The 227633-nt window shown below is 56.7% G+C and carries 220 protein-coding genes, 4 tRNA genes, 3 pseudogenes and 2 riboswitches (1 of these 229 running past the window's edge); of the genes and pseudogenes, 130 read left to right on the plus strand and 97 right to left on the minus strand.

The window, feature by feature from the left end; genetic code table 11:
* Together AC2FI8_RS02555 and AC2FI8_RS02560 are read right to left on the minus strand one after the other, a co-directional pair.
* Positions 1-210 (minus strand): annotated as a pseudogene (locus AC2FI8_RS02555) (hypothetical protein); the annotation flags it as partial.
* Between the two features lie 54 nt (positions 211-264).
* Positions 265-978, minus strand: coding sequence for a uroporphyrinogen-III synthase (locus AC2FI8_RS02560; protein WP_496766087.1), 714 nt, complete (start codon positions 976-978; stop codon positions 265-267).
* Between the two features lie 96 nt (positions 979-1074).
* On the opposite strand from AC2FI8_RS02560, the gene tsaD reads away from it, so the two are divergent.
* The 4 genes from tsaD to AC2FI8_RS02580 are packed head-to-tail and all read left to right on the plus strand — an operon-like array spanning position 1075 to position 3824.
* Positions 1075-2172 (plus strand): tRNA (adenosine(37)-N6)-threonylcarbamoyltransferase complex transferase subunit TsaD, encoded by a 1098-nt coding sequence (tsaD, locus tag AC2FI8_RS02565; RefSeq protein ID WP_496776925.1) that lies wholly within the window; start codon positions 1075-1077, stop codon positions 2170-2172.
* Positions 2169-3131 (plus strand): NAD(P)H-dependent glycerol-3-phosphate dehydrogenase, encoded by a 963-nt coding sequence (locus AC2FI8_RS02570; RefSeq protein ID WP_496776927.1) that lies wholly within the window; start codon positions 2169-2171, stop codon positions 3129-3131. The genes tsaD and AC2FI8_RS02570 overlap by 4 nt, the downstream gene beginning before the upstream one ends.
* A 1-nt stretch (position 3132) precedes the next feature.
* Positions 3133-3402: a YciI family protein gene (locus tag AC2FI8_RS02575; protein ID WP_058275177.1), complete on the plus strand. Its 270-nt coding sequence runs from the start codon at positions 3133-3135 to the stop codon at positions 3400-3402.
* Complete coding sequence (locus AC2FI8_RS02580; protein ID WP_496776929.1) at positions 3402-3824, plus strand: EVE domain-containing protein; 423 nt, start codon at positions 3402-3404, stop codon at positions 3822-3824. The genes AC2FI8_RS02575 and AC2FI8_RS02580 overlap by 1 nt, the downstream gene beginning before the upstream one ends.
* Positions 3825-4037: 213 nt before the next feature.
* On the opposite strand, the gene AC2FI8_RS02585 is transcribed toward AC2FI8_RS02580, so the two are convergent.
* Positions 4038-4379, minus strand: a complete 342-nt coding sequence (locus AC2FI8_RS02585; protein WP_282153670.1) for a DUF2853 family protein — start codon at positions 4377-4379, stop codon at positions 4038-4040.
* 198 nt (positions 4380-4577) lie between these two features.
* Between AC2FI8_RS02585 and AC2FI8_RS02590 the strand changes: the two genes are divergently transcribed.
* Positions 4578-5225 (plus strand): DUF899 family protein, encoded by a 648-nt coding sequence (locus tag AC2FI8_RS02590; protein ID WP_496776931.1) that lies wholly within the window; start codon positions 4578-4580, stop codon positions 5223-5225.
* 17 nt (positions 5226-5242) lie between these two features.
* Here AC2FI8_RS02590 and AC2FI8_RS02595 read toward each other — a convergent pair whose 3' ends face one another.
* The 3 genes from AC2FI8_RS02595 to AC2FI8_RS02605 all read right to left on the minus strand — a co-directional run bounded on the left by AC2FI8_RS02595 (position 5243) and on the right by AC2FI8_RS02605 (position 7813).
* Positions 5243-5866: an extensin-like domain-containing protein gene (locus tag AC2FI8_RS02595; protein ID WP_496776933.1), complete on the minus strand. Its 624-nt coding sequence runs from the start codon at positions 5864-5866 to the stop codon at positions 5243-5245.
* 139 nt (positions 5867-6005) lie between these two features.
* On the minus strand, positions 6006-7394 hold the full coding sequence (gene ahcY, locus AC2FI8_RS02600) for an adenosylhomocysteinase (protein WP_496776935.1): 1389 nt from the start codon (positions 7392-7394) through the stop codon (positions 6006-6008).
* A gap of 104 nt (positions 7395-7498) precedes the next feature.
* On the minus strand, positions 7499-7813 hold the full coding sequence (locus AC2FI8_RS02605) for a hypothetical protein (RefSeq protein ID WP_282170565.1): 315 nt from the start codon (positions 7811-7813) through the stop codon (positions 7499-7501).
* Positions 7814-8017: 204 nt separating this feature from the next.
* Between AC2FI8_RS02605 and AC2FI8_RS02610 the strand changes: the two genes are divergently transcribed.
* Together AC2FI8_RS02610 and AC2FI8_RS02615 are read left to right on the plus strand one after the other, a co-directional pair.
* Complete coding sequence (locus AC2FI8_RS02610; protein ID WP_496766071.1) at positions 8018-8611, plus strand: HD domain-containing protein; 594 nt, start codon at positions 8018-8020, stop codon at positions 8609-8611.
* Between the two features lie 260 nt (positions 8612-8871).
* Complete coding sequence (locus AC2FI8_RS02615) at positions 8872-9399, plus strand: CHAP domain-containing protein (RefSeq protein ID WP_496726319.1); 528 nt, start codon at positions 8872-8874, stop codon at positions 9397-9399.
* A 176-nt stretch (positions 9400-9575) separates the two neighbouring features.
* Here AC2FI8_RS02615 and AC2FI8_RS02620 read toward each other — a convergent pair whose 3' ends face one another.
* The 4 genes from AC2FI8_RS02620 to AC2FI8_RS02635 all read right to left on the minus strand — a co-directional run bounded on the left by AC2FI8_RS02620 (position 9576) and on the right by AC2FI8_RS02635 (position 12077).
* Positions 9576-9947, minus strand: coding sequence for a VOC family protein (locus AC2FI8_RS02620; RefSeq protein WP_496776937.1), 372 nt, complete (start codon positions 9945-9947; stop codon positions 9576-9578).
* A gap of 267 nt (positions 9948-10214) precedes the next feature.
* Positions 10215-10709 carry a lysozyme inhibitor LprI family protein gene (locus AC2FI8_RS02625; RefSeq protein WP_496776939.1) on the minus strand — a complete coding sequence of 165 codons (495 nt, stop codon included), beginning with the start codon at positions 10707-10709 and terminating at the stop codon, positions 10215-10217.
* Positions 10710-10816: 107 nt separating this feature from the next.
* Positions 10817-11371, minus strand: a complete 555-nt coding sequence (locus AC2FI8_RS02630) for an ActR/PrrA/RegA family redox response regulator transcription factor (RefSeq protein WP_058275167.1) — start codon at positions 11369-11371, stop codon at positions 10817-10819.
* A gap of 85 nt (positions 11372-11456) precedes the next feature.
* Positions 11457-12077 (minus strand): SCO family protein, encoded by a 621-nt coding sequence (locus AC2FI8_RS02635; protein ID WP_496776942.1) that lies wholly within the window; start codon positions 12075-12077, stop codon positions 11457-11459.
* Between the two features lie 92 nt (positions 12078-12169).
* Between AC2FI8_RS02635 and regB the strand changes: the two genes are divergently transcribed.
* From regB to AC2FI8_RS02685, 10 genes are all read left to right on the plus strand, one after another.
* Positions 12170-13567 (plus strand): sensor histidine kinase RegB, encoded by a 1398-nt coding sequence (regB, locus tag AC2FI8_RS02640; protein WP_496776944.1) that lies wholly within the window; start codon positions 12170-12172, stop codon positions 13565-13567.
* 85 nt (positions 13568-13652) lie between these two features.
* Complete coding sequence (locus tag AC2FI8_RS02645) at positions 13653-15161, plus strand: PAS-domain containing protein (protein WP_496773324.1); 1509 nt, start codon at positions 13653-13655, stop codon at positions 15159-15161.
* Between the two features lie 41 nt (positions 15162-15202).
* On the plus strand, positions 15203-15676 hold the full coding sequence (gene tsaE / locus AC2FI8_RS02650; protein ID WP_496776946.1) for a tRNA (adenosine(37)-N6)-threonylcarbamoyltransferase complex ATPase subunit type 1 TsaE: 474 nt from the start codon (positions 15203-15205) through the stop codon (positions 15674-15676).
* Complete coding sequence (locus AC2FI8_RS02655) at positions 15673-16677, plus strand: aminoglycoside phosphotransferase family protein (protein ID WP_496776951.1); 1005 nt, start codon at positions 15673-15675, stop codon at positions 16675-16677. Before tsaE ends, AC2FI8_RS02655 begins: the two co-directional genes overlap by 4 nt.
* Positions 16674-17360 (plus strand): nucleotidyltransferase family protein, encoded by a 687-nt coding sequence (locus AC2FI8_RS02660; RefSeq protein WP_496776953.1) that lies wholly within the window; start codon positions 16674-16676, stop codon positions 17358-17360. The genes AC2FI8_RS02655 and AC2FI8_RS02660 overlap by 4 nt, the downstream gene beginning before the upstream one ends.
* The gene (gene addB, locus AC2FI8_RS02665) at positions 17353-20280 is read left to right on the plus strand and encodes a double-strand break repair protein AddB (RefSeq protein WP_496776955.1); all 2928 of its coding nucleotides are present in this window, start codon (positions 17353-17355) and stop codon (positions 20278-20280) included. Before AC2FI8_RS02660 ends, addB begins: the two co-directional genes overlap by 8 nt.
* Positions 20277-23636, plus strand: a complete 3360-nt coding sequence (gene addA, locus AC2FI8_RS02670; protein ID WP_496776957.1) for a double-strand break repair helicase AddA — start codon at positions 20277-20279, stop codon at positions 23634-23636. The genes addB and addA overlap by 4 nt, the downstream gene beginning before the upstream one ends.
* 59 nt (positions 23637-23695) lie before the next feature.
* Positions 23696-24016, plus strand: coding sequence for a thioredoxin (trxA, locus tag AC2FI8_RS02675; protein WP_058275159.1), 321 nt, complete (start codon positions 23696-23698; stop codon positions 24014-24016).
* 91 nt (positions 24017-24107) lie between these two features.
* Positions 24108-24458, plus strand: a complete 351-nt coding sequence (locus AC2FI8_RS02680) for a Lin0512 family protein (protein ID WP_496776960.1) — start codon at positions 24108-24110, stop codon at positions 24456-24458.
* Positions 24455-24817 carry a Lin0512 family protein gene (locus AC2FI8_RS02685; RefSeq protein ID WP_496776962.1) on the plus strand — a complete coding sequence of 121 codons (363 nt, stop codon included), beginning with the start codon at positions 24455-24457 and terminating at the stop codon, positions 24815-24817. The genes AC2FI8_RS02680 and AC2FI8_RS02685 overlap by 4 nt, the downstream gene beginning before the upstream one ends.
* 61 nt (positions 24818-24878) lie before the next feature.
* Here AC2FI8_RS02685 and AC2FI8_RS02690 read toward each other — a convergent pair whose 3' ends face one another.
* Complete coding sequence (locus AC2FI8_RS02690; RefSeq protein ID WP_109313874.1) at positions 24879-25073, minus strand: DUF1127 domain-containing protein; 195 nt, start codon at positions 25071-25073, stop codon at positions 24879-24881.
* Positions 25074-25270: 197 nt separating this feature from the next.
* Here AC2FI8_RS02690 and hslV point away from each other — a divergent pair, with 197 nt between their 5' ends.
* Positions 25271-25822, plus strand: a complete 552-nt coding sequence (gene hslV / locus AC2FI8_RS02695) for an ATP-dependent protease subunit HslV (protein WP_496776965.1) — start codon at positions 25271-25273, stop codon at positions 25820-25822.
* On the opposite strand, the gene AC2FI8_RS02700 is transcribed toward hslV, so the two are convergent.
* Positions 25819-27060: an MFS transporter gene (locus AC2FI8_RS02700; protein WP_496776967.1), complete on the minus strand. Its 1242-nt coding sequence runs from the start codon at positions 27058-27060 to the stop codon at positions 25819-25821. The two genes, hslV and AC2FI8_RS02700, sit on opposite strands and share 4 nt — an antisense overlap.
* 115 nt (positions 27061-27175) lie before the next feature.
* Positions 27176-27577, minus strand: coding sequence for a DM13 domain-containing protein (locus AC2FI8_RS02705; RefSeq protein WP_058279372.1), 402 nt, complete (start codon positions 27575-27577; stop codon positions 27176-27178).
* Positions 27578-27774: 197 nt separating this feature from the next.
* Here AC2FI8_RS02705 and hslU point away from each other — a divergent pair, with 197 nt between their 5' ends.
* The 3 genes from hslU (at position 27775) to AC2FI8_RS02720 (ending at position 31498) form a co-directional block, all read left to right on the plus strand.
* The gene (gene hslU, locus AC2FI8_RS02710) at positions 27775-29082 is read left to right on the plus strand and encodes an ATP-dependent protease ATPase subunit HslU (protein ID WP_496726293.1); all 1308 of its coding nucleotides are present in this window, start codon (positions 27775-27777) and stop codon (positions 29080-29082) included.
* Positions 29083-29180: 98 nt separating this feature from the next.
* Complete coding sequence (locus AC2FI8_RS02715; protein ID WP_496766042.1) at positions 29181-30281, plus strand: alpha/beta hydrolase; 1101 nt, start codon at positions 29181-29183, stop codon at positions 30279-30281.
* Entirely contained in the window at positions 30278-31498 is a 1221-nt protein-coding gene (locus AC2FI8_RS02720) for an MFS transporter (protein ID WP_496766040.1), read from the plus strand. Before AC2FI8_RS02715 ends, AC2FI8_RS02720 begins: the two co-directional genes overlap by 4 nt.
* Here the strand turns inward: AC2FI8_RS02720 and AC2FI8_RS02725 are convergent.
* Genes AC2FI8_RS02725 through AC2FI8_RS02735 form a run of 3 tightly spaced genes read right to left on the minus strand, consistent with a single transcriptional unit; the run spans position 31495 to position 33772 of the window.
* Positions 31495-32082, minus strand: a complete 588-nt coding sequence (locus tag AC2FI8_RS02725) for a Smr/MutS family protein (protein WP_496766038.1) — start codon at positions 32080-32082, stop codon at positions 31495-31497. The two genes, AC2FI8_RS02720 and AC2FI8_RS02725, sit on opposite strands and share 4 nt — an antisense overlap.
* Positions 32082-33116 (minus strand): murein transglycosylase A, encoded by a 1035-nt coding sequence (gene mltA, locus AC2FI8_RS02730; RefSeq protein WP_496766036.1) that lies wholly within the window; start codon positions 33114-33116, stop codon positions 32082-32084. The genes AC2FI8_RS02725 and mltA overlap by 1 nt, the downstream gene beginning before the upstream one ends.
* A complete protein-coding gene (locus AC2FI8_RS02735) occupies positions 33113-33772 on the minus strand; it encodes a Tim44/TimA family putative adaptor protein (protein WP_496766034.1) in 660 nt (219 codons plus the stop codon). The genes mltA and AC2FI8_RS02735 overlap by 4 nt, the downstream gene beginning before the upstream one ends.
* 107 nt (positions 33773-33879) lie before the next feature.
* On the opposite strand from AC2FI8_RS02735, the gene AC2FI8_RS02740 reads away from it, so the two are divergent.
* Both AC2FI8_RS02740 and secB read left to right on the plus strand, forming a co-directional pair.
* Positions 33880-34380, plus strand: a complete 501-nt coding sequence (locus AC2FI8_RS02740) for an FxsA family protein (RefSeq protein WP_496776970.1) — start codon at positions 33880-33882, stop codon at positions 34378-34380.
* Positions 34381-34434: 54 nt separating this feature from the next.
* Entirely contained in the window at positions 34435-34932 is a 498-nt protein-coding gene (secB, locus tag AC2FI8_RS02745) for a protein-export chaperone SecB (RefSeq protein WP_496776972.1), read from the plus strand.
* Between the two features lie 27 nt (positions 34933-34959).
* Here secB and dnaQ read toward each other — a convergent pair whose 3' ends face one another.
* From dnaQ to AC2FI8_RS02765, 4 genes are read right to left on the minus strand one after another with little or no spacing between them, the layout of a single operon-like run.
* Positions 34960-35682, minus strand: a complete 723-nt coding sequence (gene dnaQ, locus AC2FI8_RS02750; protein WP_496776975.1) for a DNA polymerase III subunit epsilon — start codon at positions 35680-35682, stop codon at positions 34960-34962.
* On the minus strand, positions 35675-36268 hold the full coding sequence (coaE, locus tag AC2FI8_RS02755) for a dephospho-CoA kinase (RefSeq protein WP_496776978.1): 594 nt from the start codon (positions 36266-36268) through the stop codon (positions 35675-35677). The genes dnaQ and coaE overlap by 8 nt, the downstream gene beginning before the upstream one ends.
* Positions 36265-37098, minus strand: a complete 834-nt coding sequence (locus tag AC2FI8_RS02760; RefSeq protein WP_496736589.1) for a shikimate dehydrogenase — start codon at positions 37096-37098, stop codon at positions 36265-36267. Before AC2FI8_RS02760 ends, coaE begins: the two co-directional genes overlap by 4 nt.
* A complete protein-coding gene (locus tag AC2FI8_RS02765; RefSeq protein ID WP_496739275.1) occupies positions 37095-37694 on the minus strand; it encodes a Maf family protein in 600 nt (199 codons plus the stop codon). The genes AC2FI8_RS02760 and AC2FI8_RS02765 overlap by 4 nt, the downstream gene beginning before the upstream one ends.
* A gap of 404 nt (positions 37695-38098) precedes the next feature.
* Between AC2FI8_RS02765 and AC2FI8_RS02770 the strand changes: the two genes are divergently transcribed.
* The 7 genes from AC2FI8_RS02770 to AC2FI8_RS02800 all read left to right on the plus strand — a co-directional run bounded on the left by AC2FI8_RS02770 (position 38099) and on the right by AC2FI8_RS02800 (position 45464).
* On the plus strand, positions 38099-38548 hold the full coding sequence (locus tag AC2FI8_RS02770; protein ID WP_496776981.1) for a CopD family protein: 450 nt from the start codon (positions 38099-38101) through the stop codon (positions 38546-38548).
* Positions 38549-38670: 122 nt separating this feature from the next.
* Complete coding sequence (gene rho, locus AC2FI8_RS02775; protein WP_496726283.1) at positions 38671-39942, plus strand: transcription termination factor Rho; 1272 nt, start codon at positions 38671-38673, stop codon at positions 39940-39942.
* Positions 39943-39972: 30 nt separating this feature from the next.
* The gene (mnmE, locus tag AC2FI8_RS02780) at positions 39973-41259 is read left to right on the plus strand and encodes a tRNA uridine-5-carboxymethylaminomethyl(34) synthesis GTPase MnmE (protein WP_496766017.1); all 1287 of its coding nucleotides are present in this window, start codon (positions 39973-39975) and stop codon (positions 41257-41259) included.
* A 12-nt stretch (positions 41260-41271) separates the two neighbouring features.
* Positions 41272-43140 carry a tRNA uridine-5-carboxymethylaminomethyl(34) synthesis enzyme MnmG gene (mnmG, locus tag AC2FI8_RS02785; protein ID WP_496766014.1) on the plus strand — a complete coding sequence of 623 codons (1869 nt, stop codon included), beginning with the start codon at positions 41272-41274 and terminating at the stop codon, positions 43138-43140.
* Positions 43137-43751 (plus strand): 16S rRNA (guanine(527)-N(7))-methyltransferase RsmG, encoded by a 615-nt coding sequence (gene rsmG / locus AC2FI8_RS02790; protein WP_496776983.1) that lies wholly within the window; start codon positions 43137-43139, stop codon positions 43749-43751. The genes mnmG and rsmG overlap by 4 nt, the downstream gene beginning before the upstream one ends.
* A complete protein-coding gene (locus tag AC2FI8_RS02795; RefSeq protein WP_058279264.1) occupies positions 43744-44547 on the plus strand; it encodes a ParA family protein in 804 nt (267 codons plus the stop codon). The genes rsmG and AC2FI8_RS02795 overlap by 8 nt, the downstream gene beginning before the upstream one ends.
* A gap of 20 nt (positions 44548-44567) precedes the next feature.
* A complete protein-coding gene (locus AC2FI8_RS02800) occupies positions 44568-45464 on the plus strand; it encodes a ParB/RepB/Spo0J family partition protein (RefSeq protein ID WP_496776985.1) in 897 nt (298 codons plus the stop codon).
* On the opposite strand, the gene AC2FI8_RS02805 is transcribed toward AC2FI8_RS02800, so the two are convergent.
* Genes AC2FI8_RS02805 through rph form a run of 4 tightly spaced genes read right to left on the minus strand, consistent with a single transcriptional unit; the run spans position 45454 to position 48279 of the window.
* Positions 45454-45807: a YbaN family protein gene (locus AC2FI8_RS02805; RefSeq protein ID WP_496736601.1), complete on the minus strand. Its 354-nt coding sequence runs from the start codon at positions 45805-45807 to the stop codon at positions 45454-45456. The two genes, AC2FI8_RS02800 and AC2FI8_RS02805, sit on opposite strands and share 11 nt — an antisense overlap.
* Positions 45808-45810: 3 nt before the next feature.
* Complete coding sequence (gene hemW, locus AC2FI8_RS02810; RefSeq protein ID WP_496776987.1) at positions 45811-46962, minus strand: radical SAM family heme chaperone HemW; 1152 nt, start codon at positions 46960-46962, stop codon at positions 45811-45813.
* Positions 46955-47569, minus strand: a complete 615-nt coding sequence (gene rdgB, locus AC2FI8_RS02815; RefSeq protein WP_282170591.1) for an RdgB/HAM1 family non-canonical purine NTP pyrophosphatase — start codon at positions 47567-47569, stop codon at positions 46955-46957. The genes hemW and rdgB overlap by 8 nt, the downstream gene beginning before the upstream one ends.
* Complete coding sequence (gene rph / locus AC2FI8_RS02820) at positions 47566-48279, minus strand: ribonuclease PH (RefSeq protein WP_299950113.1); 714 nt, start codon at positions 48277-48279, stop codon at positions 47566-47568. The genes rdgB and rph overlap by 4 nt, the downstream gene beginning before the upstream one ends.
* 112 nt (positions 48280-48391) lie before the next feature.
* Here rph and hrcA point away from each other — a divergent pair, with 112 nt between their 5' ends.
* Positions 48392-49456 carry a heat-inducible transcriptional repressor HrcA gene (gene hrcA, locus AC2FI8_RS02825; protein WP_496726276.1) on the plus strand — a complete coding sequence of 355 codons (1065 nt, stop codon included), beginning with the start codon at positions 48392-48394 and terminating at the stop codon, positions 49454-49456.
* A 10-nt stretch (positions 49457-49466) separates the two neighbouring features.
* A complete protein-coding gene (locus AC2FI8_RS02830) occupies positions 49467-50030 on the plus strand; it encodes a nucleotide exchange factor GrpE (protein WP_496726275.1) in 564 nt (187 codons plus the stop codon).
* Positions 50031-50061: 31 nt separating this feature from the next.
* Here AC2FI8_RS02830 and mutS read toward each other — a convergent pair whose 3' ends face one another.
* Positions 50062-52677 carry a DNA mismatch repair protein MutS gene (gene mutS, locus AC2FI8_RS02835; protein ID WP_496726316.1) on the minus strand — a complete coding sequence of 872 codons (2616 nt, stop codon included), beginning with the start codon at positions 52675-52677 and terminating at the stop codon, positions 50062-50064.
* Positions 52678-52838: 161 nt separating this feature from the next.
* Here mutS and AC2FI8_RS02840 point away from each other — a divergent pair, with 161 nt between their 5' ends.
* The gene (locus AC2FI8_RS02840) at positions 52839-55094 is read left to right on the plus strand and encodes an NADP-dependent malic enzyme (RefSeq protein WP_496776991.1); all 2256 of its coding nucleotides are present in this window, start codon (positions 52839-52841) and stop codon (positions 55092-55094) included.
* Positions 55095-55097: 3 nt separating this feature from the next.
* Positions 55098-55970, plus strand: coding sequence for a ribokinase (locus tag AC2FI8_RS02845; protein ID WP_496776994.1), 873 nt, complete (start codon positions 55098-55100; stop codon positions 55968-55970).
* On the opposite strand, the gene msrA is transcribed toward AC2FI8_RS02845, so the two are convergent.
* The 3 genes from msrA to AC2FI8_RS02860 form a co-directional block, all read right to left on the minus strand.
* On the minus strand, positions 55967-56638 hold the full coding sequence (msrA, locus tag AC2FI8_RS02850) for a peptide-methionine (S)-S-oxide reductase MsrA (protein WP_496766002.1): 672 nt from the start codon (positions 56636-56638) through the stop codon (positions 55967-55969). The two genes, AC2FI8_RS02845 and msrA, sit on opposite strands and share 4 nt — an antisense overlap.
* A gap of 98 nt (positions 56639-56736) precedes the next feature.
* Entirely contained in the window at positions 56737-57018 is a 282-nt protein-coding gene (locus AC2FI8_RS02855) for an SCP2 sterol-binding domain-containing protein (RefSeq protein WP_496739263.1), read from the minus strand.
* A gap of 148 nt (positions 57019-57166) precedes the next feature.
* The gene (locus AC2FI8_RS02860) at positions 57167-58393 is read right to left on the minus strand and encodes an argininosuccinate synthase (RefSeq protein WP_496726272.1); all 1227 of its coding nucleotides are present in this window, start codon (positions 58391-58393) and stop codon (positions 57167-57169) included.
* Between the two features lie 139 nt (positions 58394-58532).
* Here AC2FI8_RS02860 and AC2FI8_RS02865 point away from each other — a divergent pair, with 139 nt between their 5' ends.
* From AC2FI8_RS02865 to AC2FI8_RS02880, 4 genes are all read left to right on the plus strand, one after another.
* Positions 58533-59300, plus strand: a complete 768-nt coding sequence (locus AC2FI8_RS02865; protein ID WP_496765999.1) for a hypothetical protein — start codon at positions 58533-58535, stop codon at positions 59298-59300.
* A gap of 56 nt (positions 59301-59356) precedes the next feature.
* Positions 59357-60583, plus strand: a complete 1227-nt coding sequence (gene ilvA / locus AC2FI8_RS02870) for a threonine ammonia-lyase IlvA (RefSeq protein ID WP_496765997.1) — start codon at positions 59357-59359, stop codon at positions 60581-60583.
* Positions 60584-60758: 175 nt separating this feature from the next.
* The gene (locus tag AC2FI8_RS02875) at positions 60759-62393 is read left to right on the plus strand and encodes an SAM-dependent methyltransferase (RefSeq protein ID WP_496777388.1); all 1635 of its coding nucleotides are present in this window, start codon (positions 60759-60761) and stop codon (positions 62391-62393) included.
* Positions 62394-62398: 5 nt separating this feature from the next.
* A complete protein-coding gene (locus AC2FI8_RS02880; protein WP_496776998.1) occupies positions 62399-63283 on the plus strand; it encodes a glycosyltransferase family protein in 885 nt (294 codons plus the stop codon).
* A 333-nt stretch (positions 63284-63616) separates the two neighbouring features.
* On the opposite strand, the gene AC2FI8_RS02885 is transcribed toward AC2FI8_RS02880, so the two are convergent.
* Entirely contained in the window at positions 63617-63940 is a 324-nt protein-coding gene (locus AC2FI8_RS02885) for an Hpt domain-containing protein (RefSeq protein ID WP_496777000.1), read from the minus strand.
* A 151-nt stretch (positions 63941-64091) separates the two neighbouring features.
* On the opposite strand from AC2FI8_RS02885, the gene AC2FI8_RS02890 reads away from it, so the two are divergent.
* Positions 64092-65363, plus strand: coding sequence for a PP2C family protein-serine/threonine phosphatase (locus AC2FI8_RS02890; protein WP_496777002.1), 1272 nt, complete (start codon positions 64092-64094; stop codon positions 65361-65363).
* On the opposite strand, the gene AC2FI8_RS02895 is transcribed toward AC2FI8_RS02890, so the two are convergent.
* The gene (locus AC2FI8_RS02895; RefSeq protein WP_496777004.1) at positions 65360-65803 is read right to left on the minus strand and encodes an NUDIX hydrolase; all 444 of its coding nucleotides are present in this window, start codon (positions 65801-65803) and stop codon (positions 65360-65362) included. The genes AC2FI8_RS02890 and AC2FI8_RS02895 overlap by 4 nt on opposite strands.
* Before the next feature lie 76 nt (positions 65804-65879).
* Here AC2FI8_RS02895 and hslO point away from each other — a divergent pair, with 76 nt between their 5' ends.
* From hslO to AC2FI8_RS02935, 8 genes are all read left to right on the plus strand, one after another.
* Positions 65880-66857 carry an Hsp33 family molecular chaperone HslO gene (gene hslO, locus AC2FI8_RS02900; protein ID WP_496765983.1) on the plus strand — a complete coding sequence of 326 codons (978 nt, stop codon included), beginning with the start codon at positions 65880-65882 and terminating at the stop codon, positions 66855-66857.
* On the plus strand, positions 66841-67446 hold the full coding sequence (locus tag AC2FI8_RS02905) for a CoA pyrophosphatase (protein WP_496765981.1): 606 nt from the start codon (positions 66841-66843) through the stop codon (positions 67444-67446). Before hslO ends, AC2FI8_RS02905 begins: the two co-directional genes overlap by 17 nt.
* A complete protein-coding gene (locus tag AC2FI8_RS02910) occupies positions 67443-68597 on the plus strand; it encodes a CCA tRNA nucleotidyltransferase (protein ID WP_496777006.1) in 1155 nt (384 codons plus the stop codon). The genes AC2FI8_RS02905 and AC2FI8_RS02910 overlap by 4 nt, the downstream gene beginning before the upstream one ends.
* 190 nt (positions 68598-68787) lie before the next feature.
* Positions 68788-70626 (plus strand): ABC transporter ATP-binding protein, encoded by a 1839-nt coding sequence (locus AC2FI8_RS02915; RefSeq protein WP_496777008.1) that lies wholly within the window; start codon positions 68788-68790, stop codon positions 70624-70626.
* Positions 70623-72455 carry an ABC transporter ATP-binding protein gene (locus tag AC2FI8_RS02920; RefSeq protein WP_496777011.1) on the plus strand — a complete coding sequence of 611 codons (1833 nt, stop codon included), beginning with the start codon at positions 70623-70625 and terminating at the stop codon, positions 72453-72455. Before AC2FI8_RS02915 ends, AC2FI8_RS02920 begins: the two co-directional genes overlap by 4 nt.
* A 38-nt stretch (positions 72456-72493) precedes the next feature.
* The gene (locus AC2FI8_RS02925) at positions 72494-73717 is read left to right on the plus strand and encodes a class I SAM-dependent RNA methyltransferase (RefSeq protein WP_496777013.1); all 1224 of its coding nucleotides are present in this window, start codon (positions 72494-72496) and stop codon (positions 73715-73717) included.
* A 21-nt stretch (positions 73718-73738) separates the two neighbouring features.
* Positions 73739-74524 (plus strand): ion transporter, encoded by a 786-nt coding sequence (locus AC2FI8_RS02930; RefSeq protein ID WP_282170605.1) that lies wholly within the window; start codon positions 73739-73741, stop codon positions 74522-74524.
* A 56-nt stretch (positions 74525-74580) separates the two neighbouring features.
* Positions 74581-75099, plus strand: coding sequence for a L,D-transpeptidase family protein (locus tag AC2FI8_RS02935; protein WP_496736634.1), 519 nt, complete (start codon positions 74581-74583; stop codon positions 75097-75099).
* Here the strand turns inward: AC2FI8_RS02935 and AC2FI8_RS02940 are convergent.
* The 7 genes from AC2FI8_RS02940 to cysQ form a co-directional block, all read right to left on the minus strand.
* Positions 75083-76528 carry a nodulation protein NodH gene (locus tag AC2FI8_RS02940; protein WP_496777015.1) on the minus strand — a complete coding sequence of 482 codons (1446 nt, stop codon included), beginning with the start codon at positions 76526-76528 and terminating at the stop codon, positions 75083-75085. The genes AC2FI8_RS02935 and AC2FI8_RS02940 overlap by 17 nt on opposite strands.
* A gap of 6 nt (positions 76529-76534) precedes the next feature.
* Positions 76535-78235 (minus strand): DUF5927 domain-containing protein, encoded by a 1701-nt coding sequence (locus AC2FI8_RS02945; RefSeq protein WP_496765960.1) that lies wholly within the window; start codon positions 78233-78235, stop codon positions 76535-76537.
* Entirely contained in the window at positions 78232-79218 is a 987-nt protein-coding gene (locus AC2FI8_RS02950; RefSeq protein WP_496777017.1) for a glycosyltransferase family 2 protein, read from the minus strand. Before AC2FI8_RS02950 ends, AC2FI8_RS02945 begins: the two co-directional genes overlap by 4 nt.
* Before the next feature lie 165 nt (positions 79219-79383).
* Entirely contained in the window at positions 79384-80376 is a 993-nt protein-coding gene (locus AC2FI8_RS02955; protein WP_496726315.1) for a glycosyltransferase family 2 protein, read from the minus strand.
* Between the two features lie 55 nt (positions 80377-80431).
* Positions 80432-81415, minus strand: coding sequence for a UDP-glucose 4-epimerase GalE (galE, locus tag AC2FI8_RS02960; RefSeq protein ID WP_496777019.1), 984 nt, complete (start codon positions 81413-81415; stop codon positions 80432-80434).
* A 70-nt stretch (positions 81416-81485) separates the two neighbouring features.
* Entirely contained in the window at positions 81486-82286 is an 801-nt protein-coding gene (locus AC2FI8_RS02965) for a 3-deoxy-manno-octulosonate cytidylyltransferase family protein (protein WP_170564128.1), read from the minus strand.
* The gene (cysQ, locus tag AC2FI8_RS02970) at positions 82286-83083 is read right to left on the minus strand and encodes a 3'(2'),5'-bisphosphate nucleotidase CysQ (protein WP_496777021.1); all 798 of its coding nucleotides are present in this window, start codon (positions 83081-83083) and stop codon (positions 82286-82288) included. The genes AC2FI8_RS02965 and cysQ overlap by 1 nt, the downstream gene beginning before the upstream one ends.
* A gap of 123 nt (positions 83084-83206) precedes the next feature.
* Between cysQ and AC2FI8_RS02975 the strand changes: the two genes are divergently transcribed.
* A complete protein-coding gene (locus tag AC2FI8_RS02975; RefSeq protein WP_496777023.1) occupies positions 83207-84028 on the plus strand; it encodes an ABC transporter permease in 822 nt (273 codons plus the stop codon).
* On the opposite strand, the gene AC2FI8_RS02980 is transcribed toward AC2FI8_RS02975, so the two are convergent.
* Positions 84025-84627, minus strand: a complete 603-nt coding sequence (locus AC2FI8_RS02980) for an alpha-ketoglutarate-dependent dioxygenase AlkB family protein (protein WP_496726250.1) — start codon at positions 84625-84627, stop codon at positions 84025-84027. The two genes, AC2FI8_RS02975 and AC2FI8_RS02980, sit on opposite strands and share 4 nt — an antisense overlap.
* A 212-nt stretch (positions 84628-84839) precedes the next feature.
* Between AC2FI8_RS02980 and dnaK the strand changes: the two genes are divergently transcribed.
* From dnaK to radC, 13 genes are all read left to right on the plus strand, one after another.
* Entirely contained in the window at positions 84840-86750 is a 1911-nt protein-coding gene (dnaK, locus tag AC2FI8_RS02985; protein WP_496777026.1) for a molecular chaperone DnaK, read from the plus strand.
* A 74-nt stretch (positions 86751-86824) separates the two neighbouring features.
* Complete coding sequence (gene dnaJ / locus AC2FI8_RS02990) at positions 86825-87979, plus strand: molecular chaperone DnaJ (RefSeq protein WP_496726248.1); 1155 nt, start codon at positions 86825-86827, stop codon at positions 87977-87979.
* A gap of 130 nt (positions 87980-88109) precedes the next feature.
* Positions 88110-88215, plus strand: a riboswitch (TPP riboswitch).
* A gap of 45 nt (positions 88216-88260) precedes the next feature.
* Positions 88261-89064 (plus strand): bifunctional hydroxymethylpyrimidine kinase/phosphomethylpyrimidine kinase, encoded by an 804-nt coding sequence (gene thiD / locus AC2FI8_RS02995; RefSeq protein ID WP_496777028.1) that lies wholly within the window; start codon positions 88261-88263, stop codon positions 89062-89064.
* The gene (locus tag AC2FI8_RS03000; protein ID WP_496736651.1) at positions 89061-90038 is read left to right on the plus strand and encodes an FAD-dependent oxidoreductase; all 978 of its coding nucleotides are present in this window, start codon (positions 89061-89063) and stop codon (positions 90036-90038) included. Before thiD ends, AC2FI8_RS03000 begins: the two co-directional genes overlap by 4 nt.
* The gene (gene thiS / locus AC2FI8_RS03005) at positions 90022-90216 is read left to right on the plus strand and encodes a sulfur carrier protein ThiS (protein WP_496777030.1); all 195 of its coding nucleotides are present in this window, start codon (positions 90022-90024) and stop codon (positions 90214-90216) included. The genes AC2FI8_RS03000 and thiS overlap by 17 nt, the downstream gene beginning before the upstream one ends.
* Positions 90217-90219: 3 nt before the next feature.
* Complete coding sequence (locus AC2FI8_RS03010) at positions 90220-90984, plus strand: thiazole synthase (RefSeq protein ID WP_282170616.1); 765 nt, start codon at positions 90220-90222, stop codon at positions 90982-90984.
* Positions 90981-91577 (plus strand): thiamine phosphate synthase, encoded by a 597-nt coding sequence (locus tag AC2FI8_RS03015; protein ID WP_472722532.1) that lies wholly within the window; start codon positions 90981-90983, stop codon positions 91575-91577. Before AC2FI8_RS03010 ends, AC2FI8_RS03015 begins: the two co-directional genes overlap by 4 nt.
* On the plus strand, positions 91574-92536 hold the full coding sequence (locus tag AC2FI8_RS03020; protein WP_496777033.1) for a HesA/MoeB/ThiF family protein: 963 nt from the start codon (positions 91574-91576) through the stop codon (positions 92534-92536). The genes AC2FI8_RS03015 and AC2FI8_RS03020 overlap by 4 nt, the downstream gene beginning before the upstream one ends.
* Positions 92537-92556: 20 nt before the next feature.
* Positions 92557-93492: an ABC transporter substrate-binding protein gene (locus AC2FI8_RS03025; RefSeq protein WP_496726241.1), complete on the plus strand. Its 936-nt coding sequence runs from the start codon at positions 92557-92559 to the stop codon at positions 93490-93492.
* Complete coding sequence (gene tenA, locus AC2FI8_RS03030; RefSeq protein WP_496777035.1) at positions 93489-94163, plus strand: thiaminase II; 675 nt, start codon at positions 93489-93491, stop codon at positions 94161-94163. Before AC2FI8_RS03025 ends, tenA begins: the two co-directional genes overlap by 4 nt.
* Positions 94160-94888: an ABC transporter ATP-binding protein gene (locus tag AC2FI8_RS03035; RefSeq protein ID WP_496777037.1), complete on the plus strand. Its 729-nt coding sequence runs from the start codon at positions 94160-94162 to the stop codon at positions 94886-94888. Before tenA ends, AC2FI8_RS03035 begins: the two co-directional genes overlap by 4 nt.
* Complete coding sequence (locus tag AC2FI8_RS03040) at positions 94885-95619, plus strand: ABC transporter permease (RefSeq protein ID WP_496777040.1); 735 nt, start codon at positions 94885-94887, stop codon at positions 95617-95619. Before AC2FI8_RS03035 ends, AC2FI8_RS03040 begins: the two co-directional genes overlap by 4 nt.
* Positions 95620-95654: 35 nt before the next feature.
* A complete protein-coding gene (radC, locus tag AC2FI8_RS03045; RefSeq protein WP_496736660.1) occupies positions 95655-96410 on the plus strand; it encodes a RadC family protein in 756 nt (251 codons plus the stop codon).
* Between the two features lie 3 nt (positions 96411-96413).
* Here radC and AC2FI8_RS03050 read toward each other — a convergent pair whose 3' ends face one another.
* From AC2FI8_RS03050 to secA, 3 genes are all read right to left on the minus strand, one after another.
* Positions 96414-97970, minus strand: coding sequence for a phosphate ABC transporter substrate-binding/OmpA family protein (locus AC2FI8_RS03050; protein WP_496777044.1), 1557 nt, complete (start codon positions 97968-97970; stop codon positions 96414-96416).
* 24 nt (positions 97971-97994) lie between these two features.
* Positions 97995-98921 carry a hypothetical protein gene (locus tag AC2FI8_RS03055; protein WP_496777046.1) on the minus strand — a complete coding sequence of 309 codons (927 nt, stop codon included), beginning with the start codon at positions 98919-98921 and terminating at the stop codon, positions 97995-97997.
* A 100-nt stretch (positions 98922-99021) separates the two neighbouring features.
* Complete coding sequence (secA, locus tag AC2FI8_RS03060; RefSeq protein ID WP_496777050.1) at positions 99022-101739, minus strand: preprotein translocase subunit SecA; 2718 nt, start codon at positions 101737-101739, stop codon at positions 99022-99024.
* Between the two features lie 176 nt (positions 101740-101915).
* Between secA and AC2FI8_RS03065 the strand changes: the two genes are divergently transcribed.
* The 13 genes from AC2FI8_RS03065 to AC2FI8_RS03125 all read left to right on the plus strand — a co-directional run bounded on the left by AC2FI8_RS03065 (position 101916) and on the right by AC2FI8_RS03125 (position 115811).
* On the plus strand, positions 101916-102764 hold the full coding sequence (locus AC2FI8_RS03065; RefSeq protein WP_496777053.1) for a peptidylprolyl isomerase: 849 nt from the start codon (positions 101916-101918) through the stop codon (positions 102762-102764).
* Between the two features lie 5 nt (positions 102765-102769).
* The gene (argJ, locus tag AC2FI8_RS03070; protein WP_496777055.1) at positions 102770-103996 is read left to right on the plus strand and encodes a bifunctional glutamate N-acetyltransferase/amino-acid acetyltransferase ArgJ; all 1227 of its coding nucleotides are present in this window, start codon (positions 102770-102772) and stop codon (positions 103994-103996) included.
* Positions 103993-104391, plus strand: a complete 399-nt coding sequence (locus AC2FI8_RS03075; protein ID WP_496777057.1) for a (deoxy)nucleoside triphosphate pyrophosphohydrolase — start codon at positions 103993-103995, stop codon at positions 104389-104391. The genes argJ and AC2FI8_RS03075 overlap by 4 nt, the downstream gene beginning before the upstream one ends.
* A gap of 508 nt (positions 104392-104899) precedes the next feature.
* Complete coding sequence (locus AC2FI8_RS03080) at positions 104900-106843, plus strand: AMP-binding protein (protein ID WP_496777391.1); 1944 nt, start codon at positions 104900-104902, stop codon at positions 106841-106843.
* A gap of 78 nt (positions 106844-106921) precedes the next feature.
* Positions 106922-107740: an ABC transporter ATP-binding protein gene (locus AC2FI8_RS03085; protein ID WP_496765909.1), complete on the plus strand. Its 819-nt coding sequence runs from the start codon at positions 106922-106924 to the stop codon at positions 107738-107740.
* Between the two features lie 29 nt (positions 107741-107769).
* Entirely contained in the window at positions 107770-108756 is a 987-nt protein-coding gene (locus AC2FI8_RS03090) for a branched-chain amino acid ABC transporter permease (RefSeq protein ID WP_496777059.1), read from the plus strand.
* 4 nt (positions 108757-108760) lie between these two features.
* Entirely contained in the window at positions 108761-109018 is a 258-nt protein-coding gene (locus tag AC2FI8_RS03095) for a hypothetical protein (RefSeq protein WP_058279215.1), read from the plus strand.
* Between the two features lie 3 nt (positions 109019-109021).
* A complete protein-coding gene (locus tag AC2FI8_RS03100; RefSeq protein ID WP_058275085.1) occupies positions 109022-110098 on the plus strand; it encodes a branched-chain amino acid ABC transporter permease in 1077 nt (358 codons plus the stop codon).
* A gap of 75 nt (positions 110099-110173) precedes the next feature.
* Positions 110174-111454, plus strand: coding sequence for an ABC transporter substrate-binding protein (locus tag AC2FI8_RS03105; RefSeq protein ID WP_496697506.1), 1281 nt, complete (start codon positions 110174-110176; stop codon positions 111452-111454).
* Between the two features lie 75 nt (positions 111455-111529).
* Positions 111530-112363: an ABC transporter ATP-binding protein gene (locus tag AC2FI8_RS03110; protein ID WP_058275083.1), complete on the plus strand. Its 834-nt coding sequence runs from the start codon at positions 111530-111532 to the stop codon at positions 112361-112363.
* Between the two features lie 19 nt (positions 112364-112382).
* Entirely contained in the window at positions 112383-113600 is a 1218-nt protein-coding gene (locus tag AC2FI8_RS03115) for a phenylacetate--CoA ligase family protein (protein WP_496726227.1), read from the plus strand.
* Between the two features lie 119 nt (positions 113601-113719).
* Positions 113720-115384 (plus strand): ABC transporter permease, encoded by a 1665-nt coding sequence (locus AC2FI8_RS03120; RefSeq protein WP_496777061.1) that lies wholly within the window; start codon positions 113720-113722, stop codon positions 115382-115384.
* Positions 115385-115460: 76 nt separating this feature from the next.
* Positions 115461-115811, plus strand: a complete 351-nt coding sequence (locus AC2FI8_RS03125; RefSeq protein WP_058275250.1) for a DUF2794 domain-containing protein — start codon at positions 115461-115463, stop codon at positions 115809-115811.
* On the opposite strand, the gene AC2FI8_RS03130 is transcribed toward AC2FI8_RS03125, so the two are convergent.
* From AC2FI8_RS03130 to AC2FI8_RS03140, 3 genes are all read right to left on the minus strand, one after another.
* Positions 115808-116545 carry a C40 family peptidase gene (locus AC2FI8_RS03130; RefSeq protein ID WP_496777063.1) on the minus strand — a complete coding sequence of 246 codons (738 nt, stop codon included), beginning with the start codon at positions 116543-116545 and terminating at the stop codon, positions 115808-115810. The genes AC2FI8_RS03125 and AC2FI8_RS03130 overlap by 4 nt on opposite strands.
* Positions 116542-117924, minus strand: a complete 1383-nt coding sequence (locus tag AC2FI8_RS03135) for a leucyl aminopeptidase family protein (protein ID WP_496777066.1) — start codon at positions 117922-117924, stop codon at positions 116542-116544. The genes AC2FI8_RS03130 and AC2FI8_RS03135 overlap by 4 nt, the downstream gene beginning before the upstream one ends.
* A gap of 63 nt (positions 117925-117987) precedes the next feature.
* A complete protein-coding gene (locus AC2FI8_RS03140) occupies positions 117988-118368 on the minus strand; it encodes a hypothetical protein (protein WP_496777068.1) in 381 nt (126 codons plus the stop codon).
* A gap of 153 nt (positions 118369-118521) precedes the next feature.
* Here AC2FI8_RS03140 and AC2FI8_RS03145 point away from each other — a divergent pair, with 153 nt between their 5' ends.
* Positions 118522-119172: a carbonic anhydrase gene (locus AC2FI8_RS03145; RefSeq protein WP_282119743.1), complete on the plus strand. Its 651-nt coding sequence runs from the start codon at positions 118522-118524 to the stop codon at positions 119170-119172.
* 102 nt (positions 119173-119274) lie between these two features.
* Complete coding sequence (locus tag AC2FI8_RS03150) at positions 119275-119811, plus strand: SRPBCC family protein (protein ID WP_496777070.1); 537 nt, start codon at positions 119275-119277, stop codon at positions 119809-119811.
* 113 nt (positions 119812-119924) lie between these two features.
* On the opposite strand, the gene AC2FI8_RS03155 is transcribed toward AC2FI8_RS03150, so the two are convergent.
* From AC2FI8_RS03155 to AC2FI8_RS03175, 5 genes are all read right to left on the minus strand, one after another.
* A complete protein-coding gene (locus tag AC2FI8_RS03155) occupies positions 119925-120323 on the minus strand; it encodes a VOC family protein (RefSeq protein ID WP_496777072.1) in 399 nt (132 codons plus the stop codon).
* Positions 120324-120327: 4 nt separating this feature from the next.
* Positions 120328-120627 (minus strand): ArsR/SmtB family transcription factor, encoded by a 300-nt coding sequence (locus tag AC2FI8_RS03160; protein WP_496765871.1) that lies wholly within the window; start codon positions 120625-120627, stop codon positions 120328-120330.
* A 189-nt stretch (positions 120628-120816) separates the two neighbouring features.
* Entirely contained in the window at positions 120817-121839 is a 1023-nt protein-coding gene (locus AC2FI8_RS03165; protein ID WP_496726219.1) for an aspartate-semialdehyde dehydrogenase, read from the minus strand.
* 111 nt (positions 121840-121950) lie between these two features.
* Entirely contained in the window at positions 121951-122985 is a 1035-nt protein-coding gene (locus tag AC2FI8_RS03170) for a glycosyltransferase family 4 protein (RefSeq protein WP_496777077.1), read from the minus strand.
* Positions 122986-123008: 23 nt separating this feature from the next.
* Positions 123009-124181 (minus strand): MFS transporter, encoded by a 1173-nt coding sequence (locus tag AC2FI8_RS03175; RefSeq protein WP_496777080.1) that lies wholly within the window; start codon positions 124179-124181, stop codon positions 123009-123011.
* Between the two features lie 139 nt (positions 124182-124320).
* Here AC2FI8_RS03175 and AC2FI8_RS03180 point away from each other — a divergent pair, with 139 nt between their 5' ends.
* Positions 124321-125463 carry a DUF3095 domain-containing protein gene (locus AC2FI8_RS03180; RefSeq protein WP_496777082.1) on the plus strand — a complete coding sequence of 381 codons (1143 nt, stop codon included), beginning with the start codon at positions 124321-124323 and terminating at the stop codon, positions 125461-125463.
* A 4-nt stretch (positions 125464-125467) separates the two neighbouring features.
* Here the strand turns inward: AC2FI8_RS03180 and AC2FI8_RS03185 are convergent, their stop codons facing one another.
* Both AC2FI8_RS03185 and AC2FI8_RS03190 read right to left on the minus strand, forming a co-directional pair.
* Positions 125468-126238 (minus strand): aldolase/citrate lyase family protein, encoded by a 771-nt coding sequence (locus tag AC2FI8_RS03185; RefSeq protein WP_496777084.1) that lies wholly within the window; start codon positions 126236-126238, stop codon positions 125468-125470.
* Between the two features lie 15 nt (positions 126239-126253).
* Positions 126254-127666, minus strand: a complete 1413-nt coding sequence (locus AC2FI8_RS03190) for a pyridoxal phosphate-dependent decarboxylase family protein (RefSeq protein WP_496777086.1) — start codon at positions 127664-127666, stop codon at positions 126254-126256.
* Between the two features lie 240 nt (positions 127667-127906).
* Here AC2FI8_RS03190 and hpaR point away from each other — a divergent pair, with 240 nt between their 5' ends.
* Positions 127907-128341 (plus strand): homoprotocatechuate degradation operon regulator HpaR, encoded by a 435-nt coding sequence (gene hpaR / locus AC2FI8_RS03195; protein ID WP_496765850.1) that lies wholly within the window; start codon positions 127907-127909, stop codon positions 128339-128341.
* A gap of 485 nt (positions 128342-128826) precedes the next feature.
* Positions 128827-129516, plus strand: coding sequence for a fumarylacetoacetate hydrolase family protein (locus tag AC2FI8_RS03200; protein ID WP_496777089.1), 690 nt, complete (start codon positions 128827-128829; stop codon positions 129514-129516).
* Between the two features lie 9 nt (positions 129517-129525).
* Here the strand turns inward: AC2FI8_RS03200 and AC2FI8_RS03205 are convergent, their stop codons facing one another.
* Both AC2FI8_RS03205 and AC2FI8_RS03210 read right to left on the minus strand, forming a co-directional pair.
* Complete coding sequence (locus AC2FI8_RS03205; protein ID WP_496777092.1) at positions 129526-130740, minus strand: winged helix-turn-helix domain-containing protein; 1215 nt, start codon at positions 130738-130740, stop codon at positions 129526-129528.
* A gap of 4 nt (positions 130741-130744) precedes the next feature.
* Positions 130745-131770 carry a LacI family DNA-binding transcriptional regulator gene (locus AC2FI8_RS03210; RefSeq protein ID WP_108860587.1) on the minus strand — a complete coding sequence of 342 codons (1026 nt, stop codon included), beginning with the start codon at positions 131768-131770 and terminating at the stop codon, positions 130745-130747.
* Positions 131771-131884: 114 nt separating this feature from the next.
* Between AC2FI8_RS03210 and AC2FI8_RS03215 the strand changes: the two genes are divergently transcribed.
* Both AC2FI8_RS03215 and AC2FI8_RS03220 read left to right on the plus strand, forming a co-directional pair.
* Positions 131885-131961: transfer RNA gene (locus AC2FI8_RS03215), tRNA-Arg, on the plus strand.
* Positions 131962-132107: 146 nt separating this feature from the next.
* Positions 132108-133094 (plus strand): site-specific integrase, encoded by a 987-nt coding sequence (locus AC2FI8_RS03220; RefSeq protein WP_496777096.1) that lies wholly within the window; start codon positions 132108-132110, stop codon positions 133092-133094.
* 50 nt (positions 133095-133144) lie between these two features.
* Here AC2FI8_RS03220 and AC2FI8_RS03225 read toward each other — a convergent pair whose 3' ends face one another.
* Together AC2FI8_RS03225 and AC2FI8_RS03230 are read right to left on the minus strand one after the other, a co-directional pair.
* The gene (locus AC2FI8_RS03225) at positions 133145-134458 is read right to left on the minus strand and encodes a DUF5906 domain-containing protein (protein ID WP_496777098.1); all 1314 of its coding nucleotides are present in this window, start codon (positions 134456-134458) and stop codon (positions 133145-133147) included.
* A gap of 108 nt (positions 134459-134566) precedes the next feature.
* Positions 134567-134749, minus strand: coding sequence for a helix-turn-helix transcriptional regulator (locus AC2FI8_RS03230; protein ID WP_496777100.1), 183 nt, complete (start codon positions 134747-134749; stop codon positions 134567-134569).
* A 517-nt stretch (positions 134750-135266) separates the two neighbouring features.
* Here AC2FI8_RS03230 and AC2FI8_RS03235 point away from each other — a divergent pair.
* From AC2FI8_RS03235 to AC2FI8_RS03290, 12 genes and pseudogenes are all read left to right on the plus strand, one after another.
* The gene (locus AC2FI8_RS03235; protein WP_496777103.1) at positions 135267-135665 is read left to right on the plus strand and encodes a hypothetical protein; all 399 of its coding nucleotides are present in this window, start codon (positions 135267-135269) and stop codon (positions 135663-135665) included.
* Between the two features lie 239 nt (positions 135666-135904).
* Positions 135905-137632, plus strand: coding sequence for an FkbM family methyltransferase (locus AC2FI8_RS03240; RefSeq protein WP_496777107.1), 1728 nt, complete (start codon positions 135905-135907; stop codon positions 137630-137632).
* Between the two features lie 96 nt (positions 137633-137728).
* Complete coding sequence (locus AC2FI8_RS03245) at positions 137729-138538, plus strand: TylF/MycF/NovP-related O-methyltransferase (protein WP_496777110.1); 810 nt, start codon at positions 137729-137731, stop codon at positions 138536-138538.
* Between the two features lie 1250 nt (positions 138539-139788).
* Positions 139789-139864: transfer RNA gene (locus AC2FI8_RS03250), tRNA-Arg, on the plus strand.
* Positions 139865-140668: 804 nt separating this feature from the next.
* On the plus strand, positions 140669-141220 hold the full coding sequence (locus tag AC2FI8_RS03255; protein WP_496777112.1) for a class I SAM-dependent methyltransferase: 552 nt from the start codon (positions 140669-140671) through the stop codon (positions 141218-141220).
* Between the two features lie 134 nt (positions 141221-141354).
* Positions 141355-142102: pseudogene (locus AC2FI8_RS03260) on the plus strand (IS5 family transposase).
* 246 nt (positions 142103-142348) lie between these two features.
* Positions 142349-142915 carry a dTDP-4-dehydrorhamnose 3,5-epimerase gene (rfbC, locus tag AC2FI8_RS03265; RefSeq protein WP_496777115.1) on the plus strand — a complete coding sequence of 189 codons (567 nt, stop codon included), beginning with the start codon at positions 142349-142351 and terminating at the stop codon, positions 142913-142915.
* 2 nt (positions 142916-142917) lie between these two features.
* On the plus strand, positions 142918-143967 hold the full coding sequence (gene rfbB / locus AC2FI8_RS03270; protein ID WP_496777117.1) for a dTDP-glucose 4,6-dehydratase: 1050 nt from the start codon (positions 142918-142920) through the stop codon (positions 143965-143967).
* Entirely contained in the window at positions 143964-144827 is an 864-nt protein-coding gene (gene rfbD, locus AC2FI8_RS03275; protein WP_496777119.1) for a dTDP-4-dehydrorhamnose reductase, read from the plus strand. Before rfbB ends, rfbD begins: the two co-directional genes overlap by 4 nt.
* On the plus strand, positions 144824-145732 hold the full coding sequence (gene rfbA / locus AC2FI8_RS03280; RefSeq protein WP_496777122.1) for a glucose-1-phosphate thymidylyltransferase RfbA: 909 nt from the start codon (positions 144824-144826) through the stop codon (positions 145730-145732). Before rfbD ends, rfbA begins: the two co-directional genes overlap by 4 nt.
* A 485-nt stretch (positions 145733-146217) precedes the next feature.
* Positions 146218-150903, plus strand: a complete 4686-nt coding sequence (locus AC2FI8_RS03285) for a rhamnan synthesis F family protein (protein WP_496777124.1) — start codon at positions 146218-146220, stop codon at positions 150901-150903.
* Between the two features lie 73 nt (positions 150904-150976).
* Positions 150977-151888 (plus strand): NAD-dependent epimerase/dehydratase family protein, encoded by a 912-nt coding sequence (locus tag AC2FI8_RS03290; RefSeq protein WP_496777127.1) that lies wholly within the window; start codon positions 150977-150979, stop codon positions 151886-151888.
* A gap of 28 nt (positions 151889-151916) precedes the next feature.
* Here the strand turns inward: AC2FI8_RS03290 and AC2FI8_RS03295 are convergent, their stop codons facing one another.
* The 3 genes from AC2FI8_RS03295 to AC2FI8_RS03305 form a co-directional block, all read right to left on the minus strand.
* A complete protein-coding gene (locus AC2FI8_RS03295; RefSeq protein WP_496777128.1) occupies positions 151917-153047 on the minus strand; it encodes a rhamnan synthesis F family protein in 1131 nt (376 codons plus the stop codon).
* Positions 153034-154014 (minus strand): glycosyltransferase family 8 protein, encoded by a 981-nt coding sequence (locus tag AC2FI8_RS03300; RefSeq protein WP_496777129.1) that lies wholly within the window; start codon positions 154012-154014, stop codon positions 153034-153036. The genes AC2FI8_RS03295 and AC2FI8_RS03300 overlap by 14 nt, the downstream gene beginning before the upstream one ends.
* A gap of 525 nt (positions 154015-154539) precedes the next feature.
* Entirely contained in the window at positions 154540-156318 is a 1779-nt protein-coding gene (locus AC2FI8_RS03305) for an ABC transporter ATP-binding protein (protein ID WP_496777132.1), read from the minus strand.
* Between the two features lie 610 nt (positions 156319-156928).
* Between AC2FI8_RS03305 and AC2FI8_RS03310 the strand changes: the two genes are divergently transcribed.
* Genes AC2FI8_RS03310 through glf form a run of 3 tightly spaced genes read left to right on the plus strand, consistent with a single transcriptional unit; the run spans position 156929 to position 159766 of the window.
* Positions 156929-157729 (plus strand): glycosyltransferase family 25 protein, encoded by an 801-nt coding sequence (locus AC2FI8_RS03310; protein ID WP_496777134.1) that lies wholly within the window; start codon positions 156929-156931, stop codon positions 157727-157729.
* Positions 157726-158616 (plus strand): hypothetical protein, encoded by an 891-nt coding sequence (locus tag AC2FI8_RS03315; RefSeq protein WP_496777136.1) that lies wholly within the window; start codon positions 157726-157728, stop codon positions 158614-158616. The genes AC2FI8_RS03310 and AC2FI8_RS03315 overlap by 4 nt, the downstream gene beginning before the upstream one ends.
* A 1-nt stretch (position 158617) precedes the next feature.
* Entirely contained in the window at positions 158618-159766 is a 1149-nt protein-coding gene (gene glf, locus AC2FI8_RS03320; RefSeq protein ID WP_496777138.1) for a UDP-galactopyranose mutase, read from the plus strand.
* Between the two features lie 26 nt (positions 159767-159792).
* On the opposite strand, the gene arsB is transcribed toward glf, so the two are convergent.
* The 4 genes from arsB to AC2FI8_RS03340 are packed head-to-tail and all read right to left on the minus strand — an operon-like array spanning position 159793 to position 163902.
* On the minus strand, positions 159793-160815 hold the full coding sequence (gene arsB / locus AC2FI8_RS03325; protein ID WP_496777141.1) for an ACR3 family arsenite efflux transporter: 1023 nt from the start codon (positions 160813-160815) through the stop codon (positions 159793-159795).
* Positions 160812-162077, minus strand: coding sequence for an organoarsenical effux MFS transporter ArsJ (arsJ, locus tag AC2FI8_RS03330; RefSeq protein ID WP_496777143.1), 1266 nt, complete (start codon positions 162075-162077; stop codon positions 160812-160814). The genes arsB and arsJ overlap by 4 nt, the downstream gene beginning before the upstream one ends.
* Positions 162074-163072, minus strand: a complete 999-nt coding sequence (locus AC2FI8_RS03335; RefSeq protein WP_496777144.1) for an ArsJ-associated glyceraldehyde-3-phosphate dehydrogenase — start codon at positions 163070-163072, stop codon at positions 162074-162076. The genes arsJ and AC2FI8_RS03335 overlap by 4 nt, the downstream gene beginning before the upstream one ends.
* Entirely contained in the window at positions 163069-163902 is an 834-nt protein-coding gene (locus AC2FI8_RS03340; protein ID WP_496777146.1) for an arsenate reductase/protein-tyrosine-phosphatase family protein, read from the minus strand. The genes AC2FI8_RS03335 and AC2FI8_RS03340 overlap by 4 nt, the downstream gene beginning before the upstream one ends.
* Positions 163903-164125: 223 nt before the next feature.
* Here AC2FI8_RS03340 and AC2FI8_RS03345 point away from each other — a divergent pair.
* Together AC2FI8_RS03345 and bfr are read left to right on the plus strand one after the other, a co-directional pair.
* Positions 164126-164201: transfer RNA gene (locus tag AC2FI8_RS03345), tRNA-Thr, on the plus strand.
* A 359-nt stretch (positions 164202-164560) separates the two neighbouring features.
* Complete coding sequence (gene bfr, locus AC2FI8_RS03350; protein ID WP_496726184.1) at positions 164561-165046, plus strand: bacterioferritin; 486 nt, start codon at positions 164561-164563, stop codon at positions 165044-165046.
* 147 nt (positions 165047-165193) lie between these two features.
* Here the strand turns inward: bfr and AC2FI8_RS03355 are convergent, their stop codons facing one another.
* The 7 genes from AC2FI8_RS03355 to AC2FI8_RS03385 form a co-directional block, all read right to left on the minus strand.
* On the minus strand, positions 165194-165616 hold the full coding sequence (locus tag AC2FI8_RS03355; protein WP_496777148.1) for a hypothetical protein: 423 nt from the start codon (positions 165614-165616) through the stop codon (positions 165194-165196).
* A gap of 225 nt (positions 165617-165841) precedes the next feature.
* Positions 165842-167770: a 1-deoxy-D-xylulose-5-phosphate synthase gene (gene dxs / locus AC2FI8_RS03360; protein WP_496777150.1), complete on the minus strand. Its 1929-nt coding sequence runs from the start codon at positions 167768-167770 to the stop codon at positions 165842-165844.
* Positions 167771-167784: 14 nt separating this feature from the next.
* On the minus strand, positions 167785-168651 hold the full coding sequence (locus tag AC2FI8_RS03365) for a polyprenyl synthetase family protein (protein WP_496777154.1): 867 nt from the start codon (positions 168649-168651) through the stop codon (positions 167785-167787).
* Entirely contained in the window at positions 168652-168894 is a 243-nt protein-coding gene (locus AC2FI8_RS03370) for an exodeoxyribonuclease VII small subunit (protein WP_058272726.1), read from the minus strand.
* Positions 168891-169817, minus strand: a complete 927-nt coding sequence (locus tag AC2FI8_RS03375; protein WP_496777156.1) for a histone deacetylase family protein — start codon at positions 169815-169817, stop codon at positions 168891-168893. The genes AC2FI8_RS03370 and AC2FI8_RS03375 overlap by 4 nt, the downstream gene beginning before the upstream one ends.
* 69 nt (positions 169818-169886) lie before the next feature.
* Complete coding sequence (locus AC2FI8_RS03380; protein ID WP_058272724.1) at positions 169887-170588, minus strand: response regulator; 702 nt, start codon at positions 170586-170588, stop codon at positions 169887-169889.
* A complete protein-coding gene (locus AC2FI8_RS03385; RefSeq protein ID WP_496777158.1) occupies positions 170585-171097 on the minus strand; it encodes a MarR family winged helix-turn-helix transcriptional regulator in 513 nt (170 codons plus the stop codon). The genes AC2FI8_RS03380 and AC2FI8_RS03385 overlap by 4 nt, the downstream gene beginning before the upstream one ends.
* 158 nt (positions 171098-171255) lie before the next feature.
* Between AC2FI8_RS03385 and AC2FI8_RS03390 the strand changes: the two genes are divergently transcribed.
* From AC2FI8_RS03390 to AC2FI8_RS03405, 4 genes are all read left to right on the plus strand, one after another.
* A complete protein-coding gene (locus AC2FI8_RS03390; RefSeq protein WP_496765778.1) occupies positions 171256-172122 on the plus strand; it encodes a branched-chain amino acid aminotransferase in 867 nt (288 codons plus the stop codon).
* A gap of 128 nt (positions 172123-172250) precedes the next feature.
* Positions 172251-173201 (plus strand): AraC family transcriptional regulator, encoded by a 951-nt coding sequence (locus AC2FI8_RS03395; RefSeq protein ID WP_496765775.1) that lies wholly within the window; start codon positions 172251-172253, stop codon positions 173199-173201.
* 109 nt (positions 173202-173310) lie between these two features.
* Positions 173311-173676 (plus strand): SPW repeat domain-containing protein, encoded by a 366-nt coding sequence (locus AC2FI8_RS03400; protein ID WP_496735153.1) that lies wholly within the window; start codon positions 173311-173313, stop codon positions 173674-173676.
* 373 nt (positions 173677-174049) lie between these two features.
* Positions 174050-174247, plus strand: coding sequence for a hypothetical protein (locus AC2FI8_RS03405; RefSeq protein WP_145975814.1), 198 nt, complete (start codon positions 174050-174052; stop codon positions 174245-174247).
* 34 nt (positions 174248-174281) lie between these two features.
* Here the strand turns inward: AC2FI8_RS03405 and cobO are convergent, their stop codons facing one another.
* The 5 genes from cobO to AC2FI8_RS03430 form a co-directional block, all read right to left on the minus strand.
* Positions 174282-174881: a cob(I)yrinic acid a,c-diamide adenosyltransferase gene (gene cobO, locus AC2FI8_RS03410; RefSeq protein WP_496721281.1), complete on the minus strand. Its 600-nt coding sequence runs from the start codon at positions 174879-174881 to the stop codon at positions 174282-174284.
* A 57-nt stretch (positions 174882-174938) separates the two neighbouring features.
* A complete protein-coding gene (locus AC2FI8_RS03415) occupies positions 174939-175874 on the minus strand; it encodes a DMT family transporter (protein WP_496777160.1) in 936 nt (311 codons plus the stop codon).
* 44 nt (positions 175875-175918) lie between these two features.
* Positions 175919-176581, minus strand: a complete 663-nt coding sequence (locus AC2FI8_RS03420) for an HD domain-containing protein (RefSeq protein WP_496726173.1) — start codon at positions 176579-176581, stop codon at positions 175919-175921.
* A complete protein-coding gene (gene aroC, locus AC2FI8_RS03425; RefSeq protein WP_496777162.1) occupies positions 176565-177665 on the minus strand; it encodes a chorismate synthase in 1101 nt (366 codons plus the stop codon). The genes AC2FI8_RS03420 and aroC overlap by 17 nt, the downstream gene beginning before the upstream one ends.
* A gap of 94 nt (positions 177666-177759) precedes the next feature.
* The gene (locus AC2FI8_RS03430; protein ID WP_496726171.1) at positions 177760-178200 is read right to left on the minus strand and encodes a 6,7-dimethyl-8-ribityllumazine synthase; all 441 of its coding nucleotides are present in this window, start codon (positions 178198-178200) and stop codon (positions 177760-177762) included.
* A 72-nt stretch (positions 178201-178272) separates the two neighbouring features.
* Positions 178273-178420, minus strand: a riboswitch (FMN riboswitch).
* Between the two features lie 53 nt (positions 178421-178473).
* Between AC2FI8_RS03430 and AC2FI8_RS03435 the strand changes: the two genes are divergently transcribed.
* On the plus strand, positions 178474-179085 hold the full coding sequence (locus tag AC2FI8_RS03435; protein ID WP_496765768.1) for an FMN-binding negative transcriptional regulator: 612 nt from the start codon (positions 178474-178476) through the stop codon (positions 179083-179085).
* Positions 179086-179159: 74 nt separating this feature from the next.
* Positions 179160-179768: a glutathione S-transferase gene (locus tag AC2FI8_RS03440; RefSeq protein WP_496777165.1), complete on the plus strand. Its 609-nt coding sequence runs from the start codon at positions 179160-179162 to the stop codon at positions 179766-179768.
* Between the two features lie 52 nt (positions 179769-179820).
* On the opposite strand, the gene AC2FI8_RS03445 is transcribed toward AC2FI8_RS03440, so the two are convergent.
* The 3 genes from AC2FI8_RS03445 to AC2FI8_RS03455 all read right to left on the minus strand — a co-directional run bounded on the left by AC2FI8_RS03445 (position 179821) and on the right by AC2FI8_RS03455 (position 181529).
* Positions 179821-180264, minus strand: a complete 444-nt coding sequence (locus AC2FI8_RS03445; protein ID WP_496765761.1) for a c-type cytochrome — start codon at positions 180262-180264, stop codon at positions 179821-179823.
* Positions 180265-180450: 186 nt separating this feature from the next.
* Positions 180451-180984 carry a GNAT family N-acetyltransferase gene (locus tag AC2FI8_RS03450; RefSeq protein ID WP_496777167.1) on the minus strand — a complete coding sequence of 178 codons (534 nt, stop codon included), beginning with the start codon at positions 180982-180984 and terminating at the stop codon, positions 180451-180453.
* Positions 180981-181529 (minus strand): helix-turn-helix domain-containing protein, encoded by a 549-nt coding sequence (locus AC2FI8_RS03455; RefSeq protein ID WP_109313713.1) that lies wholly within the window; start codon positions 181527-181529, stop codon positions 180981-180983. Before AC2FI8_RS03455 ends, AC2FI8_RS03450 begins: the two co-directional genes overlap by 4 nt.
* Here AC2FI8_RS03455 and AC2FI8_RS03460 point away from each other — a divergent pair.
* From AC2FI8_RS03460 to AC2FI8_RS03475, 4 genes are all read left to right on the plus strand, one after another.
* Complete coding sequence (locus tag AC2FI8_RS03460) at positions 181528-181776, plus strand: hypothetical protein (protein WP_496777169.1); 249 nt, start codon at positions 181528-181530, stop codon at positions 181774-181776. The genes AC2FI8_RS03455 and AC2FI8_RS03460 overlap by 2 nt on opposite strands.
* 116 nt (positions 181777-181892) lie before the next feature.
* Positions 181893-182477 (plus strand): ubiquinol-cytochrome c reductase iron-sulfur subunit, encoded by a 585-nt coding sequence (gene petA / locus AC2FI8_RS03465; protein WP_058272711.1) that lies wholly within the window; start codon positions 181893-181895, stop codon positions 182475-182477.
* Positions 182478-182492: 15 nt separating this feature from the next.
* Positions 182493-183824, plus strand: coding sequence for a cytochrome b (gene petB, locus AC2FI8_RS03470; RefSeq protein WP_108860628.1), 1332 nt, complete (start codon positions 182493-182495; stop codon positions 183822-183824).
* Positions 183825-183841: 17 nt separating this feature from the next.
* Positions 183842-184627 carry a cytochrome c1 gene (locus tag AC2FI8_RS03475; protein ID WP_108860629.1) on the plus strand — a complete coding sequence of 262 codons (786 nt, stop codon included), beginning with the start codon at positions 183842-183844 and terminating at the stop codon, positions 184625-184627.
* A gap of 91 nt (positions 184628-184718) precedes the next feature.
* Here the strand turns inward: AC2FI8_RS03475 and mtaB are convergent, their stop codons facing one another.
* Positions 184719-185975, minus strand: coding sequence for a tRNA (N(6)-L-threonylcarbamoyladenosine(37)-C(2))-methylthiotransferase MtaB (mtaB, locus tag AC2FI8_RS03480; RefSeq protein ID WP_496777170.1), 1257 nt, complete (start codon positions 185973-185975; stop codon positions 184719-184721).
* Positions 185972-186814, minus strand: coding sequence for a diaminopimelate epimerase (gene dapF, locus AC2FI8_RS03485; RefSeq protein WP_496777172.1), 843 nt, complete (start codon positions 186812-186814; stop codon positions 185972-185974). The genes mtaB and dapF overlap by 4 nt, the downstream gene beginning before the upstream one ends.
* 211 nt (positions 186815-187025) lie before the next feature.
* Between dapF and AC2FI8_RS03490 the strand changes: the two genes are divergently transcribed.
* Positions 187026-187101 (plus strand) — tRNA-Lys (locus AC2FI8_RS03490).
* Between the two features lie 151 nt (positions 187102-187252).
* Here AC2FI8_RS03490 and AC2FI8_RS03495 read toward each other — a convergent pair.
* Positions 187253-187768 (minus strand): annotated as a pseudogene (locus AC2FI8_RS03495) (RNA 2'-phosphotransferase); the annotation flags it as partial.
* A gap of 206 nt (positions 187769-187974) precedes the next feature.
* On the opposite strand from AC2FI8_RS03495, the gene AC2FI8_RS03500 reads away from it, so the two are divergent.
* The 7 genes from AC2FI8_RS03500 (at position 187975) to AC2FI8_RS03530 (ending at position 193208) form a co-directional block, all read left to right on the plus strand.
* Positions 187975-188130: a hypothetical protein gene (locus tag AC2FI8_RS03500; RefSeq protein WP_496726473.1), complete on the plus strand. Its 156-nt coding sequence runs from the start codon at positions 187975-187977 to the stop codon at positions 188128-188130.
* Positions 188131-188838: 708 nt separating this feature from the next.
* Positions 188839-189273 (plus strand): hypothetical protein, encoded by a 435-nt coding sequence (locus AC2FI8_RS03505; protein ID WP_496777174.1) that lies wholly within the window; start codon positions 188839-188841, stop codon positions 189271-189273.
* The gene (locus tag AC2FI8_RS03510) at positions 189270-189935 is read left to right on the plus strand and encodes a MotA/TolQ/ExbB proton channel family protein (protein ID WP_496777175.1); all 666 of its coding nucleotides are present in this window, start codon (positions 189270-189272) and stop codon (positions 189933-189935) included. Before AC2FI8_RS03505 ends, AC2FI8_RS03510 begins: the two co-directional genes overlap by 4 nt.
* A gap of 31 nt (positions 189936-189966) precedes the next feature.
* Positions 189967-190293, plus strand: coding sequence for an ExbD/TolR family protein (locus AC2FI8_RS03515; protein ID WP_496765704.1), 327 nt, complete (start codon positions 189967-189969; stop codon positions 190291-190293).
* Entirely contained in the window at positions 190290-190667 is a 378-nt protein-coding gene (locus tag AC2FI8_RS03520; RefSeq protein ID WP_496773144.1) for an ExbD/TolR family protein, read from the plus strand. Before AC2FI8_RS03515 ends, AC2FI8_RS03520 begins: the two co-directional genes overlap by 4 nt.
* A complete protein-coding gene (locus AC2FI8_RS03525; RefSeq protein WP_496777178.1) occupies positions 190664-191800 on the plus strand; it encodes an energy transducer TonB family protein in 1137 nt (378 codons plus the stop codon). The genes AC2FI8_RS03520 and AC2FI8_RS03525 overlap by 4 nt, the downstream gene beginning before the upstream one ends.
* Before the next feature lie 379 nt (positions 191801-192179).
* Entirely contained in the window at positions 192180-193208 is a 1029-nt protein-coding gene (locus AC2FI8_RS03530; RefSeq protein WP_496777180.1) for a porin, read from the plus strand.
* A gap of 64 nt (positions 193209-193272) precedes the next feature.
* Here AC2FI8_RS03530 and AC2FI8_RS03535 read toward each other — a convergent pair whose 3' ends face one another.
* The 5 genes from AC2FI8_RS03535 to AC2FI8_RS03555 are packed head-to-tail and all read right to left on the minus strand — an operon-like array spanning position 193273 to position 197479.
* On the minus strand, positions 193273-193815 hold the full coding sequence (locus AC2FI8_RS03535) for a DUF3833 family protein (protein WP_496777182.1): 543 nt from the start codon (positions 193813-193815) through the stop codon (positions 193273-193275).
* Positions 193812-194429 carry a DUF3833 domain-containing protein gene (locus AC2FI8_RS03540; RefSeq protein WP_496777184.1) on the minus strand — a complete coding sequence of 206 codons (618 nt, stop codon included), beginning with the start codon at positions 194427-194429 and terminating at the stop codon, positions 193812-193814. The genes AC2FI8_RS03535 and AC2FI8_RS03540 overlap by 4 nt, the downstream gene beginning before the upstream one ends.
* Entirely contained in the window at positions 194426-195649 is a 1224-nt protein-coding gene (locus AC2FI8_RS03545) for an MFS transporter (protein ID WP_496777393.1), read from the minus strand. The genes AC2FI8_RS03540 and AC2FI8_RS03545 overlap by 4 nt, the downstream gene beginning before the upstream one ends.
* On the minus strand, positions 195649-196194 hold the full coding sequence (locus AC2FI8_RS03550; RefSeq protein ID WP_496765691.1) for a hypothetical protein: 546 nt from the start codon (positions 196192-196194) through the stop codon (positions 195649-195651). The genes AC2FI8_RS03545 and AC2FI8_RS03550 overlap by 1 nt, the downstream gene beginning before the upstream one ends.
* Entirely contained in the window at positions 196148-197479 is a 1332-nt protein-coding gene (locus tag AC2FI8_RS03555; protein ID WP_496777186.1) for an NAD(P)/FAD-dependent oxidoreductase, read from the minus strand. Before AC2FI8_RS03555 ends, AC2FI8_RS03550 begins: the two co-directional genes overlap by 47 nt.
* 226 nt (positions 197480-197705) lie before the next feature.
* On the opposite strand from AC2FI8_RS03555, the gene AC2FI8_RS03560 reads away from it, so the two are divergent.
* Entirely contained in the window at positions 197706-198431 is a 726-nt protein-coding gene (locus AC2FI8_RS03560; RefSeq protein ID WP_496765687.1) for an SDR family NAD(P)-dependent oxidoreductase, read from the plus strand.
* 16 nt (positions 198432-198447) lie between these two features.
* Here the strand turns inward: AC2FI8_RS03560 and AC2FI8_RS03565 are convergent, their stop codons facing one another.
* Together AC2FI8_RS03565 and AC2FI8_RS03570 are read right to left on the minus strand one after the other, a co-directional pair.
* Positions 198448-200100, minus strand: a complete 1653-nt coding sequence (locus AC2FI8_RS03565) for a Y-family DNA polymerase (RefSeq protein WP_496777187.1) — start codon at positions 200098-200100, stop codon at positions 198448-198450.
* Positions 200101-200161: 61 nt separating this feature from the next.
* Positions 200162-200449: an I78 family peptidase inhibitor gene (locus AC2FI8_RS03570; protein ID WP_496777189.1), complete on the minus strand. Its 288-nt coding sequence runs from the start codon at positions 200447-200449 to the stop codon at positions 200162-200164.
* A 130-nt stretch (positions 200450-200579) separates the two neighbouring features.
* Between AC2FI8_RS03570 and AC2FI8_RS03575 the strand changes: the two genes are divergently transcribed.
* A complete protein-coding gene (locus AC2FI8_RS03575; RefSeq protein ID WP_496777190.1) occupies positions 200580-201692 on the plus strand; it encodes an S-(hydroxymethyl)glutathione dehydrogenase/class III alcohol dehydrogenase in 1113 nt (370 codons plus the stop codon).
* 54 nt (positions 201693-201746) lie between these two features.
* On the opposite strand, the gene AC2FI8_RS03580 is transcribed toward AC2FI8_RS03575, so the two are convergent.
* The 3 genes from AC2FI8_RS03580 to AC2FI8_RS03590 form a co-directional block, all read right to left on the minus strand.
* The gene (locus tag AC2FI8_RS03580) at positions 201747-202685 is read right to left on the minus strand and encodes a DMT family transporter (RefSeq protein WP_496777191.1); all 939 of its coding nucleotides are present in this window, start codon (positions 202683-202685) and stop codon (positions 201747-201749) included.
* Positions 202686-202832: 147 nt separating this feature from the next.
* Positions 202833-203246: a group III truncated hemoglobin gene (locus AC2FI8_RS03585; protein ID WP_282119659.1), complete on the minus strand. Its 414-nt coding sequence runs from the start codon at positions 203244-203246 to the stop codon at positions 202833-202835.
* Positions 203247-203296: 50 nt separating this feature from the next.
* A complete protein-coding gene (locus AC2FI8_RS03590; protein ID WP_496777193.1) occupies positions 203297-206215 on the minus strand; it encodes an error-prone DNA polymerase in 2919 nt (972 codons plus the stop codon).
* Between the two features lie 109 nt (positions 206216-206324).
* Between AC2FI8_RS03590 and AC2FI8_RS03595 the strand changes: the two genes are divergently transcribed.
* Positions 206325-206789 (plus strand): DUF1203 domain-containing protein, encoded by a 465-nt coding sequence (locus AC2FI8_RS03595; RefSeq protein ID WP_496765670.1) that lies wholly within the window; start codon positions 206325-206327, stop codon positions 206787-206789.
* Here the strand turns inward: AC2FI8_RS03595 and AC2FI8_RS03600 are convergent.
* Positions 206786-207778 carry an ABC transporter ATP-binding protein gene (locus tag AC2FI8_RS03600; RefSeq protein ID WP_496777395.1) on the minus strand — a complete coding sequence of 331 codons (993 nt, stop codon included), beginning with the start codon at positions 207776-207778 and terminating at the stop codon, positions 206786-206788. The genes AC2FI8_RS03595 and AC2FI8_RS03600 overlap by 4 nt on opposite strands.
* Before the next feature lie 87 nt (positions 207779-207865).
* On the opposite strand from AC2FI8_RS03600, the gene AC2FI8_RS03605 reads away from it, so the two are divergent.
* From AC2FI8_RS03605 to polA, 3 genes are all read left to right on the plus strand, one after another.
* Positions 207866-208042 carry a zinc-finger domain-containing protein gene (locus AC2FI8_RS03605; RefSeq protein ID WP_496765668.1) on the plus strand — a complete coding sequence of 59 codons (177 nt, stop codon included), beginning with the start codon at positions 207866-207868 and terminating at the stop codon, positions 208040-208042.
* A 13-nt stretch (positions 208043-208055) separates the two neighbouring features.
* Positions 208056-208718, plus strand: coding sequence for a YrbL family protein (locus AC2FI8_RS03610; protein ID WP_496777196.1), 663 nt, complete (start codon positions 208056-208058; stop codon positions 208716-208718).
* 124 nt (positions 208719-208842) lie between these two features.
* Positions 208843-211641 (plus strand): DNA polymerase I, encoded by a 2799-nt coding sequence (polA, locus tag AC2FI8_RS03615; RefSeq protein ID WP_496777198.1) that lies wholly within the window; start codon positions 208843-208845, stop codon positions 211639-211641.
* Positions 211642-211699: 58 nt separating this feature from the next.
* Here polA and AC2FI8_RS03620 read toward each other — a convergent pair whose 3' ends face one another.
* Both AC2FI8_RS03620 and AC2FI8_RS03625 read right to left on the minus strand, forming a co-directional pair.
* Complete coding sequence (locus AC2FI8_RS03620) at positions 211700-211930, minus strand: DUF2798 domain-containing protein (RefSeq protein ID WP_082637211.1); 231 nt, start codon at positions 211928-211930, stop codon at positions 211700-211702.
* Positions 211931-212009: 79 nt separating this feature from the next.
* Positions 212010-212759 (minus strand): hydroxypyruvate isomerase family protein, encoded by a 750-nt coding sequence (locus tag AC2FI8_RS03625; protein ID WP_496726452.1) that lies wholly within the window; start codon positions 212757-212759, stop codon positions 212010-212012.
* A gap of 181 nt (positions 212760-212940) precedes the next feature.
* Between AC2FI8_RS03625 and AC2FI8_RS03630 the strand changes: the two genes are divergently transcribed.
* A complete protein-coding gene (locus AC2FI8_RS03630) occupies positions 212941-213879 on the plus strand; it encodes a DMT family transporter (protein ID WP_496726451.1) in 939 nt (312 codons plus the stop codon).
* Here the strand turns inward: AC2FI8_RS03630 and AC2FI8_RS03635 are convergent.
* Positions 213876-214454, minus strand: a complete 579-nt coding sequence (locus AC2FI8_RS03635) for a DUF1285 domain-containing protein (protein WP_496726450.1) — start codon at positions 214452-214454, stop codon at positions 213876-213878. The two genes, AC2FI8_RS03630 and AC2FI8_RS03635, sit on opposite strands and share 4 nt — an antisense overlap.
* A gap of 64 nt (positions 214455-214518) precedes the next feature.
* Between AC2FI8_RS03635 and AC2FI8_RS03640 the strand changes: the two genes are divergently transcribed.
* The 4 genes from AC2FI8_RS03640 to AC2FI8_RS03655 are packed head-to-tail and all read left to right on the plus strand — an operon-like array spanning position 214519 to position 221193.
* Complete coding sequence (locus tag AC2FI8_RS03640) at positions 214519-215526, plus strand: AAA family ATPase (RefSeq protein ID WP_496777199.1); 1008 nt, start codon at positions 214519-214521, stop codon at positions 215524-215526.
* Positions 215523-216398, plus strand: coding sequence for a DUF58 domain-containing protein (locus AC2FI8_RS03645; protein ID WP_496765659.1), 876 nt, complete (start codon positions 215523-215525; stop codon positions 216396-216398). The genes AC2FI8_RS03640 and AC2FI8_RS03645 overlap by 4 nt, the downstream gene beginning before the upstream one ends.
* Positions 216395-219157 (plus strand): DUF4159 domain-containing protein, encoded by a 2763-nt coding sequence (locus tag AC2FI8_RS03650; RefSeq protein ID WP_496777201.1) that lies wholly within the window; start codon positions 216395-216397, stop codon positions 219155-219157. The genes AC2FI8_RS03645 and AC2FI8_RS03650 overlap by 4 nt, the downstream gene beginning before the upstream one ends.
* Positions 219154-221193 (plus strand): hypothetical protein, encoded by a 2040-nt coding sequence (locus tag AC2FI8_RS03655; protein ID WP_496777203.1) that lies wholly within the window; start codon positions 219154-219156, stop codon positions 221191-221193. Before AC2FI8_RS03650 ends, AC2FI8_RS03655 begins: the two co-directional genes overlap by 4 nt.
* Before the next feature lie 4 nt (positions 221194-221197).
* Here the strand turns inward: AC2FI8_RS03655 and AC2FI8_RS03660 are convergent, their stop codons facing one another.
* The gene (locus AC2FI8_RS03660; protein WP_496777205.1) at positions 221198-222043 is read right to left on the minus strand and encodes a 2-keto-4-pentenoate hydratase; all 846 of its coding nucleotides are present in this window, start codon (positions 222041-222043) and stop codon (positions 221198-221200) included.
* 115 nt (positions 222044-222158) lie between these two features.
* On the opposite strand from AC2FI8_RS03660, the gene AC2FI8_RS03665 reads away from it, so the two are divergent.
* From AC2FI8_RS03665 to AC2FI8_RS03675, 3 genes are read left to right on the plus strand one after another with little or no spacing between them, the layout of a single operon-like run.
* Entirely contained in the window at positions 222159-224360 is a 2202-nt protein-coding gene (locus tag AC2FI8_RS03665; protein ID WP_496777207.1) for a response regulator, read from the plus strand.
* A 24-nt stretch (positions 224361-224384) separates the two neighbouring features.
* Positions 224385-224609 (plus strand): VOC family protein, encoded by a 225-nt coding sequence (locus AC2FI8_RS03670; protein ID WP_496777208.1) that lies wholly within the window; start codon positions 224385-224387, stop codon positions 224607-224609.
* Positions 224610-224633: 24 nt separating this feature from the next.
* Complete coding sequence (locus AC2FI8_RS03675) at positions 224634-224846, plus strand: VOC family protein (protein WP_496777209.1); 213 nt, start codon at positions 224634-224636, stop codon at positions 224844-224846.
* Here the strand turns inward: AC2FI8_RS03675 and yaaA are convergent.
* Together yaaA and recQ are read right to left on the minus strand one after the other, a co-directional pair.
* Positions 224837-225607, minus strand: a complete 771-nt coding sequence (yaaA, locus tag AC2FI8_RS03680) for a peroxide stress protein YaaA (protein WP_496765650.1) — start codon at positions 225605-225607, stop codon at positions 224837-224839. The genes AC2FI8_RS03675 and yaaA overlap by 10 nt on opposite strands.
* Positions 225608-225642: 35 nt before the next feature.
* Positions 225643-227633 carry the 3' portion of a DNA helicase RecQ gene (recQ, locus tag AC2FI8_RS03685; RefSeq protein ID WP_496765649.1) on the minus strand. 49 nt of this gene lie beyond the right edge of the window, so the window shows 1991 of its 2040 coding nt (coding positions 50-2040); its start codon lies off the right edge, out of view; its stop codon occupies positions 225643-225645.

Consider the following 227633-nt stretch of genomic DNA (forward strand, 5'->3'; position numbering starts at 1 on the left):
TTCGGCTTCGGCTTCGGCTTCGGCTTCGGCTTCGGCTTCGGCTTCGGCTTCGGCTTCGGCTTCGGCTTCGGCTTCGGCTTCGGAAAGGGTCTCTTCTAGCGGCTCATCCGCGTCAACGACTGTCTCATCACGCTGCGAGGTGAATTCAACCGTTTCGTCCGACTTGGGGTCTTCCACCGGCTTTTGATCGGTCTTTTTCTTACGAGCCACCGCGACGTTCCCCTTATCGAATCCAATTTCATATGAATAACAGGCCACTCTAAGTTAATCAGTGGTCTCTCCACGCTCAACCCGCATCGCGTGTTTGACAAGCTTTTTCACGGCTTTCCGCATTTTCTTGGGTGTCGGCTCTTTGGCGATCTTTAGGCGCTCATAGTCCAAAGAATAAAGGGGCTCGGCCGTGGCTTCGCTGATGGAAATCAGCCACAAAGGTGCTGTTCCGGTCCAGATTTCGGCAAATTGTCGCGCCGTTCGGGGCGAAAACAGCGGCGCGAGCACAGGTCTGTCACCGGATGCAGCCGCAGCCGCTTCGGATGTCAGCGGTAACAGGCGCTGTTGATAGACAATCTGATCGCGAACTGTCAGCCCCGATTCGGTCAAGCGTCTGGCAACATTTCCCCGCGTATGTTCACCCCTGAGATGCAGCAACGGGCTTTCAGGCCGCTGCTTCAAAAGGTAGGCCACCAGTTCTTCGGCGGTATTGCCCACCATCATTGCATCCCATCCGGCCCCTTTGGCGGTTCCAGTGGTCGCCGGACCAACACAATAGGCGGGCAGATTGGGTTTGACGCCAAGCGAAGCGGCGGCATTGACCGAGTTGGCCGAAGTAAAGATCAATCCGCGAATTCCGTCCGTTTCGACCGCAACCCTCAGGGGTCGGATTTCCAGGATTGGAGAATAGATGACGTCTATCCGTGACCTGACGCGGTCCGAAAGCTGTGCCACAAACCTTTCAGAGGCGGCGCGAGGGCGGGTCATCAACAAATACAATGGCGGGGCCTTCGGCCTTGGGATTGTTTGCGTCCGCGCAGGGTGATACCCCGCTTGAGTGTCATGATGCAACGGATCAGGCCTATGGTGCAAACACTTACCGTTCTTGGATTGGAAAGCAGCTGTGATGACACGGCCGCCGCTGTTGTGCGCCAATCCGATGGTGCGGGTGCCGAGGTTCTGTCGTCTATCGTTCACGGTCAAACCGAGCTGCACAGCGCATTTGGCGGGGTCGTACCCGAAATCGCAGCGCGGGCCCATGCCGAAAAGCTGGACATTTGCGTGGTGCAGGCATTGGAGGTCGCAGGACTGACACTGGCAGATATGGATGCGATCGCCGTCACTGCGGGTCCCGGCCTGATCGGAGGGGTCATGTCCGGCGTCATGTGCGCCAAGGGGCTGAGCGCTGCGACCGGGCTTCCCTTGATCGGTGTAAACCATCTGGCCGGTCATGCGCTGACGCCCCGGTTAACGGATAGCATAGCCTTTCCCTACCTGATCCTGCTGGTTTCAGGCGGGCACTGCCAGTACCTGATCGCGCACGGGCCGGAACAATTTACCCGACTGGGCGGAACCATTGACGACGCGCCCGGAGAAGCGTTCGACAAAACCGCCCGTTTGCTGGGCCTGTCGCAACCCGGCGGTCCTTCGGTGGAGGTTGAAGCACATTCTGGCGATCCCAAGCGTTTCCGGTTTCCCCGACCTCTTCTGGATCGGCCGGGATGCGATCTGTCCTTTTCGGGGTTGAAAACCGCGTTGATGCGGATGCGGGATCAGATTGTCGCCGAAAAGGGTGGCCTGACCCGTCAGGACCGCGCCGATCTATGTGCCGGATTTCAGCAAGCCATCGTGGATACGCTGGCCGAGAAGACCCGCCGAGCGATTGACAGGTATCTTGAGGAAAACCCAATTGATCCAGTCATTGCCGTCGCTGGCGGCGTTGCCGCCAATTCTGCCATTCGGGCTGCGTTAGAGACTGTTTGTGCCGAAAAGGACGCCCGGTTTACTGCACCGCCGCTCAACCTGTGTACCGACAATGCCGCCATGATTGCCTATGCCGGCATGGAACGATTTCGCGCTGGTGCGCGGGATGGTCTGGACCTTACGGCGCGCCCTCGCTGGCCTTTGGACAAGACCAGTCCTGCTATGCTGGGCGGTGGCAAGAAAGGCGCCAAGGCATGAGCGTTTCCGTTCTGGGATCCGGCGCATTCGGCACAAGCCTGGCCATTTCACTGGCCGGGAACGGGCCGGTCACGCTGTGGTCTCGGGATCAGGATCAGGCCCAGCATATGCAAACAGCGCGTGAAAACACCCAGCGTTTGCCTGGCGTGGCTTTGCCTGCTGATATCACGGTGACATCGAACATCGATCAGGCGACCAAGGCTGATGTTCTGCTGATAGCTGTCCCTATGCAAAAGTTGCGCGATGCCTTGCAAGCGCAGGCCTCTGATCTGGCCGGAAAAACCTTGGTGGCGTGCTGCAAGGGCATCGAGCTATCGTCCGGGCTTGGGCCGATTTCAGTGATCCAGCAAACGATCCCGGATGCGCGACCCGCCCTGCTGACCGGGCCCAGCTTTGCCGACGACATTGCACGCGGATTGCCAACGGCGCTGACCTTGGCCTGCGCAGATGACTCGCTGAGTCTGACGCTGCAACATGACCTGACCACTGCCAACCTGCGCCTTTATCGAACCACCGACATGCTTGGGGCGGAACTTGGCGGCGCATTGAAGAACGTGATCGCCATTGGATGTGGCGCTGCGATCGGGGTCGGGTTGGGCGACAGCGCACGCGCCGCATTGATGACACGCGGGTTTGCTGAGATGCAGCGCTTTGCGCTGATGCGCGGGGCGCGACCCGAGACACTAATGGGATTATCCGGCTTGGGCGATCTTGTCTTGACTTGTTCTTCGGAACTATCGCGAAACTATCGCTTTGGCCTGTCATTGGGTCGGAATATCCAGTTCGATACCCACACCACCGTTGAAGGGGTCGCCACCGCGCGGGCCATGACGGACATTGCCGCCGCCGAAGGGCTGGACATGCCAATCAGTACAACGGTGGCAGACCTTAGCAGTGACGCCTACAGTGTGACCGACGCTATCCGAGCCCTGCTCAACCGACCGCTGAAGGAGGAATAATATGCTGATCGCTCTCATCGCCCGTGACAAGGACGGCGCGCTGCAAACCCGGCTGGACAATCGCGCTGCCCACCTGGCCTATATTGAGGAAACCGGTGTCGTTGCGCAGGCGGGTCCGCTGCTGGACGGCGACGCAATGATCGGCTCTTTGATCATTCTGGAGGTCGAAGACATGGCCGCCGCGCAAAATTGGGCGGACAACGATCCTTATGCAAAAGCCGGGTTGTTCCAATCGGTTGACCTGATTGCGTGGAAAAAGGTCATAGGCTGATGGCGTACTGGTTGTTCAAATCCGAACCATCGACCTGGGGTTGGGACCAGCAGGTTGCAAAAGGGGATGCGGGCGAAGAATGGGACGGCGTGCGCAACTATCAGGCGCGCAATTTCATGCGTCAGATGGCAGTTGGCGATCGCGGGTTTTTTTACCACTCGCAAAAGGACAGGGCGATTGTTGGTATTGTCGAGGTCTGCGCCGAGGCGCATCCCGATAGCACCACGGATGATGAGCGTTGGGAATGCGTGGACATCAAGGCCGTGCGCCCGTTTGCAACCCCCGTCACGCTGGATCAAATCAAGGCCGACCAACGTTTGGCGGAAATGGTGCTGGTCAAAAACTCTCGCCTGTCTGTTCAGCCGGTCAGCGATGCGGAATGGCAGGTGATCTGCGATCTGGGCGGCACGCAGGCCACTTAATACCAAATTAAAGGGAAGGCCCTGACAGATGCAGAACCTTCCCTACCCCGCGTGCTCCCGACTCACCACACGCGTATGGAAATTTTGGCTCTGACCGTCCTGGTCACATGCTGACACTAGCCGATCCTTGCGGCGCAGTTCAAACGGCAAGTACCTAAAATTGGAAACGCCCGCCAGGGATCTGACGGGCGCTGCAAAATAGGTGTGGCGGGATCAGCCGTAAACAGCCTCTTTGCCGAAATGCTTGGTCAGCATGTAATACACGACGGCGCGGTATTTGTTGCGCTCGGACATACCATAGGTCTCAAGGGCCTTGTTGATCGCTTCCATCAGTTCGGGTCCGTCCGACAGGCCCAGCTTTTTGATGAGGAAATTGTTCTTGACCGTTTCCAACTCACCTTCCTGAGTTGCCGCGACTGTCGATGCGTCGGCGTCATAAATTGCAGGGCCACAGCCGATTGTGACTTTGGTCAGCAGATCCATATCTGCGTCCATACCGCATTTGGACTTCAGGTCCTCGGCATATTTAGCGATCAGGTCGTCGCGTTTTCCCATGGTTATCTCCCGGTTGAAACTCGTTTTTGGCCTTACCAGCGCCGCAGACACGGTAACGGGAGCGGGAATTTGCACAAAGGGAAAAATTAGCGGCATTCCCCCTAAACCCTGCCGGTTTGATCTGAGGCTTGATTTTGATGGTCCTTTATTTAACAATAAGGTTAAATATGTTACTTGTTCCAGAACCAGGAGGCTACAATGCCTGTGTCGCTACCCAACGAAACTTCGCAATACAGAACCGCGCGAAACACCTTGCTGTCGGCTGAAGCCGAACTGCGGGCTCAGATTGAAAATGTTGCAAAGCTGCGCCGCGGTTTGCCCAAAGGCGGGGCAGTTTCGCGGGACTATGCATTCCGGTCGGACAAGGGTGCGCCAACACCGCTGTCGTCTTTGTTCGGATCACATGACACCTTGGCTATATACTCGCTTATGTACGGGCCGGATGCAGAGGCACCTTGCCCGATGTGTTCTGCCTTCCTGGACGGGTTGAATGGGCAGATCGCCCATATATCGCAGAAAATCGCCTTTGCGGTCGTGGCGCAAAACACCTGTGAAAGGCTGGCAGCGCTGAAAGCGGATATGTCGTGGGATGATCTACCGCTTTATTCTGCATTGGGCTCAGACTATCAGCGCGACTATCTGGCTGAGGCCGAGGATGGAAGCCAACTGCCGATCCTGAACATCTTTCAGCGCGATGCGGACGGCATAAGCCATTTCTGGAGTTCTGAGCTGTTCTTCGAGCCCAGTGACTGGCATCCGCGGCACGTGGATGCGGCGTGGCCGCTGTGGAACATTCTGGACTTCACACCACAAGGACGCGGAGATTTCTTTCCGTCCCTGCGTTAAATACCCGCCAAGATAACCTATCGGCAATAACCCCATCCGGGACCCTGTAGATGAAAGTGGTCCGCGTGCAAGCGATTGAAATCAGGACCCAATACCACACGAAACCAATCACATGCGCCGCGCCAGATCTGGTGCAGAAATTGACCTTCAGGTCCTTCGTCGCCCCAATCCGATAGCAATGTCAGACTGCGCCCATCCGCGAATTGCAAACCAACAATATCAATGGAATCCGCCTTGGCATGGCTACTCCAACCACTGCTCTGACCCTGAGCGGTACGCATCTGGCGGCAATTGTAACTGCCCACATGCCGCAATCGGCTGACCTGCGTGCCCAAAAGATCTCTCGCAGTGGGTTGAACGACATGATGTTCCCACATGGCCAGCCGCAGAGTGGTCGCGCAACTGGTTTCAACCGCATTTACACCCGATGTCACCAGCGCAGACAACAGACCGCGCCCGGTGATGCCGCAATTCTCATCCACGATCAGATCATCCATCGCTTCAAAGTTTGTGCCGGCGTCGGCCAAGGCGGCGCGGCACTGTACTTCATTCGCCAGCGCGCGATTAAGCTGAAACCGGGTAATTGGCGTGACCGGCGCGGTGATTTTCAGCTCTCGCAATGGGTTCCAATGCGATGGCACGGGTGTTTCCGGGTGCGCCAACAACCACCATCCGCCCCCTCCGAACAGGATGGCGACAACGGCGATACTAAAAACAAAAGACGCCGCCGATAACAGGAATCGGCGGCGTCAGGTGTGTTTGTTCATGCGTTTTTCGCACTCAATAACGGTAGTGTTCTGGCTTGTAGGGGCCTTCGGGCTTCACGCCAATGTAAGATGCCTGCTCGTTATCCATCTGGGTCAGCTTCACGCCGATGCGATCCAGATGCAAACGCGCGACCTTCTCATCCAGATGTTTGGGCAGGATGTAGACGTCGTTGTTGTACTGATCGCCCTTGGTGAACAGCTCGATCTGCGCCAGAACCTGGTTGGTGAACGAGGCTGACATCACGAAAGACGGGTGACCGGTCGCGTTACCAAGGTTCAGCAGACGGCCTTCGGACAGCAGAATGATGCGATTGCCCGAGGGCAGTTCGATCATGTCCACCTGTTCTTTGATGTTGGTCCACTTGTGGTTCTTCAGGCTGGCCACCTGAATCTCGTTGTCGAAGTGACCAATGTTGCCGACGATCGCCATGTCCTTCATCTCGCGCATATGTTCGATGCGGATCACGTCCTTGTTGCCGGTGGTGGTGATGAAGATGTCGGCAGATGCGACTTCGTCTTCCAGCAGCGTGACTTCGAAACCGTCCATCGCGGCCTGCAGGGCGCAGATCGGGTCAACTTCGGTCACTTTCACACGGGCACCAGCACCGCGCAGCGACGCGGCCGAGCCTTTACCAACGTCACCGTAACCGCAGACTACGGCAACCTTGCCGGCCATCATAGTGTCAGTGGCGCGGCGGATGCCGTCGACCAGCGATTCCTTACAGCCATATTTGTTGTCGAATTTCGACTTGGTGACCGAGTCGTTCACGTTGATCGCCGGGAATGGCAGCTGGCCATCTTTCACCAGCTGATACAGGCGGTTCACACCGGTGGTGGTTTCCTCGGACACGCCCTGAATCTGGTCGCGCATCTTGGTGAACCAGCCCGGGGATGCTGCCATGCGTTTGGCGATCTGCGCTTTGATGACTTCTTCTTCTTCGGATGTCGGAACAGCGATGATGTCCTCACCCGCTTCTGCGCGGGCACCCAGCAGGATATATAGCGTTGCGTCGCCGCCATCGTCCAGGATCATGTTTGGGCCGTCTTCGAACAGGAAGGATTTGTCCAGATAATCCCAATGCTCTTCGAGCGTCTGGCCCTTGATGGCGAAAACCGGGATACCGGCTTCGGCAATTGCTGCCGCCGCATGGTCCTGAGTCGAGAAGATGTTGCACGATGCCCAGCGCACGTCCGCGCCCAGCGCGACCAGAGTTTCGATCAGAACAGCTGTCTGGATGGTCATGTGCAGCGAACCGACGATACGGGCACCCGCCAGAGGTTTGCTTTCGCCATATTCTGAACGCAGGGACATCAGGCCCGGCATCTCGGTTTCGGCAATGTCCAGCTCTTTGCGGCCAAACCCAGCCAATGAAATGTCTTTAACGATATAGTCCCCGGCCATCAGGTGCTCCATTTCCGGTAAATCATAGTCCGGGCAGCCCCTAGCATTCCTTGGGGCAGGTGGCAACGCAAATGGCCGAAAACTGGGTGAACCTGTGGTTCAAATCAACTTGGTTCACCCTTTAGCTCTATCTTTGGTATCGCTTCAAAAAAATCTGTGCCAACGGCGACAATACAACTAATGCCGTTCGCCTGGGTCACCAGAACCGTATAGCTTCCGGTTGTCTTCGAGGTCCAAACCTCCATAACAGCCCGTGCGCCCCGCGTTTTCTGCAATCCGCCAAAGACCAGTTCTTCTGAATAACTGTCCTGTAGCTTGGCGATCACATGTTCGCGCTGTGCACAGCTTTTGGCGAAAGCAGGCGGCGCAGTGGCGGCCATGCCGAAGGTCAGGGTTATAGCAAATAGACGTTTGAACATAACATGCTCCTTTCGATACGCGTTTCAGTACGAGAGGGGCACAACTGAAAGGAGTACACCCCCCTCAGTCCATATGTCGGGATCAAAACGTGCAGGTTCAAAGCACGAAAGCTCAAGAATTTGTTGGCAGCCTGTGATCCAGACAGGTACATCATAGCACAAAAGCGCGAAGTTAACGTGTCCTAGTTCACAAGGCATGGCAGAATGGCAACACAACCCAGAGCATGGCAGCGAATGCTTTCCGGCCGCAGGCTGGATTTGCTGGATCCGACGCCCGTGGATATCGAGATTGAAGATATCGCGCACGGTCTGGCCTTTGTGGCGCGCTGGAACGGGCAAACCGCTGGCGATTATGCCTATTCCGTGGCCGAGCACTCCCTTCTGGTTGAAGAGCTTTTCGGCCGGATTGCACCCAAAGCGCCCGTGAAGTGGCGATTGGCCGCGCTGTTACACGATGCGCCGGAATATGTGATCGGAGACATGATCTCACCCGTCAAATCCGCCGTTGGCCCGGATTACGGTGCGCTGGATGACCGTCTGGCGGCGGCGATTCATATCCGGTTCGGATTACCCGCCGAGGTGCCGAAAACGGTGAAACGGCAGATCAAGAAGGCCGACAAGATCAGCGCATGGATGGAAGCGACCCAGATTTCCGGGTTTTCCGAGGATGAGGCGACAAAGTTCTTTGGTCGGCCCGATCAGACCGTGATGGAGGGCTTGCAAATAACGCTCAGACCTCCGGTTGAGGTTCGAGAAGCGTTTATGGCGCGGCATGAGGCGTTGATATCCTCGCTATAAAATACCGGTCTCATCCACTGTCGGTTCTCATCCCAAGGGAAAAGCCTGCGCAAGCCTGTACTCAACCTGCAGGATATGGGTACAGTTAAAAGCTCAACCAGTGTTTCAATCATGTAACAGAGAACCGGCAAAATCTTGCCGCGTATTGGCAGGCCTCTTTTCACAACCCATCGGATCACCCTAAAACATGCTTGTCTTCGAACGGGCAGTGAAGCTTCTTGAACAACGACATACGCAATACGAATACGACCTGGCCGCGCTTGTCCGGCAAAACCCGAACCGCGCTTGCGGTTGGGCTCTTTAGTCTGATTTCTGCCTGCTCGCACAACCCAACCGATGTGGAACTTGATCCGGAACGTCAGTCAATGGCGTTGCGAGAGGTCTCTCAAAAACAGGCGCGGGGGCAAAGAGTATGGTGTGTTCCCTACGCACGCAGCCTCAGCGGTATCGAAATTCGCGGCAACGCAAAGGATTGGTGGGGCAAGGCGCGCAGTTCTTTTGGCCGCGGCAATGAGCCGGTCGTGGGTGCGGTGATGTCGTTTCGGGCAACCCGCGGGATGCCGCTTGGCCATGTGGCTGTCGTGTCAGATGTTGTTACCGATCGGGAAGTCATCGTGAACCACGCCAACTGGCATCGCAACAAGGTGTCCCTGAAAATGGGCGTCAAAGACGTATCCAAGCACAATGACTGGACCTTGGTTCGGGTCGAAAGCCTTCCGGGTCAATATGGCAGTTTGTACCCCGTGAACGGGTTCATTTATCCGGACTCTGGCAATCCACCTAAATGAGAGTCCTCTGAACGGTTTACCGCTCAGATCCACCCAAGTTCATTGCGTGCTATCGCGGTTTGCGGTTCGCCAAATTCCGCGTCAGGGTCATAAGGAAAAGGTGCCAATCGAGTACGCCCGCCTGTTCAGGTAAGGCGGGCGCTTATGGATCGGCATGAGGTTCTGCTGAACCAGCTTTAACCGAAGACGTAGAAACACAGCTTGTTGCCGTCCAGATCGCGAGCATAAGCACCGTAGAACCGATCAGGGACGCGCTGGCCGGGTTCTCCTTCATCTGTAGCTCCCAAGCTTATTGCCTTTTCGTACAGCGCTTTGGCCTCATCCTTGGAGTCTGCTGCAAAAGCAACCATTCCACCGTTGCCGGTCTCGCAGACTTCGCCATCGTAGGGTGTGCAAACGGCGAGCATCGGAGCTAACGGGTCATTTCCGATGAAGGCGATGCGACCAGCGTCGATCACAACTTTTGCGCCCTTGTCGGCAAACAGTGTCGTATAAAAACTTTTAGCGCGCTCCAAATCCGAAACGCCGATGGTCACATAGCCGATCATTGATTTACTCCATTGTGACGAAAGATGAATTCCCTGCCCGAACCTCGGGCAAAATGGAACTGGTATCAAGTCACTAAACCGTCAGGACCGGCGCAATATTGCAGACTTTTCCTAGGCCATGGCATTCAAGGTATTTGGGCGGCCGGACAAGGCGGTGATGAAGGGCTTGGGGATCACGTTGCGCCCACCGACAGAGGTGCGGCGGGCGTATACGAAGCGATATGGGGAGTTGTTAGCGCTTCTTTAGGGGACATTATTATGTTTAAATCAGTCTAGATAGCTACCAATTTCATTTTGCAGATCGGCAACTCTACGAACCGTCATACGCCCCAAGCAATTAACGACCGCAGTATCGTATCCCCTGTAAATCGCACCATACAGAACATTTAACTCACAGGTCGTGTCCCGGACCTCCAACCACGCACGCTGGGAGTTTCGCAGCAATTCTTCTTGGCCGGTATACGCAGTATCATCAAGTTCACGCTCAATGATCTTCGTCTTTAACAGAACCATTTGGTAGAATTCATTCAGCACCAAGTCAGCTTGCTCGGAAAGGGCGCGAGCGCAACTTGCTCGGTGAGCTTGAAAGTGAAGGTCATAACCCTCGGCAGCGTACATGCATTCATCGAACTGGGCTTCCGCACATTGTTCAAGTTCTTCGTAAGAACACGAACCCAAGTGTATGTAGTCTTCAGCTTCGAATGCTTGCGCTGCGCCAAAACCGCCTAAAGAAAAGACCACCGATAGCATCAACTTTTTCATTAAATCGCCTTTTGCCTGTTTTGCAGACGCAATTGAAGAACCAATGCGGCAAAAGAGAGGCAAAGCCCATTTGGTCCGTATCAAACACCCGGAGTGAAACTAAGCTTTTACCGCGGACTGCGCTTCGCCAATATCCGCTGCAATGTCCGACGGTGCATGTTCAGGCGCCGTGCGGTCTCGGAAACGTTCCGGTCGCACAGCTCATAGACCCGCTGGATATGCTCCCAACGGACGCGGTCCGCACTCATGGGATTTTCTGGTGGTGGGGGCAGTTCGTCGCCCTTGGCCAGCAGCGCATTGGTGATGTCGGTGGCGTCGGCGGGTTTCGACAGGTAATCCGTGGCGCCGATCTTGACCGCAGCAACGGCGGTGGCAATCGCACCGTATCCGGTCAGGACCACAACCCGGCTGTCGGGGCGCTTTTCGCGCAGAACTTCGACCACATCCAGACCATTGCCGTCCTCAAGCCGCAGGTCAACGACCGCATAGGCGGGCGGGCGGGCGGTGGAAATGGCGCGGCCTGCGGCGACGGAACCTGCGGTTTCAACCTCGAACCCGCGTTTCTCCATGGCTTTTGCCAGACGTCTCAGAAACGGTTCGTCATCGTCCACCAAAAGCAGCGTTTTATCGGGGCCGATGTCGAGGTCAGAGCTGTCCGCCATATTCTGTTCTTTCCGCTATTTCACGCCTTTGGCTTAACCATGAGTAATAGCAGCGCCATCCCAAAGGTCAAACACCCGTCGTTTTCTAGATTTTGTCGAGGAAACAGCCAACCTTGTGGGCCATCTGCTCGGCGGTGTCGTCCCGGTTGAAGAATTCGATGAACCCATCCTCGGGTGTGACAAGATAGGTAAAGGTCGAATGGTCGACCAGATAGTACTCATCGCTTTTGTCATGGGCCTTGTAGTAGGTCTTGTAGGCCTTGCTGGCTGCCTTGACCTGCTCGGGCGTGCCGGTCAGCGCGATAGTCTTGCCACCCAGGTTAAAGGCATAGTCCGCTACCACCTCGGTCGTGTCACGGTCAGGGTCGATTGAGATGAACAAGGGTGTCACGGACTGGCCACGCTCGGCCAGAATGTCCACGGCCTCGGCATTGCGGGACATGTCGAAGGGGCAGACGTCGGGGCAGAAGGTATAGCCGAAATAGACCAGCGTCGGTTCGGTGATCACATCGGTGTCGGTGACTGTTTCGCCCTTGCCGTTGAGCAGCTCAAACGGCCCGCCGATGGCCGCCGTTCCGCCAGCGATCTGACTGGTCCGGCATTGTGCGAACTTGTCGTCTGATCCGGCACCGCGCGTCAGCAGCCACATGGCCCCCAGGCCCACGGCCAGAACAACGGTTGCGAGGATGGCATAAAGACGGACCATGACATCAATCCTGACATAAGAGGGGTTGTTGATCGTTTCGGCCGGGACACCTATCAAGAAGTTCAGCCGATGCAACAGGACAAAATCGACCGATGGCAAATTCCAACATCACACTATGGCGCGGTCAGGAACGCAGCAGCTGGATTCGGCTACGCACACTGATCTTGTTGCGCTGGGTGGCGATCTTCGGCCAGATCACAGCGATCACGGTCGCGCAGCAGACCTATGACATCCAGTTGGATGCGACGCTTTGCTATCTGGCGATCGGGGTGTCGGTCATGGGGAACCTGACTGCAATTCTGCTGTTTCCCCGCAACAAGCGCCTGTCCGAGTTCGAGAACTTCCTGATGGTGCTGTTCGACCTGCTTCAACTGACCATTTTGCTGTACCTGACCGGCGGGCTGAACAACCCGTTTGCGCTGTTGCTGGTGGGGCCTGTAACGATTTCCGCGAGCGTCATGAGCACCCGGTCAACCTTGATAATCGGCGGCGTGGCCATTGTCCTGACAACACTTCTGGCCGAATTCCACCTGCCTTTGCGCACCGCATTGGGGGCAGAACTGGACATCCCAGATATTCTACTGTTCGGAAACTGGGCCGCAATCGTCATCGCAATTGTCTTTCTGGGTGCGTATTCGCATCGCGTCAGCTCAGAGGTGCAGTCCATGTCCGAAGCGCTGGCCGCCACCCATATGGCGCTTGCGCGCGAACAGAAGCTGACCGATCTAGGCGGCGTGGTCGCCGCCGCCGCGCATGAGCTGGGCACGCCGCTGGCAACGATCAAACTGGCGAGCTCCGAGTTGATTGAGGAATTGGATGACCGGCCCGACCTTATCGAGGACGCCGCCCTGATCCGCGAACAGGCGAACCGTTGCCGCGATATCCTGCGAGACATGGGCAGGGCGGGCAAAGATGATCTGCATTTGCGACAAGCCCCGCTTTCGACCGTGGTGCACGAAGCAGCCGAGCCGCATATCAACCGTGGCAAGACCGTTCATTTCTTCGAAGGCCCGGCCGAGGATGGCGATGTGCAGCAGCCCTCGATCCTGCGCAAGCCCGAGATCATTCACGGCCTGCGCAACCTGATCCAGAACGCGGTGGATTTTTCGCGCGGAAATGTCTGGGTCGAGGCGGAGTGGTCCACCAAACAGATCACCGTCAGTATCATGGATGACGGTCGTGGATATCCGTCGCAGATGATCGGTCGGATCGGCGATCCCTTCATGCGTCGCCGCCGGAGTGAGACCGACAAAAAGACCCGTCCGGAATATGAAGGCATGGGCCTGGGTCTTTTCATTGCCAAAACGCTGCTTGAACGCAGCGGAGCCGAGCTGGATTTCGCCAACGGATCGGACCCATACCAAACCCTGTCGGATAACCCCGAACGCCGGGGCGCGATCGTCAAGGTGACCTGGCCACGTAACCTTGTGGATGCGCAAACTGGTGATACGCCTGTGCCTTCAGGTGTAAACCAACGGTTTCAAACCTGACCTGACACTGGCGAACATTGGTTAAGACCCCGTTAACCATTAAGGCGCATAGTACGGTTTCTTGGTTTCGCGCACCGGAGGGCGCATGGTCGACTGGATCATTCTGGCCATCATCGGCCTTGTTTCCGCAAGCCTTGCCGTGCAGTGGCTGTTGCCCCGCAGGCGGGAACGGGGGGACAACTTTGGGCTGTCCTCACCTGCCTCCTTGTTTGATGCAGCCTTCTTGTTTGATGGTGACCGACTTATCAGTCACTCGGACATCGCGCTGGAAGGGTTCGAGCAGGTCCGCGACTGGGCCGATCTGTGCCGACTGCTACACAGGGATTTTCCGACATTCCCCGAGACACCTGATCGGGTCCGGCGTGAAGGCAATTTGGTCATCCCGGCCATCGATTGTACGGTTGAACGCGATGTTCTGTGCGAATGGATAGACGGCATCGTGCGCGTTCAGTTACGCGACAGGACCGAATGCCTGTCGATGCCTCAAAGCGCATCAAATGATCCAAACCGCCTTGCCATGGAAAAGGCACCCTACCCTGTCTGGCTGTTGGATCATCAAGGCGATGTGCGCTGGTGCAATGCCGCTTATGTTTCGCTGGTGCGCAAAGTGCGGGATCAGGACACGGACCTGACCGCACCATTGTTTCCGGTCCCCGATGCCGACCAACGGCTAAGCGCAAAGGCGCGGGTCTCAATTTCTTCGGCGTTCAGTGAAAACAAGCTGTGGTTCGATCTGACGTTGGTAGATCACCCCGAAGGGCACTTGTCTTATGCCGTGGACATCAACGCAATCGTCGAGGCGGAGATGGCGCAGCGCAAATTCGTTCAGACCATGACCAAGACCTTTGCGCAATTGTCCATCGGGCTGGCTATTTTTGACCGTAACCGTCAGTTGGCGTTGTTCAACCCGGCCCTGATCGACCTGACCACCCTGCCCCCGGATTTCCTAAGCTGCCGCCCCGGCCTATCCAGCTTTTTCGATCGCCTGCGGGATCAGCACATGATGCCCGAGCCCAAGAACTATCGCAGCTGGCGCAGTCAGATGAACGACCTTCTCGAAGCGGCGGAGGACGGAAACTATCAAGAGACATGGTCCCTGCCCTCGGGCTCGGTTTATTCGGTCAGTGGACGCCCGCACCCGGACGGAGCGGTTGCCTTCTTGTTCGAGGACATCACTGCCGAGATCACTCTGACCCGTCGGTTCCGGTCAGAAATGGATCTGATGCAATCCATTCTGGACAAACTGGCCGATGCCATCGCCGTCTTCAGTGACGATGGTACACTGGCTTTTACCAATTTCGCCTACCAACAGCTTTGGGGTGATACAGGCGACGCAGGCTTTGACGCGGACTCCGTTCTTGAGGTGACCAAAAGCTGGCAGGAACATTGCACCGCGACACCAATCCTTGGCGAAATTCGCGATTTTGTAGAGGCGCGGGAAAATCGCGCGGAATGGTCAGGCGTGATCTATCTGCGAAACGGTATCCAGGTGTTGTGCACTGTCAGCCCGATGCAGAACGGGGCCACCATTGTTCGTTTCTCGGTGGATCGGGATGCGCTGATGCGGCAAGAGGCGCAGCAAATCAGCGCCTGAACCGGGTTGCAGCCAACCGGGCGCAAGGCCATTGTGGCGCCATGACCAATTCGCCCCGCACGTTCACTTTGAATTCGCCCGAGGAAACAGCAGAATTCGCTGCCCGCCTCGGTGCAGAATTGAGATCTGGAGACATCTTACTGCTTGAGGGCGAGATCGGCAGCGGAAAGACCCATTTTGCCCGCAGCCTGATCCAATCGCTGATGGTCGAGCCCGAAGATGTGCCTTCGCCGACTTTCACGTTGGTTCAGGCTTATGACACGCCGGCCGGGGAAATCTGGCACTGCGATCTGTATCGCCTGAGCGCGGTTGAGGAGGTCGAAGAACTGGGCGTGACCGAGGCTTTTGAAAGCGCAATCTGCCTGATTGAATGGCCGGATAAATTGGGCCCGCTGACACCGGAGTCTGCGGTGAAGATATCCTTCGAAACAGACCCTAACATGACAGAAGCACGCCATCTGACTCTTTCCTGGTCAGCCCCGAAATGGCCCGTGAAACTAAGGATTCCTGCATGACAAACCGCGCAGTATTGGCCGAAGCGTTGATCGCGCAGACCAAATGGTCAAATGCAAAGCACGCGCCGCTTGCTGGGGATGCCTCGAACCGGCGGTACGAGCGGCTGACCGATCCGGAAACCGGCAAGACGGCCGTGTTGATGGATTCACCTCCGGGCAAAGCGGAAAATGTCAAAGACTTTGCCCGCATGGCCGAATACCTGCGGTCCCTTGGCCTGAGCGCGCCTGAGATCTATGCCGAAGACACGCATTACGGATTCCTGCTGCTCGAAGACCTTGGCGACGACCTCTTCGCGCGCGTGCTCGTGCAGACCCCCAGCATGGAGCGTGCGCTTTATAAGGTTGCAACGGATGTTCTGATCGACCTGCACAACGCGCCAAGCCTGTCTTTGCCATCCTATGATCCGAGTTTGATGACCGAGCTGGCCGCGTTGTCCTTTACCAAATACGCGCAGGCCGTGCAGGGCATGCACGACACCGATGCGCGTAACCGTTTCGAAAACCGGTTCTCGGACATTCTGCACCGGGAAACTTCGGGATCCAAAGTTGTTGTGCTGCGCGATTACCACGCCGAAAACCTGATCTGGTTGCCGGATCGCGACGGGGTTCAGCGCGCCGGTCTGTTGGACTTTCAAACCGCCATGCTGGGCCATCCGGCTTATGACCTGGTATCGTTGTTGCAGGACGTGCGTCGCGATGTGTCACTTGGAACCGAGATGCAAATGCTGAATCGCTATATCGCCGCGACCGGAGTAAATGATCATGACTTCCGCACTGCCTACGCCGTTTTGGGTGCACAGCGAAACCTGCGCATACTTGGCGTATTTGCCCGGCTGGCAACCGAATATGGCAAGCCCAGCTATGTCGATCTGATTCCGGCGACTTGGGCCCATCTGATGCGAGACCTGGAACATCCCGCGCTGGTAACCATCGCCGATCTGCTGCGCGACACCCTGCCCGCGCCCACCCCTGAAAATCTGGACAGGCTTCGACAGAAATGACCCAAGACCCCGAAGCCGTCATGCTGTTTGCAGCCGGGTTTGGCACCCGTATGGGCGCGTTGACCGAAAATCGGCCCAAACCACTGATCAAGGTCGCTGGCCGGCCTCTGATTGATCACGCGTTGGATTTGGTGAATGCCCTGCAACCCAAGCGTATCGTGGCCAACCTACATTATCTGCCAGATCAGCTTGAAGCTCATCTCGTCCCAAAAGGTGTTCTGCTTTCCCATGAAACGCCGGAAATTCTTGAGACTGGCGGCGGAATACGCGCCGCTTTGCCCCTGCTTGGATCGCACCCGGTTTACACCCTGAACCCAGACGCGATCTGGTCAGGACCGAACCCTTTGACGATGCTCCGCGAGGCGTGGAATCCCGATCACATGGACGCGCTGTTGATGTGTGTACCGGTGGATCAGACTGTCGGGCACACCGGCAAAGGCGATTTCACAGCAGATGAGAACGGACGGATCGTGCGCGGCGGCAGTTTGATCTATGGCGGTGCGCAGATCATGAAATCCGAAGGGTTGATGGATATCCCTGAGAAAGCGTTCTCACTTAACGTGCTATGGGACCAGTTGCAGCGGCAGGATCGTCTGTTTGCCCTCACCTATCCCGGTCGCTGGTGCGATGTCGGCCACCCCGAAGGGATTGCACTAGCCGAGGGGTTGATTGCCGATGTTTGAACCCAGCCCAGCTCCGCGCGTTTTTGCCGTTTCGCCCGGTTCGGACTTCCCAAAAATGCTGGTTCAGGGGCTGCAAGATCGTAGTGCAGCGCATCCGCCCGAGATGCTGGCGCGCGTTCAACTGGTCGTCAATACAAGGCGTATGGCCCGGCGCGTCCGCGACCTGTTTGACCAAGGCCCGGCGTGCCTATTGCCGCATCTTTCATTGGTTACCGATCTGGGGGAAAGCGTCGATCTTGCGCAGATACCTCCGGCGATTCCACCGCTGCGGCGCAGGTTAGAGTTGACGCAGTTGATCGCTAAGCTGTTGGAACAACAGCCTGATCTGGCTGCACGGTCTTCACTTTTTGACTTGTCCGACAGCCTAGCCGCGTTGATTGATGAGATGCAGGGCGAAGGTGTTTCGCCCGACGCGATCCGGAATTTGGATGTCAGTGACATGTCCGGGCATTGGGAAAGGGCGCAAAAGTTCATCGGAATTGCCGATCAAATCATAGATTCAGGCCCAGATGCGCTGGATGTTCAGGCCCGGCAGCGGCTTGTGGTGGAAAACCTGATAGAACGTTGGCAAGTCGCTCCGCCGCAGCATCCGGTTATCCTTGCCGGGTCAACCGGGTCTCGCGGAACCACTCTGATGCTGATGGAGGCGGTCGCGCGCCTGCCGCAAGGCGCGTTGATCCTGCCGGGTTACGATTTCGATCAGCCCGACCGTGTTTGGCGAGGACTGGACGATGCGCTGACATCGGAAGATCACCCGCAGTACCGGTTCCGCAAGCTGATGTCACGGCTTGGTTTGGAGCCAGATCAAATCATGCCTTGGACGGGTGATCAACCACCCTCGCCTGCTCGCAACCGCTTGGTTTCGCTGGCTTTACGCCCGGCGCCAATCACTGATGCATGGATGTCCGAAGGCCCGCAACTGACCGATCTGGATGGCGCCACAAAGGACGTGACACTGGTCGAGGCGCAATCGCCCAGATCCGAGGCCCTGGCCATCGCACTGCGCCTTCGCCAGTCAGCCGAAACCGGCCAAACTGCCGCGCTAATCACGCCTGACCGGATGCTGACCCGCCAAGTCAGCGCTGCTTTGGATCGCTGGAACATCCTTCCCGATGACAGCGCTGGTCTGCCGCTGCAATTATCGCCGCCCGGCCGGTTTCTGCGTCACGTGGCGGGGCTTTTCGCACGGCGGCTGGATGGCGAGGCGTTGCTGACCCTTCTGAAACATCCACTGTGTCATGATGGCGGCGAGCGTGGCGCGCATTTGCTGCATACCCGGGACCTTGAACTGGATTTGCGCCGACACGGTCCTCCTTTCCCGGACAGCGTCAGCCTGACCGCTTTTGCAATCCGCAAAGAGGCGCCCGAGGATTGGGTGCGTTGGCTAATCGCCCATTTCTGCGAACAACAGATCGCCGGCCAACTCCCATTGACGGATTGGGTTGCCAGACTGCGCATCTTGGCCGAGGCGATTTCGGCGGGCGCGTCAGGGGAAACAGGCACGCTCTGGGACAAGAACGCAGGCCAAAAGGCGCAAGGCGTCCTAAGCGCACTGGAAAAAGAGGCACAACACGGCGGCCCGATGACCGCCCATGATTTCGCCGACCTGTTGGGTGCTTTGCTCGCGGGCGAAGAGGTCCGGGATCGCGACGCCCCGCATCCACACATCATGATCTGGGGCACGCTTGAAGCGCGCGTGCAAGGGGCAGATTTGCTTATCTTGGGCGGCCTAAATGAAGGCAGCTGGCCCGAGGCTGCCGCACCAGACCCCTGGCTGAACCGCCAGATGCGCGACAAGGCCGGACTTTTGCTGCCCGAACGGCGGATCGGCTTGTCGGCACATGACTTTCAACAAGCCATCGGCGCGCCCGAGGTCTGGCTGACCCGTGCCAAGCGGTCCGATGACGCAGAAACCGTTCCATCACGCTGGCTGAACCGCCTGACGAACCTGCTGCACGGCTTGCCGGGGCAGGGCGGGTGTGAGGCACTGTCAGAAATGCGCAACAAAGGCCGGCAATGGCTGCAATGGGCGGAACAGCTTGAAGTCGCGCCGCATATCGAACCGGCAACGCGCCCATCTCCGCGGCCGCCAGTGGCATCGCGCCCGAACCGGTTGACCGTGACGGAAATCAAACGGCTGATCCGCGATCCTTATGCGATTTACGCCAAACATGTGCTGCGCCTGAAACCGCTGGACCCTTTGGTGCAAGCGCCGGATGCCTTGTTGCGCGGGATCGTGATCCACGAAATTCTGGAACGTTTCGTCAAAGACAGTGTTCTGGACACCGCCTTGTTGACCCGCGAAAGCTTTTTAAAACGTGCGGAAACCTTGTTGGATCAACATGTTGCGTGGCCCACAGCGCGTAAGCTGTGGCTGGCGCGGTTGGAACGCATCGCGGATGATTTTCTGGCCGCCGAAATCGCGCGGCGAGGGGACGGGGGGCCGGTCGCCTTCGAAGCGGCGGTGAAACTTGTACTGTCGCCCCTGGATTTCACCATCGCGGGCCGTGCTGACAGGATAGATCGCAACAAACGCGGCGCGTTGCGGATTGTCGATTACAAGACAGGAACGCCCCCGACGGAAAGCCAGCAATCCAAGTTCGACAAACAGTTACTGATCGAAGCCGCGATTGCCGAAGAGGGCGGTATCGACGGTTTCGACCCTTCACCCGTGGCCGAGGCGATTTTCATTGGCATGGGCGGCACTTACAAAGAAGTACCCGCACCGCTGGCGAAAGAGCCTCCAGACAAAGTTCTGGCCGAGCTCAAAGAGCTGGTCTCTGCCTATTTAGAGCCTGATCAGGGGTTTTCTTCCCGTCGGATGTTGCACAAGGATTCGGATGTGGGTGACTACGATCAACTGGCCCGGTTCGGGGAATGGGACCGCACTGATGACACTACGCCCGAGGACCTGACATGAGCGCTCGCAACGACGCAACCGAGCGGCAGGTACAGGCCGCGCGGCCCGACGCCTCGACCTGGTTGGCGGCCAATGCAGGCTCAGGAAAAACGCGGGTGCTGACTGATCGGGTGGCCCGATTGCTGTTGGGCGGCGTCCAGCCACAGCATATCCTTTGCCTGACCTACACCAAGGCCGCCGCCAGTGAGATGCAAAACCGGTTGTTTGATCGCCTCGGACAATGGGCAATGAAGGATGATGCCGGTCTGATGTCCCAACTGACCGATCTGGGCGTACCCGGCGAGATCGACTCGGAACGGCTGGCACAGGCCAGAACCTTGTTTGCGCGCGCTATTGAAACGCCTGGTGGCTTGAAGATCCAGACGATCCACTCGTTTTGCGCCTCGTTGCTGCGGCGCTTCCCTCTTGAGGCCGGGGTCAGCCCGCAATTTTCCGAGATGGAGGACCGTGCGGCGGCCCTATTGCGTGAAGAGGTTGTCGAGGATTTTGCCGCAGGTCCGCAGGCGAATCTGATCGAAGACGTCGCCCGGTTTGTCACAGATACAGGGTTCGACAAACTCACCGCGGCCATCACCCAGAAACGCAACCTGTTTGCGCAGCCGCTGGAATGGGCCGATGTGCTGCAGCGGTTTGAACTGTCCGACGGATTCGATGAAGACGCCTTGAAAGGACGTGTGTTTCTGGGTGGCGAAGTGGAATTGATCCGGTCGATCCTGCCGGCGCTTTCCGAAAGCGGCGGCAACAACGCCAAGGCGGCCGACAAGCTGGCAGCATTTTCCGAGACTCGGGTCAGCAGCTTGCCAATACTGGAAAGTGTATTTCTGACCGGAAAATCCGCCAAAGAACCCTTTACGGCCAAAATCAACAGTTTCCCCACCAAAACTCTGCGAGAAGACGTGCTGGTGGACCAGATGCCCCAACTCGAAGCGTTGATGCTGCGGGTCGAGGCAGCGCGTGAGCAACGGCTGGCCCTGGTTGCCGCGCGCAAGACAATGGTGCTGCACCGCTTCGCTGCGGCGTTTTTGCCGGAATATGAGCGGCGCAAGCAACTGCGCGGGTGGTTGGACTTTGACGACTTGATCCTACGCGCGCGGCGGGTGCTGAATGATCCCGCAGTTGCCGAATGGGTGTTGTACCGACTGGATGGCGGCATCGACCACATTCTGGTGGACGAGGCGCAGGATACCAGCCCGGACCAGTGGTACGTGGTCGAAAAACTGGCGCAGGAATTTACCAGCGGGGAAGGGGCCCGGTCCGGGGTTAAGCGCACAATTTTTGTGGTCGGTGACAAAAAGCAGTCGATCTATTCGTTTCAGGGTGCCGATCCGCAGGCATTCGATCTGATGCAAGCTGAGTTTGGGCGAAAACTCTTGGAATCAGGCTCTAAACTGTGGGATTCCACGTTAGAATACTCATTCCGATCCTCCAGTGCGATCTTGTCCTTGGTCGACATCCTGTTTGAAAACCGCGTTGAGGCCGGGTTTCATAAGGAAAGCCAACACCGCGCGTTCAAGGCTGATCTGCCCGGCCGCGTGGATTTGTGGCCCGTGGTTGAAAAGGTCGAAGACGATGACGATACCGACTGGACCGATCCGGTAGATCGGCCTGGCGCACGGCATCACACCGTCATTCTGGCCGAAAAAGTGGCGCAGTCGATCAAGGCAATGATCGAACAGGGTGAGACGATCCCTGAGGATGGCGAAACGCCCGGCACATTTGTGCGGCGTAAGGTTCAGCCAGGGGATTTCCTGATCCTCGTTCAGCGCCGCTCGGACCTGTTTGCCGAGATCATCCGCGCCTGCAAAGCCGCTGAACTGCCGATCGCTGGAGCAGACCGGCTTAAGGTCGGCGCGGAATTGGCGGTCAAAGACCTGGCGGCGCTGTTAAGCTTTCTGGCCACGCCTGAGGATAGCCTGTCGCTTGCCACGGTTTTGAAATCGCCCCTGTTCGGGTGGGGCGAACAACAGTTGTTCGACTTGGCACATCGGCGCAAAGAACAGTTCCTTTGGGCGGCTCTACGTCAACGCGCCGATGAGTACCCTGAAACACTGGCCGTTCTGCACGACCTGCGCGGGCAGATCGACTTTCTGCGGCCCTACGACCTGATCGAACGCATCCTGACTCGCCATGAGGGCCGTCGTAAACTGTTGGGCAGACTGGGCGCCGAGGCCGAAGACGGGATCAACGCGTTGCTGTCGCAGGCGCTGGCCTATGAGCGCACAGATATCCCCAGCTTGACCGGATTTCTGGTGTGGATGCAGACCGACGATCTGGAAATCAAACGGCAGATGAGCGGTGTGGGCAACATGATCCGGGTGATGACCGTACATGGCTCCAAGGGGTTGGAGGCGCCGATTGTGATCCTGCCGGACACGGGTAAACGGCAAGCTCCGCGCGATGCCGAGATCCTGGTGGCCGAGGGCACACCACTTTGGAAAGTTCCGGCAGATGCTTCTCCGGCATTGATTGCGCGCGCGCGCGGCGAGGCCCGTGAACGGGAAGAAAATGAGCGGCTTCGCTTGCTCTATGTGGCTCTAACTCGGGCTGAAAAGTGGTTGATCGTGGCGGCTGCCGGCGATGTCGGTAAGGATGGGACCAGCTGGTATCAGATGGTTCAGGCCGCGATGGAACGGGCAGGGGCGCTGGCGCTGCCCAGTTCAGAAACGCTGCGATTGTCACATGGTGATTGGAACGCATCGCCGATTATTGAGTCCGCAGAGACCTTAACTGCCGTGACGGACCTGCCAGCCCCGTTCCTGTCGCCCGCCACACAACCAGAGCCTGAAGCGGAAACGCTCAGCCCTTCCGATTTGGGCGGCGCCAAGGCTTTGCCCGGCGATGCAGGTCAGGACGAAGAGGCGGCAAAGCTGCGCGGCACGCGGTTGCACCTACTGCTGGAACACTTGCCTTCGATTGCGCGGGAAGACTGGCCGCAGCTTTGCGCACGGGTTCTGCCCGATATGCAGGACGCGGAACGGCAAGAGTTGCTGGACGAGGCATGCGACGTTTTGACTGCGGCGCATCTTCGGCCTGTCTTTGCCGCCGACGCCTTGGCTGAGGTGCCCGTGACAGCCGACCTGAACGGACGTCGCATGCATGGGGTGATCGACCGACTGATCGTCACCGATACCGAGGTTCAGGTCATTGATTTCAAAACAAATGCAACGGTTCCCAACAGTGCTGAGACATGTCCTGAGGGGCTTTTGCGACAGATGGGGGCGTATGCCAACGCCTTGTCGCAGGTCTATCCGAACCACGAAATCCGCACCGCGATCCTATGGACCAGGACGGCAGATTTGATGTGGCTGCCACACGATCTTGTGACGCACGCCCTGTCGCGCACCCAGATATCTTGACCTTGGATTGCCCGGCCCCTACGTTCTGTTCCCGAGATACCCCATTCAGGAGACAGAATATGTCGACCGTTGCCGTTACCGACGATACCTTTGACGCCGAAGTCAAAAACTCTGATGTCCCCGTTGTGGTGGATTTCTGGGCCGAATGGTGCGGCCCCTGTAAACAGATCGGCCCCGCTCTGGAAGAACTGGCCAACGAATACGGCGGCAAGATTAAAATTGCCAAGGTGGACGTGGACAGCAACCCGAACGCCGCTGCCGCCATGGGTGTTCGTGGCATTCCTGCTCTGTTCATCTTCAAGGACGGTCAGGTTGTGTCGAACCGCGCAGGTGCGGCCCCCAAAGCCGCGCTGCAAAGCTGGATCGACGAATCCATCTGATCCGATGTGATCGGTTTTGATCAAGGGCGTCCGAATTTGGGCGCCCTTTTTTGTGACTGGCTCAATTGGGCCATCAATACAGGGAAATCAAATGGCGAAAACACGGGTTCTAGTGGAATTCGGGATGGGCACATCCCTGCGGCGCGAGGATTACACCGAGGCCGCCCTGCGGGCGATCAAGGATGCGCTGTGGCATAACTCGGTGAACATGGCCGAGCTGTTCGGGTTTCCGAAAGAGGCGATGATCATCGACGCCGAGGTGGGTGTGCAGCAGCCCGACAAAGTCGATACCGATACGCTGAAGGCGATCTTTCCGTACGGCCAACCCAACATCACGGTAACGCAGGGTGGTCTGGATATCGATAAGCCCCATACCGATGGCCGCACTGTGATCGCCAATGCGGCGGTCATCGTCTCATTCGATATGGAGCCCGCCCAATGACCGAAAAACGCATCATTCTGGAAGTGGGCACCGGCAACGATCTGTACGGTCAGGATTACACCAAAGCCGCCTGTCGCGCCGTGCAGGACGCGCTGCATCATTCGTCGATCACGCTGTTTTCCAAGCTTGGAATCGATCACAAGGAGATGCGGGTTCAGGTGACCATCGCCGTTCAACAACCTGACGAGGTTGACTGTGACAAGGTCGCCGCCGATCTGCCAAGGGGCCGCGCCCAAGTGCGGGCCGTCAAGGGTGGGTTGGATGTTGTGGATGACGCCGCTGGCACGCGCCATGTCATCGCCACAGCCGCGATCGAGGCGTTTTTGCCAGATCAGGCTGGTAAATACGTGCAAAGCTGACAAAGAAAAAGCCGCTCGGATACCCGGGCGGCTGCTTCAAATTCTGGTTCTGATTGCGGGATCAGATTTTTGCGATGTCCGCACGCACCAGACCGATGTCTTCCAGCTGTGCGTTGGTCAGACCCGACAGGATCTTGCGTGTCTTGCGGCTTTCGTTCCACTCAACAGCGGATTCGAAGACATTGATGAATGCATCCACTACGTGCAGGATGGTAGCTGCTCCGAGTGGGGCATGGATGTTTGCAGTTGTTGCCATGTTCCCAGTCCTTATATCTGAAACAGCCGACCCGTTGTCGGTTGTGAGCCTCATGTAGTCCCAAGCGCGAGGACTCACAATTGCTGGTCTGGTAACCCCGGTTTGCGTTTTGTGCATATCTTTTGGGCAGTTGTGCAACGGGTTGCGCCGATCCCGCGCCCGGCCCATATATAGCGACTGAGAACACGGAGGCTTTCATGGCGGACAGCGATTTTCCCGGATGGCACGGGACCACGATCATTGGTGTCAAAAAAGGCGGGCAAGTCGTTATTGCCGGGGACGGACAGGTCAGCCTGGGCCAGACCGTGATCAAAGGCACTGCGCGCAAAGTGCGCCGCTTGTCGCCGGGCGGGTTTGAAGTTGTCGCCGGATTTGCCGGTTCGACCGCTGACGCTTTTACTCTACTGGAACGGCTTGAGGCGAAACTGGAAGCGACGCCCGGTCAACTGGCCCGTGCCTCGGTCGAGCTGGCCAAGGACTGGCGCACCGACAAGTACCTGCAAAAGCTTGAGGCAATGCTGATCGTCACCGACGGCAGAGACCTGTTGGTTATCACCGGGGCGGGGGATGTGCTGGAACCCGAACACAACGTGGCCGCCATTGGATCAGGTGGAAACTTTGCCCTGGCCGCTGCGCGGGCAATGATGGGCGGCGATAAACCCGCCGAAGAGGTCGCGCGTGAAGCCATGGCGATTGCCGCAGACATCTGCGTCTATACCAATGGCAATCTGACGGTTGAGACGATCTAGGCCAACAGCGCCGAGATTTCTTTCCCCTTCCAGCGCCGGTACATGCCGACCAGCCCAAGTAGGGCGGTTGCGATGACGATGTAATAAGGCAGGCGAATGTCGATGCTCATCAATCCGCCGCCGACCAGGGACATGACACCGCCGGCAAGACAGAAGACCGCCGTCGTAACGCCCATGACCCAACCCTGATCCGCTTCGCCAACGCTGGACGAAAACAGACCTAGCAGGGTCGGGTAGGCGACGCCAAAGAAGAAATAGAAGAAGAAGACCGGGACGTAGCTCAGAACACCGCTGGGGCTGAAGGCGAAGCCAAAGCCGCAGATCACCATAACCACCAATGAGGTGTGGATGATGGAGTGTTTGCTGAACCTCTCTTGCGCCGGTTTCACAAGGAATGTGCTGGAAAACGCCAACGCAAAGCCGATGACCACCATCGCCATACTGCCACCGATGACACCATAACCCCAGGCGCTGGTCAGAAAGTTGTCGACGAAGACGTAGAACGTGACGTTGGCAATCATGAACAATGCGTAGACGGGCAGGATTTTCAAAACCATCGGATGTTCCCGCACTGCGATCAAGCTGTCGGTGATATCACGTGGACGGAATACGAAAGCCGCGCGTTCGGTGCGGGTGTCCTTGAAGTAGACGCTTACCAGGAAGATGGCGATCAACACCAGAACAAACGCGCCATAGAACGGCATCTTGAGCGTGGCATAGCTGCCCAGTATCGCCGCGTCGGACAGAACAGCCCCGATAATCGGGCCGCCGACCAGACCAAAGCTGACGCCGGTGATGATATACCCCATGTTTCGGTCGCGGTCGGCGGCATCGGTGCTGCCGTCAATCATCGCCGCTTGTGCAATGGGCTGATTACCCGCCGTAAAGCCGGTGATCGACCGGCCAACGATCAGCAGAAGCAAACTGTTAAGGTAGAGTGCCGTGATGGTGATGGCATAACCGGCCAGCGCGCCGCCTAAACACACCAGCAATGCATTCTTACGCCCGATGGAGTCCGAGACCTTTGAGACATAGACCACACCCAAAAACCAGGACAGAAAGAAACATCCGATCACCAGCCCATAGTAGAAATGGCGCTGACCCATAGATGTGCTTTCCGGCAGGAACCCGGATTTTGTTTCCATGATCAAAGAGTTGATGATGGGAAAGACCAGCCCTTGTCCGATCAGATCCACGAATACCACGAACAATAACGTAATCTTGGCAATCTTCGTCATGATACACACCTTGGAACTGGTTCCTTGAGGTGAGTGTAACAGACAGGCGCTATGGCACCTAACGCCTTGTCAGAGGCCGGTAATTACCGGCCTCCGGGCGCAATTCGTCGTTGGGTTACGAAAGCGCTGCAACGCCAAGCGGAACGCCGGCGACGTCACACCAGATGTAAACTTCGTTATAGCCCGAGATATCCATGGTCGGCGGTACCGCATAAGACTGCTTGCCCTTCAGGTTCAGCAGCGCGCCCAGTTTCGAGTTCGGGTCATAAGTGCCGTCCTTGCCGAAGGCCACGCGCGGGTCCGGACCGTTATCCAGCGAAAAGTCATCGCCCAGTTCAACGATATAGCGCTCACCGTCCTTGACCACTTTGACCGAACCGGTGGTGATATGTTTCGAGCGGCCCTCGAATGTACCCTTTTTCTTGGCACCGCCGGCGGCAGCGACATTGGCGCTGGCCAGTGTCAGAGCGGCGCCTGTTGCAGCGGCATTCAAAAAGAGCGAACGACGAGTCATCATGATGTGGGTCTCCATTTCAAAGTGCAGGCGAACTTGCCCGTCGCCGCAGACTATGCGCAGCAATTTTCTGTCTGGCGATTCACAACACCACGATTTTCCGTGTGCAGACCGTGTGTTGGCGTGAGTTTTTCGTGATCAGCTTGTGTTTTTGTGGCTTATGATTAGGTTCCGGTGCGAAACAATTGGATAGAACTCACATGACCGACCTGACCCCGCGCGAAATCGTCTCGGAACTGGACCGTTTCATCATCGGGCAGAAGGATGCCAAACGGGCCGTAGCCGTTGCGCTGCGCAACCGCTGGCGGCGCAAGCAGTTGGCTGACGACATTCGGGACGAGGTCTATCCGAAGAACATCCTGATGATCGGCCCCACCGGCGTCGGCAAGACCGAGATTAGCCGTCGTCTGGCCAAACTGGCCCGCGCGCCCTTCATCAAGGTTGAAGCCACCAAATTCACCGAAGTGGGCTATGTCGGTCGTGACGTGGAACAGATCGTGCGCGATCTGGCCGACGCCGCCATCCTGCAAACCCGCGAATACATGCGCGAGGATGTCAAAGCCAAGGCGCATCAGGCCGCCGAAGACCGCGTGATCGAAGCCATTGCAGGCACCGATGCACGCGAAGGCACACGCGAGATGTTCCGCAAAAAGCTGAAAGCGGGCGAGTTGGATGATACGGAGATCGAGTTGGAGCTGTCAGACTCGTCGAACCCGATGCCAATGTTCGATATTCCCGGTCAGCCCGGCAGCCAGATGGGTATGATGAATCTGGGCGACATATTCGGCAAGGCCTTTGGCGGGCGTACCGTGAAACGCAAGATGACCGTCGCCGATAGCTATGAAGCACTGATCGGAGAAGAGGCCGACAAGCTGCTGGATGATGAGATCGTTAACCGCATCGCGCTGGAATCCGTTGAACAGAACGGCATCGTGTTCCTGGATGAGATCGACAAGGTCTGCGCCCGCACTGACGCGCGGGGTGGCGATGTTAGCCGCGAAGGGGTACAGCGTGACCTCTTGCCTCTGATCGAAGGCACGACGGTATCCACCAAGCACGGTCCGGTCAAAACCGACCATATCCTGTTCATCGCGTCGGGCGCGTTCCACATCGCCAAACCGTCGGACCTGTTGCCGGAACTGCAGGGCCGCCTGCCGATCCGCGTGGAATTGCGCGCGCTAACCGAAGAAGACTTTGTGCGCATCCTGACCGAAACCGACAACGCGCTGACCCGTCAATACACCGCCCTGATGGGCACCGAAGAGGTCACGGTCAGCTTTACCGATGACGGAATCGCGGCCCTTGCGCGTATCGCGGCCGATGTGAACCAAAGCGTCGAAAACATCGGTGCGCGCCGTTTGTACACGGTGATGGAGCGCGTGTTCGAAGAGCTGTCCTTTACCGCGCCCGATCAGGCCGGAATCTCGATCACGGTTGATGCGCAATTCGTGGACGACAATCTGGGCGAATTGACCAAATCTACTGACCTCAGCCGTTACGTTTTGTAACATCGCCAGCCGGTTTTTGCCGCTTCGGCAGTGTAGTGCCGCTGGACGCCGGGCCAGAATGAGATAGCGTAGTCGCAACTCACCCAGAGGGCTGACCAGTGCTGCGCTATTTAATAATTCTGATTACATCCCTGACGCTAAGCGCCTGTGTTGATCGGACGGTAACCGAGATTGTTCCATCGGCCGCAACTGTCGGAACGCCTGAAAAGATATTCGCAGCCACGACGCGAGCTCGTCAAGCAGACGGAACTTATGGATTCAAGCGTGGGGAAGCGCTGAAGTTTTTGGAAACAACAGTGTCGATCCCGCCATCACACACGCCGGGAACATTGAAATTCTCTTATGCGAATCCGAACCCGAAAAAAGAATTTGTTCTTACAAATGTTACCGAACTGGGCGGGCCAAAGGGCTTACGCGAACATTTGCGCGGCGAAGACGATGTTACGATTTTTGTACACGGCTACAACTCGACCCAAACCGAGACGATTTTCCGCGCGGCTCAGCTGACCCATGACATTGGCCTTCCGGGATCTACTCTGGTCTATTCCTGGCCCAGCCGCGCGACCGGGTATGGATATGCCTATGATCTCGACAGCATGTTGTTTGCCCGCGACGGGTTGGAGCAGACAATCCGTGAACTGAAATCCATGGGTGTCAAACGCGTCATTCTAGTCGCGCATTCCATGGGGGGCGCATTGACGATGGAGATGATGCGCCAAACGGAACTGCAGGAACCGGGTTGGGCGAAAAGGAACCTCGAAGGGGTCGTGCTGATCTCGCCCGATCTGGATCTGGATCTGTTTCGCTCCCAGATGAGGCGGATCGACAATCCTCCCGACCCATTTATCGTAATGGTCTCGCAAAAGGACAAAATCCTGAACATTTCCGCCCGCCTGCGCGGCACGGATGAGGGTGTGCGGCTGGGAAACATCACCTCACTCGAGTCCCTCGAGGAGTTCCCGATTAACGTGATCGATACAACCGCGTTTAGCAGCGATGCGGAATCCTCGCATTTTGTGGCGGCGACTTCCCCGGCTCTGTTGTCGATCCTTAGTTCGTTGCGGCGCGTCAATAACACGTTCGGACGCGAAGACAGGCCCGGAATCGATATACTGGTGCCGCCCAGCGAGCGTAATCCAGACGGCGCCACGGAAATCGTTCTGACAGAAACAGGGCAGGCTCAGGTCACTACCCCGTGACGCAGTTTAGTTTGCGTGAATATTTTCGGGACAACGCGACCTGGTTGGGTGCGGGGGTCCTTTTGACCTTTCTGTCCAGCTTTGGGCAGACCTTCTTCATCTCGATCTTCGCTGGAAACATCCGCGCCGAATTTGGTCTTGGGCACGGCGCGTGGGGCGGTCTTTACTCTTTGGGCACCACCGTTTCGGCCATCGTTATGATCTGGGCCGGCGGGCTGACAGATGTTTTCCGCGTCCGTGTATTGGGGCCCTCCGTTCTGGTCGGCCTGGCCGTGGCGGCAGTGGCCATGGCCGTGAACAGCTGGCTTGTCCTGTTACCGCTGGTGGTCTTTTTATTGCGCCTGTTCGGGCAGGGGATGAGCATCCATCTTGCACAGGTCGCCATGGCGCGATGGTTCATCGTTACACGTGGCAAAGCCCTGTCGATTGCATCGGTCGGCTACGCGATTGGAGAGGCGCTGCTGCCGCTAGCTTTCGTGGCCGCGATGGCGTTTCTGGACTGGCGATGGCTTTGGGTGTTGTCCGCAGTGGTTGTCCTGATGGGGATACCCGTTCTGACGCGACTTTTGCGTCAGGAGCGCACGCCGCAGAGTCTGGCGGATGCCTATTCAGCGACAGGGATGCAGGGCCGCCATTGGACCCGGAAAGACGCGCTGTTTCACCCTCTGTTCTGGTTCATGGCCCCGACTATTCTGGCCCCATCGGCCTTTATTACTGCGTTCTTCTTCCATCAGGTGCATCTTGCCCAAGTCAAGGGATGGCAGCATATCGAACTGGTCGCCCTGTTTCCGGTTTTCACCGGCGTATCCTTGATTGGGATGTTTGCGGCCGGCTGGGCGCTGGACAAATGGGGCACCGCGAGGCTGATGCCTTTTTACCAAATCCCGATCGCAATAGGTTTTGTGATCGCAGGAATGACAAACTCGATCGGCGGGGCCTTGATTGCAATGATCTTTCTGGGACTGACGGTTGGAGCAAACAACACACTACCAAGCGCCTTCTGGGCAGAATTCTACGGCACCAGGCACATTGGGGCGATCAAGGCGATGGCCACAGCAGTTATGGTTTTGGGATCAGCGATCGGCCCCGGCCTGACCGGGATATTGATCGACGCCGGTATACCGCTGAGCACACAGTTCCTGTGGATCGGAGGTGTTTTCATTCTTGTATGCCTGTCGGCTAATATCGGAATTACGCGCGCTGTGCGCTCGCTTTAACGCGTCCGGCGCAAATAGACGTAGTAGGCCCCTTCGCCGCCGTGGCTGATATGGGCTGGGGTCACTTGCAAAACGGCCTGCGCAAGCGGCGGCAAGGCCAACCATTGCGGCACTTGGTTGCGCAATACACCGCGCGGCGTGGGGATAGGACCGGGTTCATCCCTGTCCTTTCCTTTTCCGGTGACAACCAGAACAAGGCGCTTACCTGACGCCTGGGCCGTCAGAATAAACCGGGTGAGCGCCGGATACGCAGTGTCCATGCGCATGCCATGCAGGTCCAGTTTCCCTTCAGGCTTGATCTTGCCGCGTTTCAAACGGCCAAATGCCTTGGTGTCCATTTGCACCGGGCTGGTACGCAAACTTTCACTGATCGAGGGCTTCAGCGCATTTCGCACGGGTTTACCGGGCGCGTTTTGTCCGACCTCGAATGCCTCAAACCGGGGTTTTGGGGGTTTGTTCGGCTTGGGTTTGGGCAGTGTGACCGGGTGGACCGATTGTGGAATTTCGGGATGCAGCCGCTCAGCCTGTTTGGCGACCTTGCGCCACAGCTCGACCTCGTCTGCCGTCAGTTTGCGCCGGGACATCAGAATTCATCCGGTAGTAAGGCATAGGCCCGTTGGATCGGCAGCAACAGCACCATCCGTCCCGGATCCCTGAGGCGCCCGGCGGCCTTTCCGGCGTCATCACCTGTGCCAAAGAAGATATCCGCACGCTGCGCACCTTTGATGGCAGCACCCGTGTCTTGAGCAATCATCAAACGCCGCAACGGAGTCTTGCCATCTTTTTCCACCCAGACAGGGGCGCCCAGCGGCGTATAAGCCGGATCAGCCGCAATGCTGCGCATCGTGGTAACTGATCTGTTCATGGCACCCAACGGCCCAAGCTCGGGCGCAACGCGCGAAACTTCGCGGAAGAACACGTAAGAAGGGTTGTGAAACAGCAGTTCAACCCCGGCTTCAGGGTTCTTGCGGACCCATGAGCGGATCATCTGGGCACTGACTTCATGCGCGCCCAGCGCACCCTGCCGGATCAGCTCAGCCCCAATGGAACGATAAGGGTGACCGTTTGCCCCGCCATAGCCCACGCGCAGGGCACTGCCATCTGGCAGGCGCACACGTCCCGAACCCTGAATTTGCAGAAAGAACAACTCGACCGGGTCATCCACCCAAGCGATCTCAAGGCCGCGACCCTGCATCGCGTCGCCCGTCAGGATTTCGCGACGGCTGAGCCATGGTCCTTCGGCACGCGCTTCGGGTGGCATTTTGTAGATTGGATACTTGAACCGGTTGGTCCGGGTTTTAGACCCATCCAGTTCCGGTTCGAAATAACCGGTGAAAAGGGCGTCGTCGCCGTCCTCGACCAGAACCGGGCGAAAGAATAACTCAAAGAACGACCGCGCCGCGTCTGCCTTGTATGTTCGGGCCACGTTGCATAGCGCTTGCCAGTCCGGATTATCCAGATCGCCGCAGGTGTTCAGAAATACCGAAAGGGCCGCCCCATGATCATCGGCAGCCCATCCATCCAGATCGTCAAAGGAAAGAATTGATCGCGTCGGTTCAGCGCTGGTGGCAGTAGTCATGACTGCCACCAGTAATAGCGACCGGAGCGCGCCAATCATGCGTCCGTGGCAACAAGCAGCCAGTTTGGATCATCAGCACCCATCACACGGGCAAAGGTCCAGCTGTCCTTTTGGCGTTTTACGGTGTTCGGGTTGCCTTCGATGATGTCGCCACCGCGGTCGCGTACGACCGAGGTCAGCTCGCCCACAAACCGCATCGTAATCTCGGCTTGGTTTGTGTCTTTGTCGAAGGTCACATCCGCCAGCGCGGTTTCGCGGACGCCGATAAACTCGGCCTCGATGGTCAGGCCCTGATCTTCACGGGCTGCCACAACTGAAACAAAAGTGTCGAACACCTCTTCGGACAGGAAGGGCTGAATTTCATCCAGATTCCCCTTTTCGAACCCCATGACGATCATCTCATAGGCACCGCGCGCGCCCTGCACAAATTCAGTGACCGAGAAGCTGGGCTCAACCCGCTTCATCGCGGCCAGTGTTTGCGCCTGTTCGCTGTCTTCGGCAACATGGTCTGTAATGTCATGATCCGGGCCGCCTTCGATCACCTCGAAGCCGCGACGCGACTTGTCCGCCTCGGGTTGCTGTTGAACAGGGGGTTTCTCAAAACCCTCACGTGTACCCAGCACGCTTTTTAGGCGCAGGATCAGGAAAACGGCAATTCCGGCCAGGACCAGCAACTGGATCATCGGTTCGTTCATTTCATCCTCTTTTCAGACCGCGGCTTTGTATACGCGGCCTCATGCCACTATGTAGGTGACAGATCGTGGCAAGTCCACAGCCCGGCCTAAGGGAAAGGATAAAGCAAATGTACTTGTTCTTGGCATTTTTATTGGTGCCGATCATCGAGATCGCCCTGTTCATACAGGTCGGCGGCCTGATCGGACTGTGGCCGACATTGGCGATCGTCGTTCTGACAGCCGTTATCGGCACCTTTATGGTCAGGACACAAGGTCGCATGGCGCTGGTCAATTTGCAGCGATCCTTTTCTGAACTTGATGACCCGACAGAGCCGCTGGCCCACGGTGCCATGATCTTGTTGTCGGGTGTATTACTGCTGACGCCAGGATTTTTTACCGATGCCGTTGGATTTGCACTGCTTATTCCCGGCATTCGCGTGGCGGTGTTTCGGTATCTCAAGTCCAAGGCGACCATCACTCATTTCCAGATGGGCACCGGGGCACAATTTGGAACCGGTCCCACCCAATTTAATCAGGATGACGTGATCGACGGTGAATTTACCGAAGTGCGTCCCCGTCAAAACCCTTCAAAGCCATCCAAATGGGTCGAAGGTCCGCCTCAGCATTGAGGTGCAGCGCCCAACTTGCTAAGCAGTGGCGAATTTCATTTTCGGAGTAGATCCATGGCTGACGAAAGCCCTGCAGAAAACACCGCGGCACAGACCGCCCCTCAGATCCAGATGCGTGTTCTGGGACAGTTCATTCGCGATATGTCTTTTGAAAACGTGATGGCACAAAAAGGCGTGTCTGGTGACGTTCAGCCCGAGATTGCTGTTCAGGTGAACCTGGACGCCAAAAAACGCCCGACCGAGCATCAGTTCGAAGTTGCCGTCAAACTGAACCTGACCTCCAAAGCCAAGGGCATGGAAGACGTTCTTTTCCTGTGCGAGCTGGATTATTGCGGTCTGTTCCACATCGAAGGCGTGGCCGAAGATCAGTTGCACCCGTTCCTGATGATCGAATGCCCGCGCATGCTGTTCCCGTTCCTGCGCCGCATCGTCAGTGACATCACCCGTGACGGTGGTTTCCCGCCGGTCAACCTGGACAATATCGACTTTGTTGCGCTGTACCGCAACGAGCTGATGCGCCGTCAGGCCGAAGCTGAGAAAACCGAAGCCTAATCGGTTGCACCCGCGCCGGGCAGGGGCTCAGGCGCGGGTCCACAGGGCGTTTTCGCCCAGCTTTTCCACAAATGTCTCATGTGCCGCGCGTTCTTCCGCGGTGATTTTCGACGCCAGCGGCGTCGGGCGCGCAGCGGGCCGCCAATCGTCCCCTCCGCCACCGGCAGAAGCCGCGCTGGTGGACAGGCCAAAGTCCGGCTGTCGCCCACCAATCAGTTCCAGATACACCTCGGCCAGAATTTCTGAATCGAGCAGCGCCCCATGCAAAACACGGTTCGTGTTGTCGATGTTGAACCGTCGGCACAACGCATCCAATGATGCAGGCGAACCCGGAAACCGTTTGCGCGCAATCGCCAGTGTGTCCAGCGCCTGATCCATCGGCAGCTGCGGCAAACCCATCCACCTGAGTTCCGCATTCAGGAATTTGATATCGAACGAGGCGTTGTGGATCACCAGTTTGGAATCCTGAATGAAATCAAGGAACCCCTGACCAACCTTGGCAAAAACCGGCTTGTCTTTCAGCGTGACCTCGCCCTTTTCCGGCGGGCGCGGAGTGTCCAGCAGGTCGGGGCCGATACCGTGCACACCAAATGCCTCTTCGGGCATCGAACGCTCGGGGTTGATGTAAACGTGGTAAGTCTCACCTGTGGCCATATGGTTCCACAGTTCGACTGCGCCGATTTCTACGATCCGGTCGCCGCTTTCGGGATCAAACCCCGTGGTTTCGGTATCGAGTACAATCTCACGCATTAGCCATCCCCGCCCGTATCTGTCTGACAACATCCTGCACCTGCGCGCGGGCGTGGTCCAGCGTGTCCGTCACGATCACAAAGTCCGACCGCGCGCATTTTTCATCATTGGGCATCTGCTTGGCGCGGATTTGTTCGAATTGCTCTTCGGTCATCGTTCCGCGCTCCATCACACGTCGCTTTTGCTCGGCGGCCGGGACCTGAACACAAGCAACCGCATCCATCGCCGCATTGCCGCCTGTTTCAAACAACAAAGGGATGTCGAAAACCAGAATGTCCGCCGTGGCGCTATCCCGAAAACCCACCCGGTCGGCGGCCACCAAAGGGTGAACGATGCCTTCGATCACTTTCAATGTTGTTGGGTCCGCGGAAATAGTTTGTTTCAAAGCATCCCGGCTGACCGCGCCATCAACAATTGCCTCAGGAAAGGCAGCGCGCATCGGTTCTACCGCAGCGCCGCCCGCTGAATACAGCCGATGCACAGCCGCATCCGCATCCCAAAGCGCACAGCCTTCATCCACGAACATTTGCGCCGTCGTGCTTTTGCCCATTCCGATCGAGCCCGTCAGGCCAAGAGCAAAGCTCATTCCAGCACCGTTGCGCGCAACTCATCCGTTACCTCGGGTCGTTTTCCAAACCAACGCTCAAAGCCCGGAACCGCCTGGTGCAGCAACATGCCCAGACCGTCAACCGTTGTGCACCCGGCCTCTTCGGCCGCTTGCAGAAGCTTGGTTTTCAGAGGGGCGTAGACTAGGTCGGTAACCACAGCACCCGGCTGCAAACCATCCAACGGCACACGCAATTCGGGCTGTCCCTGCATACCCAGAGATGTTGTGTTCACCACCAGCTCCGCATTCTCGATCACATTGCCGGCCTTGACCCAATCAACCACTGTAATGCGCGGCCCAAATTCTTCTTTCAATTGGTCGGCCCGGGCACGCGTGCGGTTGGTCAGCATGATCTCGGGCACTCCGGCATCCACCAGTGCCTGCAAAACGGCGCGCGCAGCCCCGCCCGCGCCGAAGACCACGGCCGGCCCATCCTGTGGGTTCCAGTCGGGCGCCCCTGCAAGCAGGTTTTCCATAAATCCGTAGCCATCGGTGTTGTCTGCGTGGATCGAGCCATCGGGCTGAAAGACAAGTGTATTTGCCGCACCAATCTTTGCCGCCCGATCCGACACGTGATCCGCAATCTGCAAGGCGGCTTCTTTATGGGGGACGGTTACATTTGCGCCGACATACCCGGCTTTGGGCAGGGTCCGCAGAACACTCTCCAAATCCTCGGGTGCGACATCCATAGGGACATAGTGCCCGGGCAGCCGATAGGTCTTTAGCCAATGTCCATGCAGTTTAGGGGATTTTGAATGTCCAATAGGATGCCCAATCACGCCGGCCAATGGAATTTGGTTATCCGTCATTGATCAATCATCCCTTTCACAGCCAGAAAATTCAGCAACTCCAACAGGGGCATACCCAAAACATTAAAATAGTCGCCGTCAATGGTGGCGAACAGGCGCACACCTTCCTCCTCAAGCTTATAAGCCCCGACCGCATGGCGAATGCTGTCCCAGTTGCGGTCAATATAGTCGCGCAGATAGGTGTCCGAGCTCATGCGCATCCGCAGACGCACCTGACCAACATGGCGCCAGATGGGTTCACCATTCTGATAGATCACGGCCGCAGACAACAGCATATGCCGCTTGCCCCGCATTGCCTTCAACTGCGCCAGCGCGTCCTCGGGTGTTTCTGGTTTCGACAAAAGCTGGCCATCGAAGTCCAGCACCTGATCACAGCCCAAAACCATCGCGCCCGGGTTCTTGTCACTAACCTTGCGGGCCTTCATTTCTGCCAAAGTGTCTGCGATATCTCGTGGGGGCGCATCCTCGGCCAGCAAGGCGCGTTTGGCTGTATCTTCGTCAACGCGCGCGGGTTCCACTGTGAACGGCACGCCCGCATTGCGCAAAAGCTGCGCGCGGATAGATGACCCCGAGGCAAGGATGATGGGGACAGACATGTGGAAAACCCCCTTAGCAAATCGTTGAGCGTTCTAGGAAGGTTTGTATGGTTTTCCGGTTGACACGCAACCCCGGGAATTTCGCCTAAAACTTCCCTGAGTCGTTCGAAGACCGTCCTTTTGGGACAAGGATAACTTTGCTGCACGGGAAAACTGGGATTTCCTGTCTTACCCAACGAGTTATCCCCAGACAAGCTTGAGTGGTATCGGACTAATATACTGAAATTAAATAATAAAAACTGAAATCAACAGAATCATCTATTTACGGCACAATTCTATCCACCTGGGGAAAACACACGCGTAAAAAAGTAATCCACGGAATTTACTCACCCTACAAAACCATCATCCTTTTTCTTTTCCTATTTTTTTATTAGGGAGGGTTCCAACCAAAGTCCGGAGCCAGAATGACCGATCTTCTTTTCACGATTTACCCGTGGGTGAAGTCATTGCACATCATGGCTGTGATCTCATGGATGGCAGGTTTGTTCTATTTGCCCAGATTGTACGTCTATCACGTCGAGAAAGCCCAAAAGGTCGAAGGCGCAGAAACTATCTTCTTTGAGATGGAAGAGAAGCTGCTGCGGGTGATCATGCGCCCTGCAATGTATGTTGCGTGGCTTTGCGGGCTGATCATGGTTTTCACGCCCGGCATCGTGGGGTGGGATTGGTCCTGGCCCTGGATCAAGGGTGCTGCCGTAATTGGTATGACCTGGTTCCATCATTGGTTGATGGCGAGACGTAGGGATTTCCTAGAAGGCCGAAATAAGCTTACTGGACGGCAATTTCGCATGATGAACGAGGTTCCGACTGTTCTGATGATTATCATCGTTCTGGCGGTCGTTGTGAAGTTCTGAGGGGCTGTTTGACTCCGAGGGCAGTCGCGCTTATGTAGGGATCAACACGCCCGTCCGGGCGGCGTATCTTCCGTACTGAAATTCCACTTCGTGCCGCAATGTCAGCGGCGAAGGTATATATCATGTCCACTGAATCCCTGAATCTGGCCGACCTGAAGGCCAAAAGCCCCAAAGACCTTCTGGCGATGGCCGAAGAGCTGGAGATCGAAAACGCCTCGACCATGCGAAAAGGCGAGATGATGTTCCAGATTCTGCGCGAACGCGCGGATGAAGGCTGGACCGTTGGCGGAGACGGCGTGCTGGAAGTGCTGCAAGACGGCTTCGGCTTTCTGCGCTCGCCCGAGGCAAACTATTTACCAGGTCCGGATGATATCTATGTCTCGCCCGACATGATCCGCCAGCATGCCTTGCGCACCGGTGATACGGTCGAAGGGGATATCAAAGCGCCTGATGACAATGAACGTTATTTTGCGCTGATCAAGGTCACCAAGATCAACTTTGAAGAACCAGAAAAAGCCAGACACAAGATCGCGTTTGACAACCTGACGCCGCTCTATCCCGATGAACGTCTGAAGATGGAGATCGAGGATCCCACCATCAAGGACAAGTCGGCGCGTGTGATCGATCTGGTGGCCCCGATCGGTAAAGGCCAGCGATCGCTGATTGTGGCGCCGCCGCGGACCGGTAAAACGGTGATCCTGCAGAACATCGCGCATTCGATCGAACAGAACCACCCAGAGTGCTATTTGATCGTTCTGCTGATCGACGAACGCCCCGAAGAGGTGACCGACATGCAGCGTTCGGTGAAGGGTGAAGTTGTATCTTCAACCTTCGACGAACCCGCAACTCGCCACGTGGCGGTATCTGAGATGGTCATCGAAAAGGCCAAGCGTTTGGTTGAGCATAAACGAGATGTTGTTATTCTTCTCGACTCGATCACAAGACTTGGTAGGGCCTTCAACACTGTGGTGCCATCATCGGGCAAAGTTCTGACCGGTGGTGTAGACGCGAATGCTCTGCAACGGCCCAAACGGTTCTTTGGTGCCGCCCGTAATATCGAAGAAGGTGGCTCGCTGACCATCATCGCCACCGCGCTGATCGACACCGGCAGTCGGATGGACGAAGTTATATTCGAAGAATTCAAAGGCACCGGTAACTCGGAAATCGTTCTGGATCGCAAGATCGCAGATAAGCGCGTGTTCCCGGCCATCGACATCCTAAAATCCGGCACCCGGAAAGAGGATCTGCTGGTCGACAAGGGCGATCTGGCCAAGACATTCGTCTTGCGTCGTATCCTCAACCCGATGGGCACAACCGACGCAGTCGAGTTCCTGTTGTCCAAGTTGAAACAGACCAAGACGAACGGTGAGTTCTTCGATTCGATGAACACCTGACACCGGTCTTAAACGACGCGAGGCCTTCGAATGGATACGATATTCGCCTTGGCCAGCGCGCAAGGCAAAGCCGGGGTGGCGGTCATCCGCCTCTCGGGACCACACGCGCATTCCGCAGCTGCCAGCTTAACCGGAAGCCCGCTGCCGTCTCGTGGCATGCGGGTCCGTACGCTGTACGCCACCGATGGTGCGCGGTTGGATGACGGGCTGGTTCTGACCTTTCAAGCCCCGGCCAGTTTTACCGGTGAAGACGTGGCCGAACTGCAGATCCATGGTAGCACCGCTTCGGTGAACGCAGTGATGCGATGCCTGTCCGATATGGACGAGCTGCGACTGGCGGAGCCTGGTGAGTTCACCAGACGCGCGCTGGAAAACGGCAAGATGGACCTGACACAGGTCGAAGGTCTTGCTGATCTGATTGATGCGGAAACCGAGGCGCAGCGCAAACAAGCACAAACTATTCTGGCTGGTGATTTGGGTTTTCTGGCGGAACGGTGGCGACGCGATCTGATCCGTGCTGCATCCTTGCTGGAAGCTGTCATTGATTTCGCGGATGAGGATGTTCCAACAGATGTCACGCCCGAGGTTAAATCGCTTGTGAACGGCGTTATGGCTGATCTGCAACGTGAAGCGGATGGCGTAAAGATTGCAGAGCGCATTCGAACGGGGTTTGAAGTCGCGATTGTTGGTCTTCCGAATGCCGGAAAATCAACCTTGCTAAACGCTCTGGCAGGGCGTGAGGCGGCGATTACTTCGGAATATGCCGGAACTACTCGCGATGTGATCGAGGTTCGAATGGATCTTGCAGGACTTCCGGTCACGTTGCTGGACACCGCAGGATTGCGGGAAACTGAGGATCACGTTGAAAGCCTGGGAATCGAACTGGCAAGAAAGCGCGCCGATTCAGCGGATCTGCGTGTGTTCCTGACAGATGACCCAAAGGAACTGGGTGTTCAAATGGTGAAAGGCGATATACAGGTTTTGCCGAAATCTGATCTTCGCGATCTATCTGAGGGTGGAATATCCGGAAAGACCGGGCAGGGTATTGATCAACTCATTTCCCAGATTTCGGATGTGCTTAGCAACCGAACTACAAGCAGTGGTATTGCGACGCGGGAAAGGCACCGGGTTGCTTTAATCAAATCGCGAGAATCCCTAGGTTCTGCCATGGCGGTTCTGGAATCAGGTCCAGACTTGTATGATATCGCAGCAGAAGAATTGCGCACGGCAATCCGTGCACTTGAAACCTTGGTTGGCAGAATCGGCGTTGAAGATCTTTTGGATGAGATCTTCTCGAGTTTTTGCCTGGGTAAGTAAGGAGTGTTTCACGTGAAACATTCAGATTTCGATGTAGTGGTCATTGGCGCGGGACACGCGGGCACCGAAGCCGCGCATGCGGCAGCGCGTATGGGCGTCAAGACAGCACTGGTTACATTGTCCGCATCAGACATAGGCGTCATGTCCTGCAACCCGGCAATTGGTGGGTTGGGTAAAGGCCATTTGGTCCGTGAAATTGATGCCCTGGATGGGGTCATGGGACGTGTTGCCGATCAGGCCGGCATTCAATTTCGCTTGCTTAATCGACGTAAAGGACCAGCTGTTCAAGGCCCCAGAACTCAGGCAGATCGTGCGCTGTACCGCGCGGCCATGCAGAAAGAGACGGATAAGCAGCCAAATCTGTTCGTCGTTACCGGAGAAGTTGTCGATTTTCTGATGGAAGGGAACCAAGTTTACGGTGTGAAACTTGCTGACGGTTCTGAAATCAAGAGTAAAACGGTTATCCTGACGTCCGGTACGTTCTTGCGTGGTGTCATTCATATTGGGGACGTATCACGCCCAGGTGGTCGTATGGGTGATCGCCCGTCAGTCAAATTGGCAGAACGGCTCGAAAGTTTCGAGCTACCCCTGGGGCGTTTGAAAACAGGAACACCGCCGAGGCTGGATGGCCGGACGATTGATTGGAGTGATCTGGAACAGCAAGACGGGGATGATGACCCAACCTTGTTTTCATTCTTGTCAACAAAGGTGATTGCCCCACAGATTTCCTGCGGAATCACGCATACAAACGCACGGACGCACGAAATCATTGAAAAAAACTTGTCTCGATCGGCGATGTATGGCGGACATATTGATGGGGTGGGCCCCAGGTATTGCCCATCCATCGAGGATAAGATCGTACGATTTGCTGATAAGGAATCACATCAGATTTTCCTGGAGCCCGAAGGTGTCGATGATCACACGATCTATCCGAACGGGATTTCGACCTCTTTACCTCAGGACGTGCAGCTTGAGTATGTGCGTTCAATCAAAGGTCTTGAGGCGGCAGAGATCCTGCAGCCCGGTTATGCGATTGAGTATGACTATGTGGATCCGCGTGTTTTGACATCGACTCTCGCACTACCAGATGTCGAAGGACTATATCTAGCAGGGCAAATAAACGGAACCACAGGATATGAGGAGGCAGCTGCGCAAGGCTTGGTTGCGGGGTTGAATGCTGCGCTAAAGGTGCTTGACCGGGAACCGCTGCATTTTACACGTGCTGACAGTTATATCGGCGTGATGATCGACGACCTGACAACACGCGGTGTTGTGGAACCTTATCGCATGTTCACGTCACGCGCAGAATTCCGTTTGTCACTACGTGCGGATAATGCAGACCAGCGCCTTACGCCAATTGGGCTGGAAATCGGCTGTGTTGGCGGTGAGCGGAGCAGCATGTTTTCAAGCAAGATGGAGAGGTTGTCCGCCGCAAAGTCCCAGCTGACAGAAAAAACCTTTACTCCAAAAGAAGTTCGAGCAGCTGGTATCAATGTCAATCAAGATGGAAACCGCAGGGACGGGATGGCTATTCTGGCGTTCCCGGATGTTCACTTTGGTGATCTTGTTCCTCTGATGCCCGAGATTGAGAGTGTTGATGAGGAGATCCGTCTGCAAGTAGAGCGGGACGCTTTGTACGCAAACTACATTGCCCGGCAACAAAAAGATGTTGAGGCAATGAAACGCGATGAATCATATGAGATTCCACGGGGTTTCGACTATTTTGCGATGGAAGGGCTATCTTCTGAAATGAAGCAAAAGCTTTCAAATGCAAAGCCGGAGAACATTGCACAGGCGGGGCGTGTCGAAGGAGTTACCCCTGCGGCACTGACGTTGTTATTGGCTAAGCTTCGTCGCGATCAGAAGGTCCGCAAGGTATGAATGGGACCACTATTGATGATTTGGATGTTTCACGTGAAACATTCGAGCGTCTCACAACCTATGTAGAGCTTGTGAAGCGGTGGAACCCGAAGATTAATCTTGTTTCACGGAAAAGCTTGGATGACATCTGGCTTCGGCACATAAAGGATTCCGTACAAGTTTATAGATGCGCAGACCTATTCAAAAACTGGGTAGATTTGGGTAGTGGAGGCGGATTCCCCGGGATGGTTTGTGCCATAATGGCCATTGAAGACGCACCAGATGCCCAGTTCACCTTTATTGAAAGTGACCAACGAAAGTCCGCCTTCCTGCGCAACGTTGCACGTGAGTGCGGCGCGAAATGCACTGTTGTTTCCAAGCGAATCGAAGTGGTTGAACCGTTGAGCGCTGATATCCTTTCTGCGCGGGCTCTTGCTGATCTTCCTACGCTATTGTCCTTTTGCGACAGACATTTGAGCAAAAAGGGGCTGGCGCTGTTGCCGAAAGGCGAAAGGTGGAAAAAAGAGCTGGAAGAGGCGCAGGAAGAATGGAATTTCGACGTTGACCCGATTACAAGTTTAACTGAGCCTCAGGCCGTTATCCTTAAAATCAAAGGAGTATCACGTGGTTGATTTGTCTCGTCCCTCAGGGCCCCGGATTATTGCGGTAGCCAATCAGAAGGGCGGGGTTGGGAAAACCACAACGGCGATCAACCTTGCGGCCGGTCTGGCCGAGGCTGGATGCAAAGTGCTGGTTGTCGATCTTGATCCTCAGGGGAACGCGTCCACCGGATTGGGGGTCGAAGATCGGGATTGGACGACGTATGACCTGATATTGGATGATGCCCCTTTGGAGGCGGTCGTTCAGGAAACCGAAATCGAGGGGTTGTTTGTTGTCCCGGCGACGGTTGATCTAAGCTCGGCGGATATTGAGCTGATATCCAATGAAAAACGCAGCTATCTGTTGCATGACGCACTGCGTCAAACCGCAATCGACAAGTTTGACCTGGATTTCGTGCTAATCGACTGCCCACCTTCGCTAAACCTTCTGACCGTCAACGCCATGGTTGCTGCACATTCTGTTCTGGTGCCGTTGCAGAGTGAGTTCTTTGCGTTAGAAGGATTGTCGCAACTGATGCTGACCATCCGAGAGGTGCGCCAAACCGCGAATCCGGACCTTAGAATCGAAGGTGTTGTGTTGACCATGTATGACAACCGCAACAACTTGTCCCGTCAGGTCGAAAAAGACGCGCGTGACAATCTGGGTGAGATGGTATTTAAAACCAAGATACCCAGAAATGTACGGGTCAGCGAGGCTCCGTCTTACGCGTTGCCCGTATTGCAATACGACTCGGGATCACTGGGGGCGATGGCTTACCGGCACCTGGCCCGGGAAGTCATGCACAAGAACAAGAAAGTCGCCGCCTAAGCGACAGTGAGGAGGGCACCGTGGCCGCCAAGAAAACAAAACCCAGAGGTTTGGGCCGGGGACTTTCCGCTTTGATGGCGGATGTGACGCAGGATACCGAAGGGCTTATTTCCTCGGATCCGCGCCGTCCGGATATGAAAGTCCCGATTGAAAAACTGCGCGCGAACCCGAACCAGCCACGCAGAACCTTTCAGCAAGAGCGATTGGATGAACTTGCCGCCTCGGTCAAGGAAAAGGGCATCATTCAGCCGCTGATCGTGCGTGAGGTTCGCGGTGGCGACTATGAAATCGTGGCAGGGGAACGCCGCTGGCGTGCGGCTCAGATGGCGCAACTGCATGATATCCCTGTGATTGTGCGGGATTTTGACGACACCGAAGTTCTGGAAGTCGCCATTATCGAGAATATTCAACGCGCAGACCTGAATGCTGTCGAAGAGGCCGCGGGGTTCAAGCAGTTGATGGACCGTTTCGGCCATACACAGGAAAAACTGGCCGAAGCATTGGGTAAAAGCCGCAGCCATATTGCGAACCTTTTACGTTTGCTGTCGTTGCCTATGGACGTTCAGAAGCTTGTTGTTGAAGGAAAACTGTCCGCCGGTCATGCCCGGGCGCTGATCACAGCTGAATACCCCTCTGAGCTGGCGAAGATCGTCGTCAAGGATGGGCTAAGCGTGCGTGCGACCGAAGCGCTGGTGAAAAAACAACAGCAGGGGGATGCTCCTCAGGCGGCGCCGCGGTCCAGAAACCTGAATGCTGGCAAGGATGCGGATACACGCGCGTTGGAGAAGGATCTTTCGGCCATTCTGGCGATGAAAGTAGCCATCAACCACAAAGCGGGATCGGAAGCGGGGCAGGTCGTGCTGACCTACGAAAACCTCGATCAATTGGACGATCTGTGCGCCAAGCTCAGCCGTTAGGGCGGGTCCAGATAAAAATCATAACGCCGCTGAGGACGACTGCCTGAATGATCAGGACGTGGCTTGGAAGTGCAAGAATCACAGACAATCCAAAAACGGCGGCAACCGATAGGGTGGCCGCCTTTTTTGCGGCCGGACGAATGGCGCCCGAGCGTTGCCAATCCAAGATCATCGGTCCGAAGGTTCCATGACTGACCAACCAAGTGTGCAGTCTGGAGGAAGATCGGGCAAAAAAGAACGCGGCCAGCAAAAGAAACGGTACCGTCGGCAGTAGTGGCAAGACAATGCCGACAACAGCCAACCCGACGCAGATTAACCCCATTGCGGCCCAGAGGTACTGCATCGCTTATCCCAATAACTCTCGGATGACCGCGTTTAGGACTGCGCGGCCATCTTTTGTGGCGATCAATCGGCCGTTTGACCGGCGTATCATGCCAATTTCTTCTAGGTCACTAAGCCTGTTTTCCGGCAGTGTGAGGTCGGAAAGCGCATTGAAACGATCAACATCTAGTCCTTCGGTAATTCTCATACCCATCATAAGGTATTCGCTGGCCTGATCTCGCGCGACCAGCGATGATCTCTCTTTCTCGCCATTTCCTTGTTCAACTGCGGCAAGCCAGGCGTTGGGAGACAAATAGGTTTCTGTCGCTATCTTCTGGCCGTTCAGCGTAATGCGCCCATGCGCGCCGGGACCAATACCGACGTAATCTCCGTAGCGCCAGTAGATCAGGTTGTGCCGGGATTCCGCCCCTGGTCGTGCATGGTTGGAAACCTCATAGGCGGGCAGGCCGTGGGCTTCGCAGATCTCTTGTGTGGCCAGATACATGTCGGCTGCGTGGTCATCCTCGGGCAGTCCACGCAGCTTGCCGACTGCATACCGGTCCCCAAAGGCGGTGCCTTCCTCGATCGTCAATTGATAGAGCGAGAGGTGATCGATGGCCATCGACAGCGCTTGGGTCAGTTCCGCTTGCCAGGCCTTCGGGGTTTGATGCTGACGCGCGTAAATCATGTCAAAGCTGACACGGTCAAAGCAGTTGCGGGCGATGTCAAAGGCGGCGCGGGCCTCGGCGACCGTGTGGATACGACCCAACCGGCGCAGATCTTCGTCATTCAGGGCCTGAACACCCATGGAAACGCGGTTCACGCCCGCATCGCGATAGGCGGCAAACCGGCCTGCCTCGACCGATCCGGGGTTGGCCTCAAGCGTGACTTCCATGTCGTTCGCAGGGCGCCAAAGCTTGCGCGCCTCGTCGATAATGGCCGCCACCGTTTCTGGTGCCATAAGGGACGGCGTGCCGCCGCCAAAGAAGATTGTGTTCAAAACCCGGTCAGGGGTTTCAGATGCCGAGCGGTGCAGTTCAGTTAAATAGGATCTAAGCCATTGTTTTTGATCAATATTTTTCGAACCATGGCTGTTGAAATCGCAATAGGGGCACTTAGCCTCGCAAAAAGGCCAGTGAACATAGAGACCGAAGCCTCCATGCCGCCAGTCATCCACCGAAACAGCCTTGAACAAAGGCGTTTACGGCGCGTCCGCGATGGCTGATTTTGTGTTTTTCCGCTGGAACCATTTCCGCACAGGTCACATCGTGCCCGTCCGGTTGGAACATTGGGTCATAACCGAAGCCGTTTTCCCCACGGATGGGCCAGACAAGCTGACCGGGCATGACACCCTCAAACACTTCGTCATGACCATCGGGCCAGGCCAGAACCAGCGTGCAGCGAAACTGTGCAGTGCGTGGATGGGGCGCTTGCGCGGCCTCGAGCTCATCATGTGCGCGGGTCATCGCCATCAGGAAATCGCGGCCATTGCCGGTTTCTGCCCAATCGGCGGTGTAGACACCGGGCGCGCCGTCCAGCGCGTCAATGGTGATCCCGGAATCGTCCGACAGGGCAGGCAGGCCGGTAGCTTGTGCCGCCGCATGGGCCTTGATCCGGGCGTTACCGACGAACGTATCTTCGGTCTCTTCCGGTTCCGGCAGGTTCATCTCTGCCGCGCCAACAACCTTCACGCCGAAGGCCTCAAGGAGATGGGTCATCTCCTCAAGCTTGCCCTTGTTGTGCGTGGCCACCAGCAGCCTGTCACCGTCGAACTTGCGGGTCATGCGGTGGCGGCCTTTTGGGCTGCGGCCAGCTCACCGACGCCTTTTTCGGCCAGATCCATCAGTTGATCCATCTGGGCGCGGCTAAAGACCGAGCCTTCGGCGCTCATCTGCACTTCGATCAGTTTGCCCGAACCGGTCATGATAAAGTTGCCGTCAACGCCGGCTTCGCTGTCTTCGGGATAGTCCAAATCCAGAACCGGCTGGCCCGCGTAGATGCCGCAGGATACGGCAGCGACGGGATCGACCAGCGGGTCGGAAATGACGTCCCCGGTTTTCATCAGCTTGTTCACGGCCAGACGCAGCGCGACCCAGCCACCAGTGATCGAGGCGCAGCGGGTGCCGCCATCAGCCTGGATAACATCGCAGTCTACCGTGATCTGACGTTCGCCCAGTGCAACCCGATCCACACCGGCGCGCAGGGCGCGACCGATCAGACGCTGGATTTCCACGGTGCGACCACCTTGCTTGCCCGAGGCCGCCTCGCGCCGCATGCGGGTGTTGGTTGCACGGGGCAGCATGCCGTATTCGGCAGTGACCCAACCGAGGCCCGAGCCTTTGATGAACGGTGGCACGCGATCCTCGATCGTGGCGGTGCACAGAACATGGGTGTCGCCCATTTTGATCAGGCAGGAACCTTCGGCATGTTTGGTAAAGCCCGTCTCGATTGAAACGGCGCGCATTTCGTTTAAATCACGTCCTGAGGGTCGCATGGAAAATCCTTTGTTTGCTGGGTTGGGGATAACGTCCCCGTGCCTTAGGATGCAACCCCGATTGACCTTTCAGATGTCTGCGATTTAATGCCGATCCAGCAGAGGATTGCCGATGAGCAAAGCAAGTAGAGTTCTGGACGAAATGAATGACCGGTCACGTGAAGTGTTCCGGCTGATCGTCGAGAGCTATCTGGACAGCGGCGAACCGGTTGGAAGTCGCACGCTGACGCGCACGTTGTCGGAAAAGGTCAGCGCGGCGACCGTGCGAAACGTCATGCAGGATCTGGAGTTTCTGGGTCTGCTCGACAGCCCTCATGTCAGTGCGGGGCGGATTCCAACGCAGCAGGGGTTGCGGATGTTTGTCGATGGGTTGCTGGAAGTGGGTGATCTTGGTGTAGACGATCGGCAGAAGTTGGATGAGACATTAGGCTCTAACGCGGGTGATGTGGGCGGGATGCTGGACCGAGTTGGTTCGGCCTTGTCACACGTGACACATGGCGCATCGCTGGTTCTGACCCCAAAGCAAGAGTCTGAGATCAAGCATATTGAGTTCGTCTCGCTGGCCCATGACCGCGCTTTGGTGGTTCTGGTCTTTGCGGATGGGCATGTGGAAAACCGTCTATTTACGCCTCCGCCGGGCCAGACACCCAGTTCGATGCGAGAGGCGGCGAACTTTCTGAATTCCCTGATCGAAGGACGAACGCTCAGCGAAGTACTGCGTCAGATGCAGACCCAGATTACCGCGCGCAGGCAGGAAATTGATATTTTAGCGCGCGAGATGGTCGAAAGCGGCATGGCCGCTTGGGATGGGGATGGGACCGACTCGGCCCGTTTGATCGTGCGCGGGCGGGCGAATCTGCTGGGGGAGCCAGGCGAAGCCGAGGAATTGGACCGAATCCGAACGTTGTTTGACGACCTGGAGCGAAAGCAAGACATTGCTGAATTCCTCGAATTGACCGAAGAAGGCGAGGGTGTGCGCATTTTTATCGGCTCTGAGAACAAACTTTTCTCACTTTCGGGTTCCTCTTTGGTGGTGTCTCCATATATGAACGCTGATCGAAAGATAATTGGTGCGGTTGGGGTCATCGGACCCACTCGTCTGAACTATGGACGGATTGTACCGATCGTGGACTATACGGCGCAACTGGTCGGCAAACTGATTTCCGACCGGAGCTAGAGGGTAAGAGATGGCAGAGCCCAAGAACGAAGAATTTCTGGACGATATCGCAACCGCTGAGGCGGAAGAACTGGCCGAGGAATTTGCCGAAATCAGTGAAGAAGCGCTGGAAATTGATGCGCTGCGTGCTGAGCGAGACGATTTCAAGGACAAGTTCATGCGCGCGCTGGCGGATGCAGAAAACGCGCGCAAGCGTGGCGACAGAGCGCGCCGCGATGCCGAACAATATGGCGGATCGAAGCTGGCCCGTGACATGCTGCCGGTTTACGACAACATGAAACGTGCGCTTGAAGCCGCGACCGATGAGCAGAAAGAAGTGGCGGGACCCCTTCTGGAAGGCGTCGAACTGACCATGCGCGCGCTGAAAGACGTGTTCCAGAAGCATGGGATCGAAGTGATCACGCCCGAAGTTGGCGACCGGTTTGATCCCAACGTGCATGAAGCGATGTTTGAGGCTCCGGTGCCGGGCACCCGCGCCGGTGACATCATTCAGGTTTCAGCCGAAGGCTTCATGCTGCATGACCGCTTGCTGCGCCCTGCGCAGGTTGGGGTGTCTTCAACCCCTGCAAGCTGAGCGATTTCAGTTCATACGAATAACGAGGCGGTCAGGTTCTGGCCGCCTCTTTTAGTTTGTAGAGCAGGTCTAGGGCTTCACGCGGGGTCAGTTCGTCCGGCAGGATGTCGTCAAGCATGTCGGTGATGGGTGACGCTTTGGGTGCCGGAGGCGGTGGAGGTGGTGCGGCGGAAAACAAAGGCAGGTCGTCAATCAATGTCTTTTGCTTGCCGCCTTCGCGTTCGGTTTTTTCCAACTGATCCAGAACTATACGGGCCCGTTCGACCACTGATGTGGGTAGCCCGGCTAATTGAGCGACCTGAACACCATAGGACCTGTCGGCCGCGCCCTTGTGAACTTCGTGCAGGAAGATCACTTCGCCCCCCCATTCTTTGACGGCAACGGTGGCGTTTTCTACGCCTTCCAGTTTGCCGGCAAGTGCGGTGAGTTCATGGTAATGGGTTGCGAACAGGGCCCGGCATTTGTTGGAGGCGTGCAGATGTTCCAGCGTGGCCCAGGCGATGGACAGGCCATCATAGGTGGCCGTGCCGCGACCTATTTCATCAAGAATAACGAGAGCGCGGTCATCAGCCTGATTGAGGATGGCGGCGGTTTCGACCATTTCGACCATAAAGGTCGAGCGTCCGCGGGCCAAATCATCCGACGCTCCGACGCGGCTGAACAGTTGGCTGACTAGCCCGACATGCGCCTGTTCCGCAGGCACGTAACTGCCCATCTGGGCAAGCAGGGCAATCAGGGCATTCTGGCGTAGGAAGGTCGATTTACCGGCCATGTTGGGACCTGTCAGCAGCCAGATCGCCGCGCCTTTATCAGCACTGAGATCGCAGTCATTGGCGATGAAGGCGTCGCCGTTTTGCTGGCGCAATGCCTGTTCGACCACCGGGTGTCTTCCGCCCTGAACATCGAACGCGCGTGAGGCATCAACTTGCGGGCGACACCAGTTTTCACCACGCGCCAGATCGGCCAGAGCAGTGGTCAGATCCAGTTCAGCCAAACCGCGCGCTGCTTGGTTGAGCCGTGCGGCCTTATCCAGAATTTCGCTAGAAAGCCTTGCATAGAGCCGTTTTTCTATCTCAAGCGCCAAGTTTCCGGCGTTTAGAATGCGGGTCTCGATCTCGGACAGCTCCACTGTCGTGAACCGGACTTGGTTGGCGGTTGTTTGGCGGTGGATATAGGTCTCAGAAAATGGAGGATTCAGCATTTTCTCGGCATGGGTAGCCGTTGTTTCGATGAAATAGCCCAGCACATTGTTATGCTTGATCTTCAGTGACGTGATGCCGGTGTGTTCCGCATATTTCTGCTGAAACCCGGCAATGACGGAACGACCTTCGTCGCGTAGGGTGCGGGCTTCGTCCAGTTCGGCATCATAACCCGGGGCGATGAACCCGCCGTCTCGGGCCAGCAATGGTGGTTCGGCCACAAGCGCTTCGTCAAGCAGGTTCAGTAGGTCGTCAAATCCGACCAGATTTTGAAGGGCAGTGGCCAGAAGAACCGGCAGGTCTTGACCCGCGCAGAGTTCAGCGATTGCGGCGGCCTGTGTCAGGCCGTTGCGAATGGCGGTCAGATCCCGCGGGCCACCCCGATCCAGTGACAGTCGGGACAGCGCCCGGTCCAGATCCGGGGTCTTGCGCAAAGCCTCACGCAGGTCTGATGTGATCAAGCTGTCTTCGGCCGCAAAAGTTACAGCATCCAGCCGCCCATGGATGACGTCCAGATTGCGGGATGGGCTGGAAAGCCGCTGGTCCAACAGTCGTGCACCACCCGGTGTGACGGTGCGATCCATCACAGACAGCAGCGAACCAGCGCGGCCACCGGACAGGGATCGGGTCAGTTCCAGATTGCGCCGTGTGGCAGCGTCGATCTGAACGACTCGGTCCTCGGATTCTTTCAGTGGGGTTTGCAGAAGCGGCAGTTTGCCTTTTTGCGTGATTTCCAGATAGTCGATCAACGCACCCATGGCCGAAATCTCAGCCCGGCCGAAACTGCCAAACGCGTCCAGTGCGCCCACATGAAACAGCCTGCAGATGCGCTTTTCCGCCGCAGTGCTGTCGAAGCTGGCCCGCCCGATTGGGGTCAGTGAGATACCCAGATCCATAACGGGTTCGTTCAGTTTGTCCTGCACACCATCGGCCACGATCAACTCGGATGGTGCCAACCGGGCCAGTTCGGGACTGAGGCGCACTGAGGTCAAAGGCATCACGTGAAACGCCCCAGTTGAGATATCGGCCCAAGCCAGCGCGGCCTCATCGCGAACCTCGGCATAGGCGGCCAAGAAGTTGTGGCGGCGAGCCTCAAGCAGGGCATCTTCGGTCAACGTGCCTGGTGTCACCAGACGCACAACATCGCGCTTTACGACCGATTTAGAGCCTCTTTTCTTCGCTTCAGCCGGGCTTTCCATCTGTTCGCAGACGGCCACGCGAAACCCTTTCCGGATCAGCGTCAGCAGATACCCCTCGGCCGCATGGACGGGCACGCCGCACATCGGAATGTCGGTGTCGTTATGCTTTCCGCGTTTGGTCAAGGCGATGTCCAGCGCTTCGGCGGCGTTGACGGCGTCCTGAAAAAACATCTCGTAAAAGTCGCCCATGCGGTAAAACAGCAAGGCATCGGCGTGCGCCTCTTTGATTTCGAGATATTGCGCCATCATCGGCGTGACTGTGGACAAGGCTGACCCCTTTTGGCGTATTCCGGTCGCGACCTTACAAATCCACACATCTCGACGAAAGGCGAAAAGTATTCTCGTTGAGGCGCGCGCCCGCCTGCGCTATGAGGCAAAAGTCCCGCAGATGTAAAGAAACGACCCATCACATGCCTAAAGCGAAGATCACCAAAGAAGAGGCGCTGGCCTTTCACCTCGACCCGACCCCCGGCAAGTGGGAGGTGCAGGCCACTGTTCCCATGACCACGCAGCGCGATCTGTCGCTGGCCTACAGCCCCGGTGTGGCCGTTCCATGTGAAGCAATCGCCGAAGCGCCGGAAACGGCCTATGACTATACCAACAAGGGTAACCTTGTTGCGGTGATTTCAAACGGTACAGCGGTTCTGGGTCTTGGCAATCTGGGCGCGCTAGGCTCGAAACCGGTGATGGAGGGGAAATCAGTCCTGTTCAAGCGGTTTGCCGATGTGAACTCGATCGATATCGAACTGGATACTGAGGACCCTGACGAATTCTGCCGTGCCGTGCGTTTGATGGGGCCGACATTTGGCGGCATCAACCTTGAGGACATCAAGGCGCCCGAATGTTTCATCATCGAACAGCGCCTGAAGGAAGAGATGGACATCCCGGTCTTCCATGATGACCAGCATGGTACTGCGGTGATCTGCGCGGCGGGTCTGCTGAACGCGCTGCGTATCTCGGGCAAAAAGATCGAAGACGTGAAAATCGTCCTGAATGGCGCGGGTGCGGCGGGTATCGCTTGTATCGAGCTGCTCAAGTCGATGGGTGCAAAGCATGAAAACTGCATCGTCTGCGACACCAAGGGCGTGATCTACCAAGGCCGGACCGAGGGCATGAACCAGTGGAAATCGGCTCATGCGATCACCACGGATCTGCGTACTCTGGAAGAGGCCATGAAAGGCGCGGACGTCTTCCTTGGTGTGTCGGTGAAGGGTGCTGTGACGCAGGACATGGTCGCTAGCATGGCGGACAATCCGGTGATCTTCGCCATGGCGAACCCGGACCCGGAGATTACGCCAGAAGAGGCGCATGAGGTTCGTGTTGATGCCATCGTCGCCACCGGGCGCAGCGATTATCCGAACCAGGTGAACAACGTTCTGGGTTTCCCCTACCTGTTCCGCGGCGCGCTGGACATTCACGCCCGCGCCATCAATGACGAGATGAAGATCGCTTGCGCCCATGCGCTGGCCAACCTGGCGCGCGAGGATGTGCCGGATGAGGTTGCAATGGCCTACGGCAAGTCGCTGACTTTTGGCCGGGATTACATTATCCCGACGCCGTTTGACCCGCGCCTGATCCATCGTATCCCGCCTGCGGTGGCAAAGGCCGGGATGGACACCGGGGCAGCCCGCCGTCCGATCATTGATATGGACGCGTATGAGCTGAGCCTGAAATCCCGCATGGACCCGACCGCCAGCATCCTGCGCGGCCTGAACGCCCGCGCACGTCAGGCGCAAAGCCGAATGATCTTTGCCGAAGGCGACGATCCACGCGTCTTGCGCGCGGCGGTGATGTATCAGCGATCCGGCTTTGGCAAGGCTCTGGTTATTGGTCGTCCAGACGATGTGAAGGAAAAGCTGGAAGCCGCCGGTCTGGAGGACGCGGTGCGCGAGTTGGAGGTGATTAACGCCTCCACCACCACGCATCTCGAAGCGTATAAAGATTTCCTGTACAAACGGCTGCAGCGCAGTGGCTTTGATCGCAAGGATATCCATCGTCTGGCCGCGCGGGATCGCCATGTGTTCTCTTGCCTGATGTTGGCGCATGGTCACGCCGACGGCATGGTCACCGGTGCAACGCGGAAATCGGCACATGTGCTGGAACGCATCAATCATGTGTTTGACGCTGATGCCGAACATGGCGCCGTTGGTGTAACGGCGCTGTTGCACAAGGGTAAGATCGTTCTGATTGGTGACACGCTGGTCCATGAATGGCCGGATGAGCATGATCTGGCCAATATCGCCGAACGCTCGGCCTCGGTCGCGCGGCATTTGGGGCTAGACCCACGCGTTGCCTTTGTCAGCTTTTCCACCTTCGGCTATCCGGTATCTGAACGGGCTGAGAAAATGCACGTAGCGCCCGAGATTCTGGATCAGCGCGGCGTCGATTTCGAATATGATGGCGAGATGACCGTGGATGTGGCGCTGAACGTGGAACAGCAAGAGGCTTATCCCTTCTCGCGTCTGACGGGCCCGGCGAATATCTTGATTGTACCCGCACGGCATTCGGCCTCGATCTCGACCAAGCTGATGCAAGAGATGGGTGGCGCGAACGTCATTGGCCCGATCCTTACCGGTGTCGATAAGCCGATTCAGATCTGTTCGACTGGCTCGACAGCAAATGACATTCTGAACATGGCCATTCTGGCCTCTTGCGATATTGGATAAACCGTGACGATCTGGAACCTAGGCTCGATCAATGCGGACATAGTCTATGCCCTGCCGCATCTGCCCACTGCCGGTGAAACGCTGGCCGCTTCGAACTTGGAGCGGTTTCTGGGTGGCAAAGGGGCCAACATGTCCGTTGCAGCGGCGCGTGCCGGATCGCGTGTGGCGCATATCGGTGGCATTGGGCCGGACGGGCGCTGGGCCCTGGATCGCATGACCGAATATGGCGTCGACACCCGGTTCATTGCCGAGGTCGACGTGCCTACAGGTCACGCGATCATTGCGGTGGACAAGCAGGGTGAGAACCAGATCATTCTGTATCCCGGCGCGAACCACGCCATCGCGCAGGATCAGCTGGGACAGGCCTTATCGCAGACTGTTCCCGGCGATCTGCTGGTCATGCAGAACGAGACCAACGCCCAGGTCGAGGCCGCCCGCATGGGCCGTGATCTGGGACTGACCGTCTGCTATGCCGCAGCGCCGTTTCAGGCTGATGCCGTGCAGGCGGTGCTGCCCTATCTGGACTTCCTGATCCTGAATGAGGTCGAAGCAGAACAGCTGCGTGAAAGTACGGGGCAATCCGTCGCTGAATTGCCCGTCAAGCATGTTCTGGTCACGTTGGGGTCTAAGGGCGCGCGCTATCTACCCAAAGATGGCGACGTGCTTGAGATTTCGGCACACAAGGTGAAAGCCGTGGACACGACCGGCGCAGGGGATACCTTCACCGGTTACGTTCTGGCCGGAATGGACCGCGGGTTGCCGATGCCGCAGGCGATTGCACAAGCAAATCGTGCCGCGGCCCTGATGGTCACGCGGCACGGTACGGCTGATGTTATTCCCGACCTCAAAGAGGTGCTTGAGGCCCGGTTCGGTTAGGATCCGGCGAATGGCGCGTTGCCGCCCCACAGCTGTTTGACCCGGGCGTCCCGACCGCAGGCTTTGCGGTAGGCTTTGTATGCGTTTTTCTGGCGTTTCGGACCAAAGCGGGTAAACACCAGCTTGTCGCCCTTGTAGTAATCCTGATGGTAGGCTTCGGCTGGGTAAAAGGCGCCCGCGTTCAAGATGGGCGTGACTACGGTTTGACCCAACGCTTGCTGCGCATTGGCTTTGGCTCTCTGCGCCAATGCCTTTTCGCCTGTGTTAGAGACAAAAACAGCAGTGCGATAGCTGTTGCCGCGATCACAGAACTGGCCGCCTGCGTCGGTTGGATCAACGGAACGGAAAAACATGCTCAGCAACGTTTCACGGGAAACCCGCGCAGGGTCGAAGGTGATCTGAACAGCCTCGTAATGGCCAGTACCGCCTTTGGTTACTTGGTCATAAGTCGGATTGGCTGTCTTGCCGCCGGTAAAGCCGGATACGGCGCCAATCACGCCGGGAACCGATTCAAAATCGGATTCAACACACCAAAAACACCCTCCGGCGACGGTCAGGGTTTCGGTGCCGGCAGCTGGTGCGGGCAGGGCGCGCAACATCGCAGCCAGTGTGATCAGGACAAACAGAAGCGACGGTTTAACGAAACAGAGGTATGCGGTCCGGGTCATGGCAGATCTCCTTCTGAGATCAGGCTGCCCCGACTTTTCTACGGTTGCAATCCGCTGACATGGTTTGTCACGCGCTGGTGAGACGAGTTTATCGGCGCTTACCCCAGCAACTGTCCAAGTTTCATCGCCACACCCATATTGCCCGAGATCTTGAGCTTGCCCAATGCCACACCGGTCATCGGGTTCAGCTTGCCGGTCAGCAGTTTGGCCAGATTTTCCTGTGAAATTCGTATTGTACAGTCTGCATCCTGATCTTGCGTCGTCGCTTGATTGTCGATCAGCACGATCACCCCGTCATCACCGCAATCGAACTTAAGAGAGCCGTCAAATGACTTGCCATTCAGGCCTTTTTGAATTCCGTCAGCGATGTCCTGAAGCATGGTGTACCCTTTCCTGTTGACCTTTGCGTAAAGACAAACAGGCAAAGCAGGCAAGGGTGACGCTACTGGAACTGACTTGTCAGCGAAGACAAAGAAAAACCCGGCATCCTTTCGGGCACCGGGTTCGTCGTTGCAGCGATGGCAAAAATTACTTGGACAGACGCTTCTCGCGCGAGGCCAGCAGTTTCAGACGCAACGCGTTCAACTGGATAAATCCGGCTGCGTCTTTCTGATCGTATGCCCCGGCATCGTCTTCAAAGGTCACGTGTTCCTCGGAGTAAAGCGAGTGATCCGACCAGCGACCAACGGTTGAAGCCAAACCTTTGTAAAGTTTCACGCGGACGGTGCCGGTGACGTGTTCCTGCGACTTGTCGATTGCAGCCTGCAACATCTCACGCTCAGGCGAGTACCAGAAGCCATTATAGATCAGCTCCGCATATTGCGGCATCAACTGGTCCTTCAGGTGCATTGCGCCACGGTCCATGGTGATGGATTCGATACCACGATGTGCTTCCAGCAGGACGGTGCCGCCGGGCGTTTCGTAGATGCCACGCGACTTCATGCCCACAAACCGGCCTTCGACCAGGTCAAGACGCCCAATGCCGTGCTTGCCGCCGTATTCGTTCAGCTTGGTCAGGATGGTCGCGGGGCTCATCGCCTCGCCATTTATGCTGACCGCGTCGCCTTTTTCAAAGCCGATCTCGATGAATTCGGGTTCATTCGGCGCATCCTCGGGGTGGACGGTGCGCTGATAGACGTAATCGGGCGCCATATCGGCGGGGTCTTCCAGAACCTTACCTTCGGACGAGGTGTGCAGCAGGTTGGCATCGACCGAGAAGGGCGCCTCGCCACGTTTGTCCTTGGCAATCGGGATCTGGTTCGCCTCGGCAAACTCCAGCAGTTTGGTCCGGCTGGTCAGATCCCACTCACGCCAAGGCGCGATCACCTTGATGTCGGGGTTCAGCGCATAGGCCGCCAGTTCAAAGCGCACCTGATCGTTGCCCTTGCCTGTCGCGCCGTGGGCGACGGCATCGGCACCGGTTGCCTCGGCAATCTCAACCAGACGTTTCGAGATTAGCGGACGCGCGATTGAGGTGCCCAGCAGGTAAAGACCTTCGTATTGCGCATTGGCGCGGAACATCGGGAAGACAAAGTCGCGGACAAACTCTTCGCGAATGTCTTCGATATAGATGTTTTCGGGCTTGATCCCCAGCAGCTCGGCCTTTTGGCGGGCGGGTTCCAGTTCCTCACCTTGACCCAGATCGGCGGTGAAGGTCACAACCTCACAGCCATACTCGGTCTGCAGCCATTTCAGAATGATCGAGGTATCAAGGCCACCGGAATAGGCCAGAACAACTTTCTTGGGCGCGGACATCTGACTTCCCTTTATGCGTAGAACGACTGGCCCCTAGCGGGTTTTGGACGCGGGGGCAAGCTGTGTGGATTGACGCAGGCCCGGAATTGGGGTGAAACGGTCGGATAGAGAACAAGGATTGGTTGAGAGGGCGGTTTTTGTGTTGGGACTAGAGATTTTGGTGCATTCGGTGAAGATGGTTCTAAGGAACCTTAAACAAGCGCTGCAGATTTCAGTTGTGCCTGCGCTCATCGGCGGGCTTCTGGTCATCGGATTGTTTTTTCTGTTCGGCATCCCTTTTGAAGAATTCGACAGTGAAACGAACGGCTTCCCTGAAGGCGTAACAGCGGTTTCCTTCGCGGGGTTTCTGTTGTGTTTAGTGGTGGTTATCTTTGGGGTTATGCTCTGGATTGTCGTGTCGTGGCACCGGTTTGTTCTGCTTGAAGAATACCCGACCGGGTTGGTTCCACCTTTCCGGTTCGACCGAGTTCTCGCCTATTTCGGGCGTCTTCTCATGCTTTGCCTCATAGCTTTTGTAATCATGATACCGGCGGTGCTGATCATGGGTATGATGGCGCAAGCTTCAGCAGCGTTGGGAATTTTGGTCTGGGTGGCTTTGGTAATCTTTCTCACCATCGGGTTTTATCGGGCATCCCCTATTTTGCCCGGCGCAGCCATCGGAAAACCACTAAAACTTTCTGAGGCTTGGCAGGCAACTTCGGGTGCCAACGGTGCAATTGTGCTTCTGGTCATTTTATCCATTCTCCTCCAGTTGTTGCTTCAACTGCTGGCGTCGCTGTTGCTCTTTGTTCCGGTAGTCGGCGTCCTGATCGTGTTGTTTGCCAGCATGCTGGTTGTCCCATTGATCAATGTCAGCATCCTGACCACGATCTACGGCGTCTTTATCGAAAGACGCCAGCTCTCGTGAGCCGTACACATATGTATTCCTTGCCCTTTTGGTCGGGATAGGCCACTGAACGGGTCATGTGTGATTTCGTGACCCGCGCCCGCGCTGCCGAACAGGCGATGCGCTCTGTGTTTCCAGCGACGCCGCTGCAACGGAATGCCCATCTGTCCGACCGCTACGGTGCGGACATCTGGCTCAAGCGCGAAGACCTAAGCCCGGTGCGGTCCTACAAGATCCGTGGCGCATTCAATGCCATGCGCAAGCAGCAGGGGCAGGACCTGTTCGTCTGTGCCAGCGCGGGCAATCACGCGCAGGGTGTAGCCTATATGTGCAAGCATCTGGGTGTGAAGGGGGTGATCTTTATGCCGGTGACGACGCCGCAGCAGAAAATCCAGAAGACCCGGATTTTCGGCGGCGACAATATCGAGATCCACCTGACCGGAGACTATTTTGACGATACTCTGTCTGCGGCGCAGGACTGGTGTGCCCAGCAAGGTGGATATTTCCTGTCGCCGTTCGACGATGAAGATGTGATCGAAGGGCAGGCTTCCTTAGCGGTTGAGATTGAGGAACAGCTTGGACAGGTTCCCGATCATGTCATCTTGCCAGTGGGTGGTGGTGGCATGTCGTCTGGCGTGGCCACGTGGTTCGGGGATCGCACCCATTGTCTATTTGTGGAGCCGGCGGGTGGCGCCTGTCTGCGTGCTGCATTGGCGGCGGGTCATCCGGTGGCTCTTGATCACGTGGACACGTTTGTCGACGGTGCGGCCGTGGGTCGGATTGGGGAAAAGCCATTTGAGCTGTTGAAATCCCGCCATCTGTCCGACGTTTTGGTTCTGTCCGAAGATCGCATCTGTACCACCATGATCGAAATGCTGAACGTCGAGGGCATCGTACTGGAACCTGCGGGTGCTCTGGCGGTCGAAGCCGTCGGCGACGTGCAAAGCTTCATTCGCGGTAAGACCGTGGTGTGCGTCACCTCGGGCGGCAATTTCGATTTCGAGCGCTTGCCCGAGGTTAAGGAACGGGCGCAGAGGTATTCGGGTGTCAAAAAATACTTCATCCTCCGCCTGCCACAACGTCCAGGCGCGTTGAAGGAATTTCTGGGCATTCTAGGTCCTGAGGACGATATTGCCCGCTTTGAGTACATGAAAAAATCGGCCCGCAATTTCGGATCTGTCCTGATCGGTATCGAAACGCGAAAGCCTGAGAATTTTGTGCGCCTGTTCGCGCATCTTGATGATGCGGGCTTTACCTATACCGACATTACCGAAGACGAAACGCTGGCGCAGTTCGTGATCTGACGGGCGCAAACGCGACGGCTGCTGGATCACGGGCCGGCTTGTGGTGTCGTCGTTCGCTTGGCAGCGTGGGTGCAGGTCAAAAGAATGGGAACGCTTCTGTCCAAATTCCCTCTAGAGACAACTCCGGTTGCCGGATAGTGTACAGCCACCAACACCCTCAGATAGCTTGATCAAAATGACATACGTACAAGATGCCGAACACAACATTTGGGTTCGCAACGATTCCGCAGACATCCTCTATTCGGATGGTGTCGCGAAGGAAGATAGACTCTTTAGTGGTGTATCAAGCTGCAAGGACCGATCCGTAAATTCATCCGAGATCGACGCATTGATCACGGATTGGGCTTCCGAATACCATTTCTCGGCCAAGCGCCACTTTGTTCTCAAAGGCTTGGACTTCAAGAAAAACCAGTCGGTACTGGAACTAGGTTGCGGTTGCGGTGCCATTTCAAGGTATCTGGCAGAGCAGGGCGTGGATCTAACGTCCGTCGAAGGAACGGTCTCGCGTGCGCGAACCGCATCAAAACGTTGCGAAGACCTGCCGAACGCCGAGTTTTATGTCGACAATTTCACCAAGTTTCAGTCCGACAAAAAATTCGATTGGGTCCTCTTTATTGGTGTGCTGGAGTATGCGCCGTTGTTTGGTGACCAGAATGACCCGTTCGGTTCTTATTTGGAAGTGGCCAAGCGGCACCTAAAGCCTGGCGGTAAAATGGTCATCGCGATCGAGAACAAGCTTGGTTTGAAGTACTGGAACGGGGCGTCAGAAGATCACGTGGGAAGCCCTTACTACGGAATCCACGATTTGTATGATGGGGGCTCAGCTGAAACATTCAGTAAGCGGGAAATAGCGAACCTACTGTCTGACAAAGGTTTTGAACATCAAGAATTCCAATACGCTTTTCCAGATTACAAAGTTTGTGAGACTTTGCTTACCGAGGCCGGCCTTATTGCTCCTGGCTTCAATTCCTCTGATCTGCTTCTGGGCACCCGTTCACGCGACTACAGCCGAAAGTGGGAGCCAGCATTCACAGACGGTCTTGCCATCTCTACTCTGAACAAGGCCGGGCTTCTTGGTGAGTTCGCCAACTCGTTTCTGATCGTTACAAGCTCTCGGAAATTCAAACACGCCACGAAACTTGCGTTCACGCATAACATCGGAAATCGGCACCTGGCATTTACCTGCGAGACCGCATTTGTGCCCCGCAGAGGTCAGATATCCGTTCAAAAAACGACAGCAATCTCAGAGCCGGACAGGAGAATTGACGTCGGCCCCTACACCATTTGTCACGACACCTCTTCCGCGCCATACGTTTCAGGCGTCAGTGAGGGTGGCCAGATTATCCGCCAGACGCACCGAACCCCACGTCCTGTCCGTCTTTGGCGGAGTTTTGTGCCTTGGGCAGAGCATCTGAAAGCCCAGTGCACGCAAGCAGCAGACAGCAACTCAAGTGAAGACTGGACCATCGACGGTTCTTATGTCGACGCTACACCATTCAATTTCATCAGAACCCCCAGCGGGCTAAAGCAAATTGATGTCGAATGGCGGGCAGAACAAGACATTCCATTGGGGTGGGTGATCGCGCGCGGTGTCAGGCAGGTCATGATGCATGGATCGCCCAAGATTTCGTACAATCAAGCAAGAATTTTTGGCACCGCAAGAATGGTTTTGGAAGGCATTGGTTTGACGCTGACGAATGACGAATATGATCGTTTCACACAGCTTGAGCGTTCTTTCATGCGTGCCGTCAAATCTGCCCCGGCAAAAAAAAAAGATCCTCAACATCGCGCAGAACTGACCCAGTCCTGATTGCTGTGAAATCACCCTATCAAGAAGGCAAGCAGCACAGTTGGGGGGAAAAAATATATGCACACAGCCTTGCTGACGCATTTTCCGACATTGGTCTTCCTGCGCGGGTAGATGACCACAACGAGTGGTCATCAAAATCTGACGCCGACGAAGCGGCCGTTTTGATTCGCGGTAAGTTGAAGTATCCGTATGAAGCAAAACAGGGCTCTGCCAGTTGGCTAATCAGCGAGATGATTCAGGGCGAGGTTTCAAAAGAGGCCGACAATCATACAGCCAACTTCTTTGCATCGCGTCTCTTTTTCGAGGGAATCAAAACTCGCCCTCAGGATTCCGTTCTTTTTCAGGCAACGGATCATCGCATTTTCTACCCGGGCGAGCGTGACTATGGTGGTCCTACGCTGTTTGTCGGAAACAATTACCGAAGATGGGAAGTTCGGCCGGTCATTCAAAAAGCATTAACCGAGGCATTGCCTGTCGAAGTCTACGGAGACAGGTGGGACAGGAAATTAACCTCGGATCGCCTTCGTGCTGCAAGCGTTCCGAACCTCCAGTTGGGTCAACTATATCGATCTGCGGGCGTCGTCCTGAACGATCACCGCCCCCCGATGCGTGAGAATGGTCTGATTTCCAACCGGGTCTTCGATGTGCTTGCCTGCGCAGTCCCGCTGATTTCAGATAGAATAAAAGGCCTGCCTGATGGGTTCGAGGAATTTATTTATATGTTTGATGATGATTTACCGCTGGCGGACTTAATCACACAGGCAAAAACGGAATCGGCTGCGAAACGCCGCAAGCGCGCAGACTTCGCGCACTATGTTGTGCAGGAGTACAGTTTTCTGGCGGCGGCAAAAACTATCGCTGCCAGCTTAGGGTTACCGCAGAAAGCCTAACCGGAACTGACACGCATTATTTGAAAGCCTTCAGATGGGTTTCTTTCTTTGTTCGACACTGATCAGAGTTTTGACAACTGGCAGAAAATGCACAGTCGCGCGCAGGAATGAACTCCAAGGTTCGCGCCAACTGGGACGCACGAGCAGAGAGCTGCAGTATGCAGGACGGTGTGGAGTTGTACCGACAGAACGCGTTGCGGATCCTGAAAAAGATGGGCGTTGGGTTTTTCACTCAGGATTGAGGATTGGAGTTCAACTTCAAGAAATCCCGTTCTTCGGACGGGTTTGCCATGAAAACCTTGCGCCTGAGGGTCCCGAATAAGACCTTGGGCGTTAAAGATCGCCCAACCCAGTCTTGAATTCACTGGCAGAGCTTTCGAATACACTGAGGATATTGGCAAGGTCGACCAACTGACTGTCCCCTTGCGCCGATTGTCGTTCCCCATCCTGACACAGCTTGGCCAAAGTCACGAACCCAAGGCTCAGTGCGCTGCCTTTTACGAAATGCAGGTTTTGTTCAAACTCTGTGCGGGCGGTGTCGTTCCGCAGCCGGGTAAGGGCTTCGTTCACCTCATCAAGAAAGATGTACACCACCTCTTCAAATTCGCTGGCGCCAACCTCGTCCCTTAGTTGCTGGACCCTGGACCAGTTGATCATGCCATCCTCGCTTTATCTGCCAGGGGATTTGGTACCGCAGAACCGGTAAAGAGCAGGTTAAGCGGAATGAACTTCGGCTTTCACCCATTGTTAAACTGCGGCGCGATAGGGTCTTCCTATTCTGATAAGCGCCGCTGGGCAGAGGGTTAAGGTGACAAGGGTCAGTCAGGCAGACAGTGGGTCAAATCTGGATTTTGGTGTGATCCAAAAGGTGCTTGTCGTCGATGACAGCCGCTTGCAGCGCCGTATTCTGGTCGCCTCGCTCAAAAAATGGGGCTTTGACGTGCTTGAGGCCGATAGTGGCGATGTTGCGATTGAAATGTGCGCAGCGGACCCGCCGGATCTTGTCCTCAGCGATTGGGTGATGCCGGGGATGAGCGGGCTGGATTTCTGCAAGGCGTTCCGCGCCTTGGACAACAGGCAATACAGCTATTTCATCCTGCTGACGTCCAAAAGCGAAAAGCAAGAGGTGGCGCGCGGTCTGGATGCCGGTGCAGATGATTTTCTGATCAAACCGCTTGAGGCGGATGAACTGCGGGCGCGTATATCAGCCGGTGCGCGTATTCTGGATATGCAGCGCGAGCTGTCTAAAAAAAACCAGATGATCGAATCCGCGCTTGAGGAGCTGCGCGTCGCCCATGACGCGATCGACACGGACCTGATCCAGGCACGCAAGATACAGGAATCGCTGGTACCCGAACTGACCCGCGATTTCGGTAAGTCCCGAGTCAGCATGCTGCTGAAACCTTGCGGTCATATCGGCGGCGATCTGGTGGGGATGTTCTCTCCGGGTGTGAACAGGCTTGGTTTTTACAGTATCGATGTGTCCGGGCATGGCATCACATCTGCGATGATGACCGCGCGTTTGGGGGGCTATCTGTCCAGCAATCATTTTGATCAGAACGTGGCGATGGCGCGGCGTTTCGACAAGTTTTATGCTCTGCTGCCGCCGGAAGAAGTTGCCGAAACCCTGAACTCGCGGCTGATGGCGGATACGGGAATCGAAGAGTATTTCACAATGGTCTATGCCATCGTAGACCTGCGCAATGGGCATGTGAAAATGGTGCAGGCCGGGCACCCTCATCCGCTGTTGCTATGTCAGGACGGCAGAACTGAATTTCTGGGCGAGGGCGGGTTGCCTATCGGTTTGCTGCCGGACGTCACCTTTCAGCGGACCGAATTCTACATGCAACCCGGCGACCGGCTACTGCTTTATTCCGATGGGTTCACAGAATGCAGTCTCGCGGACGGTGGCCTGCTGGACGAGGATGGCTTACGCGAGATGGCGCTGGATTGCGGGCCCGATCGAAACGGAACGGAGTTCCTTGACGATATGTTCTGGCGGCTGACACAGGCGATGGCACCTGGCCGGGGTATGGATGATGATGTTTCGGCTGTTTTCCTTGAATACAACGGTCACTAAAGCCGCTTTTCATGCAGCGCGGCAAAGTGGCGATCTCCGTCATTGCCCAACAATTGGACCGCATCGGCGGTGTCCATCCATATGGCTTCATGGAACGGCTCAGACGGTGGACCCATGCGCTGGATGGGACGCGCGCGATAGATATGGCACAGCTTTTCGGCCCACAAATCGTATTCGGGCATATAAGTGAACCGACGAAAAGCGCCGATGCGGCGGGGCGACGCGATCAACCAGCCGGTTTCTTCGAACACTTCTCGGTGCAGGGCTGTGATGGGTGATTCGCCCGGATCAATTCCGCCGCCGGGCAATTGCAGATCGGGCCCGGGTTCTGTCTGACAGGTCAGTAAAAGGCTTCGACCTCGGGGCAGCAATGCATAAACACCCACCCGGCGTGTATATGTTCGCCCGGCTTGAGGGGTTTCACCAAACCGTCTGATCATGTATGGCCCCTTAAAACCCGAATAGTTCGACCTATATGCTGGCGGTATGCCAACCTGTGGCGTGTAAGGAAACCCCATGTCTCTTGGAACAAAAATCGCGTGGGACGATACCGTCCTGCCCTTTCAACTCGATGTATCGGATATCCGCGGCCGTGTGGCCCGTCTGGATGGTGTGCTTGATGGCATCCTGAGCCAGCATGACTATCCCGAAAAGGTCGAGGCGCTGGTGGCCGAGATGGCCCTGCTGACCGCATTGATCGGCCAGACTGTTGCGCTGCGCTGGAAGCTGTCGCTGCAGGTTCAATCCAAAGGTCCGGTGCGCATGATTGCGACCGACTATTATGCGCCTCAGCATGAGGGGGAGCCGGCCCGCATTCGCGCCTATGCCAGCTTTGACCGTGATCGCCTGACCGATGGTGCGCCGTTCGATCAGGTGGGCGAGGGGTATTTTGCCATCATGATTGATCAGGGTGAGGGAACCCAACCTTATCAAGGCATCACACCCCTGGACGGTGGATCGCTTAGCGCTTGTGCCGAGGCATATTTCGCCCAGTCGGAGCAGTTACCGACGCGGTTTTCGCTGAGCTTTGGCAAATCGACCGAGCCGGGCGTTGGCGAACATTGGCGTGCAGGTGGGGTCATGTTGCAGCACATGCCCAAAGCCTCGCCTTTTGTGGCCTCCGGTGAGGGCGAAGGGAACATCCTGACTGCAAATGATCTTGTTGATGGTGAAGAAGGCGAAAACTGGGGTCGCGTCAACGTGTTGTTGGACACGGTTGATGACCTGGAGCTGATCGGCCCGTCAATTGCACCGACGGATTTGTTGATCCGTCTGTTTCATGAGGAACAGCCGCGGGTCTACGATGCGCAGTCGGTGCAATTTGGGTGCACATGTTCCGAAGATCGTGTGCGGCAAAGTCTGTCGATTTATTCGGCTAAGGACATCGAGAAGATGACTACGCCCGAAGGTGACGTGACCGCCGATTGCCAGTTCTGCGGTGCGCATTACGTGCTTGATCCTTCCACGGTTGGTTTTGATGCGGACAACGCCTGATCCAACTGATCAGCTGCGGGCGGCCTTGCGCCGCCCCGGCGAAGGTTCAAGCGATTTCGACCTGAACCCTGATTTTGTTCTTCCCGAAGGTCGTAAACTCCGTCCCGCCGGAGTTTTGGTTCCGATTTCACTGGTGGGTGGTGTGCCCCGCCTGATCCTTACAAAACGATCTTCGGCTCTTAAACATCACCCCGGTCAGATTGCTTTTCCGGGTGGCAAACAGGATAAAGGCGATGCGGATGTAACCGCCACCGCTTTGCGCGAAGCCCAGGAAGAAATCGGGCTGCCACAGGAGTTGCCGGAAATTCTTGGCCACTTACCGACACATGAAACGGTGACCTCCTTCACGGTCACACCTGTGGTGGCGATCCTGCGGGAACCCTTCCAACCGGTACCGGAACCGGGCGAAGTGGCAGAAGTGTTTCCGGTTCCGCTTGCACATGTGCTCAACCCCGCGAATTATATCGTTGAATCGCGTCGCTGGCGCGGACAAAGGCGGTATTATTTCACGGTACCTTTCGGCCCCTACTACATCTGGGGTGCAACCGCCCGAATTTTGCGGGGATTGGCAGCACGGATTAACGAATGACACACATCATAGAAGACTGGGTGTCCGAACCTGCAACGCAAAGGTTCTGCGCCGCCCTGACCGATGCCGGTTTCCAGGCTCTGTTTGTCGGCGGATGCGTGCGCAACGCGCTATTAGGATCTCCGGTATCAGATATCGACATCGCCACCGACGCGCGGCCTGAAAAAGTGGTCGAGCTGGCGCAGAAAGCAGGGCTTAAGGCCATTCCCACCGGGATTGATCACGGCACAATCACCGTGGTTAGCCAGGGTATCCCGCATGAGATCACCACCTTTCGCCGCGATGTTGAAACGGATGGCCGTCGCGCTGTCGTCGCCTTTTCGGACAAAGTCGAAGAGGATGCCGCACGTCGCGATTTCACGATGAATGCGATCTATGCGAGGCCTGACGGTATCGTTCTGGACCCTTTGAATGGCTTGCCTGATCTGCAGGCGCGTCGCGTCCGGTTTATCGGCACTGCTGCGAACCGAATTCGTGAGGATTACCTGCGGTCGCTGCGCTATTTCCGCTTTCACGCCTGGTATGGGGATGCCGAGGCTGGGTTTGATCCCGACGCTCTGGCGGCCATTGCGTCCAACCTGGACGGTCTGGCGGGTTTATCCCGCGAACGCGTCGGGGCCGAGCTATTGAAACTATTGGGGGCACCTGATCCCGCGCCTTCCGTTGCCGCGATGCGCAGCGCCGGAGTTATGGTGCAGCTATTGCCGGGCGCAGATGATCGTGCATTGGCACCGTTGATCGCGTTGGAACAGCAGGCCGGCGCCGATCCGGATCCGGTGCGGCGGCTGGCGGCCATTGCGCCACCTGAGGTCGCGAAATCGCTGCGTCTGAGTCGCGCACAATTGCAGCGCCTGACCCGAATGCGCGATGAAGCATCCAGCCCGGCCAGCTTTGCCGAATTGGGGTTTCGGTACGGCGAAACAGACGGGCTGCATGAATCGCTTTTGCGCTGTGCCTTTCTGGAGCAGCCCTGGTCAGACACTATCAAACGCGATCTTCACGCAGGTGCTGCTGCGATCTTTCCGATCAAGGCAACAGATCTGATCCCTGAATTCACCGGCCCCGCGCTGGGCAAGAAACTGGCTGAGCTTGAGGCGCAGTGGATTGCGTCGGGTTTCATGCTGGGCCGCGAAGACCTGCTGGGCGAATAAAGGAAGTCTCAAAAGGGGATGACAAGCAAATAAGTTTATGGTTACTTGCCCCTGTCACATGAATGGAGGGATGCGAATGTATTACGGGATCTGGGACAGCTAAGGCTGGAACACTTTGACCCGTAAGGGTGGTGTTCTGACGCCATCTTTCTTCGCATGACTAATTTTCTGCTCAACCGGAGCACTCTCCATGTTTCGCTATTTCGAAAACCTCGTTGACCCTTTTGTTGCCTATAAGGAAACCGACACACCGCCGACGCGGTTGTGGCCGTTCATGCTGGACTACTCGCAACCGTTCATGCGGGTGTTCTTCTGGGCTGGTTTGATTTCCGTCGTTGTTGCGGCGGTTGAAGTTGGCCTGATCTACTATATGGGTCGCGTTGTTGACCTGCTGTCGGGTCCTCCGGCCGAAGTCTGGCAGACACACGGGACCGAACTGATATTGGTGGCGACGTTCGTGCTGCTGCTGCGTCCGATGCTGCATGTCGTGGACGTGCTGTTGTTAAACAACACGATACTGCCAAATTTCGGCACCCTGATCCGCTGGCGTGCGCACAAACACGTTCTGCGACAATCCGTTGGGTGGTTCGAGAATGACTTTGCCGGTCGCATTGCCAACCGGATCATGCAAACTCCGCCCGCTGCGGGTGAGGCCGTGTTTCAGGTGTTTGATGCGATCTCATTCTCAATTGCCTATCTGATTGGGGCGGCAATTCTGTTGATGGCAGCCGATCCACGGTTGTTATTGCCGTTGTTGATCTGGTTTGCGCTTTACGCTGTTTTGGTGCGCTGGACAGTGAAAAGGGTCGGTCCAGCCTCTCAGGCTGCATCTGATGCACGCTCGGCTGTGACGGGTCGGGTGGTGGACAGCTATACCAACATCCACTCGGTCAAGATGTTCGCCCATAACGACCAAGAGTTGGACTATGCCCGCGAAGCCATCGAGGAAACGCGTCGCACCTTTCAGGTCGAAATGCGGATTTTCACCATAATGGATGCGGTTCTGGTCGCGCTGAACGGTTTGCTGATCGTCGGCGTAGTTGGTTGGGCCATTTCCCTGTGGATGCAAGGGAGTGCATCTGTGGGTGTCGTTGCGGCGGCGACCGCTTTGACCCTGCGACTGAATGCGATGACCGGATGGATCATGTGGGCGCTGACCAGCTTCTTCCGCCAGCTTGGTGTCGTGGCCGAGGGCATGCAAACAATTGCCCAGCCGGTTGACCTGCTGGATGTGCCGGACGCCAAGCCATTGCAGCTGAGCAAGGGCCAGATCGACATCCGTGATCTGTCACACCACTACGGTCGCAAGACTGGGGGGCTGGATCACATCAATCTGACCCTCAATCCGGGCGAAAAGATCGGTCTGATCGGGCGGTCCGGTGCGGGAAAATCGACCCTAGTTAAGTTGCTTTTGCGGTTTTACGACGTTGAACAGGGCGCGATCCTGATTGACGGTCAGGACATTTCCAGGGTCACGCAGGACAGTTTGCGCAGCCATATCGGTATGGTTCAGCAGGACAGCGCCCTGTTGCATCGGTCGGTGCGTGACAACATCCTCTATGGTCGCCCCGATGCCACTGAAGAACAGATGATCGCCGCCGCCAAACAGGCCGAGGCGCATGAGTTCATCCTTGATCTGCAAGACCCAGAAGGGCGCACGGGGTATGATGCGCATGTGGGCGAGCGGGGCGTGAAACTGTCCGGCGGTCAGCGGCAGCGCGTGACGCTGGCGCGGGTTATCCTGAAGGACGCACCCATTTTGCTGTTGGACGAGGCGACATCCGCTCTAGATTCCGAGGTCGAAGCGTCAATTCAGGAAACTCTCTACGGTATGATGCAAGGAAAAACCGTGATCGCCATCGCCCACCGGCTGAGCACTATCGCGCAGATGGACCGTATTTTGGTCATGGATGGTGGTCGGATCGTTGAAGAAGGCGGCCATTCCGAACTGTTGGCGCAAGGTGGGCTTTACGCCCAGTTCTGGGCGCGGCAATCTGGGGGCTTCCTGAATCCGGAGGCCGCTGAATGAGGATTGCCGACCTCATAAATCCGTTCAAGAACATCGAAACGCCCCCGCCGCAAACGCTGGGGGCGTTCATTCGCTGGTGCCTGTCTGGCGCATGGCCAATGATCTTCGTCGCAGCGTTTTTCTCGGCTACTGCGGGTGCGATGGAGGCGGGCACTGCGTGGATGCTGGGCCTGGTCATTGACGCAGCAACCACAAGCGGACCCGAGAACTTTCTGACCGCCAACAACGTCTGGATGATCCTTGGGGTCGTTGCGTTTTTCATGCTACTGCGGCCAGCCCTGTTCGGGCTTTCGTCGTTGACCAACAACTATATCGTCATGCCCAATATCACGCCGTTGGTTCTGGCCAAGCTGAACCGGTGGACGTTGGGCCAGTCGGTCACATATTTCGACGACGATTTTGCCGGGCGGATCGCGCAGAAGCAGATGCAAACATCCAACGCGATGGCGTCGGTGGTGTCCGAGACGATCAGTGCGATCGTGTTTGCCTTGGCCTCGCTGGCGGGCTCATTACTTTTGTTAGGGTCTATTCATCCGCTGGTTATGCTGCCATTTGCGGCTTGGCTGGTCGTGTATTTCTTGCTTGTCCGTTGGTATCTGCCGCGCATCCGTAAACGCTCAGCGGCGCGGGCAGGCGCTCGCGCGATGGTGTCCGGGCAAGTTGTCGACACGATCACCAATATCAAGACCGTTAAACTGTTCGCCCATTCGGAATTCGAAGATCACGCCGCGCGAAATTCCATGGTTGATCTGCGTGAAAAGATGTTGGCGTTCGGAAGCCTGTCGGCCAGTTTCCGCTTTATCTTGATGCTGTTGGCCGGGGTTCTGCCAGTTTTGCTGATAGGTGCAACGCTGTGGCTGTGGCAAGCGGGGTCTGCGACAGCCGGTGACATTGTGGCCGCAGGTGCCATTTCCATCCGCATTGCCCAGATGACCGGCTGGGTAAGTTTCACCCTCATGGGTCTTTACGCAAATGTTGGCGAGATCGAGAACGGCATGAATACGCTGGCCAAGCGTGAACGGGTTGAGGATCAAACGGGCGCGGCGGAGTTGTCCGTACCCGAAGGCCAGATCACCTTTGACCATGTCAGCTTTGCCTATGGTCGGGATGTCGGTGGTGTATCAGGCCTGAACATGACCGTGCACCCCGGCGAGAAACTGGGCATTGTCGGCGCTTCGGGGGCAGGGAAATCAACCTTGGTTTCGCTGCTGTTGCGCCTGTACGACGGTGAAAAGGGCACGATCTTGATAGATGGTCAGGACGTATCCGGAATAACGCAGGACAGCTTGCGCCGTCAGATCGGCATGGTCACGCAGGAAACCGCGATGTTCAATCGGTCGGCGCGGGAGAATATTCTTTACGGCCGCCCTGACGCCTCGGAAGAGGAAATGATCGAGGCGGCCAAAAAGGCCGAGGCGCATGAATTCATCCTCAGCCTTCAGGATGCCCACGGACGCACCGGCTATGAAGCACATCTGGGCGAGCGCGGAGTGAAACTTAGCGGTGGCCAGCGACAGCGGATTGCGCTGGCGCGCGCCATTTTGAAGGATGCGCCTATATTGGTGCTGGATGAGGCAACCTCGGCGCTGGATTCCGAGGTTGAGGCCTCGATCCAGACGGCGTTGCATCGGGTGATGCAAGGCAAGACGGTTCTGGCTATCGCGCATCGGTTGTCCACACTCAGCGAGATGGACCGGATTATTGTCCTGGACCAAGGGCGTATCGTGGAAACCGGCACACATGACGCGTTGTTGGACCAGGGTGGGCTATATGCCCGGTTCTGGCATCGTCAGTCAGGCGGGTTCATTCAGGCCGAGGCTGCGGAATAAGGGTTTTGTTGCCGGCCAAGCCCCGGTATCAGGCCCTCATGACGCAAACCTACACCATTACCCGCCTTGGTCATCAAGGCGACGGCATCGCTGATGGCCCCGTTTACGCTCCGCGTACCTTGCCGGGTGAGGTCGTCAGCGGCACGCTGCTGGATCAATTTCTGACAGATATCCGTGTCGAGACGCCCTCGGATCAGCGGGTCAAGGCACCGTGTCGTCACTACAAATCCTGTGGTGGATGCCAGTTGCAGCACGCGGCAGATAGATTCGTTGCGGATTGGAAGGTCGAAGTGGTGCGCACCGCGCTGGCCGCTCAGGGGTTGGAGGCGTCGATGCGCCCGATCCATACGTCACCAGAACGGTCCCGCCGTCGCGCGACGATCGCGGTACGACGGACCAAAAAGGGCACTCTGGCCGGGTTCCATGGCCGCGCGTCAGACACGATCACCGAGATCCCGGATTGCCATTTGCTCGACCCGGCCCTGATCGCGGCCATTCCGGTGGCCGAAGCACTGGCGATTCTGGGTGGCAGCCGTAAAGGCGTGTTGGCGGTGACGCTAACCTTGTCCGAAGCCGGGCTTGATGTGGCGGTCAAAGGCGGCAAACCGCTAGACGGCCCGCTTGAGTTGGCTTTGGCACAAGCGACCGAGAAACACGGTCTTGCCCGGCTCAGCTGGGATGGTGAAGTAATTGCCATGCGCCAGCCACCCGTTCAGCGTTTTGGTCAGGCAAATGTTGTTCCGCCGCCCGGTGCGTTTCTGCAGGCGACAAAGGACGGAGAACAGGCTCTGTTAAAGGCCGTTTCCGAAGCTGTGTGTGGTTCCAAACGCATTGTGGATCTGTTTGCTGGCAGCGGCACATTCTCTTTGCCGCTAGCCGAGGGGGCTGAGGTTCACGCCGTCGAGGGCGAAGCAGCGATGACGCAAGCGCTGGATCAGGGGTGGCGCAGGGCGCAGGGCCTCAAACGGATAACGACCGAGGCACGGGACCTGTTTCGGCGACCGCTGATGCCGGATGAGCTAAAGTCTTTTGATGCTGTGGTGATCGACCCGCCACGCGCCGGGGCCGAGGCGCAAGTGACCGAACTGGCGCAGGCCCTGCGCCCGGTGATTGCCTATGTGTCCTGCAACCCTGTGACCTTCGCCCGTGATGCGAAAATTCTTGTTAATGCGGGCTACACCCTTGAATGGGTACAGGTTGTTGACCAATTTCGATGGTCGTCACACACCGAACTCGCGGCACGGTTCACCCTGAACCCTTAAGACTTACAGGAGACTACCCGAATGGGGATCACCCAACGCCTGCTGACCCTTGTCGAAGCACCAGCTTTCGGGAAGTTCATTACCGGTGTCATAATCTTCAACGCCGTGCTGCTGGGGATGGAGACATCACCCACCCTTATGGAAGTTGCAGGTCCATTGATCGTAACACTGGACAGCCTTTGCCTGACCATTTTCGTTGTTGAAATTTCGATTAAACTTCTGGCCACTGGGCGCAGGTTTTTCACCAACGGCTGGAATGTCTTTGATTTTGTGATTGTCGGCATCGCTCTTGTACCGGGTGGGTCCGGCCTTTCGGTGCTGCGGGCATTGCGGATTTTGCGGGTGCTGCGCGTTATCTCGGTCGCGCCACGCCTGCGCCGCGTGGTTGAGGGTTTTATTTCGGCCTTGCCCGGCATGGCCAGCGTGTTCCTTCTTATGGCGATCCTGTTTTACATCGGTGCGGTGATTTCAACCAAACTGTTCTCACAGACCTTCCCAGACTGGTTCGGCGATCTGGGCCTTTCAGCCTATACGCTGTTCCAGATCATGACGCTGGAAAGCTGGTCCATGGGGATCGTGCGCCCGGTGATGGAGATCTATCCTTACGCTTGGCTGTTCTTTGTGCCGTTCATCATGGTGACCACTTTTGCGGTGGTAAACCTGCTGGTCGGTCTGATCGTGAATTCGATGCAGGATGCGCACCATGCCGAGGACGAAGTCAAAACCGATGCCTATCGTGACGAAGTGCTAGAGCGGCTTGAAAGCATCGAGCGTCGCCTGACAGAGCAGCAAAACATCAAAAAGTGATTTCAGTTTTCACATTTTCTGGCATAATACAGAAAAAAAAGCAGCAGGCAGTGAACATGGATCGTCGAGCATTTGGATTGGGTGCAATGGCAACGCTGAGCCTCTCAGCTTGTGCCTCGGCCAACCCCAGAATTCTAACTTACAACGGACCCGAAGTGACCTCTCTGGTCATCAACAAGGGCTCGCGGAAACTATATCTTCTGCACAATGATAAGATCCTGAAAGAATACAATGTTGATCTTGGATTTGCGCCCAACGGCACCAAAGCCAAGCGCGGTGATGGGCGTACGCCGGAAGGCAGCTACCTGATTGATCGGCACAATCCAAATAGCCGCTATCATCTGTCGCTGGGGATCTCGTACCCGAATTCTGAAGATGTCGCGAAAGCGAAGGCCATGGGTGTCGATCCGGGCGGCGATATCTTCATCCACGGACAACCGAACCGTCGCAAAGAGCGTAAGCGCGCTAAAAAGACGTCGGATTGGACCGCGGGCTGCATCGCCGTCAAGAATGACGAGATCGAAGAGATCTATTCGATGGTAAACCGGGGCACGCTGATTACTCTGCGTCCCTAATCGGTTTCCAGGGCCCAAATCCGAACTGCATATAGTCACGCTGGTACGCCTGGGCGGCCAGCGTTTCCAGTTTGTCGTCATAAATCTCGGCCAAGGTAAACGGTGTATCCGGTTCGCTGAGTTCGGGTAGGGGCGGTGTGCTGTGCCCCATCCGGCGCGCCAGGTCGGGCAGGGCTGTCGTGACCTCATCCTCCCTCAGGATCAGGTCGGGCAATGCGAAGGGCGCCATCCCCTCAAGGGCCTGCGACTGACTGCACCATGCTGCATCCACGCGTATGGCGGTCTGTAGGGCAAGGTTCTGACGCAGGAATGTCAGGAACGCCGAAAACGCCTCGTAGTGCTGCTCAACCGGGTAATTGCCGTCGCGCAATTGCCCGGGGATCGGAATCTTTAACCGGTTGCGCAGGACGTGTCGGATTTTCGGATAGGCGCCGGAACCTGTGTTGAGGATATGTCTGCAAAAGGCCCGATGCGCGCGCGCCATTGGGTGTTGCAGTACGGCGAACTTTCGATGCCCGGGATTGGACAAAAACCACTGACGCGTCTGCTTTCTGTTCTGGTTGGTGAGCAATTGTTCGACATCAACTTGGTCCAGTGCGGCCATCCACCTTGTTACCGGGCTTTCCATTCCCCCGCGGATGGGCATGTACATCAGTGGTGTCTTTGGTGCGGCAACGTAGTTCGCCACCAAGGGGCGTCGGCGTGGTTCGAAATTCGGAGTGCTGTGCAGATTAAAGCTGTCGATCTGTGACAACGCCTGCTCCATTTCGTCGGGGTTCGTCACCTTTGCCAGCGCAGGCTCGGGGTTTTGTGGTTTGAGTGTTTCGTCGATCGCCGACAGCCTGCCGGACACACCCAGCCAGGCGGCAAGACCATTCAACAGGTGCACCTGGTTCAGGTCTTCATAGGCAATGTAAAATGGGGTCTGGCCGCTTTGCTGCAAACGCTGCGCCAGCATCAGGTGGTATTCATGCTGCCGGTTCAGGTATTTCATGAACGCTTCGGCATCGAACTCAACCTGTGCTTCGCGACGACGCTTGATGTTCTTCAGCTGCCACTGCTTGGTTTCGCGCGCAATCTTCAATGAGATGAAACTGTCCAGAGGGTTTCGGGTCAGAATGATCTTGGCGCAGCGCGGATCGCCCAAAGCTGGCTCTAACACACGTGGATCATGTCCCTGAAAAAGGCGAAACCCGTTCAGTTCCCCTGGTGCCTGCCGGATTGCCTCAAGCAATGTGGAAGGGTCACGATCCCGCTCTTCCATCGAGATGCCCAGCAGGGTGTCGGATTTCAGACGCCCGATGAAATGGGGATTGAACGCCTCGCCGTGGCTGGTGACTCCTTCGATGGCGTTCAGGTTCGCCTCTAGCAAGTTGGAACCGGTCCGCATGGCTGCAAGAATGATAAAATAGTCAAATTGGGGCGTCATTTATCTTTACTGCACCAGATAAGGTTTTCGATATGGCCGGACCCGGTCCGTAAAGCTGTCGTCCGGTGGGAAATCGCCCATCAGATAAGGGTGCATGCCCTGGTTCTTCAGGTTTTGCAGGAACTGGCCAAATCCGGACAGATCCACCATTTTTGGCGCTTCGGTCAGGTGGCTGGTTTGGGTGGTTCCGGTATCCTCGACCGCGGTCTGTAAAGGCTCGACCGGAGATTCAACGAATTCTGCCAGTGTCCACCTGCGAACCCGCGCCTTGGTCCAGACAGAAGACAGGATTTCCAATTGCTTGGTTTCGATCTGCTGCAGCCGCGCGGCCTCGGCGCGGATATCGGCAAAGTTCAGGTTTGATTTAAACAGCGGGATTGCCCAGGCCCCGGTTATGACGGAAATCAGCGCATTCTTGTCCCGAGCCAAGAGCCAGTTGATCTCTTGCGTGTCAGCGGGGCCGAACTGAAAACACTGTTTTTCGCCGCGTGTGTTCCAGATCAGGTTCGAAAGGAAAGCCGTTGGGTTGTAGTCCCGCAGCCTTGCGCAGTCGCTGAGGCCGCCGTTGACGATTGTTTCTCCGCCGGCGAATTCAGCGCGCTTCGGGTCAAACAGATGCCCGTGGACACGCGCGCCAGTGATGTTGCTCAACCAGGGTTCAAAATCTTCGAACACTTCGGTAAAGCCCTGAAAAACTGAATACGGAGAGGACGTCAGCCCGTTTTCGTTGCCGTGCCGTGGAAACCGGCTTTGCATGTACAACCCGTCCCGCCCACGTGTGCGCCGTTCGACTGCTTTGGAAAACACCCGGTCAATTTTGCTCGGGTTGGGCTCTGTGGGTTTCATGGCTCCGGCCTGATCGGTCAGAAAGGCCTGATACAGGCGATCCGCGTCGGGCCAGGCTTTGCGGGCAACAAAACAGTCGGATCTGCGCAGCAGCTGCAGGTGATCGTCATAGAAAATATGCGGACGACCCTGATAGTCGAATTTGGACAGGGTCAGAGACCGACTTTCGATATGGGTCGAATACAGGCGCGCCAGCGTCTGGAAGTAACTTTCGTCGGGAATCCAGACGCGCCGGAAATACCGGTCATAGGTCTCGCGTTTTGGATCCTGCAATATGGCTGACAGGGTTTGGCGGGTAAGGCACCACCACTGACTACCCATATGCGGCACCAACCCTTCGGGTATGTGGCGTCGAATGCGCAATGCGCGCTGCAGTTTCACATAGGCATCGAACAGTTTGCGGTTCTTGCGCCACGAGAACGGAAATCTCAGGGTAAAGCGTTCCTGATCCAAGCCCCCCATAGTCCAGCTTACATCAGAGGTTGTGGCGCTTTCGATGAAATCCACGCGCGGCCGGTCCGAGAGGTAATTGACCAGTTCATCCACTGGTCGCAACGGAAGACAGGAGCCCGAAGTCAGGAAAACATGGCGGACATCGGGGAATGTCTCAAGCATCAGCGTGGCGGCAGATTGCGAGGCGGCAACGATGCCCCACCCACCCCAGTTGCAGACATGACGGTCAGAAAACCGGATCAGCGGGTCATTCGCACAGGCGTCAACGAATTCCGCATAGACCTTGTTTGGCACCTTGCGATCCACATGGATCACCACCGGGCACCCCGAAGAGGTCCAGTGTCGGGCCACTTGCCCGGCCCGGTTCAGCGCGGTGTGAACCAGCATAATGATGCCTAGGTCGCTCATGCCCAGTTTCCTTTCGACATGAGGCCCAGAATCTCAAGCTGTCGCCAGTTGATGTAGGCTTCGGATTTGTCGCACCAGAACTCGGGCATGTCTGCCAGATGTTCGGCATAGGCGCGATATTCGTCAGAGCTGCGGTAATGCTGGCCGCGCTCCATCTCTTCCTGGGCCTTCTCGCCCAATGTGCTGATAAGTTTGGCGTGCAACAACGCACCGCTTGTTTTTTCGCCACCCCATTCATCAAACACCTGGTTCAATCCGCGTGGAAGCAGCGCATGGGTCGAGCTGACATAGACATAGCGCTTGTCCCATTTCACCAATGGTATCTTGTTTAGCGCAGGCGCTTTTTTCGGCGTGTCCTTAAAGAACACACGCGCGCGGGGTCCGCCTTGAATCCAGAGATTCCCGTAGGTCGGGTTCTTTGTGATCGTATAATTGCCTGCATCAAACCATTTGGCGATTTCGAACGGGTTTTGTCCCTCAGAATAGATGGCGTCTTCGACTGGTCCTTCGGGATACATGTCGATCAGCATTGCACTGAAGCTGCGCACGGCGCAGCCGTCCAGCCAGTCGGTCAGGGCACGGATCGGCCGGGTATCGCAGAATGGATAGATGAAGAATTCGTCCGGATCGACGGTCAGAACCCAGTGGCGGTGTGCATATTTGCGCAGCAGGTAGTTTGTCCAGTCCACCCCAAACGACGCACGCTTATAGCTTGCATCGGCTCGCCAGACCGAGACGTCGGATTGACCCGCCAGATATTCAAGTGACCCGTCATTGCTGGCGTTATCAACGAACAGAAAATGGTTTATGCCCAGCTGCCGGTAGTAGGCCAGAAAATATGGCAGGCGGATTTTCTCATTCCGTATGACGCTGACCAGCAGGACGTCTTTCCGTTTTATCGAATTTGTATTTACGGAAACGGGAATAAGGTCGCGCCGCTTTCGAAGACAGCGCAGGATACGGCGCTTGCGCCGCAATCTCATTCGGTATGAATCCAATAGGCCCACGCGACTGCCCAACCTTTGTTATTTACGCGAGCGTGCCCGGAGGCTGTACAAGCCAGAGTGGTACCGGACAATTGCCGTTTTATGCCATTTTTCCATCTTTCGAAGCAACGACTTTAAAAACCGTTAGTTCGAGTTGTGACTTTACCAGTCAATTATTCCCATCAGGCCCAGCTGCTGCAAAGATTCCCAACCAGTGTATCGCTTGGAATCAGGCGTCCACATGACAGGGTGTTCCATGATGCCGTCATAGTAGTCTGCAAACTGTTCAGGATCGTGAAAGTGTTGCCGGCGCTCTTTCTCGATCTTTGATTTTTCCACAACTTCGGGCAGGAATTTTGTGTGTAACAAGACACCAGATGACGCTGTGTCGCCGGGCCCTCCGTAACTGGCGTTCAAGTAGCGTGGCAATGCGGAATGGCACGAATTCACATAGGCGTAGCGCCGCGACCACCGGACCAGTGGGATTTTGTTCAGCGTCGGAGATCGGCGCGGGGTGTCGGCAAAAAACATGCGCTCGCGCGCGCCGCCCTGTACCCAAAGGTTGCCCAGCGGGCTTTGCCTTTGTGCCCGGTAGGGGGCGGCATCAAACCACCTCACCACGTCGGTCGGGTCGGTTTCAGGATCGTAGCCTTGTTCCCCCAGCGGGCCATTGGGATAAAGATCCAGCATCAGCGCGCCGAATGCCACACGTCCCTGATCATCCAGCCATTTCGTCAGGTCGGGTAGGGGCCGGGTGCCATGATCGGGGTAGATCAGCAACTCATCCGCGTCGACCATCAGGGTCCAGTGGTCGTGCCCATAGCGCATTTGCAGCCAGGTCAGCCAATCCAGCCCATAGCGCGACATGCGATAGCTGTCCCGGGTCTGCCACAGTGACACGTCCGGCTGTTCCTTGAGAAAGGGCACCGAGCCATCGTCACTGTCATTGTCGACGATCAGAAAGTGATCAACCCCCAATGCACGATAATGGCGCAGGAACCAGGGCAGGCGGGTGATTTCATTGCGCAGTGTGGTGAACGCCAGAATGCCACCGGCTTTGATGTTCGCCGTGCGGTCGTTCAGGCAAGACAATTGATGGCGGCTGCGAAAGGACCGCCACAACAACCGCTGTCGTTTTAGCCGCAACTTGTACATTTGCACCCATGAGATGGGCGGAAGCGTATCTTCCCCTGTACCAGTCACAATAAGCTCATTTTTCGTAATGGCCGTTCTGATGCCAGCGCCATGCATCGGCAATCATTGTCTCTAACGTTGATCTTTCCGGGGACCAGCCAAGCTCGTTACCCGCACGAACAGAACCGGATACCAGCTTGGTGCAATCGCCCGCTCGACGCGGTCCGATCGCGAAAGGCACGTCGCGGTTGGTGACGGCCTTGGAATGGCTGATCACATCCATCACCGAAAACCCCGACCCGGTGCCAAGGTTGAACACGCGGCTGCCCTTGTCTTGCTCCAGCCAGTTCAGCCCCAAGACATGGGCGTCGACCAGATCGCAAACGTGTACATAATCGCGGATGCAGGTGCCGTCTGGTGTGTCGTAGTCCGTCCCGAATACCGTCAATCCGTCGCGCTTGCCGTCGATGGCATCCAGCATCAGAGGCACAAGGTGGGTTTCCGGGCGGTGGAACTCACCCACCTCGCCATCAGGGTCGGCACCGGCCACGTTGAAATACCGGAAGATCACATGGTTCAGCCCGTGCGCGGTCTCGAAATCGCGCAGGATATCTTCGATGGCACGTTTTGAGGCGCCGTATGCGTTCAGCGGCAGTTGCGGCGTGTCTTCGTCCAGCACCACATTGTCATGCTCGCCATAGGTGGCGCAGGTGGACGAGAATACAAAGTTCTCACATCCGGCGGCCACCGTGGCTTCGATCAAATTCAGCGAACCGGTCACGTTGTTGGACCAGTATTTGCCAGGCTCGGACATGGCCTCACCCACTTGGCTGAGGGCGGCAAAATGCATCACGGCCAAGGGTTCGTATTTGGCGAAGACCTCATCCAGCCGGGCACGATCCAACAGATCGCCTTGTTCGAACGGCCCGAATTTTACCGCTTCCTGCCAACCAGTTGCCAGGTTGTCGAAAGTGACCGGTATGTAACCGGCCCGAGACAGCGCTTTGCATGCATGAGATCCAATGTACCCGGCGCCACCGGTGACAAGAATGTTTTTCATAATTCGTTCCGAATTGTAGTACCGCGCTCAGTTAGACGATGTCTTGGACGAAATTTCAGGGGAAAAAGGTTCAATCCAACCCCATCGCGGCCATCATCTCTTCGAGTTTCGGCACATCCTGCGGATTGTTCAACTCCCAGAACTGACGCCCCTTGGCCTCGACCTCGACGCACAGAACCTTTCGACCGTTTTCCATAAACCGCAGCTGTTCCAACCCTTCCAGCTGTTCCAACGGTCCGACAGGCCAGGCGGGATAGGCGGCAAGGGCATCCGGTCGATACGCGTAGACGCCGACATGGTGGAACACCGGGGTCGGCTTGTCGCCAGAAAACGTTTCTGCGGTAAAAGGCACGACCTCTTTCGAGAAATACATCGCGCTGTGGTCGGCTGCGAACACAGCGGTTGTGCCTCCAACGCGCCCGTGTTTGCGATCGTTCAGCAGGCTGTTCAGAGCGTCGCCGTCACAGCGGAGTACCGGTGTGGCGACGCCGGCCTCGGGCGCGGCACGCAGACCGGCAATCAGGTCTTCTACAAACCAATGAGGCGTCAGCGGCGCATCCCCTTGCAGGTTCACTACGATCTCGTAGCCCGCACCCAGCGCAGCGTGGGCTTCGGCGCAGCGTTCCGTGCCATTGCCACAGGCCTCGGATGTCATCACCACTTCTGCCCCGAACCCTTCGGCCACGTCGCGAATGCGGTCGTCATCGGTGGCGACAACCACTTTGTCCACACCCGATACGGAACAGGCGGCGCGCCAGGATCGTTCTATCAGGGTCATCGCATTGCCATTCGCCCCGGTCAGCGGAACCAGCGGCTTTCCTGGGTAACGGGTCGAGGCATAGCGTGCAGGGATCGCAATCAGAACAGACATCAGGCCTCCTTCAGGTCAACGCCCGGAGCGTAGGCGATAAAGAACGGGTTTGCATAGTCGTCCTTGCCATAGGTCAGCGGCGTGTGGTCATCGAACCGAACAACCTTGCCACCGGCACCGGCCAAAACGGCGTGACCAGCGGCTGTATCCCACTCCATCGTGCGCCCGACGCGGGGATAAAGGTCCGCCTCGCCAGTGGCGACCAGACAGAATTTCAGCGACGAGCCCGCGCTTTTGCTGTCTTTGACCTGATATTTGTTGATGTAATCCTCGGTCGCCTGATCGCGGTGAGATTTTGAGGCGACGATCAAAAGTGCCGAATTGTTTGGTTCAGACACCGAAATCGGGGTTACGTCACCGGCCTGTGCCTTGTTAAGCGCGCCGGTTTCTTCAACCGATTGACCGTCTGCTTGCGTGTAGAACAAGCGCCCCTTGGCCGGTGCATACACAACGCCCCGAGTTGGCACTCCGTTTTCGACCAATGCGATGTTCACCGTGAAATCACCGCGCCGGTTGATGAATTCCTTGGTGCCGTCCAGCGGATCGACGATCAGGAATGTGTCGCCTTTTTCGGAATGTGATGCGGCCTGTTCTTCGGTCACCAGCAGAATATCCGGGAACGCGGCGCGCAAGCCTGCCGATATCAGGGCATCGGCTGCCTCGTCCGCTTCGGTCACGGGGCTGGCGTCGGATTTGACTTTGACGTCGAAATCATCCGACTCGTAGATCTGCATGATCGTGTCCCCGGCTTCCAGCGCCAGACGTCTGATTACGGGAATAAGGGCGTCGTAGGTCACAAAAATGCTCCGTTGCTGTAGTTTGTTGATCGAAATCCTTGTGGGTCTTATGCTGTGCCGGTTACGGAACGGCAAGAATTTCGTGGCAGTTTGCAGGTAATTCAGCGGGAAAGAGTGCACTGAGTGTTTTATTTTAAGCGGAATCAGACGCTTCTGGGCGGCGCTTTCACGACTTCCGAGCTTATCTTCCATGCGGTGGCGCATGGAATACGGTCCAAACACTCGAATGCTGTGATCGCGATCATTGTGAATATCTTGCAAATTCTCGCACTTGTGACCGTGTTTTACCTGATCATGTCGATGCTGGGCGCGCGGGTCGCCAAGATCAGGGGTAACATTATCCTATTTCTGTTGTCAGGTGTCTTTCTGTTCCTGACCCATATCAAAGCCGTCTCGTCCGTCTCTGGCGTGGCAACAGGAAACAACCCGATGATGCTGCACTCTCCGATGAACATGATGGTTGCGCTGTTGGCAACCGCATTTGGGTCGCTTTACACGCAGTTGGTCTCGATCCTTGTGATCCTTTTCATCTACACTGTCGCAGTTGAGCCATTGGAGATCCAAGAACCGGGTGGCGCGTTCTATATGTTGATATTGGCCTGGTTTACCGGATGCGCGGTGGGCGTCGTGTTTATGGCAATCTCGCCATGGCTTCCCACCACCACGGGAATTCTCAGTACAATCTATCGACGCCTGAACATGATTTTTTCTGGCAAAATGGTTGTAGGGAACGCGCTGGGTGGCTTCATGCTGAGCTTCTTTGCCTGGAACCCGTTGTTTCACATAATCGACCAGTGCCGCGGCTTTGTCTTTCGCAATTACTTTCCGCGAAACACCAGTTGGGAATATGCGATTTGGGTTGGAATGGCCTTGTTGATGATTGGGTTGCTGGGTATCTTTTTCACCCGTCAGCATGTGTCGGCCAGTTGGGGCGCGCGCCGCTAGTTTGCCACCCGTAAGGTCAGGTTGATCCGTCCACCTTTGGGCAACAGTTTGGATGAACCGAAACGGATGCGGTCTACCCCGTGATAGGTCAGGCGGGCGGGGCCGCCCATGACTACGACGTCGCCGGAGTTCAGCCAGATCGACTCGGTCTTGCCGCCCCGGGTTTCGTTTCCGATGCGAAAAAGGGCATCGTCGCCCAGCGAAATGGACAGGACAGGCCATGAAAAATCTGCCTCGTCCTTGTCTTGATGCAGCCCCATACGCGCACCTTCGCCGTAATAGTTGATCAGACAGCAATCCGGATCGCGTTGGGTGCTGGCAAGCTTGCGCCATATGCTCAGTATCGTATCGGGAATGTCAGGCCACACCGTTCCTTTAGGGTGTTGCGCCTGATATCGGTAACCCCCTTTGTCGGTGACCCAGCCAAGCGCCCCGGCCGAGGTCATACGCACCGACATTTCCTTGCCCGAAGGCGTAACCGGCCGGAACAGCGGCGCAGATTTCAGAATCGGGCGCAACGCCTCAATCAGTTGCGTTTGTGCCGCAACGTCCAGATAGGTTTTTCTGATGTCAAATCCGCGCAAAAGCAGCCGCGCCATTGAAGATTCCCCAATCCTTGCCAAAACCTTGCCAAAAAGGCCGCAGATTCCCGAAAACCTGCCTTTTACACCGCTTGCAGGCCTCTGATCTCGCCCTTATATACGCCGGGACGCGCGATGGTGTAGTGCTGTTGCGCAAACCAGATCGGGGCCGGATGCCATAACGGGTCCGGACCTCGAGACATCGCCTTGAAGAGAAAGGGATTGAACATATGGGAAAAGTAATCGGTATTGACCTCGGGACCACCAACTCGTGTGTGGCCATCATGGACGGCTCTCAGCCGAAGGTCATCGAAAACGCAGAAGGGGCGCGGACCACGCCTTCGATCGTCGCCTTCACCGAAGATGAGCGTCTGGTCGGTCAGCCTGCAAAACGTCAGGCGGTCACCAACCCCGACAACACGATCTTTGGCGTCAAGCGTCTGATCGGTCGTCGTGTGGATGATGCAGAAGTCCAGAAGGACAAGAAAATGGTGCCGTACGCCATCGTGGATGGCGGCAACGGTGACGCGTGGGTGGAAGCCCGCGGTGAAAAATACTCCCCAAGCCAGATTTCGGCCTTCACTCTGGGCAAGATGAAGGAAACTGCCGAGAGCTATCTGGGTGAAGAAGTCACGCAGGCGGTCATCACCGTTCCGGCATATTTCAACGACGCACAGCGTCAGGCCACAAAAGACGCCGGCAAAATCGCCGGTCTGGAAGTGCTGCGGATCATCAACGAACCGACAGCGGCCGCGCTGGCCTATGGTCTGGACAAGGAAGAAACACAAACCATCGCGGTTTATGACCTTGGTGGTGGTACGTTCGACGTGACCATTCTGGAAATCGACGACGGGCTGTTCGAGGTCAAATCGACCAATGGTGACACCTTCCTGGGTGGTGAAGACTTTGACATGCGCATCGTCAACTACCTGGCGGACGAGTTCAAAAAGGAACACGGTGTCGACCTGTCGCAAGACAAGATGGCCCTTCAGCGCCTGAAAGAAGCTGCTGAAAAAGCCAAGATCGAGCTGTCCTCGACCTCGCAGACCGAAATTAACCAGCCGTTCATCTCGATGGGCGCTAATGGTCAGCCGCTGCACATGGTCATGAAACTGACCCGTGCCAAGCTGGAATCGCTGGTTGGCGACCTGATCAAGAAGTCGATGAAACCCTGTCAGGCCGCATTGAAAGACGCCGGTTTGTCGGCGGGCGACATTGACGAGGTTGTTCTGGTCGGTGGTATGACCCGCATGCCGAAGGTGATCGAAGAGGTCACCAAATTCTTCGGTAAAGAGCCGCACAAAGGTGTGAACCCGGACGAAGTTGTTGCAATGGGTGCCGCCATTCAGGCCGGTGTTCTGCAAGGCGACGTCAAAGATGTGGTTCTGCTGGACGTAACCCCGCTTTCGCTGGGGATTGAGACGCTGGGTGGCGTGTTCACCCGTCTGATCGACCGCAACACCACGATCCCGACCAAAAAGTCTCAGGTCTTCTCGACTGCCGAGGACAACCAGAACGCTGTGACCATCCGCTGCTTCCAGGGGGAACGCGAAATGGCTGCGGACAACAAGATCCTGGGTCAGTTCAATCTTGAAGATATTCCGCCCGCACCGCGTGGCATGCCTCAGATCGAGGTGACTTTTGACATCGACGCCAACGGCATTGTCTCGGTTTCGGCCAAAGACAAAGGCACCGGCAAAGAGCAGAAGATCACCATCCAGGCATCGGGCGGTCTGTCCGACGAGGATATCGACAAGATGGTCAAGGACGCCGAAGAGAACGCGGAAGCCGACAAGGAACGCCGCGAACTGGTCGATGCCAAGAACCAGGCCGAAAGCCTCATCCATTCGACCGAAAAGTCTATGGAAGAGCATGCCGACAAGGTCGACCCGACCACCATCGAAGCCATCGAGCTGGCGATTGCCGCGCTGAAGGACGAGCTGGAAACTGAGAACGCCGACAAGATCAAGTCCGGCATTCAGAACGTGACCGAAGCGGCCATGAAGCTGGGCGAAGCCATCTACAAGGCGCAGTCCGAGGAAGCCGAGGATGAGCCTGCGGCAGCTGATGAAGCTCCGGCTGGTGATGACGACATCGTCGATGCCGAGTTCGAAGATCTGGACAACGACAAGCGTAACTAACGGGTAACCGGGCCAATTCGGGCCGGTCCGGTTGCCGGGCCGGCCCGATTACGTTGAGGCAGAAGGAAATACTGATGTCCAAACGCGACTATTACGAAGTGCTCGGCGTGTCCAAGGGCGCTTCGGCGGATGAGATCAAGAAAGGCTTTCGCAAGAAGGCCAAAGAACTGCATCCAGATCGCAATAAGGACAATCCCGACGCCGAAGCGCAGTTCAAAGAGGCGAATGAGGCCTATGATGTCCTGCGCGACGGCGACAAAAAAGCGGCTTACGACCGCTTTGGTCACGCCGCTTTCGAAAATGGAATGGGCGGCGGTGGCCGACCCGGCGGCGGATTTGGCGGGCAAGGCGACTTCTCCAGCGCATTCTCGGATGTGTTCGATGACTTGTTCGGCGACTTCATGGGCGGTCAGCGCGGTGCAACTAGCGGTGGCCGGCGTGCCGCGCGCGGCTCGGACCTGCGCTATAACCTGAGGGTGACGTTGGAAGAGGCGTTCTCGGGGCTGCAAAAGACGATTAGTGTACCTGCCGCCGTGGCCTGTTCGGCCTGTGACGGATCAGGTGCGGAAGGTGGGGTGGAGCCCACGACCTGCCCGACCTGTTCCGGTATGGGAAAAGTTCGGGCGCAGCAGGGTTTTTTCACAGTCGAACGGTCCTGCCCGACCTGTTCGGGTCTGGGTCAGATCATCAAGAATCCTTGTAAATCCTGCGGAGGCGCCGGGCGCGTTGAAAAAGAGCGTGCTCTGTCGGTCAACATTCCGGCCGGTGTCGAAACCGGCACCCGCATTCGTCTTGCCGGTGAAGGTGAGGCCGGGATGCGCGGTGGCCCTCCGGGCGACCTGTATATTTTTGTCGAAGTTTCGGACCACAAGCTGTTCGAGCGCGACAGCGTAAACCTGTATTGCCGCGTTCCGGTCAGCATGGGGAAAGCCGCGCTGGGTGGTTCGATCGAAGTGCCCACAATCGACGGTGGCCGTGGCCGTGTACAAATCCCGGCGGGCAGCCAGTCAGGCCGTCAGATGCGATTGCGCGGTAAGGGCATGCCCGCCCTTCGCGGCGGTGGAATTGGCGATATGTTCATTGAACTGGCGGTGGAAACCCCGGTCAATTTGACCAGCCGCCAGAAAGAGCTGCTTCGCGAGTTTGACGATCTGGGCGAAGACAACCACCCGGAATCAAAAAGCTTCTTCTCATCCGTCAAATCTTTCTGGGACGGCATGAAGGGCTGAACCAGCACTTCGTAAACTTCTGTCGCAAGCCGGCCCATCGAGGCCGGCTTTTGCATTTTATAAGTCCAGTTTGACCGTGATCTGCCCCAAAATTGGCCCTTGATTCCCCCGCCATCCCCTGAGAGTGTCGCCCCAACCGTTGGGGTGCCCTGCTTGGGGGCTGAGAGGCGTGAACGCGCTAACCCATCGAACCTGATCCGGGCAATACCGGCGTAGGGAACGGTCTTATAGTGCTTAGACGTTTTCCATGCCCGTTGCCCATTTTGAACCGGAGCAACGACATGGCACCAATTGCCTTAACAATCGCAGGATCTGACAGCGGTGGCGGGGCCGGAATTCAGGCAGACCTCAAGGCCATGTCCGCGCTTGGCGTCTACGGTGCCAGCGTAGTTACCGCAGTGACGGCGCAGAATACTCGTGCAGTTACGGCCGTGCATGGCATCCCTCTGGACGTCATTGCAGCCCAGATCGAGGCTGTTCTAACCGACCTGGATGTTGGTGCGATCAAGATCGGAATGCTGGCGACCCCTCAGATCATCCAATGTGTCGCAGACAGTATCGCGGATTTTGACGGGCCGGTGGTTCTGGATCCGGTCATGATCGCGAAATCCGGCGATGCATTGCTGGCAGAAGAGGCGATCCAAACGCTACGCGACGTATTGTTGCCGCGCGCGACCGTGTTGACGCCAAACCTGCCAGAAGCGGCCCGTTTGCTGGGCGCTGAACCAGCGGACAGCTTCGAGCAGATGATTACACAAGGGCGCGAGTTATGCGCATTGGGTGCGGGTGCGGTCCTGATGAAGGGCGGTCATGGGAAAGGCGACATCTGCCACGACGTACTGGTCTCAGATTTTGGCGTGATGGACCAATTTCAAGCGCCGCGCCGACAGACAAGCAACACCCACGGAACGGGATGCACGCTGTCCTCATCCATAGCGGCCGGATTGGCCAAGGATCTTTCGCTGCCCCAGGCCGTGGCGCAAGCACATGACTATCTGCAGGGCGCCATCGCTCAGGCTGATGCTCTAAAAATCGGACAAGGTCACGGGCCTGTTCATCACTTCCATCAGGTTTGGTCCGCGTGACCGTCTGTTCGATCATAGGGGCAGGCGTGGTCGGGTTGGCCGTTGCTTCCGAACTTGTCGCGCGCGGGGCCAAGGTTCAGGTGTTTGATCCCGGTGGTGCACCGGGGCCGCATGGCTGTTCCTGGTGGGCGGGCGGAATGTTGGCACCTTGGTGCGAGTATGAAAACGCCGAGGAACCTGTCCTGCGTCTGGGGCAATTGGCAATCGACTGGTGGGCCAAGCGCACTCAGGTCCACAGGCGCGGCACATTGGTTGTTGCTAACCCACGAGACCTGCCGGATCTGCGTCGTTTCGCCCGCAGAACGGAGGGGTTTTCTGAAGTTGATGACAGAGAAATAATTTTATTAGAGCCTGATCTGCATGGTTTCAAAAAGGGTCTCTACTTTGCTGCGGAAGCCCATTTGGATCCGCGTCAGGCCTTACTGGATCTGTCGCACCAGCTTCAGGATCACGGTGTTGAATTCCATCATGCGCGCGCTCCGACGGGATTGGACAACGCCATTGATTGCAGAGGTCTGCACGCGCGCGAATATCTGCAGGACTTGCGCGGCGTGAAGGGTGAGATGCTGGTGATACGGTGCCCAGACGTGACACTGACCCGGCCTATACGCCTGCTTCATCCACGCGTGCCGCTGTATATCGTTCCACGCGGCGACGGCGTCTACATGCTGGGCGCGACAATGATCGAATCCGAGGATAGCAGCCGAATTACCGCACGCTCGATGCTTGAGTTGCTGAGCGCAGCCTACGCCCTGAACCCCGCCTTTGGTGAGGCTGAAGTGTTGGAAATCGGCGTCGATCTGCGCCCCGCTTTCCCCGACAACCTTCCACGTATTCGACGGCTGGGACCGACAATCTATGCCAACGGCCTCTACCGCCACGGCTACTTGCTGGCCCCTGCACTGGCCAAGGGCGTGGCTGACCTAGCGTTGGACAACAAACATTCGGAGATGGTCGATGAAGATCGTACTTAACGGCGAGATGCGCGACGTGCAGGCCGAAACTCTTTCCGGCCTTTTGCAGGAATGTGGGTTTTCGGGCCGGATGGCGACGGCTGTGAACGAGGGTTTTGTGCCCTCAAGCTTGCGCAAAGCTCGCAAAATCAAGGACGGCGATCGGATCGAAGTCGTCGCCCCGATGCAGGGGGGCTGAGCGATGAAGACCTTCTACGGCACATCACTGCCGAACCCGTTGATGCTGGGCACCGCGCAATATCCAAGCCCCGCAATCTTGGAACAGGCATTTCGGGACAGCGGGGCCGGGGTGGCCACCGTATCGTTGCGACGCGAAGCAGGCGCAGGACAAACCTTCTGGCAGATGGTCCGCGATCTGAGCGTTCTTGTCCTGCCCAACACAGCAGGTTGCCATACGGTGAAAGAGGCTGTGACCACCGCTCATATGGCGCGAGAGGTGTTTGACACCAAATGGATCAAGCTGGAACTGATCGGGCATACCGACAGCCTGCAGCCCGACGTGTTCCAATTGGTCGAGGCCGCGCGCATTCTGAGCGAAGACGGGTTCGAGGTGTTTCCGTACACCACGGACGACCTGATCGTGGGTGAGCGCCTTTTGGCGGCAGGGTGTGAAGTTCTGATGCCTTGGGGGGCCCCGATTGGTTCGGGCCGCGGTCTGAACAACGAATACGCCCTGCGCGCAATGCGCGCTGAGTTTCCCGAAATACCACTGGTGATTGACGCTGGTATCGGCCTGCCCAGCCACGCCGCACATGCGATGGAGCTTGGGTATGATGCCGTTCTGCTGAACACCGCGGTGGCACGGGCCGGCGATCCCGCCGCAATGGCCAAGGCGATGAAGCTGGCCATCGAGGCCGGGCGATTGGCCTATCAGGCCGACCCGATCGAAGCGCGCGATATGGCCGAACCCTCGACCCCTGTTATTGGAAAGGCGTTTTTGTCATGAACCTCGACCGGTTTTATCCAATCTTCGACCATTCCGACTGGTTGCGCCGGATGCTGCCCTTGGGCGTGAAACTGGTGCAGTTGCGGATCAAGGACCAAGCGGATGCGGTCGTGCGTGAACAGATCGCGGTTTCGCGGGATCTGTGCCGTGCGCATGGGGCTGTTCTGGTGGTGAATGACCATTGGCAGGTTGCCATCGACGCAGGCTGCGACTGGATTCATTTGGGACAAGAGGATCTGGATGACGCAGATCTGAAGGCGATCCGACACGCAGGGCTGAAACTGGGTGTCTCGACCCATGACGATGACGAGCTTGAGCGTGTTCTGGCCATGAGCCCCGACTATGTTGCGCTTGGGCCGGTCTACCCAACGATCCTGAAAAAGATGAAATGGAAACAACAGGGCCTGCCGCGTGTCACTGAATGGAAAGCGCGCGTGGGGGAAGTCCCTTTGGTCGGTATTGGCGGGATGAGTGTCGAGCGCGTGCCGGGTGTGTTGCAGGCCGGGGCGGACATTGTCTCAGTCGTGACAGACATCACCTTGAATGCAGACCCAGAAGCCCGCGTACGTGCGTGGATCGAGGTCACCACATGAGCCGCTACGCCCGTCAGATGATCCTGCCGGAAGTCGGCGCGCGTGGACAGGCCCGCCTGTCCGGCGCGCGGGTTCTTGTGGTGGGGGCCGGGGGGTTGGCAGCACCGGTTTTGCCTCTGCTGGCTGGTGCAGGGGTCGGACATTTGACCATCATGGATTCCGATGAAGTGGCCCTGTCGAACCTCCATCGCCAGACCTTGTTTGCTGAAGGAGACTGTGGCCGCCCCAAAGCCGAAGTCGCGGCTGAGCGTTGTCAGGCCTTAAACTCTGAAATTACGATCTCCACGAAAAATCAGGCTCTAACTAACCTAAATTCGCAACGATTTGCCTCACAAGTCGATGTCATCCTCGATTGCGCAGATAGCTATGCGGCAAGCTATACGCTGTCGGATACGTGTCGCGCGCTTGGCAAACCGCTGATAAGCGCCTCGGTCCTAGGGTTGTCGGGTTATGTCGGCGGTTTCTGCGGCGGTGCCCCATCTTTGCGGGCGGTTTTTCCCGACGCGCCGGGCAGCGGTGAAAGCTGTGCCACCTCGGGAGTGTTGGGCCCGGTCGTCGGAATGATTGGCGCAATGCAGGCGCAAATGGCGCTGAGCGTTATTCTCGGGCTGGACCCTTCGCCACTCGGGCAGATGATTCAGTTCGATGCCCGCACGATGCGAAGCAGCACGTTCGGCTTTGACGACGCGCCCGAGCCCAACCATCACTTCCCGTTTGTGTCGGTTTGCCAATTGACCACCGATGATCTGATCATCGAGTTGCGCAGCCCGGATGAGGCCCCTGAACCCATTCATCCCAAAGCGCTCCGCGGGTCTTCTGAATTGGTGAAACCAGAGCCTAACAAAAACAAAAGGCTGGCACTGTGCTGCGCCACTGGTCTGCGTGCGTGGCGTAGTGCCGAAAAATTGCAACCGGATTGGCCGGGCGAGATCGTTCTCGTCGCGGCCTCAACCTCGTGAACGAAAAGGATACGCGAGATATGAAAAAGCTGATGACAGCAATTGCTCTGCTGGCCGCCGCGCCGGCCTGGGCCGAAGACAAGATGACCGTTCTGTTGGACTGGTTCGTTAACCCCGACCACGGGCCCATCATCGTGGCGCAAGAGAACGGATACTTTGCCGACGAGGGGCTGGAGATTGAGATTGTACCACCCGCCGACCCATCGGCCCCTCCGCGTCTGGTTGCCGCCGGGCAAGCTGATCTGGCGGTATCCTACCAGCCGCAACTCCACTTGCAAATCCATGAAGGCCTGCCGCTGAAGCGCGTCGGTACCTTGGTCGCGACGCCGTTGAACTGCCTGCTGGTGCTACAGGACGGTCCGATCAAAACGCTCGCCGACCTCAAGGGCAAAAAAATCGGCTTCTCGGTCGCGGGCGTGGAAGAGGCGGTGCTGGGCGCCATGCTGAACGCCCATGATGTCGCGCTGGATGATATTGAGATGGTCAACGTCAATTTTTCGCTGTCGCCATCGCTGATGACCGGTCAGGTGGATGCGGTGATCGGGGCCTTCCGGAACTTTGAGTTGAACCAGATGGATATCGAAGGCGTCGCGGGCCGCTGTTTCTACATCGAGGAAGAAGGCGTACCGTCTTATGACGAGCTGATCTATGTCGCCAATCCCGACACGATGAATGCGGATAAGGTCGCCCGCTTCCTGGCTGCAACCGAAAAGGCGACCCAGTTCATCGTCAACAACCCGGAAAAAAGCTGGGAAATCTTCGCCGCCACCTCACCCGAATTGCAGGATGAGCTGAACGCGCGTGCCTGGGTGGATACACTGCCCCGTTTCGCGCTGCGCCCGGCGGGTTTTGATGCAGGTCGCTATGCCCGTTTCGAGGCCTTCCTCAAAGACAGCGGTATGATCGATAGCATCAATCCGGTCAGCGACATCTCAGTAGATGTGACCGTGCAATGAGCGACTATGGCAAAGCATTCGCGCTGATGCGTGAGGCGGCGCAGGGGCCGTGGCAGGATTACACCTGCCACGCTTTTGTCGAAGGGATGAAGGACGGCTCGCTGCCGCGTGCGGCGTTTCTGCATTATTTGCGGCAAGATTATGTGTTCCTGATTCATTTCTCGCGCGCCTGGGCGCTGGCAGTCGTGAAATCGGAAACACATGCGGAAATGTTGGCAGCCTCGCGTACCGTGAATGGGCTGATCAGCGAAGAGATGAAGCTGCATATCGGGATCTGCGAGGCCGAAGGCATCCCGCAGGACCAACTCTTTGCTACTCCGGAACGTGCCGAGAACCTGGCATATACGCGTTTCGTGCTTGAGGCTGGGTATAGCGGCGATCTGCTGGACCTGCTGGCGGCTTTGGTACCTTGTGTGATGGGCTATGGTGAGATTGGCACAAGACTAGCGGCTGAGGCGACGTCTGACACCTATCGCGATTGGATCGCCACCTATGCCAGCGATGACTACCAAGATGCCTGCGTGGCGGTCGGGGAATTGCTGGATTCGGCTCTAACAAGTCGTATTGGCGAGGATTTCGAAACATCCCCGCGTTGGACCCGGCTGTGCCACACCTTCCGTACCGCGACCGAGTTGGAGGTCAATTTCTGGCAAATGGGCCTGACCCCATGACCCTAGCCCCCGATCTAACCATCCGTGGTTCGGCCGCAATTGGCGACGCGTTATTGTTCGCGCCGTTGACCCTGACGCTAGCGGCCGGGCGGTGGACGTGTTTACTGGGTGGATCGGGGGTTGGCAAAACCACCATTCTGCGCCTGATTGCTAGCTTGGACACCGGCGCAGAGTTCACCGGTCAGATTACCGCCAGTGACGGGCAATCTGTGCGGGAGCGGGTAGCCTACATGGCACAGGACGATCTGCTGCTGCCTTGGGCCACCGTGGCGCAAAACGTCACGCTGGGCGCGCGGCTTCGCGGAGAAAAGCCGGACTTGACCCGTTGTGACCGACTGATCGAACGGATGCACCTGCAGGACCATATGGGCAAGAAGCCAGGCGAACTCTCTGGTGGCCAACGTCAACGCGTGGCTCTGGCCCGCACGTTGATGGAAGATCGGCCCATCGTTCTTTTGGATGAGCCGTTCTCGGCGCTGGACGCCCGCACCCGCGCGGATATGCAGGACCTTGCGGCCGAAGCGTTACAGGGCCGAACTGTTCTGCTGGTCACCCATGATCCGGGCGAGGCTGCCCGGTTAGGTCAATCCATCGTAGTCATGACGCAGAACGGCATAACGCCCTGCCAGCCCCCGCATGCGCCGGCCCCCCGCAGTGTCGATGATCTGGAAACGCTCGAGACGCAGGGCGCCTTACTGCGTCTGCTGCGTGAGGACGCGGCATGAAATTGTTATCAGCTCTTGCTGCGACTTTATTTGCATTGGCGATCTGGCAGGGGATCGTCTCCCTGACCGGTCTGCCGAAATTCATTCTTCCCGGCCCTGCTTTGGTGGCTGAGACCTGGTGGCAGAATCGCTGGGTTATCGCGGAACACACATGGGTCACCGCAGTCGAGGTTGTCATTGGTCTGGCTTGCGGTACGGTTTTGGGGGTTTTGACCGCCTTGCAACTGGCCAATTCCCGCGCCGCGCGGGTGCTGGTGCAGCCGATGCTGGTGTTTACGCAGGCGCTGCCGGTCTTTGCTTTGGCTCCTTTGCTGACCCTTTGGTTGGGTTATGGGCTGTGGTCTAAAGTCGCGATGGCGGTGTTGATCATCTATTTCCCGATCACCTCATCCCTCTTCGACGGGTTGATGCGGACCCCACCGGGATATCTTGATCTGGCACGCACCATGCAGGCCAGTTCGCGGGCGGTGTTGCGGCACATTCGCATTCCGGCAGCCTTGCCTTCGCTGGCGTCGGGCATGCGACTGGCGGCGGTCTATGCCCCGATCGGGGCAGTGATCGGCGAATGGGTCGGGTCGTCGCAGGGTCTGGGTTACCTGATGCTGCTGGCCAATGGCCGGGCAAAGACCGACCTTATGTTTGCTGCTATGCTGACTCTGGGGTTTTTTTCGATCCTGCTGCACCTGACCGTTCGACGGGCAACTGCAGGCATTGCGGGTGAGACGCGTTAACCATTCAGAAACCGATTCTGCGGCACGGTGGTCCCATGACACAGGACGCCTTTGCCGAAGCACCGATGCTGTTTGAAACCGACGAAGCCCCCGTGCAGCCGCTGCCGACGGGTCGCTTGCCGTCGTATATCAAAGATCACCGCAAACGATTGCGCGAACGGTTTATGTCTGGTGGGTCGGCGGCAATGCCGGATTACGAATTGTTGGAGCTTGCCCTGTTCCGCTCGATCCCACGGCAGGATGTCAAACCCCTGGCCCGAGCGCTGATGGATACGTTTGGCGACTTTAACCGCGTTTTGACTGCGCCCGAAGAACGGCTGCGGCAAATCAAAGGCGTAGGCGATACGGTGATCACCGACCTGAAAATCCTTGAGGCGTGTGCGCATCGGATGACCCGTGCGCGGGTCATGCAACGGCACGTCGTATCAGGCTGGGACGCATTGCTGGACTATTGTCATACGACGATGGCGCATCGCGAGACTGAGCAGTTCCGCGTGTTCTACCTAGACCGAAAGAACGTTCTGATTGCGGATGAAGAACAGGCCAAAGGCACTGTCGACCACGTTCCCGTCTATCCGCGTGAGGTAGCCAAACGCGCGCTGGAGCTGAATGCCTCGGCGCTAATCTTGGTACACAATCACCCATCGGGCGATCCGACACCGTCGCAATCGGATATCGATATGACCAACCGAATTCAGGATGCCTGCGTCGCGCTGGGCCTGACGCTGCATGACCATCTGATTATTGGCAAATCGAATGAGTTGAGCTTTCGGTCCGAGGGCTATTTGTAAGGGTTACTGAACCCAGACCTCAACCCTGCGATTGACTTTGCGGCCCCAGTCTGTGTCATCACAGGCCATGGGCATTGCCTCGCCAAATGCGTCCACGGCGATCTCGACACTATCCGGAATGGCTGTTTCTACCGCCGATAGCACCGCGTTGCGCACGGTTTTTGCCCGCAGCAAAGCGATCCTGGCATTGGATGAGGCCGCGCCGTCACCATCACTGAAACCGACAAAGGTCAGTTTGCGCGCGTCGATGGCTCCTGTTTCAAGGGCATGGGCCAGTTGCCGGATGTTGGAACGTGACTGCGCGTCGGGTCTGGAGGAACCTGCCTCGAACCGGAACGACAGAGACAGGCGCGATTGTGGGCGCAGCGTGTCGATCATGCGCTGTAACTCTTCCAACCCGACCTCGGCACCACCTGAAACCACTGCGTTGGCCAGACGATCCCCTTGCAACCCGATCCGCATGGTTTCGGGTTCTTGATCCACAAATCCGGCATCGCGGATCGCCATCTGTGCCTCGGCGTTTTGCGAATAGGCCAGGAATTGCCGCGCAATGCGGGGCAGGCGGATTTCCGGCAGATACAGGAACATCGGCGATGTCAGCGGATAGTCCTCGGTCTTGATGGATTGCCGCGTGGCGGTCAGCGCGTGACCGCAACCGCCGGTCAAAGGCAGGCCCCGGGCAGGCCCGACCTCGGCATGGCTGGCGATACCGATGGCAAAGGGGTCATCAGCGACAGCGCGCACCAGATCGCTGCTACGGGTGTGACGTATAATTCCCTCAGCTAACGTTGACTGAGCAGGGGTCAGCAACCGATCCTCAACCCCTTGCGCCAAACCGGAACCGGCGTCTGGTAAGTGCAGGGAAACGGGCGCATCAGGTCCTCCTAATTCAGCCCAGTTTTTGATCTCGCCGGAAAACACGCGCACCAGTTCTGCTGGCGAAATTTGCCGCGCCGGGTTTTCCCGGGCCACAATTGGGACCAGCGCGTCCAGCGCGATGACCCGGGATCGCCTTGCATCTGCCAGATCACCCAGACCAGCGGTCTGCGCAGCCTCCTGTTCCGATGGGCGAATTTCACGCAGTGCCATGACGATATCGGTCTCATCGGCGATCAGATCCGCAAAGCCGCCACCTGTGTTGTTGGGGGCGAAATAGAACCGTCCCAAAGGGGCATCGCGCCCGGTCTGGTGAAGCTCATAGGTGAATGCGCCGGAATCCAAACGCTGCGGCGTCGCCGACATCCCCTCTTGCTGGGCGAATCCAACGATCAGGGCCGGCAGTACCTTTTCCGCCATGACGGAGGAACCAGAGAACCGAACCTCGGCCACGAAATCCGTAAGGCTGGGGCAGGCGGGTCCTTCGCAGGTAACACCCGACCCATCCACGGTCAGCTCACCGAACTGCGTATCCACGCGATAGAACTCGCCATCAAAGCTCAGCAGGTTGCCGGTGACCTCGACCTTGCCGTCTTGCGAGGTCAGCGTGATATCCTGTGCGTGCACATAGGACGCCAGAGTCACCGAAATTAGTGTAGCCATTGCCACACGAAAAATTGTCATAAGAAAGTCGAGCCTGCCTGCGGTTTAATTTGCCGCGATTGTCAGGTCTTGGAGCAGATTATTCAACACCAGAAAATCACCGGCTTGTGCGCAATCCGGCATGGGCAGCGTCAATTCGCGTGACCGCAGGCGGCGATCGCCACGCAGCTCGAGCGATTGTACGGCTAAATCCCGACCGCAATTTGCTTCGGTCACTTCTGCTTCGATTGTCAATTCGATCGAACCGGTCTGGCTGGTTTCGCCTGCAGGGAAAGAATAGATTTCGATATTCTGCGCGTCGCCGAATGCCTGTTGTCCCAGATGCACGACTTTGCCCGCACCTTTCGCGTCAGGGTCCGACGATACATGTCCCGCTGTGCCATAGCTGGCCCCAAATTCCAGCGCATGGATCTGCAGGTCTGTCTCACCCTGCCATTGCAGTGCGATTCGGTTGTAGTTGGCCAGGTCGGGGATGTGAGTGGTGGCTACGGTCCCGGTCTGATCATCTACCGAGATCAGAAAGATCGCATATTCCGACAGGGCCGGGATCGTCAGATCCAAAGCGCCGTTTTTGTCCGTTCGTTGGGTAACTGTTAGTCCGCTGTGATGGATTTCGATCCGTTCATTGCCGTGGCAGGGGGCTTTGACGGTCAGGCGCGCCGCAGCGCCGGGGACGGATTTTGCGCGGGCACTGAGAGTGCAGCTTTTCTGATCAGAGGGGGTCGATCGGGCGGGTTGCAGGGCGCGCCGCGATGCCTTGATGTCGGTGGTTGCATCAGCGGCCGGAAGCGAGGAGGTCAGAACAATTCCTTCCAGCCCGGCAATCACCGAGGACTGATTGGCGGCAGCCACAGTTACAGGAGCCTGCGCGCCATCCGATTGCGCTGGCGATCCATTTTGCATCAGGTAACCAATGGCTAAGGCACAAGCGACGGTGCCGCCAGTGGTCACGTAATTCTTTATTACAAACAAAACACCCTCCCCAGTTGAAGGAGCGAGTCGCATCCTGAAGTTGAATCACGGCCAATATGTGGCCGTGAAACGGACTCAATGTGTTTTGATCAAGGTGACGTCAGGTCAGTCGGCCGTGGCAATGTTTGAATTTCTTGCCCGATCCACACGGGCAGAGATCGTTGCGCGACGGGTTCCCCCAAGTCGAGGGATCGTCTTCGACAAAGCCCGGGCGTGCATCGCCTGAAGCCTGAGCTTCGGCCAGTGCTTCGGCCTTGTCGGTGGCTTGATCCACTGCCTGTTGTGCCTGTGCTTGCTGTGCCTGCATCTGGGCCAGCATTTCGCGCTGTTCCTCTTCGGTCAGCGGACGGACGCGCGACAATTGCTGAGTCACGGTTTCGCGCAGACTGTCGAGCATGGATTCAAACAACTGGAAGCTCTCGTTCTTGTATTCATTCAGCGGGTCGCGCTGGGCGTAACCGCGGAATCCAACGACCGAGCGCAGATGTTCCAGCGTTAGCAGATGCTCGCGCCATTTACTGTCGATCGTCTGCAGCAGAACCTGCTTTTCGATGTTGCGCATATTTTCAGGACCAAAGGCCGCCGCCTTTTGCGCCATCATCTCATCGGCAGCATTGACCAGACGCTCGCGCACCTGCTCATCATCGACGCCTTCCTCGGCGGCCCAGTCCTGTACGGGCGCATCGATGGTCAGCTTTTCCTTGATTGCCGCGTGCAGGCCATCGGTATCCCACTGATCGGCATAGGTTTTCGGCGGCATGTATTCGTCGATCAGGTCGTCAATCACCTGTTCGCGCATGTCTGAGACGATCTCGGACAAGTCATCGGTCGACATGATTTCGCGCCGCTGGCTGAACACAACCTTACGCTGGTCGTTCATTACGTCGTCGAATTTCAGAACGTTCTTGCGCATGTCAAAGTTTCGACCTTCGACCTTGGATTGCGCCCGTTCCAGCGACTTGTTCACCCAAGGATGAACAATAGCCTCGCCTTCTTTCATGCCCAGCGTGGTCAGAACCTTGTCCAGCCGCTCTGATCCGAAGATGCGCATCAGGTCGTCTTCGAGGCTCAGGTAGAACACGGTGCGGCCCGGGTCACCCTGACGGCCCGAACGACCGCGCAGCTGGTTGTCGATCCGACGGCTTTCGTGACGTTCGGATGCCATGACATAAAGGCCACCGGCCGCCAGAACCTTTTCCTTTTCCTCGGCGTGGCGGACCTCTTCCTTGGCGCGCAACTCGGCAGGATCGGCCTCGGGGTTTTCGGCCAGCGCCTGAAGCACATTCATCTCGACATTGCCGCCCAGCTGAATGTCGGTGCCGCGGCCAGCCATGTTGGTGGCAATGGTCACCGCACCATATCGGCCAGCATCGGCCACGATTTGTGCCTCTTGCTCGTGCTGGCGGGCGTTCAGAACGTTATGTTCGATGCCTTCCTTTTGCAGCAGCTGGCTGAGCAGTTCGGATTTCTCGATCGAGGTTGTGCCCAAAAGAACCGGCTGGCCCTTTTCCTGCGCTTCCTTGGTCTCGTCAATCATCGCGCCGTATTTCTCACCGGCGGTGCGATAGACCTGATCGTCTTCGTCAAGACGGGCAATCGGCCTGTTGGTCGGAACCTCGACCACGCCCAGACCGTAGATTTCGGCGAATTCTTCGGCTTCGGTCAGCGCGGTGCCGGTCATGCCACCCAGCTTGTCATACAGACGGAAGTAGTTCTGGAAGGTCACACTGGCCAGCGTCACGTTTTCAGGCTGAATTTGGACGCCTTCCTTGGCTTCGATGGCCTGATGCAGACCTTCGGACAGACGGCGACCTGGCATCATCCGGCCTGTAAACTCGTCAATCAGAACGACGTTTCCGTCACGGACGATGTAGTCTTTGTCACGTGTAAACAGCTTGTGTGCGCGCAGACCCTGGTTGACGTGGTGTACCACCGTGGTGCTTTCGGGGTCATACAGAGAATGGCCTTCGGGGATCAGACCGTTGGCAATCAGCTGTTGTTCCAGGAACTCGTTGCCCTCATCGGTGAAGGTCACGTTCCGGGACTTTTCATCCAACGTAAAGTGATCATCGCTTAGCGAGGGGATCAGGGCGTCGATGCTGGTATACAGGTCCGAGCGGTCCTCGGACGGGCCCGAGATGATCAATGGCGTCCGCGCTTCGTCGATCAGGATCGAGTCGACCTCGTCCACAATCGCGAAATTGTGGTGCTTTTGGTAAATCTGATCCAGCTCCGCCTTCATGTTATCGCGCAGATAGTCAAAGCCCAACTCGTTGTTGGTGGCATAGGTGACGTCACAGGCGTACGCGGCTTTTTTGTCGGCATCCGGCTGACCCGACCAGATTACGCCGGTCGTCATGCCAAGGGCTCCGAACACTTTACCCATCCACTCGGCGTCACGCTTGGCCAGGTATTCGTTCACCGTGACCACGTGTACGCCCTTGCCGGTCAGAGCGTTCAGATAGGCCGGGAAGGTGGCAACCAGCGTCTTGCCCTCACCGGTCTTCATTTCCGAGATGTTGCCCTGATGCAGGAAGGCACCGCCCATCAACTGCACATCAAAGGCCCGCAGACCCAGCGCGCGCTTGGCGCCTTCGCGGACGTTTGCAAAGGCTTCGGGCAGCAGGTCGTCCAGCGCCTCACCATCCAGCGCACGCTTGCGCAGTTCGGCGGTCTTTTCGATCAGGCCCTCATCGGACAACTTTTCGAACTCAGGTTCCAGCGCATTGATCTTTTCGACCAGCGGACGGGTCGCCTTGATCTTGCGGTCGTTCGGTGTTCCGAACACCTTTTTGGCGAGCGTTCCGAGTCCCAGCATGTTCACTCCAGCGGATCTGTTCTTGTCTTGGTTGCGACAGGCTTGCCCACCTTGCTTGCAACCCATAGATACGGGGGATGAAAGGCGGCCCTGTCCAAGGCTTCAAAGCGATGTAAGCGGCAGGTCCCAGAGTGTCAACGCCACGCCCCGTCGCGGCAAAGAAATAGGATGATTCCATGCCCAAAGGCCTCACTTTTCTGCCATCGCTGGCTCTGGCTGCCGTGATGGCGATGCCGCTTGCCGCCGAAACCAAGCCGGACGCGGATACGGTTGTCGCCAATGTGAACGGGGATGAAATCACACTGGGTCACGTTGTTGCATCTGTCGCGGCCCTGCCTCCGAATTACGCCGAGGTCGAAGATGATGTTCTGTACGAATTCGTCATCGAGCAATTGATCCAGCAGCAATTGCTGGCGCAGCAGCAGGACGATCTGAACCGGCTGAACCAGTTGGGACTGGAAAACGAAGGCCGGTCCATGCGGGCGGTGCAGACGGTAAATGCGTTGCTGGGCGACGTCGTAAACGAAGAGTCAATTCAGGCAGCCTATGACGCGGAATTCGGCAACTTCGAAGGCGAAGATGAGTTCGACGCCAGCCATATTCTTGTAGCCACCGAAGAAGAAGCCAAGGAAATTAAAACTCTGCTGGATGACGGCGGCGATTTTGCCGAAACGGCCAAGGAAAAGTCGACCGGCCCATCGGGTCCGAATGGCGGGTCATTGGGATGGTTTGGCAAGGGCCAGATGGTGCCGGAATTCGAAAACGCCGTTGTTGCGTTGGAAAAGGGTCAGATTTCGGATCCGGTGCAAACACAGTTCGGCTGGCACCTGATCATTCTCAACGACACGCGAAAATCCGAAGCGCCGGAACTTGATGCCGTCCGTGAACAGCTGGCACAGTCCCTTCAGCAGGACGCGATTCAAGCCAAAATCGACGAGCTGACGCAGCAGTCGCAGATCGAACGCCCTGCTTTGGACGGTGTTGGCCCCGAGGTCATCCGTCAGATCGACCTGATTCAGGAGTAACCCCAGTGGCCGCGATCACCAAGGTTTCGCCGCTGGCTCCAGCGGCCTTCCCCGAATTGCCTGCGATTGACGGTGTGCGTTTTGCCACCGTCGAGGCTGGCGTGCGTTATCAGGGCCGTACCGACGTGATGTTGGCGGTTCTGGATCCGGGCACATCTGTGGCTGGGGTGTTTACCCGGTCCGCCACACGCGCAGCCCCCGTGCTGGACTGTCAGGACAAGATCGGCGGGTCCAGCGATGGGCCTGCGGCGATTTTGGTGAACTCCGGCAATGCCAATGCCTTTACCGGTCACTATGGCCAGACTTCAGTGGCCGAGGTGACGCAGGCCGTCTCCAAAGCCACCGGTGTCGCGGTAGAGCGGGTCTTTAGCTCATCAACCGGCGTGATTGGTGAGCCGCTGCCGCATGACCGCATCGTAGCACAGCTTGAGGCGTTGAAGATGGGCCTCAGCCGTCATGCCATCGAGGATGCGGCGCGGGCGATCATGACCACGGATACGTTCCCCAAAGGGGCCAGCGCAAAGGTCGAGATTGACGGAAAAACAGTCTCTATTGCAGGGATTACCAAGGGGTCAGGCATGATCGCGCCGGATATGGCGACGATGCTGGTCTACATCTTTACCGATGCACAGGTCGAACAGTCCGCGCTGCAGGCGATGCTGAGCGCCCAAACCGACCGGACGTTCAACTGCATCACCGTCGACAGCGACACATCGACCTCGGACAGTCTGTTGCTCTGTGCAACCGGGGCCTCAGGCGTGGACGCAACCGGCGATGCGGCGTTTGCCGAGGCGTTGGAGGGCGTGATGCTTGACTTGGCGCAACAGGTTGTGCGTGACGGCGAAGGTGCTACGAAATTCGTGGAAATTTGTGTAACCGGTGCCGCCTCGGATGCGGACGCCAAGGTGCACGGACTGGCGATTGCCAACTCACCTTTGGTGAAAACGGCCATTGCTGGAGAAGACCCGAACTGGGGCCGCATCGTCATGGCCATCGGTAAATCCGGTGCCGCCGCTGACCGCGACCTGCTGAGCATTTCCTTCGGGGATATTCTGGTTGCCGAAAAGGGCTGGGTCAGCCCGGATTACCGTGAGGATGACGCCGCCGCCTATATGAAAGGTCAAGACCTTGTGATTGCGGTCGATCTTGGGTTGGGCGAAGGCAAATCCACCGTTTGGACCTGCGATCTGACCCACGGCTATATCGAGATCAACGCGGATTATCGCTCGTGAAGACCTTACTGGTGTCCGCTGTCGCCCTGATCGACATTGAGGGCCGGGTGCTTCTGGCCCAACGACCCGAGGGCAAATCTATGGCCGGTCTCTGGGAATTCCCCGGTGGCAAGATCGAACCCGGCGAAACCCCCGAGGCCGCCCTGATCCGCGAATTGCATGAGGAACTGGGTATAGACACCTGGGCCTCATGCCTCGCCCCGCTGACCTTTGCCAGCCACAGCTATGACGATTTCCATCTGTTGATGCCGCTGTTTGCCTGCCGCAAGTGGGAGGGTATCCCGCAGTCTAACGAAGGGCAGGCGCTTAAATGGGCGCGCGCGAATGAGTTGCGGAACTATCCGATGCCTGCGGCGGATGTGCCATTGATCCCGATTTTGCGAGATTGGTTATAGAGGCAGCCCGTTTGCGGGCCCACTTCGGTCTGAGAGGAACTAGTCTCGAATGCTCAAGCGTTTTACAATCCTAACAGGTGTCGTGCTTATAGCTTTGGTCGGTTACTTGCCATTCGAACTCGCAGAATGCGATGACATGATGAGGCAACATGGGCCAGTCTTCATCTGCCTACCGATGACTTTTCTTACGATTCCTGCATTTCTCGCGGTTTTTTTGGTTCAATTGGTTTTCCTCTTTCGATTGAGGAAATGACAGTCGTAGCCAAATTTGCTCTTTTTGGCCGATTTGAATGCATCTTTTTCTGTAGGGAAAATCACTCCTTCAACCCTGTTACAATTCGTAAGAATTGAGAAAACATCAGGAAAAAGTTGACGCTGATCTTTCCTGCGTCCCTTATCGGGGCGTTGGCGTCCGGGGTTGATCCCTGGTCCGCCGTTTCCGGCCCGGAGGAGGGGCCGGATGGGGAGGAGAAAGAGATTGGCTCAGACGCAGTCGGGCGCTGAAGGGATGCACTCTCTTCCGGCGCTGCTACACCGCAATGCGACCCAGTTCGGGGACGCCCCGGCCTACCGGGAAAAGGAATTCGGAATCTGGCAATGCTGGACCTGGGCCGAAACGGCCAGAGAAATCCGTTCGATTGCCCTGGGCTTTCTGGAACTTGGCGTCGCAAAAGGCGACCACATCGCAGTGATCGGGCGCAATCGTCCGGCGCATTACTGGTCGATGGTTGCGGCTCAGATGGTGGGTGCCGTGCCGGTGCCGCTTTATCAGGACGCAGTCGCCGAAGAGATGGCCTATGTGCTGGATCATTGCGGTGCGAAATACGTCGTCTGTGGTGATCAGGAGCAGGTCGACAAGGTCATCGAGATTCAGGAGAACCTGCATCAAGTCAAACACATCCTCTACACCGATAAGCGCGGGATGCGGAAATACGATCACAGCCAGATGAACGCATTGGACGATCTGATGGCCGAGGGCAGTGCGGGGCACGCGCGCTTTGACGAGGAACTGGATCGTCGGATTGCCGAGATCGAATACGACGGCACCTGCGTCATGCTGTATACATCGGGCACCACAGGCAAACCCAAGGGTGTGGTGCTGTCGAACCGGAATGTGATTGAAAGTGCCAAGAACTCGGCCGAATTTGACCATCTGACCCGGAATGAGGACATCCTGTCTTACCTGCCAATGGCATGGGTTGGCGACTTCATCTTTTCCATCGGTCAGGCCTATTGGTGTGGTTTCTGCGTAAACTGCCCCGAAAGCGCCGACACGATGATGACGGACCTGCGCGAGATCGGGCCGACTTATTTCTTCGCCCCACCACGAGTGTTTGAAACTCAGCTGACCAATGTGATGATCCGGATGGAGGACGCTGGCAAGCTGAAGCAGCGTATGTTTCATCACTTCATGGCGCATGCCAAGAAAGTTGGCGGGCTGCTGCTGGACGGTAAGCCGGTTGGGTTCGGCGACCGCGTGAAATACGCGCTGGGCAACCTGCTGGTTTACGGGCCACTCAAGGATACACTGGGTTATGGCCGCTTTCGCGTAGGTTATACTGCGGGTGAAGCAATCGGTCCGGAGATTTTTGATTTCTACCGCTCTTTGGGCATCAACCTGAAACAGCTTTATGGTCAGACCGAAGCGACCGTATTTATCACGGTTCAACCCGATGGAGAGGTGCGCGCCGATACCGTTGGTGTGCCCGCCCCGGACGTTGAGCTGAAGATCGACGACAAGGGCGAAATCCACTACCGCTCGCCCGGTGTGTTTGTCGAGTACTATAACAACCCGGATTCCACGGCCTCGACCAAGGACGCCGAGGGATGGGTTGCCACTGGCGATGCCGGTTTCATCGAAGAAAACTCAGGACATTTGCGGATAATTGACCGCGCCAAGGACGTTGGCAAGATGGCCGACGGGTCGATGTTTGCGCCGAAATACGTCGAGAACAAGTTGAAATTCTATCCCGACATCCTTGAGGTTGTTTTGTTCGGAAACGGCAAAGACCGCTGCGTGGCCTTTATCAATATTGACCTCACAGCAGTGGGCAACTGGGCGGAACGCAACAACGTAGCCTATGCGTCTTATCAGGAACTGACTGCAAATCCCCGTGTGTTAGAGACGATTCGTAGCCATGTCGAAGAGGTGAACAAGTCTGTAGCCGCTGATGAGATGTTGTCGGGCTGTCAGGTGCATCGCTTTGTGGTTCTGCACAAAGAACTGGACGCGGATGACGGTGAGATGACCCGTACGCGGAAGGTGCGCCGCGGATTTGTCGAGGACAAGTTCAGTGACATCATCGATGCGCTTTATGACGGGTCCAAGCAGGTCTCAACCACGACCGAAGTGACCTATGAAGACGGCCGCAAGGGGTCGATCAGTGCCACGCTTGAAATCGTGGATGCGCCGGTCGTACCGGTTGCGCAGCACAAGGTGGCGGCGGAATGAGGGCCGGTCATGCGCCGCTCGACCTGCGGTCATCGCCCCGCCCGCCGTCCCGTTTTTCCGCAAGTCAGGGAGTGACTGATGCTGGATAACTCCGAAGGATATGTCACCGAAGATGGCCGCAAGATCGGCGGCGTGGTGATGGAGATGAAGAACATCACCCTGCGTTTTGGCGGTGTGGTGGCGATCAAGGATATCTCATTCGACATTCGTGAAGGCGAGATCCGCGCCATCATCGGTCCGAACGGCGCCGGTAAATCCTCGATGCTGAACGTGATTTCAGGGTTCTATATCCCGCAGGAGGGCGAGGTCTGGTTCCATGGGGCCAAGCGTCCGCAGATGCGCCCTTATGAAGTTGCGCGGCAAGGTATTGCCCGGACGTTCCAGAACATTGCCCTTTTCGAAGGCATGAGCGTGCTGGACAACGTCATGACCGGGCGGCTGAACTATATGAAAACCAACCTCTTTCAGCAGGCCCTGTGGAAGGGCAAGGCTGAGGCGGAAGAGGTTGAAAACCGCGAAGCGGTCGAGAAAATCATCGACTTTCTCGAAATTCAGCACATCCGTAAAACTCCGGTATCCCGTCTGCCATACGGTCTGAAAAAGCGGGTCGAACTGGCCCGTGCGCTGGCGGCGGAACCCAAACTGTTGCTGCTGGATGAACCTATGGCCGGCATGAACGTTGAAGAGAAAGAGGACATGAGCCGCTTTATCCTCGACGTGAATGACGAGTTTGGCACCACCATCGCGCTAATCGAGCATGACATGGGTGTTGTGATGGACCTGAGCGATCGGGTGGTCGTGATGGATTACGGCAAGAAGATCGGCGACGGCACCCCGGATGAGGTGCGCAGCAATCAGGAAGTCATCGACGCCTATCTGGGGGTAAGTCATGACTGAGCAACTGACAGACATGAGAGGGGGCGCACATGCCTGATCAGCTGATTTATGCTATGGAGGTTTTCCTCAACGGTCTTATGGCGGGTGTTTTGTACGCTTTGGTCGCACTGGGCTTTGTGCTGATCTACAAGGCGTCCGGAATCTTCAATTATGCTCAAGGGGTTATGGCCCTTTTCGCTGCCATGACTCTGGTGGGGATCATGAACGGGCAGGTCCCGTTTGCCCATCTGATCAACGCGACTTTCGGGACCCATATCCACAAGTTCGGATGGAATGTGCCGGCATTTCTGGCGATTATCCTGACTATGGGTGTCATGGTTCTGCTGGCCTGGGCGGTTCAGCGCTTTGTCATGCGGCATCTGGTCGGACAGGAGCCGATCATTCTGTTCATGGCAACCATTGGTCTGGCCTATTTCCTTGAGGGCGTGGCTGACCTGATGTGGGGCAGCGAGATCAAGACGCTGGATGTCGGTCTGCCACAGGGCATCAACCTATGGATCGATGAAACCACGTTCAACATCTTTGGCTACGGCTTCTTTATCGACAACCTGGACATTGTGGCGACGGTGATTGCCGCACTGCTGGTGACCGCACTGGTTGCGTTCAGCCAATACACCAAGCAGGGCCGGGCGATGCGCGCGGTGGCCGATGACCATCAGGCGGCGCTGTCTGTCGGAATTTCGCTGAACTTCATCTGGATCATGGTGTGGTCGGTTGCGGGCTTTGTCGCACTTGTTGCAGGCATCATGTGGGGCACCAAATCGGGCGTTCAGTTCTCGCTGTCCCTGATCGCGCTCAAGGCGCTGCCGGTGCTTATGCTGGGTGGGTTCACCTCAATCCCCGGTGCTATTGTCGGTGGTTTGATCATCGGTGTCGGTGAGAAACTGTTCGAGTTCGCCATAGGCCCATTGGTAGGGGGCGCGACCGAAAACTGGTTTGCGTACGTACTGGCGCTGATCTTCCTCGTGTTCCGGCCGCAAGGTCTGTTCGGTGAGAAGATCATCGAGAGGGTCTAGCGACATGACCAAACTGATCGCCATCATCAACGTGATCGCATGGGCCGGGTTCTGGGCTTTTGGCTACATCGCGCTCACTTCGGATGATTTAACCGAAGGTCAGTTGGTGATTGCAGCAATTCTGGCTTTTGCCGGGCTCGCCATGGGCATCCTGGCTTACATGAAACTGGTGCGCGCCTCAGAGGCGAGCGGATATGCAAAAGGCTCCAAGCAGCTGAACGCCGAGGCCCGCAACCGGGCGCAAGAAGAATGGGGAAAGTAAGACATGTTTTATCGTGAGGCCGGGGATTTCAAAACCTCCTACACAGATGACAGCCAGACCTTTCCGATCAAGTTCGACCGGTATCGGTATTATGTGGTTTTGGCGGTGGCGTTTGGGATCATCCCGTTCGTCATCAATGACTACTGGGCCAATGCGCTGTTACTGCCCTTTTTGATTTATGCCATCGCGGCGATCGGGCTGAACATTCTGGTGGGTTATTGCGGGCAGGTATCCTTGGGTACCGGTGGTTTCATGGCTGTGGGTGCCTACGCCTGCTACAAGCTGATGACCTCTTTCCCGGATGTCAGCATGTTCATCCATGTCATTCTGGCTGGCGGCATAACGGCCATTGTCGGTGTGCTGTTCGGCCTGCCAAGCCTGCGGATCAAGGGGTTTTATCTGGCGGTGGCCACGCTGGCGGCACAGTTCTTCCTTGTGTGGCTCTTTAACCGGGTGCCGTGGTTCTACAACTATTCGGCATCGGGTCAGATCAACGCGCCGGAACGGGATGTGTTTGGCATCATCATCACCGGTCCGAATGCCCCTGCCTGGGCCACCTATCTGTTCTGCCTGATCTTCCTGGCCGTCAGTGCCCTGATCGCGCGCAACCTGACGCGCGGCACGACGGGCCGGACATGGATGGCGATCCGTGACATGGACATCGCGGCCGAGATCATTGGGGTGAACCCGCTAAAGGCCAAGATGAGCGCCTTTGCCGTCAGCTCGTTCTTTATCGGCATCGCGGGCGCGCTGTTCTTTGCTGTCTATCTTGGTGCGGTCGAGGTCGGCGAAGTCTTCGGTATCCAGAAATCGTTTTTGGTGCTGTTCATGATCATTATCGGCGGCTTAGGGTCTATTTTTGGATCTTTCGCCGGTGCTGCTTTCCTTGTTCTGCTGCCGGTGGTCCTGAAGGTTGTTGGCGTCGACGTTCTTGGCTGGCCCACGGATATCGTGGCGCATCTGCAATTAGTGATCGTCGGCGCGTTGATCATCATGTTCCTGATCCTGGAACCGCACGGGCTGGCGCAGTTGTGGCGCGTGGCGAAAGAGAAACTGAGACTATGGCCGTTCCCGCACTAAGGGGTCGGCCCAATGAAAAAACGGGCGGCATAAGCCCGAACGCAACATCGGACTAACCAAGGGAGGAGACACCCGATGAAATTGAAACTGGCAACCGCGGCGCTAAGCGCCCTGATGGCTGCAGGACCCGCGCTGGCGGATCTTGTGATCCCCGATCTGAGCTATCGCACCGGGCCTTACGCCGCTGGCGGCATTCCGTTCTCGGATGGCTATAACGACTATTTCACCCTGCTGAATGAGCGCGATGGCGGCATCGGCGGTGTTCCGATCCGGATGGTCGAATGCGAAACCGGCTACAACACCGAAAAAGGCGTTGAGTGCTATGAATCCACCAAGGGCGAAGGCGCTTTGGTGTATCAGCCGCTGTCGACAGGCATCACCTATCAGCTGATTCCGAAAGTTACTGCGGATGATATTCCGTTGCACACGATGGGTTATGGTCGAACTTCGGCCAAGAACGGCGATGTGTTTAGCCACACCTTCAACTATCCCGCCAACTACTGGGACGGGGCCTCGGGTGCGGTAAACTATCTGCTTGAGGAGAACGGTGGCGATCTGAGCGGCAAGAAAATCGCGCTGGTCTACCACAACTCGGCCTATGGTAAGGAACCGATCCGCACGCTGGAAGAGCTGTCCAAGAAGCACGGTTTTGAACTGGTCGCCCTGCCGGTGGATCACCCGGGTCAGGAACAGAAGTCACAATGGCTGCAAATCCGCCGTGATCGTCCCGACTATGTCCTAATGTGGGGCTGGGGCGTGATGAACCAGGTTGCTGTGCAAGAGGCCGCCAACATCCGGTTCCCGATGGAAAACTTCATCGGTATCTGGTGGTCCGGTTCTGAGAATGATGTGCTGCCAGCGGGCGAAGCCGCCAATGGCTATAAGGCGCTGACCTTCCACAACGTGGGCACGGACTTCCCGGTCTTTGACGATCTGCAGAAACACGTTGTCGACGCAGGCAAGGCTGCAGGCGCGGGCGATCAGGTAGGCACGGTTCTGTACAACCGTGGCCTGTACGCGGCTGTTCTGGCTGCCGAAGCCATCAAGAAAGCCCAGGAAATCTCCGGCAATGCGGAAATCACCCCGTCAGAGATGCGTGCCGGTATGGAAGCACTGGAGATGACCGAAGAGAAGATGGCCGAACTGGGCCTGGCAAACTTCGGTCCGACCTTCTCGGTCTCCTGCGAAAACCACGGCGGCGACGCCCTTGTGGGTGTGACGCAGTGGGATGCAGCAAACAAGACCTGGACGCTGATCTCGGACTTCAAGCAGACCGATGGTGAAGTGATCGGCGCGCTAATCGATGAAGATTCTGCGGCTTATGCAGCAGAAAACAACATTGAAGGGCGTTGCTGATACAGCGCTTTGAACAACCCGGGGCGGCGGCAGACCGCCGTCCCGAACCCCACACTCGCTTAAGGACACGCGCAGATGCTGGATGCGGCACAAACCACTGACACCAAGTCGGAAACCCTGCTTGAGGTCAACAATATCGAGGTGATCTATAATCACGTGATCCTCGTTCTGAAAGGCGTCAGCCTGACTGTGCCCAAGGGCGGTATCACGGCCCTGCTGGGCGGCAATGGCGCGGGTAAGACGACAACGCTCAAGGCGGTGTCGAACCTTTTGCATTCGGAACGCGGTGAAGTCACTAAAGGTACGATCGAATATCGCGGCACCAGCGTGCATGAAAGCGATCCTGCCGATCTGGTGGAAAAGGGCGTCATCCAGGTGATGGAAGGCCGCCATTGTTTTGAACACCTGACGGTTGAAGAAAATCTGCTGACCGGGGCCTATACCCGCAAGGATGGCAAGGCCGCCATCCAGCAGGACCTTGAACTGGTCTACACGTATTTTCCTCGTCTGAAAGAACGCCGCCGGTCGCAGGCAGGCTACACTTCAGGTGGTGAGCAACAAATGGTTGCAATGGGTCGGGCTTTGATGTCGCGGCCCGAGACGATCCTGCTGGACGAACCCTCGATGGGTCTGGCGCCGCAGCTGGTCGAAGAGATCTTCGGTATCGTGAAGGACCTGAACGAGAAAGAAGGTGTTTCTTTCCTGTTGGCCGAACAGAACACCAATGTGGCTCTAAGGTTTGCCCATTACGGCTATATTCTGGAATCCGGGCGTGTGGTGATGGACGGCCCCGCCGCCGATCTGCGTGAAAATCCGGACGTGAAAGAATTCTATCTGGGCATGTCCGACGAAGGCCGCAAAAGCTTCCGTGACGTGCGGTCTTACCGCCGCCGCAAGAGGTGGTTGTAAGCGAATGGAGGATCTGGCGATGACCTATTTCGACGCTCTCGAAACCCGATCAGCCGATGAACGCTCCGCTGATCAGGCGCAGGCGCTGCGTACTCAGATTGACCGCGCCTTGTCCGCACCGGGCTTTGCTGCGCATCTGGCGGATGCGGATACCAGCGCGGTGATTTCAGCCGATGATCTGGTGAAACTGCCGGTATTGCGAAAATCCGATCTGGCGCAAGCACAGGCGTCGCGTCCGCCATTCGGCGGATTTACCGTCAAACCGGCCCGGCATTTCCATCATGTGTTCCAGTCTCCTGGTCCAATCTATGAACCTGGCAGCACGGATCATGATTGGTGGCGCATGGGGCGTTTCCTGAACGCCGCCGGAGTTGGGCCCGGCGATATCGTTCAGAACTGTTTCGGCTATCACCTGACGCCAGCGGGTATGATTTTTGAAAGCGGCGCACGCGCAGTAGGGGCAGCTGTGCTGCCAGCCGGTACTGGCCAGACCGAATTGCAGGTGACAGCAGCGCGCGATGTAGGCTGCACGTCCTATGCGGGCACACCGGACTATCTGAAGGTCATTCTGGACAAGGCGGATGAGATGGGCGTGGCCTTGAACTTCTCAAAGGCTGTCGTGGGCGGCGGCGCGCTGTTCCCATCGTTGCGTCAGGACTATGCCGATCGGGGGATTTCCTGCCTGCAATGCTATGCCACGGCCGATCTGGGCAACATCGCCTATGAAAGCGCCGCGATGGAAGGGATGATCATCGACGAACATGTCATCATCGAGGTTGTCACCCCTGGCACCGGAACACCGGTAGAGCCGGGTGAGGTGGGTGAGGTTGTGGTGACCTCTTTGAACCCCGATTACCCGCTGATCCGCTTTGCCACGGGTGATCTGTCCGCGATCATGCCGGGTGTTTCACCCTGTGGGCGGACCAACCTTCGGATCAAGGGTTGGATGGGTCGCGCGGACCAGACCACCAAGATCAAGGGCATGTTCGTCCGCCCAGAACAGGTGGCAGCATTGGTCGATAAGCACGAGGAAATCGTCAAAGCCCGCGTCATCGCCGCCCGTCAGGGTGAGATGGACACGATGACCGTTCAGATCGAAAGCGCAAGCGGAGACGACATGGCCTATGCCAAGTCCGTGGTCGAGGTGCTGAAACTGAAAGGCGCAATCGAGGTTGTAACCCCCGGATCACTGCCGAAGGACGGGTTGGTGATCGAGGATCAGCGCGTTTACGAATAACCCCGAGCCATGTCTGCGGCAGTATGTGCCGCAGATTTGTTTTTCCTGCACTGGTGTTTCTTAGCTTTTTGGTCGATTAAAGGCTGATCAATAGCCAACGCCAGTCACAATCCGGGTCCATGGCCGAAATCGACTATTCAGAACACGGGAAACGCAATCGCGGCGCGCTGGGCACCCGGTTGGTGGCCACTGTGGCTTATATGGTAGCAGCCGCTTGTCTTCTGCCCATGGTTGCGGTTGTTCTGGCGGCAGTGACGGGCGGTACGGAAACGGTCTCGCATCTGTTTGAGACGGTTTTACCCGGTTATGCGCTAACAACCGTGATCCTTGTCGTTTTGGTGGCTATCGGCACGTTCTCTATCGGGGTCGGCGCGGCGTGGCTGGTGACGATGACGCGCTTTCCTGGGGTGCGCTTTCTGGAAATTGCACTGGTCCTGCCGCTGGCCTTTCCAGCCTATGTTCTGGCTTATGCCTATACGTTCATTCTGGATCATCCTGGTATCGTGCAGACCACGCTGCGCGACGTGACGGGTTGGGGGCCGCGCGATTATTGGTTCCCGGAAATCCGCTCGACCGAGGGCGCGGCGGTGATGCTGATCCTTGTGCTCTACCCTTATGTATACCTGCTGGCGCGAGCCGCGTTTTTGCAACAAAGCGCCACCGCTTTTCTGGCCGCCCGTGCGCTGGGCAAAAGCCCCTGGCTGGCATTCTGGCATGTTTCGTTGCCGATGGCTCGTCCGGCCATTGCCGGGGGTGTCCTGCTGGCCATCATGGAAACCATCGCTGATTTCGGCACGGTCGCCTATTTCGGCGTTCAGACATTCGCCACGGGCATCTACACAAGCTGGTTCTCGATCGGCGACCGAGCGGCTGCGGCGCAGTTGGCTTTGTGCCTGCTGGGCTTTGCGCTGGTCATGGCCGTGGCCGAGCGGACGCAGCGCGGCAAGGCAAAGTACTATCAAGCAGGCAAAAGCCATGCGTCCCTGCCTTCGGCGCAGCTTAAGGGCTGGCAATCCGCAGCAGCCATAACCTTGTGCGCTATTCCAGTGGTGCTGGGGTTCTTGCTGCCGGTATTCATCTTGATCCAGATGGGCCTGACCTCGGAACAAAACCTGCTGTCTCGGCGATATATCGGGTTCATTCAAAACTCGCTGACACTTGCAGGAGTAGCCGCCGTGGTTACGGTCTGCGCCGCGATCTGTGTTGGGTTCTTTCAGCGCCTTCGCCCGGGTCAGGGATCATCGACCACAGGCTATCTGGCGCGGTTGGGCTATGCGGTGCCCGGCGGCGTGATCGCTGTTGGCCTGATGGTACCCTTCGCCAGATTCGACAACGCGCTGGATTCGTGGATGCGCCAGACGTTCGACGTCTCGACCGGCCTGCTGGTGACGGGTTCGATCTGGTTGCTGGTGGCAGCTTACATGGTGCGCTTTCTGGCGGCAGCGCTCAGCGCGTATGAGGGTGGGCAGAGCACAGTGCACGCCAATATGGATGCTGCGTCCCGGTCTTTGGGCCAATCGCCGCTGGGCACCTTGCGCCGTGTGCATTTGCCAATCCTGACACCCTCATTGCTGACGGCCTTGTTGATCGTGTTTGTGGACGTGATGAAAGAGCTGCCCGCGACCCTGATCATGCGCCCATTCAACTTTGATACGCTTGCGGTCCAGGCCTATCGTCTGGCCTCGGACGAACGGTTGGAAGGGGCAGCGGTTCCCTCGCTTGTGATCCTGGCCGTCGGGCTTTTGCCGGTGATTCTTATCTGTCGACAAGTTGGGCGGCGATAGGACGAAACGATTCAAAAATACCACACCTGTTGGCACCGGACTTGATTCAAATGCGTTTTCCGGCAAGGCTGAGGGTATGAACATGCAGCCTCCCAGCCGGTTTTCTGCAAACTCGGCCCAGATGCCCGTCGCGTTCGACCGGCGCGAGATGTCACATATCCTGTCCGTCTATGGCAAGATGGTCGCCGCCGGAGAATGGCGCGACTATGGTATTTCCAACCTGCGCGACATGGCGGTTTTTTCCATTTTCAGACGTACGGCAGAGCATCCGATCTACCGGGTCGAAAAACACCCTCGTCTGCGGTCCAAACAGGGGATGTATTCGGTGATCGGCATGGACGGGCGTATCTTGAAGCGAGGCCATGACCTGCGCACCGTGCTGCGAGTGTTGGAACGCAAGCTGATCCGGTCTGTCGACCTTGATTAGAGCCTTTTGTGGGCTGTTACAGACCCGTCGCCCTGCTCCAGAATCCGTGTGATTGCTTGATCCATCGGCTCGAACGTCACGTCCATGTGGTAGGCGTTGGCATGAAGCAGCATGTTCTCGCCATAGACCCATGCCACGTGGCCTTTCCAGAACAACAGATCCCCGCGTTTTGGTTCAGTTCCGGCAGGCAGCGCCGTACCCAGTTCGCGTTCCTGATCACTGCTATCACCGGGGCAGGGTATGCCGCAGGCCAGCAAACCGGCCTGAACCAACCCGGAACAATCAATACCGAAGCGACTGTTTCCCCCCCAAAGATAGGGTGTGCCCAGAAACAGCTCGGCCACCGCTACGGGATCGGTCAGGTGAGTTGCGCTGAGTTTGGCGTGAATCGCCGGAATGAACCCCAGTTCTGTTTCCAGAAACCTATTCTGTTCCGACAGCACGCATAATTTGCTGCCGAAACTTAGCGATACGCGGTCCGGGCTTTTCATGTCGGGCCGTTGATAGGCATGTGTCGCGGGCGCGGTGACCCAGTGGGTCTGTTGCGCCTCAGGCCCCAGTTGATCGGACCTGACCCAACCGGGATAGCCATCCTTGACCGAGGTGATCCGGCTCCACCCATCGGTATCGTCAACAACATCTACCGGGTCGCCAAACAACAGCTGCCGATCCCTTGGGCCATTCGGGCTGCGCAACAAATCAACAACCGGCTGTATGACGCGCAGGCCGGTCATAGGTTCAGAATCCCGGGCAGGGCGGTCAGCACGGCACGCGGCCCTTGGCCCAGACCGCCCTTGCTGCGTCCGGGGGCTTTGCTGGGCTGCCAGGAATAGATGTCGAAATGCATATAGCGGCTGTCACCCACAAAGCGGCGCAGGAACAGGGCCGCGGTGATCGAGCCTGCGAACCCACCTAATGGAGCATTGTCCAAATCAGCAATGCCGGGTTCGATCATCGCCTCATAGGGTTCATGGAAGGGCATCCGCCAGACCGGGTCGGCCGATTGCCGACCAGCTTTGGCCAGCGCGTGTGCAGCGCCATCGTCATCGGTGTAAAAGGGCGCCAGATCGGGGCCAACCGCCACGCGCGCGGCACCGGTCAACGTCGCCATCGAGATGATCAGGTCAGGTTCACCCTCATCCGCCAGCGCCAATGCGTCGGCCAGAACCAACCGCCCTTCGGCGTCGGTGTTGTTGATCTCCACCGTCAGACCTTTGCGCGAGGTCAGGATATCCCCCGGACGGAAGGCATTCCCTGCGACCGAGTTCTCGACTGCCGGGATCAGCACGCGCAGTTGTACAGGCAGCTTTAGTGCCATGATCATCCGTGCCAGACCCAGCACATTGGCCGCACCGCCCATGTCCTTTTTCATCAGGGACATCGAATTCCCTGGTTTCAGATTCAGTCCGCCAGTGTCAAAGCACACACCTTTGCCGACAAGGGTCAGTTTGGGCCCGGTGTTGCCCCATGTCATCTCGATCAGGCGCGGTGTTTGCGCGGCGGCGCGTCCGACCGTGTGAATCAGTGGGAAATTCTGGTCCAGCAGGGCGTCGCCTTGAATCGTCGAACATGTCGCGCCGAATTCCTGCGTCAAATCCTCGGCCGCGGCCTGCAGCTGATCCGGTCCCATGTCCGAGGCCGGTGTGTTGACCAAATCGCGGGTCAGCGCCTCGGCACTGGCCAGCGCCTCAATCCGCGCGGCATCAACACCTTCCGGTGCGACGAGGCGCGCCTTGGCGGGTGATTGATTGGCGTAACGGTTAAAGGCATATCCTGTGAACAACCAACCAAGGCACTCGTTGCTTATCGCATCAGCGGGCACACCTGATGCGATGTGATAGGTTCCCTTCCGCAAGGCTTCGGCCGCCGCTGCCAACGGGAACCGTTTGCGCGCGCGCTTGTTGCTATTTCCGTAACCCGCCAAGGCCATTTCGGGCGCACCATCTGATTGCGGGATCAGCAGTGCCTGTCCCATGGCCCCTGTGAATCCATTGGCCTCGACCCACGATGCGATGTGGCTTGGCTGGTCTTGCAGCCAATTGTCGAGATCGGGTTGCGAAATGACATGCAGCGGAACAGAAGGTTCGGACGGCGAAGCGAAGGACAGGGTCATGGGTATCTCGGCTGGTTCGATTTGTGCCCAGCCTAGCCGCCCACGATCCGTCCGCAAGCCCCGTCAGAGGGAAAGATCCTGCTGATCCCAGATCACGGTCAGCGATTTCTCACCTACACGGATCAGGCGCGACAGGGTGGCCCCCGTCGCGACCGCATCCCCGGCATCCACAGATCGCGCCACATCACCGGCGACTCGGGCCAGCGCGGTCATGCCAATCTGTTCGGCGATGGCCACCAGTGACCGGGCGCATTTGCGCAGCCCGGCCCAGTCGCGCTGACGCCAAAATCGCTCGCAGTTTGACAGGCGCACGGCCAATTCCTCGACCGTACGGCACAAAACATCCATTGCGTTCTTGTCGCCCAATTGGTGATACAGCCCGTTCAAGCGGTCCGTATCCAGCCGAACGGTTTCCTTTTGTTCAAGCGTGACTATTTTATCCACCACATCTACCCCAATTCTCTACGCCCCCACGGCATAGTTGGACATTGGCGGTAGAATCCTTTGCAAAACCTTGCGTCGATGCTGGAAAATGGGTCGAATTTTCTGCGAATTCAGGTTACAGCAGCCGACAGACAAAAGAACGGGGACATGAGAATGGACTTAGCCAAACCTCTGCCGACCTATCTGGTCAAGCGGTACCACGGATGGAAAGCCACCACCTATTCGGAAAACCAGGTCTGGTATCGCCGCCTGGCCACTGAAGGGCAGCGCCCGCGTGCGATGGTGATTTCGTGCTGTGACAGCCGGGTTCATGTGACATCGATCTTCGGTGCCGATCAGGGCGAGTTCTTTATTCACCGCAATATCGCAAACCTTGTGCCTCCTTACGCACCTGATGGCGATCACCACGGCACCAGTGCGGCAATCGAATATGCGGTCACGGCACTGAAAGTCGCGCACCTGATCGTTCTTGGCCATTCGCAATGCGGTGGCGTTCAGGGCTGCATTGACATGTGCAAGGGAAAAGCCCCGCAACTGGAGGCGAAAGAAAGCTTTGTCGGCCGCTGGATGGACATCCTGAAACCGAAATATGACTTGGTTGCCGATGTTGAAGACAGCGTCGATCAAGCGCGGCAGTTTGAACGGCAGGCAGTCGTGGCATCGCTGGAGAACCTGATGACCTTTCCCTTCGTTTCCTCTGCGGTAGATGACGGCTCGCTGAGCTTGCATGGGCTGTGGACCGACATCGGTGAAGGTGGGTTGCAATGTTATGACCCTGCCGAGAAGAAATTCGTGGTTGTCTAAGCGACCCGACATCTGAAGAATTCGAATGGCGCGGATCAGGTCTCTGATTTCGCGCCATTTTTTGTTATGATTGACACAAATTTTTCGGATCAGGAGCGCGCCATGCGATTCATCAAACGTATTCTTGTCATTCTGCTTGTTCTCATTCTGGTTCTGGTTGGCGTATCCTACCTTTTGCCCGGCAAGGCCGAACTGTCCCGCAGCATCACGATCGACGCACCCGCCAGCGCGATCTTTCCTTACGTAAACTCGATGCAGGAAACCGAACAATGGTCACCCTGGCTGTCGCGCGATCCGGAAACCCAGCTGTCTTATTCAGGCCCCGAGGCAGGTGTCGGCAATACTCTGAACTGGACATCAGAGAACCCGCAGGTGGGCACCGGTTCGCAAGAAATCGTCGAAAGCGTTCAGGACCAGACGGTTAAAACGGCGCTGGATTTTGGTCCGATGGGGCAAGCATCAGCCTCCTTCGACCTGACGCCCGAGGGTGATCAGACTCAGGTTACCTGGGGATTCGAATCCGATCTTGGAATGAACCCCATGTCGCGCTGGATGGGCCTGATGATCGATAAGTGGGTTGGCGGAGATTACGAGCGCGGTCTGACAAACCTCAAGGCATTGGTTGAGCAGCAGGGGTGATTGGCAGAAGCTCTCAGTTTTTGTTCGAGTCGATTCTGCAGGGTACTGCGATTTAACCGAACGGCTTTTAGATGCCGTTCGGAAGGAGATCATGGTGACAAATTTGACGTTTATTATTGGGCAGCGTCCATCATCTGGATCAATTGAATGAGGTTCCCACAGGTATCGTCAAAAATCGCCATGCGAACCGGTCCGGCATCCATTGGCTCAACAGTGAACTCTACGCCAAGATCGCCCAGTCTTTTCCTTTCTTCATCCAGGTCTTCCACCTGAAACGAATGTGCAGGGATACCGTCAGACACAAGTGCTTCTTTATAAGGTTTCACAGCAGGGCGGTCGCTTGGTTCAAGCAACAACTCTGTTCCTTCGGGTTCTTCGCTTGACACCACTGTCAGCCAACGATTTTCACCCAACGGGATATTGTTCTTAACTGTGAAGCCGAGAGTATCAGTATAGAATTTTTCTGCCTTGTCTTGGTCGTCGACAAAAACGTTGGTCACATAGATTTTCATTTTTCTATCCCTTCTGTTTGTATTTCATGAGCCATGATGCCGCGGCGATATGATCTTCGTTGACGATTAGCGAATGGGCTTTCGTCCGCCCCCTCCATGTGGTCTCGATCAAACCAGCCTTCTCCAAAACGGTGAGATGCTGGGAAACCGTCTGGCGGGACAAAGCGATGCCATCCTCTGCAACCGATGCCGCGCATACCTCGAACAATGACTGAGCCGTTTGTTTGCTCAGATGGTCGATGATGCGGCGGCGCGTGCTGTCGGAGAGAGCTTTGAAAATAAGATCGAGGTGATCATCTGTCATCGAAATCAATATGCAGTAAACTTACTGCATATCAAGTTTGATTGCAAAGCGGGCTGAACATTTGGCCAAGAAAACAGCAAAAAGGCTGCAGAAAGCAGGCAAACAATTGTCGCGCTACACCAGACAAAAAAAGCCCCGCCGGGAAAGGCGAGGCTTAAATTCTCTGTTCGCTAAATGCTGAAAAGGAACTTAGCCCTTTTTCAGAACCTCACGGCCCAGCAATTCGGCGATTTGTACTGCGTTCAGGGCTGCACCTTTGCGCAGGTTGTCCGAAACGCACCACAGGTTGATGCCGTTCTCAATGGTCGAGTCCTGACGAATGCGGCTGATGAATGTTGCGAAATCGCCCGCGCATTCGATCGGCGAGACGTAGCCACCGGGTTCGCGCTTGTCGATCACCATGATACCCGGTGCCTCGCGCAGGATGTCGCGTGCTTCGTCTTCGTCCAGAAATTCTTCGAACTCGATGTTCACGGCCTCAGAGTGGCCAACAAAGACCGGAACGCGGACGCAGGTGGCTGTGACCTTGATCGACGGATCGACGATCTTTTTGGTTTCCACAACCATCTTCCACTCTTCCTTGGTCGAGCCGTCTTCCATGAAGACGTCGATCTGGGGAATGACGTTGAAGGCGATCTGCTTCTGGAACTTGTTCGGCGGCACGTCCGTGGTTGGGTTGTAGACCGCTTTGGTCTGATCCCACAGCTCATCCATACCTTCCTTACCGGCGCCAGACACCGACTGATAGGTCGACACGACGACGCGCTTGATGCGCGCGCGGTCATGCAGCGGCTTCAGCGCGACAACCATCTGCGCGGTCGAGCAGTTGGGGTTGGCGATGATGTTCTTGTTTTTGTAGTCGTGGATCGCCTGCGGGTTACATTCCGGCACGATCAGCGGAATGTCCGGGTCATAACGATAGAGCGACGAGTTATCGATCACCACGCATCCGGCTTTGGCCGCCTTGGGGGCGTAGACCTTGGTCGCCTCGGACCCTACGGCAAACAGCGCCATGTCCCAGCCGGTGAAATCGAACGTGTCCAGATCCTTGGTAGTGAGTGTCGTGTCGCCAAAGCTTACTTCGGTGCCCAGCGAACGACGGCTTGCCAGAACAGCAAGTTCATCGACGGGGAACTGGCGTTCAGCCAGAATGTTCAGCATTTCGCGGCCCACGTTACCCGTGGCGCCGACGACTACGACGCGATAGCCCATTTCATGTCTCCAATGTTAAGGACGCGCGTTCATAGCCGCGTTGCAGCAAAGAAAAAAGAGTTTTCGGGGTTTATTTCGCGCAATGACACCGATTTGACGTGGCGCATCGCCTCAGGTGTCGGTCAAAAGGCGTTCATAGAGCGCGACAAGCGTCTTTGCCTCACCATTGATGTCGAAATTCTGCTCGACATGGGTGCGGGCTGCGATATTGGAACGGGCAAGGGAATCGCGGTCGGACAACATCTCGGCGGCGGCTTCGGCCAGCGCGGGTATATCACCGGGTTGGACCACGCGGCCCAGCGACGGGTCGGTGACGATCTCGGAGAACGCGCCTACATCCGTGGCAACAACCGGCACGCCGCAAGCCATTGCTTCCAGCGGCGTCAGGCCGAACCCTTCCCACCGTTGCGGGGCAATGAACAGGTCCAGCACCTGATACCATTCGGCGATCTGATCGACGGTCACCTCGGGCATGAACAGAATACGGTCGGACAGGCCCGCCTTGGCGACCTTGTCTTTCAGTTCGGTCAGGAAGCTGGTGTGCTTTTCCGTGGCGCGGCCCATGACGATGCCATGGACGTCGTCAAAGCGGCCGCACAGATCGATCATTGCATCGACGAAAGCATCGGTGCCCTTCTGATGACGAATGCGGCCGTAGCAGCCCAGCAAAAGACCATCTGGCAAACCCAGTCGCGCCCGAACAGCTGCTTTGTCTTCGGGCGGTGTGAAATCCTGCAAGTTGATGCCATGCATGATGACCTGCGCATCTCTCTCCAGATACTCGGCGGTTTTGCGCGAAGTCGCGACGACCGCGTCCATTTTGTCGATCAGCCATTTGGTGTAACCCGAATGCGCGCGTTGCGAGGCGCTGGTGAACAGCAGCTTCAATCGCAGCCGCAGAACGTTTCGCAGGATCAGGCCCAGCAGCATCTCGGTATTGCGACGCGCGTGCCAGACGCGCAGTGTTTTGCGCGACAAAAAGGGCAGGCGGCCCAGCGGGATATGTGGGATGTCATCTGGCAGACCCGGCCCGGTGGCCGCGATGTCGATCCATTGCGCCTGCAGCGGCACCAACCGGGCAATCGTCGCGGTCACACCCGAAAGTCTGTGTTTGAGGTTGGGGGCAATGACGCGCGGGTCGGACATGGACACTCCTGGCAGTTCCAGCGTTAGTCGACGCTGTCGCGGCTGAACAAGTAGATCACGCAGCCGATGGCCAGCGTGACCGCAAAAAAGCCGAATATCGCTGTGTAGGGCGCGGTCGGGCTGATGTCCACCGTGGCGGCATGGATGCGGCCGGTGACGAATTGCGCCAGTCCTACACCGCCAATGCCGAAGAGGTTCAGCAGGGTCATGCCGCGCCCAACCAGATGCGGCGGAACAAAGGCCCGTCCATGAGCCATGATGACCGGGAAGCTGGCCCCCAGAAACCCGATCGCTGCCATCAGGACGACCGCCAGCCCAACTGCGTTGTCGACCCAAAGGCACATCAGAACCAGCCCCACTGTGCCCAGCGCGTTGCCGCCAAAGATCACCCATTTTCGCGTGCCCAGCATTCGATCGAGCGGCCCATACGCAAAGGTACCTGCAATCATCGCCGCCCCCATGATCAGGGTCGCTGTCCCGATCTGGGTGGTGCTAAGACCGAAGATATCGCTGAGGTACGGCCCGGCCCAAAGACCCCGAGTTGCCGCCGACGGAGCATAGGCCACCAGCATCAGCGGCAAGATCGCCCACAGGGCGGGCTCTTTCAGCAGGTCCAGCACCGATCCCCTGTGTTCGGTCTCGACACGTTTGGGATCATGCACGCTGAACCAGATACCCAACGCGATCGCGGCAGAAAAAACGGCCAGCGTCCCCATCGTGGCGCGCCATCCCATCAGCTCAACCGCCAGCGCAGTAGGGTACGAGGCAACCAGATTGCCGACCGATCCGACGCCCAGCATGACAGCCGCCAAAGTGGCGAAGCGGGCAGGTGGGAATTCGCGGGCGAAGATATAGTAAGATGCCATCAACACCGGTGAGCAGCCGACCCCGATCAACCCCATTGCGATGGCGATGTGAAAAGGGGAGCTGGATAGGGCAAACAATGCCGCTCCGCCGGCACCACCGACCAGCAGCAAGACCGCCGCCGTCAGGCGCGGTCCAACTCGGTCCAGTGCCCAGCCTACGGGCAACTGCATGGCGGCAAAGATCAGAAACCAAAGACCTGACGCAAAGGCCAGATCCTCGGGTGTGGCTCCGATATCGCGCCCCAGATCAACACTGAGAACCGCGAGAAAGGCGCGAAAGAACTGGCTGAGCACATAGCCCAGGCACAACACCACCAGACCTGCCTTCATGAAAACCCTCTCCCCCAAACCGGCGAAGAAATGCTTGGCACGTCACGGTGCCACACACAAGCGCGTGTGCTATACTGATTTTGCCGGACAGTGATCACATTCGGGCTATCCTTGTCCGTACCGAATATCCGAGGTGCCAATGAAAGACGCCCAGGCCGCGTTCTATGACAGTCTTCCCCTGTTGCGGGACTTTACCCGTTTGGTGGACCCGGCGCGTTTCTCTGCTGTTCCGGGCGATTGGGCGTTGGGCGTGGCAGATATCGTCGACTCCACCGGTGAGATTGCAAAAGGGCGCTACAAGACGGTGAATATGGTCGGCGCGGCGGTGATCTCGGCCATGATCAACGCGCTTCACGGCAAGGAGTTCCCTTATGTTTTTGGCGGTGACGGCGCCGGATTCGCCGTGCCCGCAAGTGAGATCGACACTGCAAAAGCGGTAATGGCGGACCTCAGGCGCTGGGCGGACGAAGAGTTCTCGATCTCGCTACGCGCGGCGTTGGTTCCGGTTGCCGAAATTCGTAAGGCAGGAAAAGACCTGCGGGTCGCGCGTTATGCACCGTCTGACGGGGTGGACTATGCCATGTTCTCGGGTGGCGGGTTGGCCTGGGCCGAAGCACAGATGAAGGCTGGTACCTTTACAGTGCCGCCTGCCGACCCTGGCGCACAGCCCGACCTGACCGGGTTGTCCTGCCGCTGGTCCAACAGCAGGGCCCGCAATGGTCAGATCGTCTCGGTCGTGGTTCAGCCCACAGCAAATGCGACCGAGAGTGACTTTGCGGATCTGGCCCGTTCGGTTCTGTCGGCGTCAGAAGAATTAGAGCGTTCGGGGCATCCGGTACCCGAAAATGGTCCACCGATCAGTTGGCCGCCCCCGGATGTGGGTCTGGACGCCCGCGTATCGCGGGCAGGGCGCAATTTGTTGATGCAGCGGGTGAAATTGCTGGGCCAGAATCTTTTGATTGCCTTGTTGTTCGCATCGGGAAAACGGTTGGGCAAGTTTGAACCTGAACATTACAAACGTATGGTCAGCCGCAACGCCGATTACCGAAAATTCGATGATGGGCTGAAAATGACGCTGGATTGTGACGCTGCCACGTTGACGCAAATCCGGATGATGCTCGAACAGGCGCGCGGACAGGGCAAGATCCGTTATGGGCTGCATGCGCAGGACGAGGCGATGATGACATGTATCGTCCCCTCGGCGACGCGCGACGATCATGTTCACTTTGTGGATGGGGCTTCGGGCGGCTATGCGCAGGCCGCCGCCACCATGTACGCCTGACGCGCTATTTCGCCTTCCATTTCGCCGCCAACGCGCGGGATGCCTGCGCCAGCAACATCACATCAATGCCGACCGCAAGAAACTGTGCGCCCATTTCATAATAGGCTTGGCTGGCCTCGTCATTGGTGCCCAGTATGCCGGGCGCTTTGCCCGCGGCCCTGATCCTTGTGATGGCGTCCGCAATGACAGCGCGCACTTCCGGCGCTGCGCTGTTTCCTTGATATCCCATGTCGGTGGACAGATCCGCTGGGCCAATAAACACTCCGTCGATGCCTTCAACCATCAGGATATCATCCAGCGCAGCCATACCGGCGCGGTTTTCCACCTGAACCAAAAGGCAAATTTGATCGTCTGCAGATTGAATGTACTCCGGGATCGAGCCGTACATTGTCGCCCGGGCCGCACCGGCCCCTACGCCGCGCACACCTGATGGCGGATAGTGGCAGTCCCGAACCAATTGTCGCGCCTGATCGGCGGTTTCAACCATCGGTACCAGAACAGTTTGCGCACCGGCATCCAGCACCATCTTGATCAAAGCGGTTTCGCCAACCGGAACACGCACCACCGGATGCGAGGAGCTGGCAGCCAACGCCATAAGCTGATCACGGATTGATCGGATATCGTTCGGCGCGTGTTCACCATCAATGACCAGCCAGTCGAATCCGGCGGTGCCCATAATTTCGGCAGTGATGGATTCGGCAAAACTCATCCAGCAGCCTATCTGCCGATCACCCTGTATTAGAGCCTGTTTGAAGCTGTTTTTTGGGACTGGCATGGCCGGACCTCCTGTTTATGTCAGTGTGCGGGCGATTTCGGTTATGACGTCATAGGCCATTCGAACATCGTCTTCGGTGGTTTCGAACTGACCGGCCTGAAACCGGATCACCAGATCGCCATCCACGCGGGTTTGCGTCAAATAGATGCGGCCGTCGTCATTGATGGCGTTCACCAGGCGCAGGTTCAAATCGTCCAGATCCGCATGACCTTCCGGCGCATAGCGGAACGTCCACAATGACCACATGGGCTGAGTGACGATTTGGAAATCCGCCTCGGCCGCCAGCCGATCATGCAGCGCCACAGACCAGTTCACGTGGTTGCGCAGGCGTTGGCGCAGCCCTTCCAGACCATAAGCCCGGATCACGAACCACAGTTTGAGCGCCCGGAACCGGCGGCCAAGTGGCACAGACCATTCCGAATAGTTGATGATGCCATCCTTGCCGTGGGTCTTGAGGAATTCGGGGCTGATCGCCAGCGTCTGCACCAGATCATCGGGGTTTTTCAGGAAATGCGCACAGCAATCGAACTGTACACCCAGCCACTTATGCGGGTTGAACACGATGCTGTCGGCCTGATCCACGCCGGGCCAGTAGTGGCGGTATTCCGGGCAAATCATGGCCGATCCGGCCCAGGCCGCATCCACGTGGGAATAAAGACCGTATTTCTGGGCGATCTTCAGACATTCATCCACAGGATCGGTTGCACCCGTTCCTGTTCCGCCAACGCAAAGGATAACGCCCGCCGGATGTAAACCAGAGTCTAAATCGGCCTGGATCGCTGCCTCCAGTGCTTCGGGATCCATCCCGCGCCAATCTCCCTTGATCGGAATCCGCACCAGATTGTCTTGCCCGATCCCCGCAACCCAAATGGCACGATCGACCGACGTGTGCACTTCGGCCGAGCAATAGACGCGCAGGGGTTTTTGCCCAAACAATCCTTGTTGATTACCCTGCCATTTCAACGCCTTCTCGCGCATCGTTAGGACAGCAGCCAATGTCGCTGATGAGGCGGAGTCCTGAATAACGCCAGCGAAACCCTGGGGCAGATCCAGTGCGTGGCGCAACCAGTCCATCATCCGCGTTTCCATCTCGGTCGCGGCCGGTGAGGTTTGCCACAACATACATTGCGGTGCGATGGCGCTGGCCAGAAATTCGGCCAGGACCGATGGGGCCGAGGCGTTCGAGTTGAAATAGGCAAAGAACCTTGGGTGTTGCCAGTGAGTGATCCCTGGCATCACGATCTGTTCGAAATCCTGAAACACGTCCTCCAGTGGCTGCGCGTGCTCGGGTGGCCGCGCGGGCAAGGCATTGAGGATATCCCCCGGCTCAGTCCGGGCGCGGACGGGTTTGTCACCAACAGTCAGATGGTAGTCCTGCGTCCACTCGGCAATTCGTTTGCCCCAATCCGAAAACTCATCCCACTTCATCTTAACCCTCAGATATCTGCCAACCCCGGGATCGGACCGGGACTTAGTTTCTTTGCGCGTCCAGTGATCGTCATTCTGAAGAAAACGTCAATATTAATTGCTTTGTTTACTAATTTTGAGATACGGCTCGAAGCTGCGATGTGCCTAAAAGGGCCATATATTTCATGGTCAAGTTACTGATATCAGAAGCAAAATCCTTGGCTAGTTGCAGTTTGATCCAATTTGGGCAAAAATTCTACTATGACCAGAGACCTGCCTAATACGTCCCGCTCATTGCCGATTGCACTGCTGCGGGCGCGCGAAAGGGTCATGGGGCCCATTCGAAATATGCTGGCTGATGCGGGTGTTACGGAACAGCAATGGCGCGTTCTGCGTGTTCTGAAAGAAGAAGGCCCTCAAGAGCCAACGCATATAGCGGATCGATCGTGCCTTTTGCTGCCCAGTCTGACGCGCATTCTGCAAAAACTGGAAGCCAAGGATTTGATCCGGCGCCGGGTCCATCCCGAGGATAAGCGTCGTCAGATCATCGATATCACGGCCAAAGGCCAAAAGATCATCCAGGACAACATGCAGGTGACACTACGCCTGGCTGAAGAGATCAAGACCCAGCTAGGCCCGGATCGGCACGAAGCGCTGCTGGACCTGCTGAATGATCTGCATGATCTGAAGACCTGATCGCACGTCGCGCATGCAAAGGCTTTTGTCCCCGCCAGAGAAGTATGGGTATCCTCCGGCGGGGTGGCCAGACTTTGACTGGACTGCGTGTCTGGCCTGTGGCCGGATGGCTTTATCCGGCTCACACCTCAGAGAAACAGCCACCTGAAAATAGGCGGACATCCGGACACAAAGACCGTGTGGGGGTACAGGTTTTTGGCCGTCGCTCTCTGATTCAGTTGCACCCGCCTGCAGGCAAATCGCCTGATCAGCGACGGGTGGATTTCGGTTCTCGCCAGGGAATGAGTGTCTAAACGATGTTGGCGTGATCCATGATACAACCAAAGGTAGCGCGTGCCCAAAGCTTTCCAAGGCGAAACTTTGAATTGTGAACAGCCAGCGACGAGGCCAGTTCGCATGATGGTGATGCCCGTCGTCCTGCATGGCTTGTTCAACTGGCCGTGCCAACTTAGAAACAAGCTGCCAGTTGCAGTTAGGGGGCTTTGATGCCGGACAACCTGTTTTCCTTACCCGACCCGATTTCGATCCCGGTTGAGGGTGAATTGTCGACGTATCCCGTGGGTCGCATATTCTGTGTCGGCCGCAATTATGCGGCCCATGCGGCCGAAATGGGAAATGAGGTCGATCGTGAGGCGCCTTTCTACTTTACAAAATCTGCCCCGAACGCGGTTCTGTCAGGTGCAACCGTGCCTTATCCGCCGGGAACAGAGAATTTTCACCATGAGATGGAGCTGGCGGTTGCGATCGGCAAACCCGTTTTCCGTGCAACGCGTGCCGAGGCGTTGGATGCGGTTTATGGCTACGGTTGTGCGCTGGACATGACGCGCCGTGACCTGCAAATCCGCGAACGGAATAAACAGCGCCCGTGGGATCTGGGCAAGGATCTGGAAAACGGCACCGTGCTGGCCCCGTTGACCCGCGCGGCAGATTGGTCGCCGGACGACAATAAACGCATTTATCTGAACGTGAACGGGGAAACGCGGCAGGACGCGACGCTGGAAGAGCTGATCTGGAAGATAGATGAGGTCATCTGCCATTTGTCCGGATACTACCACCTGCGAGCCGGTGATCTGATCCTGACTGGTACACCGGCTGGGGTTGGCCCGGTGTTGGCGGGCGATGTCCTGGAAGGCGGGATTGACGGATTACAGCCTATCAGCCTGAGTTTGATCTGAAAAATGACCCTATTTAGGGTCTTTGAACCAATCACGGGCGAATTCCACGTTGTCCAGCCCGGCAAATCGTCGGACTCGGTCGAGCTCTGACTGCAACCTTTTGGTTCTGGCATCGGACCAGCGCACGGATCGTTCCGGCCATAAGGCGCTGATTTGCAGCGCCCCGCAATCCCGGTTGGCTTTCATGTCAATCCGCCCGATCAATCGGTCGCCCTCAAGCAACGGGAACACATAGTAACCGTAAGTGCGCTTTGGGGCAGGTACAAAAACCTCGATGCGATAGTGAAAGCCGAACAACCGTTCGGCACGGTTACGGTCGCGCAGCATGGGATCAAATGGGCTAAGGACCCGAATGCGGCCTGGGGGACGGGGTGCAGCCTTTGCATCCTCGGAAATAGTTGGTCGGGCGATCACTTTGCGCAGCTTGCCGTCCGCGCAGGTCACCTCGATCTCTTCCAATTTTCCCTGAATTAGACCCTGTTCACACCAGGATTTTGCCTCGCTTGTCGTGACAGTGTCCCAAAACGCAGCCAATTCGCCTGAGGTTGCAAACCCCAACCGGTCAAGCGCCGCGTTGCACAGCCAATCCACTGTCTCCTCGGCATCACAGGGCATATTGCCCGGGCAAAGATGCGTTTCGATCACCCGTTCTGTCAGATCATAGCGCTTTTGAAATCCTTGCCGCCCTATGACCGTCAGTGCGCCCGAGCGCCAAAGAAACTCCAGCGCCGTTTTTGACGGATGCCAGTCCCACCAGCCGCCGGACCCCTTTTTCTCGTCTTTGCCAACATCGGACGAGGATACTGGCCCGTGATCCCGGATATGTTGCAGAACGGTTTCAAATCGCTGCTCGAACCCGTCGCGGCGCCAGTTTTTCCATCGGGACTTCAGCAGATCTGCATCGCGCTGAAACCGCAAATGCCAGTGCGGATAAAACGCCATCGGAATGACAGCGGCGTCATGGGTCCAGTGTTCAAACAGCGCCCTGTCGCTTTCGTACAAGCGTTTGAGATTGCCTGCGCGATAGGATGGGCGCCGCGAAAACAGGATCATGTCATGGGCGCGCGCAACCGTGTTGATACTGTCCAATTGCACAAAGCCAAGACGATGGATCAGGTCCAGCAATTCCGCGCCTTTTGCGCCGCCCGATGGCGGCTCGGCCAATGCATGACGATCCATGAACAGCGCGCGAGCTGTTCGGTTGTCCAGCCGTTGCAGCGCCACGCGTTCAGCGCCGCTTTAGGGTGTCGCCAAAGCTGATCTTGGGGGTCAGGGTCACACGCGTGTCGACCTCGGCATTGGGATCAGCCAATTGCGCCGCGATGATCTCTGCGGCTGTGCGTCCGATCTCCAACCTGCAGGCGTCCATTGTGGCCAGCTTGCGCGGCAGACCCTGCAAAAGCTCGACGTTATTGAACCCGGCCAGGCCGATCTGTCCCGGCACATCAATACCCTGATCCAGCAGGTACAGCAGCCCACCTGCACCGATCATGTCGTTGGAGTAATAGAGGAAATCCAGATCGGGGGACCGTTCCAGCATGGTCTGAGTCATCTCACGCCCTTTGGCCAGAGCCGATCCGCCAGAGTAGAATTCGCGATCCTCGATCTCAACCCCGTGTTTGCCCAGAACTTCGGTGAAGCCTTCGAATCGTTTGCGCGCCCGGTGATCCAGCGGCATTTTGGTCCCCATGAACCCGATATGCTCATAGCCCGCCTTCAGGATCGCCTGCGCCATTTCGCGCCCGGCACGGCGATGGGAAATCCCAACCATCGCGTCGACCGGTTTGCCGTCGGTATCCATGATCTCGACCACCGGAATACCAGCTGAATCCAACATGGCGCGCGCGGCCTCGGTGTGTTCGAGGCCAGCAATGATTACTCCGGACGGCCGCCACGAGAGCATCTCGTACAGCACTTTTTCTTCTTTTTCCGGCATATAGTCGGTGACGCCCACAACCGGTTGCAGCTCGGTGTCTTCCAGCACCTGGTTAATGCCGGTCAGAACCTCGGGGAAGACCATGTTCGACAGCGAGGGAATGATCACCGCCACCAGATTTACCCGGCTGGATGCCAATGCGCCCGCAATTTTGTTGGGCACATAACCCAGTTCTTTCGCGGCGGCTAAGACGCGGGTGCGCGTGGCGTCCGAAACATCACCCCTGTTCCGTAGAACCCGACTGACCGTCATTTCCGACACTCCGGACGCTTCCGAGACATCACGAAGGGTAAGCGGGCGTTTGGTTTCTGTTGTCACTGAGGCACCTGCAATGTTGTTTTGCCCGATGGTAGCGTGAACAGCGCAAGTTTTACAACCGTCGCGCAAAGGCCATGACAAGGCCGAAAAACCCGGCTACAGAGAGCCTTGCGCGGCCCCGTGGCTCAACTGGATAGAGCAGCCCCCTCCTAAGGGGCAGGTTGCAGGTTCGAACCCTGCCGGGGTCGCCACCGATCTTACCGCCTTGTCAGTAGTTTGCGTGCTTAGCATGTGTTGTTGAACACTGCGTGCAACTACAAGCGCTGCGCCTCCGCTGCACTCACAGCCGTAGCGCTGCACGCAGATCGCCCTTCTACGCACGAAGGAGTGATGCGAGATGGCGACGATCAACAAGCGACCGAGCGGCAAGTGGCAGGCAACGGTAAGGTATCAAGGACGAAGCAGCAGCAAGTCCTTCACCAAGAGAGTAGACGCGGCAAAGTGGGCGCGCGAAACGGAGTTGCGAGTCGAGCGCGGTATGATGATACAACGCAAAGGCTGCATGTCGGACAAGTGCACGCTCAGCTTTGCCCTCACAAAGTACAGAGATACGGTAGCGCCTACACATCGCAGCGGAGACCGAGAGCAACGTTGCATCGACGCGATGTTGAAGCATCATCAACGCTTCACGCGTCTTCGGTTGGACACCCTAACAGTGGCGGACGTATCCAAGTGGCGCGACGAGCGTTTGCAGAAGGTTTCTGCAAGCACAGTCGTTCGAGAGCTGACGCTGTTACAGGGTGCAGTCGGCCACGCCCTTGATGCAGGTGCCGTCAACGTTGTCCAGCAGGTCAAGCGACCGCGCGTGGATGATCGAAGGGAACGACGGTTGCAGGCAGGCGAGTGGCAACGCTTGATGCAGGCATGCGACCGGGACCGCAACAAGCTATTACGCCCGCTTCTTTTGCTGGCAGTAGAAACTGCCATGCGTCGAGGCGAGTTGCTCGCGATGGAGTGGCGGTACGTTGATCTGCAACGATGCACGGTACTTTTGCCAAAGACGAAGAACGGTCACGCGCGCACGGTACCTTTGTCGCCTAGCGCAGTTGATGTGGTGTCATCACTTCCACGTACCGATCACCGATGCATCCCACTCAGCGGTGATTGTGTGCGGCAAGGCTTCGAACGTTTGCGCCGACGCGCTGGTAGCGATGATCTACGCTTCCACGATTTGCGCCATGAAGCTGTAAGCAGACTTGTAGAACGTGGATTGTCGCTGATCGAAGTACAGCAAATCAGCGGCCACCGAACACTGCAGATGTTGCAACGCTACGTGCACTTGCAGGCTGCTGATATTGTGGCGAAGTTGCAAGATCTGTCATAAGTTCAAGTTGTTGGGGCAGCGGATCAACGCCACCCCTCCAACTTCTTCATTCAGTCTTCATCATAGACAGGCCAATCAGTTTGAGATCTCATCGCACGGTCAAACGCCGCTCGACATTCGGCCAAAGCAGGCAGCACATATTGACGCTCGCCTCCTCCAGGTCTGACAATTCTCAACCCAGGCAAGAGTTTGTGTAGGTATTTCCCTACCTGGGTTTCCGCACTGCGCCGACGTTGGCCAACATCCATGCAGAAATTTTCGTAGTCCCGCGTGACGGACCGACAAGAAACCTGCATCGGCCAAAAGCCGGAGTCTTTCGGAAGATCGCCTCTATACAAAACCTCGAAGAACCATCTTTCGATATCGGTCATGGACAGAATCTTCTGCTCGGCCAGTGCATTAGTTTTGGGCGGCGTCCTTGGATCGAACTCGGATATGTCCAAGGTCTTGAGGAAATACATCAGAGCGGCTCTTCCACCGTCTTGCATGAACCTCCACAGATTACCAAAGTACTGGGTATCGCCCTGTCTTTTGCTGGACACTTCCAAAACACCGAACCTGCGTTCGTCGCCCTGTGCATGGATCACGTGTGGATCGTTGCTGGCAATAATCACCCTTGCGTAGTTTCGCATCGACAAGGCGTCTATACCCTTCTGCTCCATCATATAAGTCGGTTCAGTGATCCTTCCCTTGATGACGGCGGAAGCTCGTTTGGACGCAAAGGAGCCTTCATCGGCAAAGATCAAAACCGCCTGCGCCAAATGGCTATTGAAACTCCCAACTAGGTGACTGACCTGTGTTAGGTGAGCAAAGTGATCGGGAAACAAGGATCCCATTTGGCGAACAAAGAAGCTCTTTCCGACGCCTTGACCGCCGAGCAGAACTATCGCGCTCTCGGGCAATTCCCAGGGTCGCTGCACCATGTGCGCAAAGTAGCTCACGACAAATTTGAACGCAGATTCATCACCATCGCAGATAATAGTTCTCACAAAACTCAGAAACGGCTCGAGATCCCCCTTTATGGGCTTTTCTGCGAAGCCTCGCCATAGGTTGAGCTGGTCGTTCCGTTGGTTGGCCGGATCAAAAACAACCCCTTCGAATTGTGCCCGATCGATGCTGTTCAACCAAAATTCACCCCAAGGCAAATGGGTTGGATCATCTGGACCCATCGAGATCAGTTGGACCAGCTTGTTCGAGTACTTCAGTTTGAAGCTGGTGGGATCGTAGAAACGAACCCGAGAGATTCTGAGATCCGGGTCGTTGACTATCTCGGCAATCCGAACTTTGTTTCCGACCGTAACAACAGCATACCTGTCGTTCATGTATCTCAACACCTCTTCGGCGGTTGGTAACCGTTTGGTCATGGTAGCCTCCATTTGCAGCCAGCCCCAAGTTGATCAGCGAAGATTTTTTACTATTATTCAGATAGCTAACATCTGGCCCGCTGCTCAATTCGAGTTGGCGGGTTTTCTTTAGGCCGCAGCTTCTGTGAACTGAGCCAACCATTTGTCAGCGGCTGCAGCGGGAACTACCACTCGGCCGCCAATCCGGGCAACACGCGGACCAGTTCCGGCCTTCCGCAGTCGATAAAACGATGATCTGCTAAGACCGAAGGCATTGCAGAATTCATCAATTGAGTAAGTCTTCGCGTTCATAGCGAAATCCTTTCTGAGGGCGCAGATGCAAAAGCACCAAGCCTTAGTTTCAGATTGTTCAGTGAATCCGCTGTGATCTCTGTTGTCACATGCTGGTCTCGCAGTTTCCTGCGGTTATTGCCTTCAGGCATGGCCCGGGAGGCGTCTCGCGCTCAGCCCGCGCGGTCAGGGCAACTCGATAGATCGAGATATCATGATGATGCATGATGACTCAACTTAAGTCAAGTGAAAAAGTATTGTGGAACAATAGCTTACACTGCGCTCAGTGCTCTGCAGTTGCATGCAAATGGCCCCTCATATCGATCCATCATATCCAACATCGCCGACTTGATTAGGATGCTGCGTGTGCTGTGTGAGCCTTCAAAGAGCCTAGCCCAGGTCGTTAGCAAAAAATTAAAGTTGGAAGGTTGGATGTGTCGGATCAAGGCTAGCCCAGCATGGCAATTCAGCCTTCAGATGGTATCATAAAATCTAGTTGTGAGGATCCAGCCAGAGCCTTCGTAGGCCGGAGGGCGAGATGCCAAGAACAGATAGTGTCAGCGATGAAACGACCGGCTACGCGGCGGATTCACTGAGCCACTCCGGTGCTTCAATCGCTTCTGTCCCGACGCTAACCCAGATGATCCGATACGATGGCACCATCTACGCTCATGAGTTTTGCCGAGTTGCCGGAATCAAACCAAACACTCTAAGAATGTCGCGATATAGGGGGAAAGGACCGCCGGCTAAACGCATCTCCAACAATCGTGTTGTTCTGTCACTGCGCGATGCTGCGGCTTGGCTACAATCAACGGGCCGGTATAGCGCTGCAATCCGACTCGCTGAATGGCTTGACCAGCAATGGCGCGAAGCTGAACGTGAGCACAGGCAACTCGAACTTCCTGAGGTTCAGTTGGTTACGCTGTTCAGTGATTAAAAGTGAAGTTTATGTGGCAGCGCATCACATTAAGTACTCGGAATTCATGGATGTGGTGACTTGGTTGCGCTCCGTGACGCTTAAAGGACCACTACAACCAATCCCTCAGGTCAGGAGAAGTGATGCCTGCCGTCTTGGTGGCTAGTTGTTTTTGTGGGTTATCTTAGTTACTGGGTTGCAGAGCAGTAGACCTTCCCTATCGAAGCATCTACAAATTCTAGATTGCAAGGGTCCAATCGATGTCCAACACGCTAAAAAAATTGGTTATCTATACTGTGGCCATGGGTAAAGGTTACGAATTACCCGACACCGTGCCCGAGAAGAACGTTGACTACATCTGCTTTACTGATACGCCTGAACTGGAACCCAAAGGTTGGACCCTCAGGACGGTATCCCCGCTTTTTACAGATGATCTAAACCGAAGTAGTCGAGAGCAGAAGATACTACCTTTCCGTTGGCTAAGTGAATACTCGAACTCAATTTACATCGATGCGAGCGTGCAACTAACAGCCAGGCCGACTAGCCTCTGGAACCACATGATGCCGAACCAGGGCGTGCAATTTGCCGCTTTTCATCACTCACGTAGAAGCACGGTCCGGGACGAGTTCGACGCTGTTTTGAAGGCCGGGTTTGAAGATGAATTATTGCTGGCGGATCAACTGGAGTCCTATTTCAATCAACATCCCGACACTCTAACTGAGAAGCCGGTTTGGGGTGGCTTGCTTGCGCGTCGCCACAACGAAACTGATTGCATCGCGGCAATGGAAACATGGTTTTCCCATGTATTAAGATATTCTCGTCGGGATCAACTGAGTCTACCGGTCGCGTTAAAGTGTTTCACAGGTGATTGTGTAAGAGTGTTGCCCAGAGACATTCAAAGGACCGAGTTTCACATTTGGCCAAGGCCAGAATACGAACGACCCAAAAGTTACTTAAAAGGAATCGCAACCCTTTCTGAAAGACAAGAGAAATTTCGTAGACTATTCCCACAGTATTACAAAGACGCACAGGCGAAGAACCAAAGTGCGAGCGCTGAACAGAGAGTAGCGGCCCAGCCCAACCTTCCTGAGCCAAAAATAGACGGCCTTACCTTTGGCTTCGATGATGCGCGTAAGTTGTATTTCGCAAGCGATACGCAAACGCAGAAAGCTGTTTTTGTTTCCGACCCAAAGAGGCTTGATCTCTACGTAAAAGGTGTAGAGCATCGAAAAAGCTGGCTCCTACAGGATTATGGTATTCCCTCAGACTTAGTGCGCTCTCAGGATACAGTGATTGACGTTGGGGCCAACAATGGTGAATTGGGCCTTTGGGCTCAATCGAAAGGTGCTACTTACTTGGGGTTTGAGCCAGATCCCAATGCATTTAAGGCACTCAAGGAGAATGTTGGAGATGCAAGTGCATTACCTATAGCGCTCAGCTCAAGCAACGGGAGCGCTGAATTCTTTCTGAGCACAAAAGATGCCGATTCAAGCCTCTTCAAGCCGAGCACCGTCGATGAGGTAATTACCGTTAAGAAAAGAGCTTTGGATTCGGCGCTGCTTGCTTCTGACAATTCAACATCTATCCGACTGCTTAAAATAGAGGCAGAGGGGATGGAGCCAGAAGTGTTGGGTGGCGCTGCACAGACTCTGTGTCGTTCAGAGTATGTTGCTGTTGATGCTGGTCCTGAACGCAGCGGAGAGAATACCGTTTCCGACGTAATCAATACTTTGTCAAAATTCGGATTCGAGGTTGAAAGTTGTTTTTTACGCAGGGGTACATTTTTTTTAAGAAATCGACACTTTTCCAACCGAAAACAACTGTTCAAGTTTCGCCCTTCCTGGATTGATTCAGGAGTCTCGTCGTCGGTCTTGTATTATCTTTCTTTGCGCAAAGGTGTGTTTTCGGAAAAGCGGCGACAAAAGTTCCTCGCATCTGCTGCAAAGAGGGATGCGCGATACCGAGTCCTGAAAGCCAAGCTTCGCTAAATCTAAACTTAAGGCATTTCAACTCTGGTTTTGGAGTGTCTTCCATCCCATTGGCAAGGAGCGTACAACGATGGTGTTCACCCTTAGGACTAGGCCATGATCTCCAGGCTCGCTGCTCGACTACAAGAACGAATCTATGGATCGGCAATCTCGAAAGAAGAGTCGACCAAGGAGACCGGTGAGGAATCGCTGGCCTCAAAATCCCTAGCTTTCGCGCAAAGCTATAAGGATTTTAGTCCCTATACGATGACGGGCGAGGCAAAATTTGTTGCAACTCTTTCTTTGGTTTCATCCTTGACCGTCGATATGAAGGCACATTCTGTTGTTGAGACCGGTGTGTGGAAAGGTGGTATGATGTTTGGCATGCTGCGGCATTTGCCAGCATGCAAAGAGTTCCATCTTTTCGACTCTTTCGAAGGCTTGCCTGAACCAACCGATCGGGACGGAAGAAAAGCCGCGCAATTGTCCGATTTGAACCTATTCACTGAGCGGCGGAATTATGCATCTCACTCTGAAATTATTGGAAATATTGATAGATTTGGTTATTCTGACCGCACCAAAGTTCACAAAGGCTGGTTCAACGAAACTGTACATTCCAAATTAATTGAGCATCCCATTGGCGTGCTTCGCATGGATGGAGATTGGTATGATTCCACCTTGGTTGTTCTGGAACGCCTTTTCGATAGTGTATCATCAGGCGGCGCAATCATTTTCGATGATTACTATGATTGGCCAGGATGCCGTCAGGCAGTGCATGACTTTCTCGCAACCAGGAAACGGCCTGAGCCCATTCGCGTAATCAACAACAGCCTTGCGTACATTGTTAAAGAAAGTGACGACGGGCTTGATGATCTGGCAACCGAGGCCGAGTTAAATCATCGTAGAAAGTTGAACGGAATAACTTAAGACGGTGATCGTTGAATTGAAATCAGGGGCCTATGCCCATCGCCCGGAACTAAAGACAAGGATTCCAGAAATTTCGATGCGGTAAAGAGCGATAAGTGGACACCAGTTGGACACATATTTCTATGTGATTTCCAATCCCCTTATTTTGCGGATGTTTTATTTCTTGTCAGACCCCTTTTTATGGGGGCCAACCGAAGAATGCACTTCGCGAGACTTAGAAAGAGAGAGGCTGGGCACCCGACATTCACGAGACGCTCGCGTTCCGTAGCTTGGCGACTCTTTCATGGCGAAAGCGAAATCCAGTCGTCTTACGTCCGGTTTCTGAGATTGAGAACCCTCAGGATGCAATAAACGAACTCATCGATTTAGCATCGGAACCCTTTGCATGGTACGGGTAAAGCTGAGGTATTCGGGCCAATCCCTTCTTGGAGGATTTCCCGGACGCTACAACAGTATAGCGGGCAAATCAGGCGTCCAAAGGAGCTAATGCTATTGAACCAATGGACCAAGTCGAGGAATGCGAGCCAACTGTTGAAAACCACGAAGTCGACTTGACCAAAGAAGTTCAGAGGCTGGAAAAGGAGTTGCGTCGTGCCAAGCGTTACCCTTGGAAGTACCTTAAGTCAGCCATCCGTGAGCGCTTGAAGTAGTCTCCCAAGCGCGCAGATCCAAAACCAATAGGACCATAAATGCCTGATTCAAAAGACGCCGCCTGTATCACGGACTACGAGGCGACATATGCGCCGAACTATTTTGCACATCAAGATTGTCAGCCCGTCCAACCTATCCGACTTCGGTAACCTCATTGCATTGTTTGATTAATCGGACGATTCTGGTGTTCCCATTTGGATGGTCACCGTAAGCTAAATTAAAGAGAAATGTTGGATTGGTTGGATAAGTTGGATCAGCCAAGGGCCATACTGGGGGATGCCTGACATCACCCCTGCAGGGCCGCCGGACACGGAACGGTGTTTTGGTTTCGGGCGGGGGAGTGTTGCTGAAGTCCAGAGGGGATCGGTCACAGGTGATCTGTTTCTTCCGCTGCACTTCCGCTGCAGTGCGCTGCACTTCTGACCTTGTTTGGCCGATCACATCGTGTGTTTGCCTTGCATGTCACTTGCACTGCTGAACATGTCGCGTGTTGCACTTCATGACACTGCATGCGACACTCAACCCACTGACAACATGGGCACTTCTGCGTGGTAGAACGAGCGTATGGAGGCAGTGCATGACATCGCGTAAGTGGCAGCGGTCCGTGGCTCAACTGGATAGAGCAGCCCCCTCCTAAGGGGCAGGTTGCAGGTTCGAATCCTGCCGGGGTCGCCAAAAAATCAAGTACTTTGTTGAGCGTCTGCTGACTGTGTCCCGACGTTTGTCCCAAAGGACGCAAATATTTCTATTAACCGTCGATTTCTTTAAAACCATTGCCAAAGATGACTTTTAACGCAAACCAAGAGTAGGCGGCATCTACCATATCGACAAGGGTCCTCTCAAGGCGGTGTGTGAGATATTGGAGGTTTCAGCGGATGAATCCAAGCGCCTAGCCAGAAGAGGGAAAACGAGACCTAAGCACAGGCAGTTCTTAGAAGTAGGTAGGTGCGTTGCTCAACGAATTTTCCACGGCAATTTTCGGGTTGTTGAAACAACGGATTGACGCGAGGTTTCGACGAAACCCATGGCACTTTGCGGGGTTGGCGCGTAACCGCCAGCGGCAGGAAACTCCTATTCGGGTGTACTCCGGCCTGCGTTTTCTGTAGTGAAAAACTACTAGATAGCTAACCAAAAACAAATATCGTGGCGACTCGATACTGCTCGTAAGGAATCCCCTACAATGAGAAACCCGCTGGCTTCACTGAGAAAGTGGAAATCGCTAATCAAGGATCAATCCGTTCAGATGAAGGAAATTAAGAGTTCATTGGATCATCTTTCTAATGACATGAAAGATTTGCAAGCCAGCGAAAGGAAAGCCGAGAAAGATTTTTTGAAGCCAATACCCACTTTTAGAGGTACTGAAAGAGAGGCAAAAATAGTCGGGCACGGAAAGTTCTGGGATTGGCTGGGTCAGGCAGCGAACTCAGAGCGAGTACGCGTTTTAGAGGTCGGTTCCAGAGCGGTTGCGAGTGACACGTTATGGAAAAAGCTGCGCCAAATTGTCACTACGTTGGTTTTGACTATATTGATGGGAAAAATGTGGACGTTGTCGGGGATGCCCATCGCCTTTCGGATTACTTTGAAGAAGCTTCCTTCGACATTGTAATATCATTTGCTGTATTTGAGCATTTGGCTATGCCGTGGATCGTAGCCGAAGAAATATCCAAGGTCCTAAAAGTCGGTGGATACGCAGCAATAGAGACACATTTTTCATTTTCAGAACATGAAATGCCCTGGAACTTCTTCCAATTTCACTATGAAGGGTTAAAGTATCTCTTTAATCAAGATCTTGGTTTCGATGTATTGGATGCAGGTTTCTCTAATCCTCTTGTGGCTTGGTTTTCTGATGAAGCAGAACCGTATTTAGTAGGCCAGCAACTCTCAAGTATATATTGCCATTCAAATTTACTGGTTCAAAAGAACAGAAATGTTTTGGGAAAAGATAGTCCTCCATTTGATTGGCGAACTACTGTCGAAAAACTTCAATCTTCCAGTTCTTACCCTGAGGGAACAGGGTTGTCTAAGAAATAGGTGTCAAACAGTAGGCGGTTTTCAAAGCCGTTGTTGTTGGGGAGAGAACTCAATAGCTTCTGCGGGATGGCGTATTCACGGTTCTCAAGCGAACCGTGAATATGTCTGATCTTATTTGACTGACGGATACACAGATGGCGCTTCTGGGGCTCTGTTTTCCCAAACGCCTCCGCATGCGACGTGTCGATGATCGGCATATGTTGAGTGGGATGTCTTAATCATCTGCAATGGCTTACGATGGCTCAATGTGTCTTCTGAGCAAGGCCCGCAAAAGATGCTATAAGCGTTGGAGGCGGTGGATCGAAAAGGGTGTATTTGCTCAGCATATGGCCAGCGCGAACGCCGAACGTGGCGAGGAAAAAACCGATATGATTGATGCAACCTTTCTGACGACTCACCGATCAACGGCCAACATGGGCGCAATAAAGAAGGCGTGAACGACTGATCGGCTGCAAGAAAGGCGATGTGAGCACTAAGTTGCTCGCCATCTGCGATAGCCAGGATCGAATTCTCGACTTGTTCGTCACCGCTAGTCAAGCCAGTGAGCACATCGGCGCACGGGCCTTGCTGGGCAGTCTGCCAAAAATCGCATGGTTGCTAGGGAACCGTGGCTATGATGCTGATTGGTTCAGGGAAGTGTTGAAAGACAAAGGGAGGCGCGCGTGTATCCATGGTCAAAAACCGTGCAAGACAGCCGTCAAATACGACATGCGCAAGTGCAAAAGGCGCGACCAGATTGAAATCATGTTTGGAAGGCTCAAAAACAGGTGCCCCGTGGCAAACCGTTACAATGGGTGTCCAAAGGAGCTCCTCTCCGTCAACGCCCGCGCGGCAACCGTTATCTATTGGCCAGGAGACCTGAGCCCAGTGAGCCAGACTTAAACAAGTTAGATTTCTTGGTGCGGTGAATGAAACACTTAACTTGCAGAATTCGCTGTGAGCAGCGTGTTCATGTTGCCCCAGATGCAAAGCCCTTGTGCCGCAGTATCAAGTCAATTAAACGTTCCGGCGATATTCACGGTGACCTGCAGATTTGGAAGCGAATAGTTGAGTTGCATTTTGAATTCTGTGTCAAATCGGTTTCCTAGCAGTACACTAGTGTCAGTTACATATAAGATGGAGCGTTGAATGAAGGTCGAAAGAACTGCTTTGCCTGGTGTATTGATCATTGCACCTGAGCGGTTCAAAGATGGTCGCGGCTTTTTCAGCGAGAGTTGGAACTACAAAAGTATGAAATCGCATGGTGTAGACATGCAATTTGTACAGGATAACCATTCTCTTTCCGCGTCGCCGGGGACGATACGTGGGCTTCACTTTCAAGCCCCTCCGTTTGCACAAGCCAAACTGGTACGTTGCGGCCGAGGTCGGCTGTTTGACGTAGTTGTGGACATACGCGTTGGCAGTCCGACTTACGGAAAATGGATGGGTGAAGAACTCAGTTTTGAGAATGGTAAGCAGTTGTACATTCCAACAGGATTCTTACACGGTTTTGTCACCCGTGAACCGAATACCGAAATTGTGTACAAATGCTCGAATTACTATTCGCCTGAGTGTGATGGATCTGTGCGTTTTGATGATCCGGACATCAATGTCGACTGGGGCATCGGGAGTCTGGAACCAGTTCTGTCGGAAAAAGATGCCTCAGCTCCATTGTTGAAAGACTTCAATAGTCCGTTCGTTTTTGAAGGATCGTAGAAATGAAAATTCTTGTAACTGGTGGGGCCGGATTTATCGGTTCGGCTGTTGTTCGCTTGGCCGTGAGCCGAGGGTACGATGTGGTAAACTTGGACGCGCTGACTTACGCAGCATGCCTGGAGAACCTGGCTAGCATTGAAGGTCACCCGAACTATTGTTTTGAAAAAGTGGATTTGCGTCAGCGAACTGCGGTTGACGAAGCTGTTGAGAAGCACAAGCCGGACGCGATAATGCACCTTGCTGCAGAAAGTCACGTGGACAGATCGATTGACGGACCAGAAGACTTTGTTGATACCAACATAAAGGGAACCTACAATATTCTTGAGGCTGCGCGCAGCTATTGGGAACGAATTGGTCGTCCAGACGGTTTCAGATTCCATCACATTTCCACTGATGAAGTGTTTGGATCGCTTCCGATGGATAAGTCGGTAAAATTCACTGAAGAAACACCGTATGACCCGAGATCGCCCTATTCCGCCTCTAAGGCCGCAAGCGACCACTTGGTTCGCGCTTGGAACGCGACTTACGGATTGCCGGTTGTTCTTAGCAATTGTTCAAACAACTATGGTCCCTACCACTTTCCTGAAAAACTAATTCCAGTGACTATTCTGAATGCGCTGGCAGGCAAACCTCTTCCGATTTACGGAGACGGGTCGAATATCCGAGACTGGCTTTATGTTGAAGATCACGCCGACGCTTTGATTGAAGTTATGAAAAACGGGCAGGTTGGGCGTTCTTACAATATCGGGGGCAATAACGAGGCGACCAATCTTGACCTTGTAAATACCCTTTGCGCAATTCTCGATGAACTTCACCCAAAGAGCACCGGCAACTATGCGGAGCAAATAACGTTTGTTGCAGACAGGCCAGGTCACGACGCCCGCTATGCGATTGATGCTACGCGAATCCGGGACGAACTGGGTTGGGAGCCTACAGTCACTCTTGAAGAAGGGCTGCACAAAACGGTGCGGTGGTATCTGGACAATGAGACGTGGTGGCGACCGTTGCAACAGCGTGAAGGCGTCGGTAAACGCCTTGGGACCAAAGTATGAAAGTCCTGGTTTTTGGACAAACTGGGCAGGTCAGTCAGGAACTTCAACGGTGCGCGGGTGACATTGAATTGGAAGTTGTTGGCAGGGATACTGCCGACTTTTCCGACCCCAATGTCAGTGCAGAATGCGTCAGGACTACCGATGCTGATGCTGTGATCAACGCAGTCGCTTTCACGGCAGTCGACGGAGCGGAAGAACAAGAGGCGTCAGCCCGCATCGTGAATGCCGTTACGCCTGGAGCAATTGCTGAGGCTGCGGCGGAACGTGGATTGCCATTTGTTCACATCTCGACCGACTATGTTTTTGATGGGAGCGGCGATACACCCTTTCTGCCAGACAGTCCTACAGGCCCTTTGGGGGCCTACGGGCGCACGAAACTAGAAGGCGAGGAACTCGTTCGGGCAGCCGAGGGAGTACACTTGATTTTGCGAACGTCCTGGATTTTTTCGGCGCATGGCCAAAACTTCGTGAAAACAATGTTGCGCCTTGGCGCCGAGCGCGACGAAATCTCAATTGTCGCAGACCAGGTAGGTGGGCCAACTGCCGCCAGAGACATCGCGAAATCTTGCCTGAGCAGTATTGATCAACTTATTCGTTATCCGGAGAAATCGGGCACCTACCATTTATCTGGTGGGCCGGATGTAAGTTGGGCCGATTTCGCGCGCGAGATTTTTCGATTGAGTGGCACACAGTGTCAAGTCACCGAGATACCGAGCAGCGCATTTCCAACTCCAGCTAAGCGCCCTTTGAATTCGCGGTTGAACAACAGCAGTTTTGAGAACATTTTTGAAGTCCAAAGACCGAATTGGAAAAAAGGGCTAGAAGATACACTTGTCGAACTAGAGGCTTATAAATCATGAAAAATCGCAAAGGCATTATCCTGGCTGGTGGGTCAGGAACGCGACTTTACCCGATAACCATCGGCGTTTCAAAGCAGCTATTGCCAATTTATGACAAGCCGATGATCTATTATCCAATCAGCGTTTTGATGCTGGCTGGCATCCGTGAAATCGCGATTATCACGACGCCGCGTGATCAAGAGCAATTTATGCGCGTATTGGGCGACGGAAGCAACTGGGGTGTTTCCTTCACTTACATTGAACAGCCTAGTCCAGATGGATTGGCGCAAGCCTATCTTTTGGCGGAAGAGTTCCTGGACGGAGCGCCTTCAGCACTGGTGCTTGGCGACAACTTGTTCTTCGGACACGGCCTGCCCGAGGCACTTGCGGAAGCCGACACGCGTGATCAGGGCGGGACGGTTTTTGGTTACAGGGTATCAGACCCACAGCGATATGGTGTGGTTGGATACGATGCCAATGGTCGTGTGACTGAAATAGTAGAAAAGCCTCTCTCGCCTCCGTCCAACTATGCCGTGACAGGGCTCTATTTTATGGACGGGACGGCACCCGAACGTGCACGCCAAGTGAAACCGTCTCCCCGTGGCGAACTAGAGATTGTCGATCTTTTGCAAAGCTATCTGGACGAGGGCGCTCTTGACGTCCAGCAAATGGGCCGGGGTTATGCGTGGTTGGACACAGGCACTCACGCCAGTCTACTTGATGCCGGGAACTTTGTCAGAACGCTGTCTGAACGGCAGGGTCAACAGGTGGGTAGCCCGGAGGAAATCGCTTTTCGAAACCGTTGGATAAGCACCTCAAGACTTGAAGAACTTGCCACGACATTAAAGAAAAACAATTATGGGCAATATCTCATTGATATCGCGGCAGCTACTACGCGCTCCGATGACATTGATGGGGCCAAGTGAGCGTGTTGGATGCGATGTTAGACTGCTGCCGATCTTTGTCAGTCAGCCCTAGTCGGAGGGCGATAGTCCATTTTGAAAAAGAATGGACATGACAGCGAGGGGAGAACGAAACGCTGATTACCACATGGCAACTTCCGTAGCACAGCCAGACATTTCAGGTAAACCGACGCGATGTTTGTTCCCGGTCAACCGTCCAAATGAAGCACCCCACGACACGCGGTTTGAATTTGAGGCCTTGGATGAGTGAAGGTTTGATTTTGGATTGAGGCTATTGTGTTGCAAAGTGTGATATCACTCTTGTCGGTCGCGTGTAACATTCGCTGTACACTCCCGTAACGAGAATCCCGAAAAGCGATGCTGCCCGCATTGACCCTTAATGGCGGCGAGAATAAGACGACCAAAGAGTTATGGGCTATTGCCATATTCAGGCAGTCTGATTTTGCCGGAGTTGGTGAACAACAAGAATAGCAGGAGCGGGGCTTGCCATGAATGAGCTGGATTACGACGAAAACTATTATCAGTCCTATAGTGGTTTCCCCTACACGCGCGAAGAACCACATTGGGTGAAACAGTTTGCCAGGGTTGCCCGCGAACTGGACCAACGGCTAGGGGTCAGAAAAACCTTTGACGCTGGTTGCGCAATTGGATTTCTTGTTGAAGCATTACGCGCTCGTGGAGTTGAGGCATTTGGGCGGGATTTTTCATCCTATGCGATCAGCCAGATACCACAAGGATTGAAGGCTTACTGCAGTCACGGATCGATTGCCGATCCGATCGAGGGTAGTTTCGATCTTGTCACCTGCATCGAAGTTGTCGAACATATGCCCGAGGAGGAGGCGCGCAAAGCCATTCGGAACTTGTGCGCAGCGGCACCCAAGGTTTTCTTCTCGTCCAGTCCGACAGACTTTGAAGACGAAACACATATCAACGTGCAAACGCCGCTCTATTGGATGAACCTTTTCGCTGAGGAGGGGTTTGGACCCGTCGCTGATTTTGACCCCTCGTTTCTTTGTCCTTGGGCGATACTGTTTGAAAAACGCGATGTCCCGCCTGCTCGAACCGAGCTTGAAGCGCAGGCTCAATTGACCTTACTCAGGATAGAGACTGCAACAGCCGGTTCCCAGACAGAGGCGGAGCTCCGCAATGGGCTGAATGTGCTTCATTCTCGGGTCGAAGAATTGGCTGGTCGCAATGCGGAGATTGACGCACTAAAATCTACTGCTTCAGAAGCGCATCAGCACATTACAAGCTTGCAGGAGCGTTTAGCCTCAGATGAAGCAAACGCGCAAGAGCGTTTTATTGCGCATGAAGAGCGCCTGAGCTTGCTGGAAGAAAGACGTGGTTTCTTCGGCCTTCGATCTGCACGAAAAAAAAGGCATGCGGGCCGTAAACTAAGTGTCCGTAATCTCACACCTGATGAGGCGATTGTCGAAAAATCTGGGCTATTCGACAATGAATGGTACACGTCTCAATACCCTGATGTTGTGGGTTTTTTACAAGGTGGGCTCGCACATTATTTTGAGTTTGGCGCCGCTGAGGGGCGTGATCCGAACCCGTGCTTTTCGACAAATTGGTATCTTTCGAACTACCCTGAAGTCAGCCAAAGTGGCATGAACCCATTGCATCATTATATTACTTTCGGTGCGAATGCGGGGTTCAAACCCAGTGAGTTTTTCGATTCATCCTGGTATTCCAAAACTTATCCTGATGCTGTCGAAGGCGACATGGACCCGTTATTGCACTACTTGCGTGCCGGAAAATCAGAGGGTCGCCGATGCAACCCGACAGACCGATCATGGGATGTGGAAGATGTCGAGATTAACGTACTGAAGGAAGTAGGGTCGGCAACAGAACTGGCCCTGTTTGTAACCCATGCACCCGCAGGAAAGATAAAGCCGCATGTACCCGTCTACATAGAAGCCCTAAGGCAGACTGGAATGTCGGTTGTAGTGATTGTTGTGGCGCGGCACATGTCAGACGTCGACACGGCCCCCCTAGTGGATCAGGTCGATGGTCTGATCCTGCGAGAAAACGGTGGGTATGATTTCGCTGCTTGGGCGCACGCTCTACATTATATCAATCTTAAGAGCACGCAAATGCTCTGCCTTGTCAATGACAGCCTAATCGGCCCGCTTTGGGAAGACGGGTTAACCACAGTTATGACAAAGATCCGCGAAAGTGAGGCGGAACTTGTTGGACTGACCGACAACTTCGAATTTAAGCATCACTTGCAGAGTTTCTTCCTGGCCGCAAAGGGCCGTGCGGTAGACGCTTTGGCTGAATTCCTTGACAACGTTCGCATCTTGGACAGTAAGCAGGAAGTCATTTTTTCCTATGAGCTGCATCTTACAGATGCACTCAAGAAAAAGGGATTGCAGGCAACCGCTTTATTTCCAAACTTGGGTACAACGAACCGAACAATCAAGGATTGGCAAGGCCTAATAGATGACGGTTTTCCGTTTGTGAAGACCGCGGTGCTTCAGGATCCTGATACAAAGGACTGGGATAAATCTCTGACCAAATTGGGCTATGATGTCGCTGTTGCCAAAGAAAGCATTGAACTGATCGGGGAAGGCGATCCCAGCGAGGAAAGTGAGCCCAGCGGATCATCTTTGTCGCTAATGGAGCAAAACTCGAACCTCAGTGCGAAACTAAGTGAAACGTCTGCGGGTCAACGTGCAGCGCTAGCCCGCGTTGCAGAGCTAGAAAAAGATCTGATGCTGGCCGCAAAGAGGCCATTTAAGCAGGTGCGGGGAAAGTTGAAATTTAAACTTTACAAAAGCTTATCGCACTTCTCTCCACCGCTTTCCAGGACGGCGACAACGAGATTTGAGCGCCGTGCGCGTAAATATGACCCCAAGCGTTTTTTGCAATCGCAAGTTTATGCAAACGCGCAAGAAACAAAACAAGTAGGAAGGCAAGGCGGTTATGAATTTCGAGGGAAGAAAGCATTTGACGCCGAAAAACCAAATGTGCTGGTTGCCAGTCACCTAGCCAGTCGAACTGGGGCACCAATCCTGACTTGGAACATAGCCGAGAAACTCTCGGAACGGTATAATGTTACGTCCCTCTGCCTGATGGGCGGCGAGATCTTGAGCGATTTTGGCGACGTATCCGAAAAGGTTGTCGATGCCAACACGTACTCTATGGAGGCCTCGGACTACACCAATCTTTTGAAACGACTTTGTGCGGAACGAGAATATTCGTTTGCCGTGGTAAATTCAGTCGAGTGCCACGCCCTACTGAAGGGCTTACACGAGTGCGGCGTACCTACTGTCACGCTTTTGCACGAATTTGCTTCCTACACTGGGAAGAAGACGGCGTTTTCCGAGGCGGTTCGGTGGGCGGACGAAACGGTTTTTTCCACCCGGTTAACTATGGAAAACGCGTTGGAATTTGACCAGAATACGATCGACCTGATTCCTAGCATGACTGTTCTGCCTCAAGGTAAGTGCCGTGTGCCAGTTGCCCGGAACAATACCGTTACAACGGAGGCCGAGAAAACCCGTTTGCGCGAATTGTTGAGGCCAGCGGGCGAGAAAGCGAAGCGGTTTGTTGTCCTTGGAGCTGGCACAGTTGAAATTCGCAAGGGTGTGGACCTATTCCTCGAAACCGCCACTCGTGTGTTGAATGCGCCGGGTTGCGAGAATGTCCATTTTGCCTGGATTGGTGCGGGTTACGATCCAAATCGGGATTTCGCTTACTCTGTTTATCTGCGCGACCAATTGCAACGCGCCGGATTGGAAGACAGGGTCAGCCTAATCCCCCCCACTTCGGAAATTGACCTAGCATATGATCTTTCGGATGTATTCTTGTTGACCAGCCGGCTTGATCCACTTCCCAATGTCGCCATCGATTCGATGTGTGTGGGTTTGCCTGTATTGTGCTTCGAAGAGACTTCCGGTGTTGCGGACATTTTGATTGACGCGGGCCTCGGCGAGGACTGTGTGGCCAGATACATTGATACGGGCGATCTGGCTGACAAGCTGCTGCGACTTGCCAAAAGCCCTGAACGTTTCAAAGAAGTTTCGCGCAAGACCCGAGATACAGCGGCCAGGATTTTTGACCTCGACGGTTATGTGCACAAAATCGAAAAATTGGGCCTTTCTAGCAAGGAACGGGCTGATGCGCGGGATAGGGATGCTAGAGAAATACTGGCCTCTGGTTCCCTCCGACCTGACTTCTTTTTGCCTGTCGGAGAGGGCGAAGAGAAACCCAAAGAAACTGTCAAACAATATCTTGACCGGCTATCTTGGGCCGCGGCTGCGAGGAAACCGGAACCCGGGTTTAACCCGTTTGTCTATGCCAATCAAAGCGATGAGGAGTATGATAGGACTCGCGATGCTTATGCCGATTTCCTGAACAAGGGACGGCCAGAAGGCCCGTGGCTGCTGCCGGTACTGAAAGGAGGCCCGAATGCATCCGAGAAACTAGGTAAAGCCGGGCTTCGCAGCGCGCTACACATACATGGTTATCATTTAGACCAGTTGCCGGAAATACTATCGCGGCTGGGTGCAAACCAGACTCTGCCGGATCTCTACGTAAGTGTCGGAAGTGAGAATGCTGAAAAACAAGCGCGCAAAATCTTGGGAAGTTACCCTGGGCATCTGAGCGAAGTACAAACTGTCCCCAATCTTGGGCGCGACATAGGTCCGCTTCTAACACAGTTCGGCACTCAATTGTGTGACGCCTATGACGTGATCGGGCATGTTCATCTCAAAAAAAGTACGCATCTGAAAGATCCGCGATTCGTCCAAGCCTGGAGCAATTTCCAATTGGAAAATCTTTTGGGCGGCAGCCTCGGCGGCAGCATGGTAGACTTGATCCTCGAACGGTTTCAGAATGATGATCAAGTCGGTCTGATCTATCCCGACGATCCGCACATCTTTGGTTGGTCCCGCAATCGGAATGTCGCACGGCACCTAGCTGAACGCATGGGGCATGGTAGTTTGCCAGCTGCCATCAATTTTCCAATAGGGACTATGTTCTGGATGCGCGCTGCGGCAATGAAAAGCTTTGTCGATATCGGCCTGGACTGGAGCGACTACCCCAAGGAACCGGCTGCCAGTGATGGAACAACACTGCACGCACTGGAAAGGTTGTTTGGAGTTATTCCGCCAATCGAGGGTTGGAAGGCAGTCGTAACCAACATAAGCGGCGTAACACGTTAGGCATTTCGGGGGATGTGGATCATTCACCCTGCATGCGAGGAACCGAAACCGCACGAAAAGGTAGCACTACACTATGAAAATCTTGGTTATCGGAGGTTGTGGGTTCATTGGGTCCCATCTCGTCGACGTCCTTCTCGAAAATGGTCACACCGTTCGAGTGTTTGACCGGCAGCCGGAAAGATTTCGCGAACCGCTAAGTGGTGTTGAATACCAATTTGGCAACTTTGGTGACAAAATGGCTGTCATTGAAGCCCTTTCACAGGTAGACGCTGTGGCGCACCTTGTTAGCACCACTTTTCCTGGAACAGCCGATCTCGACCCCATCACTGATGTTCAAGACAACTTGGTCGGTACTCTGTCGCTGCTCGACGCGATGATTGATCTAGGAATCCATCGACTTTTATTCCTATCATCGGGTGGTACCGTCTATGGCCCACCGGAAGTGGTCCCGATTCCAGAGACGCATCCTTTGCGACCAATTAACTCTTACGGCATTGTGAAGTCTTCGATCGAGCACTACCTCGACATGTATCGGCGCAAGTACGGCCTGTCTACGATTGCCGTACGCGCTTCGAATCCCTATGGTCCACGTCAAGCGCATACCGGAGTGCAAGGCGTCATTTCGACGTTTCTCGCTCGCCTCAAGGCGGGTGATCCACTCGAAATCTGGGGCGACGGTAGCGTCGTCAGAGATTATCTGCACGTCAGAGATCTGGCAAAGTTTTGTGCGCTTGCAATTGCAGGGAATAAAACCGGAGCTTACAACGTAGGCTCGGGAGTAGGAGCGTCAATAAACGACATTGTATCAATTTTGAACCAGGTGACTGGTAGCACGATTCACCCGATCTACAAACCAGGTCGAGGAATAGATGTCGCGCGCTCAGTCCTCGATGTTACACGGGCGCAAGATGATTTCCAATGGGCGTGCACGATTTCACTTGAAGCAGGAATAGCGCAGGCTTTCGACTGGTCGCAGAATAGCTAATGGCCCACCCAAACCATGGGTCCAGAATCTAAGGCAGTGATCGCCTTAGGAATTCAGCTTCCTCGAGAATATCCCATTTGTCACCATATTCTCGAATTACCCGAAGCGTGATGTCCGAGGCCTCCTTTTGATGCCAGACGGGAGACTTCTTGAGGAACGGAAACCGCATTTCATGAAGATTTAGCGTTGGGGTTGCATATGTCACGCCAAGACAACGTGCCGCGGCCAGAATCAACAACCGAAGGGTTTCTTTACTATTTCTATCATTAATGATTCGATGTTTGAGCGCCAGAAACTCTGGGTTTCCCAGCACTATCAAATTTTCAGCTATTTCTTTCAACCGCGCCGTTGAAATAGGCTCTAACAACAAGTCCATCTCCTCAATAGGGTAAGTGGAAGAAGTGGACCAGCCTCGTGAAATTGCCCATTGAGTTAATCCAATTTCCCCTCGTCTAACCGTCAAATTTTTGCTGTTAGTTAATGGATAAGTAGTCCAAAACCTTAAAAACGCGGGGTCTCTAAATGCAGGGGGAGAGAACGAAAGAGCATAAGACTGGTAGTGAAAGTTTTTTGCCTGCTTACTGTAAACCCAAGGTGTGTACTCTAGGGAACTCGGTACCTTTAGAGACCCACCGAAGTTAGAAGTTGCCCCGGTAAATATTGACTTTTGCACCTCCAAAGATTCAAACCAGTTTTTGGCATTCGGTGTCGGGAACCAAACGGAATCGTTGAGCATAGTAATTCGAGACAGCTCTTCGAGCCGGTCCTTCAAATATAGAAACCCCTCTCGAAAGGCTCCGAAATCGTAGCCTTGGTTCGGCCTCTCGATAACCACGGACGCACGTTCCGAAATCTTGTTTTTGTCCCGAACATTTAACGGTGAATTCGAAACAACAATTGGTGCGGCACCAGATGCCACCATGCAATCGAGTGCACTAAGGTGAGAGGGCCATATACCTTGAAAAGGCGCTATTACATAGATTGCAACGTGATCTTTCAAATCCAGCGCACCCGGCGATACGCAAACGCGGTGGCGTGCCACTAAATCATAGAGGTAAGGCGAATAGAAATTCGACGCCGTCCTGTGAACAAACCTTCCCAACTGTTTTGCAGGCCGGGAAATCTCACGACGTAACTTAGATCCCTTATCCCCAAGCACGATTTGCTGCCTTTCGAGATTTGCTGAATCGGTTTCGAATTGCTTCCTTGGATTTTCGCAGTAGCCACTCCGAATAATTTTCACACCAGGGTGTCTGATTTCGCAGATCCCAATAAAGCTGCCGCAATGGGTGGTTGCAATTGGAATTCCAAGGCTTTCGACTGTCAGTAAAATGTAGAATACTTGGCGCTAGTGCCGCCGCACGTGCTTCCTTCAAGTCATAAGCGGGTTCAAAGTCATTTGGTGTGTACAGTCGTGTGTTCGCATTCCAGCGCAAAGGAAGACGGTGAGTTTTTTCTCTCAAGGCAAGATTGAGGATGTCTTGGTCCTGCAGATCTAAGTTAATTGAATCATCGGATACAATTTTTTTGACCGACTGCCAAAACTCCGAAGGATCCAATTTTGTTAGGTCAAAAACCAGAACGCCTGCGTTGAAGTAGAAAGCACTGCTATCAAACCTCAGACGTTTTGCTTGTGTAACACCGCCTTCGTCGGGAGCCGCTGCGATGGGGCACCCCTTTAAGTCTTCGTTCCACAAATTGACTAAGCGGTCTGATACTATGGTGTCGCAATCCAGGTATATTACCCGAGAAGAAACATCGCTTAAAACTTCAGGAATGAAGAGTCTGAGGTAAGTCGCTAGTGAAACATGGTCGCGATTATCCGGCAATTTATTGAATCTTTTAGCGTCAATTTCGTGCCAGTGGATGGTACTTGTTGGCGCAATCGTTGAAAACGCGTCGCGGTCAGTGGAATTGATGTCGCCCGCTTGTAATACATGTACAATAAGTTTGTCGTCTGGGCACACTGCATGAACAGCCGAAAAAAGAGTTACAGCAGCATGCTGGACGAAACAACGATCAAACGCCAAACATATTTCTATTGGCTCGTTCGCACGTAATGTACCGACGCTCGAATATTGGGATTTTATTCTCTCCAATACGTCTTGAGTTCTGTGCTTATCCATTTCCGCTACCTAATTGACGTCTTGCCGGGCCCATCTGCTTTGCCTTTGTCGGTTTTGATTTTCCTAATCACGTGCTTTCGCATCGATTGCTAAACGCCTCACCATTTTTCTAAGCGTCATTTTCAAAATTAGTCATCAACCCTGTTGTAGATTTTGCCCAGACACTAGCTCACCGTGTCAGTCCTTTTAAGTGCCGACTTAGGATACCTGTACGACTTGAGTATGTTGAGGCAAAATTTGAGGCGGAGGCGGTTTTGCTTGATGCAATTCTAATTTTGTATCCCCTGTCGACTTGACCGTAAGATACTTAGCTGGAGGGTCGGCACGGAATACCTTTTTGATCGCGGCACACTAACATTGTGATGAAAGTCGTTAAAAATTGTCACTGACATTTAGCAAATGGCCAGAAGCGATCATTCTTTTGAGCCCACGTCCGGTTCATCTGACAATGATTGGAAACTACTACGACAGCCATATGAAGCGGTATCAGCTAGTTTCGCTTGCCTGTCCATTGCACTGTATTGCTCACTCCACTCCTACGGGTTCGCGTTTCTTAAATTGCTGATCGAACAGATTTCTGAAGTGGCCATTGAGTTGCATCAACTCGTCCAAGTTGCCATGTTCGACCACAGCTCCATCGTGAACCACCATAATCTTGTCGGCCTCCAGGATAGTGGAGAGACGGTGCGCGATCACGATCACGGTCATACTTTGTGTCAGCGCATCCAGCGCCGCTTTTACAAGAGCTTCGGATTCGGCGTCCAAAGCGCTGGTGGCTTCGTCCAGCAGCAAAATCTCGGCATTGCGCAAGACTGCACGGGCGATGGCGATACGTTGCTTCTGACCGCCAGATAGGAACGCCCCATTTTCGCCAACTTGCGTATCGTAGCCGTTGGGCAGTCCGCAGATGAAGTCATGCGCATGCGCAGCCTTCGCGGCTTCAATGACCTCTTCGTCCGTCGCATTCGGTGCCGAGCAGCGCAGGTTTTCCATCACGGACGTGGAAAACAGAAAGGTGTCCTGGCCTACATAGGAGATCTTACGTCTTAGTGAGGAATAGCTGGCGTCCTGAAGGTTTTGGCCATCGATTTCGACGCTCCCGCCATCGGGGTCATAGAACCGCATGATGAGGCCGAATATCGTCGACTTACCACCACCAGACTGACCGACTAGTGCGGTGGTCTGTCCGGCTTCGAAAGTCACATTCATGTCCTGAATCACTGGTATCGAACCTTGATAACCGAAGGTGACGTTACGCAATGCGATTTCACCTGGCCCATCAAGTAGGTCACGCGCCTCGGGGTTTTCCGGCATCGTATCTTCTTGATCCAGCATCCCGAAGAGCATCCCAACGCCGACCATGGCGGTTTCGATTTGAACGCGCATTTTTGACAAGCGTTTAGCGGGTTCATAAGCCATTAAAAGTGCCGTGATGAAGGACATCAACTGTCCCGCGGTTGGCGGCTCACTGCCCGCTAGGCCTAGAGTGCTAACGATCAGGACCCCCGCGACGGCCAAACCAGCCAAAAACTCCATCAACGGGCTTGCAATGGACTGCAGTCTCGCAATGTCATTCGAACGCTCTTCAACTTTGTGGATGGCCGTTTCCATGCGATCAATCATTCGGTTTTCTAGTGAGAACACCTTGATCACCTTGATTCCGGATGAAGTTTCCTGCAGCACTCGAATGATTTCTGCCAGAGACTTGAATTCCTGCTGCATGATTGATCGCACGCTTTTTAACAGGTATCGCACACCCAGCATTGCCACGGGTCCGACAACGAAAAACATGATAGAAAGCACAGGTTGCTGGTACACCATTACGATCACAAGTCCAACCAGCGTTAATGCATCCCGAACGAAGCCAGTGACAAGAACATCGATAAGTTGACGGGCAGACTGTGCGCCATATGTCGTACGCATTAACAGATCGGAAGATTCGTTATCAGAGAAGAAGGAAACGCCGTGTCGCAGCAATTTGCGGTACACTCTGTCTTGCTGCACCGCCACAATCCGGTTCCCGGCACGAGCAAGGTAAATGGACTGGACATAGGATGCGACGGCTTTGGTCAGGAACAGGAGAATAACGCTTAGCGCAATCAGGACGGCCCAGTCGCGCATTTCCGGGCTGGTCATGGCATCAACAATGTACTCCATCATAAAGGCAGAGCCAGCGGTGGTCGCTGCAACGGCGATCATCGCGACAATGGCAATGGCATAGAGGCCCCCTTGAGCAAAGAAGCTCTCGCTGATAAGGCGGCCCATATAACCTGATCGCCATTCAGTCCAGGCACGCTTAATCATTGCACTCTCCAAATCATGAAATCATGCGCTCGCTCAGATAACCTATAATCATTCCTGTCTAAAAGGCAGATCAAATGACGCGACAGACTTGCCCATTCGAACGGTTGCGCAATCGTCTACGTCAAATAGGCTTACGCGCAGGATTGAGCAAGTGTCTGTTGCAAAATTGAAGGCTAGCGATGCCGTATGTTTTGGTATTGGATCACGCGACCTGCGCTGCGGTTCGGGCGCAGTGTACTTTTCTGCAAAGTCTCTGCTGGACTCCTTTATCCCATGACTATTGGGTCCCGCGCGCATTGCTGTCTGGTTGCGAACGCAGTACAAATTCTGAGTACCCTAGGGTGCGACCGGCATTTACCCGCACAGGCAAATTCGGTGCCGACAAACGACTTTCTTCGTGGTTTCATTGTGATATATTGATGTGGAGCCACAATAATGTGCTGCTTTGTCTGGACGATCATTGTGGCGCATGTCTGAATGTAGACTCTGAGCAATTTTTTGCTTCGGAAAAGCATCAATGCAACACGTAGATAGGGATCGACTGTTTGCACTTGTAACTGATAAACACGGCCCATAGTAAAGCTGTGAAAAAATTATTGGTAATAGTTTAGTGTCCATAAAGACTGTCATTTTGAGTCTACCGAATGATGTAGAAAGGCGACGTTTCTGCGAAACCGAAATCGCGCGCTTTGGCCTGTGCCACAAATTTAGCGATGCCATTGCCGGCGATCAGATAAGCAACTCGGAGTTGCGGAAATTTTATGACGCGGGCATGAACCGCATCAAGTTCAAACGTCCCCTCAGCCGAAATGAAGTCGCCTGCACGTTGGGACATCGTCAGATATGGCAAGAGATTGTGAAATCTCAAGACTATGTCAGTCTCGTTTTAGAGGATGACGCCACCTTTGTTCAGGACCCCAGACCTTTTTTGGAAGAGCTCTTGGAGTGTGGTGAGTGTTTCGAAGACGTTATGATCAAGTTGGATGGCATTTCGAGGAACTATGGGCAGGTGATTAAATCCGTTGCAGATCAGGACCTTATCCTGTCTGACCGTCTACCGCCGAGAACTACTGGCTACATCATCGGCAGGCGCGCCGCCAAGCGCCTGTTGGCGCTGAACGCGCCGATCGCGCGACCGATTGACATCGACCTAAAGTTCTACTGGGAGCATAACGTGCCCATCCTGACCCTTGGGCAAAAGATGATTACAGAGCGCGAAGACTTCAACAGCACCATCGATCACTGCCGAAGCAAAACCAAGCCGGGTTCATCCATGACCAGGTTCGTTCGAAACTTAATGTACCAGATAAAGTACACGTACGGACGGTTGAGCCACCCGCTGAACCCGGACATGATCGAAGGGCTCGGCCCCCTGATGCAGGCCGGCAATCGGGTTCGGAACCGCGCATGAAAAATAGCCTTGTGGTTGTCCGTGCGGGCAACAAGTCATTGCACCATCGGTGGCAGGAAATCCCCTATGAAGATCGTAGCTACGATCTTCTGATCAGCTATTTCTCGGACGAGGCTTTTGCGGCATTCGAACCTGAACCCGGTGTTGAGGCCGTGCTGGTAAAAGGCGGCAAATGGGACGGGTTGTTCAAAACCCTGGCGGATCGTGACCTGGATCAATATGACTACTATTGGCTGCCGGATGATGATCTGGACATCAGCGCCACGGCGGTAAATGCGCTGTTTGATGCCATGCAGGTTCACGGCCTGCGTATTGCGCAACCGTCGCTGACCCCCGAAAGCTATTTCTCGCATTTTGTGTTCAGCCAATGCCCGGGCTTCGTACTGCGCTACACGAACTATATCGAGATCATGGCCCCGTGCCTGCACAAGGATATCCTGAAGAAAGCACTGCCGCTTTTCCAGGGCACCATGAGCGGCTACGGCCTGGATTATATCTGGTGCAGATGGGCCGAGGCTGGCGCGTTTCGAACTGCCATTCTGGACGAGATCGCGATGCACCACACGCGGCCGATCGGAAAGAACCTGAAAGCTGCGATGGCCGAGTCGAACAACCTCAGCTCGGAAGAGGAAGAAGCCGTTCTGAAGCAGATGTTTGATCTGCCGCAGCGTACCGTTCCGGTCGTCTTTGCCGCGATCCTGCAGGGAGGGCAACCCATCTCGGGTCGTCTGCAGCTGGGGTGGCATATGTGCCGGGCATGGATGTCGGTCCTGCCGAAATTCCGCAGTGCCAGCGAGGCGCGGTCGGGTATATTCAAGATTGCCCGCCGTCAGCTGATCAAACCGCTCGACATGACGACGATTTCGATGAAACAGGAAAGCCCCTGATATGCAGTTTTTGATGGTTGGGGCCGGATTGTCTGGGGCTGTGATCGGTCGGGAACTTGCTGAACAGGGGCACGACATTACAGTTGTGGACAGCCGCGACCATATCGGCGGCAATTGCCATACAGAACGGGATGCCGATACTGACGTGATGGTCCATGTGTACGGGCCACATATCTTCCACACGGATGACGAAGAGGTTTGGCAGTATGTGAACCAATACGCCAACTTCTTGCCTTACAAGAACCGGGTCAAGACCACCTCGCGCGGGCAGGTCTATTCGCTGCCGGTGAACTTGCATACAATCAACCAGTTCTTTGGCAAGACCATGCACCCGGACGAAGCCCGCGCGTTTATCACCGAAGAACAGGCTGATACATCCATCACCAACCCGCAGAGTTTCGAGGAACAGGCGATGCGGTTCGTCGGTCGCGACCTTTATGAGGCGTTTTTCAAAGGCTACACGATCAAACAGTGGGGATGTCACCCATCCGAGCTGCCGGCGTCGATCCTTAAACGTCTGCCAGTGCGGTTTAACTACGACGACAATTACTTTTTCCATAAATTCCAAGGCATGCCCGAGAATGGGTATACCGACATGATTGGTGGCATCCTCGATCACCCCGGCATCACAGTGAAGCTGAATACCACTTTCGATCGCGGCATGGCGGATGGCTTCGATCACGTTTTCTATTCTGGCCCGCTGGATGGCTATTTCGACTACGAGCTTGGGCGCCTGGGTTATCGCACGCTTGATTTCGAACGGTTCACTTATGAGGGCGACTATCAAGGCTGCGCGGTGATGAACTATGGCGAGGAAGAGGTGCCCTTTACCCGGATTACCGAACATAAGCACTTTTCGCCATGGGAAACGCATGACGGTTCGGTCTGCTATCGCGAGTTTTCCCGTGCTGCTGGTCCGGACGACATACCGTATTACCCGATCCGTCAGCTAAAGGAAAAAGCGCTGCTGGGTGAGTATGTTGCGCTTGCTGAAGGCACGCAAAACGTCACATTTGTCGGTCGTCTGGGAACCTATCGGTATCTGGATATGGACGTCACGATCCGCGAGTCGCTGGATACCGCTCAGGCCGTGCTGTCCGCGATCTCGGCAAAAGAATGTTTAAAACCGTTCTTCGTTCCTGTTCCTTGACGCAGGTTTGAATGCGCCAATTCAATTTATGTTGGCGCGGGTTCGGGGAACCGCGCGCGTGTGCGGTTTGCAAATGCGACCAGTGACAGCATAACCGGAACTTCAACCAGAACACCTACGACCGTCGCCAGCGCTGCTCCCGAGTTCAATCCGAACAGGCTGATGGCCACAGCGACGGCCAGCTCAAAGAAGTTTGACGTGCCGATCATGGCGCAGGGTGCGGCGATCCGGTGCGGCACCCTTAGGGCACATGCTGCGCCGTAGGCCAGAGCGAAGATACCGTAGCTCTGGATCAGGATTGGTATGGCGATCAGGACGATCACCATCGGTTTTGCCAGAATGGTTTGACCCTGCAGGCCGAACAGAATGACGACAGTGGCGATCAGGCCCATGATCGACCAGGGTTTGACACGTGCGGAAAAAGCGTCGATGGCCTGGGGCGATCCCAATGTGCGGCGTGTTATCAGGCCGGCGATCAGCGGTAATACCACATACAACACAGTCGCCAGAACCAACGTTTGCCATGGAACCTGGATATCGGTCACGCCCAGGAGAAAGGCCACGATCGGGGCGAATGCCACCACCATGATCAGGTCGTTCACAGAAACCTGCACCAGTGTATATGTCGCATCGCCCCTAGTCAGCTGAGACCAGACGAACACCATAGCGGTGCACGGTGCAGCACCCAGCAGGATCAGCCCGGCGGTATATTGGGCCGCATCTTCAGGTTCGATCCATGGTGCAAAGACGTGCTCAAAGAACAGAACCGCCAGAAAGGCCATGGTGAACGGCTTGATCAGCCAGTTGACCACCAGAGTCACGATCAACCCGCGTGGTTGCCGGGCAACGCCCGCCACTGCGCCGAAATCCACGCCAACCATCATGGGGTAGACCATCGCCCAGATCAGCAAAGCTACCACAAGATTGACGCTGGCCACTTCGGCCGAGGCGATCAGTTGAACCAGGCCGGGTGCAACCAGTCCGATCAATACGCCGCCAACCATTGCCAGCGCGACCCAGACGGTCAGGTAGCGTTCGAAGATGCTCATGAATATACCTCATTCGTCTGGTCGGTTAGTTTGCCGGATGTCAGGGCGGCCAGCGCGACCATTGCAGCAGCGGTGCCCAGAACCAGTGGAAGCCCGCCAATCTGATAAGTAAGTCCCGACAGAACAGTGCCGACCAGACGGCCCGTCGCGTTGGCCATGTAGTAAAAACCCACATCCATCGTCACACGCTCGGACTTGGTGAAGGCGAGGATGAGGTATGAGTGCAGCGCTGAATTGACGGCGAAGATTGCCCCGAAGGCCAAAAGACCCACGACCAGCGTAATGGTCAGCCATGTCTCAGGGCCGGATGAGAGCAGAACCGCGATGGTCAGGGCAGCAGGCACACAAAACAGCGCCGCGGCCCAATTCTTGGCTGCGTGGATAAGGTCCCCTTCCGGGCGTTCTTTTGCACGCAGGATTTTCGGCGCGCTGGCCTGAACAGCTCCGTAAAGTATGACCCAAACGGCCATGAATGTGCCGATCATAAAAAACGCGGCACGGTTGCCATCCTCGGTTCCGTCCGACAGAACTGCGTAAAAATAGATCGGAATGCCGACCACGAACCACACGTCCCGCGCCCCAAACAAGAAGACACGAGCGGCGGATAGCCAGTTCACATTGGCGGATTTTGAGAAGACCTCGGAGAACTTGGCGCCTTTGCGCCCTTTGGGCAGGCCGGTCGGCATGAACAGGATGACGGCGACGAGGAATGCGGCAAGTATGATCGCCATTGCCAGAACGGCCCACATAAAGCCCACTGTCGCCAACAGTGCCGCCCCAAGCAGAAACCCAAACCCTTTCACAGCGTTCTTGGAGCCAGTCAAAATCGCGACCCAGCGAAACAACCCTCCGCCCTCGGTCGGGGCCAGCAGTTTGACGGCGGATTTTGAGGACATCTTGGCCAGATCCTTTGCAACGCCGCTGGCCCCTTGCACGATCATCACAAAGACTACTTTTACCGGAATCGCCCAATTAGGGTCTAATTGCGTAAGAACCAACAACGCTCCAATCTGCAGTGCCAGCCCCGCATAAAGCGTCGATGTCAGCCCGAACCGCGCCGCGACCCAACCTGCGGCAAGGTTCGTGCCCATGCCGGCGATCTCATACAGAACAAACAGATATGCCAACTGAACCGGCGAGAATCCCATGCTGTGAAAGTGCAGCAGCACCAGCATACGCAGGGCCCCGTCAGTCAGCATGAAGGCCCAATAGGCTGCTGTGACCGCGATATAGGCCGACATACCTTCGGGCCTTTCAGTCACAGCGAGGCACCAACCATCAGGGCAACGTCGACCAGACGATGGGCGTAACCCATTTCATTGTCGTACCAGGCATAGATCTTCACCTGCGTGTCGTTCACTACCATGGTCGAAGGCGCATCTACAATCGAGGACCGTTCGTCGTTGGTGTAGTCGGTGGAAACTAGCGGCCGCGTCTCATAGCCAAGGATATCTTTCAACTCACCTTCGGCCGCGGCCTTGAAAAGCGCGTTGACCTCTTCGGCGGTGGTTTCGCGCTCAACCTCGAAGACGCAATCCGTCAGCGAGGCATTCAGCAACGGAACCCTCACCGCGTGGCCGTTCAGCCGCCCCTTGAGTTCTGGGTAGATCAGCGTGATAGCCGTGGCCGACCCGGTGGTGGTCGGGATCAGAGAGTTCAAAGCAGACCGCGCCCGGCGCAGATCTTTGGCGGGGCGATCCACGATGGTTTGCGTATTGGTCACGTCGTGAATTGTGGTCATTGATCCGTGGCGAATACCAAGGTTTTCGTGGATGACCTTGACCACTGGGGCCAAACAATTGGTCGTGCAGGAGGCCGCTGTCACGATGCTGTGGACATCCGGATCATAAGTGTCCTCATTCACGCCCATAACGATGTTGGCGGTCGGGCCATCCTTGACGGGGGCCGAGACAACAACCTTTTTCACGCCTGCCTCAAAATAGGGGGCCAGCTTGGCTTGGGTCTTGAAGACACCGGTGCAGTCGATCACCACATCGACTCCGTCCAGCGGCAGTTCCGCCAAATCTCTGGTGCCGATAAAGGGCAGACGTGTGCCGTTGATCGTAACGCTGTCGGCATCATGTGCGAACGTGGCATCCCAGCGGCCATGAACCGTGTCAAACTCCAGCAGGTGCGCGTGCATTTCGGGGCCACCGACTGAATCATTAATCCAGGCGATCTTTGCGCCTTTGTCCAGCAGCGGTTTCAAGGCCAGTTTTCCCATCCGGCCCAACCCATTCACAGCATAAGTCGTCATTTCATGTCCTCAGTGGGCGTTCTGCCGATGTCATCAACAGCAGTTTGCAGTGCGATCCGGTCGAGGCTTTCGACCGGCAAAGACGTAAAGGCCTCAATCCGGCGCTTGAGCGCGCCATATGCATGTTGAAATGCAAGGCTTCTTTCGGCATCCGTGCCCTCGGCCCTGACCGGGTCCGGCATGCTCCAATGGCCACTGATTGGCTGGCCTTCCCAAGCGGGGCATTCCTCATTTGCGGCCTGATTGCAGACCGTGAAGACGAAATCCATCTCGGGCGCGCCGGGGGTTGCAAACTCGGACATGTTCTTGGACCGCAGGATGGATGTGTCATGCCCTTTGTCGTCCAGAACTTGCACGGCCATCGGGTTGAGCTCGGATGTGGGCTGCGTACCAGCCGAGTAAACGTTGAACCGGTCACCCCCCAGGGTGCGCAGCAGGGATTCCGCAAAAATCGAGCGGGCAGAATTGCCCACACACAAAAACAAGACGTTGAACTTCCGGTCTGTCGCGGCCTCATTTCCCTGAGAAAATGGCATGCAGATATCAGGGCGACCGCGACAGCAATCGACAATCAGATAGTCGAGCATCTGCTGCACGTTTTTCATTTCAATCGAATAGAGCAGAGATGTCCCGGAACGTTCCTGCGTGACCAGCCCTGAACGCTGAAGCGCGTTCAGATAGTTCGACAATGTGCTGGCCTTCAGGTCGAGTTCCACCGCCAGCTCTCCTGCCGGGACGCTGTCAGGAAAACGTCGCATGAGCATGCGAAACACAAGGATACGCTGCGGATGACCCAGGGTGGCCAATTGGTCTGTTATCTGTTTTATCATATTTCATGAAATATTAAAATAATAAAAGCCGGTCAATCGAAATTACACGACCATTGAAGACGAGTGTAAGCGTCCGAATAGGCGAGATATTCTGGCTGGAGCGTGGTGATGGATTGGGGTTCAAGCGATCTGAGTTGCGGGAATCACTATCACACACCGGTAGGCGTCCAAGGATATCGAGACTTGCACGCCTCTGCCCGAGGGTTTAAAGGAACCGTCGCTTGCCTCAATAGCTCAGCTGGTAGAGCAGGTCCTTCGTAAGGACAAGGTCGGGGGTTCGAGTCCCTCTTGAGGCACCACGTTCCCCTGTAAAGTTATGCTAAACTAGCGGCCTACCTCGTATCTCACTTTTGGTTCGATCCTGCGGGCTATCATCGGATGCTAGCGCAGCTCAATCTCCGGAGCTGTTTGCCCGCGTAATTTTGATCCGCAAGGGCCATGCTTCCGATCGGTAAGCAGGTATCAGGGAATCGTAAGTGTGGTGGAAAAACGCTTTCAAGTGACGGGTTCTGATTCAAACGAGAATCGTCAGGAAACTTGCAAATACCTGTTTCAAAACAGATATTTGAAGGTTTCGGGTTAAGCCGCTCTGGTGGTAGCATTCAGCTTAAAAAGTTGTTTCCACGCCAGTTCTTAGACACAGCCAAGGAGTTTCATCATGAAAGGTGACAAAAAGGTAATTGAATACCTGAACAAAGCTCTGCGCCACGAACTAACGGCCGTCAGTCAATACTGGTTGCATTATCGCCTGCAAGACGATTGGGGTCTTGGCAGCATGGCCAAGAAAAGCCGTGAAGAATCCATTGAAGAGATGGAGCACGCTGACAAACTGATTGAACGTATCATCTTTCTGGAGGGGCATCCCAACCTGCAGAAACTTGATCCCCTGCGGATCGGTGAAAACCCGCGTGAAACGCTGGAATGCGATCTTGCAGCAGAGCAAAGCGCGCGGGCGCTTTACAAGGAAGCGCGGGATGTCTGCAAAGAAGCCGGAGACTATGTCTCAATGGGATTGTTCGAAAGCCTGATGTCGGATGAAGAAGGCCATATCGACTTTCTGGAGACTCAGATCGAACTGTATGATCGCGTCGGGCCCGAGCTTTTCGCGCAACTCAATGCAACGAAGATGGAAGACGCCGACTAACCTGTAGTGGTGGTTATCGGGCGAGTTTCAGCGACCGCCGTGAACAGGACATCAGGCTCTGGATAAAACCGAACTCTGTTTTCAGTTCAATGTGTGCCTGCGCGAATGACCTGACGGGAACAGCCGCGGTATTGAGATGCTAGCGTTCTAAGCGCATTCCTGCACGCCGAGGCTTATCAGGTACTCACCCGTCACATAAAAAAGCTCATTGGGCCCGGCGAACCTTGCTTTGGACATGAACCAGTTTCTGACCGGGTTTGGGTAGTAGCTGGATAGAGACGCGCTTTTCCTGTCGAACTCATCTGCCGTCATTTTCTTTCGGTTCGAGCGATGGGGGCCATGAAAACCAAAGATCGTCTCGGGCGAAACGCAAACATCGTCCGCACCCAGCAGCATGGTGCAACTAGAGTGGCAATAGTCCCCGTTGATCTGGAATTGCGCGTTGGTCCGGTTGGCGATTTCGATCTGGACCATGCGATCCACAATCCGCCCGCCCGGATCATTGCCAACCTGAATCTCTTTTGAACTTGCCGCCACGCTCATCAAAAAAAGCGCGACCAAAACTGCCATGATGTTTCTCATCCGCCCGCCTACTCAAGGGTGGAGTATTTGTTTTTCTTACTACTATCAGAAATGCGGGGAAGCGGGAACGCTGCGCCGGGACTCAAGCGGTTCCTGTGTTCTCAAGGACTCAACCAAAAGCGGCTGAATTCGGCGGCTGCCCGAAATTTCCGTCAAAAGCGGTGCTTGCAGATTTTCAAACAACGGTGAAATTCAGTTGCCTAGCGTCATGCCTCAGGCACGTTTTTCACCGATGGTTGCAACACCCAGTACGGACAGCACTTTGGCCTCGATTTGCTCGGCATTCAGACCCGCGACCGCGTACATATCCGCAGGGTTGGCCTGATCTATGAAGGTGTCGGGCAAAACCATCGAGCGATACCTGAGACCCTGGTCAAAGACGCCCTCATCGGCCAAAAGCTGGGCAACATGGCTGCCAAAGCCGCCGATGGCACCTTCTTCAATGGTGATCAACGCCTCGTGGTTGGCGGCCAGATCCAATATCAGATCGCGGTCCAGCGGTTTGGCAAAACGAGCGTCGGCGATAGTGGGGGTGATCCCACGCGCAGTCAGAGCTTCGGCCGCTTTCTGCACTTCGGCCAGCCGTGTCCCGAAGGACAACATTGCGACCCGTGCGCCTTCTTGGATGATCCGGCCTTTGCCGATTTCCAGAACCTCGCCACGTTCCGGCAAGTCGACGCCGACACCTTCGCCGCGAGGATAGCGGAACGCAATCGGGCCTTCATTATGCGCGACGGCTGTGGCCACCATATGCACCAGCTCGGCCTCATCCGCTGCGGCCATGACCACGATGCCGGGCAGGTTGGACAAATAGGCGATATCGAACGACCCCGCATGGGTCGCGCCATCCGCGCCCACCAACCCTGCACGGTCGATCGCAAAACGAACCGGCAGGCGCTGAATGGCTACGTCATGCACGACTTGATCGTACCCACGCTGCAAAAACGTGGAATAAATTGCGCAGAAGGGCTTCATTCCTCCCGCAGCAAGAGCGGCGGCGAAGGTCACACCGTGCTGTTCGGCAATCGCCACATCGAAACAGCGCGACGGATAGCGTTCCGCAAACAGGTTCAGCCCGGTGCCATCGGGCATCGCGGCGGTGACAGCAACAATTTTGTCGTCGCGCGCGGCCTCTTCGACCAATGTCTTGCCAAAGACCGAGGTATAGGACGGTGCGTTTGAGGGTGCTTTCTTCTGCTCGCCCGTGACGACGTCGAACTTCGCTGTCGCATGGCCTTTGTCGCGGGCCTGCTCGGCTGGGGCATACCCCTTGCCCTTCTTTGTCAGCACATGAATGAGGATCGGGCCCGTGGCGCGGGCCTTGACCGTGCGCAGGACAGGCAACAGCTGATCCATATCGTGCCCGTCGATCGGACCGAGATAGGAAAAGCCCAGCTCCTCAAACAATGTGCCGCCCACGGCCATGCCCTTGAGCATCTCCTTGGCGCGCTTGGCGCCCTCGCGGAAGGGTTCCGGCAACAAAGACACTGCACCTTTGGCGGCGGCTTTCAGATCGTGGAATGGCTCTTCGGCGTAAATGCGCGACAGGTAATTGGACAGCGCGCCGACGGGCGGTGCGATGCTCATTTCATTGTCATTGAGAATGACGATTAGGCGTTTCTTCAGGTGTCCGGCGTTGTTCATCGCCTCAAAGGCCATGCCTGCAGACATTGAACCGTCACCGATCACGGCAATCGCGTCACCCAATCCCTCGGGCGTCACACCGCCCAGATCGCGCGCAACGGCAAACCCCAGCGCGGCACTGATCGAGGTTGAGCTGTGTGCTGCGCCAAACGGGTCATAGGGGCTTTCGCTGCGCTTGGTGAAGCCGCTCAGCCCGTCCTTCATGCGAAGCGTACGGATACGGTCGCGCCGTTCGGTCAGGATTTTGTGCGGATAGCACTGATGACCAACGTCCCAGATGATCTTGTCGCGCGGCGTGTCGAACACGGCGTGCAGGGCGGTCGTCAATTCGACCACGCCCAGACCCGCGCCCAGATGCCCACCGGTGACGGACACGGCCGATATTGTCTCGGTCCGCAATTCCTGCGCTAACTGATGCAACTGTGCGTCCGAAAACTGCTTGAGATCCGCAGGGCGGTTCACAAGGTCCAGCAGGGGCGTATTCGGGCGGTCAGACATGTGGCGTTCCTGGCTTAGCTGTCCCGGGCAATAACGAAGCGTGCCGCGTCCTTCAAGGTTTCAGCCTTGGCACCGTATCCATCCAACGCCGCGCAGGCCTGATCGACCAGTTCTACAGCGCGGGATTTTGCGACGTTCAGACCCAGAAGCGAGACAAATGTCGCCTTGCCCGCCTCGGCGTCCTTTTGCAATCGTTTACCGGCCTTCTCGACATCACCTTCAATATCCAGAATGTCATCAGCGATCTGAAAAGCAAGGCCAAGCGCCTGGGCATATTGGCGCAAGGGTTCGGGATCTGCCTGGGCCAAACGCGCACCAGCGCAGGCGGACCATTCAATCAGAGCACCGGTTTTGCCCGCCTGCAACTTGGTGATCTGCTCCAGTGTCAGGGGCGCGGCCGCTGTTTCAGCCGCCATATCCAGCGCTTGCCCCAGCACCATACCCTGCGCACCGCTTGCTTTGGCCAGGGTTAGAGCCAATTCAGCACGAATCTCTGCACTTCCGACCTCGGGCCGGGTGCACAGCTCAAAGGCCAATGTCTGCAGGGCATCACCGGCTAGAACGGCGGTGCCTTCGTCCCACTTTACGTGCACGGTCGGACGTCCACGTCGTAGATCGTCATCATCCATGCAGGGAAGGTCATCATGGACCAGAGAATAGGCGTGCAGGGCTTCGATGCCTGTCGCAGGCCAGATTGCCTGTGTTGCGTCGATGCCATGCATCCGTGCGCTTTCCATCACGAGACACCCACGCAATCGCTTGCCGCCCTGCGTGGTGTAGGCCATCGCCCGGGTAACGTCCAATTCGTCCAGCGCGCTCAGGACCAGATCGAATTGGGCCTGAATCCGCGCGGCATCCTGCGCCAGAATTTCCTTGAACATTTACTGACCTTCGACAGGCGTCGTCCCGGTTGGCTGCCCATTGGCATCCAAAGTAATGGCTGCGACCTTTTCTTCAGCCCGCTTCAATTCGTCTTCGCAGCGTTTCTTCAACGCGGCACCGCGCTCATACAGCGCAATGGACTGATCCAGCGCCACGTCCCCACGCTCCAACTGGCCGACAACGGCCTCAAGCTCTTTCATCGCTTGTTCGAATGTCATCTGATCAACAGGAGTATCGGTCATCGGGCTGCCTTCATCAGTTCTTCCACATGGGCACGAGTGGCCTCGGCCAGGGCGTTCAGATCATACCCGCCCTCCAAAGTCGAGACGATACGACCTTCGCACAGCTCATCGGCGATCTTGCACAGCTCGGCTGTAACCCAAGCAAAATCGCCTGTAGACCAGTTCAAGTTGGCCAGCGGATCGTCCTGATGCGCATCAAAACCTGCCGAGATGATGATCAGTTCCGGCTTGAATGCGCGCAACCTCGGGAAGGCTTGCGTCTCGTAAGCTGTCCGCATCTCGGCCCCACCAGTGCCGGGTGCCAGCGGGATGTTCAAAACGGTCTCATAAGCGCCGGTTTCATCCGGGCGCCCCGATCCAGGCCACAGCGGCATTTGCTGGCTGGTGATCACCAGTGTACGTCTTTCATCCCACAGCAGATCCTGCGTGCCGTTTCCGTGGTGAACGTCGAAATCAACAACAGCTACGCGCTTCAATCCATGATGATCCAATGCGTGTTTGGCAGCCAGCGCGGCGTTTCCAAACAGGCAGAACCCCATTGCCGTTTCGGTCTCGGCATGGTGACCGGGCGGGCGGATGGCGCAAAACGCATTCGAGGCTTCGCCGCCCAAAACCAGGTCTACTGCGCGCACGACCGCCCCGGCAGCGCGATAAGCCGCGTCCACCGATCCCGGAGACATGAAGGTGTCGCCGTCAATCTGTTTGAAGCCATCGGATGGCCTGCTATTTCGGATTTCACGGATATGGCTTTCCGGATGCACGCGCAGCAGGTCGTCATCCGCCGCCAAAGGGGCGGTTACACGTGTCAGTTCCAAGCCTTCCAACGCATGCAGAATATGCTCTAACCGCGCCACCCTCTCAGGGTGACCTTGCGGGGTCACATGATCAAGGCAATCGGCGTGGGTCAAAAGGGCGGTTGTCATCGGAATCCCATCTTCATCTGGCCAAAAATATCCTCGCCGAAGGCAAGAAAGCGCAGCGCGGCGGCTGATTCAATCTGGTGCCAGCATATATCCGGCGCCGCGGACGGTCTGCAGGTAACGCGGCTGCTTTGGGTCTTGTTCGATCTTGCGGCGCAGACGGGTGATCTGAACGTCCACCGCGCGTTCCTGCGCCTGACCCTTGTCGCGGCCCAGATCTTCGACCAGTTTGGTTCGGCTGATCGGCTCTCCGGGCTGGGCCGAGAAAATTTTCATCAACTGGCTTTCGGTCGCCGTCAGGCGCACCGGGTCTTCGCCCTGCCACATCTCGCCACGTTCGATATCGTACCGGATCGGACCAAGATGCAGTATCTTCGCCGTCGCGTCCTGCGCAGGTGTTTCCGGCATCCGCCGCAGGATCGCATTGATCCGCAGCAACAGCTCTTTTGGCTCGAACGGTTTGGCCAGGTAATCATCCGCACCGGCCTCAAGCCCGGCAATGCGATGCTCGGTTTCGCCGCGCGCGGTCAACAGCAGGATCGGAGTGGTATGGGTCTCGCGCAGCGCCTTGGTCAGGCTGACCCCATCCTCGCCGGGCATCATCACATCCAGCACGATCATGTCGAAATCCAAGCCCGACAGCACCCGCCGTGCATGTGCTGCATCCCGTGCAGCCGTGACCAGAAATCCGTTCCGCATCAGAAACTTCTTCAACAGATCGCGAATGCGCTCGTCATCGTCGACGATCAGCAGATGGGCATCCATTTCGTTCATGAGGTGGTTTCCCGCAGTTTCGTATAGGCATGACGCATATCAGCATCCATCATCGCTTCAAGCACTTTACGAAACCCCGACACAGCCTCGGGTCCCGCCTTTTTGTACGCTGCACGCATTCGGACGCGCTGCGCCTCAGACAGTTTGGCCTCTAGCGCCTTGCCCTGTTCTGTCAGAAATAGGTGTCTTTCGCGTTTGTCCACTGATCCGACCCGGCTTTCGACCAGACCGTCGTCGATCAACGTCCGCAAAACCCTGTTCAGAGACTGTTTTGTTACGCCCAGAATGGCCAGAAGGTTGTTGACAGTCGTACCCGGGGCGCGGTTGATGAAGTGGATTGCCCGGTGGTGCGCCCGTCCATAGGCCATTTCGGTCAGTATGCGATCAGGATCTGCGGTAAAGCCGCGATAGGCGAAAAACATCGCCTCGATCCCCTGCCGCAACTGTTCGTCGGTCAAAAACAAAAGGCTCTCGCCACCAAAGGCTGGGGCGGGGCGGGTATCCGACATAGTATGCCTCATTCGTTACTCGTTCCGAGTTTATGTCAGCGTTATTGACATTCCAAGAGTGGACAGGTATCGAATCGCAGTTTTTGCGTAACTTTATGTCCGAAACGGACTTAATCAGCGCAATAATCGGAAATTTTTCCCAGGTCAGGAGGTTTCGCATGGCGGGGTATGATGATCGTGACGGTGTCATCTGGTTGGATGGCAAACTGGTGCCCTGGCGCGAAGCCAATGTGCACATCCTGACCCATGCGATGCACTATGCGTCTTCGGTGTTCGAAGGTGAACGTGCTTATAACGGCAAGATTTTCAAAAGTCGCGAACATTCTGAGCGTTTGATTGCCTCGGCCGAAGCGCTGGACATGCCTATGCCCTATTCGGTGGATGACATCGAGGCCGCCAAGGAAGAAGCGCTGAAAGCCAGCGGTCTGCAGGACGCCTATGTCCGCGCGCTGGTCTGGCGTGGCTCGGGGGAAGACATGGGTGTGGCATCAGCCAAGAACCCGGTCCGGATGGCCGTCGCCGTGTGGCCTTGGGGTGCCTATTATGGTGACGCCAAGATGCAGGGTGCCAAGCTGGATATCGCGGAATGGAAACGCCCCAGCCCGGAAACTATTCCGGTGCACGCCAAGGCGGCGGGTCTGTACATGATCTGCACCATCTCGAAGCATAAGGCCGAGGCCAAGGGCTGCTCGGACGCGCTGTTCATGGATTGGCGCGGTTACGTGGCCGAGGCGACCGGTGCGAATGTGTTCTTCGTAAAAGATGGTGAGGTACATACACCTCTGGCTGATTGCTTCCTGAATGGGATCACCCGTCAGACCGTCATTCAGATGCTGAAAAACAAAGGTATCACCGTCCACGAGCGCCGCATCAAGCCCGAGGAAATGGCGGATTTCGAACAGTGCTGGCTGACCGGCACCGCAGCTGAGGTGACCCCGGTGGGCCAGATCGGCGATTATACGTTTGAGGTCGGAGACCTGACCCGCGAGATCGCCGCCGATTATGAGGCGCTTGTGCGCGCCTGATAACTCTCAGATGCATTGAAAGAAGCCCTCGCGCTTTCGCGGGGGCTTTTTCATTGCCGCACGTTCAAGAATCTTTGCAGATCGTTCAAATAGCTGGACGAACGCGCGGCCGCGTCTATCTTAATCCAATGTTGGATCTGCTTAGCGATATTCTCACCCGCCTGTCCTTGAAGGGCACATTCTACTTTCGAACCTCTTTCACGCCGCCCTTTGGTATACAGGTGCCGGCCTATCAAAATGTGGCCAGATTTCACTTTGTACAACGCGGAGAGTTGAAAGTTTTTGTCTCTAACACAGGGCAAACCCTGCGATTGAAGCAAGGCGATCTGATCCTGATCCCGCACGGATCTGCCCACGCGCTGCTGTGCAGTGAGGTCCAGCCAATGGATGCCCTGCCGCTTGAACACGTATTGGAAGAGGCCGGGTACAAAGGCGACGGGGTTCTGATTTATGGCGGCGAAGACAAAAGCCGCGATACGCAATTGATCTGCGGTCATTTCTCTTTCACCGGACCGCCGGGGCGACAGGGAACAGGGCATATGCTGATTGATCGGCTTCCCCCATACATCCTGATCGAAAACTATGGCGAGGAAGCCGGGGCCTGGATCGAAGCCACCCTGCGTATGATCGGGTCCGAGATCAACGGCGCGCGGATCGGTGGTGACCTCATAGCGTTGAAACTGTCCGAGGTCCTGTTTGCGCAGGCCATTCGGGCCCATCTTGAACATCAAAGCCCCAGCGAAACCGCGCTTGCCGGGTTCGCCGATTCCCGCATTTCGCGTGCATTGACTGCGTTTCACCATTCGCCCGCGCAAGAGTGGAGCGTCGAGTCTTTGGCACGTGAGGCCGGAATGTCTCGCACTGCGTTCGCACAGCTATTCGCAGACAAGATGGGGACAACGCCCATGCAGTATCTGACCGATTGGCGCATGCAGATTGCGTGTCACGGATTGACTGAGGCCCGCTGGAACGTGGCCGATGCCGCGGCCGAGGTCGGCTATGCCTCGGAAGCCGCCTTTTCGCGGGTGTTCAAAAAGCAGGTTGGCGTATCGCCAGCCGCCTATCGATCAATGCACTGATCGAATTGAAACTCTGGACGATCTGCAACGTTTCACGAACGATCCAGAATTAAACGTTCGGAGTTTCTTTCCTAGTTTGAGGTCATCCCATATCAGGAAAGGAACTCTCATGTCTCTCCGCTTTGTCACCCGCAATATTCACGCCTATCTGGACTACCCTGTTGCCTTTGCGCTGATGGGGCTGCCCTTTTTGCTTGGACTGGGGCAATCCAACCCGATGGCGTTGTGGCTGTCGGTGATCACCGGCGTCGCGGCGTTTGTCCTGACGGTGTTGACGGATCACCATTTGGGGATCTGGCGCGTTCTTCCCTACAACTTTCACTTGGCGGTCGATCTTCTGGTCGGCGTCGTTTTCCTGGCCGCGCCCAGCCTATTTGGGTTTTCGGGAATGGATGCGATCTTTTACTGGCTGAACGGGGCTGCGGTGGTCGCCGTCATCTCGCTTAGCGCGCCAGAGCAGGGTGTTACGGCCTGAACCTGACTCACCTTGGGTTCACCGCAACAACGTGAATTTCCAAAATCCCAGAGCCGCTTGTCTCATCGACAGGCGGCTCTCTGGTCTGATTATCGCGGCATGCGCCAGAATATGTGGCCCTAAAAAGGGAGATTTCAGAAAATTGGTTCTCTCTAAACGCCTGAAATAAATTCGTTCACCGTCGATCAACTGTGGGGTTATCCAGGAAGTGCTATTTTGATCTTGCAAATTCCGACAAAAATAATCAGATAAAGATCAAGGCCAGATGTGTTAGCATCCAGCACGGGGTTTCGAGGCGGTCTGCGGGCTTAGCGTATAGCCTGGTGAGAGCGCGCCACCGCCTCGGAAACGACACGCGCAACAGGAAGTGACGATGGGTGACCCACTTGACGAAATCATGGCACGGCACGAAGCGGCCACCGCTTGCGGATGTTGCTGTGACGACGACTATTGCGCCTATGTCGACAAACCCAAGGCGGCCCAGGGTGACAGGGCTGAACAACCGCTGCCGGACAGCGCCGCGTGTCGACGCGGATCGGTCAGGTTTCTCAACGAAAACCCGCCAGCTTAACAGCCCCTGAGGGGGGCTGTTTAGATTCTGATCCTCAGAAATCCACGCCGCGCTGGGCTTTGATTCCGGCTTGAAACGGATGCTTTTCCTCGGTCATCTCGGTGACCAGATCGGCATAGTCCCGCAACGCCTGCGGTGCGTCCCGACCCGTCAGGAACACGCTGGTCTTGTCAGACCGTTCTTTCAGCCCATCGATCACCTGTTCAACCGACAGGTATTCGTACCGAAGCGCGATGTTGATCTCGTCCAAAACGACTAGATCGTAGTCACCGCTGGACATGAGGGCGCGTGCCTTGTCAAAGGCGGCGTTTGCGGCAGCAATGTCGCGTTCGCGGTCCTGGGTATCCCAGGTGAAACCCTCGCCCATTGTGTGCCAGGTCACCAGATCGCGTTCTTCGAAAAAGCGACGTTCGCCGGTTTTCCACTTGCCTTTGATGAATTGAACAACGCCGACCTTCTGACCCCAACCCAACGCACGGATCACGACCCCGAACGCGGCCGAGGACTTACCCTTACCCTTGCCAGTGTTGATCAGCACCAGCCCGCGGTCGGGATCAACTGCCTCGGACACTTTCTTGCGGTGCTGGGCCTGCACCTTTTGCATCTTTTCCTTGTGGTCCTGTGCGTCGCTCATGGGAAACCCTCATCTTGTGTTGGGCACACCCTAGGGGAAGTTCTGCAAAGGTAAAGGTCAGGCTTTAGGATCCGTGACCGCGCGCGCCTTTCCGCGCTCCAAGCCCAGTTGATGTTCGCGCCAGATCACCACGACGTTACCGACAATCACCAGCGCCGCTCCAGCCAGCATGACCAGCGTTGGCAGTTCACTGAACCAGACATAGCCAATGACGATGGCAAACAGCATCGAGGTGTAATCATAGGGCGCCAGCATCGAAGCCTGCCCAAACCGATAGGACGAAGTCACCAGAATCTGCGCCACTCCTCCGATCAGACCAGCCAGAATCAAAAAGCCTGCCTGTTCCCATGTGGGCATGACCCATCCCCAAAAGAAAGTCAGCCCGGACAGGATGGTCGCTGTCATCGAAAAATAGAACACTATCGCCGCCGGATGGTCGACCTGAACCAACTGCCGGATGTGGATCTGCACAAAGGCCCGGGCAACGGTCGCACCCAGAATACACAATGCGCCGAAGGTGGCAGCAGCTTCCATGTTGTTGCCACCCAGTCTGGGCCAGATCATGATCAGGACACCCAAAAGCCCGATGGACACAGCCGCGATTCTGATCTTACGGATGCGTTCGCCTAACATCACCGCGGCAAGGATCAGGGTGAAAATCGGGGTGGCATAGCCAATCGCCGTCGCTTCGGGCAGCGGGATCAAGCCAAGGCCGGTGAAAGTTAGCCCCATCGCGGTGGTCCCCAGCACGCCGCGCCAAAAATGGCCCGAGGGTTTACGGACTTTGAATCCTTGCGCCAACTCTCCGCGCGCCATCAGCCAGATGACAATCACCGGAATGGCAAAAAGGGATCGGAAAAACACCATCTCGCCAGGTGGGAAGTGATCGGACTGCGCTTTGACTATCGCCGCCATGACCGTGAACAGAAACACCGCGCTCGTTTTCAGAGCGACGGCCAGCAAAGGTCGATGCGATGTTAAGGGTTTTGCCATCGGCGCGAACCTGCGCTTTTGGTAGGGAAAGATCAACGTGTTGTTTACAGATTGGACCAATCGGCTGGCAGGGGACTGCCGATCTCTTGGGCGAACTCTTCCAGAAACCGGATCATGCGCGCGATTCTGCGCTGTGCAATTTCTCGACCACCCTCGGTCAACATATCACCAGGCAAGCCCAGCAGTTTGACCTTCCAGTGGTCGATCGAAAAATGCAGGTCGTCCAGTGGACGGTTGGCGGCAAAGGGATCCGCCGGATCATAAAGCGACCGTCCCAACGCGCCGGAAACCGAGAAGTTCCGGGCAACGCCAATCGCCCCCAGCGCATCCAACCTGTCCGCATCGCGCAAGATGCAGGCCTCGGGCGTTTCCGGTGTAATGTTGGCCGAAAAGCTGTGCGCTTCAATCGCGTGTTTGATCGCCTGAATCTGGTCCTCGGAATAGACCAGATTAGCCAGAATAGACTCTGATTCCTCAGCCGACCGGCGCGATGCCAAGTGGCGGTCGGGGTCGTCCTTCGACAGGTTGACCAGGTCATGCAGGTACGCCGCAGCCAGCAGCACGGGCATGTCGGTCTGGTCGTTTGCAATGGCCTGCGCGTTCACCCAGACCCGGTCCAAGTGGGCCAGATCATGCGCGGGATCGGTTTCCATGCGCTGCGCAACAACGGCGCGCAGGCGTGTGCGCAGATCAGCCGATCCGTCCACGGTTCTCTCCGATCTGGCCGCGATGAAGCAGCAGGTGGTCGAGGATCACGCAAGCCATCATCGCCTCACCCACAGGAACGGCGCGGATGCCGACGCAGGGGTCGTGACGGCCTTTGGTGATGATCTCGGTTTCTTCGCCGGATTTGGTGATGGTTTTGCGGGTTGTCAGGATCGACGAAGTTGGCTTGACCGCAAAGCGCACGACGATGTCTTGCCCGGTCGAGATACCGCCCAGGATGCCGCCCGAGTGGTTTGAGCTATATTGAGGGCCGTTCTGACCCATGAAGATCTCGTCTGCGTTTGCCTCACCCGTCAGTTCGGCAGCGGCCATACCTTCGCCTATCTCAACGCCTTTAACCGCGTTGATCGACATCATCGCAGCGGCCAAATCAGTGTCTAATTTAGCATATACCGGCGCGCCGATCCCGGCAGGCACGCCGCGTGCCACAACCTCAACAATCGCGCCAACCGAGTTTCCGGACTTGCGCAGATCGTCCAGGTAAGCCGCCCAATCCTTGGCCGCTTGGGCATCCGGGGTCCAGAACGGGTTCTGTTCGATCTGCGACCAGTCGAAATTGCCTCGGTCAATCTTGTGTGGGCCGATCTGCGTCATGTAGCCGGTAATCTGCACGTTTGGTGCGATCTGCTTGATGGCTTCTCGCGCCAGCCCGCCCGCTGCCACACGCGATGCGGTTTCCCGGGCCGAACTGCGCCCGCCGCCGCGATAGTCGCGGATGCCGTACTTCTGCCAGTAGGTGATGTCGGCGTGCCCTGGACGGAACTTGTCCATGATATCGCCGTAGTCTTTTGAGCGCTGATCGGTGTTCTCGATCATCAGCTGCACCGGCGTACCCGTGGTCTGACCTTCGAACACGCCGGACAGGATTTTCACTTGATCGGGTTCACGCCGCTGGGTGGTGAACTTGTTCTGACCCGGTTTACGCTTGTCCAGCCACTGCTGAATCATGCCCTCATCGATCGAAACGCCCGGAGGGCAGCCATCGACGGTCGCACCCAACGCGGGCCCGTGGCTTTCACCCCAGGTGGTGACGCGGAAAAGGTGGCCAAAACTGTTCATTGACATGGGGCATGCTCCTTTGCGCGTCGTGATTAGCTGGCAAGGCCCTTGGCCTCAAGCGGATTTGCGGTTGGGGCGTGTTTGCCCCAACCTGTCGTGCTTATGCTGCCGCGGCCAGTTGGGCACGCGTGGCTGCAATTTTCAGCGCGGCTTGAGCGGCTTCGCGGCCTTTCTCTACAAAATGCGCCCGGTAGATAGCATTGTGGTGATCGGTTTCCTGATACTGGTGCGGCGTCAGGGAAACAGACAGGACCGGTACCCCTGTATCCATGCCAGCACGCATCAACCCATCGACAACGGCCTGAGCCACAAAATCGTGCCGGTAAATACCGCCATCCACGACAAACGCCGCGCAGGCGACCGCGGCGTAGTGACCGGTCTGGGCCAGATCGCGGGCCAGCAGCGGCATTTCGAACGCGCCGGGGACGTCAAAAACGTCAACCTGATCGGCGGGGATGAGTTCCAGAAACCCTTCTAGGGCTTGATCAACGATATCGGAATGCCAGTTGGCTTTTACAAAAGCATAGCGGGTGTGTGTCATCATGATCTCCTTTCGCAACAGACACGTCACCCAAGGCGATCACGGGCAGGCGCAAGCTAGGGCCGACGCGCTGCACGTTCTCTTTCATCCGGACTGTAACCGTCGGCTCTGGCATCTCACCAGATCTGCTGACACCCCGCACACCGGGGCCGCTCGCGGGCTTACGGATCATCGCCCGCATACCGCCGGTGGGGAATTTCACCCCGCCCTGAGAACGGGCGGACCTTGCCAAGGTGCGGCCGGTTCTGCAAGAGATTTCGCAGGAGGACAGCCATGCACCCCAATCCAGCCTTCCGCGCAGAAGAGACTGCGCGCCACATCGCCTTTGCGCGTGACCGCGCGTTCGGGGTTCTTGCGGTGTCGACGGATGAGGCACCGTTGATTAGCCACGTGCCGTTTCTGCTGTCTGAGGATGGCACGCTGGCCGAGCTGCATCTTGTCAGATCGAACTCGATCGTCCGCATGCTGAAAGACCCTAAACCAGCCAGAATCGCTGTCACCGGGCCAGATGGCTACGTATCTCCGGATTGGTACGGGATCGCCGATCAGGTTCCGACATGGAACTATGTCGCTGTGCATCTGATCGGTCAGTTAGAACAGCGGCCGCACGCGGAGTTGCTGGACCTGTTAAATCGCCAGTCCGCCTTTTATGAGGCACGCTTGCTGCCTAAACCGCCTTGGACGACCGGCAAGATGAGCCAAGACGCGTTGGATAAGATGATGCGCATGATCGTGCCGTTTCGGTTTCGAGTTGACGACATTCAAGGCACCTGGAAGCTAAACCAGAACAAGCCCGATGCAGCCCGCCTGAGCGCGTCAGAACATATCGCAAACGACGGGATCGGGTCCGAGCTTGATGCTCTGCAAAAGTTGATGAGAGGGTGAGGTTGGCGCACCAATTGACGGGTTTTGTTTTGCATTGGGTGATGTAGAGTTCCGGCAATTCAGGGAGATCTCTTATGAAACTCTATTTTAGTCCCACTTCGCCCTATGTCCGTAAGGTTATGGTTTTGTTGCATGAAACAGACCAGTTGCAGGATGTCGAACTGCTGAACGTTGCAACAACGCCAATTTCCCCGGCCGAGCCGCTATTGGCCAAGGCTCCGCTGACAAAAGTGCCCGCATTAGAGCGCCCAGATGGACCGACCCTGTTCGACAGCCGTGTTATCTGTGCGTTTCTGGACGCGCGCGGGCAGGCCGGTCTTTATCAGGACGGTGCCCGGCATTGGGATGTGCTGACGCTTGAGGCGCTGGCGGATGGTATTCTGGATGCGGCGTTGCTGATCACCTATGAGGCTCGGATGCGGCCCGAAGACAAGCAATGGGAGGGCTGGGCCGATGCGCAATGGGACAAGATAGAACGCGCCTGCGCCGCGTTGAACCAGCGGTGGATGGCGCATCTGTCCGGACCGTTGGATATGGGGCAGGTCGCGGTGGCCTGCGCGCTGGGCTACGTCGATTTCCGTCACGATGCGCGCGGGTGGCGCAAGGGAAATGATGCGCTGGCCGCATGGTACGAGAAGTTTGTCGAACGCCCCAGCATGGCCGCAACGCAACCGCCGGCCTGATCGGGGATCAATGCGCTGGTCGCTCTGATGGCAGAACGACCAGCGACAGACATCACTCGTTGAATGTCGCCAGATAGGCCGCGATGTCATCGGCGCCCTTTTTCAGTTTGACGCTCATGTTTGGGCGCGCGGTTTCGTCATCCAGATATTCCTGGATAAATGCGATCGGGTTTTTGGAATACGTGGCGATATTCTCTTGTGTCCAGACCAGCCCTTTCTGACCGGCGCGGATCATGTCGTCGGTGAACATTCCGATGGGCAAACGTTCGCTTCCGTTCAGGTAATCTGACTCGGTTCCTGCGACGCGACCGACGACGCCGTAAAGATTCGGGCCAGTGATGCCGCCTTTGACCAGAACTTGGCCATCTTTGATGATTGCGTGGCAAGAAGAGCAGCGATTGTAGAGTTTTTCGCCTTTCGCCGGATCACCGGCCGCTATCGCCTGAAAGGGCACGGTCAGTGCGAGGATTAGGGTTGGTGCAAAGAGCTTTGACATGAGAGACGTCCTGCAGAGATTGGGATTTCCCGCATTTCGATCATTTGCGTTCAAAGTTCAATCGAAATCAAACGCGGCTAAGCCTTTGTAAAATATCTATTTTTAACTCAGATTTTCTACATCGATATGCCCTGTTGAAAAGGCGCGTCTTGCTACGTCGGGCGTCACCGTAAATTCGAGCTTAAGTCAAAGGTATCGGTACATATAGGTCGTCGCGTGACGGGACTTTCCGTCCGGGTCGAATGCGAAATCGGGGATGACACCTGCCGGTTGAAACCCGACAGACCTGTAAAGGGATTCCGAGACATCTCCGGTGCGCGTGTCTAGTGTAATGAGTGTCTTCCCGGCTTCTTGTGCAGATTTCAGGGCCTCTTGCATCAGGGCCTTGCCCAAACCGCGACGCCTGGCATCAGGGTGAACGATCATCTTCGAGATTTCTGCCCGGTGGGGCTGATTTGGGGGCATGGCAAGCAACAGCTGGACCGTACCGATCATGCGACGCTGATAATATGCGCCAAACAAGTGCCGCTCGCCTGTTTCGATGGCGGGTTTGACGTCATCCGTCCAGAACCGCGCGGCGCTGTCATGGTCGAGCGGCATCATGAAGCTGATCGCGGCACCATCGGCAACGCTGTCAACAAGCGTGCGGCACAGGTCTGTCAGATTGTGGTCGATATCCGTCGGGGTAAGGCGGAAGACGTTGGGTGTCTGAACGATCATGACAATGCGATCACGTAAGTGCAGGGACTATGGGTCGTTTCAAATACGGTTTCGCCAAATAAAATATACCGCAGGCAATCCCCTTGTCGAAGGTCATAAGCTTTCCTCTCGACCGTGATTTCGATCTGCCCGGACAAGACATACAGGTGATGCTCTTGCCCCGGAACTGCGGGTGCATCATAGGCGATGCGCTGCCGCGCGGTCAGGGTTCCTTCGATCAATTCAACCGAAAGGTGCCCACTGGGGGGCGAAACGCTGCGACGTTGAAACGCGCGCCCACGATCCGTCCAGAACGGCTGGTCGTGCCGCCGGACGATCGGTTGGAAACTTTGCTCCAACGGGGTAAGTAGCTGAGAGATCGGTACTGCATAAACCGTTGCCAGACGGCCTAGCGTCTCGGCGGTCGGGCTGACTTCGTTTTTCTCGATCCGTGACAGGGTGGCGCGACTTAGACCGGTTCTTCCAGCCAAAGTATCGAGGGTCATGCCGTGCTGCTCTCGCAATCCACGCAAATGCGTGGCCAGTTTGTCAGAGGTGGCTTCCATGGAACTTCTCATATACGGAAATATTCCCGAATATGACGAAAAGTTCAAGATGGGCGGATCGGCATTCTGTAAAACCTTTTGGGGCTGGGTCGGTTCTGCACCGTTCTATCCCGCCGGAGCGAATCGAATCACATTTGGAAAAGCCGGGGGACCGGAGTGTTTTTGCCAAAAAACAGGTCCGTATCTTGAAACTTTCGCCTCTCGTTGTGACATGAATGCCCTGTTGTGGCGCACTGCGCGCCTATGACCGCTGGACGAACCGAATTCTCCCGGATAGATAGCCGCGATGAGACGCCGCTTTGATGCGGTGCTGATGCATGTTTGCTCGGGTCACCCCCGGGCGCCGGAATCGGAGAAAACCTCGTGTCCCACGCAGAAGACCACGAAGGCACCCGCAGAGATTTCCTCTACTACGTCGCAGGCGGCGCAGGTGTCGTCGCGACGGGTGCAGCCGTATGGCCCCTGATCAATCAAATGAACCCATCGGCAGACGTTCAGGCGCTGTCCTCGATCCGCGTGGATGTGAGCGGCGTTGAACCCGGTACGCAGTTGACCGTGAAATGGCTGGGTAAACCTGTGTTTGTCCGCCACCGCACCGGTGCCGAAATTCAAGAAGCGCAGGAACAGGACGCCGAAGGCGTTGATGCACTGCCTGATCCGCTGGCCCGCAACTCCAACCTGAACGCGGACGCTCCGGCAACCGACGCCAACCGCGTGATGCCGTCGCCCGAGGGCGAAGCGCCGGGCGCGTGGATCGTTCAGATGGGCGTATGTACGCACCTTGGCTGTGTGCCGCTGGGCGATGCTGGCGACTTTGGCGGCTGGTTCTGCCCCTGCCACGGATCGCACTACGATCTGGCCGGACGTATCCGCAAAGGTCCCGCACCTGAAAACCTGCCCGTTCCGCCCGCTGAGTGGACCGACGCCAGCACCATCAAACTCGGCTAAGGGAGACCCAAACTTATGTCCGGAATTCCCCACGATCATTACGAGCCGAAGACAAACGGCGAGAAGTGGCTGAACAGCCGCTTGCCCATCGTCGGCCTGATTTACGACACCATCATGATCCCAACCCCCAAAAACCTGAACTGGTGGTGGATCTGGGGCATCGTCCTGGCGTTCTGCCTGGCGTTGCAAATCGTCACCGGTATCGTTCTGGTGATGCACTACACACCGCATGTCGATCTGGCCTTCGCCAGCATCGAGCACATCATGCGCAACGTGAATGGCGGCTATATGCTGCGCTACATTCACATGAACGGCGCGTCGCTGTTCTTTGTTGCGGTCTACATCCACATCTTCCGTGGCCTGTTCTACGGCTCATACAAAGCCCCGCGTGAGATCACGTGGATCATCGGTATGCTTATCTATCTGATGATGATGGGTACTGCCTTCATGGGCTATGTTCTGCCTTGGGGTCAGATGTCCTTCTGGGGTGCGACCGTGATCACCGGCCTGTTTGGCGCGATCCCGTTTGTGGGTGACGCGATCCAGACCTGGCTGCTGGGCGGACCCGCGGTGGACAATGCCACGTTGAACCGCTTCTTCTCGCTACACTATCTGCTGCCGTTTGTTATCGCGGCTCTGGTCATTGTGCATATCTGGGCCTTCCACACCACCGGCAACAACAACCCCACGGGTGTTGAAGTTCGCCGCACGTCGAAAGCCGATGCCGAGAAAGACACCCTGCCATTCTGGCCGTACTTCGTGATCAAGGACCTGTTCGCTCTGGCCGTGATCCTGGTCGTGTTCTGGGCCATCGTCGGCTACATGCCGAACTATCTGGGCCACCCGGACAACTACATCGAAGCCAACCCGTTGGTAACGCCAGCACACATCGTTCCCGAATGGTACTTCCTGCCATTCTACGCGATCTTGCGCGCCTTTACCGGTGAAGTCTGGGTTGTACAATTTGCCAGCTTCATCACCGGTGGCATCGTTGACGCTAAGTTCTTTGGTGTGATTGCGATGTTCGGTGCGATCCTGGCAATGGCGCTGGCGCCCTGGCTGGACACGTCGACCGTGCGTTCGGGCAAATACCGCCCGATGTTCAAATGGTGGTTCTACCTGCTGATCATCGACTTCTTTGCCCTGATGTGGCTGGGTGCGATGCCCGCGGAAGAGCCCTATGCGACCTTCTCGCTGATCGCGTCCGCCTACTGGTTCGCCTATTTCTTCGTGATCCTGCCGATCCTGGGTGTCATCGAAAAACCGCTGCCACAGCCAGAGACCATCGAAGAAGACTTCAACGCGCATTATGGCAAGGCTGACGCTGACGCCACGCCGGCCGAGTAAGAAGAGGGACCGGAAACATGTTCAAGAAACTTGCAATCGGTGCCGCGTTTGCTTTGGCCCTTACCCCTGCTGCGTCCTTCGCAGCAGGTGGGGGCGAGCAGCACATCGAAGACTTCCACTTCTCGTTTGAAGGCCCCTTTGGCACCTGGGATCAAAACCAGCTGCAGCGCGGCCTTCAGATCTATACCGAGGTCTGTGCAGCCTGCCACGGCCTGCGCTATGTGCCTCTGCGTGATCTCGAAGCGCTGGGCTATTCGGAAGAAGAAGTCATCGCCTATTCGGCAGACAACTTCGAAGTGTTCGATCCCGAGCTGGACGATTTCCGTCCGGCCATCCCGACCGACCACTTCCCGGTCAATGACGGTGTTGGCGCACCGGACCTGAGCCTGATGGCCAAGGCCCGCGCCGGATTCCACGGGCCTTATGGTCTGGGCATCAACCAGTTCTTCAAAGGCATGGGTGGCGCGGAATACATCGCCTCGCTGCTGGACGGCTATACCGGTGAAGAAAAAGAAGAAGCAGGCACCATCCTGTATGAGAACAAAGCTTTCCCCGGAGGCTGGATCTCGATGGCGCCCCCGCTGTCCGAAGATCAGGTTGAATTCGCCGATGGCCACCCGGCCACTGTCGAAGCCTTGTCCGAAGACATCGCTGCCTTCCTGATGTGGACTGCCGAGCCAAAAATGATGGAGCGCAAGTACTCGGGCTTCGTCGGCGTGCTGTTCCTGTCGCTGTTGTCGGTGCTTCTGTACCTTGTGAACAAGCGCCTGTGGGCAGGTGTCAAAGGCAAGAAACGAGACTGAGTTTCACAGCCCCGCAATGTTTGAACCCCCGCGCCACCGGCTGCGGGGGTTTTTTTGTTGCAATCGGTCAGGGGGCCAGATGAAGGACGGATCAGGCTGTTAGTTGCGTGCCAGTGGCACCTGTGATTGTTGCCGTGACAATCTGCCCTTCGGCCTGTAGTGCCTCAAAAGCGACCTCAGTGAATTGTTCGGTGCGGCCCATATGCGGGTTTTCCATCAGGATGTGATGGGTTTTGCCAATTTGGGTCTGCAGGTGTTTTGTGACCTGCGCCTCTCCGGCCGCGCGCAGGCGGGCGGCACGGTCCCTGATGATGTTCCCGTTCACCTGCTGCGGTATGCGGGCGGCCGGCGTGCCGTCGCGTTTGGAATAAGGGAACACGTGCAGCCAGGTCAGATCGCAATCCGTCACCAGTTTCAGCGAGTTTTCGAAATGATCATCCGTTTCGGTTGGGAAGCCTGCGATGATATCAGCGCCAAAGGTCATCTCGGGGCGCAGTTTACGGGCTTCTTCAGTAAAGCGGATGGCGTCATCGCGCAGGTGACGTCGTTTCATCCGCTTCAGGATCAGATCGTCGCCGTGCTGCAAGGACAAGTGCAGATGCGGCATCAGGCGAGATTCTGTCGCGATGGCCTGCATCAGATTCTCATCCACTTCGATCGAGTCGATCGAGCTGATCCGCAGGCGTGGCAGATCGGGCACCAGTTTCAGAATGCGCATCACCAGATCACCCAGCTTGGGTTGCGCCGGTAGATCGGCGCCCCACGAGGTCAGATCAACGCCGGTCAGGACGACTTCGTTATAGCCCCGATCCACCAGCCGCTTGATCTGATCCACCACAACACCTGCTGGGACGCTGCGCGAGTTTCCACGGCCGTAGGGGATAATGCAGAAAGTGCAGCGATGGTCACAGCCGTTTTGGACCTGAATATAGGCGCGCGATCGGGTGCCAAAACCGTCGATCAGGTGGCCTGCGGTTTCGGTGACGGACATGATGTCATCGACCTGCACCGTCTCGGTCTGGCCGATAAAGTCCGCCGCCATGCCTTTCCAGGTCTCGGGCTGCATCTTCTCGGTATTGCCAATGACCGCGTCGACCTCATCCATTCGAGCAAAGGTGTCAGGCTCGGTCTGGGCCGCACAGCCTGTCACGATCAGCCGCGCGTCAGGATTTTCCCGCCGTAGCTTACGAATCTCTTGCCGGGCTTTGCGCACCGCTTCTGCCGTGACGGCGCAGGTGTTCACGATCACCGCGTCGGTGAGTCCGGCCTGCGCCGACAGCTCTTTCATCGCCTCGGTCTCATAGGCGTTCAGGCGGCAGCCCAGGGTGGTGAACTTCGGCGCGCTCATGCCAGTGATTCCAAAAATTCCGGTGTCAGTGTGCCCGAGAACACGTGACAAGTGGGCCCGGTCATCCAAACGCCATCGTCGCGCCAGTCGATCCAGATCGTCCCGCCGTCCAGCTCAGTTTGTACTTTGCGCCCGGTCAGGCCGCGACGGGCGGCGGCAACGGCAGTGGCACAAGAGGACGAGCCTGAGGCTAGCGTGATACCCACGCCACGCTCCCACACGCGCATACGGATGTGGTCTGGTCCGATGATTTGTGCAATTTGCACATTGGTACGCTCAGGATAGAGCGGATGGTGTTCGTAACGCGAACCGAACTCGGTCAGAGGGATGGCTTCGGCGTCATCGACAAAAAAGGTGCAATGCGGATTGCCCATCCCGGTGGCCGTCGGTGCTCCCTCGATCGGCAGTTCCAGCGTGTCGACTTCCTCAGACAACGGAACCTCGTTCCAATTCAACTGAGGGTGTCCCATATTGACCGAGGTCAGGCCGTCTCCGGCGTCTTTGGCGTAAAGGGTGCCGCGTTCGGTCGTCAGTGTCAGGTCGGATCTATCCGATTCCTCCATCAGGAACCGGGCGATGCAACGGGTGGCATTTCCACACGCAGCCGAGGTGGATCCGTCCGAGTTGTAGAACACCAAATGTGCATCCGCTTCGCCGTTCTCGATGACGGCGAGCTGATCGAATCCGACTCCGAATTGACGGTGCCCGATTCCCCGCGCAAGTGCCGGACTAATCCGCGCGGCAGACGCGCGCGCGTCCACAATGACAAAGTCATTGCCCAGCCCGTGCATCTTCATGAAGGGCAAACCAGTGTTCTGTAATCCTTGCATGGCGCGCATATAACCCTGCGCCCGAAAGGAATCCACCCTGCGACGCAGATTCCTTAAAAAAGGGGGTTGACCCCCCAGCGCCACCTGCCTAATTAGGCCGCCTATCGGGTCGCCGGAAACACTGATTACTCTGGCGATACGAGGTGCAAATAAGGTCTTGAACCCGGTCGGGAAAATGACTTAAAGAGCGCCACGGATCTACAAGATCCAGCAAAAGAGTGGGCCGTTAGCTCAGTTGGTAGAGCAACTGACTTTTAATCAGTGGGTCGCAGGTTCGAATCCTGCACGGCTCACCACTTTTTTCAAATGTGATGTCATTAACGCATAAGAGTGCGTTTGGAATGCATAAGCGTGCAAGTGCCGTGTTTAGCGGTAGATGTCAGCGCAAAGCAGCGCGATCGTTTTGGACAAATTTCATAACAAGCGGGCTCAGTTTTAAGCTTTTTGTCAGGCAGTTTGTCCGAATCCGAGATAGCTTGCCGGCACCTTATCTGTGAGCCAAACACCATTATCTGCACAGAAGAACTCAAAGCCATCGTCGAACATTTGCTTAGCTTCGACACGTAGTACAACTGGCTTGCCGTGACGCTGGCCAGCGCGCTCGGCGGTTTCAGGGTTGGTTGAGAGGTGCACTTGACGGCGTCGCCCAGGGTTTAACCCATCGGAGAAAATTGCATCTAAATTTGTGCTGGCGGTTCCGTGGTATAACTCGTCTGGTGGGTGCCGAGGTTCTAAGCCAAGGTCCACATCAACCGAATGGCCCTGTGCTGCCCTAATCCGGGAGCCATCCTCAGACAAAGTGAACTGTCTTTTGTCGCTGCTTTCCACAAGCCGAATGAGCTCGTCGCGGCTTAGCTTGCGGCTTGCCTTTTTCAGCTTCCGCAGCAGCTCATCAACCCGAACCCACCCATGCTTATCAAGCTGAAGACCAATCTCTTCAGGTTTGTGCCTAAGCACCAGGCTTAAAAATTTGCTTTCTCAACTCATACCCAAACTGCAAGTGCGCGCTACCCTTGTTGGTGATTAACACGAACGCAGTCGCCTAGGAATTACATATAAAGCGCTCGTTTGATCCCATGGTAAAACCCGTCGATTTGAGCTTGCTCCAGAACTCAATTTAGCAAAAGCATCTGGACACCAGTCGCAGTTCGCTCGAATGAGGCGGCCCTTTGCTGCCTTTGATCACGGAGTTGGATCGCCGCGTTGTGGGCGTCGAACCGGCCATTCGCTGTACTCGCGAACCATTCACCGTTTCGGTTGAGCAATATGAAGAGTTCTTCCGTCGCGAAGCTATCTTGGAGACGTGGTTGCGCGATCAAGACTAAGCACTTCCAGAAGTTATGCTGCGACACCTGCTTTCAGCGGGTGTTTTTTTGTCGGCCCGCATGTGTTTCTGCAAGGTTACGAGTTTCGCCTGCACGCATATGGTTGAATAACTGATGGTTCGGGGATCTTCTATATATTATCAGATGGCTAATTTTGCTTCACTTAGATTGGCTGCAAAAATCGCACTCTTATGCGTTACTGACACAAAATTTGGCGCCCTGAAGGTCAATTGACCTCCTGTGACAGTACAGCAACTTTATACAGGGCCAATATCGGAGCCATCGAATGTTTCAGGCTGTGTTCCGATCGAGTATCTCCCCAGCCTTGTTGACCGTGGATTGCTTGGCGAACTTCGCATATTCCCAGTCAAGTCAGTTTTGGTGAAACTGGCGGAAAGATGCATGAGTGGGAATTCAGAAAGGCCGGCAGTTCGGTCTACCCGACGAACCAGGAAAACCGGCTTGTTTAGGCACAGATTTTTGAAAGCCAAAGTATCGTGATTTCAGCTGAACACGGTATGAAATCAAACACCCCTGAGTGGCTGATCACCGCTGCGCTTGCAACCGCACATGAACGCTGGCGTGATCCCTATTCACAAACCCAAAGGTCCCCCTTTCGCCAACCCCTTGCATTGACTATGTGTAGCTGAACGCCAGCGGAGCGTCGCCGGCCCTTGATGTCTGCCTTGAACAATCGGGAGCGCGCCAATGTTCTTTCTCCGTCCGGCACTTGCTGCATTTTGCGCATGCACATTACCTGCAACCGCTATGGCACAGACCGAAGCAACTGTTTCGGGCGGCCTGCAAATCGAGCTGAATTCGGTTCAGGATGTCGAAAACGCATGTCGACTGACGTTTGTGGCGGAAAACCAAACCGGGACAGCCATTGACGAAGCCAGCTTTGAGACGGTGATCTTTGATGCTTCCGGCAGCGTAGTCAGCCTGACGCTCTTCAATTTCCGTGACCTACCGGAAGATCGCCTGCGTGTGCGCCAATTCGTCTTGCGCGACAGAGACTGCAGTTCGATTGGAAAAGCCCTGATCAACGGCACAAACACCTGCAAGGTGGCCGGGGTGGAGAGTTCGATATGTGAAGACAGTCTGAAACTGCAAAGCCGAATAGATGTGGAGTTGATTGGATGAGCCCCTTTGATGCGCTGCGCGAAATCCTTGATCTGGGCGGGCCTGTTGTTGCGATCCTGATCGCGATGTCGGTGGTGACCGTTGCGGTCACGCTTTATAAGCTCTGGCAGTTTGCCGCATCCGGCGTCGGGCGTCACCGAGTGTTGTCCGAGGCGCTGGCGGCCTGGGATGCAGGCGATCCGCAAACCGCCCACGCCCGTCTGGACAGAAGCCGCAGTTATCTTGCCCCTCTGGTTCGGGTCGCGATGAATGCCTCAGATACGCCGGGCCTGGACCAACGGCTGGACGCCGAGGCGGGTCTGGCACTTGCCGGGCTTGAGCGCGGCTTCCGACTGATGGACACCGTGGCGCAGCTTGCGCCGCTGCTGGGTCTGTTTGGCACCGTCCTAGGGATGATTGAGGCGTTTCGCAGCCTGCAATCCGCCGGGTCGTCGGTCGATCCATCATTGCTTGCCGGTGGTATCTGGGTCGCCCTGCTGACAACGGCTGTGGGGCTTGCCGTGGCGATGCCGACCTCGATGCTGTTGTCCTGGTTCGAAAGCCGCACCGCGCGCGAACGGGTCTTTGCAGACAAGGCGCTGCGGACAATTCTGGTGCCGGGGCAGGCCGTTCCGCAGGCCGACGATACCCGGGCTGTGGCGACCGCCCCCGGACATGCGTAACACCGCACCCTTCGTACGGCGCCCTATGTCGATGACGCCTCTCATCGACGTGATTTTCCTGCTGTTGCTGTTCTTCATGCTGTCCTCGACCTTTTCCAAATATGGCGAGATCGAGCTGAGCAACGCAGTGGGCGGCAGTGCGACCTCGGACACGCCGACCGAGCGGTTGTTCCTGCAGTTGGGGGCAGAACGACTGGTGCTGAACGGGCAAACGGTCTCTCTTAGTGATCTGGAAACGCAACTGGAGGCCGGGCAGGTTCTGGTCAGTTTGGACCCGGATACAACGGCGCAGCGCGTCATCGACGTCCTGGTCCGGCTGCGCGGGCGTGACGGATTAAGCGTTCTGGTGCTGGAATGATCAAGTACAGGCGCCCCAAACGCAGACGCGACTCGACGATTGCGTTGATCAATGTCGTCTTCCTGATGCTGATCTTTTTCCTGCTCACCGGTACGCTGGCTCCGCCGCTTGATCCGGATCTTGAGCTGGTGAACACGGCAGACCTTGAAGGGCGCGAGCCCCCTGATGCGCTGATCCTGCACGCCGACGGCACGCTGAGCTATCGTGGAATTCCTACCGACCCCGAAACGCATATGCGTGACCAAGGGGCCGAAGCCGTGCGCATCGTCCCCGACCGAAATGCACCGGGCCCGCGTCTGATCGAGGTGACCGGCGCGTTACGCCGTTTGGGCGCGTCATCCGTCTTTGTTGTGACCGAGAAGGCGCTGGAATGATCCGCCGGTCGGTTTTGATTGCGGCGGCGGCCATTCTGGTGTCGCTGTTCCTGCACCTGATGGGGCTCAGCGTGACCGGGCAGCGGCTTGCAGGAGACGCGCCAGGCGGCCAAGCGCCTGAATCAATTGAGCTAAGCACGACATTCGAGGATCTTGCCGAGGTTGCCGCCGAGCCGGTTGAACCCGAACCGGCCGAGGCACCAGAGCCTCCGGTTGAAACACCGCCTGAGGAACCGGAAATCCCGGTCAGTGAGGCGCTTGTCGCGTCGGAAAACCCGCAGGAGGTTTACGCGCCCGATATCGGCGAAGCAGAAGTGGTTCAGCCGACTGCCACGGAACCGGTTGAGCCTGATGTGGCAGAGACCGAAAACACATCCGAAGGCGATGCCGCCGCCAGCGAAAATTTCAATGAAACACCGCCAGTCGAGGCGGAAACAGCAACCGAGGTGCCCGAAGGAATTCCCGAGGCAGAGGTCGTCGAGCCAGAGGTCGCGACCGAAGTCCAGCCCGTATCACCCCAAGCGCAAGAGCTGGCGGCGCTGCCGGTCACCCCGTCGCCCGAGGCCGCGATTCCCGTTGTCCCGTTGGAGTCTGAGGCGATTGAGCCGGATGACCCGGTTGAACCGACCGACCAGGATGCGACGGAGGACGTGACAGAACTAGCCGTGACGTCTTCGATCCGGCCGCAGCGCCCCGACCGGCAACCAACGCCCGAAAGGCGGGGCACCCTGAACGGCGCGCGTGACTTTAGCGAGTTGCAGTTCCCGTCAGAGGTGGTTGAATCGCCCCTTTACGCCTACAGGCGCGAAGGGCTGGATGCCTTCACGTCTGGCAGCAGTGGCAGCCGTTCGGGCGGGCGTGGCCCCGGCAATTCGGACACCACCAATTATGCGGGTGAAGTCTTGGTCCACCTGAACCGCGCGCCCCCGGTATTTGTTGCTGCCCGGGGATTTGCCAAGGTGTTTTTCGAAATCAATCCCGATGGCACGCTGGCCTGGGTCGATGTCATCGACAGTTCAGGGTCGTCCGATGTTGACCGGGCCGCAAGGGCGCAAGTGCAGGCGGCCTCGCCCTTTCCGCTGCCGCCAGGTGGGGTCAGCCGCAAGTTGTCCTTCTTCTACACCAGCAATTGATTTGCGGGTTTAAGCGCTCCATCCGTCCAAATTAGGGCCAGTTTTGGGCGGGATTTCGCCCGAATCCACCATTTTCGGACATGCCGGTTAACAACTCCGGAAGTCTCATTTGCAAACCTGAACGATTTTTGCCATTTAAAGAGGTATCGCCGCATTTCTGTGATCAAATCTTTGTAATGAAATACGACTGAATACGAAAACACACGTAAATGCTCGGGAAATTGGACTGTCGGCATTTTCTGCATTTGCAAAGATGCAACAAGTGCCCAGTGTGCGCCACGAGAAATGCTGCGAAATCGTTGCGTGTGCTCGGAAATTGTTCGAATAGGCCAACAGTCGCTTTGGCGGCTACACTCCTCTCAAATCTTATGGGTTTACCATGAAAAATCTCCTCCTTGCATCGACCGCGTTGATCGCAACCGCAAGCGTTGCTGCCGCGGATGTTAAATTCAGCGGCTACGGCCGTTTTGGTATTGGATATCAGGAAGACCGTACCGGTACTGTTGACAACTTCACCGTTGATCCGGCAACCGGCGCAGTTACCAGCGCCGGCACCGCGACCGTCGACACCGACAACACCATCCTGGTCTCGCGCTTCCGTCTGAACATCGACGGCACCGCAGAAACCGATGGCGGCGTTGAGTTCCAGGCACGTGTTCGTCTGCAGGCTGATGACGATTCCGGCAATGGCGAACAGAACAGCGCAGGCCTGAACGGCGCACGCTTCTCTGTCATCTACGGTGGTCTGCGTGTTGACGCCGGCAACGTTGCGGGTTCTTTCGACAACCTGGCAAACTACTTCGGTAATGAACCGGGCCTGGAAGAGTTCCTAGGTCAGTATTCGGGCGTTGACTACAGCTTCCTGGAGTACACCTCGACCGGTTCAGGCGCGAATGCCGTGTTCTTCCAGTACGCAATTGGCGATTTCGCATTTGGCGCGTCATATGACCAGGCAACTGTTGCTCTGGACGGTGTTCCGCAAGACGCAGACCGTTGGGACATCAGCGCAACCTACACATTCAACAACATCACTGCCGCTCTGGCTTATGGTCAGACCAAGGCGAACGTGAACAGCAGCAGCGAAAAGCAGTCGCTGACCGTTCTGACCCTGGGCGCAGAATTCGGTGACTTCTCGGGTACACTGTTCGTAGCTGACGATGACGTTGTTGATGACGCCGAGAACGGCACCGCATACGGTCTGTCGCTGGCATACGACCTCGGCGCTGCAACCACCCTGCAGTTTGCTTACGGTGACGGTTCCGCTGACAACGATACCCGCAATATCGGTATTGGCGCCATCTACGACCTGGGCGGCGGTGCATCGCTGCGTGGTGGTATCGGCGAAATCAAAACGGGTGACGAGGACGGGCGCATCCGCGCTGACTTCGGTGCGCAGTTCAACTTCTAAGTTGAGCTAAACCACAAAGTTTAAGGGCAGGTCTTCGGACCTGCCCTTTTCTTTTGCTGCTAGCTTACTTCTTCTCAAAAAACAGAATGACCTCGCCCAGCCGGACACCATAACGCGAGACATAGGCTCGGTTCAGCAGACGGTCATCGTCCAGCAGCCACATCCAGTCGTCAAAGTTGACCCGCATGGTGCCTTCTTTGATTGGCAGGTCGATCTTGTATGTCCAGTTGAACGTATCGCCGCGTTCGACACCGCTGGCGGTTCCAAGAACGCCGGGGGCCGTGCCGGTCCAGGTGTCCTCGCCCGTCTTGGTTAGCGTCCAGACACGCTGTTCGGTGGCGCCGTCATCATAGACGAAATCCTCAAACAGGGTCAGGGTTTCACCATCCCACGTTCCGTCGATATCCACCGTAAATCGGCGCGGTACGTTGCCCAGAACATCCTGAAACTGACCATAAGCGACGGTTTTCCCTTCAAAAAACTCTTCAAGGTTCAGCTGCCGGTCTGACAGAAAGGTCTTGGGAATACGCGGTTTGGCAGAACAGGCGGTTAGAACCGCAAGACCGATGACTGCCAGACCAGCGACAATAACCCGGCGCGTGATCATTGCAGCGGCCTTTGCTCTGCGTCCGCATCATAGCCGTTTGAGCCGGGGACATGAGCGGATTTGACCTCGGGCGCGGGACGCATCGTGGCAATCAATTCAGCGACCTTGATGCCGAACTTGCGCATCTCGGACCGGTTCATGATTATACCGTTTTCGGTCAGGTACATCCAGTCGGTGACGTCCAGTGTATGGCCGCCAGCGTCTTCGGGTAGGATGATGCGATAGGTCAGTTTGACGGTGGACCCCGAAATCGTTCCCGTTCCTTCGCCGACGATGTCATCTGCTGTGGCCGTAAAGGTATTGCCTGTGCCCAGCGTCAGATACCACTTGCGTGTCATCTGTTTGCCGTTGGAATAGGTGAAATGCTCGGCCAACGTGCCGGTGTTGCCATCCCAGTTCCCAACCATACGGGCGACAAAGCTGTTCGACATCTTGCCGTTCGGACCATAGATCAGCCCCTCGGACAGGATCTCTCCGTTCAGGACCTCTTTCATTTTGAATGCAGGCCCAGTGCCGGTGTAGTCGGCAGGTGTTTGCGACCGGAAGCTCAGGAACCGGTTCTTGGCGATAAACAAAGCGAGAGCGGCGAACAGTAAAACAACAAGCGTTTTCATTTGGCTGAGACCTCCGTGGGCAACGTCAGGACCATGCCAAACGCGCCAAGTTTCAGGATGCAGGGCAGCACCGCATAAGCCAGGTTGAGTGTGTCCAGGGCTTGGGCGGTATTCGATTGACCAGGTGTAAAACCGCTGCGTTCCAGCAGGGGCAATGTAAAGAAGGCGGCCAGCGCAAGGCCCAGTTTGCCAGCAAAGGACCAGATACCGAACGCAGCTGACGCATTCAGGCCAGCGCGGGTCAAAACGACCGAGAACATGGCAGGCAGGACCACCATGTCAGCCCCGAGCGCCGCGCCAGAGGCAAGGCAAATCACGGCAAAGCCCAGAAGTTCGCCTGACGGCAACATCGCGGCACCTATGAAGCTGGCAATAGACAGCGGCATTGCAATAATTAGGGTCTGTTTTGGGCCAATGCGATTGCTGAGCTTGGCCCAAAGCGGCACACTGGCCCCGGCGCTGAGGAAGAACAGGATCAGCAAGGGACCCGCCTTGCCCGGAAGTTGCAACCGGTCCTCGACGAAAAACAGAAACAGGGTCGAGGTGATGGCGACCGGCAGGCTGTTGACCAGAGCCAGCGCCAGAAGGCGCAGCGCCCCGGCCCGAACCAATCCGGCGAAAGACAGGCCCTCACCCGTAATCGGCGTCCGCCGCCACATCGGAAAGGTCACCGCGATGGTGACGATCGACAGGACGCCCAGAAACAGGCCAAAGGCTGGATATCCCTGCGCACCGGCCCCGAAAGCCACGAACAGGGCAGGGGCGCTGGCGGCGATCACGACGCCTGCCAATTGGCCACCTTCACGGAAGGCTGCCAGCGTCATCAGCTCTTTGGCGTCTGGCGTTTTGGCTAGCGTCGCGCTGCGCCCGTACAGCAGGATCGTGCCAAGGCTATAGGCCGAGAATAGCAGGATCAGAATCAGGATCAGCGATGTCACGCTTGCGCCTTCGGGAAGAGCAAAGAGCAGCGGGAAGCCTACGGCCAGCCCAATTGCGGCCACGGCGGCAAACGCCAACTGACCACCCGGCCAGCGGTCAATCGCCCAGCCGATTAGCGGGTCCTGCACCAGATCCACCAGTCGGATCGCCAGCAGAACGGTACCGATCACGCCAAGGCTGATCCCAAGGTTGACGGCTGCAAAGCGCGGCAGATGTATATAGAGGGGGATACCCGCCGCCGCGAGCATCAGTGCATAGAGGCTGACCCGTGGATACAGCATCATTGCCCTTTCAACTGGCGCGTAAAGCTTGCCGATCTGGTGTTGTTGCCAAGAAAGATCGACATGAATGTCTTTTTGATGCCCGGCCCGGTCAGGTTGCAGGTTTTGCGCCCGTTGAGCCAGAAACCAACCTTGTTCGGCCCATCCGAAACAGCCAGATAAACATCACCTTTGCTGACGGCCTCAAAGCACTGTCCCAGGTTGGCCTGTGTCAGCCCGCTGTTGCCCTGCCGTTTCATTTCATCAAGCGTGGATTCGATCAAAGCCTTCTGCTTGATGTTCTTGCGGTAGGTCAGCTGCAAACCGAAATCCTCACTCCAGCTGAACGGGGCGCCACCGGCCGTAAACAGCTTCGCGTCATAAATCGGCAGGCCCAGATACCGGAACGTCGCCGAGCCGCGCAATTCGGCGCTCGGCAATGCATTCGATACGGTTGACGCTGCCAGTCCGCTTGGGGCCAGCAAAGTCAATGAAAGAAGAATAGCGCGCCAGAATGGATTACTCTGCCGCGACAGGGATGACCTGGTCTTTATCCAGAACGCCATTGTCAGCTCCGATGGTTTGGGGGGTGCCATTCAATCGCTCGACAACATGCATCGCGCTGGCAATCCCGTCCTCGTGAAAACCGTGCCGGTTGTATGCGCCGGCAAACCACGTTTTGTTCTGTCCCTGCATCTCGCGAATTTGACCTTGTGCCTTCAGGGCTGCCTGATCAAACACCGGGTGGGCAAACTCGACCTCGTCATAGATTTTGTCCGCGGGAATATCTGCTGAGACATTGAGGGTCACAAACATCGGATCGCTGTCCGGAATGTTCTGCAACCTGTTCATCCAATAGGTGACGCCGACATTTCCGGCTTGCGACCGATAGGTCCAGCTGGACCAGCAGGCCCGCCTTTTGGGCATCTGGCCCGGGTCGCAATGCAAAACGGCCTTGTTAGGTTGGTATTTGATTGCACCGAGGGCGGCTTTTTCCTCGGGTGTGGCGCTGTCGCCTAGAATGGCCAGTGACTGGTCGGAATGGGTGGCGAGGATGATCTCATCATACAGATCGGCCTGACCTTCGCTATGTACAGTTACGCCCAACTCATTCCGCTGAACGTTCTGAACCGGAGCAGCAACGCGGATTTCACAACCGCGGGCGCGCAGAGAGGCCTCGATGCGGCGGACATATTCGATGCTGCCGCCTTTGACCGTCCACCACTGGTGTTGTTTGGTTCGATCACCGGCCAGCAAAGCATGGTTTTGAAAGAACTGTACCAGCGACCGCGCGGGAAAACGGTCAATGAATTCAACGGGGGTGGACCAGATCGCCCCGCACATGGGCATCAGATAGTTGTGGCGGAACCAGTGGCCCAGTCTCAGTTGATCAATCAGTTCCCCAATTGTGGTTTCATCGTCCTTGGCTGCCCCTGGCGCCTCTTTGCCAAAGCGCAGGATGTCAGAGATCATCTTGTAATAGGCCGGCCGCATCAGGTTACGCTTTTGCGCGGTCAGAGTGCGCAGATTGTTCAGCCCGTATTCGAGGCGACCATTGTCGATCGTCGCGCCAAAGCTCATCTCACTTTGAATGACGGGGACGTTCAGTTCGTCGAACAATTTTGTCAGGTTCGGGTAGGTGGCATAGTTGAACACGATAAACCCGGTGTCGACCGGCTGATCACCGTTCTTGCCCGCCATCACCGTCCGGGCATGACCGCCCAGCCGGGGCTGGGCCTCATAGATCGTTACGTCGTTGTCTTCGGATAAATAGTAAGCGGCGGATAGACCCGAAATGCCTGCACCTACAATTGCGATTTTCTTGCGTGAGCCCCGTGGTTCGTCGAACATGTGATCCCCTTAGTGAGACATTTAAAAAGGATTACGTACTAGTTGCGGGTACGGATCAATCACGTTGGACTTTTTTTGAACGTGCGTTACTTCGTAAAGTCTGCCCGATTTTTGGTGCAGTCACGTGATCCAGCTTTGGTACCTGATCGTAGAATCCCTAACATGTCTTAAAAACACGAAACCAATGTCCGGATCATGTGTTCCCGACAGTGCGGATAGCCCAAGCATGAACAGTTTTGACGGAAAAACTATTTGGATTGTTGGCGCCAGCGAGGGCCTGGGCCGATCCTTGGCTCAGGCGCTAAGCCGTCAGGGGGCACATCTGGTCCTGTCGGCGCGCAATGCGGCACGACTGGCCGAGATCTGCGAAACCCTTCCGAATGCGCGGGCGGTGCCGTTCGACGTGACCGACCTGAAGGCTGTGCGCAGCGCCGTGGCAGAGGTCGGGGGTGTGGATGGTCTGGTTTACAATGCCGGGGCCTATGAGCCGATGAAATCAGCCGATTGGGACACCGATGCTGTTCTGTCGATGACAGACGTGAATTATCTTGGCGCGCTGCGCGTTTTGGGCGAGACGGTGCCCGGGTTTGTGCGCGCGGGTCGGGGTGACATCACGCTGATCGGGTCTTTGTCTGGCTATCGCGGACTTCCGGCTGCGGTTGGGTATGCGGCGAGCAAGGCGGCGCTGGTCTCATTGGCTGAAACGATGCGATTTGATCTGGCGGGCACGGGGGTAACCGTGCGGATCGTCAATCCGGGCTTCATCAAGACCCGGTTGACCGAAAAGAACACTTTCAAGATGCCGATGCTGATGACTCCCGAGGACGCGGCGGACCGGGTGGTCAGGGCGATGTCGCGCCGCCGGTTCCGCACCGATTTCCCGGCACCGTTCTCTTGGGTGATCCGTTTGCTGGGTTACCTGCCGGATTGGCTGATTTACCGCGGAAAATAGACTCTAAACAGGCGTTCTAACCAAACTGCCCGTGACAGAACCAGCCTGCCGACATCGTGCCGCCATGGCCGTAAAACAGCCACAGCCGCTCACCCTGTTCGGTGACAGCCACCCAGTAGTCCCGCACGCCGCTGCGCCAGTTGGGGTCATCCAGCCACCATTCGGGTGCGATCCGTTCCGGGCCGGTGGCCTGGGCCAACTGCCAGTCGCGCCCGCGCCAGCGAAAGGCGGCTGGAACATCCGGGGCTTCAGCGGCCATCACCGGCTCGGGCTGCCACATCTGCAACGGGCGCGGGCGCGGTGGGGCGGGCCAATCGCGGGCGGGTTCTGACCATGCCGCCGCCAAAGTCTGCGCGGTTTTTTCGGGGATATGTGAGGCCGCCGGGTGCCGCCGGGTGATCACGTCCAACCCGACCCGGGCGCCCAGTTTGCCGATCAGGTCATCCACGGCTGTATTGCCCTCAAGCCGATTGCGAGCCACGCGGCGCGCCTCGGCGTGACCGGCCACTGTGCGGGTGTGGATGGGCTCGGTCTGGATCGCCTCAAGCCGCAGCATGTCGATGCCATAGCCTGCGTCGATCTTATCGATTTTCATCTCTAACAAAGGGCGAATGCGGTGTTTGTCGTAAGTGGGCCGAGCCAAACCAACCTCGATGATCTCAGCCGCCTGATCGGCGCGATGCGCCTCAAGCCGCAGGGTGCGGACGCCACGCGCCTTCTCTTCGAGCTTCGCGCACAGCGTGGGCAAGACTCGGTCGATGGCGGCCATAACGTCCTCGATCAGGCCAATCGGATTGGGCAGGGTCATCCGCACCGCAAAGTGATGGGGCGGACGTGCGGGCGAGACCGGCTCGGGGGCGCTGCCCATCGCCTGATCCAATCGCAGAACCAACCCTCGCCCAAATCGCCGCGCCAAACTTGCACGCGGCTGGCCCAGCAGATCGCCGATCCGGCGCAGGCCCAGTCGGTTTAGTTGTGCGACTACCTGATCCTCAAGGCGCAGCGCTGCAATCGGCAGGGGGCTGAGCGCGCCATAAGATTGCCCTGGTGCTGCGATCCGTGCGCCGCCACCCAGGGCCATCACTTGCGGCGCGGCCCCGCCCTTGGTCCAGTGCCGCCGTTTCCCTGCGCGCGCGCGGGTGGCGCGCGCCTCTTGGCTGATGGCGTCGCCGTTGCGATCTGATGTGGCCTCTTGCCCCGCATACCGTGCCAGCGCCCAGGCCGCGCCCAGCGTGTCGGCGATGCCCATCTGCACGCTTAGCCCCATATCTGCACAGTCGGTTTCAATGACGCTCAGTAGTGCCTCTTCCCCGCCGAACAGGTGCGTGCAGCCTGACAGATCGACGACCAGCCCGTCTGGTGCCTCTTCGGCCACCCAGGGGCTGAACTTGCCGGCCCAACGGCGCAGCGCGGTTAGAAACGCAGCCTCAGCCGGGGCGTTGCGGTGTCGCGTGATCAGGGCTGCACACATGGCGTGGGCATCACGCACGGGTTGACCCACACGCAGACCGGCGGCCTGCGCTTCCACGTTCAGCGAGGTAATCACCTGCATGTTTGACTGTTCCGCAACCACGGCCAAAGGGCCAGCATGCAGCCCCCGCGCAGCACGGATCAGCCGTTCAGCCCCCAGACGGGGGAACCACAATGAGAGTATTCGGCGTTTCGGCATCGGCAGACATCAAAATGTTCTCACTTTGTTCTTACTTCAGAATCGTCCGCCGAGTCCACGCTTACCCGCAGGTCAGGCGTTGAATGATCCCCGAGCCGCTCACGAAAACATTCAGCCGGTCGATGCGGTAATCCTGTGTGGCGATGTCATCGGGGCCCAGAACGCGCGAGCGTTCGGGCAGCTGGCCCTGAATGGTCGACACCGGTTGGCCAATGGAATCGGCAAAAGCTTCGCCCTGGCAAAAGGCCAGATCAACCGAGGCGGCGTCCGTCGACGCAGGTGTTGCAACAGGCGCGGTCGTCTCGGCGCAGGCTGCCAGCAGGACCAGAGCGGGAATAAATCGGTGCATTGGCGTTTCTCCTTCTGACAATGTCGTTACTGCAATATCAAACAATTAGCCAACCTGTCACCAAAGCGCAGTTGAAAATGCCCTGCAATTGACGCAGGGTCGGGGCAAATAAGACAGGGAGACAACAACCATGCGTACCCGTGCCGCCGTCGCCGTCCAGGCGGGCAAACCTTTGGAAGTGATGGATGTGAACCTCGAAGGCCCCAAGGCGGGCGAGGTTCTTGTCGAGATCAAAGCCACCGGCCTCTGCCACACCGACGAATTCACCCGATCGGGCGCTGACCCCGAAGGCCTGTTTCCGGCGATTCTGGGCCATGAAGGCGCAGGCGTTGTGGTTGAAGTGGGCCCAGGTGTGACCAGCCTGAAACCGGGTGATCACGTGATCCCGCTCTACACGCCTGAATGTCGTGAGTGCGAATACTGTTTGCACCCCAAGACCAACCTGTGTCAGGCGATCCGCGAAACCCAAGGCCAGGGCTTGATGCCCGACGGAACCTCGCGGTTTTCGACCTTGGATGGCGATCCGATCCTGCACTACATGGGTTGTTCAACCTTCGCGAACCACACGGTTCTGCCGGAAATCGCGCTGGCCAAAGTGCGTGAGGACGCGCCCTTCGACAAGATCTGCTACATCGGTTGTGGCGTCACCACCGGCATCGGTGCCGTCATCAACACTGCCAAGGTTGAGATCGGTAGCCGTGCCATCGTGTTTGGTCTGGGCGGCATCGGCCTGAACGTCATTCAAGGCCTGCGTCTGGCCGGAGCGGACCAGATCGTCGGCGTCGACCTGAACCCGTCAAAGGTCGAAATGGCTACCAAGTTCGGCATGACCGATTTCGTCAACCCGTCCGAGGTTGAAGGCGATCTGGTGCCTTATCTGGTCAACCTAACCAAAGGCGGCGCGGACTACACCTTTGACGCCACCGGCAATGTCGGCGTGATGCGCGCAGCACTGGAGTCGGCACATAAAGGGTGGGGTGAATCGATCATTATTGGCGTGGCGCCGGCTGGGGCCGAAATCTCGACCCGCCCATTCCAGCTGGTCACTGGCCGCTCGTGGCGCGGCACTGCATTTGGTGGCGCGCGGGGCCGGACCGATGTGCCCAAGATTGTCGACTGGTACATGGAGGGCAAGATCGAGATCGACCCGATGATCACTCATACAATGGGTCTGGACGACATCAACCACGGTTTCGACCTGATGCACAAAGGCGAAAGCATCCGGTCTGTGGTCCTTTACTAAGGGTCTAAACCTTCGGAAAACGCTGTCACGGCGCGCTAAACAGCGCGCCGTTTCTTATTCCCCCGGCCGCGTTGCCCCGGTATCTGACCGAGGTGATCGCACGCGCAGAACCGGGGTGTTGGCCGAGGTAGTGTTGATCCGGCTTTCGCGCCAGACCACATAGACACCGGATGCGATGATGATGCTGGCGCCCACCGCAACCCAGATATCCGGGCGTTCACCAAAGAAGACCATGCCAAAGATCGTAGCCCAGATGATCTGGCTATACTGGCTGGGGGCAATAACTCCGGCGGGTGCCGCGCGATAGGCCAGAATGATCAGGTGCTGGGCGATGACCGAGAATACGCCTACCAATGCCATCATCGCCAGATGCAGCAAGGATGGCGGTTGATAGACAACGGGTTGTGCAAGGCTCATCACCGCGATTGCCAACAGCATGGGGTACAGGATCAGCACCGCCGAACGTTCTTCATTCCCGATCTTGCGTACCAGCACGGATGCAAAGGCGCTGCAAAAGGCAGCTGTCAGGGCGGCCAGATGGCCCAGCGTGATATCCGTTGCGCCTGGACGCAGGACAATCAGAACGCCGATCAAGCCCACGCCCACGGCGGCCCAACGCTGGGCGCGGACCACTTCGCCGAGAATGGGGATCGACAGGACTGTCACGATCAGCGGGAAGGAAAATAGCAGCGAGTAAACCTCGGCCAGCGGCAATACGGAAAAGGAGTAAAACGCGCAGGACATCGCGGTGACCATCAGGCCAGATCGCAGCAACACCAGCCATGGGTGATGGGGCAAAAAGTTCCCGGTTGTCCGGTCGGTCAGAATCGTGACGGCCATCGGCACAAAAGAAAACAGCGTGGCGAAAAAGATGATCTGCATCACCGAGTAGACGCCGCCGAGCGCCTTGATCAGCGCGTCATGGCTGGCAAAGACCGCAAAGCCCAAAAACGCATAGCCAAGTCCCCGAAGGGTGGAGTTCTGAGTGCTCATCTTTGTGGCCCCGGGTGATGTATCGGTGTTGTGACTGTGCCATCACACCGCAAGTGCGCGGGTGGCTTGCCTTTGAGTAAACTCATTTTGGTGGCGCGCATAGCCCCTAATTTACCGCTAACATTGCATGGCCGCCATGACGCGGGATCATCGCAGGATCGGTGGTGCGTCCTTGGGTTGGCGTGCGGATTGCACGCCCGCTTTCATTCCCACCCCGATGCGACGGGCCAGCGCGACCCAAGGAGTCGCGGTTTCAGGGGGCAGCGTCTGCGTCGCGACCTCTTCGAACAGATCCAGCCAATGGGCGAAGAACTCGGGCTTTACGTCGGGCCGCTCGATATGGACTCGTTGCGGGTTGCCGTCATAACTGCGCTCGAACAAAATCGCGTTGCGCCAGAAGGCGGCGATCTTTTCCTCATGGGCGGGCCAGTCGTGGACATGTTTGTTGAAGACCGGTCCCAGTACTGTGTCCTCGCGCACGCGGGCATAAAAGGCACGGACCTGCGCGTTGATCTGATCTGGCGTCGCGGGAAAGCGTGGGGGCAGGGTGGGTCTGGTCATTGGGATGGTCCGATTTCGACTCTGTTCAGGGGCATTATCCCGATCTGCGGTCATGCGACAGGCGTGGTTTTGTCGCGCGGGTCCGGTGTCAGAATATGTCGCAGCAGGGCGACGGGATGCGCCCGTAGGCTGAGGCGGGTGGCGACGTAGTCCTCGACCACCTGCTCGCCCAAGGTCATTTTCGGCAGGTAGGCCTCGGGTTCATCCAGCGCCTCCCCCTCCAGATCCTGCGAGAACAGCGGCAGGGGTTTGGCTGTGGCAATCGCTTTGGCCTGCCACAATGCCTCGCGCCGTGTCAGGTCGCAGGCGGCGAAGGCATCCGCCTCGGCCAGCCTTTCGATCACCGATGGTCCCAAACCGGCACGGCGCCAGACATCGTCGACCTGATGGTAGCCATTGCCGCGCGCGGCTGTCAGCCAGCTGGCATCTTCCTCGCTGAGGCCCTTGATCTGGCGGAAGCCCAGCCGCATCGCCAGCCCGCCCTGACCGTCAGGTTCCATCACATTGTCCCAAAAGCTGGCATTGATGCAGACCGGGCGCACTTGAACCTCATGCTCGCGCGCATCACGGACGATCTGGGCGGGGGCATAGAACCCCATTGGCTGCGAATTCAGCAGGGCGCAGGCGAATATCCCCGGATGGTGGCATTTGATCCAGGCCGAGGCATAGACCAGCAGCGCAAAGCTGGCCGCGTGGCTTTCGGGGAAGCCGTAAGAGCCGAAGCCTTCGATCTGCGAAAAACAGCGTTCGGCGAAGTCCTGTTCATACCCGTTGCGTTTCATCCCGCGCAGGAACAGCGCGCGGAATTCGCTGACATTGCCGTGCTTCTTGAAGGTTGCCAGAGACCGGCGTAGCCGGTCGGCCTGTTCCGGGGTAAAGCCTGCGCCGACAATGGCAATCTGCATCGCCTGTTCCTGAAACAGCGGCACGCCCAGCGTTTTGCCCAGCACCTCGCCCAACTCGTCCGAGGGGAAGCTGACCTCCTCCTCTCCGTTCCGGCGGCGGATATAGGGGTGGACCATGTCGCCCTGAATGGGGCCGGGGCGGATGATGGCGACCTCGATCACCAGATCATAGAAATTACGTGGTCGCATCCGGGGCAGAAAGTTCATCTGTGCCCGTGATTCCACCTGAAACACGCCAATCGAGTCCGCCTTGCACAGCATGTCGTAGACGACAGGGTCCTCGGGCGGCAGGGTGGCGAGTGTATAGCTGGTCTGATGGTGCTGACCGATCAGGTCAAAGGCCTTGCGAATGCAGGTCAGCATCCCGAGGCTGAGGACATCGACCTTCAGAATGCCCAGCGTGTCGATATCGTCCTTGTCCCAGCAGATGACCGTGCGGTCCTCCATCGTGGCGTTCTCGATAGGAACAAGCTCGTCCAGACGCCCCTCGGTGATGATGAAGCCGCCGACATGCTGAGACAGGTGACGGGGGAACCCGTCGATCTCATATACCAGCATTAGAGTCTGTTTTAGACGGCGATCTTCGGGGTCGAGGCCAATCTCGCGCATCCGTTCCGCCTCAAGCCCCGCAGCGGAGAAGAAGCCCCAAAGCTGAGATGAGAGCGCCGAAATCGTGTCTTCGGTCAGTCCCATCGCGCGGCCAACCTCGCGGATGGCGCGTTTGCCGCGATAATGCACGACCGTGGCACAGAGGCCGGCGCGATGGCGGCCATAGCGGTTATAGATGTGCTGGATCACCTCTTCGCGGCGCTCATGTTCGAAGTCAACGTCGATATCGGGCGGCTCATCCCGCGCCTCGGAGACAAATCGTTCGAAGACCATCGTGCCCATCTCGGGGCTGACTTCGGTGATGCCGAGGCAGAAACAGACGACCGAATTGGCCGCTGAGCCGCGCCCCTGGCAGAGGATGTCGCGCGAGCGGGCGAAATGAACGATATCGCGGACTGTCAGAAAGTAGGGTTCGTATTTCAGCTTGCTGATCAGGGCGAGCTCATGCGCCAGCATCTTTTTTGCTTTCTCCGACGCGCCAGCGGGATAGCGCCATTGCAACCCTTCATGCGCCAGACGATGCAGACGCTGGGTCGGGGTTTCCTGTTCGCTGCCCTCGCTGGGGTACTCATAACGCAGTTCGTCCAGCGAGAATGTGAGCAGTTCACTAAGTTCATGCGCGCGGGCAACGGCCCCCTCATAACCTTTGAAGATGCGCAGCATCTCGGCCTCGGATCGCAGGCGTTGTTCGCCATTGGCCAGCGCCTCGCGGCCCAGCTCATCGATCTTGCGGCGCAGGCGGATGGCGGTCAGCACATCCCCCAGTTTGCGGCGCGTGCCGTGATGCATCATCGGCGTGGCGCTGGCGAGTGTGGGGATGCCGAGTTGTTTTGATTTAGTCTCTAATAAAGAGAAATATACGTCATCTGCGCCGTCATACTGGGGGTGCATCAACAGATGCATCCGCCCGGCAAAGCGGCGCGTTAGCTGTTGCGCTTGTGTCCGCCAGCCGCCCGCGCCGCCCGGAGACCGGGCCGTTTGTGGCCACAGCAGCAGGTGGAGACCGTCAGAAAACTCCAGCAGGTCGGACAAGTGCAGGATGCAGTCGCCTTTCTCGGCGCGCAGCCGGCCCTTGGACAGGATGCGGCATAGATTGGCCCAGCCCTGCCGGTTCAGGGGCAGGGCGGTAACCGTGGGTGCGTCGGTAAAGATCAGCCGTGCCGCCGGTATCAGACGGGGCACCGCGTGGATCGGGTACGAGGGCGGTTTGGGGATGTGATCGGGGCGGGGTGGGCCGATGGACGTATTCTGCGCCTCCCATTCCAGCCGTTCACGGACCTTGCGGGCGATCTCGCGCCCCTGGGTATGGGCGCGCACGATCCCGGCGACCGAGTTGTCATCGGCAATCGCGATGGCGGGCAGGCCCAGGGTCACGGCACGCTCCATATACTCCTCGGGGTGTGAGGCCCCGGTGAGGAAGGTGAAGTTCGACGTGATCGACAGTTCGGCATACATGACGATTCCGTATTATATTCACGTTTTGTTCTTTTTCGAGTCCTTTGCGCAGGAAACGGGTCGATTGGGTTTGGTCCGATGGGCAATGTCGGGAAAAAGGAGACCTGAAATGTTCAAAATCACCGCATTGCCCACCGACGACGTACGCGCCCTTCAGGCCGGTCACCCGGATTCCTATGGCGCAACGCCAGAACGGACCGTTTCAACGGGTGCCGGTAACCCGTGTCGCCATTGTTTGCAGAACATTCCCGAGGGCGAAGAAATGCTGATCTTGGCCCACAGGCCATTTTTAGAGACACATCCATATGCGGAAACCGGGCCAATCTTTCTGTGTGCTGCACCCTGTGAGCGATACGAGGGGCAAGACCTGCCCGAGATCCTGACCTCGTCGCCCGATTACCTAATTAAGGGCTATGGCACAGATGACCGCATCGCCTATGGCACCGGGGCGATCACGCCCACGGATCAGATCGGTGCAAAAGTCAGAGATATCTTTGCCCGACCAGATGTGGCCTATATCCACGTCCGATCTGCGCGAAACAACTGCTATCAGGCCCGAATCGACCGAGACTAAAGCTTGACCCTATGCATCCCCCGGCGCGGCTGATCCGGATCAGCCGCCGGGGTGTCCCCTGTGCGGCTGGACGTCAAGGCGAGGAACACATCCTCTAGATCAGCCTCTTCAGTGCGGACATCGCGAATGCGGATATTGGCTGCGCGGACGGATTCCAGAACTTGCTCGGCGTTGGTTTGGGCGCTGCGATATTGCAGAACAAGGTTACCATCGTCGCGCAAGGCGGCCTCGACCCCTTCGGTTGCGGGTAGATCGATGACCGGGCTGTCGGGCACGATGACCATGGTACGGCTGTCCATTCGGCCCAGCAGGTTGGCGGTGCTGTCCTGCGCGATTTTCTCACCGTGGTTGATGATGGCAATCTCGTCACACATTTCCTGCGCTTCTTCCAGGTAATGGGTGGTCAGGATGATGGTCATGCCCTGTTCGTTCAGCTTGCGCACATTTGTCCAGAGCATCTGGCGCAGTTCGATATCCACACCTGCCGTCGGTTCATCCAGCACCAGGATCTTGGGGTGATGCACCAGCGCCTTGGCCAGCAGCAACCGCCGCCGCATGCCACCCGACAGCGTGCGGGCATAGGCTTCGGCCTTGTCGCTGAGACCGACCAGTTCAAGGATCTCATCGCTGCGGCGTTGGGCCTTGGGTACGCCGTACAAACCGGCCTGCACCTCCAACGCGCCGCGGGGGGTGAAAAACGGGTCAAGGTTCAGCTCTTGGGGCATCACGCCAATCGCGGCGCGGGACTGGCGCGGGTTGCGCTCCTGATCGTACCCCCAAATCGACACTGTACCCGCAGATTTCACCACCAGACCGGCCAGAATGTTGATCAGGGTCGATTTACCGGCCCCGTTCGGACCCAGCAGGCCAAACACCGACCCCCGTGGAATGCTCAGGTCAATGCCCTTCAGTGCCTGTTTCTCGGGCTGGCTCTTGCCACCCCGATAGGTCTTGCGCAGTCCATCGATCCTGATTGCCGCATCGGTCATGAGACCCTTGCCCCCGGTTTGCTCATCGCTCATAAACGCACCTAATGCATGCCCGCGAGGCCGACAACCAATGAAGGATCGCCAGCCGTGACACTTGATGCACCGGAAACCAAGATCGTCGAAACCGCACGTGTTGCCTGTGACGGCGGCGAAGGCGCATTGGGCCATCCGCGCGTTTGGTTGCAGATCCCCGAAGATTCGGGCTGGGTCGAGTGCCCGTATTGCGATTGTAAATACGTACTGTCGGAGCACGACGCGCAATAAATTCGGGGGCCGGATGCTTTTTGCAGTGCAGCTTTTGCGGGTGTCCGATCAGGACCCGATTGCCAGTGGCGGACATCGAGACGTGTATGCCTGTCCAGGGCAATCGAACTTATTGATAAAGGTGACGCGCCCGCGCAAACGGCCTAACCGATCTTTTTCAAAACGGCTGATCCGGCGGCTTCTGCCCGATTCTGTTTTTCGCAATGCGCTGAAGGAAATCGAGGGTGAGATGAAGGCGGCGTTGAAAAGCGGCACCGACATCGAGCACCTGCCCTTGGCGCGATGTTTTGGCATAGCGCAAACCGACATTGGCCCGGCGATAATTGTGGAACGGATCGAATCCGATGACGGACAGCTCGCACACCCCCTTGCGAAGCTGTGCGAGGATGGAGCGCTGAGTGAAGATGTTCTGAATGAATTGAACAGCTTTGCCAAAAAACTGTTTAAGCTTCAAATTGTTGCCCGCGATATTCACGAGTCCAACATTGTCTACGGGCTGCGCAATCAAAACTGGATGTTTCTGTTGATCGATGGTTACGGAGAGCGCAATCTAATTCCATTGCGTACATTGAGCCGCAGGTTGAACAACCGGTCGCTGCACAAGCAGATGAACGGCATCGCCGAGCGTGTGGGGCTGATCTGGGACAGAACCGGGCAGGAATTCCGCGTCGCGTGATTGACGGCCTGCGTTGACGTTCCGGAACAGTTTTCCGGCCTCTTGTGTGGATTGACCACCTTCTTTACTGGCCACCCGCGCGGGCCTGTGGCAGAACCGTTTCCAACCAGAACGGAGCGCGCGCATGAGCAATTTCGGAAAAGGGTGTCACCTGCATCTGATTGACGGATCGGCCTTTATTTTCAGGGCCTACCACGCGCTGCCGCCACTAACGCGAAAGTCGGACGGACTGCCGATTGGTGCAGTTTCTGGCTTTTGCAACATGTTGCAGAAATATGTTGAAGGGAACGCCGGCCCGGACGCACCGACCCATGTGGCGGTGATCTTCGACAAAGGCTCGCACACGTTCCGCAACGATATGTATGACCTCTACAAGGCCAACCGCGAAGCGATGCCCGAGGACCTGCGCCCGCAGATGCCCCTGACACGCGAAGCGACGAAAGCCTTCAACATCGCTTGCAAAGAGTTGGAGGGGTACGAGGCCGACGACATCATCGCGACCCTTGCTGTGCAGGCGCGTGAGGCGGGCGGGCGTGTGACAATCGTAAGCTCGGACAAGGATCTGATGCAGCTGGTTGGCGGCGGTGTCGAAATGCTGGATGCGATGAAGAACAAGCGCATCGACCGCGATGGCGTGATTGAGAAATTCGGTGTCGGCCCTGAACGCGTGGTTGATGTACAGGCACTGGCGGGCGACAGCGTCGATAACGTTCCCGGGGCTCCAGGCATTGGGGTCAAAACGGCCGCCCTGCTGATCAACGAATATGGTGATCTGGAAACGTTGCTGGACCGGGCCGAAGAGATCAAACAGCCAAAGCGCCGCCAGACCCTGATCGAAAAGCGCGACCAGATCGAGCTGTCGAAGAAGCTGGTGCAACTGGACGAGAACACACCGCTGGATTTCACGCTGGACGATCTTGAAGTGAAAGACCCCGAACCGGACACCTTGCTGGGTTTTCTGGCAGATATGGAGTTTCGCACGCTCACCAAGCGGATCGCGGACAAGTTGGGTGCCGAAGCACCGGCGATTGCCGATGCGCCTGCGCCGGCTACGGAGGTGGTCGAAGCCGAAGCCATCCCCTTTGATGCGTCGAAATACGAATGTGTGCGGGATGCCGGTGCGCTGCAGAAATGGATAGATCAGGCGTATGAGCGCGGCTGGATCGCGGTGGACACGGAAACCACTGGCCTGAATGAAATGATAGCTGATCTTGTCGGCATCTCCCTGTCGGTTGAGCCGGGCGAGGCGTGTTACATCCCGCTGATCCATCGAGAAAGCGCCAGCGATGATCTGTTCGGCTCAGACGCGCTGGCCGAGGGGCAAATGCCTATAAATGAAGCTCTGAAGCTGCTGAAACCGATGCTCGAGGATCCGTCGATCCTGAAGATCGGGCAGAACATGAAATACGACGCCAAGATTTTCGCCCGCTATGGCGTGAACGTGGTGCCAATCGATGACACGATGCTGATGTCCTATGCAATGCATGGCGGCGAGCATGGGCATGGGATGGACACGCTGTCCGAACGCTATTTGAACCACACGCCGATCCCGATCAAACCGCTGCTGGGTTCGGGTAAATCGGCGATCACTTTCGACAAGGTGCCGATCGATGAGGCAACGGCCTATGCGGCCGAAGATGCCGATATCACGCTGCGCCTGTGGAAACTGTTCAAACCGCAGCTGCATCAGGTGCAGGTCACTACCGTCTATGAAACGCTCGAACGTCCGCTGGTGCCGGTTCTGACCGAGATGGAGATGCACGGCATCAAGGTCGACCGCGATGTGTTGAGCCGGATGTCCAACGCATTTGCCCAGAAAATGGCAGGGTTAGAGGCTGATATCCACGAATTGGCGGACGAGAATTTCAATGTTGGCTCTCCTGCCCAGCTTGGTGAGATTCTGTTCGACAAGATGGGGCTGGAAGGCGGCAAGAAGGGAAAAACCGGAAAATACTCGACCGGGGCTGACATTCTCGAAGACCTCGCGACCGAGCATGAATTGCCACGCCGAGTACTGGACTGGCGGCAACTGAGCAAGCTGAAATCGACCTACACCGACGCGCTGCAGACCCATATCAATCCAGATACGGGCCGGGTGCATACGTCTTATTCGATCACCGGAGCCAACACCGGGCGTTTGGCCTCGACTGATCCGAACCTGCAGAACATCCCCGTGCGCACCGAGGAGGGTCGGCGCATTCGCGAGGCGTTCATCGCTGAGCCGGGCAATGTGCTGGTCAGCCTCGACTACAGCCAGATCGAGCTGCGCATTCTGGCGCATATCGCCGATATTTCGGCTCTGAAACAGGCGTTTTCCGACGGGCTGGACATTCACGCCATGACCGCGTCCGAGATGTTCGATGTGCCGCTGGACGAGATGACGCCGGATATCCGCCGTCAGGCCAAGGCGATCAACTTTGGTGTGATCTATGGCATCTCAGGCTTTGGGCTGGCGCGCAATTTGCGCATTCCGCGGGCCGAGGCACAGGGGTTCATCGACCGTTATTTCGAACGCTTCCCGGGTATTCGCAAGTATATGGACGACACTGTCGCCTTTGCCAAAGAGCATGGCTATGTGCAGACTTTGTTCGGACGTAAAATTCATACACCTGAGATTAACGCCAAAGGGCCTCATGCGGGGTTCTCGCGCCGGGCGGCGATCAATGCGCCGATTCAAGGAACGGCGGCGGATGTGATCCGGCGCGCGATGGTGCGGATGCCAGATGCGATCAATGGTCTGCCCGCCAAGATGCTGCTGCAGGTGCATGACGAATTGCTGTTCGAAGTCGCCGAGGATGCGGTGGACCCTTTGATCGATGCCGCACGCGACGTGATGGAAGGCGCATCTGATCCAGCTGTGAAGCTGGACGTCAAGCTGAGCGTGGATGCCGGGCAGGGTGCGAACTGGGCCGAGGCGCACTAGAAATTCATCAAGCGGGCGGCGCTGCTCATCAGGCCCGGCGGGCCCTCTTTGCAGCGGGTCAGTCCTGCGGTCTGACCCACCCCTCGACCATACGTTTTACTGTTGGTCCAAGGGTTAGGATGACGGCGAAGGCGATGGGCCAGCAAAAAGCCCAGGAACCCATCCAGTCACCAAATGTGGACGGTCCGAAACCGACAGCTTTGACCGTGGCGATGCCAGTGACGATACAGGACATGAGGCCGGACATGATCAGTCCGAATACAGCGTGGGCCAAGCGGGCAGGGATCATTTCGGGCATCCTTAAGGTCGCGATGCCCCGGTTTTAGATATTTTCCCCCTGATTGCCAGACGGAATAGGGAATCTGGCGTCACATCCAGCCCAATGAGTGCACGGTTCTGGATGTTGACGGTGTGTATTCGGCGCTAACCCAACCGGAATATCCCGACGCCGTCATAGCGTTAAAAAGCTGAGCGAAATCCGTCGGACCGCGTCCCGGTTCAGAGCGGTCCGGGGCGGCTCCGACCTGGGCATGTACGACCCTTGGATGAAACTGTTCCCAAACAGCCAGCGCATCTCCATGGATCATATGGGCGTGAAAGCTGTCGTATTGCAGGCCGACATTCGGGCGATCCACACGGTCCAGGATGTCAGCAGCCAGGTTGTAATCGTTGAGGAAGTAATCGGGCTGAGACACGGGGTTGAGCGGTTCAATCGTAAATTGTTGGTGCGGTGCAAGGTCGGCCGTCCATTGCAGGTTGTGCACCATGCATTCAAACGCGTCCGGTCCCGAGGAATAACCTGACATGATGTGGATCAGCCCCGGGCGCAGAACCTGAGCATAGCGCAAAACGCGGCGGATATCCGACTGGAACCGGCCTTCACCACCGGGAACAGCGGCATAACCGGGATCGCCGCCGGTGTAATTGGGTGGAGGCGCATTGATCAGCACCAGATCCAAACCGTTGGCCAGCAACGCGCGGTGTGTCTCTTTGGCGGCCAGGTCGTAGGGAAACAGAATTTCAACCGCCATGAACCCGGCCTCTGCGGCGGCCTGAAACCGGTCCAGGTAGGGAAGCTCGGCAAAGAGCAGGGAGATATTGGCCGCGAATTTTGGCATCGGAAGCCTTTTGATAGCTGGTGCGCTGATCTTATCCGCGAGGCGTTTTTAACGAAAGAGACCGAAAACGACAGTTTGTCGAAATTCGACCAGATCGGCCTGACTGAATCAGCGAGGGTCTGGGCAACGCGGCGAATCATTTCAGAACGCCGTGCCAACAAAAGGTTCGAACATTATGGCGATGAGCCCAAACCCCGCGCGCGGGAACGCCCTTTCTGCGTCTGCCGGGCAAAATTCGGCCTTGTCCGGCAACGGCTTGGCAGTGGCATCCATGCTGACGTGGGCGGCTGGGTTTCCGGCGGCCGAGGTGCTGTTGCAGACATGGCCGCCAGTTGCGCTGTTGGTTGCGCGCATGGCCATGGCTGTTGCGTTTCTACTCCCGATTTGGGTCATGATAGATGGCCCGGAACGGGTTCTGCGCGCCCGTTGGGGACATGCGTTTGTTGTCGGCGGGTTTGGCATCGGTCTGGGGATGTTTCTGCTGATCGTGGCGCAAAAACTGATGGACCCGGTCACAACGGCCATCATTGCCTCATGCGCGCCATTGATTGCGACATTGCTGGAACTTGCGTCTGGTACTCGGCGACTCAAGTGGAATTTTGCTGTTGGGGTTCTGATCTCGGTAGTGGGTGGATTGATCGCCACCAGCGCGGTAGCCCCGGCACAGTTGGGTTTGGGCGCGGCCTGTGCCGTTGCAGCGACAGCCCTGTTTTGCTGGGGTAGCCAGGCAACCTCGCGAGATTTCCCCGAATTAAGCCAGACCGGGCGCGCAGCGGTCACATTTGTTGGCGGGTTCTTCATGGCAACCATCCTGATGGCCGGCGCACATCATCTGGGCATGGATATCGTGCCGTCCATTTCTATCGACACGCGTCAAATTGGGATGCTGGCGATCTATTCGCTGATTTCCATGGCGCTCAGCCAGATCCTGTTTGTCGCATCGATTGGCAAACTGGGCGTCGCGCTTACGTCCTTTCACATCAATGTCGCCCCCTTCTACGTGATGCTGATCATGCTGGTGCTGGGCGAAGAGTGGAACTGGACCCGAGCGCTGGGTGCAGGGGTCGTGGCAATGGCTGTTGTTCTGGCACAGGATCGTCGGGTCGCAAAACCGGCCTAGTCGGTCAGGCTGTCCGACCGGATAAGCGGGAAAAACTGCCCACTGGACCAGACGCCAAACCAGCCATCTTTGTGCGTTGCGATGTCCACAAGACGATAAAAGCTTTTGCGATCTATGCGCGCCTCAAGATTTGCGCGAACCAATACGTAAGGTGACGGCTCGTCTGTTTCGGGATTGATGACAATCCGGATCGGGTGATCAGGACCAGCTATCGCGGTATCACCAACACGGGTCGTAAATGTCAGTACTTGGGCCTGACCCTCGCCTGCCGCGTCAAAATCCACGGCCACAAAGGGCGCATCCTCGACAGTGATTCCCACCTTTTCCACCGGGGTCACAAGGTAGTATTTCCCGTCTTCTTCCTTAAGAATTGAGGAAAAAAGCTTCACAAGCTCGAACCGGTTGATCGGCGACCCTAAATAAGTCCAAGACCCATCTTTTGCGATATGGATGTCCAGATCGCCGCAAAACGGAGGATTCCACAGGTGAACAGGGGGTAAACCCCTGGTTTTGGCCGCTTTGACCGAGGCCGCCAGCCCGTCCGGAGAGGGGGTCACAGGTTTTTGTCCGCTCATTGCTTTTGCCATTTCCTTTTCGCGCGATACACTTCAACCATAATAGTCCACGGAAGGGAAAGTCATGACCGAACCTGCCGACCTCGTGTCCGAGATCGAAGCGCTGGAAATCAAACTGCAAGAGGCCAAGGCCTCGATCACCCGTCGCTTTATCGGACAGGAAAGGGTCGTGGACCTGACGCTGACCGCGCTATTGTGCGGTGGGCACGCCCTGCTGATCGGCCTGCCTGGGCTTGGCAAGACGCGGCTGGTTGAAACGCTGTCGACCGTGATGGGTCTGCACGGTAACCGCATCCAGTTCACGCCTGATCTGATGCCCGCCGATATTCTGGGGTCCGAGGTTCTGGACACAGCCGAGGATGGCAGCCGCCACTTTCGCTTTATTTCCGGTCCGATCTTCTGCCAGCTGCTGATGGCGGACGAAATCAACCGCGCCAGCCCCCGGACTCAATCAGCGCTTTTGCAGGCGATGCAGGAACGCACTGTGACTGTGGCTGGCGAAGACCGCGATCTGGGTGAACCATTCCACGTATTGGCGACGCAAAACCCGATCGAGCAAGAGGGTACTTATCCACTGCCCGAGGCGCAGCTGGACCGCTTTTTGGTGCGGATAGACGTGGATTATCCCGATCGCCAGACCGAGCGCGATATTCTTTTGGCCACGACTGGCGTGGAAGAGGACGAAGCGCACGAGATTTTCAGCAAGGAAGAGCTGTTGGCCGCTCAGACCCTGTTGCGCCGGATGCCGGTCGGGGACTCGGTTGTGGAACTGATCCTCGATCTTGTCCGCGCCTTCCGCCCCGAAGAGGCGGGTGTTTCTGAACGTGTCGCTGAAACCGTGGCTTGGGGCCCCGGCCCCCGTGCAGCACAAGCGCTGATGATGACGGTGCGTGCACGGGCGATGCTGCAAGGGCGATTGGCGCCGAATGCCGAGGACGTGCTGGACGTGGCCCGCCCGGTGCTTAGCCACCGGATGGCCTTGAACTTTGCGGCGCGGGCGCGCGGTGACAGCCTCGCAGACTTGATTGCGTCCACCGCCGCCGGTCTGGTGCGCACCGAGGCTGCGGCGTGAATGCCGCGCTGACCCTTCGCGAAAGATCTGAGGCCGAGGCGTCCCGGCTGCCGCCGCTCTTGGCGCGGGCCGAGCAGCTGGCCGGTACGGTTCTGCTGGGCGATCACGGTCGACGCCGCGCGGGGCTTGGTGACGATTTCTGGCAATATCGCCCTGCTCAGATCGGCGACAGCCGCCGGATGATCGACCATCGGCGCTCTGCCAGGGGCGATCAGCAATTTGTGCGTGAACGCGAGTGGCAGATTGCGCAATCGGTAATGCTGTGGGTCGATCAGGGCGCGTCGATGCGGTTTGCGTCTCACAAGAACCTGCCTACCAAGGCCGACCGCGCTCGTCTGCTGGGGTTGGCAACCGCGATCCTGCTGGTGCGCGGGGGTGAGCGTGTCGGTTTGACTGGTACGACCCTGCCGCCGCGACGCGGTAATGCTCAGATCATCCGACTGGCAGAAGCGTGGTCCGAGGATGCTGAGAGCGACTATGCGCCACCCGAACACCGCGCCATGATTCCGCATGCCCGCGCCGTTTTCATTTCCGATTTCCTTGGTCCGCTGGACGAGGTCGAACTGGCCCTGACCAAAGCCGCCGACCGGGGGGTGCGGGGTTTGGTCCTGCAGGTTCTCGATCCCGGAGAAGAGACCTTTCCGTACCGGGGGCGCACGATCTTTGAAAGCGTCGGCGGGTCTGTCCGACACGAAACCCTAAAGGCCGGAGAACTGCGCGAGCGGTATCTGGAACGACTTGCGAAACGCAAGGATGCGCTGACCCATTTGTGCCGCGCAACGGGCTGGCAGCTGGGGCTGCATCACACCGGTGACAGTGCGCAAGCAGCTCTGTTGTGGCTCTATCGTGCGCTGGATGGGGGAACGGGATGACGGTTTTGGCGGGAATTGGCTTTACCGCACCGTGGGTGTTGATGGGTCTTTTGACCCTGCCGATCCTGTGGCTAATCCTGCGTGCCGTGCCACCCGCGCCGATCCGTCGGTTGTTCCCGGCGGTGACGCTGCTGCTGGGGTTGAGGGATGACGAAAGCGTTTCTGACCGCACCCCATGGTGGCTGTTGTTGCTGCGCATGCTGGCGGCGGCGGCGATTATCATTGGATTGGCCGGACCGGTCCTGAACCCCTCGCGCGATCAGGCAGGTTCAGGTCCGTTGCTGCTGGTTCTGGATGCCAGCTGGGCCGGGGCGACCCGCTGGTCAACGACGCTGGATCAGATCGATGTGCAGCTGACCGAGGCCGGGCGCGCGGGGCGCACCGTGGCCATCCTGCGCCTGACCGAACCTGAAACCCCCGTTTTTCAAGCCGCCGAAGCATGGCGCGGCCGTTTACCCGGGCTGACCCCGACACCGTGGCAACCGACCCCGGCGCAAGTCGATATGGCGCTGGCTGCCATGGATCAGGTGGACGGAGGGTTTGACACCCATTGGTTCAGCGATCGCTTAACCTACGAGGGGCACGAGGCGATCCTGTCTGCCCTGCGCGCGCGCGGTGATGTGACAGTCTATCAGGCCCCGTCGCCTGCGGTTGCGATTCTGCCTGCTACATACCAGGACGGGGTCATTCAATTGTCCGCGCAACGGGCGGAACCCGGTCCGGCAGATCGCGTCACGATACTGGCTCAGGGGCGTGACCCCGCCGGTGCAATGCGTGTTCTGCAATCGGCCGAGATGGAGTTTGCCAGCGGCGAGACACAGGCGCAGGTAGAACTGTCGCTGCCTTCCGAACTGCGCGCGCGCATCACCCGGTTCGAGATTCAGGGTGAACGTTCGGCAGGGGCCGTCACGCTGACCGATGACAGCTTGCGGCGACGCGAAGTCGCCCTGATTGCCGGATCTCTGAACCGCGAAGGGTTAGAGCTGTTGTCGCCGTTGCATTACCTGACGCAAGTTCTGACCCCTACGGCGGACTTCGTCGATGGCGGATTGCTGGAAGTCCTGCCCGCCAATCCAGATGTGATCGTGCTGGCCGATGTGGCGAAACCGGCCGGGTCCGAACAGGCGGCGCTGGTCGAATGGGTGGAACAGGGCGGTTTGCTGCTGCGCTTTGCTGGTCCGCGGATGGCGGCCAGCGATCTTGGCCGGGATGCCGAGGACACCCTGTTGCCGGTGCGCCTGCGCAGCGGCGGACGCTCGGTCGGTGGCGCGATGAGTTGGGGCGAAGCCAAAGGGCTGGCACCTTTCCCGGAAAACTCGCCCTTTTATGGATTGAAGGTACCGGAAGATGTCACAGTGACCACGCAGGTCATGGCGCAACCAGACCCTAATTTGGCGGATCGGGTCATTGCCTCACTTTCGGATGGCACGCCCTTGGTGACGCGCAAAGCGTTGGGATTGGGGCAGGTGGTACTGTTCCATGTGACGGCAGATGCAGAATGGTCCAGCCTTCCCTTGTCTGGGCTTTTTGTTGAAATGTTGGACCGGCTGGCGGTGTCATCAGCGGCGAAATCGCGGCAGGAGTCACAGTTGCAAGGCACCACGTGGGAACCGATTCAGGTTATGGATGGCTTTGGTGTTCTGTCTGATGCCGGAAATCTACCGGGCGTCGATGGTGTTGAGCTTGTGGCCGGTCAGATCGGTCCCGATCTGCGACCCGGCCTTTACGAAAGCGGCAAACAGAAATTGGCACGCAACGTTCTGTCCGATGAAACGGTTCTCAGCCCAGCGGTCTGGCCGTCGGATGTTCCGATCAAGGGCCAGGAGGTCAGCACCGAAACACCCATTGGGGGCATCCTGCTGAGCCTTGCATTGTTGTTACTGACGATTGACGTCATCGCCTCGTTGGCGTTGTCCGGTCGCCTTGGTTTGGCCAGAGCAGCGGCTGTCGCACTGGGGGCGATTTTGCTGGTGCCCGAAGTACAGGCGCAAACGCCCGAAAGTACAGATTTCGCGTTGAGCGCCACACAGGAATTGGTTCTGGCGCATGTTCTGACGGGTGATCAGCAGGTTGACGATATTGCGGCTGCAGGAATGCGCGGATTGGCTCAGACGTTGTTTTTTCGAACCTCGGTAGAACCTGCTAAACCCATTGGCGTGGATCTGGAACGGGACGAGTTGGCGTTTTTCCCGCTGCTTTATTGGCCGATCTCACCCGACCAGCCGCAACCGTCGGCTGAGGCTTATGCCAAGCTCAACGCTTACCTGCGTTCGGGTGGAATGATCCTATTCGACACGCGTGATGCGGATGTGGCACGCTTTGGGGCGGCCAGCCCGAATGGGCGCAAGCTGCAACAGATCGCGGCCCCGCTGAATATCCCTTCGTTAGAGCCTGTTCCGCGTGACCATGTCCTGACCCGTGCCTTCTACCTTTTGCAGGATTTCCCGGGTCGCTACGCGGGCACCGAAGTTTGGGTCGAGGCGGCACCCATGGATGCCGAACAGATCGAAGGCATGCCGTTCCGCAACCTCAATGATAACGTGACGCCAGTGGTGATCGGCGGCAATGACTGGGGTGCGGCCTGGGCCATTGATCGCAACGGTCAGGCACTACTGCCGGTTGGCCGCGGGTATGCGGGTGAGCGGCAGCGTGAGCTTGCAAACCGCTTTGGTGTCAATCTGGTGATGCATGTGCTGACCGGGAACTACAAATCAGATCAGGTGCACGTGCCTGCCTTGCTGGACAGGTTGGGACAATGACTGGAACCGTCATCTTCGACCCGCTGATCCCTTGGCCCATTCTCGCCATCGTGGTGGCGATTGCTGTTGCTGGGGTTGTTCTGGCCCTGTGGCGCGGTTTGTCTGGCTGGGCTTTGCGCGGTTTGGCGGCGCTGGTTTTGATCGCTGCGCTGTCAGGTCCGGTCTATCAGATCGAAGATCGCGCGCCGCTGACCGATATCGTTCTGATGATCGAGGATGAAAGCGCAAGTCAGACTCTTTCGGACCGGGCGGACCAGACTGCACAGGCCACAAAGGAATTGGCGGCCGAGATTGAATCCCGTGACAATACTGAACTGCGCCGCATTCGCGTAGGTGACGGAGACGGGGACGAAGGCACCCAAGTTATGGCGGCCCTGAACGAAGCGTTGGCCGAAGAACCACGCGCACGGATCGCGGGCATTTTAGTGGTGTCGGACGGCATCGTGCATGATGCCGATCAGGCCCCCGATCTGCCCGCGCCCATGCATCTTTTGCAGACAGGGCGCAAAACGGATTGGGATCGCCGTCTGATCGTCCGCAATGCGCCTGCCTTTGCCATTATTGATGAACCCGTTATCTTGACCCTAAGGGTTGAGGATAGCGGTGCAGCACCCACTGGGGCCTCGACCGCGCCGCTCGAAATTTCGGTCGACGGGGCCGAAGCCGAACAATTTACGATTCCCATTGGTGTTGATGTTGAGCTGCCGATCACGCTGCCTCACGGCGGGCGCAACGTGATTCAATTCACCGTGCCAGAGGCTGAGGGCGAACTGACCGACCGTAACAACACCGCCCTGATCCAGATGAACGGCGTCCGCGACCGGCTGCGCGTGTTGCTGGTGTCCGGAGAGCCGCATCCGGGCGGGCGAACATGGCGCAACTTGCTGAAATCCGACAGTTCTGTGGATCTTGTGCATTTCACCATTCTGCGCCCCCCTGAAAAGCAGGACGGGGTGCCGGTGGATGAATTGTCACTGATCGCCTTCCCGACGCGCGAGCTGTTTCTGGAAAAGATCAACGATTTCGACCTGATCATCTTTGACCGCTACAAGCGGCGCGGCATCCTGCCGGCGATCTATCTGGACAATGTCACCAACTATATCAACGAGGGTGGTGCCGTTCTTGTTGCCGCCGGACCGGATTTCGCCAGCGCCGACAGTATCTTCCGCTCACCCTTGGCACCGATCCTGCCTGCGCAACCCACTGCGCGGGTGATCGAGGAACGCTATGTACCGATGGTCACCGACCTGGGGCATCGCCATCCGGTCACGACGGACCTTGGCGACTCGGATAACTGGGGTGCTTGGCTGCGCCAGATCGACGTAAATCACCGCACGGGTGAGGTGTTAATGACGGGCGTGGATGACCGGCCCCTGTTGGTGCTCAACCGTGTTGGCGAAGGGCGCGTGGCGCTGCTGGCCTCGGACCATGCCTGGTTGTGGAGCCGGGGATTCGAAGGTGGCGGACCGCAGCTGGAATTGCTGCGCCGATTGGCGCATTGGATGATGAAAGAGCCCGAGCTCGAGGAAGAGGCCTTGTGGGCCGAGGCCAATGGTCAGGTGATGCGCATCATCCGTCAGACGCTTGGGGATGAGGTCGGGCCGGTAACCGTAACCCGCCCGAACGGCGAAACGGTCGAAATTACCTTGGATGAGGTCTCGCCGGGGCGGTTCGAAGCACAGTATTTCGGGCCGGAAATCGGCCTCTATCGCCTTCAGGAAGGGGAACAATCCACCGTCATCGGGCTTGGCCCCGCGGCACCCAAGGAATTCGAACGTACGATCGCAACGGCCGAGGTTCTGGAACCTGTGACGGCAGAATTGCGCGGCGGTACAGTGCGTTTGGAGGAGCGTTTGCCGTCGATCCGCAACGTACGTGCCGGGCGTCCCGCATCAGGGCGCGGATGGATCGGTCTGACCCCGCGCGACGCCTATGAAACACGTGACGTGACGCAGGCCGGGCTATTGCCACCTTGGCTTGTATTGCTGCTGGCGGGCGGGTTCCTTCTGGCGGGCTGGCTGCGCGAGGGACGGTGACAGGTCAGTCAAACACCACGCTGACCGTGGGATTGCCGGGCAAGCCGTCGTAAGACACTGATGCCCCGCCTTTACCCTTTGCAGGCGGGAATAACGGCCCGAATGATCCGACGGAAATCAAGTCCCCCGGTTGAAATTCAATCCCTTTGGACATCAGCCAAAGGGCGGCATTGGCCGGATGCCCCAGTACCGCTGTGCCCGGTACCTGCGCCAGAATCTCGTCATCTGCGGCGCGGAGGGTGACGGTCATATCAGCCAAGGCCTGCACCATAGCTGCCGGATCGGACACAGGGATTTCTGCTCCCAAAACGCCCAGTTTCGGAGCAACGCCAATTGCTGTCAGCGTGACCGGAGTAATCGGTTCACCCTCGGCAAAGGTCAGGTCCGGTAGTTCGATAAACGGGCGGATGGCTGAGACGCCTTGCAGCACCTCCTCTGGCGACGTGGCCTGATTGATATCCGCAGTGCCAACAACCAGCACCAGATCGGCCTCAAATACCGGTCGCGCACCCCAGTCTGATGGAACGGTCGCGCCGTCATCCAGCATCATGTCGCGGAACAATACGCCCTGAACCGGTTCGGATGCGCCAAATCTTTCTTGTGCCGGTGCGCTGGTCAAACCGGCCTTGTAGCCGATGACCGGCCCTAAATGTGGCTCTAATGCGGACACTATGAGCGCTTGCGTGCACAGCGCGTCATTCATTGTGCCATCAGATGAAAGGGCAGGTGTGGGCGAAGCTGAGAGGTAATCCGCGATGAACCGATCGATCTGATCATCCGTTGCGCAGCCCGCCGCCACAGGATGAGCAAATACGCCACAGGCCAACAACGCGCCGAAGAAACATCGCATATCACACCTCCGTTTTGGCAAGAGTGGCATGAGGTTCGATCATTGGGCAACGGCTTAAACAGTTCTTCACTCTCTGTCCGGATGCTGGACGCAGATTGTCCCGGAAACACCAAAGATGAGTCTTGCAGGAAAACTGTCACAGGAACGGCGCGCACGTCTGGCGGCCGAGCGGTTGTTGGAAATGAAACAGGCAGAGCTGTCGGCTGCAAACCGCAAACTGGGCCTGCATGCGATGGCATTGACCAAGCGGATCGGTGAAACCCAGGCCGAGGTTGAAACGGTCCGGGGTGAAAATGAAAAGGTCAAATCCGATCTGACGGTCGCCAACGCCAAGGTCGAGGTGGCCGAGCGCCGCCTGTGGCATTCAATCCAAACTATTCAGGATGGATTCGCGTTCTTTGACGAGGAAAGTAGCCTGATCGGGGCAAACGCGGCTTACTTAAGCGTCTTTGACGGGCTGGAAGAGGTTGCGCCGGGTGTAACCTATCCTAGGATTCTTGAGATTCTGACGACCGAGGGGCTGATTGATCTTGGGTCCGAGCCGACGCCCGGCTGGCGCGATAGAATGCTGCAGAGATGGGCCATGCCGCATCCACAGCCCGAAGTTATCCGGCTGTGGAACGGCCATTACATCAAGCTAATCGACCAGCGCGGTCATGGTGGCGACGTGGTGAGTCTGGCCCTGAACATCTCGGCATCCGTGCGCCATGAGGCCGAATTGACCTCTGCTCGTGAACGGGCCGAGGCGGCAAACCGCGCCAAATCGGCCTTTCTGGCCAATATGAGCCATGAAATCCGAACCCCGATGAACGGCATCGTGGGCATGACGGAATTGCTGACTGAAACACCTTTGGATGAAGAACAACGGCTGTATTTGAACACCATCCGCAACTCGGGCGAGGCGCTTCTGGTGATTATCAACGACGTCCTGGACTATTCCAAGATCGAGGCTGACAAGCTGACCCTGCACCCGGAACAGTTCGACTTTGAACGCTGCATTCTTGAAGTCGCGATGCTGCTGCAACCCAGCGTTCGGGACAAGGGGCTTTCGTTGCTGGTGGATTACGATCTGTTCCTGCCAACATTGTTTGTCGGCGATCCGGGGCGGGTCCGGCAGGTTTTGACCAATCTCGTCGGCAATGCGGTCAAGTTCACGTCCGAGGGCCATGTCCTGATCCGTGTCACCGGTGTGCCGAACCCGGATACCCAATCCTGCGACGTGCATGTTGCAATCGAAGATACCGGCATCGGCATCGACGAAGACAAGATCGGGCACATTTTTGGTGAATTCAATCAGGTCGAAGACGAACGGAACAGGGCCTTTGAGGGGACCGGTCTGGGCCTTGCCATTACCAAGCGACTGATCACATTAATGGGCGGTGCTATCTGGGTGGATAGCGAGCCGGGGCAGGGGTCCTGCTTTGGCTTTCGTGTCTCACTGCCGACCGCTGAAGGCCCGCAACCTGCCCCGCCCGATCTTGACGGGCGCCTGCGCCATGTGATGATCGTCGAGGATTTGGCCGCCAACTGCGCGATCCTGTCCAAACAGCTAGGGCGGCTGGGGGTTCAGGTCACCGTTTGCACGTCGGGGCGAGAGGCGCTGACGGCGCTGAACGACAGTGTGGACCTTCTGCTGTGCGATCATGACCTGCCCGACATGGACGGGCTTGAGCTGGCTGTCCTGCTGAAAGACAGGGGGTGGGGCGCTCTGCCGATTGTCGTGATGTCGGCCAATCCCGGTGTCATTCACGCCCACCCCGCGCGCCACCTGATCGAAGGCGTTCTACAAAAGCCGATCCCCAGGGCTGAGCTATACGCGCGCCTGAAAGCGCTTGGCCACCCACAGGGCGTTGAGTCGCTTTCGGAGACCGCACCGATCAATCAGGCACCTAACCAACCCGCATGTGAAGGAACGCAGCGTATCATGCGAGTTCTGGCGGCCGAAGATAACCGGACCAATCAACTGATCCTTAAGAAGATGGTCAAAGATCTGAACATCGACCTGCGCTTTGCCGGCAACGGGATCGAAGCGGTGCAGGCGTATCAGGAGTTTGACCCAGACCTTATCTTTATGGATATCTCGATGCCTAAAATGGACGGCAAACAGGCCACAGCCGAAATCCGGCGCCGTGAGATTGAGACTGGCCGTCATGTTCCTATTGTCGCCCTTACGGCTCATGCGATGGCTGGTGACGATCAGGGAATCTTATCTGCCGGGCTGGATCACTACCTGACCAAACCGCTGCAAAAGCAAACGATTCACCAGATGGTTCTGACCCATAGGCCGGATGATTGTTGCCCGGTTATTGCAGAGTAAATCTGGGCTGACTAGATTGAACTCATGTCTGAAGATCGTGGATTTAAGCCCCGCGCGCTGGGTGAAATTGCCATCCGCTGCGCGGATATGGCCGCCATGGTCGCGTTTTATGAAAACGTGATCGGGTTAGAGCGTCTCAGCGGTGACCACAACAGCGCGATCACCTTTTTCCAAATCGCGCCCGGATATGGTGGCCACACGCAGGTTCTGGCCCTGTTTCACCACACTGCTGCCCCGCGACCAGGGTAGCACCCGACCGGGTCGCAAAAACCGGTGACGGGTGGCACGTCATCCCTGCATCACATCGCTTTGTCGCTGCCATTCGACGAACAAGACGCTGTGATGCGATGGTATGACCACCTTGGCCAGCCCTACCGGGTCGAACAGTTCGGATGGATCGGTTGGCGCGGTATTTTCACCGAAGACCCCGAAGGCAATACGGTCGAACTGGTCGCCTATGACCCGTCGATGTTAGATCAAGCCTGATAGGGCCGCACAAAGACGGGTTTGTTTTCTTCTGACAAATCGGGGCGGTATTTATAGCCACCTGAGTCAAAGTCCAGCAGTCCTTTGGGGTCGTCCAGCCTGTGCTGAATGACATACCGTGCCATCGCACCGCGCGCTTTTTTGGCAAAAAAGCTCACGATCTTAGGCGTGCCTGCTTTGTCTTCCATGAAAACAGGGGTGATAACGCGCAGCTTCAGTGCTTTAAGGTCTACTGCGCCGAAATATTCCTGGCTGGCGCAGTTGACCAGAACGTCCGATCCAACCTCAGCACCTTGCGCATTAAGCGCTTTGCTCAGTTGATCGCGCCAATATTCATACAGGTTCTTTCCGCGGCGGGTTTTTAGCTTGCTGCCCATCTCAAGCCGATAAGCCTGAATGGAATCCAGCGGGCGCAGCACACCGTAAAGACCGGACAGAATGCGAAGATGATCCTGCGCCCAGGCCATCTCCTCGGCATCCAGCGACGCAGCTTCGAGCCCCTGATAGGTGTCGCCCGCAAAGGCCAGCGCGGCGGGGCGTGTCACATCCGCCTCGGGCGCGTCTGAGAATGCGCGATACCGGTCGCGGTTCAGGCGCGCGAGATCATCGCTTAGGTCCATCAGCTTTTTCAGATCACCCAACGTCAGATTTCGGGCGGTTTTTGACAGACGGATGGCATCGTCCTGAAAGTCTGGCTGCGTGACTTCGACATCCCGTTCCGCCCAGTCCAGCCGCTTGGCCGGGGAAATAACTACCAGCATATCCGCTCTCTTTCCTTGCCTGTACTGGGCCGTATCTAGTCCGTCTGTCGCAGCACGTCCAGAAAGGCGGCTCCAAACCTTTCGTGACGGCGGTCGCCCAGAACATGTTCCATTGCGCGCGGGTCATCTGACCGCAATTGTGCGACCTTGGCCAGTTGCGAGGCCGAGCAGGTTAGCGGCTTGTCGATCCCCTCCGGACCGCGTGACAGCTGCGACTGCACTTCAAGCAACTGGTCATAGATATCGCCCTGATCCCGGCCAGCCAATTTGCGGCGCGCGGGATGAACGGCTTCAACCTCACCGGCGACGACTTCAAGAAACGTGTCACCATAACGTTCCAGCTTTTTTGCGCCGACCCCGCCAATTCGGGCCATATCGTCCAGAGACAGGGGGCGTTTCTCAGCCATTTCGATTAGCGTGCGGTCAGGGAAGATGACATAGGCCGGTACCCGTGCGGATTCGGCCAAAGCGCGCCGTTTGGCCTTCAGGGCCGATAGCAGCGGCGCGTCTTCCTCGGACACCATCATTTTGACCGCCGGGCGGCGTCCGGCCTTGCGCAATGTGTCCTTGCGCAGGTTGATCCGGGCCTCACCCTTCAGGATGGGCTTGGCAGCCTCGGTCATTTGCAGTGCGCCGTGGCGTTCGGGGTCCGGGCGGACCAGATCATGCCCCATCATCTGTCGGAAGATGGCCTGCCATTGCGGGCGCGACCACTCTTTGCCGATCCCATAGGTCGACAGTTGGTCATGACGTCGCGCGCGGATCTTGTCGGTTTCATTGCCCAGCAGGATGTCGATCAGGTGGCCGGCGCCGAACCATTCCTCGGTGCGCAGGATTGCAGACAAGGCCATGCGGACGGGCGTGGTCCCATCGAACACTTCGGGCGGGGCGTCACACAGATCGCACTTGCCGCAAGGTTCGGCCTGTTCACCGAAGTAGCCCAACAGAGTCTGACGGCGGCATACCAATGCTTCGGCCAGACCCAATAGAGAATTCAGGCGTGCATGGTCGGCCATGCGACGTTCTGGCGGGGCCAACCCTTCGTCGATTTGCGAGCGGCGCAGGCGGATATCGTCGGGGCCAAACAGGGTCAGAGTTTCGGCAGGGCCACCGTCACGGCCCGCACGACCGATTTCCTGATAATAGGCCTCGATGGATTTAGGCAGGTCCGCATGGGCGACCCATCGAATGTCGGGTTTGTCGATGCCCATGCCAAAAGCCACGGTGGCAACCACGATCAACCCGTCTTCGCGGGCAAAGCGGGTTTCGACGATACGGCGATCCTCGGCCTCCATTCCGCCATGATAGTGGCAGGCAGAGTGACCTTCCGCGCGTAAGGCTTGCGCGAGCACTTCGGTTTTGTTGCGTGTGCCGCAATAGACGATGCCAGATTGCCCTTTTCGGGCACTGGCAAAGTCGAGGATCTGTTTGCGGGGGCCATCCTTGGCCCCAAAGGCAAGGTGGATATTGGGCCGGTCGAACCCGCGTAGAAACTTGTTGGGGGGCGTGCCGTCGAACAGTTTCTCGACGATCTCGTCCTGCGTTTCGGCATCTGCGGTGGCGGTGAAGGCGGCGAGGGGGACGCCCAGTGTGCGGCGCAGTTCTCCGATCCGCAGATAGTCTGGCCGAAAATCATGGCCCCACTGGCTGACGCAATGGGCTTCATCCACGGCAATCAGACTGACGTTGATCCGGCGCAGCATCCCCAGCGCCGACCCTGCCGCCAGACGTTCGGGGGCCATGTAAAGCAGCTTGAGCCGCCCGGCCTCCAGCGCTTCCCACACGGCATCTGTTTCTTCGGGCGTGTTGCCTGAGGTCAAAGCACCTGCTTCAACGCCGGCCTCTTGCAGCCCGCGAACCTGATCGCGCATCAGGGCGATCAGCGGGGAAATCACCACCGTCACGCCATCCCGCATCAACGCAGGCAGTTGGAAACACAGGGATTTACCGCCGCCCGTCGGCATGATCGCCAGCACGTTTTCACCTGCGGTCACGGCATCGACGATCTCTTCCTGCCCGGGACGGA

The sequence above is a fragment of the Ruegeria sp. CDSB029 genome (assembly GCF_059611125.1).

Coding starts and splice junctions, on each gene's coding strand:
- AC2FI8_RS02560 (WP_496766087.1), bottom strand. CDS start 978: ATGACCCGCCCTCGCGCCGCCTCTGAAAGGTTTGTGGCACAGCTTTCG.
- tsaD (WP_496776925.1), top strand. CDS start 1,075: ATGGTGCAAACACTTACCGTTCTTGGATTGGAAAGCAGCTGTGATGAC.
- AC2FI8_RS02570 (WP_496776927.1), top strand. CDS start 2,169: ATGAGCGTTTCCGTTCTGGGATCCGGCGCATTCGGCACAAGCCTGGCC.
- AC2FI8_RS02575 (WP_058275177.1), top strand. CDS start 3,133: ATGCTGATCGCTCTCATCGCCCGTGACAAGGACGGCGCGCTGCAAACC.
- AC2FI8_RS02580 (WP_496776929.1), top strand. CDS start 3,402: ATGGCGTACTGGTTGTTCAAATCCGAACCATCGACCTGGGGTTGGGAC.
- AC2FI8_RS02585 (WP_282153670.1), bottom strand. CDS start 4,379: ATGGGAAAACGCGACGACCTGATCGCTAAATATGCCGAGGACCTGAAG.
- AC2FI8_RS02590 (WP_496776931.1), top strand. CDS start 4,578: ATGCCTGTGTCGCTACCCAACGAAACTTCGCAATACAGAACCGCGCGA.
- ahcY (WP_496776935.1), bottom strand. CDS start 7,394: ATGGCCGGGGACTATATCGTTAAAGACATTTCATTGGCTGGGTTTGGC.
- AC2FI8_RS02605 (WP_282170565.1), bottom strand. CDS start 7,813: ATGTTCAAACGTCTATTTGCTATAACCCTGACCTTCGGCATGGCCGCC.
- AC2FI8_RS02610 (WP_496766071.1), top strand. CDS start 8,018: ATGGCAACACAACCCAGAGCATGGCAGCGAATGCTTTCCGGCCGCAGG.
- AC2FI8_RS02620 (WP_496776937.1), bottom strand. CDS start 9,947: ATGATCGGCTATGTGACCATCGGCGTTTCGGATTTGGAGCGCGCTAAA.
- AC2FI8_RS02625 (WP_496776939.1), bottom strand. CDS start 10,709: ATGAAAAAGTTGATGCTATCGGTGGTCTTTTCTTTAGGCGGTTTTGGC.
- AC2FI8_RS02630 (WP_058275167.1), bottom strand. CDS start 11,371: ATGGCGGACAGCTCTGACCTCGACATCGGCCCCGATAAAACGCTGCTT.
- AC2FI8_RS02635 (WP_496776942.1), bottom strand. CDS start 12,077: ATGGTCCGTCTTTATGCCATCCTCGCAACCGTTGTTCTGGCCGTGGGC.
- regB (WP_496776944.1), top strand. CDS start 12,170: ATGGCAAATTCCAACATCACACTATGGCGCGGTCAGGAACGCAGCAGC.
- AC2FI8_RS02645 (WP_496773324.1), top strand. CDS start 13,653: ATGGTCGACTGGATCATTCTGGCCATCATCGGCCTTGTTTCCGCAAGC.
- tsaE (WP_496776946.1), top strand. CDS start 15,203: ATGACCAATTCGCCCCGCACGTTCACTTTGAATTCGCCCGAGGAAACA.
- AC2FI8_RS02655 (WP_496776951.1), top strand. CDS start 15,673: ATGACAAACCGCGCAGTATTGGCCGAAGCGTTGATCGCGCAGACCAAA.
- AC2FI8_RS02660 (WP_496776953.1), top strand. CDS start 16,674: ATGACCCAAGACCCCGAAGCCGTCATGCTGTTTGCAGCCGGGTTTGGC.
- addB (WP_496776955.1), top strand. CDS start 17,353: ATGTTTGAACCCAGCCCAGCTCCGCGCGTTTTTGCCGTTTCGCCCGGT.
- addA (WP_496776957.1), top strand. CDS start 20,277: ATGAGCGCTCGCAACGACGCAACCGAGCGGCAGGTACAGGCCGCGCGG.
- trxA (WP_058275159.1), top strand. CDS start 23,696: ATGTCGACCGTTGCCGTTACCGACGATACCTTTGACGCCGAAGTCAAA.
- AC2FI8_RS02680 (WP_496776960.1), top strand. CDS start 24,108: ATGGCGAAAACACGGGTTCTAGTGGAATTCGGGATGGGCACATCCCTG.
- AC2FI8_RS02685 (WP_496776962.1), top strand. CDS start 24,455: ATGACCGAAAAACGCATCATTCTGGAAGTGGGCACCGGCAACGATCTG.
- AC2FI8_RS02690 (WP_109313874.1), bottom strand. CDS start 25,073: ATGGCAACAACTGCAAACATCCATGCCCCACTCGGAGCAGCTACCATC.
- hslV (WP_496776965.1), top strand. CDS start 25,271: ATGGCGGACAGCGATTTTCCCGGATGGCACGGGACCACGATCATTGGT.
- AC2FI8_RS02700 (WP_496776967.1), bottom strand. CDS start 27,060: ATGACGAAGATTGCCAAGATTACGTTATTGTTCGTGGTATTCGTGGAT.
- AC2FI8_RS02705 (WP_058279372.1), bottom strand. CDS start 27,577: ATGATGACTCGTCGTTCGCTCTTTTTGAATGCCGCTGCAACAGGCGCC.
- hslU (WP_496726293.1), top strand. CDS start 27,775: ATGACCGACCTGACCCCGCGCGAAATCGTCTCGGAACTGGACCGTTTC.
- AC2FI8_RS02725 (WP_496766038.1), bottom strand. CDS start 32,082: ATGTCCCGGCGCAAACTGACGGCAGACGAGGTCGAGCTGTGGCGCAAG.
- mltA (WP_496766036.1), bottom strand. CDS start 33,116: ATGATTGGCGCGCTCCGGTCGCTATTACTGGTGGCAGTCATGACTACT.
- AC2FI8_RS02735 (WP_496766034.1), bottom strand. CDS start 33,772: ATGAACGAACCGATGATCCAGTTGCTGGTCCTGGCCGGAATTGCCGTT.
- AC2FI8_RS02740 (WP_496776970.1), top strand. CDS start 33,880: ATGTACTTGTTCTTGGCATTTTTATTGGTGCCGATCATCGAGATCGCC.
- secB (WP_496776972.1), top strand. CDS start 34,435: ATGGCTGACGAAAGCCCTGCAGAAAACACCGCGGCACAGACCGCCCCT.
- dnaQ (WP_496776975.1), bottom strand. CDS start 35,682: ATGCGTGAGATTGTACTCGATACCGAAACCACGGGGTTTGATCCCGAA.
- coaE (WP_496776978.1), bottom strand. CDS start 36,268: ATGAGCTTTGCTCTTGGCCTGACGGGCTCGATCGGAATGGGCAAAAGC.
- AC2FI8_RS02760 (WP_496736589.1), bottom strand. CDS start 37,098: ATGACGGATAACCAAATTCCATTGGCCGGCGTGATTGGGCATCCTATT.
- AC2FI8_RS02765 (WP_496739275.1), bottom strand. CDS start 37,694: ATGTCTGTCCCCATCATCCTTGCCTCGGGGTCATCTATCCGCGCGCAG.
- AC2FI8_RS02770 (WP_496776981.1), top strand. CDS start 38,099: ATGACCGATCTTCTTTTCACGATTTACCCGTGGGTGAAGTCATTGCAC.
- rho (WP_496726283.1), top strand. CDS start 38,671: ATGTCCACTGAATCCCTGAATCTGGCCGACCTGAAGGCCAAAAGCCCC.
- mnmE (WP_496766017.1), top strand. CDS start 39,973: ATGGATACGATATTCGCCTTGGCCAGCGCGCAAGGCAAAGCCGGGGTG.
- rsmG (WP_496776983.1), top strand. CDS start 43,137: ATGAATGGGACCACTATTGATGATTTGGATGTTTCACGTGAAACATTC.
- AC2FI8_RS02805 (WP_496736601.1), bottom strand. CDS start 45,807: ATGCAGTACCTCTGGGCCGCAATGGGGTTAATCTGCGTCGGGTTGGCT.
- rdgB (WP_282170591.1), bottom strand. CDS start 47,569: ATGACCCGCAAGTTCGACGGTGACAGGCTGCTGGTGGCCACGCACAAC.
- rph (WP_299950113.1), bottom strand. CDS start 48,279: ATGCGACCCTCAGGACGTGATTTAAACGAAATGCGCGCCGTTTCAATC.
- hrcA (WP_496726276.1), top strand. CDS start 48,392: ATGAGCAAAGCAAGTAGAGTTCTGGACGAAATGAATGACCGGTCACGT.
- AC2FI8_RS02830 (WP_496726275.1), top strand. CDS start 49,467: ATGGCAGAGCCCAAGAACGAAGAATTTCTGGACGATATCGCAACCGCT.
- mutS (WP_496726316.1), bottom strand. CDS start 52,677: ATGATGGCGCAATATCTCGAAATCAAAGAGGCGCACGCCGATGCCTTG.
- AC2FI8_RS02840 (WP_496776991.1), top strand. CDS start 52,839: ATGCCTAAAGCGAAGATCACCAAAGAAGAGGCGCTGGCCTTTCACCTC.
- msrA (WP_496766002.1), bottom strand. CDS start 56,638: ATGACCCGGACCGCATACCTCTGTTTCGTTAAACCGTCGCTTCTGTTT.
- AC2FI8_RS02855 (WP_496739263.1), bottom strand. CDS start 57,018: ATGCTTCAGGACATCGCTGACGGAATTCAAAAAGGCCTGAATGGCAAG.
- AC2FI8_RS02860 (WP_496726272.1), bottom strand. CDS start 58,393: ATGTCCGCGCCCAAGAAAGTTGTTCTGGCCTATTCCGGTGGCCTTGAT.
- ilvA (WP_496765997.1), top strand. CDS start 59,357: ATGTGTGATTTCGTGACCCGCGCCCGCGCTGCCGAACAGGCGATGCGC.
- AC2FI8_RS02875 (WP_496777388.1), top strand. CDS start 60,759: ATGACATACGTACAAGATGCCGAACACAACATTTGGGTTCGCAACGAT.
- AC2FI8_RS02885 (WP_496777000.1), bottom strand. CDS start 63,940: ATGATCAACTGGTCCAGGGTCCAGCAACTAAGGGACGAGGTTGGCGCC.
- AC2FI8_RS02895 (WP_496777004.1), bottom strand. CDS start 65,803: ATGATCAGACGGTTTGGTGAAACCCCTCAAGCCGGGCGAACATATACA.
- hslO (WP_496765983.1), top strand. CDS start 65,880: ATGTCTCTTGGAACAAAAATCGCGTGGGACGATACCGTCCTGCCCTTT.
- AC2FI8_RS02905 (WP_496765981.1), top strand. CDS start 66,841: ATGCGGACAACGCCTGATCCAACTGATCAGCTGCGGGCGGCCTTGCGC.
- AC2FI8_RS02910 (WP_496777006.1), top strand. CDS start 67,443: ATGACACACATCATAGAAGACTGGGTGTCCGAACCTGCAACGCAAAGG.
- AC2FI8_RS02915 (WP_496777008.1), top strand. CDS start 68,788: ATGTTTCGCTATTTCGAAAACCTCGTTGACCCTTTTGTTGCCTATAAG.
- AC2FI8_RS02920 (WP_496777011.1), top strand. CDS start 70,623: ATGAGGATTGCCGACCTCATAAATCCGTTCAAGAACATCGAAACGCCC.
- AC2FI8_RS02925 (WP_496777013.1), top strand. CDS start 72,494: ATGACGCAAACCTACACCATTACCCGCCTTGGTCATCAAGGCGACGGC.
- AC2FI8_RS02930 (WP_282170605.1), top strand. CDS start 73,739: ATGGGGATCACCCAACGCCTGCTGACCCTTGTCGAAGCACCAGCTTTC.
- AC2FI8_RS02935 (WP_496736634.1), top strand. CDS start 74,581: ATGGATCGTCGAGCATTTGGATTGGGTGCAATGGCAACGCTGAGCCTC.
- AC2FI8_RS02940 (WP_496777015.1), bottom strand. CDS start 76,528: ATGACGCCCCAATTTGACTATTTTATCATTCTTGCAGCCATGCGGACC.
- AC2FI8_RS02945 (WP_496765960.1), bottom strand. CDS start 78,235: ATGAGCGACCTAGGCATCATTATGCTGGTTCACACCGCGCTGAACCGG.
- AC2FI8_RS02950 (WP_496777017.1), bottom strand. CDS start 79,218: ATGAGATTGCGGCGCAAGCGCCGTATCCTGCGCTGTCTTCGAAAGCGG.
- AC2FI8_RS02955 (WP_496726315.1), bottom strand. CDS start 80,376: ATGTACAAGTTGCGGCTAAAACGACAGCGGTTGTTGTGGCGGTCCTTT.
- galE (WP_496777019.1), bottom strand. CDS start 81,415: ATGAAAAACATTCTTGTCACCGGTGGCGCCGGGTACATTGGATCTCAT.
- AC2FI8_RS02965 (WP_170564128.1), bottom strand. CDS start 82,286: ATGTCTGTTCTGATTGCGATCCCTGCACGCTATGCCTCGACCCGTTAC.
- AC2FI8_RS02980 (WP_496726250.1), bottom strand. CDS start 84,627: ATGGCGCGGCTGCTTTTGCGCGGATTTGACATCAGAAAAACCTATCTG.
- dnaK (WP_496777026.1), top strand. CDS start 84,840: ATGGGAAAAGTAATCGGTATTGACCTCGGGACCACCAACTCGTGTGTG.
- dnaJ (WP_496726248.1), top strand. CDS start 86,825: ATGTCCAAACGCGACTATTACGAAGTGCTCGGCGTGTCCAAGGGCGCT.
- thiD (WP_496777028.1), top strand. CDS start 88,261: ATGGCACCAATTGCCTTAACAATCGCAGGATCTGACAGCGGTGGCGGG.
- thiS (WP_496777030.1), top strand. CDS start 90,022: ATGAAGATCGTACTTAACGGCGAGATGCGCGACGTGCAGGCCGAAACT.
- AC2FI8_RS03010 (WP_282170616.1), top strand. CDS start 90,220: ATGAAGACCTTCTACGGCACATCACTGCCGAACCCGTTGATGCTGGGC.
- AC2FI8_RS03015 (WP_472722532.1), top strand. CDS start 90,981: ATGAACCTCGACCGGTTTTATCCAATCTTCGACCATTCCGACTGGTTG.
- AC2FI8_RS03020 (WP_496777033.1), top strand. CDS start 91,574: ATGAGCCGCTACGCCCGTCAGATGATCCTGCCGGAAGTCGGCGCGCGT.
- AC2FI8_RS03025 (WP_496726241.1), top strand. CDS start 92,557: ATGAAAAAGCTGATGACAGCAATTGCTCTGCTGGCCGCCGCGCCGGCC.
- tenA (WP_496777035.1), top strand. CDS start 93,489: ATGAGCGACTATGGCAAAGCATTCGCGCTGATGCGTGAGGCGGCGCAG.
- AC2FI8_RS03035 (WP_496777037.1), top strand. CDS start 94,160: ATGACCCTAGCCCCCGATCTAACCATCCGTGGTTCGGCCGCAATTGGC.
- AC2FI8_RS03040 (WP_496777040.1), top strand. CDS start 94,885: ATGAAATTGTTATCAGCTCTTGCTGCGACTTTATTTGCATTGGCGATC.
- radC (WP_496736660.1), top strand. CDS start 95,655: ATGACACAGGACGCCTTTGCCGAAGCACCGATGCTGTTTGAAACCGAC.
- AC2FI8_RS03050 (WP_496777044.1), bottom strand. CDS start 97,970: ATGACAATTTTTCGTGTGGCAATGGCTACACTAATTTCGGTGACTCTG.
- secA (WP_496777050.1), bottom strand. CDS start 101,739: ATGCTGGGACTCGGAACGCTCGCCAAAAAGGTGTTCGGAACACCGAAC.
- AC2FI8_RS03065 (WP_496777053.1), top strand. CDS start 101,916: ATGCCCAAAGGCCTCACTTTTCTGCCATCGCTGGCTCTGGCTGCCGTG.
- AC2FI8_RS03080 (WP_496777391.1), top strand. CDS start 104,900: ATGCACTCTCTTCCGGCGCTGCTACACCGCAATGCGACCCAGTTCGGG.
- AC2FI8_RS03085 (WP_496765909.1), top strand. CDS start 106,922: ATGCTGGATAACTCCGAAGGATATGTCACCGAAGATGGCCGCAAGATC.
- AC2FI8_RS03090 (WP_496777059.1), top strand. CDS start 107,770: ATGCCTGATCAGCTGATTTATGCTATGGAGGTTTTCCTCAACGGTCTT.
- AC2FI8_RS03095 (WP_058279215.1), top strand. CDS start 108,761: ATGACCAAACTGATCGCCATCATCAACGTGATCGCATGGGCCGGGTTC.
- AC2FI8_RS03100 (WP_058275085.1), top strand. CDS start 109,022: ATGTTTTATCGTGAGGCCGGGGATTTCAAAACCTCCTACACAGATGAC.
- AC2FI8_RS03105 (WP_496697506.1), top strand. CDS start 110,174: ATGAAATTGAAACTGGCAACCGCGGCGCTAAGCGCCCTGATGGCTGCA.
- AC2FI8_RS03110 (WP_058275083.1), top strand. CDS start 111,530: ATGCTGGATGCGGCACAAACCACTGACACCAAGTCGGAAACCCTGCTT.
- AC2FI8_RS03115 (WP_496726227.1), top strand. CDS start 112,383: ATGACCTATTTCGACGCTCTCGAAACCCGATCAGCCGATGAACGCTCC.
- AC2FI8_RS03120 (WP_496777061.1), top strand. CDS start 113,720: ATGGCCGAAATCGACTATTCAGAACACGGGAAACGCAATCGCGGCGCG.
- AC2FI8_RS03125 (WP_058275250.1), top strand. CDS start 115,461: ATGAACATGCAGCCTCCCAGCCGGTTTTCTGCAAACTCGGCCCAGATG.
- AC2FI8_RS03130 (WP_496777063.1), bottom strand. CDS start 116,545: ATGACCGGCCTGCGCGTCATACAGCCGGTTGTTGATTTGTTGCGCAGC.
- AC2FI8_RS03135 (WP_496777066.1), bottom strand. CDS start 117,924: ATGACCCTGTCCTTCGCTTCGCCGTCCGAACCTTCTGTTCCGCTGCAT.
- AC2FI8_RS03145 (WP_282119743.1), top strand. CDS start 118,522: ATGGACTTAGCCAAACCTCTGCCGACCTATCTGGTCAAGCGGTACCAC.
- AC2FI8_RS03150 (WP_496777070.1), top strand. CDS start 119,275: ATGCGATTCATCAAACGTATTCTTGTCATTCTGCTTGTTCTCATTCTG.
- AC2FI8_RS03155 (WP_496777072.1), bottom strand. CDS start 120,323: ATGAAAATCTATGTGACCAACGTTTTTGTCGACGACCAAGACAAGGCA.
- AC2FI8_RS03160 (WP_496765871.1), bottom strand. CDS start 120,627: ATGACAGATGATCACCTCGATCTTATTTTCAAAGCTCTCTCCGACAGC.
- AC2FI8_RS03165 (WP_496726219.1), bottom strand. CDS start 121,839: ATGGGCTATCGCGTCGTAGTCGTCGGCGCCACGGGTAACGTGGGCCGC.
- AC2FI8_RS03170 (WP_496777077.1), bottom strand. CDS start 122,985: ATGTCCGACCCGCGCGTCATTGCCCCCAACCTCAAACACAGACTTTCG.
- AC2FI8_RS03175 (WP_496777080.1), bottom strand. CDS start 124,181: ATGAAGGCAGGTCTGGTGGTGTTGTGCCTGGGCTATGTGCTCAGCCAG.
- AC2FI8_RS03180 (WP_496777082.1), top strand. CDS start 124,321: ATGAAAGACGCCCAGGCCGCGTTCTATGACAGTCTTCCCCTGTTGCGG.
- AC2FI8_RS03185 (WP_496777084.1), bottom strand. CDS start 126,238: ATGCCAGTCCCAAAAAACAGCTTCAAACAGGCTCTAATACAGGGTGAT.
- AC2FI8_RS03190 (WP_496777086.1), bottom strand. CDS start 127,666: ATGAAGTGGGATGAGTTTTCGGATTGGGGCAAACGAATTGCCGAGTGG.
- hpaR (WP_496765850.1), top strand. CDS start 127,907: ATGACCAGAGACCTGCCTAATACGTCCCGCTCATTGCCGATTGCACTG.
- AC2FI8_RS03200 (WP_496777089.1), top strand. CDS start 128,827: ATGCCGGACAACCTGTTTTCCTTACCCGACCCGATTTCGATCCCGGTT.
- AC2FI8_RS03220 (WP_496777096.1), top strand. CDS start 132,108: ATGGCGACGATCAACAAGCGACCGAGCGGCAAGTGGCAGGCAACGGTA.
- AC2FI8_RS03225 (WP_496777098.1), bottom strand. CDS start 134,458: ATGACCAAACGGTTACCAACCGCCGAAGAGGTGTTGAGATACATGAAC.
- AC2FI8_RS03230 (WP_496777100.1), bottom strand. CDS start 134,749: ATGAACGCGAAGACTTACTCAATTGATGAATTCTGCAATGCCTTCGGT.
- AC2FI8_RS03235 (WP_496777103.1), top strand. CDS start 135,267: ATGCCAAGAACAGATAGTGTCAGCGATGAAACGACCGGCTACGCGGCG.
- AC2FI8_RS03240 (WP_496777107.1), top strand. CDS start 135,905: ATGTCCAACACGCTAAAAAAATTGGTTATCTATACTGTGGCCATGGGT.
- AC2FI8_RS03245 (WP_496777110.1), top strand. CDS start 137,729: ATGATCTCCAGGCTCGCTGCTCGACTACAAGAACGAATCTATGGATCG.
- AC2FI8_RS03255 (WP_496777112.1), top strand. CDS start 140,669: ATGGAAAAAGCTGCGCCAAATTGTCACTACGTTGGTTTTGACTATATT.
- rfbC (WP_496777115.1), top strand. CDS start 142,349: ATGAAGGTCGAAAGAACTGCTTTGCCTGGTGTATTGATCATTGCACCT.
- rfbB (WP_496777117.1), top strand. CDS start 142,918: ATGAAAATTCTTGTAACTGGTGGGGCCGGATTTATCGGTTCGGCTGTT.
- rfbD (WP_496777119.1), top strand. CDS start 143,964: ATGAAAGTCCTGGTTTTTGGACAAACTGGGCAGGTCAGTCAGGAACTT.
- rfbA (WP_496777122.1), top strand. CDS start 144,824: ATGAAAAATCGCAAAGGCATTATCCTGGCTGGTGGGTCAGGAACGCGA.
- AC2FI8_RS03285 (WP_496777124.1), top strand. CDS start 146,218: ATGAATGAGCTGGATTACGACGAAAACTATTATCAGTCCTATAGTGGT.
- AC2FI8_RS03290 (WP_496777127.1), top strand. CDS start 150,977: ATGAAAATCTTGGTTATCGGAGGTTGTGGGTTCATTGGGTCCCATCTC.
- AC2FI8_RS03300 (WP_496777129.1), bottom strand. CDS start 154,014: ATGGATAAGCACAGAACTCAAGACGTATTGGAGAGAATAAAATCCCAA.
- AC2FI8_RS03305 (WP_496777132.1), bottom strand. CDS start 156,318: ATGATTAAGCGTGCCTGGACTGAATGGCGATCAGGTTATATGGGCCGC.
- AC2FI8_RS03315 (WP_496777136.1), top strand. CDS start 157,726: ATGAAAAATAGCCTTGTGGTTGTCCGTGCGGGCAACAAGTCATTGCAC.
- glf (WP_496777138.1), top strand. CDS start 158,618: ATGCAGTTTTTGATGGTTGGGGCCGGATTGTCTGGGGCTGTGATCGGT.
- arsB (WP_496777141.1), bottom strand. CDS start 160,815: ATGAGCATCTTCGAACGCTACCTGACCGTCTGGGTCGCGCTGGCAATG.
- AC2FI8_RS03335 (WP_496777144.1), bottom strand. CDS start 163,072: ATGACGACTTATGCTGTGAATGGGTTGGGCCGGATGGGAAAACTGGCC.
- AC2FI8_RS03340 (WP_496777146.1), bottom strand. CDS start 163,902: ATGATAAAACAGATAACAGACCAATTGGCCACCCTGGGTCATCCGCAG.
- bfr (WP_496726184.1), top strand. CDS start 164,561: ATGAAAGGTGACAAAAAGGTAATTGAATACCTGAACAAAGCTCTGCGC.
- AC2FI8_RS03355 (WP_496777148.1), bottom strand. CDS start 165,616: ATGGCAGTTTTGGTCGCGCTTTTTTTGATGAGCGTGGCGGCAAGTTCA.
- dxs (WP_496777150.1), bottom strand. CDS start 167,770: ATGTCTGACCGCCCGAATACGCCCCTGCTGGACCTTGTGAACCGCCCT.
- AC2FI8_RS03365 (WP_496777154.1), bottom strand. CDS start 168,651: ATGTTCAAGGAAATTCTGGCGCAGGATGCCGCGCGGATTCAGGCCCAA.
- AC2FI8_RS03370 (WP_058272726.1), bottom strand. CDS start 168,894: ATGACCGATACTCCTGTTGATCAGATGACATTCGAACAAGCGATGAAA.
- AC2FI8_RS03375 (WP_496777156.1), bottom strand. CDS start 169,817: ATGACAACCGCCCTTTTGACCCACGCCGATTGCCTTGATCATGTGACC.
- AC2FI8_RS03380 (WP_058272724.1), bottom strand. CDS start 170,588: ATGAACGAAATGGATGCCCATCTGCTGATCGTCGACGATGACGAGCGC.
- AC2FI8_RS03385 (WP_496777158.1), bottom strand. CDS start 171,097: ATGTCGGATACCCGCCCCGCCCCAGCCTTTGGTGGCGAGAGCCTTTTG.
- AC2FI8_RS03390 (WP_496765778.1), top strand. CDS start 171,256: ATGGCGGGGTATGATGATCGTGACGGTGTCATCTGGTTGGATGGCAAA.
- AC2FI8_RS03395 (WP_496765775.1), top strand. CDS start 172,251: ATGTTGGATCTGCTTAGCGATATTCTCACCCGCCTGTCCTTGAAGGGC.
- AC2FI8_RS03400 (WP_496735153.1), top strand. CDS start 173,311: ATGTCTCTCCGCTTTGTCACCCGCAATATTCACGCCTATCTGGACTAC.
- AC2FI8_RS03405 (WP_145975814.1), top strand. CDS start 174,050: ATGGGTGACCCACTTGACGAAATCATGGCACGGCACGAAGCGGCCACC.
- cobO (WP_496721281.1), bottom strand. CDS start 174,881: ATGAGCGACGCACAGGACCACAAGGAAAAGATGCAAAAGGTGCAGGCC.
- AC2FI8_RS03415 (WP_496777160.1), bottom strand. CDS start 175,874: ATGGCAAAACCCTTAACATCGCATCGACCTTTGCTGGCCGTCGCTCTG.
- aroC (WP_496777162.1), bottom strand. CDS start 177,665: ATGTCAATGAACAGTTTTGGCCACCTTTTCCGCGTCACCACCTGGGGT.
- AC2FI8_RS03430 (WP_496726171.1), bottom strand. CDS start 178,200: ATGACACACACCCGCTATGCTTTTGTAAAAGCCAACTGGCATTCCGAT.
- AC2FI8_RS03435 (WP_496765768.1), top strand. CDS start 178,474: ATGCACCCCAATCCAGCCTTCCGCGCAGAAGAGACTGCGCGCCACATC.
- AC2FI8_RS03440 (WP_496777165.1), top strand. CDS start 179,160: ATGAAACTCTATTTTAGTCCCACTTCGCCCTATGTCCGTAAGGTTATG.
- AC2FI8_RS03445 (WP_496765761.1), bottom strand. CDS start 180,264: ATGTCAAAGCTCTTTGCACCAACCCTAATCCTCGCACTGACCGTGCCC.
- AC2FI8_RS03450 (WP_496777167.1), bottom strand. CDS start 180,984: ATGATCGTTCAGACACCCAACGTCTTCCGCCTTACCCCGACGGATATC.
- AC2FI8_RS03460 (WP_496777169.1), top strand. CDS start 181,528: ATGGAACTTCTCATATACGGAAATATTCCCGAATATGACGAAAAGTTC.
- AC2FI8_RS03455 (WP_109313713.1), bottom strand. CDS start 181,529: ATGGAAGCCACCTCTGACAAACTGGCCACGCATTTGCGTGGATTGCGA.
- petB (WP_108860628.1), top strand. CDS start 182,493: ATGTCCGGAATTCCCCACGATCATTACGAGCCGAAGACAAACGGCGAG.
- AC2FI8_RS03475 (WP_108860629.1), top strand. CDS start 183,842: ATGTTCAAGAAACTTGCAATCGGTGCCGCGTTTGCTTTGGCCCTTACC.
- mtaB (WP_496777170.1), bottom strand. CDS start 185,975: ATGAGCGCGCCGAAGTTCACCACCCTGGGCTGCCGCCTGAACGCCTAT.
- dapF (WP_496777172.1), bottom strand. CDS start 186,814: ATGCGCGCCATGCAAGGATTACAGAACACTGGTTTGCCCTTCATGAAG.
- AC2FI8_RS03505 (WP_496777174.1), top strand. CDS start 188,839: ATGTTCTTTCTCCGTCCGGCACTTGCTGCATTTTGCGCATGCACATTA.
- AC2FI8_RS03510 (WP_496777175.1), top strand. CDS start 189,270: ATGAGCCCCTTTGATGCGCTGCGCGAAATCCTTGATCTGGGCGGGCCT.
- AC2FI8_RS03515 (WP_496765704.1), top strand. CDS start 189,967: ATGACGCCTCTCATCGACGTGATTTTCCTGCTGTTGCTGTTCTTCATG.
- AC2FI8_RS03520 (WP_496773144.1), top strand. CDS start 190,290: ATGATCAAGTACAGGCGCCCCAAACGCAGACGCGACTCGACGATTGCG.
- AC2FI8_RS03525 (WP_496777178.1), top strand. CDS start 190,664: ATGATCCGCCGGTCGGTTTTGATTGCGGCGGCGGCCATTCTGGTGTCG.
- AC2FI8_RS03530 (WP_496777180.1), top strand. CDS start 192,180: ATGAAAAATCTCCTCCTTGCATCGACCGCGTTGATCGCAACCGCAAGC.
- AC2FI8_RS03535 (WP_496777182.1), bottom strand. CDS start 193,815: ATGATCACGCGCCGGGTTATTGTCGCTGGTCTGGCAGTCATCGGTCTT.
- AC2FI8_RS03540 (WP_496777184.1), bottom strand. CDS start 194,429: ATGAAAACGCTTGTTGTTTTACTGTTCGCCGCTCTCGCTTTGTTTATC.
- AC2FI8_RS03545 (WP_496777393.1), bottom strand. CDS start 195,649: ATGCTGTATCCACGGGTCAGCCTCTATGCACTGATGCTCGCGGCGGCG.
- AC2FI8_RS03550 (WP_496765691.1), bottom strand. CDS start 196,194: ATGGCGTTCTGGATAAAGACCAGGTCATCCCTGTCGCGGCAGAGTAAT.
- AC2FI8_RS03555 (WP_496777186.1), bottom strand. CDS start 197,479: ATGTTCGACGAACCACGGGGCTCACGCAAGAAAATCGCAATTGTAGGT.
- AC2FI8_RS03560 (WP_496765687.1), top strand. CDS start 197,706: ATGAACAGTTTTGACGGAAAAACTATTTGGATTGTTGGCGCCAGCGAG.
- AC2FI8_RS03565 (WP_496777187.1), bottom strand. CDS start 200,100: ATGCCGAAACGCCGAATACTCTCATTGTGGTTCCCCCGTCTGGGGGCT.
- AC2FI8_RS03570 (WP_496777189.1), bottom strand. CDS start 200,449: ATGCACCGATTTATTCCCGCTCTGGTCCTGCTGGCAGCCTGCGCCGAG.
- AC2FI8_RS03575 (WP_496777190.1), top strand. CDS start 200,580: ATGCGTACCCGTGCCGCCGTCGCCGTCCAGGCGGGCAAACCTTTGGAA.
- AC2FI8_RS03580 (WP_496777191.1), bottom strand. CDS start 202,685: ATGAGCACTCAGAACTCCACCCTTCGGGGACTTGGCTATGCGTTTTTG.
- AC2FI8_RS03585 (WP_282119659.1), bottom strand. CDS start 203,246: ATGACCAGACCCACCCTGCCCCCACGCTTTCCCGCGACGCCAGATCAG.
- AC2FI8_RS03590 (WP_496777193.1), bottom strand. CDS start 206,215: ATGTATGCCGAACTGTCGATCACGTCGAACTTCACCTTCCTCACCGGG.
- AC2FI8_RS03595 (WP_496765670.1), top strand. CDS start 206,325: ATGTTCAAAATCACCGCATTGCCCACCGACGACGTACGCGCCCTTCAG.
- AC2FI8_RS03600 (WP_496777395.1), bottom strand. CDS start 207,778: ATGACCGATGCGGCAATCAGGATCGATGGACTGCGCAAGACCTATCGG.
- AC2FI8_RS03610 (WP_496777196.1), top strand. CDS start 208,056: ATGCTTTTTGCAGTGCAGCTTTTGCGGGTGTCCGATCAGGACCCGATT.
- polA (WP_496777198.1), top strand. CDS start 208,843: ATGAGCAATTTCGGAAAAGGGTGTCACCTGCATCTGATTGACGGATCG.
- AC2FI8_RS03620 (WP_082637211.1), bottom strand. CDS start 211,930: ATGATCCCTGCCCGCTTGGCCCACGCTGTATTCGGACTGATCATGTCC.
- AC2FI8_RS03625 (WP_496726452.1), bottom strand. CDS start 212,759: ATGCCAAAATTCGCGGCCAATATCTCCCTGCTCTTTGCCGAGCTTCCC.
- AC2FI8_RS03630 (WP_496726451.1), top strand. CDS start 212,941: ATGAGCCCAAACCCCGCGCGCGGGAACGCCCTTTCTGCGTCTGCCGGG.
- AC2FI8_RS03635 (WP_496726450.1), bottom strand. CDS start 214,454: ATGAGCGGACAAAAACCTGTGACCCCCTCTCCGGACGGGCTGGCGGCC.
- AC2FI8_RS03640 (WP_496777199.1), top strand. CDS start 214,519: ATGACCGAACCTGCCGACCTCGTGTCCGAGATCGAAGCGCTGGAAATC.
- AC2FI8_RS03650 (WP_496777201.1), top strand. CDS start 216,395: ATGACGGTTTTGGCGGGAATTGGCTTTACCGCACCGTGGGTGTTGATG.
- AC2FI8_RS03655 (WP_496777203.1), top strand. CDS start 219,154: ATGACTGGAACCGTCATCTTCGACCCGCTGATCCCTTGGCCCATTCTC.
- AC2FI8_RS03660 (WP_496777205.1), bottom strand. CDS start 222,043: ATGCGATGTTTCTTCGGCGCGTTGTTGGCCTGTGGCGTATTTGCTCAT.
- AC2FI8_RS03665 (WP_496777207.1), top strand. CDS start 222,159: ATGAGTCTTGCAGGAAAACTGTCACAGGAACGGCGCGCACGTCTGGCG.
- AC2FI8_RS03670 (WP_496777208.1), top strand. CDS start 224,385: ATGTCTGAAGATCGTGGATTTAAGCCCCGCGCGCTGGGTGAAATTGCC.
- yaaA (WP_496765650.1), bottom strand. CDS start 225,607: ATGCTGGTAGTTATTTCCCCGGCCAAGCGGCTGGACTGGGCGGAACGG.